Source organism: Hephaestia mangrovi (genome assembly GCF_019880555.1).
Taxonomy (GTDB): Bacteria; Pseudomonadota; Alphaproteobacteria; order Sphingomonadales; family Sphingomonadaceae; genus Sphingomonas; species Sphingomonas mangrovi.
Window position 1 is genome coordinate 1 of the sequence record NZ_JAINVU010000002.1, and the last position, 230,686, is coordinate 230,686.

Below are 230,686 nucleotides of genomic sequence, written 5' to 3' on the forward strand. Positions count from 1 at the left end.
GGAAGCAACCCCTTCAAAACACGCCATTCTGCTTCGGTAAGATCGCCCCGACTCAAACCCGCCTCCAAAAGGCAGCCTTGAATCAACCGGCCATCGCAACGTCAACCAATTTGTCCACGCCGCCTAGGCGATCGCCAGCCAACGCGAAAAGTGCCGGCGGCTGGACAAACGGCCAGGTCATCGCTCCTAAGCGACCACAAAAGGCAAAGACCTAACCTCTCGTTGACGTGTCCAAATTCGCCATTCCTGAGACATACAGCCGTGACTCTGTTTCGTGCGAGAGGGTTGCGAGCGATCACCCCCAATTACCAAGCTATTGCCCGGCGGCGTGGGCCGTGTCTTCCGGTTTGCTATGAAGGCGATCGCGCCCGGAGCGGCATTATGGACGACGTTCACGACCGTCTCGAACAGCCCAGACTGGTGGGCGATGAGACGCGCCGCGCCCGCCCGGCGCGAGAACTGGTGCTGGAGCGCCTGCTAGAGGTGCTGCTGATCGAGGCGTTGCGCTGCGGGGCCGACAGGCTTTCGGCGGCGAGCGTCGCCCGGGGACTGTCGGACGATCGCCTGGTGTCCGCCTTGCGGGCCATGCATGCGCGGTCCGCGCATGGCAGGACCGTCGCCGCTCTCGCCGCGGAGGCGGCGATGTCCCGCTCCGCGTTCTTCGCGCGCTTCAGCCGCATCGTCGGCTTGCCCCCCATCGAATATTTGCTGACCTGGCGGATGGCGCTCGCCAAGCGGCTGCTACGCACGCGGGAACTCGCGATCGACCGTGTCGCGGCGCAGGTCGGTTATGCCTCCGCGAGTACCTTCAGCACTGCCTTCAGCCGACACGTCGGGTCATCGCCCACGCGATATGCTCGGGCCGCGCTTGAAGTTTGACCAGCATCAGGCCACCGCTCAATGCCTGCTCATGATGATCGCTGCCACTCGACCTATCCCTGTGGGATCGCTGAAGATTCGCGACCGGCGCTTCGGGCCGATTGGCAACCCGTCTGCTTTTAAGTGATTGGTTGGCGAGCCGCAATGTCCGACATCAAGGGCGAAGCTGTCACCGCCTCGGAAGGCCGGTCGAGGGTACCGAAAAAATTTCGCGGTGAAATAACGAGGATGAAATAGGGCATTTTATGCGACTACGAACTAAAGAGTTAATTTATATCAAATAGATAGTTCTTGATTTCGAATCCCACCCTCTCCGCCATTATTCGATCTCGCGGCCTGTTCGCTTCGCTCGCGTCTCCGATGGGGCGGCCTAGCGGCCGGTCGCGCAGTCGCGCTCCTCTCTCCACCAGAGCCTCTTCCGAGGTTCGTGCCAATCCACCGATCTCGACTATTCTCCCTTAGCCGTCAGACCCGGCCATAGCCGCCCGTGGGCCTCCGGGTGCCACGTGGGTTGTCGGTGCGTGGTCTCGGCCTTGGAAAAACGGGGTTTCGCGGCGAGCGATATCGCGCAAAAGCCAACGGGCAACATTGATAGAAATCGGTTTTAGAAATCTCTTGAGCCAATTTTGATATATTAAATTCGGCATAGCGCCTTGTCACGCCGCGTTTCGACCTATAGCGTTCCGCGCTCCCACTCCTGCGCCAAGAAGGGGGTGGGGCGAGGAGAGGGCGTGCGATGGATCGAAGGCTTTTCTTAAGCGGCGGGGCGTTGGTCGCCGCCACAGCCGCTAAAGCATCCATGCGCTCCGCCCTGTTCAAGGGCGACGTGCCCGAGGGGCCGTTCATGCCCTATTGGGAATCGCTCAAAAGCTATCGTTGCCCCGAATGGTTCCGTGACGCGAAATTCGGCATCTGGGCACATTGGGATCCCCAATGCGTGCCGGAGCAAGGCGATTGGTATGCGCGCAACATGTATATTCAGGGCATGCCTCAATACGATTATCACGTGAGAACCTATGGGCACCCTTCGCGCTTCGGCTACAAGGACATCTGCCATCTCTGGAAAGCGGAACGCTGGGATCCGGAGGCGCTTGTCGCGCTCTACAAGAAGGCCGGCGCGGAATATCTGGTGGCACTCGCCACGCATCACGACAATTACGATTGCTGGGATTCGGCCTACCAACCCTGGAACTGCATGAATGTCGGGCCGAAACGCGACATTGTCGGGGGCTGGTCGAGGGCCGCGCGAGCACAGGGCCTCAAGTTCGGTGTGAGCTATCACGGCACGCCGCATCGGACCTGGGACGAGTTTTTACCGGTCCGGTACAAGAGCGACGCAACGGGGCCGTTGGCTGGCGTTCCTTATGAGGGGGTGATGACAAAGGCGGACGGGAAGGGGCTGTGGTGGGAAGGCATGGACCCCCGCCAGCTCAATGGTACCCCGCATCTCAAGGGGACGCCCTGTCCTGATTTCGTTCGCCAGTTTCTGCTGCGCGTGCAGGATGTCATCGATCGCTATGATCCGGATATCCTGACCTTCGACGATGGCGCGAAGTTCAATTTCGATGCTGGCGGTCCGGGCGCGCCCGACTTGGGTGTGTGGCTCGGCATTCCCGATCTGGCGCCACAGATCATCGCTTATTATTACAACCGCAACGTCGAGCGCCATGGCGGCCGGCTGGAGGGCGTGCTCGACCTCAAGGAGGTGCCGGAACCGGTCTGGGGCGCGCTGACGCGCGATTTCGAGATGCTTATGGCCGACAAGCTCGAAGAGCAGCCGTGGCAGACCGAAGCCTGTATCGGCCATTGGCATTACGACAGATCGCTTTTCGTCAATCACGCATATAAGCAGCCGTCGCTGATGATTCCGCTGTTCGTGGACATCGTCAGCAAGAACGGGAATCTGCTGTTGAGCATTCCGCTTCCCGGACATGGCGAACCGGATAGCGACGAGATCGCTTTTCTCCATGCGATGAGCGAGTGGCACGCGGTCAATCACGAGGCGATCAAGGGTAGTCGGCCGTGGAAAATCTATGGCGAGGGGCCGTCCACCAAGGCCAGACAGGCAAGGTCTTACCAGCTCGATCAACTCCATTTCGATCACCGCGACATCCGCTTCACCACCAAGGGCGAGACGCTCTATGCAATCGCGCTCGGATGGCCGCCCGAGCGGCGGTTCACGATCGCGTCGCTGCGCGAGGGGAGCGCGCTCTACCCCGGCAGGATCGGCAAGGTGGAGCTTCTCGGCTCAAATGCCGCGTTGCGGTGGCAGCGCACGGGTGCGGGACTGGAGATCGAGGCGCCGGGCAAGGCGCCGAGTGATTATGCCGTCTCGTTCCGGATCAACCCGGCATGAGCGGCAAGCTCCGCGGCCCAGCGACCGGTATGACTTTGCCCATTGAGGCTGAGCCCACCATGACGACGGGGAATTGAAGATGAATATTGCGAAGCGCCGCGTTGGATCGACGGGTATCTCGGTAACCGAACTGGGCTTCGGGGCTGGCACTTTGGGCAATCTGTATCGCGCGCTGGACGACAGTGAAGCGCGGGCAACGGCCGATGCCGCGATCGAGGCCGGAATCACCTATTTCGACACCGCGCCGTTTTACGGATTCGGGTTGAGCGAGCGCCGGCTTGGCGACGCCACCAGGCGGTGCAGTGACCTCGTCATTTCGAGCAAGGTTGGTCGGTTGCTCGTTGCCGATCGCTTGTTGGCGGCGACCGAAACGCGCGATGGGTTCGCCGCGCCGCTGCCGTTCAGGGTGCGTTACGACTATAGTTATGATGGCGTCATGCGGTCATACGAAGCGAGCCTGCAGCGACTGGGGCTGGCGCGGATCGATTTTCTGTTCGTGCACGATATCGGGCGCATGAATCTGGGCGATGCTCACGATCAGCATTGGCGCGATCTGGTCGATGGCGGCGGGTTCAGAGCCCTCGGCGAACTGCGCGAGAGCGGCGCGATCGCCGGATTCGGCCTCGGGGTCAATGAAACGGCCGTGTGCATGGACGCGATCGCCGAGGCCGATCTCGACGTTATCCTGCTTGCCGGGCGTTACACCCTGCTCGAACAGGAAGCGCTGGACGATCTGCTGCCGACCTGCGTGGCGAAAGGCATATCGATCGTGATCGGCGGTCCGTACAATAGCGGCATCCTGGCCACAGGCACCAAAAGCGAGCAGCCCACTCACTACAATTACCAACTGGCGCCCGCGCCGATCGTCGAGCGGGTCCGGCGTATCGAGGCCGTGGCCGATTCTCATGGAGTGTCGTTGCCGGCGGCCGCGCTGCAGTTTCCGTTGGCGCACCCAGCGGTCGCGAGCGTGATTCCAGGCATGGCCAGCCCCCGGCAGGTTCAGCAAAGCGTCGAGCTGATGCGCGAGGCGGTGCCGGAAGCCTTTTGGCGGGATCTTCGCCAGGCCGGCCTGATCAGGGCCGACGCGCCCGTGCCGGCCTTGGCATCGAGCCGCGATGCCGAGCGGCCTCCCATGGTCGCCGAAAGCGAATGAGGTCGTCGGTGCAGCCTGGTCCCGAGAATCGCATCACCCTGCGCGTGACCCGCCGGCTTCCCGAGGCGGTGGAAGCGCGTCTCGCGCAGCATTTCGACGCGACGTTCAATGCCGACGATACGCCGCTCAGCCGCGCCGAATTACGGCAAGCATTGTGTGATTTCGACGCGTTGCTGCCAACGATTACCGACACGATCGATGGCGAATTGATCCATGTCGAAGGGCGGCGCGCACGGATAATCGCCAATTATGGAGCCGGCGTCGATCATATCGATCTCGCGGCGGCGGCCAGTGCCGGGGTGGCGGTGACCAATACCCCGGACGCGCTCACCGATACGACCGCGGAACTCGCGATCCTGCTGATGCTGATGGCCGGGCGCCGGGCCGGCGAGGGGGAGCGCGAACTTCGCGCCGGCCGCTGGACAGGCTGGCGTCCGACCCATCTGGTCGGGCAGTCGCTTTCGGGCCGAACGCTGGGCCTGATCGGGTTTGGCCGGATCGCGCAGCGCACGGCGGCGATGGCGCGAGCGCACGGGATGGCCATTCGCTATTTTTCCCGCCGCGCCGCCGATCCGGCAATAGAGGCCGAGCTCGAAGCCATCCGCTCACCCTCGGCCGAGGCGCTGGTCGCCGAGGCGGATATCGTGTCGCTGCACGTGCCCGGCGGGTCGGAGACTCACCACCTGGTCGGCGAAGCGCTGCTGGCCAGGATGAAGCCGGGTGCGATCCTGATCAACACCGCGCGCGGGTCCGTCGTCGACGAACGGGCGCTCGCGGCGGCGCTTCGCTCGGGGCATCTCGCGGCGGTGGGGCTCGACGTCTATGAAAAGGAGCCAGCGGTGAATCGGGATCTTCTCGATCACCCGCGCGCCGTTCTTCTCCCGCATTTGGGAAGCGCCACGATCGAAACGCGGAACGCAATGGGTTTTCAGGCGGCGGACAATCTCGAGGCGTTTTTCGCTGGCCGCGACCTGCCCAACCGTGTCGCCTGAAACCGCGCTGGCGGCGGCGCTTGAGCGCGCGCTGAGCAAGGCCAAGCGGCCGCTGGTGGTTGGGCTTTGCGGGCCCCAGGGGAGCGGTAAATCGACGCTTGCCGCCGCCATGACACGGCGTTTCGATCGCGCCGTCGCGCTTTCGCTGGACGATCTTTATTTGACGCGCGCCGAGCGAGACGACCTCGCCCGGACCGTCCATCCGTTGTTCGCGACGCGCGGCCCGCCCGGCACACACGACCTCGAGCTCGGCCTCGCCACCCTGGCAGCGCTCGACCGGGGCGAGCCGGTGGCGCTCCCCCGGTTCGACAAGGCGATCGACGACCGTGTTTCCACCGGCCCGATCGATCACGCGCCGCCGGGATGCAGGCTGGTGATCTTCGAAGGCTGGTGCGTCGGCGCCACACCGCAATCGCCAAGCGCGCTCCAGGCGCCGATCAATAGACTCGAATGCGAGGAGGACGCGGCGGCAACTTGGCGAACCTACGCCAATCGCGCGCTTGCCGGCGGCTATCAGCAACTTTTCGCCCGGATCGATCTGCTCGTTTTTCTGCGCGCGCCGGGGTGGCACGCCGTGCTCGAGTGGCGGCGGGAACAGGAGCAGACGCTGCGGCGCTCGGGTGCGCGCGGGGCGGGGCTGATGAGCGACGATGAGATTGAACGGTTCGTCAGCCATTACGAGCGCCTGACGCGCCACATGCTGGAGGAAATGCCGGCGCGGGCCGACCTCGTGATCGATCTGGACGATCAGCGGCGGTGCCTGTCGATCGAGGGGCCGGTTAGCGACGACATTGAGGCGCGCGTGCGAGACAATATTGCCTCAAGCGAAAATGGGGGACGTTCCGTCCATCCACGACCGACCTCAAAGAGCTAATGATGCGATGTGGAGGAATGACGATGAAGCACGTTTTGGTGCTCGACCTCAAAAACGATGCCGATGCGATCAGCGCATATCGGCACTGGCATCGTCCGGGCGGACCGCCGGCGGCCGTGACTGAAGCGATCCGGCAGAGCGGCATCGCCGAAATGGAGATCTGGCAGGTCGGCGATCGCCTCGTCATGACGATGGAGACGACGCCCGAGTTCGATCCGGCGGCGAACGCCAAGCGGGACGCCGGCAATCCCGATATCGTCGCGTGGGAAAAGCTGATGGATCAGTTCCAGAAGCGCCTGCCGTTCGCGCCCGACGGTGCCAAGTGGGTCGAAGCAGAGCGAATCTATACGCTGGCTGACCAACCCTAAAGCATCCCTGCCGCCCGCGTCAGGTCATCCCGATCAGGCGCTGCAGCGCCAGCTGGAAATGCGTGGCCAGGGCCGCCTCTGCCGCGTCGGCATCGCGCGAGGCGCAAGCGTTCAGGATATCGAGATGCTCGCGCACGGTCCTGATGGCCAACGGCCTCGTGGTAAGCCAGTCAAGCCGCACCAATGTAACGTAATTCTTGAGGCGGCGCGCCGTCATCTCGATCAACTCATTGCGGAGCGCCGAGATCAGCGCGCCGTGCAGCCGTTCTTCCAGGCTATCGAGCTGCTCTTCCTCGGCAATTCCCCACGCGCCTGCTTCCAACCGCTCCAGCAGATCGACATGTTCGTCGCGCAGCGCCTTGATTTCCTCGGCGTGGCCGGTCTCCGCCCAACTGCGCGCACCGGCGCGTTCGATCAGCGATCGGAATTGATAGGTCGAGCGGGACAGTTCGAGGTCGGCGCGCACGAAGCGAATACAGGATCGGGCGTGGATCGTGACCAGCCCTTCGCTCTCCAGGCGTTGGAGCGCATCCCTTAACGGCTGCACGGTGGTACCGAGCAGCGAAACCAGCTCGGATTGCGAGAATTCCGCGCCGGCCGGGATCGATCGATCGAAAAGGCCCTTGAGAAGGGCCGCATAAGCCTTGTCGGCCAGCGTTTGATCATTCGCAACCGCAACAGGGCGTAACCGACTCGATCTGGTCTGACTTCGAACTGCTCTTTTGGCCCCGGCCTTCATCAATTCTTCCCGACAATATTAGCTCAAGCGTGAGAGCGCTGCCGCTCCCGCGCAAATTGATATAGCAATTATAAGCACGTTGGCCGGGCGATGCCAGCGCGGTGCGTCAGCGAGCATTCCAGCCAAAACGCAACGCCGCGCCCTCCGCCCGGCACCATAATTATTACGCTATAGCAATTGATTACCGAAATCGTCGGAAATTTCGTGCGGCATAAGCTGGCAGCCCCGACTGGCGGGCGCTGTTCGGCAACGACGCCGGATGCCCGCCCCGGATCGAGGAGGATTCACGGATGATATCGAGCGACCATCGGTGAAAAACTGTTTACACATATTCTAAATGGCAATATTGATATATCTATAACAAAGGGAGAGGTTCGATGTCTCGTGCGGGGAGATTTCATATCGGTGCTGCGCCACTGGTGCTGGCGGTTTCGCTAATATGCGGCTCACATGCCCAAGCGCAGGCGCTGGGCAATTCGGAAAAGGCGGGGGACGTTGGCTCGGTCACCCCGGCATCTTCAGGTCAACCGGCGGATGCGCAGGATGGCCGACAGGCCGCGGCAATGCCCGAAGAAATCGTCGTCACCGGCATTCGCGCCAGTCAACGGCAGTCGATCGATATCAAGCGAAACGCGATCAACTCTGTCGACGCAATCGCGAGCGAGGATCTTGGCAAGATGCCGGATCAGAACGTCGCCGAGTCGCTGCAGCGCGTGCCGGGGATCACCATCAGTCACGATCGCGGCGTGGGCAACGGCGTTACCGTGCGGGGGCTCGGGCCGCAGTTCAATACCGTCACGGTCAACGGGCGGGTGATCGCGACCGATGGCGCGGGTCGCGAGTTCAATTTCGACATCCTGCCGTCAGAACTCATTTCGGGCGCCGATGTTTACAAGAGTCCGCAGGCGAACCTGAATGGCGCCAGTATCGGCGCGACGATCGACATCCACACGCTGCGCCCGCTGGATCGCAAGACGGGCTTTGAGGGCGGCGGATCGCTACGCGCCAATTTCGACGCGCTGGGCAAGAAAACCACGCCGTCGGGCGCTGCTTATGTCACGTGGAAGAGCGAGTCAGGCCGCCTGGGCGCGTCCTTCGTCGTATCCTATGACGAGCGCAACGAGCGAACCGACAATTTCTCGGTCGGCGCCAGTTCCTATCCGCGCAGTTTCGATGATGGCTATTATGGTTCGGTGACCGACAATGGTGGATCGCTATGCGTTGGAACGGTGACGAACGGCACCTGCTCGCCTCGTATCGATACAAGCACGGTGACGTTGTTTCGTAACGTCGATATGTATCACAACTTCGTGAAGCAGGTCGAATTCTCGCATCGCAAGCGATTGGGGTTCGATGCGACTGTCCAGTACAAGCCGATCGAGTCACTGCTGCTGACGGTCGACGGCCTGTATTCGCATGATGACGAACATTATCATGGGTCGGGTATCGTGCCTGATTTCAGCGGGGGCTCGCTCGTCGACCAGGTCGTGTCGGGCGGGAGCGATACGACGGAAATGGTCGCCGGCCAGAATCGGACGGTACATGTTGGCGGGACCGCGGTTTCCGAGACGTTCCATGACGGCACCGTGGACGAAATCGTCGAGAATCGCCCGGCGAAGTCGACAACCTATCTGTTCGGCTTCAATGCGAAATGGTCGCACGGCCCCCTTAACGTCGCTCTCGATCTTGATACGACGAAGGCCAAATTCCGCGATCCGGATGGATTGTTCACCACCGTCCGCCTGAAGCACATGGATTACACCTATGATCGGCGCACCGGCACGCCGGTTGCCAGCTTCGACTTGAGCAATCACGATTATGCCAACGCGTCGACCGATGTGAATCACCGGCTGGCCCATTACGTGGGGCCAGAAGGCCAGAATTTCGATGACCGCATCAATGCGGCGCATCTGGACGCGAGTTGGGATGGCGGTTCGATCACCGCTTATGCCGGCGTCGGTTATTCGGACCGCACGAAAAAGACCATCGGGTTCAAGGAGCCGAATGTCTGTGCCTATTGTGGCAGCGACGTGCCTTTGCCCGCGAGCCTCTTTAGCCCGACGAATTACAATTTCTTCGGTGGCACCGGCGGCAACACCGACGATTGGGTGGATTACAATACCGACCAGTTATTCCAGACGATGATCGGGCTCAACAACACCGCCGATCCGGCGCTTCATAGTGGCGACTTGCTGCCGATCGTCGTTGACCCGGCGGGCAGCTCATCGGTGAACGAGAAGGTGGCGCTCGGCTATCTCATGTTCCAGTTCAAGGGCAACCTTGGAAGCCTGCCACTCGCCATCAATACCGGGGTGAGGATCGAGGACACCAATTTCACGTCGAGCGGTTACGGGCAAACCGTGGTCAGCGCGAAGCCGAACGGCACCGGGCAAAATATCATCGTTCTTTCGGATCTGACGCCGCTTAGCTTCAGCGGCCATTACACGGATATCCTGCCGTCGATCAACGCGCGTCTCAACCTCACCTCCGACCTGATTTTCCGGGCGGCCGCGTCGCGGGTGATCTCGCGCCCGACGCTCACCGATCTTTCGCCGGCGCAAAGCATTTCCAGCAATCCCGGCAACGAGCGGATCACGCATGGCAATCCCGACCTGCTGCCGTTCCGGGCGTCGCAGGCGGAGGCCGGGCTCGAATGGTATTATAATCCGGATTCGTTGCTCTCGGCGACGTTCTTCTACAAATCCATCGACTCGTTCATCACGCGTGGCGTAAGCACGCAGAAGGTCGATCAGGTGACCTTCATCGTTGACCAGCCGGTGAACGGCAAAGGCGCCGACGTGAAAGGCGTCGAGCTGAGCTTTCGCACCTTGTTCCGCGGATTGCCGGCGCCGTTTGACGGTCTCGGCACGCAGCTGAGCTATACCTACACGGACAGCAATGCCGATTACAGCAATGCGGCCAAGGAGGCGACGCATTATTCGCTCGAGGGCCTGTCGAAGAATTCCTACACCATCGTCGGCTTTTACGAGAAAGGCCCCTTGCAGTTGCGCGCTTCCTATACCTGGCGCGGCCGCTATCTGGTCGCCCCGCAGACGCAGACCGGCATACCGGAATTCAGCACGAGCTATGGGCAGCTCGACGCCGGGCTCCAGATATCGCTCACCCACAACATCATCGTGACGGCTGACGCGACCAATCTGACCGACGCCCGAGAGTTCCTATACGCCAATGTGATTGGTGATACGCAGGAATATCGCGACGTGGGGCGGCGTTACAGCGCGGGCGTTCGGGTCCGGTTCTGAGCCGGGCCGGCGGGCGCTTGTGGTACGGTCCTTCCCCGAGGTCACGGGTCGGGCGCGGCGGATTTTGACCGATCGGCGCGCTCCCTCTCGCGCTGGCACTGGTGCCGCGAGGCCACCCGTGTCGACCGATCGGGCCGCTTCCGGCCCGTGGCAATGCGTCGATAATTTCCCGGCCCTCAGTGCTTGCGCTCATCCCGCCCGATGCTCTAGGGCAATGATATATCAAAATGGGGTATAGAAATGTCTTTCTCGTCGCCAATCGTCGAGTTTCGTCTGGCTCCGCTGGCGTTCGAACGGGATAGGGTGATTGGCGACTCGCAGGTGCGATCCGATCGTGCCCAATTGGTCGCTATCGAACTGGTCGACGCTTCGGGTGAAACCGGGCTCGGCTTCGCCCAGTCTCTGCTCCAGTCGTTGCCCGCACCCGATGAGATCGAACGCATATTCGCGACCGAGGCCTGGCCGATGCTCGAGGGTCGCCATCCCGCCGCCGTGGCGCTGGCGGTCAGCCGCGTTCGGGGCGGGAACGCAAGGCGGATGACCTTCCCGTTCGAGGAATCGATACAGCACGCCGTGTGGGACTTGTTCGCCAAGCAATCGGGCCTGCCGCTTTGGCGGATGCTCGGCGCCGATCGCACGACGGTTCCGGTCTATGCCAGCGGGCTCGATTTCCACCTCCCGGATCATGATTTCACCGAATTGTTCGGCAATGCCTGCGAGCGTGGCTTCCGCGGCTTCAAGATCAAGGTGGGTCATCCCGATATCGAGCGTGACCTGCACCGGCTCGATCTGCTCAAAAAGGCGACGGGTGGCGCGGGGCGGGTGATGATCGACGCCAACGAGGCGTGGACGGCGCAGGAGGCGATACAGGCCTTGCGCCTCTTCGAGCGCGCCGGTCACTCGATCTACTGGCTCGAGGATCCCATCCCGCGCGACGATTTCGACGGGCTGAAGATGCTTCGCCGCCTCGGTCTCACCCGGATCAATGCCGGAGAATATCTCGATGTGACCGGCAAGCGAAAATTGATCGAGGCGCGGGCATGCGACATGCTCAACGTTCACGGTCAGGTGTCCGACGTCATGCGCGCGGGCTGGCTGGCCAACGAAGCGAATGTCGAGGTGACGCTCGGCAACACCTTCCTCGAACTGGGCGTCAATATGGCGCTCGCTTTGCCGGGCGTCCGGTGGTTGGAGTACAGTTTCCAGAATTTCGATCATCTGGTTGAGGCGCCATATGAGATGGCCGATGGGTTGATCCATGGACGCGATGCGCCCGGTCATGGACTGACCCTGAACGAGGCGGCGCGACAGTCCGGCGGCGCGCTGCCCGGCGATCGGGGGATGGCGGCGTGACGGTCAGCGGCGATCTGTCGCAAACCGGAGTCCTGGCCGTGCGGGCTGAGCGAAAGTGGGTGCTGATCGTCAGCCTTGGCGTCGTCTTTTTCCTGCTGCTGATGCTGTATGCCGCCATTCTCGGCGTTTTGCTGCCCAACCAGATCGAGGATATCGATCCCGCCGGAAAGACGGCGATGCTGGGCATTGTGTTCGCCATCACCTCGGTCTTCAGCACGGTGACGACGCCGGTTTCGGGCGCATTGTCGGACCGCACCCGCACGCGCTTCGGCCGGCGTACGCCTTGGATCGTGATCGGCGGCGTGGTTGGCGGTATCGCGACGATATTGATCCCGTTTGGCGGCACCATCGTCGGCGTGACCGCGTTCTGGCTGGTCGCGACCGTCAGCCTGAATTCGATGCAGCCGGCGATCACGACGGTGGTCGCCGATCGGTTCGCGCCGAACGAACGCGGTACGGTATCGGGCGTCGTCGGTGCCAGCATGACTGCCGGTGTATCCTCGGGAACCATTTTCGGCGGCCTGCTCGCCGGGCATCTTTTTCTCGCCTATGCGATCATCGGCGCCGGCATCATCATTGCCTGCCTGGCCTTCGTCCTGATCAACCCCGAACCGCCGTTGCCGGCAACGCAATCCCCGCAGGAGCCGTTCCGGCTCGGTCCGTTCCTGCGCAGTTTCTGGATCAGCCCCACCGACCATCCCGATTTCGCCTGGGCGTTTTTCGGCCGATTCTCGATCTATATGGGATATCAGGGGATTTTGACCTATCTTCTCTATATTCTGGAGGATCATATCGGCCTCGGCCAGGCCCGGGCCAACCTCACCATCGCCCATATGTCATCGGTGACGTTCGTCGCGCTGGTCATTTCCGGCCTGCTTTCAGGCTGGCTGTCGGACAGGATCGGGCGCCTAAAACCGCTGGTCTTCGCGGCCGGCCTGATCATGGCGATCGCCGAACTGGCTCCGGTGGTGTCGCCCGATGTCGAAGGCATGTTCGCTTACGCCGCACTGATCGGCCTTGGTTACGGGGCTTTCATGTCGGTCGACCTCGCGCTGATGACGCGGGTTATTCCGTCCCGACCGGCGGGCGACGAGGCGACGGGCAAGGATCTCGGTATCCTGACGACCGCGATCAACGTGCCGCAAATCCTCAGTCCGGTCCTTGCCGCGACATTGCTGCACGCCTCCGGCAACAATTATACGTTGCTGTTCATCGTCGCCGGCGGCTTCGTCCTGGTCGGCGCGTGCCTGGTGCTGCCCATCCGGTCGGTTCGATGATGTTCGGTGACGAAGCGGCATTGGGAGGCAATTCGGCGATGACCAGGATCATCGATGCACACCAGCATTTCTGGGCATTGGCGACCGAGGGACATGAATGGCCCACGTCGCAAGAGAAGCCCATTCATCGCGACTTCGGGCCAGAAGACCTGGTCGCCGAGGTCGGGGCCGCGCCGCTTGCCGGCACGATCCTCGTCCAATCCCAGCCAACCGACCGCGATACCGATTGGCTGCTGGCACTGGCCGACCGGCATCCGATCGTCCTCGGCGTCGTCGGCTGGGTGAATCTTGCGAGCCCGGCGGCGCCTGATCGGATTCAGGCATTGGCGCAAGCGCCGAAATTGCGCGGATTGCGCCCGATGCTTCAGTCCATCGATGACACCGACTGGCTGTTGCGCGATGCGCTTTCCCCGGCGCTAGAAGCAATGATGGCAACCGGGCTGCGCCTCGATTGCCTCGTTCAGCCACGACACCTACCGATGCTCGCGCGCTTTACCGAACGCTGGCCCGATCTGCCGATCGTCATCGATCATGCCGCCAAGCCTTATGTCGCCGCCGCACAGATCGATCCCTGGCGCGACGAGATTGCGGCGCTTGCCGCACGCGGAGCGCATTGCAAATTGTCGGGCCTGCGAACCGAACAGGCGCCGGGACAGCCGGCCGACCTGCTCATGCCTTATGTCGACCATCTCGTCGGCGCGTTCGGTGATCGGTTGATGTGGGGCAGCGACTGGCCCGTCCTGCTGATGTCCGGCGATAGCTGGCGACGCTGGCTTGATGACGCCACCGAATTTGCGCGGTGCTCGGGCGCCGATCTGGCGCGCCTGTTCAGCGGCTGCGCCGCCGATTTCTACGACCTGGAGCCCTGACATGACGAAGCGACTCCCGATGACGCCCCTTTTCGCGGCCGCCATCCTGGCGTCGCCGGCGACGGCTCAGCTCACGCCCGTGCCCGACATCCCGAGCTTCACGCCACCGTCGGTCAGCCGAGCGCAAACCGCCAGCGCGATCCACATCGCGCATCGCCCCGAACCCGTTCCGGTGGTCTTTTCGGTTTCGCCCCAGGGTTCGGATGATGGCGATGGCACGCCGACCCATCCCTTTGCGACGCTGGCGCGGGCGCAGCAGGCGGTAAGAGGCGTGAACGACGATCACGACGTCACCGTCAGGCTCGCCGATGGCATCTATCGCCTGCGCAACCCGTTGCGTTTCACGGCGGCCGATGGCGGTCACAAGGGCTATACGGTGCGGTGGGAAGCGGCTCCCGGCGCGCACCCGATTATTTCCGGCGGAACGCCCGTCACCGGCTGGACGCTGGCCGATTCCGCGCGCGACATCTGGTCGGCGGATATTCCGCGCGGCGTCGATCCCCGGCAGCTTTGGGTTGATGGCCATATGGCGCCGCGCGCCGCGGTTCGTGCGCCCCGCACTGCTTTCAAGTTCCACGATTGGGGGATTGAGATCACCGATCCCGCGTGGGGCTTCCTGTCCAGGCTGCCCGATCAGTCCCGGCTTGAGGTCGAGAGCACTGGCTGGTTCACCGATCGGCACGCGATGGTCGATCGGATCGAGGACAACCGCATCATCATGCAGGAGCCGGGCTGGCGCAACAATCTGGTCGGCTATGATACATTCGCGCGCTCGGTCTGGGGCGACAATGCCGGCCTGTTCTTCGTCAATTCGATGGCGTTTCTTCGCAAGGCGGGCGAGTGGTACATCGATCCGGTGGCCGGCAAGCTCTATTACAAGCCGGCCGCCGGCCAGAACATGCGGCAGCTCCACGTGGTGCTGCCCCGATTGCAGTTCCTCATGTCGATCGCCGGAAATTACGACGATCCGATCAAGGACCTGCAGTTCCGCGGCCTCAGCTTCCGCGATACGAGCTGGCTGCTTCCCTCCGGTCCGGAAGGCTATGCCAGCCAGCAAAGCGGCTCGTTCCTCGCCGGCAATTGGGCGGATTATCCGGATCATCCGATCCGCGATTGCTCCTGGGGATGCTGGCCGTTCGAGGCGATGCGCAACCATTGGCGGCAGCAGCCCGCCGCGGTGCAGGTCGCTGCCGCGACCCGCATCGTCTTCGATCATGACGAATTCATGGATCTTGGCCAGATCGGCCTAGGCATCGGCAACGATGCTGACGCCAATGACAGCGGCATCGGACTGGGCGCGAGCGCGATCGACGTCCGCCGGTCGCGTTTCACCGATCTCGCCGGCGGTGCGATCATGGTGGGCGGCGTCAGGCCCGACGCGCATCACCCGTCGCGCCCCGAAATGACCGTGCGCGACATCCTGATAAGCAACAATCTGATCCATGATATCTCGCAACATTATCGCGAGCAGGCCGCCGTTCTCGTCACCTATGCGAGTGGCGCGGTGATCTGGCACAATGACGTATCGGACGCTCCCTATGACGGGATCGACGTCGGCTGGGGATGGGGCATCAACGATCCGGGCGGCAGTGCCGCCTATCTCACCGCCAATCGCGGCTATTACGACCAGCCGGGCAATCGTTTGTACAATTCCCCGACGATCCTCCATGATTCGGTGGTGGTGGGCAACCGCGTCCACGACGTGAAGCAATGGTTTCCCGACGGTGGCGCGATCTATCACCTGTCTTCCGACCCGGGCGCGCTGATCGCCGAGAATTACGTATATGATGTGTCCGACGGTATCGCCTTGTATCTCGACGAAGGGTCCCGCCACGTAACCTTGCGCAACAATGTCGTGAGCGATGTCGGCGTCTGGCTGAATCTCAATTCGCAGGACAATCTCGCGCCGCGGCGGACCGCTATGGACAACACGGCCATCGACAATTGGTATGATTCGGGCCGGCGGACGGGATCGTGGACGCCCTATCTCAACAATCGCGTCATCGACAACACGCTGATCGTCAAGGGACAATGGCCCGCCGCCGCTAAAGACGTCATCGCGCGTGCCGGGATCGAGCCCGAAGGCGAGCGAACGGGCGATCGCTGATATCATGGAGCGGGGGCGGGCAAGGCGGCACGGCCCGCGACCACTCGGATTTGCCGAAAGGAGAATATCACGCATGGCACGTCTCGCCGGAAAACGCGCTCTCGTCACCGGAGCTGGCCAAGGCATCGGCCGCGCGATCGCCGACCTGTATGCGCGCGAAGGGGCGACGGTCCTTGCGCTGGATGTCAACGGTGATGCGCTATCGACGCTCACCGATTGTGAGCCGATCGTCGTCGATCTGCTCGATCCGGCGGCAATCATCCGCACGGGCGAGGCGATCGGCACGCTCGACGTGCTGGTGAATTGCGCGGGCTATGTCGACAATGGCGCGCTCCTTGAGACGACCGAGGCGGGACTCGATCTGTCCTTGAACCTCAACGTGCGGGCGACGATCCGGATGACCCAGGCGGTGCTGCCGGCGATGCTGGCGGCGGGCGGTGGCGCCATCGTCAACATCGCGTCGGTTGCCGGGGCGATGATCGGCGTGCCCAACCGGCTAGCCTATTGCGCGTCCAAGGGCGCGGTGGCCGGCATGACGCGGTCGATCGCGCTCGATTATGTGGGCAAGGGCATTCGCTGCAACGCGATCTGCCCGGGCACCGTGCAATCGCCATCGCTCGATCAGCGTCTCGCCGCGACCGGTGATGCCGCGGCGGCAATGGCCGCCTTTGTCGCGCGGCAGCCGATGGGGCGCCTCGGTACGCCGGAGGAGATCGCGTTCCTAGCGCTCTATCTCGCGAGCGACGAGAGCGCCTATACCACCGGCGCGGTGATCGCGATCGATGGCGGCTGGACCATGGCATGAGCGTAGACAGGCGATGACGATTATTGCCGCTATCGAGGATTTCCGCGTGGCAGCGCGCCGGCGACTGCCCCGCTTCCTGTTCGATTATGCCGACGGCGGCGCGCAATCCGAGCAAACGATGAACCGCAATATCTCGGATCTTGCGGAGATCACCGTTCGCCAGCGCGTCTTGCAGGATGTCGCCGAGATCGACCTGTCGGCGCGATGGTTCGGCGATAGAGTCCCGCTGCCGGTGGCGCTTGGTCCGATCGGGATCGGGGGCATGTTTCGGCGACGCGGCGAAGTGCAGGCGGCGCGGGCGAGCGCGTCGCGCGGCATCCCCTTCACCTTGTCCACCGTATCGATATGCTCGATGACCGAGGTTCGCGCGAGCGTCCCCGACGCGCGACTATGGTTCCAGCTCTATGTCATCCGCGATCGCGGCTTCATGCGCGACCTGATTGCGATCGCGAAGGAGCAAGGGGCCCAGGCGCTGGTCTTCACCGTCGACATGCCGATACCCGGAATCCGGTATCGTGATCCTCGATCGGGCATGTCAGGCCCGCACGGCCCGGCCCGCCGTTTCGTTCAGGCGCTGGGAAAACCCGGCTGGGCATGGGATGTCGGCTTGCGCGGCCGGCCCCATCAACTGGGCAACCTCGTCCCCGTCCTCGGCAAGGACAGCGGGATGGAGGATTATATCGGGTGGCTGGCCAGGAACTTCGATCCGGCTATTCGATGGAATGATCTGGAATGGCTGCGCGAGGCGTGGGACGGCCCGCTGATCATCAAGGGCATCCTTGATCCCGCGGATGCCCGCGACGCGGCGGATTATGGCGCGCAGGGGATCGTGGTCTCCAACCATGGCGGCCGGCAGCTTGACGGTGCCCCCTCCGTCGCTCGCGCGCTGCCGGCGATCGCGGATGCCGTCGGTGACCGGCTGACGCTGTTCGCCGATGGCGGCGTTCGGTCGGGCCTTGATGTGGTGCGGATGCTGGCGCTGGGCGCGCGCGGCGTGTTGCTCGGGCGCGCCTGGCTGTGGGCGCTTGCCGCTCAAGGAGAGGCTGGCGTCGACCGCATGGTGTCGATGCTCGCGCAGGAGATGCGCGTGGTGATGACGCTGGCCGGCTGCAATAGCGTTGCGGCGCTCGACCGAACGATCCTTGCGACAAGTCCTTCTGTTCGCTTCCGAGGAGTGACCCTATGAAACTCTGCCGGTACGGTGCATGCGGCGCGGAAAAGCCAGGCATTCTCGACGCTGAAGGGCGCATTCGGGATCTGTCGTCGGTAATCGGCGATATCGACGCCGCAGCGATTTCGCCTGAAGGGATCGAGCGGCTTCGGCAGGTGGACATTGACGCGCTGCCGCTGGTGCCTGACGGCGTGCGTTATGGCGTGCCGGTGACGGGCACGCGCAAGTTCATCGCGATCGGGCTCAATTATGCCGATCACGCGGCGGAATCGAATCTGCCGATCCCGTCCGAGCCGGTCGTCTTCAACAAATGGGTCAATTGCCTGCAGGGGGCGAATGATCCGATCGTGATTCCGCGGGGATCGACGAAGACCGACTGGGAAGTCGAACTCGGCGTCGTGATCGGGACCGCCGCGCATGACGTCGCCGAGGCGGATGCGTTGACCCATGTCGCCGGCTATTGCGTGGTCAACGACGTCTCCGAACGCCACTGGCAACAGGAACGCGGCCCGACCTGGGACAAGGGCAAGGGCTTCCCGACCTTCGGCCCGGTCGGCCCCTGGCTGGTCACCGCCGACGAGGTGGGCGATCCGCAGGCACTCGGCATGTGGCTGGCGGTGAACGGCCGCCGCGTGCAGGACGGAAACACCAGGACGATGATTTTCACCGTCGCGCAGATCGTCGCTTATTGCTCGCGTTTCATGGCCCTGGAGCCGGGCGATATCATCACCACTGGCACGCCGCCGGGCGTCGGCATGGGGCAGAAGCCCGATCCCTGGTACCTCAAGGAGGGCGATGTCGTCACGCTGGGCATCACCGGCCTCGGCGAGCAGCGGCAGGAGTGCCTGCGGACATCCTAGCCCATGTGGCTCGATCGACGCCGGTTAAGAACCATTGCTTTCTATCGCCGCTTGTTGGCAAAATCGTCGCCAAGCCAGTATCAAGGGGCTCTCAGGCGCGTTGAGACTTGAGCGACAATGGGCGGGCAAGATTAACCGGGTCTGCTCGCGCCGAAGGTAGACTTTCAACGGAGACTCTATGCCCCGACCAGGCCCTAAAGGGACATATGCGGCGCCTGCCATCGAAAAGGCATTCGAGGTGCTCGAGATGTTGGCGAGCCAGCGCGAAGGAGCGCTGGTCAGCGAGATGGCGGCGTATCTCGACCGGTCGGTCGGCGAGCTGTTTCGGATCGTCATTGTCATGGAGCAAATGGGCTACCTCCAGAAGTCCGCGAAATCAGATCGTTACACGGTCGGATATAAGCTGCTCGATTTGGCTTATCGCGCGACGCCGGCCCAGAATCTGGTCAATGCTGCGTTGCCCGAAATGCGGATGCTTGCCATTGAAACCGGGCAATCTTGCCATTTCGTCGTACCCAATGGCGGCGAAGGGCTGGTTATTGCGCGCGAGGAGAATCCGGGCACCCGCGGCTTCTCACTGCGGTTGGGCGCGGCAATCGATATGGTTAAAAGCTGCTCGGGGCAGGTAATTCTTGCGTTTTCCAGCGCCGAGCGCGCCGACCATATCATCGCCGAAGCGGAAGCGATTCAGGGCATCAAGGTTGATCGCGCGGCGCTGAGTGCGCGGCTGGAGAAAATCCGGCAGGCCGGGTTCGATCATCGGAAAAGCCCGATCACCCATGGGGTGACCGATATCAGTTATCCGGTGTTCGGCTTTCACGAGGACATCGTCGGGGCGCTGACGATTCCTTTTCTCGAACTCATCGATGGGTCACAGAAAGTCGGCTTCGATGCGGCCCTCGGCGTTCTGAAAACCGCTGCAGCCAACATTTCGGAGACGCTCGGTTATCACGCCGGGCGCGGCGATACCATCGCCGTCCGCGGGTGAAACGCGGCGAGGGCCGGTATCAGATCAAAAGCTGGCCACCGCCTTCAGCACGTGATCGGCCTCCGCGATCAGTTCCGGAAGCCGGACCGGCATCTCCTCGCCGATAACGCTGTGGGTCTGCAAGTCGCTGGCCTTGATGTCGCCACGCTTCATTGCGCCGATAACCCGGGCAAAATCGCCGGGCAGGGCGTTGCGGCTGGCTATCAATGTGGTTTCGCGCTTGTGAAACTCGGGGTCGTCGAACTGGATTTCCCCAGGCGAAACGCCGACGAAGACCAGCTTGCCGCCATGGCCGAGGTAGGACAACGCGTTGTTCATAGCTGCGATAGAGCCGGTTGCATCTATGGCAACGTCGAAGAACTCTCCGTCGGTCTTGGCCCGCAGCGTCTCCGCAAGCGCCGCATCGGCTTCCACGATGTCGTCGAAGCCGAGCCTCGACCTGGCATAATCCAGCCGGCTCCGCCGCTGGTCGACCAGAGTAATGCTTGCGCCGTCCAGCCTGGCAAACAAGGCGGCCGCGATTCCGATCGGCCCGGCACCGACGATCAGCACCCGATCACCGGACGAAATCGTGGCTCGCGCCACCGCGTGCGCGCCAATCGACAAGAATTCCAGCAGTGCGGCCTCATCGAGCGACAGCCCAGTAGCGTCGATGACCGCGCTCTCCGGGACCGCCAGCAATTCACACATGCCGCCGTCGGCATGCACGCCCAGCACGGAGATGTTGGCGCAGGCGTTGGGCTTTCCACGTCTACAGGCCAAGCACGTCCCACAGGCGAGATAAGGATTGACGGCGACGACTTGGCCGACCTGAAAAGTCGAGCCCTGCGGTGCGTGCTCGATCTCGCCGGCGAGTTCATGACCCATGACGCGGGGATAGGTGAGATAGGGGTGGCGGCCACCGTAAATGTGGAAATCGGTGCCACACAAGCCGACCCGCCGGATTCTGATAAGGACCTCGCCTGCTTTCGGGACGGGCGGCTCGCGCGTTGCGACCGCAAGGCGATGTGGCTCCTGGCAAACGATTGCTTTCATACACCCTCGCCTAACAAAATCATTGATGCAAATACGCTATCGCTTATGGAAAGCAAGCGGGAACGGATAACCGTGCTTGCCGGCGATGCAACCGCTAATGTCGGAGCGTTGCGCGCGGGTGAGGAGTGTTCGGCTCGTGTCGCTCGACCTACTTGCGAGGTACAATTTGTTTATGGGAGCGCTTGTGGAACGTCCCAACGCCATATATGAAAAGTAGTTATTATAAGAGAAAGCTGTTGGGGAGGGTCTGTGAGCGTCGCCATCGCCCGGGATTTCAGTGACGCGCGCTTGCTGGCTCAAGGCGTCTGCCCGTTTGCCACTACGACGCACGCCTGCAGGGGAGATTCGGTTTGAGCGAGGATTCTGTATTTCCGCGCCGGTGGGCGACGGCGTTTATCCTCACGATCGCGTTGTTCTTCCTGTGGGGAGTCGCAAACAATCTCAACGACATCCTAATCGCGCATTTCAAAGTGGTATTCACTCTCAGCGATCTTGGCGCGGGACTGATCCAGTCGGCATTCTATCTCGGCTATTTCTGTCTCGCGATTCCGGCGGCGGTATTCATGCGGGCGAGAGGGTATCGCGCAGCGGTGATTCTCGGCCTGGGCCTCTACGGCGTGGGCGCGCTGCTGTTCTGGCCAGCCGCAGCGACGCTCAGCTATCCATTCTTTCTGTGCGCGTTGTTTGTGATCGCCGCCGGTCTCGCGTTTCTCGAGACCTCGGCGAATCCGTTGGTTGCGCGACTCGGGCCGGAAGGGAGCGCGTCGCTCCGATTGAGCTTCGCGCAGGCTTTCAACCCGCTTGGGTCGATCGCCGGCGTGCTGATCGGACGACGTTTTATCCTCGCGGAGTCGACCGTTCCGGCGCCATTGTCCTCGGCGGTCGAGGCGACCCAACGGGCGACGCAGGCAGCGAGCGTCCAGATGCCCTATCTGCTGATCGGCCTTGGGGTAATCGCGTGGGCCATCCTGATACGGTTGACGCCCTTTCCTGCGGTCGCCACCGACGCGGACGCCATCGAGGATTCGGCTGCGGCCGCGGCATTCGGCTCGGTGATCCGTACGCCGCGGGTGATGTTCGGGGTCGCCGCCCAATTCTTCTATGTCGGCGCGCAGGTTGGCGTGTGGAGCTTCCTGATCCGCTATGCCGAGATTGCGTTGCCCGGCACCGCTGCGCGGACGGGGGCGACGTATCTGACGATCTCGCTCGTGCTGTTCATGGTGGGACGATTTATCGGTGCCGCGCTAATGACCAGGGTCCGCCCGCTCGCGCTGCTCACCCTGTTCGCGGCGATCGACGCGGCATTGTGTGCGTTTGCGACGTTCGTTCACGGGGTTCCCGGGGTGACAGCCCTGGTCGTGTCGAGCTTCTTCATGTCGATCATGTATCCGACGATCTTCGCAGAATCGGTCGCCGGCCTGGGAGATCGAACCAAACCGGCATCGGCATTGTTGGTGATGGCGATCATCGGCGGCGCGATCTTTCCGGCGCTGATGGGCTTTGTCTCAGACCGGTCGGGATCGATCGTCAATGCGATGCTCGTCCCGGCGCTGTGCTTCGCGATGGTGTTCGCGTTCGGCGCCGTCAACCGCCGTGGGCTGGCCGAGGTCGTAAATGGGGCCGCGAAGCAGTGATCCTCCAGTTCGGAACCAGTCGCTTTCTGCAGGCCCATGTCGATTTGTTTGCCTGGCAAGCGCGCACGTCGGGCCAGGACGTGCCGCCGATTGTGATCGCCCAGGTTACCGATGACGAAGCGCGATCGCGTCGCCTGTCGGCATTCGCCGATCCCAGCGGCTTTTCGGTGATCGTCCGCGGCGTAGAAAAGGGGCGGCGGATCGCGAGCTCGATAATCGTTCGCAGCGTGGTCGACGGCATCAGTGCGCGTCGGGATTGGCGGAAACTTGTCGCCCTGTTTGTCTCGTCGGTTACCCATGTGGTTTCCAACACGGGCGCGACGGGCTTCGAGTCGATTGAAGGCGAACAGCCGCCGAACTCGGTTCAGCCGCCGACCGGCTTCATCGGCATGATCGTGCAGCTGCTATATAATCGTTGGAAGGCGGGTCGGGACGGCGTGACGTTCCTTCCATGCGAACTCATCCGGACCAATGGCGCCGTCCTCCATCACCGCGTGAAGGCGCTCTCAAACCAATGGGGCTATGGGGCGGCGTTCGAAGAATGGCTCGATACCGAATGCCGATGGGTCGACACACTGGTCGATCGCATTGTCAGCGAGCCGCTGAATCCCGCCGGCGCCATAACCGAACCCTATGCGCTGTGGGCGGTGAGCCGGCAGCCGGGTCTCGTTATGCCTTTCAACCATCCGGCAATCGAGCTGACCGATGATCTCGAGCATTTCGAACGTCTGAAACTTCACATTCTCAATCTTGGCCATACCTGGCTCGCCGCACAGTGGCGGCGGCTGGGAGAGCCGTCGGCGATGACGGTGCTCGACGCGATGAGCACGCCCGCCCTGGCCGATTCCCTCACGGCGGTCTATCGCGACGAGGTCGTTCCCGGGTTTATCGCCCGCGGCGCTGGTGACGCGGCGCACGACTATGTCGAGACGACGCTCGAGCGATTTCGCAATCCGTTTCTTGCCCATCGCCTCGCTGATATCGCGACCGATCACTCGACGAAGATCAAGACACGGATTGGCGGTTTCGTCGATTGGGTCGAACGGAGCGGCACCGTGTTGCCGATGCCGAAGCTCCAACATCTCCTGCAAGCGAGAAGCGCATCATGACCAGGGCTTTGTGTTTGACGAGTGGCGACGACGTCGCCGTCTTGATAGACGATGGGACGCCAGGTGACACTGTCCTTGGCGTCGGCCTGCGCGACGCAATCGCGAGCGGTCATAAAATGGCGTTGCGGCGCATTGCCAGGGGCGAGACAGTCCGCAAGTACGGACAAGCAATCGGCATCGCGAGCACCGACATTGCGGCCGGCAGCCATGTTCATACGCATAATCTATCGGTCGGAGATGGCCGAGCCGCCGTCCGAGCGGGTTTGCCGTCCGCGACGTGGACGCCCCCGGTGCCGAAAGAAACGCTACCGCTCACTTTCGCCGGATATCGGCGCGATAACGGCAGCGTAGGGACGCGCAACGCGATCGGTGTTATCTCCAGCGTCAATTGCTCGGCAACTGTCGTGCGGCGCATTGCTCGCCAATTCGAGGACAACCTGCCGTCCGGTGTCGATGCCGTAGTGCCGATCACCCATACACGAGGATGTGGCATGGCGGGGACGGGCGAGGCATTTGAAACGCTGGAGCGGACGCTGGCCGGCTACGCGCGCCACGCCAATTTCGGCGCCGTGCTGATGATCGGCTTGGGTTGCGAGCAAGTCCAGATCGAGGGGCTGCTCGCTCGCTATGGCCTTGCGCCCGGAGCGCGATTGAGGACGCTCTCCATTCAGGACGCTGGCGGTACCGCTGAGGCTATCGACCGCGGCGTAGCGATCGTGTCCGATTTCGTCGATCTCCTGAGGAACGATCGACGTAGCGACTGCCCTGTATCTGACTTGGTGCTGGGTCTGCAATGCGGGGGGTCGGATGGTTGGTCCGGCATCACGGCCAACCCCGCACTGGGGGCAGCCGCTGACTTTCTGATAGCGGCTGGAGCGACAGTGCTGCTGTCGGAAACGCCGGAAATTTATGGTGCCGAACATCTGTTGCTGGCACGTGCCGCAAGTCCCGCAGTCGCCAACGCGCTCGACGAGCGGATCGCCTGGTGGGAGCGATACGCCAGCCGTAATGGCGTCAGCCTCGACAATAATCCATCCCCCGGCAACAAGGCTGGAGGGCTGACCACCATCTTCGAAAAATCGCTCGGTGCGATCTCGAAGGCCGGAACGGGGCCGCTCAATGACGTGATCCTTTATGGGGCGCCATGTCGTCACCGCGGTCTGGTGTTCATGGATTCGCCCGGTTACGATCCCTGCTCGGCCACCGGCCAGATTGCCTCGGGCGCCAATCTTCTTGCTTTCACCACGGGGCGCGGATCGGCGTTCGGCGCGCTGCCAACGCCCTGTCTGAAAATCGCTTCGAACGCACGCTTGGCCGCGGCAATGGCGAACGACATGGACATCGATTGCTCGCCGATCCTCGACGGGATGTCGGTCGCGGAGGCGGGCGAGTTGATCTACCGGATGCTCGTCGCGACCGCTTCAGGTCAGGAAACCAAGTCGGAGCGGCTCGGTCTTGGCGATTTCGAGTTCGTGCCTTGGGACATGGGTGCCTGGCTATAGACGTCCCTGGCCGTCCGTATCGCCCTGAATTGGCGATGCCTTGCTTCTTTCCTTGAGTATGCGCGACTGGGAACTGTCGGGGCGGCTCACTTGTAGCTCCCCATCGTCACCTTCAGCAGATAGGGCGTATCGACGAAATTGAGCCCATAGTCGGTCTCGTCGCCGTTCCATACGCGGTCCATCACCCACGTGCCCTTATCGAAATGGCCTTCTTCGACGCGCACCATCAAGGGGTGAGGGGGGCCGTCATTCGACGCGTCGATGTGCAGGCGGACGTGATCGCCGGTAATCAGAAACGTATCGGGGCCGAGCGCAGCGACGAGACACCCGCCGATCGGCTTGGCGGCCCAGGGCGGGGCGTCCTGGCGCCGCATGTCGTCCTCGTCGGGTCCGAACTGCCATTGGCCGTATTTGGCGGTAATCGTCCAGGCGCCGAAGGTTTTCTTTTGCGCGGCGCCGTCGTCCGGCCGCGAACAGCCCCAGGTCTCATGCTCGTACGCGATCCTTGCCCAATCGCGGTCGATCGGGGCGATCAACGCATATTTGCTGGCGAAGGCGTCTATGATCTCGTCGTCGAGCGGACCGGCGCCGAGAGGGTAGTTGAAATAGCCCGTCGCATCCATGCCGAACGGCGCATAGCCGATCGCACCGTGACCCAAAGCGGACCAGAAATACCGTGCGAATTTGGGTGCGTTGCCCGTTTCGGGGACAAACAATGGATTGTCGGGGCGATCGTAGTGATCGAGATAAGCCGCGACGTCTGCGCTCTTGGCATCGTATATGTCGGGCGCCTCGGTGTCGATTGCCGGCGCCGCCGCTTTCCAAATGTCGAGGACGTCCCATTGTGGTCCACCGCTTGCCACCGCTTTAGGATCGGGCGTTCCGAACGCGCCGGCGAGGGCCGCGTTGGCATACATCGGCAGCGGCTTTACTTCCTTGCCGGCGGCGGCGATTTCGTTGACGTAACGAGCCAGATACCAGGTGTTGAAATAGCGATCGGCTTGGTCGCCGAACACCCGCGCCCAGTTTCCAGGCTGCTTGTGCTGCGCCTTGACCAGCGCCGCAGGCACGGGCCCGTCGAACAGCTTCTGCGCGGCCATGCCGTAATCGCGCGGGTTGCCGTAGCTGCCGGTTTCGTTTTCGACTTGCACCATCAGCACGGTGTTCTGCGGATCGTGCGCCTTGAGATAGGACATTAGCTGCACGAAGGCGCGCTTGTCGGCCTCCAGCGTCGAGCGGTACATTGGCGATAGCGCGTAAGAATCACTGCCATCCGGCTTCTTCATGCGCGGAAAGCGCCTGTTGTTGGTCAGCACCCAGGCTGGCGTGTAATTGGGATTGGTATTCTTCCAGGTGCCGAACCACAACAGCACCAGGCGCTTGTCGTGCGACCGCGCCTGCTCGAGCAGCGTTTGCACCCAGGAAAAATCGAACTTCCCTTCCTCCGGTTCGACTTGCTGCCAGGCGACCGGAATCTCCAGCGTATTGGCGTGCAATTGATCGAGCACCGGCCAGACCTTCGGCAGCGCAGACGGATAATTGCTCGAATTGTTCGCCTGCGCCCCAAGCATCAGGAACGGGGCGCCGTCGACCAGTAGCGCGTGATGATTGCCGTTTGTCACCAATCGGGGAAGCGGCGCTTCCGCCTGTTGTGCGGCCGCCGGGGTATTCGTCGCGGTCAAGAGCGCTACCAGCGTCGCCGTCACGCCGCTTCTTGCAATCATTTTTCTCTCCCCTTCAGTTGATCTGTCAATCTTTGCGCGAGGGCGGGAGGGTGAGCGAGACACGGTGCGTAGCTCGATGCCCGGAAGGCTCAACGCGCGTCGCTGTGTCCTTGTCTCGAATCTTCAACTCCTACTTGCCTAATGAGAACCTGTTTGCAAATATGATAAATAGGGCGGCGCTGTCGAGATGCGTTGCCGGTCAGGCAAAGGAGAGGCTCGATGATCAAGCTTAACAAGCGAGAGTTGCTGGGTGCATCGCTCGCCACGGCGCTTTCCTCGAGGGCGCTGGCGCGCGGTTCCGGCGCGTCTGCTTCGCTGCCGGGCCTCGATGCCGACGTGCCCAAGCCGGTGGCAGGCCGCTTTCAGCCGACCACCGAATCGCTGATGACCTACCGAACGCCCGAGTGGTTCCGCGACGCCAAGTTCGGTATCTGGGCGCATTGGGGGCCGCAAGCGGTGCCGGGGCAGGGCGATTGGTATGCCCGCTTCATGTATGTGCCCGGCCACCCGCATTACGATCATCATCTGAAGACCTACGGCCACCCTTCCGAACACGGCTACAAGGACGTCATTCCGCTGTGGACCGCCGATCGGTTCGATGCCGATGCGCTGATGACGAAATATGCGGCAGCGGGCGCGAAATATTTCGTGTCGATGGGGGTCCATCACGACAATTTCGATCTGTGGAATTCAAGGCATCACCGCTGGAACGCGGCGGCGATGGGCCCCGAGCGCGACATCGTCGGCACATGGCAGGCCGCGGCGAAGCGGCACGGCTTGCGCTTCGGCGTTTCCGAGCATCTCGGCGCCAGCTATTGCTGGTGGTATCCCAACCATCTCTACGACCAGTTCTGGCCGAAACTCGGCGTCAGCTATGACGGCGCCGACCCGCGCTATGCCGATCTCTACCACGACAATCGTGACCAGCCGTTCCTCAACAAGCCGGGCACCTGGTACACCGACAACGCCGAATACCATCACATATGGTACAAGCGTATCCGCGACCTGGTCGACAGCTACCAGCCCGATTTGCTTTATTCTGACGGCGGTTTGCCGTTCGGGTCGATCGGAAAATCGCTGGTCGCCGACTTCTACAACAGCAGCATTGCGCGCAGCGGCAAGTTGGATGCGGTCTACAATTGCAAAGATTCGGGCTCCGGAGAATTCCACAAGGAATGGGCGGTGCAGGATGTCGAGCGCGGCGTGCTCAAGGGGATCAGCCCACTTCCCTGGCAGACCGACACATCAAATGGCGACTGGTTTTTCAACGAGAACTACAAATACAAAACCGCTGATGAAGTCATCACGATGCTGGCCGACATCGTCAGCAAAAACGGCAACATGCTGCTCAACGTCGTGTTGCATGCCGACGGCAGCTTGCCGCCCGAATCCGAGCAGCTGCTTGCCGAGTTGACGGCATGGATGGCGGTTAACGCCGAAGCGATTCACGGAACACGGCCATGGAAGATTGACGGTGAAGGTCCGACCGAAGCCGCCGCCGGCATGTTCAAGGAACAGGTCGCCTATACGGCCAAGGATATCAGGTTCACCACGAAAGGCGATCGTCTGTTCGCGATCACGCTCGGCGAGCCGGCAGGCAGCGTCGCGATTACCGCGCTTGCGCAGGGCAATCCGTACGAGAGGCGGCCGGTGAGCCGCGTCCGGCTGCTCGGCGCGCGGCAAAAGACCAGGTTCCGGCAATCCGGGCAAGCACTGGTCATCGACATGCCTGCGGCGCTGCCGACGCGCCACGCCAGCGTCTTCGAGATCAGCTTCGCCTGACCACTTCCCCCTTTTCCGACCTTCGAATGGATGACGATGACAATTCCCACCAGGCTTTCGGCTGTCCGCGGCGCACTGGCGTTAGGGCTATGTGCTGTGATCGCGCCAGTTGCGCTGCCCATATCGGCGGCAGCGCAGAGTCCCGCCGGCCATCCCGATTGGCCGGGCAGCGGCCAGTTGTTCGTCGGCGCCTGCTATCAGCCGATCGACCGCTCGCCTGAACAGATCAGGCAAGACATCGCGATCATGAAGAAGGTAGGCTTCACGATGGTTCGCATGGGCGACCTGTCCTGGGATTCGTTCGAGCCCGAAGAAGGCAAGTTCACCTTCGACTGGTTCGACGACGTGCTCGCCCAGATGCGCGCGGCCGGGATCAAGGTCATCCTCGATATCCCCGGACTGCCGGCGCCGACCTGGCTGCACAAGAAGTATCCCGGTGTCGATATCGTCAATCAGAACGGTGTCCGGCTCCATCCCGCGACGCGCTATTGGGATGATATCAGCGATCCCGACTATCGGCGCGAAGTCCACGACCTCGCGGTGGCGATGCTCAAGCGATACGCTCACAATCCGGCGGTTGTCGCCGTCGGCTACGACAACGAAGTCGGCAGTTCGCCGATGTCCTATTCGGAAGGCGATCGTCAGCGTTTCATTGCCTGGCTCAAAAAGCGCTACGGCACGATCGAGGCGCTCAATAAGGCATGGGCAACGCAGCGCTGGTCACGGCGCATCGACAATTGGGACGAGGTGTATCTGCCCTATGGCGACGGGCCGGGGCCGAACGAGCGCAACCTCGATCTTCATCGTTTCTGGTCTGACGTGACGATCGCCGATTTGAACGATCTCGATTCGGTGCGTGAACAATATGCGCCGAACCTGCCGGCGGTTTCGAACCTGTGGCCGGATGCACCGGCGAAGGGATTCGATTATCTGCGCTCCTGGAACGGCTATTCGACCTACGGAGCGGAGGGCTTCTACCCGGGCGAGCCGCTGGGCGCGGCCTTCGGCGTAATGATGATGCGCGCCGGACACGAGACACCGGTCTGGTTCAACGAATTTACCGCGGGAGGCGGCGGCTATTACGGCACGCCGGGCCGATCGCGCATGTGGGCCTATTTCGGCCTGCTTTATTATTCGCAGACGTTCCTCGCCTGGACCTTCAACTCGCATATCGGGGGCGAGGAGCAATCGCTGTTCGGCCTGCTCGATCACGACAGCCGACCATCGTGGAAGGTCGACGAATTCGGCACGATCGCCAGCGAGTTCGCCAAGCTGAAGTCGATGGGTTTCCCGCGCTATCGCGATCCGCAGGTGGCGATCGCTTATTCCTTCGAGACCAACTGGCTGACGACGCCGCCGCCAGGCCCAAACACGATGAAGCAGTATTTTACCGGGAATTACGTCGATCAGGCGCGCGAGGCGTTCAAGCCGCTGTTCGAGGACAATATTGATGCCGCAGTCATCGACATCGCGCATGACCCGATCGACAAATACAAGCTCGTCGTGCTGCCCAGCGCCTATATGATGGACGCGCCGACCGCCGAGGCGGTGCGCCATTATGTCGCGAATGGCGGCACGGTAATCATGACCGGTTATTCAGCGAAGGTCGATGCAACCGGCAAGTGGTTCGAAACACCGTTGCCGGGGCAGCTAAGTGATGTCTTCGGCTTGCGGACGGACCAATTCTACCGATCCGAACAGCCGCTCAAGGTCAGATTCGATGGCCATGATCTGACCGGCACCGACAGCTATTACGAGGTCCTGGAGCCAAGCACCGCGGCGACGATCGCCAGCTTCGAGAACACGCCGCAAAAGAGCCCCGCGATCACCGTCAACCATTTCGGAAAGGGCACCGCGATCTATCTTGCAACGGCGCCGCAAGCAGCGTTGCTGGGCCCGCTCGAACGCTCGCTCTACGACAAGTTGGGGATCACGCGCGGCCCGCAGACGCCGGCGGGCGTCGTTGCTCGCGTCGTCGATGGTCGCACCATGTATGTCAACACCACGGAAAGCCCGAAAGCTGTGGTGTTCGATGGCACGAAGCGCGACGCGCTGACCGGCACTGCCCATACCGGCACCATGACACTGGCAGGATACGGCGCCGCCCTGCTGCAGTGATAATCGGGCGCGTGCGGCGCGCGCCGGCAACGATCCGCACAAGCTGCGCCCCATCCCTCGAAAACAACGATAAAGGCATTGCGCTGACGGAAAACCAATTCTATCGGTGAAAATACGATAAGTCAGAAGAGATTGTCAGGAGAGTATCCAATGCTTCCTCGCCGCCCTGCCGCCGTTATGCTGGCGCTGGCCGCTGCGCCGCTGCCACTCGCGCTCGTTTGGGCCGCTCCCGCCGCAGCGCAGGCCGACGATGCGACAGGCGAATCCCCCGCCGCTGCCGCGCAAACGGCCACTGATGCAACGGCGCCCCAGGCGAATGCCGGGACTGGCGACATTGTGGTTACCGGTGTTCGCGCCAGTCTTCAGTCGGCCGAAGCAATCAAGCGTGACGCGCCCGAAATCGTTGATTCGATTGTGGCGGAGGACATCGGCAAACTCCCCGACCGGAATGTCGCAGAGGCGTTGCAGCGGGTGGCGGGCATCCAAATCCAGCGTAATTACGGCGAAGGCAGTTCGGTCGCGATCCGGGGCCTGACGCAGGTGCGCACCGAATTGAACGGCCGCGACATCTTCACGGCCGGCGGCGTCGATCAGCTCAATCTCGAAGACGTCCCGGCCGAACTACTCGCCGGCATTGACGTCTACAAGAATCCCTCGGCAGATCAGATCGAGGGTCAGCTTGCCGGCGTCATCAACTTTCGCACCCGCAAGCCATTTGATTTCTCGGGTTTCAAATTTTCCGGCGGGGTCACACAGAATTATTACGATCTCATCGGCAAGAGCGGACCTTCAGCCTCGGCGTTGATTAGCGATCGCTGGGACACCGGCATCGGCGAAATCGGCGTGCTCGCCGACGTGGCCTATCAGAAGGATTATTTTCGCGACGATCAAATTTCGACCGAGCCTTTCTACACGCTTGATCAGAGCAAGGATGCGCAAGGCAATTATAACAATCCCGCCGATGCCGCCGTTGCCGCCGCTCTGGGCCGCGTTGGCGAAACGACCACCATCCCGCATGGAGGCGGCCTCAACAAGAATTACGGCCACCGGCAGCGGTTCGGCGTTGACGTCGCGCTGCAATGGAAGCCAACCGATACGCTCGAGTTCACGGGCGAGGTGTTCCGCAACAATTACAAGTTCAATATCCGCGGCAACGCGTTCTTCGCAACGACAGGCGACGCGGACATCAGCCCGTTGCCGGGCGCCGATTTCAGCTTTGCCGACAATGGCGATTTCATCAGCGGCACATGGCAGAATGTACCGCTGGGTTCGTATGCGAGCCTCAATACGCGCGAATCGACGACGACCGATTACTCGCTGACCGCGAAGTGGAAGCCCACCCCCAACCTTGAGATTACCGCGGACGGACAATACGTTCGTTCGAATACCCACCAATCGAACTTCATCGTCATCAGCAACGGGCCGAATGTCACCTTTCAGCAGGACGTGTCGGGCGACGTGGCGTCGTTCCACACGCTACCGGCCAGCGACACCACCGATCCGTCACTATTTTCGAACAACGGCTTCCTGGACGATTTTTCCCACTCTCACGGGACGGAAAAGGCTGGCCGGATTGACTTAAAATATGATTTTGAAGGCGGGCTGATTTCGTCGTTGCGCGCTGGATTTCGTTACACGGACCGTTACAATGAGAACGACGATACGGGATATCGCTACTCTACGATTACCGGACGGGGCAGCCTCGTTCCGTATGACTTGAGCGACATCTTCCGCGGCAATGCCGACGTGTTCGGCTCGGTCGTCACCTTCCCGCTTGAGACGATCGGCAATTATGACGAAACGTTGGCCGCGTTCGGCATTTCCGGTGCGCCACCGTTCCTGCCGAGCGGCAGCAACTCGCAAAGCCAGAAGACCTACGCCGGCTATGCCGCCGCGTTCTTCGATGCCAGCCCCTTGTCGATCCCGCTCGACGGCAATGTCGGCGTGCGCGTCGTCAAAACCGACGTTGATGTAGCAGGCTATTACCAGCAAGTGCCGCAGATCGTGCAGCCCGACGGATCAACGGCAACCGGGGATCCTGAATTCACGGCGATCGGCTTTCGGAATTCCTACACAAAGGTCTTGCCCAGCGTAAACCTGCGGTTCCATCTGACGAACAACCTGCAGTTGCGCGTCGCCGCCTCGAAAAATCTGGCACGCCCGACCTTCTCGCAGCTCAATCCGAGCTTGACGTTGACCGAGCCGGGCCCGGCGCAGTCCAATGAGATACACACGGCAACGGGCGGCAATCCGTTCCTCGCGCCGATGACGTCGCGCAATTTCGATGCCTCGCTCGAATGGTATTTCTCGCGCCATGGCTATGTCTCGGTCGCAGGCTTCTACAAGAAGGTCCACGGCTACATCCAGACGGCGATCACCCCGCGCGACATCACCTTCCCGGACAACAAGACTTATACGTATCAAGTGACGTCGTACACCAATGCCGCCGATGCCACGGTGAAGGGCGCCGAAGTCTCGTTCCAGCAGTTTTTCGACTTCCTGCCGGGGCCGCTCAGCGGCTTGGGGATGCAGGCGAACTTCACGTATGTCGATTCGCATGCGCCGAGCCCTGCAACGTCGGGTCCCGTAACGCAGGTGCCGCTCGAGCTGCTGTCGAAGTACAGCTACAACATCATCGGCATTTACGAAAAGGGTCCGATCTCGGCCCGGTTGGCGTACAATTGGCGCAGCAAGTTTGTGGAAACGACCGCAGGCGTCGGCACCGGCAATCTGCCGCAATTCGACCGGCCCTATGGCCAGCTCGACGGGTCGATCACTTATCAGGTCACACCGCATTTCTCGCTGGGCGTTGATGCGCGCAACATCAACAATGCGCTCAAGCAATCTTATTTCGGGATCACGACGCGGCCACGCACTGCGACTATCGCCGATCGCCGCTTCAGCATCACCGCGCGCGTTACCTATTGAGCGCTGCGGCTACCGGTTCACGATCTCCCCCTGACGTGGCCAAGGCAATAAATCGCCTTGGCCACCTTTTTGGGGGCAGTCCACTGGTTTAATTGAAGAAGCCGCTTGGTTAGGTGCGCGGGTGTGCGCTGCGCCGGTTGGCGCCTCGCGTTCGGCGACGGTGCCGATCCGGCGAAGGATTTCGGCTTCGGCCGGGGCAGAGCGATTTCTCGAATAGGGCTGGGTCATGAAACGGGGAGGGCAGGTCAAACATTGTAAAGAATGCCTCGCTTCGTCTCGTGCCACTTGACGGCACGCGCTTGCGCCGGAAGCTCGTTGGAGCCGGGGGGGCAAACAGTGGGGCGTAGCGTATGACCGACGGCGAATCCGACATTCCTGTGCGTGCGGTGCAGGCATGGAGTGATGGGCGCGGCCATCTCTATTCGACGAAAGAAGCAGCATTGCTCGTCGAGATCGAGCGTGTGTTGGGGCATTTCGGCACGGGCGAGAGCATGGCGCCGGGCATTGCAAGATTGATCGCCGCAAAACGGGATGAACTGATGCCGCTACTTGCCGCTTTCGGGCCCGATACCGTCAAAGCGATCAGCCTGGATCTGGCGCGGGAGCGGCGCGGCGCTGGATGATCGGGCCGAGCGCGTCGGCTCGCCAACCGTCGTTTTGGCGCGCCGCACCTGATCCCGTGATTGACGCCGCCAGTGCAAAATCGCGCGATCGTCGTCGCTATCGATCTTCGCGCGTGCCGGCGGTGCTTTAAATCGGGCCGCCGCCTCCGACGGCGGGCCCTTCGCAGCCGACGCGGAGGAGCGAGTATACGTTCGATGACGTATAACGCTGCTGCCGGACTTCGGACATCTTGCCACCGCAACTTGATTATCGCGGGGACAAGATGGACGGCATTCGCGTAGGCAAGAGGATCATCGGCGCCGATTCACCGGTGATCGTGGGTTGGGAGAATATCGGGCGCGTCGAAGGCGGCCCCGTGAAACAGTTCATCTTCACCTGGTTCCAGCCTACCGTGTTGTTCGCGGCGATCCTGTTTTGGTATTACGCGCCCAATTCGATCGCCAAGGCTTCGACCGCAATCGGCATCGGCATCGGTTTCAAGCTGCTGCTGCTGTCGCTCGAGTGGGTAAACCCGCGTTACGACAGCTGGCGGCTGACCTGGAAGGAACTGGTCACCGATCTGTTCTACGTCGGGCTCGGCTATACGGTGTTGCGGATCGTCGACAGCTATATCGGCAGCTCGGTGATGGTCGAAGCCATCCAGCATCTGTTCCATTGGGACAAGTTCGCATGGTTCACCAGCCTGCCTCTACTGGTGCAGGCCTTTCTGATCTCTTTCATCTTCGATTTCGGGCAATATTGGATGCATCGCGGGATGCACAATTGGTATCCGCTGTGGCTGCCGCATTCGGTGCATCACTACATCACGCAGATGAACATCAACAAAGGCGCGGTTGGCAATCCGGTGGAGTTGTTCCTGATCGGCCTGGGTATCGGCGGCTTCTTCGATTTCGTGCCGCGCGCCTTCCTGTTGGCCGGCGCGATCGGCATGTCGGTGGGTAGCTATATGCACATCAACGTGCGCTTCAATACGCCCCGGTGGTGGCGGTTCCTGTTCAATACCACCGAGCATCACAGCGTGCACCATTCGCGCGACTATGAAGCGAGCCGCAGCAACTTCGCCGGAACCTATATCTTCATCGATCGCATCTTCGGCACCTGCGTCGATGGCGAGGCCGAGCTTCTCGGCATGGAAGGCGGACGCCGCATGTCGATCCGCGAACAGATGACCTATCCCTTCACCGAGGCATGGAAGACGCTGAAGGAAAAATTCGCGCGGCCGGGCGCCATGGTGATGCCGGCCGAGTGAGGGCTGGCCGATCGCCGGGCTTGGTCGCCAGCATCGCAATGAGGGCCGCGACAAACGCGACATCGATCATAGGATAATCATGTGAACATGCGTTTGATCGACTGGATCTGGCACATCAGGGGCAGCGTGGCGCTCGCCCCCGGGCAATCGAGCGATGACGCCTTCGGCAAGCTCGAGCCGCTGTTTCGCCAGCCCAACACCAGCTTCGAGCGATCGAACGACATGCTGGTGTTCCAGAAGAAGGATCAGGCCGCCCAGGACAAGATGTCGATTTTCGACGACGGCACCTTGCGGATCGAACGAGGCACGAGCGGCGCCGTGCTGCGCTATCATCTCACCAGCCGGGCCCTGCTGGCCTGCTTTCTGGCGCCGCTATTGTTCCTGGGCATCGCGCAATTCACCGTCATGTTGGGGCAGCATCAGGCCAAGACCGAACACGCGTCCGACAAAAGCGCGGACGCGAAGAAGGACAAGGACAAAAAGATCGTGCCGCTGAATCCGATCGACAAGTTTCTCGGCGCCCCCGCGCCCGAGAAGCCCGACAAAAAGGATGCCGACAAAGGCGGGAAGCGCGACAAGAAGCCCTCGCCGACGCCCGCCTATGTCTTTGCCGCGATCTTCGCCGCGCTCTATGTCGGCGGGCGCATCCTCGAAGACCGGTTGATCAAATCGCACTTCGCCAAGCGGTTGCGCGGCTCGCGATCAACGATGACCCGCGAGCCCGCGCTTCCCCCGGTTGGCGGTCGCGCGGCTTAGCGCAGCGCGGCGATCTGCGTCGCTTCGGGGGCAGTCCGCGCCGCCGTCGCGGTGGCGATGCGGCTCTTGATATCGGCGATCACATCCGCGTGGCAGGCGCGCGCCTGAGCGCCGAGCGCCAGGTGGATCGAATCCATGCCCTCGCCGCAGACGGCACTCGCGGCCTGATCCATTCGGATCGCGAGCCGTTGCTGGCCTTCCACGGTGGTGAGATCGATCCCGCGCAGGTTGAGCACCGCGCTGTCGGCCGAAAAGGGATTGTCGCCGGATGCGGCAACGGCAGGTGCCGCCAGCAGAACCGCGACAAGCGGCGCAAGAACCATTTTCATCATCATCTCCTAATCCTGCGTGGCCTGTCGCTCTGCGTCGATCAGGTGCATTTCAGGTAGGAGCGGCGCATGGTGTTGACAAGTATCGGGGTAGATCGCCCGCCGGTCAGCGCGGGTAGACCATCAATGTCGCGAGCTCGACCTGCCGGCCGAGCGCGCCCGGCGGCAGTTCGACGCGATCGGTGCTTTCGCTTCCCGTCCGGCGGTCGATCAGCGCGAGCGTCAGCATCGGCCCGGACGCGCCAGGCCAGCGGCGCGCGGTTTCGAGGGGAACGGTAACCCGCCAGGAGCGGCCGCCCTCAACGGCGAGCGTCTGCTCGCCGATCCTGATCGCAACTGCCCGGCTCGACCGGTGGCCGGAGAGGCGTAGGCAGGTCTGTTCGCCGCAATGAACCAGCCGCGCTTTCGGTGCGCTTGCCGCCGATGCGGGCGCCGCGGTCACGGCGCCGACGAGTAGCAAGCCGGCCCAGCCGGCGTGTCCTGATGTTCGGAAAAAAGCGGCCATGGCGTTCGGATACGTCGCTGCGCCCGGCCGCGGAATTGGTCGTTTAACGTAGTCGCGCTGCCGCCGCGGAACCGGGCTTTGTCACGGTTACGTCAAATACCCCATGTCCGCGATCATAAAAATCTACAAATCTGTAATAACGAAAGGGCCCCCGTTCGAGGCGGCCGGCACAGGAAGGATGCCCCGGGAGAAACAGTTTTAGAGAAACGGGGGCAGGGATGGCAGTACGACTCTTTCGCACGAGCTTGTTGGGTGCGACCACGCTGATCGGCGTCGCGGGAACGCCCGCACTGGCGCAGGACGCGCCGGATACGGCGTCGACCACGACGACCGACGCAAACGCCTCCACCGGCGGAGCCACGCAGGAGATCGTGGTGACCGGCAGTCGCCGGCGGACCACGCTGCAGGACGCGCCGATCAACATCAGCGCGGCTTCGCAGGAGATGATTCAGGACCAGCGGCTGGATGACATCCGGTCTCTTGCCGCGTTCACGCCCGGCGTCACGGTGGCGGATACCGGGCCGAAATCGACCGGCAACATCATCCTGCGCGGCATTTCCTCGGGCGACACCAGCGTTTCCGGCGCGAACAGCAACGACGCGCTCGGGGTCTATCTCGGCGAGGTGCCGCTCTATCTCGACTTCAAGCTGATCGATATCGATCGCGTGGAAGTGCTGCAGGGGCCGCAGGGCACGCTATACGGCCTCGGCACGCTGGCGGGCGCGGTGCGCTACATCCCCAACCGGCCGAACGCCGACCGTCTGTCGATCGATCTTCACGGCCGCGGCTTCGCCGAATCGCATTCCGACGATTTCGGCGTGAATGGCGACATCGCCGTCAATCTGCCGATCGTGACCGATCATATCGCCTTGCGATCCGCGACTGGCTATTATGACAATCCCGGCTTCATCGATTATACGCACCTGCTGCAGAATCCGGGTGTTTCCGATCCCCAGCCGGTTCGCGCCACGGCCGGTTCGACGGGCTCGTTCGGCGATACCACCGATTATGGGCAGAATTTCAAGCGTCGCAAAGACGTCAATTTCGAGCACACGTTCACCACGCGCAACCAGTTGCTGCTCGAGTACAATCCCGACTTCAAGGCGTACCTTACCTACGCCCACCAGACGACCAAGACCGACGGACGCCAGGCAAATGGCGCCGGCGTGCTCGGCACCGGCAATTATGAGGGGCCGTGGCGCTATCTCGAGCCGAGCAAACGTAAATCGGATCTTTTCTCGGCCGAGGTCTATCTCAATTTCTTCAATTTCGCCCAGCTCGTCAGCACCACCGCCTATACGAAGCAGACGAACCACAGCACCGATGACAATACCGATCTGCTGCTCGACCTCGACTATGGCTATGAGGCGTTCCCCGAATTCTCCTCTTATGCCCACAATGAATCGACCACCCGCCAGTTCGACCAGGAGGTGCGGCTGGTTTCGACTCACGGCGGGCCGTTCAACTGGGTGATCGGCGGGTTCTACAATCGCCAGAAATATAAGTCCCACCGCCATGAATATACGCCGGGCTTTGCTCAATGGGACGGCTATTGGGGCGTCGATCGACCCGACAACCTCGAATATGTTTCGCAGGTCAACAACGTCAACAAGGAGAAGGCGGTCTATGGCGAAGGCACGCTGCACATAACCCACAAGTGGCAGGTGACCGGCGGCATCCGCTATTTCAAATACGACGTGATGTCGTCCGGCGGATCGGCTCTGCCGCTGCTGGGCATCGGCGTTGACGATTATCCGGCGGACACGGTTCTCCCGACCCGGATAAAGACCGGAACCGCATCAAAGGACGGTGTCGTCTGGAAGGCGAATACCTCTTACAAGTTCAGCAACAATCTGCTCGCTTACTTCACCTATTCGACCGGGTATCGCGTGGGCGGCGCCAACCATGTGGTGGCGTGCACGCCCGAAGATTTGCAAAGAGCGGCGGAAGGCAAGCAGGTGCTTTGCGCGTTGCCGAACGAGCTGTTCTATGGCCCGGACAAGACGCGCAACAAGGAAATCGGCGTGCGCGGCAGCCTGTTCGACAGGCGCCTGCAATTCACGATCGACGCCTATCACATCGATTGGACCGGCGTGCAGGTGCCCAGCCAGACGGTGAACGGCGCGATCGGCATTACCGTGAACGGTGCCGACGCGGTTTCCAAGGGCTTCGATGTTCAGGGCACGCTGCGGGTCACGCCGAATCTGACGATGATCGGCACCTATTCCTATGTCGACGCGCATCTGACCACGGGGGTCGCCGGCCTGGTGGTGAGCCAGGGCGTGCGATACGATGCCGAGGCGGGCGACCGCTTGCCGGGATCGGCCAAGAATTCGGCGACCGGCCGGATCATCTACACCTATCCGCTGGATAATGGCGCCAAGATCCAGGCGACCTGGGCCTCGGTATATCACGGCGACATCTATTCGCGGGTCGGCCTGCGCGGCAATGGCGAGGTGATCCCGCACTACATCACTCACAGCGCCTCGGTGAATTATATCACCGATCGCTTCGAGATCGGGCTGTTCGCCGACAACCTGACCGACAAATATGCGGTAACCTCGGTGAGCAACGACCTGTCGTCGTACAATCTGGTCCGCACCGACGTGGTCGAGCGCTATTATGCGCGCGGTGTGCTGACGCCGCGTCGCGTGGGCATCGATTTCCGTATTCACTATTGAGCCGATAGCCGCGCCGCCCGGCGTCAATCGATGGGAATGCCTGCCGCCTCGATCAGGCGGCGGGCAGGCTCCAGGGCCTCTTCATGATTGCGCCAGCGTGCGATGCTGTCGGTATAGATGGGGCGCCGCACCTGCGCCGCGCTTGGCGTCGAAACCGGCGCGGCGTTGGTATGGAATTCGAGGCAGCGCACCGACCAGTCGAGCCCGCAATGCGCGAGCAGTCGGCGCGTCTCCCCTTCCTGATCGGCGACTAGCGCCTCATATCCGATTTCGAGCACGCGGCCCGGTAGCAGCCGGCGCCAGGCGGCCATCAGTCGATCGAAACGGACATAATAAGCCGCGATATCAGCCAGATCGTAGCTATAGTCATAATAGCGCGAGCTGATCGCGAACAGGTTGCGAAAGTTGCTGAGCACGGTATCGAGCGGGTGACGCCGCAGGCAGACGATCGCGGCGTTGGGCAAGGCCCGCGCGATCGGGCCGACATAGTGGAAATTACCGGGAAACTTGTCGACGAAGCGCGGCGTGCCGGTTCGCCGGTGTGGGCGGGCGCGGTCGAGATAGTCGCTGCCGATCGCCGCCGGGTTCGCGCGCGCGGCGGCAGCGATGGTATCCGGATCGAGCACGGTGCGCGATCGTGTCGCGGCTGCGGCCTTCAGCGCGAGGGGCATCGCCTGCAATTCGCCGGCGCTCTCCACTTCGGGGTGCGAGGAAAGGATGCGATCGACCAGCGTGGTGCCGGTGCGCGGCATCCCGATCACGAAAATCGGTGCCCGATCGACCGGCGCGCCGGGGGCCGGACCGGCATCGGTCGCCCAACAGGCCTCGATCGCATCGAACACCGCGGCGTCGCGCGCGAAATCGTAAGGCAAGGCTCGACGATGCGCGCCATTGGCCGACGACAGAGCGGCAAACGCCTCCTGTGCCCGGCCGAGATCTTCGAGTTCCTTGGCCAGGGCATGGCCGAGCAGCAGACGATCGCGGTCCGCCGTCGCCTGCGCGCACAACGAGCGCAGCCGGGGGACGTGATTGCGCGCCGCCGTCTGACGCCGCAGCCCACTAAGGAGGTGATGCGCGCGCGACTCTCCGGGCGCGGCTGCGATCAGCGTTTCGAGCTCGGCCTCAGCATCCTCGGCGCGGCCGAGGAAGCTGAGCGTCGCGGCACGATTGTATCGGAAGTCGGTCCGGTCCGGCGCGCGCCGCACTGCGTCGTCGAAATGGGGCAGGGCCGCCTCGTGATTGCCCAGCCGTGCGTAAGCGCAGCCGATCGTGTCACGGCTGAGCGCATCGTCGGGCGGATCGGTTTCGACCGCGGCGAGCACCGCCGCGGCTTCCGCGTCACGCCGCATCATGACCAGCATGCGCGCGAGCTGGGCGCGATATTCGCCGCGCGGCGCCAGCGCGACGGCTGACTGTAATTGCGCCACCGCCGCGCCGACCCGTCCGGTGGCCGCCATCGCGAGCGCGAGCAGGAAATGGCCTTCGGGCTCGTCGGGCGTGCGCTCGGTCAGCGATTGCGCGAGGCGCTGGACGGTCGCCATGTCACCGCGGGCCAGCGCCTCGCGTGCTAGACCGATGTCCCGGCTGTCATCCTCGCGCACCTCCCGCCTCAGCCGTTGAGCGTGCCGACCGCGATGGCGGCCGCCGAAGCGCGGTTTTCGACCCCGATCTTCTGGAAGATCTGCTCGAGATGCTTGTTCACGGTACGCGGGCTGATGTTGAGAATTTCGCTCACCTCGCGATTCTGCTTGCCGCGGCTGATCCACAGCAGCACTTCGGCTTCGCGCGAGGTAAGCCCGTGGCGTTCGGCGAGTAGCCGCTCTTGATCCTGATCGCGCTGCTCGCTGAGTCGGAACAGCCATTCGTCGCCATCGGTTCGCCGCAACAGCGTGCATCCCAGCTTGCTGTCGCCGACCTCCAGCGCGATCCGGTCTACCGCCGGCTCGCCTGCCAGCAGCCGTTTGAGCGGCGCGGCCAGCGGATCGGGGAGATCGCCGTCGCGCCCGGTCCAGCCGGGGAAGAGCCGCTCGAGCATTTCCGACGCGAGCGGGGTGAACCAGCGCGGCACCCCTTGCCCGTCGACCGCGAAGGCGGGTCGGCGATTCTCGTCGAGCGCGGTGTGGCTGCCCTGCGTCACGCGCGCGTTGGCGAGGTGGATCCGCACGCGCGCGAGCAGCTCGTCGATCACGATCGGCTTGCTGACATAGTCGACGCCACCCGCTTCGAGGCCGCGCACGACGTCCTCGGTTTCGGTGAGCCCGGTCATGAAAATGACCGGCAGATGGCGAAAACGCGGATCGGCCTTGATCCGGCGGGTGGTCTCGAAGCCGTCCAGCCCCGGCATCACAGCGTCCATCAGGATAAGATCGGGCGTGACGTGCTCGAGCAGATCGAGCGCCGCCGATCCGTCGATCGCGATGAGTACGGTGATGCCCGCCCCTTCGAGCACCGTGGTGAGGAAGCGCAGCGATTCCGGCGTGTCGTCGACGACCAGTACGGTGGCCGCAGCGCCGGCGAGCGCCGCGCTAGTTGAGCTGGCCATCATCGAGCATCCTCATCAGCGAGCCGAGATCGAAATTGTTCACATGATAGCGCATTGCGGCGACAGCGCCGACGCTTTCCGGCACGTTCTCTTCGAGCTCGGAGAGCGTCGCCTCGACGCCTCGGATGTGGCCGACCTTCGCCAGGCGGCGTAGCTGCGTAAGCCATTTGTCGGCCGAGGCGGGGAGGGGAGGAGGAGGCGCGGCAACTGCGCGCCGCGGCGGATCGTTCGCCGTTTCCCAGTCGAGGCGCAACACGCGGCCGACCACGGCAAGCAGGGCTTCCAGGTCCACCGGCTTGGAAACGAACGCGTCATGGGGTGGCGCGTCTTCGTCATATCGATGGATTTCGGGCGCGTTGGCGGAGACCATGACGATGCGAATCGCATCGCCATAGGCTGCGCGGAGGCGGGTCGCGGTTTCCCATCCGCTGATGCCCGGCATCTGAATATCGAGCAGCACCAGATCGGGAAGGCAGCGTTCGGCGAGCGCCAGCCCCTCGGCGCCGTTGGATGCGGTAAAAACATCGAAGCCGATCGGCCGCAGCAAATTTTCGAGGACGATGGTCTGCGATTGCTGATCGTCGACCACCAATATCGTCTTGCGCGAGCCCGCGTAGCCGGTGATGCGGCTGCGCGTCGCGACATCGCCGGGCGGGGAGGCGGGCTCGGGCAGGAACAGGCGAAGCGTGAAGCAGCTGCCGATGCCCGGCGTGCTGGCCGCGGTGATCTCTCCACCCAGCACCCGCGCCAGCATCCGCGTGATCGCAAGCCCCAGACCGACGCCGGGCTGCAGCGCCGCCTCCGCCGAGCTGCCGCGCTCGAACGGCTCGAATATCCGCTCCAGATCCTCCGGCGCGATGCCGATCCCGGTATCGGTGATGGCCACTTCCGCTACCTGGCTGCGATAGGCGACCGAGAGCGTCACGCTGCCGGCGATGGTATATTTGATCGCGTTCGACAGCAGGTTGATGAGGATCTGGCGAAGCCGCTTCTCATCGGTCCGCACGAAGCGCGGCAAGCGGCCCGCGGGCTCGTACCGTAGCTCGATACCCTTCGCCTTCGCCTGCATCCGGAACATGTCGACCACGTCGTCGAGCAGGGCGGGAAGCTGGACGACATCGCTGCGCAGCTTGACCGTGCCGCTTTCGATCCGCGAGATTTCCAGCAGGCTCTCGACCAGGTTCGCGAGATGTTCGGCCGAGCGGCGGATGACGCCGCCCGCCTCGACGGCGGAAATCGTGCCGTCGCGCTCGAGCAATTGGGCATAGCCGTAGATGGCGTTGAGCGGCGAGCGGATTTCGTGGTTCACTGCCACCAGGTATCGCGTCTTGGCGGCGTTGGCTGCTTCTGCGGCCTCCTGGGCGCGCTCCAATTCGGAGCGGCTTGCCAATTGTGCTGCGATCTCGGCCGTCAGTGCTTCCGTTCGATCTTCCGCACGAAGCGCCGCGGTGCGGTGGCGGCGATTTGCCCTTGTGAACAGCAAGGCAACCGCCCCGCCGAGCAGCACTATCGCCGCCGCTGCGCCGACCCGCATCGGCGCCACCGCGTCGCCGGGAACGGCCAGGTAGAGCGCCAGGGCGGCAATGACGACGAAGACGACGATCGCCGCTAAGACTGCCCGGTCGCCGGCGCGCGATGCGGCGCTGGTCGTCGGCTCGCCCTGGGGGCTTTTCCGGGCGATCAGATCGGGCAAGGCGTCCTCCGATACGGCCCCGCTCTCTCCGGCACGGCACGCCGCGCTGTCAATCGCCTTCGCCCGCGAGCGTGGCTCCCGGCAAAGGAGGCGCGACAGGCATCCAGGCAGGGGGCATTTGACGTATCGGTCGGCAGTTTCGCCGCGCCTAGCCTGATCTCGCAACAATATCGGGGGCGAAAAGCACGATGAAGAAAATCCTGTTCAGCTATGTCACGCCGATGATTGCCGCGGTGATCGGCGGCTGCGGCGCGGCGACGGCAGCGTCGGGCGCCGTTGCGGGCGAACAGGAAATGTCCGTGCCCGGCTTCGCCGACTTCATCGCCGTCGATGGTGCGACCGTTTGGGTGACGAACCGGGGACGCGTCGAACATTGGTCCCGCAAGGGCAAGCTCGCCGCCGTCGCCATGGATCATCCGTGTGGCGCGATGGCGATCGCATCGGGCTCGCTGTGGGTCGCCGATTGCCAGGACAAGACGCTGGAGCGGATCGACCTGGAGAGCGCGACCCGGTCCGCGACGATTGCCACCGGGATCGGCAGCCGCGGCGAACTGAACGTCGTCGCCGGTGCCGGATCGATTTGGGTGCCGAGCGACCCCAAGGGCGGGATCGCGCGTGTCGACCCGGCGACCAACAAGGTCATCGCCACGATCAAGGTCGCGCCTGACAGTCATTACCTCGCGTTCGGCCTCGGCGCGCTGTGGGCAGTGAGCGCCGACCGGCAATTGCTCCAGAAGATCGACCCCGCGACGAACAAGGTCGTCAAGCGGACCAAGCTGGGCAAGGAGCCGGGGTTTCTCGCCGCCGGCGAGGGCGCGGTGTGGGTGCAGGAACAAGGCGACGGCACGGTGGCCCGCATCGATCCGGCGACCGGCAAGGTCTCCGACCGGGTGAAGGTCTCCGAAACGCTCAAATATGGCGATATCGATGTGGGCGGCGGCAAGGTGTGGTTGCGCACCACGACCGGCCAGACCTTCGTCGAGATCGATCCCCGGTCGCTCGCCATTTTGGCGCGGGTCGGCAAGGACGTCGGTAGCGGCGGATTGCGCTATTCGCCGGACGGAGTGTGGACGACGGCGCACGACCAGCACACGCTGACCTGGTGGCCGGTACCGACCTCCGGCGAGGATTGATCGGTCGGCGGGCGCCGGCGGGCGATCGCCGATCAACGGCGCGGCCTCGGCGCCAGCGGATATAGGATGAAATCGGCATGGCGATCGATGACGGGCGGTGATGGCTCGCCGGCCGCTGCCCGTTGCAATTCGTCGATCGCCGCGGGCGGCAGCGCGAGGGGATGTTCGTGCGGGTGCGCGGCGGCCTTCATCGGGAAATCCTGGCCCGGCGTCGTCGTCATCTCGATATGCGCGCCGAGCACCGCGCGGATGCGGTGCGTGGCGGCAAAGGCCGCGAGGCGATCGGCACTGGCACGGAACGTATCGAGTTGATCGGCCGGAAAGTAGAGGCGCCCTGGATACAGCATGTCGCCGGAAAACAGCAGCCGCGTGCGCGAATCATAGATCATGATGTGCGACGGTTCATGGCCTGGGGTCGGGATGATGTCGATCGTGCGGCCGCCGAGATCGTAATGGCCGATCTCGCGCGGCCAATCGGTGATATGGAAGAACGCGGCAACATCGGCGGGCGCGAGGCCGATTACCTCGGTATCCGGCCGATCACGGAATTCGTCGTCGCCGGCGTGGTGATCGCCATGGGCATGGGTGTGTGCGACGATCAGATGCAAGGGCCGGCCGTGATGGCGCACGCGCCAGTCGGCGATCATCCGGTCGATCGTGGGTCGTATCTTGAGCCCGCCCGCGCCGGTATCGAGCAGCAGCACCTGCCGGTCGCCGAAGAGCAGATAGAGAAACGGCGCCTCGAAATTGGTTTCGACCGACTGTCGGACGACGATCGTGTCGGGGCCGATTCGCTGCACCTGGGTTGCCGGCTCATCCGGCTTCGTGCCGTTGATCCATGGCGCGAAACGCGGGCCGATATGCGATGGCGACGCAGCGCCGCCGAGCAGCAGGGCGGCAGCGAGCAGCGTGCCTGAATGACGCATTGCAGCAATGCGATTCACGACACGAAACGGCGTGACAAGCATCATGAAACTGATGTAGACGGTATTACTCACTTGCGCAAACGTAATATTCGTGCTGCATTGCAACAGTCGTTGGCCGATCAAGGGGGTGACAATGGGTAGCTGGGTGTCGAAAGCGCGTTTCGCGATCGCGGCCGCCGCGATGTTGATCGTGGCTTCATGCAGCAGCGGGTCTCAGCAAGCGGCCGCCAAGCGCACGAACTTCAACATCGGCTGGTCGATCTATGCCGGATGGATGCCCTGGCCCTATGCCCAGAAGGCTGGGATCGTGAAGAAGTGGGCCGACAAATACCACCTCAAGATCAACTTCGTGCAGGTCAACGACTATGTCGAATCGGTGAACCAATACACCGCCGGCAAGCTCGACGGCGTCACCGTCACCAACATGGACGCGCTGACCATCCCCGCCGCCGGCGGCAAGGACACCAGCGCGATCATCCTGGGCGATTATTCGAACGGCAATGACGGCATCGTGCTGAAGGACGCGAACGGCCTTGCCGACATCAAGGGCCGCACGGTCTACATGGTCGAGCTTTCGGTGTCGCATTATCTGCTGGCGCGCGCGCTCTCGACGGTCGGGCTGCAGCTTTCGGACGTCAAGACGATGAATACCTCCGACGCCGATATCGTCAGCGCGTTCTCGAACCCGGCCGCGACGGCCGCGGTCACGTGGAACCCGCAGCTTACCGAGCTCACCAAGATGCCAGGCGCCAAGCTGGTGTTCGATTCGCACCAGATCCCCGGCGAGATTCTCGACTTGCTGTGCGTCGACACCGCTACGCTCAAGGCCAACCCCGATCTCGGCAAGGCGCTCGCCGGCATCTGGTACGATACGATCACGCTGATGCAGCGGCAGGACGCCGAGGGCGCGGCGGCCCGCGCGGCGATGGCCAAGATGGCGGGCACGACGCCCGAGGCGTTCGATGCGCAGTTGCGCACCACCTATCTCTACACCAAGCCGCAAGAAGCGGTCGCCGCGATGAAGGCGCCGGCGCTGGTCGATACGATGACCAAGGTGCGCGACTTCAGCTATTCGAAGGGCCTGTTCGGGCCGGGCGCGGCCTCCGCCGATGCGATCGGCATCGCCTTCCCTGGCGGCAAGACGCTCGGCAGCAGCGCCAATGTGAAGCTGCGGTTCGATCCGACCTTCATGGAGCAAGCGGCGGTGGGCAAGCTCTGAGCGTGCGCATCAGCGAACCTTTCGTCCGTAACGTCATGACGGCGAGGTCTTGCCTATGCGTTGGGTGAATATCAGGCCCGGCCGCCGCCAATCGACGGTGCTCGGTGCCGTGCCGCTGCTGCTGATCGTTCTCGTCTATGTGATCGCGTCGGCCAGCCGGCACGCGGCCAATCCGTCGGACAAGGTGTTGCCGACCCCCGGCGCCATGGCGACGGCGATGCACGGCCTGTTGACCAGCGCCGATCCGCTGAGCGGCAAGCTGATTTTCTGGGCGGATACGATGGCGAGCCTCGAACGGCTGGGGCTGGCGCTCGGCATTTGCACGCTGTCGGCGTTGCTGGTCGGAATGGTGCTCGGGGTGCTGCCGGCGGCGCGCGCGACCTTGGGCGGACTGGTCACGACGATCGCGGTGATCCCGCCGATTGCGCTGCTGCCGATCCTGTTCATCGCCTTCGGCCTGGGCGAAACCGCCAAGGTGGCGCTGATCGTGATCGGCATCACGCCATTCATGATCCGCGATCTCGCCGATCATGTCGCGACGATCCCGCGCGAGCAGCTCATCAAGGCGCAGACATTGGGCGCGAGTAGCTGGCAGCTCGCGCTGCGTGTCGCGCTGCCACAGGCGCTGCCGCGGCTGATTGCCGGGTTGCGCCTCTCGCTCGGCCCGGCCTGGGTGTATCTCATCTCGGCCGAGGCGATCGCCTCCGATGTCGGGCTCGGCTACCGCATCTTCCTGGTGCGGCGCTATCTCTCGATGGACATCATCATTCCCTATGTCGCGTGGATTTCGTTGCTCGCGATCGCAATGGATTTCGCGCTGATGCAATTGAGCCGGCGGGCCTTCGCCTGGGCGCATGCGGGGGCGCGATGAGCGAACCGCTGCTCTCGTTCGAGAATGTCTGGCTCGAATATGGCGACAAGGTCGTCCTCGAGCATGTCGACCTGGCGATCGCGGCGGGGAGCTTCGTCTCGATCGTCGGCCCCTCGGGCGCGGGCAAGAGCAGTTTCCTGCGCCTGGTGCTGGGCCAGGAAGCGCCGACCCGCGGCCGCATTCTGCTCGACGGCGCGGCGCTGGCGGCCGAATGCGGCCCCGATCGCGGAATCGTCTTCCAACGCTATTCGGTTTTCCCGCACCTGAGCGCGCTTGGCAACGTGATGCTAAATCGCGAATTCGCCGCGGCACCGTTCACCGCGCGGCTGTTCGGCCGGGCGCGGCGCGAGGCGGAGGCAGAGGCGGAGGCGATGCTGACCGAAGTCGGCCTCGGCGATGCGCTGCACCTTTATCCGGCGCAGCTTTCGGGCGGGATGCAGCAACGCCTTGCGATCGCGCAGGCGCTGATGGCGCGACCGCGCGTGCTGTTGCTCGACGAGCCGTTCGGCGCGCTCGATCCCGGTATCCGGCAAGACATGCACCGGCTCATCCTGAGCTTGTGGAGCGAGCACGAACTGACCGTGCTGATGGTGACGCACGACATCGGTGAGGCGTTCAAGCTGGGCACGCGCATCCTCTCATTCGACAAGCGCCGCATCGATCCGCACGCGCCGCACCGTTTCGGCGCGACCGCCGTCTACGACCTCGCACTTCGGGCCAAACCGCAGGAAAAAATTGCCGAATAAAGCTAGTATTACGATTGACAGAATCGGTAATAACAATGAGAGTTGCCGTCATGAAGGAAACACCGCCCGCCAGCCTGGCGCGGCTCAGCATGAGCCTGCCGGCCGAACTGTCCCGTCAGCTTGATGCCATGGTCGAGGAGCGCGGCCTGCCGTCGCGATCGCAATTGATTGCCGAGTTGATCCGCGATGAGCTCGCCGCACATGGCGCCGACGAGCATCCCGAAGACATGCTCGCGGGCACGATCACGCTGGTCTATCGCGGCGACATGGGGCGGGTCCGCCACCAACTGGCGCAGACCCAGGCCGAATATCTGAAAGAAGTGATCTCCTCGCAGCACGTCTTCCTCGAGGATGACCAGTCGCTCGAGGTGCTGCTGGTGCAGGGGCCGCCGGCGCGCTTGCGCAGCCTGTGCGATGCGATGCGCAAGGTTCGCGGCGTGCAGCAGCTTCGCTTGTTCACCACCACCGCGCTGCTGCCGCCGCTCCATGAACAGGAGCTTGGCGCGGCCGCGTTACGGAGCGAAACGGCATGAGCGCGGCGCTGGCCAATCCCAACGCCGCGCGGGATCATGCGCGGGCGATGGCGGGAACCGTCGTCGAGGCGATGCCGGTGTTGCCGCCGCGTGCCGACGACCTGCCGCAAGCCGTCGCGCCGGACGACCTGGTGTGGGAAGAGACAATCGCCGCCGGGGGCTATGCGTCCCGCGCGATCGCCCGTGGCACGCGGGTGCGCCTGATCGACCTGCAGGGCGACGCCTGCGCTTCGCTGTTGCTGTTCAATGCCAACATGCCGACCGAGCGCCTCAACGTCGCCGACACGCTGAAGGTGCAGTGGAACGCCTATCCGGGGCAGGGGAGCCTGTTGCTTTCCGACATGGGGCGGGTTCTCGCCAGCATCGAGCAGGACGAGGCGGGCACGCATGATGCCTTTTGCGGCGCCTCCACCGCGGCGTCCAACAGGAAACGCTACGGCGATGGCCGCAATTCGGGCGATTTCCCCAACGCGCGTGATCGCCTGCTGCTCGGCACCGCCAAGCACGGGCTCGGCCGCCGCGACGTTCATCCCTGCCTCAACCTGTTCAAGGGCGTGCGCATCGGCGCCGACGGCGCGATCGAGCCGCAGCTCGGCCCGTTCCCGCCCGGCCGCTCGCTGGTGTTGCGCGCGGAGATGGCGCTGATCGTGGTGATCGCCAATTGTCCGCATGTGCTTGACACCCGGTCGTGGAGCGTGACGCCGTTGCGAGCCACCGCATGGCGCGGGCCGATAACCGCCGAAACCGACCCGATCCGCAACGCGACGCCCGAGGGGCAGCGCGCCTTCCTCAACACCGAGGATCTCTACCGCCGATGACAACCGAAGATTCCTATCTCGCCGGGCTTTCCGGTGCCGTTGTCCATGATGAAGTGGTGCCAGCACGCGCGCCATGGATGCACCGCGTGAATGCCGGCGAAACGCTGCGCATCGTCGATCTCGGCGGCAATCAGTCGGTCGATTTCCTGCTCTACGCCGCCGATGACGACGCCGAACGCTACAGCGCGCAGGACACGATTGCCGCGCAAGCCAACATCTTCCTGCGCACCGGCAGCGTCCTGCTCTCGAACGAGGGGCGCCCGATGATGACGATCACCGATACCGCGGTCGATTATCACGATACGATCGGCGGCGCCTGTTCGTGCGAATCGAACACGCTGCGCTACGGCCATCACACCAAGTCGCACCATGCCTGTGTCGATAATTTCCTCGAGGCCAATCTGCGCGCCGGGCGCGGCAAGCGGGACATCGTCTCGAACATCAATTTCTTCATGAACGTGCCGGTGGAAGCCGATGGCGCTCTTGGCATCGTCGACGGCATTTCGGCGCCGGGCCTGACGGTCGACCTGCGCGCCGAGATGGACGTGACGGTCGTGGTGTCAAACTGCCCGCAGATGAACAACCCCTGCAATGGCTTCGATCCGACGCCGGTGCGGATGATCGTCGCGGCATGACATTCGGCACGGTCCTGGTCGCCAATCGGGGGGCGATCGCATGTCGGATCATCCGCACGCTGAAGCGGATGGGCATCCGCTCGGTCGCGGTGTTCTCCGACGCCGACGAGGCCTCGCGGCACGTCGCCGAAGCCGATGTGGCGGTGCGAATCGGGCCGGGGCCGGCGGCCGAGAGCTATCTCGACGTCCAGCGTATCCTCGCCGCCGCACGGGAAACCGGCGCGCAAGCGATCCACCCCGGCTACGGCTTCCTGTCGGAAAATGCCGAATTCGCCGAGGCGTGCGAAGCAGCTGGCATCGCCTTCATCGGGCCGACCCCGGCCAATATCCGCTCCTTCGGCCTGAAGCACAGCGCCCGCGCGCTCGCCGAGGCGCAAGGCGTGCCGCTGGCGCCCGGCACCGGCCTGCTCGCCGATCCCGAGGAGGCCATCGCTGCGGCGAAGCAGATCGGCTATCCGGTGATGCTCAAGGCGACCGCGGGCGGCGGCGGCATCGGCATGCGCGTATGCAACGATGCCCGCGCGGTGCGCGAGGGCTATGCCGCGGTAGCGCGGCTGGGCGCCGGCAATTTCGGTGATGCGGGGCTGTTCCTTGAACGCTTCGTGCCGCGCGCGCGCCACATCGAGGTGCAGATTTTCGGCGACGGCGCCGGCAAGGTGGTGGCGCTCGGCGAGCGTGATTGCTCGCTCCAGCGCCGCAACCAGAAGGTGATCGAGGAGGCGCCGGCGCCCAACCTGCCCGATCGCATCCGCGCCGAGCTGACCGATGCCGCGATCCGGCTCGGCGTCGCTGCCGGTTATCGCTCGGCCGGCACGGTTGAATTCCTCTATGATGCCGAACGTGAGGACTGGTTCTTCTTGGAGGTCAACACGCGGCTGCAGGTCGAGCATGGCGTCACCGAAGAAGTGACCGGCGTCGACCTGGTCGAGTGGATGGTGCGCGGCGGGGCGGGGGATTTTGCTTTCCTCGACGCGCCGGTGCCGCCGCCGAACGGCTGGTCGATCCAGGCGCGGCTTTATGCCGAAGACCCGATGCTCGATTTCCGCCCGGCATCGGGCATGCTGACCGACGTCGCCTTTCCCGCTGACGCGCGGGCCGAGACGTGGGTGGAAAGCGGCACGGCCGTCTCCCCCTTCTACGATCCGATGCTGGCGAAGCTGATCGTCCACGGATCGAGCCGCGAAACCGCGCTGGCGAAGATGCAGGCGGCGCTCGGGCAGACGCGCTTCGCCGGGATCGAGACCAACCTGCGCTGGCTGCGCGATGTCGCGCAGAGCGCCGATTTCCTGTCGGGCAAGGTATCGACGCGGCTGCTCGATTCGATCGCGCATCATCCGCGCAGCATCATCGTCCAGTCGGGCGGGGCGGCGACCAGCGTGCAGGATTATCCCGGCCGTATCGGCCTGTGGGACGTTGGCGTGCCGCCATCGGGTCCGATGGATGCGCGCGCCTTTCGCCTCGGCAACCAGTTGCTCGGCAATCCATCCGATGCCGCCGGGCTGGAAGTCACTGCGACCGGGCCCACCCTGGTGTTCAACCATGTGACCCGCATCTGCCTGACCGGTGCCGATTTCGGCGCGACGCTCGATGGACGCCCGGTGGAGCGCAACCAGCCGATCGCCGTTGCCGAAGGGCAGACGCTCAGCCTCGGCCGCGTCACCGGCGGCGGGATGCGCGGCTATATCCTGTTCGCCGGCGGGCTCGACGTGCCTAGCTATCTCGGCAGCGGCAGCACCTTCGATCTCGGTGAATTCGGCGGGCATGGCGGGCGGCGGCTGCGCGCGGGCGACACACTCCACCTCGCGCTTCATCCGCCGGCGGTGGTGCCGGGACGGCGCAGCGTCGACCAGCCGAGGCTCGGCCCGGACTGGACGGTGCGTGTGCTCTATGGCCCGCACGGCGCGCCCGATTTCTTCGCGCCGGAGGATATCGAGACGATCCTCTCCGCCGACTGGCGGGTGCATTACAACAGCAACCGCACCGGCGTCCGCCTGGTCGGCCCCAAGCCGCACTGGGCGCGCACCGACGGCGGCGAAGCGGGGCTCCACCCGTCGAACATTCACGACAACCCCTATGCGATCGGCGCGATCGATTTCACTGGCGACATGCCGATCATCCTCGGTCCCGACGGGCCGTCGCTGGGCGGCTTCGTCTGCCCGTTCGTGGTGATCGCGGCGGATTTGTGGAAGATCGGCCAGCTTGCCGCCGGCGACCGCATTCGCTTCGAACAGGTCGATCTTGCCGAGGCCGAGGCGGCGAGCATCGCCGAGAACGCATGGATCGAAGGTCGCGCGGTTGCCGCGGCACCGGCCAGGCGCGGGCCGTTCGGTGACGCCGACGCCATCCTGCAGGAATTGCCCGAGCAGGGCCGGCGCCCGCGCGTGCTTTACCGCCGGCAGGGCGACCGCAACCTGCTGGTCGAATATGGCCCGATCACGCTCGACCTCGAACTGCGCCTGCGCGTCCATGGCGCGACGTCCGCGCTCGCCGAACTGAACCTGCCTGGCATCATCGACATCGTGCCCGGCATCCGCTCGTTTCAGGTGCATTTCGATGGCGTGCGGCTGCGCGAGGCGGCGCTGCTCGATCGGTTGACGGCGATTGAGGAAGACCTGGGCGAGCTCGATGATTTCGTCATCCCGTCGCGAATCGTCCATCTGCCGCTGAGCTGGGACGATCCAGCCATCCACCAGACGGTTGATCGTTACATGGCGGTGGTGCGCGACGATGCGCCTTGGTGCCCGGACAATATCGAGTTCATCCGGCGGGTGAACGGGCTGGACAGCGCGGACGACGTCCGCCGCACCGTGTTCGACGCGAGCTATTTCGTCTACGGGCTTGGCGACGTCTATCTCGGCGCGCCGGTCGCCACGCCGATCGATCCGCGCCATCGGCTCGTCACGACCAAATACAACCCGGCGCGCACCTGGACGCCGCCCAACGTCGTCGGGATCGGCGGCGCCTATATGTGCATCTACGGCATGGAAGGGCCGGGCGGATACCAGTTGTTCGGCCGTACCATCCAGGTGTGGAACACCTATCGGCAGACCGAGGCCTTCGCCGACGGCAAGCCCTGGCTGCTGCGCTTCTTCGACCAGGTTCGCTTCTTCCCGGTCAGTCACGGCGAGTTGAACGAGTGGCGCCGCGACTTCCCGCTCGGCCGGCGGACGATCGAAATCGAGGAAACCGAGTTCAGGCTTGCCGATTACCGGGCGTTCCTGGAAGAAAACGCCGCGTCGATCGCCGCGTTCGAGGCGCGCCGCAACGCTGCCTTCGCTGCCGAGCGCGAGGAATGGGCGCGCCGCGGCGAATTCGATCGCGTCGCCAGCCTGATCGAGGAAGCGGATGACGACGCCGCCGACGCGGTCGCGCTGCCCGATGGCGCGGAGCTGATCGAGGCGCCGTTCGGCGGCAGTATCTGGAAGCTGATGAAGGCGCCCGGCGATGAAGTCACCGCCGGTGAGACGATCGCGGTGATCGAGGCGATGAAGACCGAGCTTCCGGTCACCAGCCCGGCCGCCGGCACGATCGCGGAGATTTTCGTCGCGGAACGGCAGACCGTGTCGCCCGGTGCGGCGATGCTGGCGCTGGTGCGCGCGTGATCGCGCTCGATCGCCTGTCGGCGGAAGCGATCGCTGGCGACGTGCTTGCCGGCCGCCGCAGCGCCGTTGCGGTGATCGAGGAAGTGCTCGATCGCCTCGCGGCCTATGATGCGCTCCAGCCCGCCGTGTGGATCTCTCGCTTCGATGCCGATGCGTTGCGCGCCATGGCGGCGCGTGTCGACAAGCGCATCGCAGCGGGCGAGACGCTGCTGCTGGCCGGCGTGCCCTTCGCGGTGAAGGACAATATCGACGTCGCCGGCCTCGACACCACCGCCGGATGCCCCGCTTTCGCTTACGCGCCGCCCGCATCGGCGACGGTCGTCGAGCGGCTGGTCGCGGCCGGCGCGATCCCGGTCGGCAAGACCAATCTCGATCAGTTCGCCACCGGGCTCAACGGCACCCGCAGCCCCTATGGCATCCCGCGCAACGCCTATAATCGCGCCTGGATCAGCGGCGGATCGAGCTCGGGCTCGGCGGTCGCGGTCGCCGCCGGCCTCGTCGCTTTCGCCCTCGGCACCGATACGGCGGGATCGGGGCGCGTGCCCGCCGCCTTCAACCATCTTATCGGGCTCAAACCGTCGCGCGGCCGGTGGAGCTCGCACGGACTCGTCCCGGCGTGCCGGACGCTCGATTGCATCACCGTGTTCGCCGGCACCGCGAGCGACGCCGGGCTGGTCGATTCGGTCGTGGCGGGCTTCGACTGGCAAGACACGCTCTCGCGTGATCTGGCCGACATGCCGCGTGCCGCGCGGCGGATCGGCGTCCCGCGCGCCGACCAGCGCCAGTGGTTCGGCGATATCGAGTCCGGCGCCCTCTACGATCGCGCGCTTGCCCGGCTCGATGCCGAGCTGGTCGAGATCGACCTGGCCCCGCTCAGCGAAGCCGCGCGCCTGCTCTATGACGGCCCCTGGGTCGCCGAGCGCACCGCCGCTTTGCAAACCATCCTCGACGATCACCCCGAGGCAGTTCACTCCACTGTGCGCGCCATCGTCGAGGCGGGGCGCGACTATAGCGCCGTGGATGCCTTCAATGGCCAGTATCGTCTTGCCGAGCTGGCCCGCGCCGCCGAGGCGATGTGGCGCGAGATCGACCTGCTGCTGCTGCCCACCGCGCCGACCAGCTATCGCGTTGCCGAGATGCTCGCCTCGCCGATCGCGCTCAACGCCCATCTCGGCGCCTACACCAATTTCGTGAACCTGCTCGACATGGCGGCGATCGCGGTGCCCGCCGGGGCCTATGCCAGCGGCGTCGGCTTCGGCGTTACGCTGATCGGTCCCGCAGGCACCGATCGCGCGCTGCTCGACGCGGCAACAGCGCTGTTTCCCGTGCCGGCACCCCCGGCGCTCGACATGGAGGGACGAATGGAAACCGTGAAGCTGGCCGTGGTCGGCGCGCACCTCAAGGACATGCCGCTGCACTGGCAGCTCACCTCGCGCGACGCGGCCTTCGTCGGCGAGGCGATGACCGCGCCGACCTATCGCCTCTACGCGATGGAGAGCACGCCGCCCAAGCCGGCGCTGGTCCACGCCGACGATGGCGCATCGATCCCGATCGAAATTTACGAGCTCGACATGGCGGCGTTCGGCAGCTTCGTCGCCGAAGTGCCGCCGCCACTCGCCATCGGCACGGTGACGCTGGCCGACGGCAGCATGGTCAAGGGCTTCGTTGCCGAGCCGCGCGCGACCGAGGGCGCCGAAGACATCACCGCGCTGGGTGGCTGGCGCGCCTATGTGGCCCGTTGAAGCGGCCGACCTTCATCAAAGGGGAAAATGAGAGTGGCGATCCTGCATGTGACGACGCGCGAAGGCGAGCAAAAGGACGTTTCGGGCGAAGAAGGCCTGTCGGTGATGGAAGTCCTACGCGACAACGGCGTCGACGATGCCTTTGCCTTGTGCGGCGGCTGCTGCTCCTGCGCGACCTGCCATATCTATGTGCAGGAAGATCGTCTCGCGGCCTTGCCGCCGATGAGTGAGGACGAGAATGACCTGCTCGACAGTTCCAGCCATCGGCAGGCGAATTCGCGGCTTTCCTGCCAGATTCCCTGGTCTGCCAGCTTCGACGGCTTGGCCGTGACCGTCGCCCCCGAAGACTGAAAGGCGGTTTGTGGCTGCGTGGCGAGCATGTCGTAGCGGTTTCCATTACCCTGTGAGGGATGAAGGCATGCGCGCCTTGCGGTCACCGGCGCTGTCGATTTTTTCGTGCGCCGCCTCGCGTGTTGCGGGTCAGGACGCGAACCCGGTCGATCGCGACAGCGGCTCCCAGGCTGCCATTTCCGACTTCATGCCATCCAGCTTCTGTTCGACGAGACCCAGCGCGTCCTCGCCCAGCAACAGCCGCGCCGGCGGGTTGGGGGCATCGACGAGCGCCAGCAGCGCCCTGGCAGCCTTCGCCGGATCGCCCGGTTGACGGCCGCTCTTGGCCTGCCGCGCGGCGCGGATCGGGTCCATCACCGCATCATAATCCGCAATGCTGCGTGCGGTGCGATCCATCGATCGTCCTGCCCAATCGGTGCGGAATTGGCCCGGCGCGAGCGTGGTCACGCGGATGCCGAACCCCGCAACCTCCTTGCCGAGTGCTTCGGAAATGCCTTCGAGAGCGAACTTGCTGCCGCAATAGAAGCTGATCCCCGGCATGGTGATGAAGCCGCCCATCGAGGTGACGTTGACGATATGGCCGCGCCGCCGCTCGCGCATGCCCGGCAGCACCGCCTTCACCATCGCGACCGGGCCGAACACGTTGGCGGCAAACTGGCGCTGGAGATCGTCCATCGAGGATTCCTCCAGCACGCCCTCATGGCCGTAGCCGGCATTGTTGACCAGCACGTCGATCGGCCCCGCCATGTGCTCGGCCTCGCGCACCGCACTGGGGATTGCCTCGAAATCCGTCACGTCGAGCTTGAGCGGATTCGCACGATCGGCTGCCAGCGCCGCGAAAGTGGTCGCGTCGGCATCGCGCCGCACGGTCCCGATCACCCGGTGGCCTGCCTCCAGCGCGCCGGCGGCAAAAGCGCGCCCGAGACCCGAGCTGACGCCGGTGATGAGGAAGGTTTTGGGGTTGGTGACAGCCATAGTGTATCTCCGGAGTATCAACGTAACTATATCGTGATATAGATATCCGATGACCATCAACAAGAGTTCCGCGTCGTCCCCCGGAATCCGAGGCGAGAAACTGCGCCAGCACGTGCTGGATGCTGCCGAGCGATTGCTTCGCGACGGCAATGCCGCGTTTTCGATGCGCGATCTCGCCGCCGAAGCGGGAGTCAGTTTCGCGACGCCCTTCAACCAGTTCGGCAGCAAGGCGGAGATCATGCGCGCGCTCTCCGGGCGGCGCATCGACACCATGATCGAACGGTTTGGCGAGGCGCCGCGGCTGGCGGCGGCTGCCGATCGCGTGCTGCTTGCCATCGATGTCGGCGCCGGCGTGATGATCGAGGAGCCCGCGGTGAATCGAACGGTGATGGGCTGGATCGGAACACAGAGCGCGCCCGCCGGACATGTTCTGTCGCATTCGACGGCCCTGTGGGCCGCGGCGATCGGGGCGGGCGAGGGCCTGATCGAAGCGCGGCGCGATCAGGCGTTGCGCGTGTTACCGCGGCAGCTCGCATTTGGCTTTCGCGGAGTGCTTTCCTTCTGGACGGCGGGCGAGCTTTCCGACGAAGCACTCGCCGCCGATGCGCACGAAGTGGCGCGCGCGCTGTTGGCCGGCTTTGTGGAAGCTTAGCCGATCGGGGCGCAACGGTACGGAAAGGGGCTGAGATGCGGACCGATCGCGCCCTCGCTAGCGGAATCGCGCTTTCTGCAATCGACTCGCAAAAATCCGGTTTTGCTAGGCAGCATTCGTTGATTCGGCTATCAATTTCCCAACAGGCGAGGCCAAGTCGAGCGGCGGCAATCATGCTCTCCGCAAACGCCTTGTTCGAGGAGATATCATGATGTTCGCCCGTTCGGCAAAAAGGCGAAGTCACTGATCATCCGACGGGGTGACGGGGCTTAGCTGCTCTTGTTATCCGCGCTATTCGCTCGACCTGTCCGGTCGCGGATCAACTTTCATCATCGCTATGCTGTCATGGGTCTGTCTTTGGCTCGTGGAAAATACTGCGCGCGTCGTGGTGCAGCGGCTGGCGTGTGTCGGAACGTCATTTCTGTTGAGCTGCGCGGCAAAGCACGGCTGAGCTGGGATGAAATCCAAATAATGCGGGGCATGGTGCCGTCCGCGGCATCCCAAAAAGGAGAAAGACAATGGGTGGCCTTTTCAATGGCCTGATGGGCATCGGCGTAATCGCCGTCGGCTTCGTTATCCTGCTGATCGCGTTCGGCATTATGCTGGCGCGGCTGTACCATCGCGCGAGCAAGGAAATCGCCTTCGTGCGCACCGGCATCGGCGGGGAGAAGGTCGTGATGAACGGCGGCGCGCTGGTGTTGCCGATCTTCCACGAGACGATGTCGGTGAACATGAACACCGTGCGCCTGGCCGTGGAGCGCAAGAACAACGATGCGCTGATCACGCTCGACCGGTTGCGGATCGACGTGAAGGCGGAGTTCTATGTCCGGGTTCGTCCCGATGCGGGGGCCATTGCCATGGCCGCGCAGACGCTCGGCGCGCGTACGATGCACCCCGAGGCGCTGAAGGATCTGGTCGAAGGCAAGTTCGTCGACGCGCTGCGATCGGTCGCAGCGGGCATGTCGATGAACCAGCTTCACGAGCAGCGCGCCGACTTCGTGCAGAAGGTGCAGCAGGTGTCATCGTCGGATCTGGCGATGAACGGTCTTGAACTGGAGTCGGTCTCGCTGACCGGCCTCGACCAGACTTCGATCGAGCATTTCAACGCGAACAACGCGTTCGATGCCGAAGGCCTGACCAAGCTGACCGAGCAGATCGAGCTGCGCAAGAAGACCCGCAACGACATCGAGCAGGAAACACGCGTCCAGATCGAGACCAAGAACCTGGAAGCCGAGCGGCAGTCGCTCGAGATCCAGCGGGACAATGAGTTCGCCCGTCTGGAGCAGGAGCGCGAGGTGGAGATGCGCCGGGCCGAGCAGGCGGCGGAAGTCGCCCGCGAGCAGGCGTTGCGCGGCCGCGAGGCGGAGGAAGCCCGCATCCAGGCCAAGCAGTTGGTCGATGCCAAGCAGATCGAGGCTGACCGCGCCGTCCAGGAAGCCCGGATCGCGCAGCAGCAGGCGGTCGAACTGGCAAGGCAGGAGCAGCAGATCGCGATCCAGAACAAGAGCCGTGAAGAAAGCCAGGCCAAGGCGGAAGCCGACGCGGCACGCGCCAAGGCGGTGGCCGCCGAGGAGCAGGTCTCGACCAGCCGCGATACGGAAATCGCCGAACGCGCGAAGAGGATTGAGCTGATCGAAGCCGCCAAGGAAGCCGAGCGTCAAGCGATCGCCATCAAGGTCGAGGCCGAGGCCGAAAAGGAAGCTGCATCCAACCGCGCCGAAGCCGCGAGGCTCGAAGCGGAAGGCGAGGCCGAGGCCGAGAAGCTGCGCGCCGACGCCGCGCGGGTTCGCATGGAAGTCGAGGCGGCCGGCCAGCGCGCGATCAACGAAGCGGCGAACATCCTGTCTTCGGATCAGGTGTCGCTGCAGATGAAGATGGCGTTGCTGCAGGTTCTGCCCGAGGTCGTCCGCGAAAGCGTGCGGCCGATGGAAGCGATCGATTCGATCAAGATCGTGCAGGTCGACGGCCTGACCCAGAAGGGTGGCGGCACGGTCGGCGCGCAGGCAACCGGCAGCGGATCGGGCAACCTCGCCAATGATGCGGTGAGCGCTGCTCTGGCCTATCGCGCGCAGGCGCCGTTGATCGACGGGCTGATGAACGAGCTCGGCCTGAATGGTGCCTCGCTCGAAGCGCTGGTGGGCGACCGCGTGCCGGCGTCAGCACCGGCCGAGCAAGAGGAGACGGTGGCTGCCGCCGACTGAGGGGAGGGCGGGGGTTGTATCGGAACATCGATACAACCCCCAACCGACGAACCGGACAATGCCGGGGCGAAGTCGATCGTAGCTCGCTCCAAGCAAGGGAATGACGAAGATGCTGGACCTGTTGACTCATGCGGGAAACCTGCCGTTCGCGGTGGCGCTTGCGGTCGTCATGCTGCTGGCCCTGCTGCAGTTCGTCGGTCTGGCCGACATACTGGGCGCGCATCTGCATCTCGATGCCGACGTTCACGCGGATGGCGATCTGGCTGTCGATGCCGGGCTGTTGTCGCTGTTCGGCGTTGGCCGCGTGCCGTTCATGATGTGGCTGATGATCTTGCTGGTGCTGTTTGCCGTGATTGGCCTGACTGGCCAGGAACTCCTGGCGGCGTTCGCCGGCGTGCGGTGGCCGGCGTGGGCGGCGGCGCTGGGCTCTGCGGCGCTGACGCTACCCGCCACCGGTGCGCTCTGCCGTCCGCTGAGCCGCGTGCTGCCGCATGACGAGACGACCGCGATCGACGTGCAGGCGCTGACCGGTCGCGAGGCGGAAATCGTCATCGGCACCGCCGCGCCGGGCAATCCCGCACGCGGCAGGGTGATCGACCGTTTCGGCCAGACGCATTACGTCATGCTGGAGCCCGACGGCGCGGATCAACATTTCGTGCAGGGTGAAAGGGTGTTGCTCATTCGGTGCGAGAGTGGCCTTTTCAAGGCGATCGCGCGGGGCGACCATTATCTGCCGAAACTGGGTTAGCGGCGGTTGGAAGGGTGTTGGTCCGCGAGGAGGAGCGCGCCAAGCGGGCCGGCGTCGCTGCTCAGCGCGGCGGGCACGATCGTGCGGGCGACAGCGTGGCGGTCCATGCCGGGAAGATAGCCCGCGAGCTTTGCCACGGTGCCGGCCCGGATCTTGTCGAACAGGTGCGGCTGACCGACTCCGACACCGCCGCCGATCACGATCCGCTCGCACGACAGGGTAAGCAGCAGATTGGCCATGGCCTCGGCCAGAGCGTCGGCGACCGGCGCCCAGACCGGATCGTTCGGCGAGAGCGTTTCCGCAGGCGCTCCCGCTCGGGCAGCGATCGCGGGGCCGGAGGCGAGGCCCTCCAGACAATCGCCATGGAAAGGGGCAGACCCCGGCGAATGTGTCCCCGATCGATCGCCGGATGCGGATATGGCCGGCTTCTGGATGCATCCGTCCGGAGATCGGCCGGCCATTGGCGATGATTCCCATGCCGATGCCCGTGCCGACTGTGACATAGACGAAATCGTCGAGCCCTTCGGCGGCGCCCCAGCGCCCTTCGGCCAAGGCGGCGGCGGTCACGTCGGTATGCACCGTCGTGGGGACGGGCATGGCCTTCAGCAGCGGACCGAGCACATCGGCGCCCGACCAGCCCGGCTTGGGGTTCGGCAACATCACGCCTCGATTGCCATGACGTGCGTCGAGCGCGATCGGGCCGAAGCTGGCAATGCCCATCGCATCCGGCCGGTATTGCTCACGCCACGTCCGCAGTCGGGCCGCGACGGCATCGAGCGTCGTTCCGGGCGCTGCTGTCGGTACGACGAGGCGATCGACTATCTGGCGATCATGACCAACGACCGCGATCGTCTTGGTGCCGCCGAGTTCGACGCCAACCGTCAGCCGCACCTGTCGCGCCGGCCCGCTCCCGTCTTGCGACACGACGGACCGGGGCATTTCTTTGTTCATAAGCAACCCCTGGTTGGCGCCGCCGCTAAGTCGGCAGGCACAGGTGCGATTGAGTGACGGATTTTATGACGACATATGTAGAGTTATTAGTCAAGTGGTTGAAGCCGGAGTAAGTATCGAATCGGCCGATGACCGATCGCCTCGCTTTGGTGCGCATCGGGGCGCCGATGGTCTGCCCCGGTGAGACGAACTGTGCAGCTTGCGCCGCAGCGACGGTTTCCGATCAACTGATTGTCAACCCGGCGGCGCTAGATCGGCTGCATGTCTACCGCCGTGCTCATCACCGTCGATACCGAATTGTCCGCGGGGCGGCAGGGGCGCGGCTGGAGCGTGGGCGACAATTTTCGCAGCTCGTTTCTCGGCCGGTGCGGCCAAGGCGATTTCGGCGTTCCCTGGTTGCTCGACCGGCTCGACGCCGCCGGAGCGCGCGGTGTGTTCTTCGTCGATCCGATGCCGGCGCTGGTGCATGGCGACGCGTTGATTGCCGACATGGTAGGCCCGATCGTCGATCGCGGGCACGAGGTGCAGCTTCATATCCACACCGAGTGGCTGGAATGGGCGCGCCATTCGCCGGTCGGTGAGCGCCGCGGGCGCAATATCGGCGATTTTTCGCTGGAGGACCAGGTTGTCCTGATCGGCTATGCCCGCGACGTGCTGATGCGCGCGGGCGCACCGGCGCCGATCGCCTTCCGGGCGGGAAATTACGGCGCCGATGATCGCACCATCGCCGCGCTCGATCGGCTCGGCATCGCCTGGGATACGAGCTTCAATGCCGGCTATCTGGGCGGAGACTGCACGATCACCGCGCTGCCCTCTTTGGTCACGCCGCAGCAGCGCGGTAGCGTCGGCCTGGTTCCCGTGTCGGGCATCTTCGATCGCCCCGGTCATTTCCGGCCGGCGCAGGTCTGCGCGATGTCGGCGCGCGAGATGCGCGCCGCGCTCGACCATGCCGCGCGCAACGCACATCCCTGTTTCACGATCGTCACGCACAGTTTCGAGATGCTGTCGCGCGACCGATCGCGGCCCAACCGCGCGGTGATGGCCCGCTTCGAGGCGCTGTGCCGTCATATCGCGGCCCAGCCGGCGCTTCGGGCCGAAGGGTTCCGCGATCTGCCGCCCATGCTTCCCGAACAGCCGCTTGGGTTGGCCCGCCACAGTTATGCGCGCACGGCAGCGCGCGTCGTGGCGCAGGTGCTGGCGACGTGGCGCTACGAGCGCAGCTTGCGCCCGGCATGAGCAGCCTGCCCCCGGCGATCGTGCTCGGCGTCGATTCGCCGATCGGCTTGACGGTGATGCGCGAGCTTGGCGAGCAGGGCGTGCCGGTTCACGCCATCGGCTCGCGCCGGTCGATCGGGCGCGCGTCGCGTTATTGCCGCGGGTTTACCGAGCGGCCGGCCGGCCCGATCGGCGACTGGCTGCCTGACGTGATTGCGGAAACACAGGCCCGCGCGCTGCTGGCGGTTTCGGAAAACGACCTTTTGCAACTCGCGGTATTGCCTGCCGAGATCGATGGGTGCGCGATCCTGACGCCGCGCGCGGCGCCGCTGGGCATCGTGCTCGACAAGGCCGAGACGCTGCGCCGCGCCGCCGCGATCGGCATCGATACGCCGCCGACCTGGCAGCCCATGCCCGAGGACGATCTCGCGGCGCGGGCGCGATCGCTGGCCTATCCGGTGGTCGCCAAATGGGCCGATCCCCCGGCCGTCACATCGTTGCTCGATCAGGCCGGGCTCGATTTCATCAAGGCGGAATTCCTGCACGATGCCGACGCGCTGCTGGCGATGATGCGCCGTTACCGGGCGCTCGGACAATGGCCACTGGTCCAATCCTATTGTCCCGGCGTCGGCATCGGCCAGATGATCTTCATGGACCGCGGCGAAGCGGTGCTGCGCTTCCAGCATCGTCGCTTGCGCGAATGGCCGCCCGAGGGCGGGACGTCGACCTTTTGCGCGGCCGAGCCGCTCGATCGGCACGCCGACCAGATGGAGCGGTCGATCGCGCTGCTGCAGTCGATCGGCTGGCAGGGGCCCGCGATGGTCGAATATCGCCATGACGAACGAACCGGCGCTTATTGGCTGATGGAGGTCAACGGGCGCTTCTGGGGGAGCCTGCCGCTGGCGTGGCATTGTGGTGCCCGCTTCGCGTGGGAGGCTTATCGCCGCGCGGTGCTCGGCGACGATCAGCCCGCGCCGGCGCCGCGAGCGGGCCTGCGCGCGCGCTACATGGTGCCCGATACGCGCCGGCTGGCGCGCGTGCTGTTTGGGCGAGCGGCGATCGTCGATCCGATGTTCGCGGTGACGCCATGGCGTGACCTGCTCGGCTATGTCGGCGGCATGCTCGATCCGCGCACGTGTTATTATGTGGCGACGCTCCGCGATCCGGGGCCGCTGTGCCGCGATGCGCTGTCCATTGCCCGCAAGGCGTTGCGCCGCCGCTAGAGCTTCGCGCCGGGAAAGGCCTGTTCGAGCGCCGTCACCGCGGTGCCGATCACTTCGAAGCAGGTCCGCATATAGGCGTCGCTCAACGAATAGGGGTCATGGAGGTGCGGGCGCTGTGGTGTCGCCCACAGCCCGAGCAACGAACGCGGCAGCGCTGCCAGTGCCGGGTTGGCCGCGATCCGATCGAGTTGCCGGACCTCCATCGCAAGCAGCAAGTCGCCCGCACGCGGCGTATAATCCTGCCACCTCGTCGCGCCGTGCGGCCGGAGATCGATTCCCAGTCCGTCGGCGGCCGCGATCGCGGGCGGGGGCGGGCTGGCGCCAGTAGTCGCCGACAGGCCGAACGAGCAACTGGCCAGTCCAAGCCGGTGCGCCAACACCTCGGCAAAGGCGCTTCGGCAGATGTTGCCTTGGCAGACGAACACCATCCGGCGAACCGCCGCCGTTTCCGGCCGCACGATTTGGGCGGTGCCGACGGCGGTTTGAGCGTGTGCCAGCAACAGCCGAACCAAGCCGCGGCTCGTGCCGAAGCGGCGGGCGATGCTGCTCGGGCGGAGATACGGCGCGTCGGACATGTCCCGTTCGATGGAGTTATCGCTTGCGTTCATTTCGTTAAAGCCGCTGGTGGACCGGTTCGAGGTCGCGAATATCGCGTCTGCGTGTCTGAAAGGGGGCTGACCGCGCCAGCGCGACGAGGATCAGGCCGAGCAGCATCGCCGCGCTGATCGCCAGCCCGGCCCGTTCCTGCGGCAATGGCTGCCAGGAGAAATCGAGCAGGGATGGCCCTGCCGGCAGCTGGGCGCGGACCAGACCGGTCGCGGGATCGGCATCGATCGCGACGGGGTGTCCGTCGATCGTGAGGCGCCACGCCGGGAAATAATAGAGCGGCAACCTATATCGGCCCGGCTTCGACGCGATAGTGCGCCACGCAATACCCGACGAGGTGCGACCGGGCTTCGCGCACGATAGCCGGCCGTTGACGCAATCCGATCCGCGCTCGGCCAGCGTGCGGCTCATGACGTGGTGCGGCGTCCAACGGGTGCGATATTCGTCCAGCCCATTATAGGTCGGCAACGATCTTTCGGAGAGATCGGGGCGCTTGCCCTCGGCGATCGTCGCTTTGGCAAGCGTGAGAACTGCCATCGCGACGCCAGCCAGCGCGAGGAGCCAGAGGATGCGACGCGACCATCGCTGGTTGCCGCTCGGCGCGAGCACCAGTAATGGCAGCAGCGGCGTCAGGATCGTCAGGAAACGGTGCGGGAACTGGACGTCGCGCAACGGGCTGTCGATCAGCCAGAGCGGATAGGAAAGCTCGATGCTGAGGACAATCGCGGCGCCGGCGATCAGGCTGATCGGCAAGCGGAGGGGCAGCAGCTTGTCGTCATGCTCCCGCCAGATCAGCCAGGCGCCAAGCACGGCGGCGGCGATCATGACGAGCGAGATCGGCCATTGAAACGCGGCCCAGCGCATCCCGAACCGCCATGCCGTCACTATGGGCAGCGAAAAGGCGTCGAAAGGGGTGTAGCTCGTTCGCCAGACCGCCGAATCGATCATCGATTGCGAGGTGAAGGCGGGAAACAGATAGACCGCCGACAAGGCGAGGCCGCCGGCGATCGTGACGACCGGCGCGGCGAGCCGACGCCAGTCCAGCGGCGAACGGCGGTTTCCGGTCAGGCTGCACAGCACCAGCGGCGCCGTGACGATCACCGCCATCAGCCCGGTTACCGTGTGCGTCATCACCGTGAGCGCCAGCGCCGCGATCGCCGGGATATTGATCAGCATATCGCGCGCCCGCGGCCGCAGGATTGCCCAGCAATAGCCGGCAAGCGGCGTGATCGCGCAAGCCCAGGGATAGCCGTTGAATTCCAGGTGAAGCATCACCAGCATCGGCGAAAGGCACGCCAGCACGGGCGCCAGCAGCGCGCGCGGGCCCGGAACGTAGAGCGCGATCAGCCGGAAACTGAAATAACCGAGCAGCGCGCTTGCCGCGATCTCGACGATCTGCATCGCTGCCCAGACATTGCCGACAACCTGACTGACCAGCCCGGTGAACACATAATAGAGCGGGGCATAATAAAGCAGGCCCGGCTCGCCCAATCCGGCTTGCGCCTGCATCGCCCAGCGCGGCCAAAGGTCGCCGGCCGCCATCGCCGCCGCATATTCGCGGGCGTAATCGTAATGCACCCCGAAATCGAGATTGACGAAGACATGACCCGTCAGATGCGCGATCTGGACCAGCAGCCCGCATGCCGCGCCGATCAGCAGCGCGAGCGCGCCGCCCTGCCTCACCGGCTGCGCCACGTGAGCCATTTGGTTGCCACGTAATTCCATACCGAGCCGACGGCGATGCCCAGCAGGCCGGCCAGCCACCACCTTTCCCCGTGCTGGCCGTAGAGCACCGTACCGATGCCGACATTGGCGATCGCGCCGAACGAGCAGACCAGCATGAAGGAGATCAGGCCTTTCACCCAGCGCAGCCCGATCAGGCGGCGATCGCGATAGGTGAGGATGTTGTTGAGCGTATAGTTGAACAGCATCGCCATGCCGACCGCGACGATCTCGGCATAAGCGAAGCCGACGCCGGCGATCTTGTGCGCAAGGCCCAGCACTGCCAGCTGTACCACCGCGCCAGCCGCGCCGATCGCGCCGAACAGGATCAGCTTGGGCGGAATCCAGCGCCCGATCATCTTTTCCAGCAGCAGTTCGAAATATTCGAGCACCACCGCCGTATCGAGCTTGCTCTCGCCCGAGGTGCGCGTCCGGAACCGATACGGAATTTCGACGGCATCCAGCCGGCGCGGCGCGGAAGCGACAATATCGAGCAGCAGCTTGTAACCGACGGTGGAAAGCCTCGGTACGATCTCCAGCAGCACATCACGCCGGATCGCGAAAAAACCGCTCATCGGGTCGCTGATCGGGGTCTTCATGATCGGCGCGGCGAGGCGTGTGGCGAAGCGGCTGATCGACACGCGGCCGCGATCCCAATCGCCGACCGAGCCGCCATCGGCATAGCGCGTGCCGATCGCCATTTCGTGCCCCTCTTCCAGGATCGCCTCGAGCATGCGCGGCAGGATCGTTTCATCGTGCTGCAGATCGCCGTCGATCACCGCGACGACGCGCGCCACCGAGGCGCACATCCCTTCGATCACCGCGGAAGACAGGCCGCGCCGGCCATAGCGGCGAACCAGCCGAACGCGGCGATCATAGCGCGCGATCGCCTCGATCTCGGCGGCGGTATCGTCGGTCGAGCCATCGTCGACGAAGACGATCTCATGCTGCAACCCCGCCAGCGTGATATTGAGCCGATCGAGCATCGGGCGCACGTTGCCCCGTTCGTTGAGAACCGGAATGACCACCGCGAGTTCAAGCGCGCGCCGCGTGGCGCGCCGGTCTTCGGGCCCGAATTCGGCAGCATAGCCACGCGCCGGTACAACCGGCTGCACTAACGTCATCATGTCCCCGCTCGGCGCTATTCCCAGGTTCGGCGCGGGTGACGGTAATGATTGTTCGCTAAGGATTATCTAACGGCCCCGCGGCTGACGTCGATCGGTTGTCGCGACTCTGTTTAACGCGGCATCAACCTGAACGCGCCTAGGATTCGTTGGCGCCTTCGAGCGGCGCGAGCAAGCAAGGAGCGCGGCAGCCATGATCGACAATTTTTCGCTCGGGCTGACGCATGGGCTGATGCTGCTCGCCGCCTTCATGCTGATGCGCCGTCGTGACCTCGACCATGAACCGCCGGCGACGCCGAAGGGCGGTATCGGTGCGTGATCTCGCCTTCATCGGCTTCCTGCTGGCGATCTTCGGACTGGGCTTGCGCAAGCCGTTCCTGTTCGTGCTGGCCTATGTCTATATCGATATCGTCTCGCCGCAGCGGCTGACCTATCTGTTGCTCAACTCGGTGCCGATCTCGCTGGTTGCGGTGGTGCTCGCGGTCGGCGGCTGGGCGATATTCGACGACAAGAAGGATGTGCGGGTCGCCCCGCGACAATTCCTGATCGCCGTGCTGCTGGTCTATTGCGGAATCACCACGCTGCATGCCGACTTTCCGCTCAGCGCGCTCGATAAATGGTCCTGGGTGTGGAAAAGCTTGGCCTTCGCCGCCTTCCTGCCGCTGACGCTGCGCACGCGGCTCAGGATCGAGGCGCTGCTGCTGTTCGTGATCCTGTCCGCCGCCTCGATCATCATCGTCGGCGGGATCAAGACGCTGTTCTCCGGCGGCGGATATGGCGAGCTCAACCTGATGGTGACCAACAATTCGGGTCTCTACGAAGGCAGCATCATCTCCACCGTCGCGATCGCGCTGATTCCCGTCATCCTGTGGTTTAGTAAGTTCGGCACGATCTTCACGCCTGACTGGCGAGTGAAGGCGTTTTGCTACGCCCTGTGCTTCGCGTGTTTGCTGATTCCGGTAGGCACCCAGGCGCGCACCGGCTTGTTGTGCATCGCCCTCCTCGCCGTGTTGATGTTGCGCGAGACGAAGCGGCGGATACTCTATCTGGGCGCCCTGGCCGCGGCGACGGTTGTTGCCGTGCCCTTGTTGCCGCACAGCTTCACCGAGCGGATGGGGACGATCGAATCGTACCAGGCCGACGCGTCGGCCTCGACACGCATCCAGGTGTGGAAATGGACGCTGAGCTACGTCAAGGACCATCCGTTCGGCGGCGGGTTCAATGCCTATCTCCAGAACCAGATTCGTTACGATACCGTGCAGGTGATCGATCACGGCGCGCAGGCGACGGTCGACAAGACGCTGCAGGTCGATGCCGCGCGCGCTTATCACAGCAGCTATTTCGAGATGCTTGGCGAACAGGGGTGGCCGGGGCTGGCGCTATGGCTGATGATCAACATCGGCGGGCTGATCCGGATGGAAGTGCTGCGCCGTCGCTACCGCCATTCCACCGACGAAAAGGAAGCGTGGATTGCGCCCCTCGCCGGTGCCTTGCAGAACGGGCATCTCATCTATCTCCTCGGCGGCGCGTTCGTCGGAATCGCGTTCCAGCCATTCCTCTACTATCTGATCGGCGCCCAGATTGGGCTCGATACCTATCTCGGCCGCAGGCGGCGGGAAACCGCATGGCGGCCGATGCGCGCGCGCCGTGCCGCAGGCGGATCGCGGGTCCGCGCTTTGCAATAGCAGACGTACCGGCGGTTTCGCTGCCGCCGCCTCAACCCGCCAGCGCGAGCAGCGCGAACGTGGCGAGCCAGTGCGTGCCCATATAGTCGTCGGCGATATGCGGCAGGCTGGCGGTGATATGCCGGTCCGCGGCGTCGCGGGCGCGCGTCGTCATCGCGTGATCGCCGCCGAGTGCGGCGGAGATCGTCCGCCAACACCAGGCGCGACTGAGGTTGAGCCCGTCGAGATGAGCGATCTTGCCGTCGCTGCGATCGGATACCGTCGCCGGCACGAACAGCGTTTCCGGGCGGCCCTGGGCGGCGTCCGGCAGGAAGGCGTCGAACCAGCGCGCAAAGGCCGTTTGGTCGAGCAACCGGCTCATCAGCATTGCCTCCATCAGCGCCGGTGACAGGAACTCGTCGCCGCCCGGCTCCCAGGCCTGGCATGATCGATCCTCGCCGAACCAGCCGGTCGCTCGCTCGGCGATCAGGCCGGCCAGGGCGGTATCGTGCTCCCGCGCCCAATCATGCGCGAGCGTGAGTGCAAAGGCGGTATTGGCGTGGGTGCCGGTGCGGATCGGGTAGGTCAGTTTGGGCAGGAACGCCAGGAAACGGGCCGCGAATGCCTTCGCAAGGGGGGCCAGTGACTCGCCCCAGGCCGTATCGTGCCGCGCCGCTTCGCCGTGCAGCGCGAGCAGCCACGCCCAGCCATAGGGGCGCTCGAACGCGCCGGCGCCGGCCCGTTCCAGATAAGCGCATTCGGCGGCGACCAGATCGGGCGTCAGCATCGCATCGGCGCGGGCGCGGATTGCCGCGGCCTCGGGCAGTTCGGGATAGAGACGCGCCAAAGTGAGCACCTGCCACCAGCCATGGACGCAGCTATGCCAGTCGAAACTTCCGTGAAAGATCGGGTGGAGCACGCGGGGCGGCAGCGCATCCCCGTCGCTATTGAGCACGTGATCGAGCTTGTGCGGATATTCCTGGCCGAGATGGCCGAGCGTCAGGCGAGCGAAGCGCGCGGCGGTGTCGGCATCGAGACGGGTCATGGCATCACCAGATAGAGCAGCAGGATGTTGAAGATCAGCAACGGGATTGCGGTCGGCACCTGCGCGCGGATCACGCCGTAGCGATCCTTGAGATCGAGCAGCGCGGCCGGCACGAGGTTAAAATTCGCCGCCATCGGCGTGAGCAAAGTGCCGCAGAAGCCGGCAAGCATGCCGATCGCGGCGACGCGTGCCGGCTCGCCGTGATAGCCGTGGATGAGCAGCGGCAGGCCGATCGCGGTCAGCATCACCGGGAAGGCAGCGAAGGCATTGCCCATGATGATGGTGAACAGCGCCATGCCGAGGCAATAGACCGCAACTGCGCCGAAAACGCTGCCCGACGGGATGAGGTGCCCGATCAGCCCACCGACCGCGTCGCCCATGCCGGCCAGCGCGAACACCGCGCCGAGGCTCGCCAGCATCTGCGGCAGGATCGCGGCCCAGCCGATATGGTCCATCAGGCGCGCGCCCTGGCGGAACGGCTCGGCCGGGGCGGGCTTGAGCCAGGCATAGCAGATCACGAGCGCGAGGATCACGCCGAGCGCGAGCGACACGAGCGTCACCTGCTTGGGATCGACGATGCCGGGCAGGCGCGAGAATGCCAGCGTGCCAATGAGGGCTGTCATGGGGATCACCAGTGCCGGCACGAACAGCAACGAGCCGCGCTGTTCGACTGCCTCGGCATCGCCATTGTCCGACCGCATCCGGCCGAGCGTCGCTGCGGCGACGATGGCGAGCACGAGAAGCCCGTTGCCGAAATTGCCGAGGCGGTCGCCGAGCAGGAAGCTGACCGCGATCAGCGCGTAGAACAGCGCGTTACCGGGGCGGCGTGGGCGCGTGATCAGGCTGAGAATGGCGAAGGCGCCGAACGTGGCGCCGGCGACGAGATAGAGAAAGCCGAGCCCGATCATGCGGCGCGGCGCCGCGCGAGGCGACGGTCGGCGAGCAGCAGGCGGGTGCCGTGGATCACGCTCGCCGCGACCGCAGTAGGGATCGCCCATACAGAGAGGTGCAGCGGCGGCAGATCGATGCCGTAGCTCTGCAGAACGCCCTTCATCAGCAGGATCGATCCGATCGCGATGAAGATGTCTTCGCCGAAGAACACGCCGACATTGTCGGTGGCGGCGGCGAGTGCGCGCGCCTTGTCGGGATCGCTATTGCCCTGCGTTTCGGCGGCGGCCTCTGCCATCGGCGCGATCAGCGGGCGGACAGTCTGCGCCGGACCGGCAATCGAGGTGAGGCCGAGCGCGGCGGTAATCTGGCGGAACAGCAGGTAGACCAGCAGCAGCCGGCCCATGGTGGCGCCGCGAATACGGCCGATCAGGTCACGCGCGCGGGTTTGCAAGCCGTGGCGTTCGAGAATGCCGATCACCGGCAGCACGATGTAAACGATCGTGATGTAGCGATTGTCGTTGAACGCCTTGCCGAACGCCGAAACGATGGTGACCGGATCGAGACCGGCGGCGAGGCCGGTCACAAGCGCCGACGCCACGACCACGAGCAGCGGGTTGAAGCGCAGCATGAACCCGGCCGCGATGACGACGATGCCGGCAAGGACGAGCATCAGTCGGCGCGCCCGAAGCCGCCGCCGCCGGGCGTCTCGATCACCAATGTGTCGCCCGGCGCCATGTCGCTGGCGCCGGTGCCGGCGAGCGGTTCGATACGGCCATCGGCACGTTCGATGCGGTTGACGCCCCGCGCCCCCGGCGCGCCGCCCGCCAGCCCGAACGGCGGGACGCGGCGGCGGTTGGACAGGATCGCGGCGTGCATCGGCGCGCGGAATCGCAGGCGGCGCACGGTGCCTTCGCCGCCGCGATGCGCGCCGCTGCCGCCCGATCCGCGGCGGATCGAGAAGTCCTCCAGCAGCACCGGGAAGCGCGTCTCGAGCACTTCGGGATCGGTCAGGCGGCTGTTGGTCATGTGAGTCTGAATGGCGTCGCAGCCATCGAAACCGGCACCGGCGCCCGCGCCGCCGCAGATCGTTTCGTAATATTGATAGCGGTCGTCGCCGAAGGTCAGGTTGTTCATCGTGCCTTGCGAGGCCGCCAGCGCCCCGAGCGCGCCGAACAAGGCGTCGGTAACGACCTGGCTGGTCTCGACATTGCCGGCGACAACAGCCGCGGGATAAAGCGGGTTGAGCATCGAGCCTTCGGGTACGACGATCTCGACCGGGCGCAGGAAGCCGTCGTTGAGCGGGATCGGCAGATCGACCAAGGTCCGCAGCACGTAGAGCACCGCGGCGCGCACGACAGCGCGCGGGGCGTTGAAATTGCTAGAAAGCTGATCGCTGGAGCCGGTGAAATCGACCGTCGCCGTGCGCTGTGCGCGGTCGAGCCGCACCGCGACGCGAACCACCGCGCCATTGTCCAGCTGGTAGGCGAAATCACCTTCCGACAGATTGCCGATCAGCGCGCGGACCGCAGCGGCGGCGTTGTTCTGCAGATGCCCCATATAGGCCTGGACGACATGGACGCCGTGGCTGTCGGCCAGCGACACGAGGCCGTCCGCGCCACGCCGGCAGGCGGCGATCTGGGCGGAAAGGTCGGCGATATTCTGCGGGATGTTGCGCGCCGGGTGGTCACTCGATGCCAGCAGCGCGCGGATTTCGGCGTCGCAGAACCGGCCTTCGTCGACGATCAGCACGTTGTCGAAGATGATGCCTTCGTCGGCGATGCTGGTGCTGTCGGGCGGCATCGAGCCGGGGCTGATCCCGCCGACATCGGCATGATGGCCTCGCGCTGCGGTGAAGAAGGCCGGCGCGGTGCCGTCGCCGACGAACACCGGCATGATGACGGTGATGTCCGGCAGGTGCGTGCCGCCCTCATACGGGTTGTTGAGCGCGTAAACGTCGCCGCGCCGGATGCCGCGGCCGTCGGCACCGTCACCGCGGCGCGCGATCACCGCGCGGATGCTGTCGCCCATCGAGCCGAGATGGACCGGGATGTGCGGCGCGTTGGCGATCAGATTACCATCGGCATCGAACAGCGCGCACGAGAAATCGAGGCGCTCGCGGATGTTGACCGAGGCGGCGCTGCGCTGGAGCGCGGCGCCCATTTCCTCGGCCAGGCCCATGAACAGGCCGGCGAACAGTTCCAGCCGCACCGGATCGGCGCTGCTGTCCGCATCTGTTTGCTCGATCGCATCGTGACGAGTGAGGATCAGGCTGCCTTGGGCATCGACCGTAGCGCGCCAGCCGGGTTCGACGATCGTCGTCGCGGTGGGATCGACGATCACCGCCGGACCGGGCACCGTCGCATCGGCGGCGAGCCCGGCGCGGTCGAACAGCGGCGCGCGATGCGCGGTGCCGCCCGAGAACAGCTCGACCTCGGCCAGCGGTGGCAGGCTTTTCGTCGGGAGATCGACCACCGATGCCGGCGCCGCGGCACCGCCGGCGATCGCCTCGACCCGCAACAGGTCGATGACCAGCGCGTCATCGACAGTGAAACCGAACTGCCGCCGGAACGCTGCGTCGAAATCGGCGCGCATCCGGTCGGGCGTGCCGACTTTGACGGCAATCCCGAAATCGGCGCGGGCGTGGCGCAGTTGCGCGCTCGCCTCGATCCTGATGGTGTCGCCGGGGACGCCCTGGGCAGCGAGTGCTGAGTGCGCTTCCTGTTCGATGGCGGCGAGCGCCTCGGCGCGGCCCGTGTTGTCGGCGAGCGGCAGCGATACGGTACGCTCGCGCATCACGCGGCGCTCGGCGAGGCCCATGCCATAAGCCGAGAGCACGCCGGCAAGCGGGTGGATCATCACTCGCTCGATCCGCAAGGCGTCGGCGACGAGGCAGGCATGCTGGCCGCCCGCGCCGCCGAAACAGGCAAGCACGTAATCGGCCGGATCGTGCCCGCGCGCGACCGAGATCGACTTGATCGCCTTGGCCATGTTGGCGACGGCGATGGCGATCAGCCCTTCGGCAAGCGCGCGCGGCGCGATGCGCTGCCCCGTCTCGCTTTCGACCCGAGCCGCCAGTTCGGCCAGCCGTGCTTCCGATGCGGCGCGATCGAGCGGCTGGTCGCCGTCGGGGCCGAAAACGTGGGGGAAATGATCGGGCTGGATCTTGCCGAGAACGAGGTTGCAATCGGTCACGGTCAACGGGCCGCCGCGGCGATAGCAGGCCGGCCCCGGCACCGCGCCAGCCGAATCCGGCCCGACCACCAGCCGCCCCATGCTGACGTCGCACACCGATCCGCCGCCCGCGGCGACCGTATCGATCCGCAGCATCGGCGTGGCGATCCTGACGCCGCCGAGCACGGCGTCGTGGCGCCGCTCATAGTCGCCGGCATAGAGCGATACGTCGGTCGAGGTGCCGCCCATGTCGAAGCCGATGACGTGGCTGAAGCCGGCTTGTTCAGCCGTTCGCGCCATGCCGACGATGCCGCCCGCCGGCCCCGACAGCAGCGCGTCCTTGCCCGAGAAGCTGTGCCCGTCGGTAAGCCCGCCATTGGATTGCATGAACAAGGGCCGCCGTCCCTCGCCGAGCGCGGCTTCGAGCCCCTCGACATAGCGGCGCAGCACCGGCGACAGGCTGGCGTCGACGACGCTGGTGTCGCCGCGCGCGACCAGCTTGATCAACGGCGAGACGCGGTGGCTGACCGAAACCTGGGTGAAACCGATCTCGCGGGCGATCTCGGCAAGCGCGGCCTCGTGCGCGGGGTGGCGGAAGCCGTGCATCAAGACGATGGCGATCGCGCGCAGTCCGCGCTCATAAGCCGCTGTCAGCCCGGCGCGAGCGGCGCGGGAATCGAGCGGCTGCAATATCTCGCCGTCGGCGGTGACGCGTTCGTCGATCTCGACCACATCGGCGTAGAGCGGGGCAGGGCGCTCGACGGCAAGGGCGAAGATATCCGGCCGTTCCTGATAGCCGATGCGAAGCGCATCGCCGAATCCCCTGGTGATCGCGAGCGCGGTCGGCTCGCCCTTGCGCTCGAGCAGTGCGTTGGTCGCGACGGTGGTGCCGATGCGGATATCGGCGGGTGGAATGTCGCCGTCGCCGACGCCGGTCAATTGGCGGATCGCGGCGACCGCGGCGTCGTCATAATGTTCTGGATTTTCGGACAGAAACTTGGCGGTCGAGATGCTGCCGTCGGGGTGTCGGGCGACGACATCGGTGAAAGTGCCGCCGCGATCGATCCAGAAGTGCCACTGTGCCATTGCCCCGCTCCATGCCATCAAGCGTCGCGGCACGCCAGCCGGGGTGAGGCGCTCCGGAGCACCACGTTGACCCGGTGCGCAGCGGTCGCCAAGGTGCCTGCATCTCGTTGGACCGCCAGCCGGTCCCTTCCTACCCGGGAGATCGCCCATGCGTCGCAGAACCTTCATCGCATCGATTCCCGCCGCTACGGTGGCGAGTTCCGCCTTGGCGCGCGGCGAGCAGAAGGCGCGCGCAACGGGCGAAGCCGGTTCGTCACCCTCGACGAGCGCGGCGGAGCAACCCAAATTCTGGCCCGATGGCGCCGAGCGCTTCGTGCGCACCGATGTCGGCGCCGGGGATCGGCCGGTCGGCGCCAGCTTTGCGTCGCGCACTGCGGTCTACGGTACGTCGGGCGCGTGCGGATCGGCGCACCCCTATGCGACGATGGCTGGGCTCGACATTCTCAAGCGCGGCGGATCGGCGGTCGATGCGGCGGTGGCGATCAATGCCTGCCTGGGCTTCCTCGAGCCGACGTCGAGCGGGATCGGCGGCGACTGTTTCGCGATGGTGTGGGATCCCAAACAAAACAAGCTGATGGGATTGGCCGGATCGGGCGGCTCGCCCAAGGGGCTGAGCCTCGAGACCGTCCGTCAGCATGCCCAGAACGGCGCGATCCCTGCGCTGGGCGCGATCGCGGTGTCGACGCCCGGCGCGCTCGATGCGTGGTGGACGCTGCACCAGCGCTACGGCAAGTTGCCCTGGGCCGAGGTGTTGCAGCCCGCGATCGACTATGCCGAGAATGGCGTGCCGGTGCCCGATGTGATCGCTTATTACATTCGCCACAACATGGCGATCTTCAAGCAGCGCCGCGATCAGATTCAGGAAATCGACAATGCTTTCAAGACCTACGCCCCCGATGGCATCGGACCGGCGACCGGCGGGGTGTTCCGCAACCCCGATCTCGCGCGCACCTATCGGATGATCGCCAAGGGCGGCCGCGACGCCTTTTACGACGGGCCGATCGCCGACACGATCGACGCCTATTTCCGCCGTATCGGCGGCTGGCTGCGCAAGAGCGACCTGCAGGCGATGCACAGCGAATGGGTCGAGCCTCACACCACCGATTATCGCGGCGTGACGGTGCATGCGCTGGGCGCCAACACGCAGGGCATCGCGACCTTGCAGATGCTCAACATGCTCGAGCATTTCGACCTGCGCGGCGAGGGCTTCCAGTCGGCGCGCTCGATCCATTTCCAGGTCGAGGCGAAGCGGCTCGCCTATGAGGATCGCGCGCGATATTATGCCGATCCGCACTTCTCTAAAGTGCCGGTCGAGTGGCTTATCTCCAAAGAATATGCGGCAAAGCGCGCGGCGCTGATCAGGCCCGATCGCATCCTGACGCCGGTCTACCCCGGCCATGCGCCCGACCATGCCGACACCACCTATTTCAGCGCCGCCGACAAAGACGGCATGATGGTGTCGATGATCCAATCGAATTTCCGCGGCATGGGATCGGGGCTGGTCGCCGACGGGCTGGGCTTCATGTTCCAGGATCGCGGGCAGCTGTTCTCGCTAAAGGACGGCCATCCCAACATCTACGCGCCGGGCAAGCGACCGTTTCAGACGATCATACCGGGTTTCGCCAGTATCAAAGGCGTGCCATGGATGGCGTTCGGCGTGATGGGCGGCGACATGCAGCCGCAGGGCCAGACGCAGATCATCGTCAATCGCAAGGATTACGGGCTGGAAATCCAGTCCGCCGCCGACAGCCCGCGCTGGCACCACGAAGGTTCGTCGCAATCGATGGGCGAGGATTCGCCGGGGCTGCCGAGGACCGGATTGCTGCGGCTGGAGACGGGTATTCCGGCGGCAACGCGGGCGGCACTGGCTGATATCGGCTGGACGATCGGCCAACCCGATGGCGGGTTCGGCCGATACGAGTGCGTCGAGAACCGGCGTGACGGCGACACCCGCGTCTACGCCGCCGCGAGCGAGATGCGCGCCGACGGGTGCGCGCTGGCTTATTGAGGTCAGATCGCGTCGGCCTTGATTTGCGCAACGGCGTGATCGGCCGCGCGCGCCGTCATCGCCATGAAGGTGAGCGATGGATTCACGCACGAGGTCGAGTTCATCTGTGAGCCGTCGGTGACGAACAAATTGGGCGCCTCGTGCGCCTGGTTCCACTGGTTGAGGACCGAACTGCGCGGATCGGCACCCATGCGCGCGCCGCCCATTTCGTGGATCGCCTCGCCGGGCACATGCTTCTGCTCGCTGCTCGTCACGTTGAGCAGGCCGGCCCGGCGCAGCATGATCTCGCCCTGTTCACGCGCATCAGCCATCATCCTGAGCTCGTTGTCGCGGAAGGTGACGTTGAACAGCAATTGTGGGATACCGAAACGATCGACCTTGGTCGGGTGCAGCGTCACGCGGTTGTCTTCGTAAGGCAGGCACTCGCCGAACGCGCCCATCGAGAAGCGCCACGGCCCGTATCGGCGCATGCCCTGCTTCATCGACGCGCCGAAGCCTTCTGGCGGGGCGGCATCGCGGCCGGCGCCGCCCTGATAGCCATAACCGCGCCGGAACCCGACATCGTCGTCTTCGCCGACATTGCGGAAGCGGGGGATGTAGACCCCGCCGGGGCGGCGGCCATATTCGATATAGTCGGTCATGCCGGGTATTTCCCCGGAAATGCCGACCCGGAAGATATGATCCATGATGTAACGGCCGAGCGTGCCGCTGGTGTCGAAATAGCTCCGCTCGGCGCCGGGTGCGCGCGAGTTCATCAGGATCTGGACCGAAGCCATTGCCGAGGCGCACAGGAAGACGAGATCGGCCTTCACCACCTCGGCCTGGCCGGTCTTGGCATCGATAAAGCGGACGCCCGTCACCCGCTTGCGCGCCGGATCATATTCGAGGTTGGACACCACCGCATCGGAACGGACTGTGAGGCGGCCCGTCGCGCGGGCCGCCGGCAGGGTGACGGCCTGGGTCGAGAAATAAGCCCCGAACGAACAGCCGTTCGAACATTGGTTGCGGAACTGGCACTTGGTGCGGTTCTGCTCGGGCTTGTCCTCGGTCATGTTGGACAAGCGCGCGTGGATCAGCTTGCGCCCGGGGAAATTGCTTTCGAGCCGCGGCTTAAGCCATTTCTCCGCGATGTTCATCGGCATCGGCGGCTGGAATTCGCTGTCGGGGAGATAAGGCAGGTTTTCCCGCGATCCCGATACACCGGCAAACTTCTCGACATAGCTGTACCAGGGAGCGACGTCGTCGTAGCGGATCGGCCAGTCTCCGCCGACGCCTTCGCGCTTATTCGCCTCGAAATCGGCGGGGCTCCAGCGGAAGCACCACCGGCCCCAGATCAGCGATTTTCCGCCGACCGCCGCGGGTCTGATCCAGCGGAATTCATCTCCCTCGTCGAAGGCATAGGGATTGAGGCGATCGTCATTGTAGAATTGCAGGTTGCTGCTTTCGAGATAGCCGTATTTCGCGATGAAATAGTCGCTGTCGACGATTGCCTGGGGCACCGTGCCGCGCGCGGGAAGCTCGAACGCCGGGGTGCCGTCATAAGGATAGCCCGAGCCGTGTTCGACCATGAAGCCGCGATCGAGCATCAGCACGCGCAGGCCCTTTTCGGTCAGCTCCTTGGCGGCCCATCCGCCGCTGACTCCGGAGCCGATGACGATCGCGTCGAACGCGTTGGTCGATGCCATGATGCAAGCCTCTTCGAATTGCCGTCAGAAACGCAGCGCGCGCAGGTTTTTGAAGCTGGTGGTGATGTCGGGAATGTACGGCGCCGGTGCTTCGTCATCCTCGACGTAGAAATGTCGGACGTGCGCGGCGCCGGGCAGCTTGAACAACGCCGCGAAGTCGATCGTCCCGGCGCCGACCGCGGCCATCGATCCGTCTTTCTTCATGTCCTTGACGTGGAAGGCGTAGAGGCGGGTGGAAACCCGATCGATCAGCTTTGCTGCGTTGGCGCCGGCGTGGATCGCCCAATAGAGATCGAGCTCGAACCGCACCAAAGCGGGATCGGTATCGGCGAGCAGCCGGTCATACAGCGTGGTGCCGTCCGCCGAACGGGTGAGAAATTCGAAGTCATGATTGTGATAAGCGAAGGCGAATCCTGCATCGCGCGCCTGGGCGGCGAAGCGGTTGATTTGCGGAATGAGCGTCGCGAAGCCTGCCTCGGAGCGATATTCGTCGCCAAGCCAGGGCAGCACGATCGTTTCGCCGCCGAGCGTCCTGGCCATTCTGACGATGGCCGCGAAGTCCTTGGTCATCAGCTCGAGCGGCACGTGCAGCGAGGGCGCGCGCAACTGCAGGCGATCCATCGCCTTGCGCAGCATCGCGTGATCCATCGTGTCGTAATTGCCGCCGCCAAACTCGACCTCGCGATAGCCGACCTGTGCGACCTTCTCGAGCGTGCCGACCGGATCGATCGCGAAGATCTCGCGCACGGTGTAGAGCTGCAGCCCTATCGTGCGGACCTGTGCTGCGCGCGCGATCCCGCTCGCGCCGAGGGCCATCAGGCCACCCGCGGCAGCGACGAAGGTGCGTCTGTTCAAAGTCATGCCGTGAACACCTTGTTGACGTTGGAATAGAGATAATCGCCGTGATATTCGCCGGGGACGGGGAGATATTCCCGCTCCTGCGTCATGCCGATCTCGGACGTGTAATATCCGGTGATGACGAGCTGCCGAAACGCCTCGAAGAACCAGGCGCCGTTGGGGATCTCATTGTTCATCGCCGCCGTGAGCAGCGCGTCTTGCTGCTCGGGTGTCGCCTTGGCGACGGGCACCTTGTTGTCGGCCAGGCTTTTCGCATCGAGGCGATCGAGCATCGTGATGATCGGGATGCGCTCGTCGGGTGACGCCCAATCGGCCAGCAGCTTCTCGATATAATCAGGCACGCCCGCCGCGATCGCGCCCGGCGTGTCGGTGGTGGGAATGACGCGATCGCTGAGCGCGGTCATTGCCGCCTTCTGGGCGGGGGTGAACACCTGGACGCTCGGCGGACCGTCGCTGATTACCGGCCGTGCCGCCTTTCCGGCGAGGCCGGCGGCGCGGGCGATCGGCGCATAAAGCGGCGCGCTGAACAGGGCGGCCACGCCGGCCAAGGCGGTGCGTCGATCGATCATGTCCTCTCTCCATCCAGCGTCGTCATGCGGCGTCGATCTCTCGATAGGCAGCGATCAGCCGGTCCTCTCCGGCGCGGCCGTCGAGTGAGTTGCCGTGCTCCATGCCGATCACGCCGGCATAGCCGCGCTTGCGCAGCCACCCGACGATCGTCTTGTAATTGATCTCGCCGGTGCCAGGCTCGAGCCGGCCCGGATTGTCGCCGAACTGGATGTAGCCGATCTCGTCCCAGCAGCTTTGCAGCGTCGGGATCAGATTCCCCGCCTGGATCTGCGCATGATAGAGATCGGCGAGCACCTTCACGCCGGGGCTGTTGGCGCCCTTCGCGATCATATAGCCCTGCGGGATCGTCCGCATGAAGATGTTCGGATGGTTGGTGATCGTGTTGAGCGGTTCCATCACCAGCACGACGTTGTGTTGTGCGGCGACGTCGCCGGCGCGGCGCATCAGCTCGATGATCCGTGCGGTTTGCAGGTCGATCGGCACCTTGGGGTCCATGAAACCGGTAACGACGGTGAGCCATTTCGCGTCGAGGCGTTTGGCGACCTCGATAGCCGGACCGAGATCGGCCAGCATCGCCTCGCGCTCCGCCCCGTCGTCCGCGCCGAGGAGCGGGCGGAATTGCGACCATTTGGGCATGCTGGCAACGAGCACGCCCATCGTCATGCCGCGCTGCCGCAGCGCCTTTGCCATCGCGTCGATCTGCGCCGGCGGACGCGAGACGGCCTCATTATCTTCCCACGCCGTGAAGCCCTGATCGGCGGCGAAGGCGATCTGCTCGATCACATCGCCGCGGCTCACGAAGCTGCCGTCGTGCGGCGCGAATTTTAGCGAGAAACGCGCGGCATTGCTGGTTGGACGCCCGGCGCGCGCGACGGTCGCCATGCCGAGGCCTAGGGCCGATGCGGCGAGCACGGAGCGGCGAGAGGGCGACATGCGGCGTCTCCTGTTCAGTTCGCTGTTGCAGATTTGAGATAGGCAATCAGCGCGGCCCGCTTGGCCGGGTCCGCCACGCTGATCGGCATCCTGGTGCCGGGAACCTTCTTGGTCGGGGCGGCGAGAAATTCGTCGAGCGATTTGTCGTCCCAGCGGATGGCCGATTTCTTCATCGCCGGGGAATAATTGTAGCCGGCGACTGAGCCGGCGGCACGGCCGAACAGGCCGGAGAGGTTCGGGCCGATCCCGTTGCGGCCGCCCTTGTCGATTGTGTGGCAGCCCTTGCACATGACGAAGGTTTTCGCGCCGGCCGATTGATCCTGCGCGGTCGATGGCGCGGCGGCGCAGACCATGGCGGCGATCGCGGCGATGGCGGTGGCCGATCCGTATAGAAATTTCATCGGATACTCTCCTGAACTACAGTCATTGCTACCTCGCATCGTCACTATCGGGGCTCAAGCCGAGCAGTCGGCGGTTGGCCGCGCGGTCCACCCCGCTGGCGGCGAAATCGTCGAAGGCGTGGGGCGTCACGCGGATGATATGATCGCGGATGAAAGGCGCGCCCTCGCGGGCGCCGTCCTCGGGATGCTTGAGCGCGCACTCCCATTCGAGCACGGCCCAACCGGGGAAGTCGTAAGCCGCCATCTTGGAGAAGATCGCGCCGAAATCGACCTGGCCGTCGCCGAGCGAGCGGAAGCGTCCAGGCCGATCGACCCAATTCTGATAGCCGCCATAGACGCCCGAGCGCCCCGTGGGCCGGAACTCGGCGTCCTTAACGTGGAAGCAGCTGATCCGATCGTGGTAGATGTCGAGAAAGGCTAGATAATCGAGCTGTTGCAGCACGAAATGGCTGGGGTCGTATAACAGCCTCGCGCGTGGGTGCTGGCCGACCTCGTCGAGAAAGCGTTCGTAGGTGACGCCGTCGTGCAGGTCTTCGCCGGGATGAAGCTCGTACGCGAGATCGATGCCCTGTTCCTCGAATACGTCGAGGATCGGGCGCCAGCGCCGGCCGAGCTCGGCAAAGGCTTCGTCGATCAGGCCTGCGGGCCGCTGCGGCCACGGATAGACATAGGGCCAGGCGAGCGCGCCGGAGAAAGTCGCGTGGGCCGACAGCCCGAGCCGCCGGCTGGCGCGTGCGGCGAGCTTGACCTGATCGACCGCCCAGGCCTGACGCTCGGCGGGCTTGCCGCGCACCTGCTCGGCCGCGAAGCCATCGAACAGGCTGTCATAGGCCGGGTGCACGGCGACGAGTTGGCCCTGCAGGTGTGTGGATAACTCGCTGACCACGATCCCATGGCGATCGAGCCGCGCATTGAGGTCGTCGCAATAGGCCTGGCTGTCGGCCGCGGTTTCGAGATCGATTAGGCGAGACGTGCAGGGGATTTGCACCGCCTTGTACCCGAGCCCCGCCGCCCATTCGGCGAGATGGTCGAGCGTGTCGAACGGCGCCTCGTCGCCGAGAAACTGCGCCAGGAAGATGCCGGGGCCCTTGATCGTCTTCATGCCGCGCCTCCGGAGAAAGGCAGCCAGGCGCGAGCCTCGTGCGAGCGCGCCGCGAGATCGATGAAGCGCATCGATCGCAGGCCATCGCCGATGCCGGGCAGCAAGCCGTCGAGCGCCGCCGTCTCGCCGGCGATGGCGTCGGCAAAGCCGGCGTAGAGCGTGGCAAAGGCCTCGATGAACCCCTCGGGGTGGCCGCTCGGCAGCCGCGTCGCGCGCTGCGCCGTCAGATGCAATCCGGGGGCGCCGCTGTGAAGGATTTCGGTGCGCGCGTCGGGCCAGCGCAAGATGAGCTTGCCCGGCGCATCATGATCCCATTCGAGTCCGCCCTTCTCGCCATAGACGCGCAGGCGCAGGCCGTTGCGCTCGCCGGTAGCGATCTGCGAAGCGGTCAGCACGCCGGGCACCTTGCCCTCGAAGCGCAGCAGGATGTTACAATCGTCGTCGAGGCGGCGGCCGGGCACGACGCGCGGCAGATCGGCGACGAGTTCCTCGACACGAAGGCCGGCGACATATTCGGCGAGCTGGAAGGCGTGGACGCCGATGTCGCCGATCGCGCCCCCCTGGCCGGCGCGATCCGGGTCGGTGCGCCAGCTCGCCTGCGTGTTGCGGTCCTCGATCGCGTCGGCAAGCCAGCCCTGCGGGTAATCGACCATGATCTTCCGCACGCGGCCGATCGTGCCGTCGGCGACGCGGGCGCGGGCCTCGCGGATCATCGCATAGCCGGTGTAGGTGTAGGTAAGCGCGAACGGCCGGCCGCTCGCGGCGACGATCGGCGCCAGCGCCTCGGCCTCGGCGAGCGTCGCGGTCATCGGCTTGTCGCAGATCACCGGCAGCCCCGCCTCGATCGCGGCCTTGGCGATCGCGAAATGGCTGTCGTTCGGTGTGGCGATGGCGACGGCCTGGATGCCGTCGTCGCGCTGACGTTCGTCGGCGAGCATCGCTTTGATCCCGTCATAGGCGCGATCAGCGGCGAGGCCCCACGCCACCGCTTGCGACTGCGATTTGGCGATGTCGCGGCTGAAGGCACCGGCGGCGAGTACGAAGCGACCGTCGAGGCACGCGGCCATGCGGTGGACCGGGCCGATGAAGCTGCCCGGGCCGCCGCCGACCAGGCCCAGCCGAAGGGCGGGCTGTGCCATCAGGCTTGCGCGGGCGCCGCGGCGCCCTCCTCAGTGACCGGCGCTGCCGCCAGCTTCTCGCGGAAGGCAAGGGCGAACACCACCATCGTCACGAGGGCGATCGCGGCGGGGACGAGCCAGATTGCGCGCCAGTCATGCCCACCGGCCGGATCGGTATGCAGGCCATAGACCAGCCCGGCGATGTTCGACCCGACGACGATACCGATGCCCTGGGTAATCAGCGTGAGGAACGATTGGGCGCGGGCGCGCGAGGCAATGTCGAACTTGCGATCGACGTAAATCTGTCCCGAGACGATCAGGAAATCGTAGCAGATGCCGTGGATGATGATGCCGAGCAGCAGCATCGGCATGATCGCGGTGCCGCCGTGATAGCCGAAGCCGAACAGCACGAAACGCACTGCCCAGGCGCCCATGCCGATCACCAGCACGCGCTTGATCCCGAGCCGTGCGAGCAGGAACGGCAGGCTGATGAGGAAAAACGTCTCGAAAATCTGCCCGGCGGTCTGGATGCCCGTCGCCTCCAGCCGCGCGCCGAAGATCGTCATGTGGAGATCCTTGTCGGCGAAAAAGGCATTGGCATAGGTGTCGTAGAAGCTCTTGGGCACCATCAGCGCGAGCGTGCAGACGATGAACACCCAGAACGATGCTTCCTTGTGGCGGAAGATGACGTCGAGGCCGAAGATCGCGGCGACGCTGACCACCTTATGCCGTGCGCGCGGTGGGGTGTTGGGCAGCGTGAAGGCGTAGAGCCCGAGCGCGATATAGACCGTCGCCGCCATCATCATCGGCAGCGCGGTTTCGGCAGCGCCGCTGATGATCCCGACCAGCAAGCCGGCGACGATCCAGCCGATCGTCCCCCAGACGCGGATCGCGGGAAATTCCTGGCCGATATCGTCGATCGCGTTGAACGCGATCGCGGTCGCCAGCGGAATTGTCGAGGCATAGAACAGGAAGTGGACGAGGCAGCCGATCAGGAACAGCGACGGCGATTGATGGATGGTCGTCACCCAGAACAGCGCCGCGCCGGCACCGAGCGACAGGATGCCGAGCAGCTTTTCCGCCGCGATGAAACGATCGGCGACCATGCCGATGAACAAGGTGGAGAGGATCGTGGCGATCCCGATCAGCCCGAAGGTGGTGCCGATGATCGTATCGAAATGCAGCCCCTTGCTCATGTAGGTGCTGAGCGGGACCAGCCAGACGCCCCAGGCGAAATACTGCGCGAACATCATCGCGGAGAGGCGCAGTTTCACCATGTTGTTATCGCCATGCCGATCATCCCGCTCACTGTTCGGGCGGCGAATTGGCCTTGCGCCCCTTCACATCCCACCCCACTGCCCGGTCTTTGCCGGATTTATCGAACCAATCATGAGATCGATCTCATTGCAAGCTAAATTTTACGACCTCTCATCGGTCGGGCCGGTTGATGCGGCGCGGGCGAACGGCCCGGCGCCGACGCTCTGTCGGATAATCAGGCGATGCGGCAGCGTGGCGGAGACGGGCGCGGACTGGCGACCCTGCAGGATGGCGATCAACAGCTCGACCGTCTTGCGTCCGATTTCGGCCATCGGCTGGCGGATCGTGGTGAGTGGCGGATCGACGTAGCGCGCCATCTGGATGTCGTCGAAGCCGACCACCGACAGCGCTTCGGGGCAGGCGATTTGCGCCGACCGCGCCGCCGCTATCGTGCCGATCGCCATCTCGTCGCTGAAGCAGAAGATCGCCGTCGGGCGCGGCGTGCGCGCAAACAGCAGGTTGGCGGCGCGGCGCCCCGATTCGACCGAGAAATCGCCGGTTTCGACGACGAGCCGGCCGATCAGGCCACGATCTTCGGCGGCACGTTGCGCACCGATCAGGCGGTCGCGCGTCAGCGGGCTGTCCTGCGGCCCCAGCACCAGCGCGACGTCGCGGTGTCCCATCGCGTAAAGCGAATCCATTACTTCATAGGCTGCGCCGGCATTGTCGATATGCGCGCTCGACACGCCCAGCGACGGCGTGAACTCGCAGCCGTTGACGATCGGGGCGCGGCTGCCGTCGCGGTCGAGCACGCGGGCGAGCGTCGTCGGCAGGCGGTGGCCGAGGAAGATGATGCCGTCGGCCTCGCGGCGGTTGAGCATCTCGGCATATTGCTCCTCGCGCTCGCGCTCGTTGCGGGTGTCGCCGAGCAGCACGGCATAGCCGGCTTCCTGCGCCGCCTCCTCGACGCCGCGGATCACGCGGGAGAAGAACGGGTTGGAGATATCGGGAACGGTGACGATGATGCGGCCGGTGCGCGTCGTGCGCAGGCTGGCCGCGACCGAATTGCGGCTGTAGCCGAGCCGCTGCACCACCTCCAGCACGCGCAGCCGGGTCGTTTCGGCGACCAGCTCCGGATTGGACAGCACTCGCGCCGCGGTGGCGCGCGATACGCCGGCGGCGGTCGCGACATCTCTGATCGTCGTCATTGCGCCACCGTAACCGCAATGACATCAATCGCACAGCCTTGCCGAAGCGGTGACTGTCTGGACAAGCGGATATCCCCGACCTAGCATGAGATCGATTTCATAATCCCTTCGGCCGGCCGGGGGAAAGAGTCCAGGTGGCGTGTCGACGTCCGTCGGACCGGTGATTTGAGAGGGGTGCCGATGGTGATCGACCGGCGTTCGTGGTTGAAGGGGGCGGCCGTTACCGCTGCTGGATTTTCGGTGCTGCCCGCCTATGCGTCGCCGCCACGGCGTCGCAGGATTTCCCCCAGCGATCGCGTCAATATCGCGGCGATCGGCGCCGGCGGCATGGGCGCTGCCAACATGGAGCGGCTGACCAGCCAGAACATCGTTGCGATCGCCGATCCCGATCTGTCGCATGTCGCCAAGGCGTTCGTCGACGAGAATGGCGCGCCGATCGCGCGCCGCGCGACGCTCAAGGCGGCTTACGACAAGGCCGACAAATATGCCGACTACCGGCGCATGCTCGACAGTCGCAAGGATCTCGATGCGGTCGTCATCGCCACGCCCGATCAGCACCACGCGGTCGCCGCGAAGATGGCGATGGAGCGGGGCCTGCACGTTTATGTGCAGAAGCCGCTGACCTATACGGTGCGCGAAGGGCGCGTGCTGAACGGCCTCGCTCGCGATAATCCGCGCCTTGTGACGCAGATGGGCAATCAGGGCCATTCGGGCGATGACGGCCGCCGCGTGGTCGAGATGATCCGCGGCGGCGCGATCGGCGACGTGCGCGAGGTGCAGGTCTGGACCAACCGGCCGATCTGGCCGCAGGGCGTCGCGCGGCCGGCGGCGCTGCCCACGCCCGACGGTTTCGATTGGGATGTGTGGCTCGGCCCGTCGATGGTGAACTGGGGCTACAACCCGATCTACGCGCATTTCAACTGGCGCGGCTGGCAGCCGTTCGGGTGCGGCGCGCTGGGCGACATGGGCGCGCATCTGATCGACTTTCCGGTCTGGGCGCTCGATCCTGGGTTGCCGACACGAATCGAGACCCGCCATTCGGCGTGGGGCGAGAACGACCGGCCGCCGGGAACGCCCGAGGGCGACCTGCGTGGTAGCTATCCGCTGGCGACGGTGACGCATTTCGAATTCGGCAACGCCAAGGGCGGGCCGGTCAAGCTGACCTGGTATGACGGCGGGCTGATGCCGCCGACGCCGCGCGATCTGCCGGCCGATGCGGTGATGAAGCCGGAGGGCGGCGTGCTCTATATCGGCAACCAGGGCATGCTGATGCACGAGACCTATGGCCAGAATCCGGTGCTGATCGGCGACGGCACCGCCCAACGTGCTGCGGCGATTCCGCCATCGCTGCCGCGCATCGAAGGCGGCATCGACGGGCACGAGATGAACTGGATCCGCGCCATCCGTGGCGAGGAGAAAATCTCGTCGCCCTTCGCGGTCGCGGTGCCGCTCACCGAAACCATGCTGCTCGGCATCGTCGCGATGCGCGCCGGCACGCCGATCGAATACGACGGCAACGCGGGCCGGATCACCAACGTCGCCGATGCGAACCGCTATCTCGACCGCACATATCGCAAGGGGTGGGAGCTATGAAATCGATTCTCCGGGGCGCGGCCATTGTCCTGGCCATGATGCCGATCGCTGCCACCGCGCAGGACAAGGCCAAGCCCGAGGATACCGAGCAATGGTCCCCGGCCGTGCCGGTGGTGACGCCGGGCAAGATCGACACCGCCTTACCGCCGTCCGACGCGATCGTGCTGTTCGACGGCACTTCGCTCGATCACTGGCAGAATGTCGCTGACGGCGCGCCGGCCGGCTGGACGGTCGCAGGCGGTATCGTGACGGTGAACAAGAAGGCCGGCAATATCGAGACACGCCAGTCGTTCGGCAGTTACCAGCTCCACCTCGAATACCGCATTCCCGCGAATATCACCGGCTCCGGCCAGGCACGCGGCAACAGCGGATTGTTCCTCGCCTCTACGGGCCCCGGCGACAAGGGCTACGAGCTGCAGATTCTCGACAGCTATCGCAACAACACCTACGTCAACGGCCAGGCCGGCGCGATCTACAAACAATATCCGCCGCTCGCCAACCCGGTGCGCAAGCCGGGCGAGTGGCAGGCGATCGACGTGGTGTGGAACAAGCCGATCTTCGCGCCCGATGGGTCGGTGAAGACCCCGGCCCATGTCACCGCCTTCCTGAACGGCGTGCTGATCCAGGATCACGTCGCGCTGCACGGGGAGACGCTGTATATCGGCAAGCCCAGCTATACCGCTTATGATCGCGCGCCGATCAAGCTGCAGGCACATGGCGACGCCAGCGCGCCGATCAGCTTCCGCAACATCTGGGTGCGCGAGATTCCCGACACCGAAGGCTGACGGCAGCGATAAAACACGCTGCCTGGCGCCTGGGTGAGGTCGGCGACGAGCGGATCGGAAAATCAATACAAGCCAAACGGCGCATCAGGCTGTAAGGGCAGGTGGAGACATGGCGGCGGCCGCAGGCTTTGCGGCTCCGAAGCGATGGCATTGCCCATCGGAACATCGCCGCGCCTTTACCTTTTAGTCCTACAGCCCCCGGGCTGGCCGATCCCGTGAGTATGATGCCTTTTTCGACCCTTCCGTCCGTTCTCGCCGATGCCCTTGCCGAGCGCGGCTTTGCTGCCCCCACCGCGGTTCAGGCCGCTGTCCTGACCGCCGAGGCCGAGGGGCGGGATCTGATCGTTTCTGCCCAGACCGGATCGGGCAAGACCGTCGCGTTCGGGCTCGCGTTCGCGGCCGATCTGCTCGATGCCGATGGCGGGCTGCCGCGCGCGCAAGCACCGCTCGCGCTGGTGATCGCGCCGACCCGCGAGCTGGCGCTGCAGGTCAGCCGCGAGTTGATGTGGCTCTATGCCAAGGCCGGCGCGCGCATCGCGACCTGCGTCGGCGGCATGGATGCGTCCAAGGAGCGGCGCGCACTCAATGGTGGCGCGCACATCGTCGTCGGCACGCCGGGGCGGTTGCGCGACCATCTCGAACGCGGCGCGCTCGACCTGTCGGCGTTGAAGGCGGCGGTGCTCGACGAGGCCGACGAGATGCTCGACATGGGGTTCCGCGAGGATCTCGAGGAAATCCTCGACGCGACGCCGGGTGAGCGGCGTACGCTGCTGTTCTCGGCGACGATGCCCAAGCCGATTGTCGCGCTGGCGCGGCGCTATCAGCGCGATGCCTTGCGCTTGTCGACGGTGGGCGAGGATCGCGGCCATGGCGACATCACCTATCAAGCAGTCACCGTCTCGCCCGCCGAGATAGAGGCGGCGGTGGTCAATCTGCTGCGCTTCCACGAAGCGGAAACCGCGATCCTGTTCTGCGCGACGCGCGACAACGTCCGCCGGCTGCACGCCATGCTGCAGGAGCGCGGCTTTGCCGTTGTCGCCTTGTCGGGCGAGCATTCCCAATCCGAACGCAACCACGCGCTGCAGGCGCTGCGCGATCGGCGCGCGCGGGTCTGCGTTGCTACCGATGTTGCCGCGCGCGGCATTGATCTGCCCAGCCTCAGCCTCGTCATCCATGTCGAGATTCCGCGCGATGCGGAGACGCTGCAGCATCGATCGGGCCGCACCGGGCGCGCGGGGAACAAGGGCACCGCCGTGCTGATCGTTCCCTATCCGCGTCGCAAGCGGGTCGAATCGATGCTGCGCGGCGCGCGGATCAACGCGGCGTGGATCGACGCGCCGACCCCGGAAGCGATCCGCGCGCAGGATCGCGAGCGGCTGCTGGCGGCACTTCTCGCACCGGTCGAGGTGGATGAAGAAGATCGAGCGATCGCCGAGCGGCTGCTGGCCGAGCGCGCGCCCGCGGACATCGCCGCCGCGCTGGTTCGCGCGCATCGCGCATCGATGCCGCAGCCCGAGGAGATGATCGAGAACACGCCCGAAGCGCGCCGCGCGGCGCAGCAGGAGCGGCATCGCGCCGGGTTCGAGGACGTCGTCTGGTTCAGGATCGACATCGGCCGCCGCCAGAATGCCGATCCGCGCTGGCTGTTGCCGCTACTATGCCGGCGCGGGCACATCACTCGCAACGAGGTCGGTGCGATCCGGATCGGTGCGGACGAAACTCATTTCCAGGTACCGCGTGCGATCGCGGGGAAGTTCACGGCGGCGGTCGCGCGCACCGCGCGCGACGAGGACGAGCAGGCCGACGTGCGCATCGAGCCGTCCGAGGGCCCGCGCATGGCCGCGCGCGGCCAGCGCGAGGGCAGGGGGCGTCCTCCCGGCGGCCAGCACCGTCCCAAGCCGTTCCGGCCCGGCGGGCCGAAGCGCAAGGGCGCACCGGGCAAGCCGCGAAAGGGCAAGCCGGCGTGACCTTGCGCATCCTCGTCGATGCGGATGCGTGCCCGGTCAAGGACGAGGTCTACAAGGTGGCATGGCGGCATGAGGTGGCGGTGGCGATCGTCAGCAACAGCTGGTTGCGCGTGCCCGATCACTCGGCGATCGAGCGTATCGTCGTAAGCGACGGCTTCGACGCCGCGGATGACTGGATCGCCGAGGCCGCGGGCAGCGAGACGATCGTCGTCACTGCCGACATCCTGCTCGCCGACCGCTGCCTGAAGGTCGGGGCAAGCGTGCTGGCACCGACCGGCAAGCCGTTCACCGCAAACTCGATCGGCGCCGCGATCGCGACGCGAGCGATCATGGCCGATTTGCGCGCGGGTGGCGATCAACTCGGTGGGCCGGCGCCGTTCTCGAAGGCCGATCGGTCGGCGTTCCTGCAGTCGCTCGATACGGCGATCGTGCGGCTGAAACGGCGCTGACGCGCATTAGGGCCGTCACCCCGGACTTGTTCCGGAGTCCAACTCTCCGATGGCACCCGTGGCCCGTTGGATGCCGGAACAAGTCCGGCATGACGAAAGACGTTAGGCCGCGATTGCCTCCAGCGCCTCGCTCGCCTCCAGCCAGGCGCTTTCCGCACTGGCGACCTGATCGTCAAGCTCGGCGCGGCGCTTCATCAGGTCATTCATCGAGGCGCCGGCCGATGGATCGGCCATTGCCCGGTCGACCGCACTGCGCTGTTCGGAAAGGCGGCTCAACTCGCTCTCCGCCGTCTTGGCGCGTTGCCGCAATTCCTTCTCGCGCTCGCGCGTCTCGGTGGCGCGGCGCTCCTTCCTGTCGGCTTTCTCGGCCTTCGGTTCGCCACTCAGCACCAGCGCGATATAATCGTCGACCGAACCGTCGAACTCCTTCGCTGTGCCGCCGTCGACCAGCACCAGCCGGTCGGCGGTCATCTCGATCATGTGCTTGTCGTGGCTGACGATCACCACCGCGCCGGTATAGGCGTTGAGCGCCTGGATCAGCGCCTCGCGGGCGTCGACGTCGAGATGGTTGGTCGGCTCGTCGAGGATCAGCATGTGCGGCGCGTCGCGGGTAATCAGTGCCAGCGCGAGGCGCGCTCGCTCGCCGCCCGACAGCTTGCCGACCGCAGTCGTCGCCTTCTGGCCCTGAAACCCGAAGCGGCCGAGCTGCGCGCGCACCGCGCCCTGGCTCGCGCCCTTCATCATCAGCGTCATGTGCTGGAGCGGGGTTTCGTCGCGATCGAGTTCCTCGACCTGATATTGGGTGAAATAGCCGACGCGCATCTTGCCCGTGGCGGTGATCCCGCCCTCCATCGGCGCGAGCTGCGCGGCAAGCAGGCGGGCGAGCGTCGTCTTGCCGTTGCCGTTGCGGCCCAGCAGCGCGATGCGATCGTCGGGATCGAGCCTGAGGTTGAGCCGCTTGAGGATCGGCGTCTCGCCATAGCCGACGGTGGCCATGTCCATCGTCACCAGCGGCGGGCGCAGCTCGTCGGGATCGGGGAAATCAAAGCTCAGGCTGGGATCGTCGATCAGCTCGGCGATCGGCTGCATCTTGGCGAGCATCTTGGCGCGCGACTGCGCCTGCTTCGCGGTCGAGGCGCGCGCCGAATTGCGCGCGACATAATCCTGCAGCTTCTCGCGCTCGGCCTGCTGCTTGGCGCACGCCGAGGCGATCTGCGCCTGGCGCTCGGCGCGCTGCTTCTCGAACGCGTCGTATCCGCCCGGGTACAGCGTCAGCTTGCCGCCCGACAGATGCAGGATGTGATCGACGACGTTGTTGAGGAAATCGCGCTCGTGGCTGACCAGCAGGATCGTCGCCGGATAGCTCTTGAGGAAATCCTCCAGCCACAGCACGGCTTCGAGATCGAGGTGGTTGGAGGGTTCGTCGAGCAGCAGCACGTCGGGTTGCGAGAACAACAGGCTGGCGAGCGCCACGCGCATCTTCCAGCCGCCCGAGAAACTGTCGAGCGGGCATTGCTGCGCCGCTTCGTCGAACCCGAGGCCGATCAGGATGCGCGCCGCGCGCGCCTCGGCGGTATAGGCGTCGATCGCGATCAGCCGCTCATAGACGTCGCCCAGCCGATCGGGATCGGTGCAGGTCTCGCTCTCGGCCATCAGCGCGGTGCGCTCGGTATCGGCGGCCAGCACCGTTTCCAGCGGCGTGGCGTCGCCCGCCGGCGCTTCTTGCGCGATATAGCCGAGCCGGGTGCCGCGCGGCATGTCGATCGATCCCGTGTCGGGCTCGATACCGCCGGTGATGGTGCGGACCAGCGTCGTCTTGCCGGCACCATTGCGCCCGATGAGGCCGATGCGGCCGCGCGGCGGCAGCCTGGCAGTGGCACCATCGATGATCGTGCGTCCGCCGAGGCGCACGGTGATGTCGGTCAGATTGAGCATATCGGCGGCGCCGTAGCAGAACATGGGGAATCCCCCAAGCGTTAGCGATCAGCTCGTCCCGCTTATCGCCGGCGGTGTGGTGCGGTCCCGGCATGACATAACGATATAAACATATCTTTATATTGTTCTTGACGCGGTTCGCGAAATCCGCGATCAAGCCGGCGTCGAGGTTCCCCGTCCCAGGCATGGCGGCGGGGCTAAGACGGGAAGCCGGTGGCGCGTCTTGAAGGCGCGGAGTCCGGCGCTGCCCCCGCAACTGTAAGCGGCGAGCGGCGATCCCAATCGATGGTCACTGGCGTGCCGCACGCGCGCCGGGAAGGCCGGGATCGACGTGCTGACCCGCAAGCCAGGAGACCTGCCTTTCGACGCGATAACGTTCCTCGGACGGGGGTTCCTCCGGTGGATCGCGCCAGACGCACGAGTTGCGTCGCGTGTCCGCCAACCTCCGGGCCGCGTCGTCTCCTGCGCCCTCGCGCGCTCTATCCTGGTTCACCGGTCCGGCCTGACCAGGAGTGCATGATGACTGTTTCAGCCGCCAATCTCGGTTTCCCCCGCATCGGCCCGCGCCGCGAGCTCAAGGCCGCAACCGAAGCCTATTGGGCCGGCAAAATCGACGAAGCGACATTGCTTCAGACCGCAAAAGACCTGCGCGCCGCGACCTGGGATCGCCAGAAAGCCGCCGGCATCGAGGTGATCCCGTCGAACGATTTCTCCTTCTATGACCAGGTGCTCGATACCTCGGTGATGGTCGGCGCAATTCCGGAAATCTATCGCGCGATCGGCGCGCCCGACTCGCTCGACGTCTATTTCGCGATGGCGCGCGGCCGCCAGACCGGAGCCAGCCCGGAGGCGATCGAACACGGCTGTGCCCACGGCCACGGCGCCGGATTGGACGTGCCCGCGCAGGAAATGACCAAGTGGTGCGACACCAATTATCATTATATGGTGCCCGAGGTGGCACCCGATCAGGCGTTCGCGCTGTCGGCGACCAAGCCGATCGACCATTTCCAGGAAGCCAGGGCACTCGGCCACCATACCCGCCCGGTGATCCTCGGCCCGGTCACGTATCTGCTGCTCGCCAAATCGAAGACAGGGGGCTTCGATCCGTTGTCGCTGCTGCCCAGGTTGCTGCCCGTCTATGCCGCGTTGCTGGCGAAGCTGGCCGAGGCCGGTGCAGACTGGGTGCAGATCGACGAACCCGCGCTGGTGCTCGATCTCGGCGATGCGGCGCGCGATGCCTATCGCACCGCTTATGCCGAACTCGCGAAGGTGCGCGGCATCAAGCTGATGCTGGCGACCTATTTCGGCGCGCTGGGCGACAATCTGGAAACGGCATTGGCGCTGCCTGTTGCCGGCCTGCACGTCGATCTGGTCCGCGCGCCCGAGCAACTCGATGCGGTGCTCGCCGGTGCGCGCGATGATCTCGTCCTGTCATTGGGCGTGATCGACGGGCGCAACGTCTGGAAAGCCGATCTTACCGCTTTGCTCGACCGCTATGATATGGTCGTCAGGCAGCGTGCCGAGGTCCAGATCGCGCCGTCCTGCTCGCTGCTCCACACGCCGGTCGATCTCGCGCTGGAAACCAAGCTCGATGCCGAGATCAAGGACTGGCTGGCCTTCGCCGCGCAGAAGCTGGAGGAGATTGCCATCCTGCGCCAGGGCCTTGCCGAGGGGCGCTACATCATCTGGGCCGAACTGGCCGACAATGCCGATTCGATCGCGAGCCGCCGCCGCTCGCCGCTGACGCGGAACCCCGCGGTGCGCGATCGCCTCGCGACGGTCGATGCTGCGATGGCCCGCCGCGGCGCGCCGTTCGCGGAGCGGATCAAGGCGCAGCAGGCACATCTCGGCTTGCCACCGTTGCCGACGACGACGATCGGGTCGTTCCCGCAGACGCCCGAGGTGCGTAAGGCGCGTGCCGCGCACGGCAAGGGCGAACTGGACGATGCCGGCTACGAGGCCTTCCTTCAGGAAGAGACGGTCCGCACCGTCAAATGGCAGGAAGACGCGGGCATCGACGTGCTCGTCCATGGCGAGTTCGAGCGCAACGACATGGTGCAATATTTCGGCGAGCAGCTCGCCGGGTTCGCGTTCAGCCACGCCGGCTGGGTGCAGAGCTACGGCTCGCGCTGCGTCCGCCCGCCGATCATCTTCGGAGACGTCTCGCGGCCCGGGCCGATGACAGTCAAATGGTGGCGCTATGCCCAGAGCCTGACCGACAAGCCGATGAAAGGCATGCTGACCGGCCCCGTCACCATTCTCAACTGGTCGTTCGTCCGCGACGATCAGCCGCGCGAGGACACGTGTCGCCAGATCGCGCTGGCGATCCGCGACGAGGTGCTCGACCTCGAGGCGGCCGGGGCCAAGATCATCCAGATCGATGAGGCGGCGCTGCGCGAGGGCTTGCCGCTGCGCAAGGCCGACTGGCAATATTATCTCGGCTGGGCGGTGGAGAGCTTTCGCCTCTCGGCGGCTGGCGTTGGCGACGCAACGCAGATCCACACACACATGTGTTATTCGGAGTTCAACGAGATCATCGAATCGATCGGCGCCATGGATGCCGACGTCATTTCGATCGAGACCTCGCGCTCGAAAATGGAACTGCTCGACGCGTTCGTCGACTATGACTATCCCAACGAGATCGGGCCGGGCGTGTATGACATCCACAGCCCCCGTATTCCCTCCGCCGGGGAGATGGAGGCACTGCTGCTCAAGGCAAGCGAGCGGCTGTCGCCCGGGCAATTATGGGTCAATCCCGATTGCGGCCTCAAAACGCGCAAGTGGGAGGACGTGAAGCCGGCGCTGGAGAATATGGTCGCCGCGGCCAAGGCGGCGCGAGCCGCCCTTGTTGCGCCTGCCTGATCCGGGCGCGCCGGTCCCTGCGGCCTGCTCGATGGTGTCGAAGCAGCCCGTTGCTCGTGCCGATCGCAACGGCTCGGGGTGCAACCAGTCCGAATCGGCGCCGGGCGGGGCCGGATGCGCGTGGCCCCGCCCGAGCGGGCTGTCGTCGCATCCGACGACCGCCCCGGCATTGCCCCCTGTCATGCAATGCCAGCCGATTCGCACCGCACCATTCGGCGGCGGTGCGGCTAGTCGAGTTCCACCGTCTCGGCGGCCGGAACGTGTTTCTTGATCGCTTCGATCGCCCGTTTGGCGCCGCTGCGCGCGCTATACCCTTCGGTGGAGAAGATCGTTTCGGCATTGAACTTGAATCGCACCCGGTGCTCGCCCGCCTTGTCGGTGTAGATTTCGAAGCGATGGGCCATGCGCTGTTTCCTTGCCGTCCAGCCAATTCGTCCTTTTCGGCCCGTCGTATCGCGTCCCGGCGCCGGTTCGCTATTGAGCGACGCAACCCCGAATGTCGCTCCGAGGCCGAAAAAAGGGGGCAACGGTCACCTTTGGGGGGCTCGACCGTTGCCCCGGGGTTGTGCGTTCCCACACGTGTCGCCAGGGAGGCACGACAACCCTGATCGGGCATGGCGGCGGGCAGGTCCAGTAAATTGCCGTAAATTGCACATAATATACTGAAACAATAGCGAATTTCTCCGACAATTCATGCGGCCGCACGCGCCGCTTGCCTTGTTCGCCGCCCGGATTATCCTGTCCTACGTGACCGGAATGAAAATCCATGCCCGGACGGCGGCTCTGGCAGCGGTGCTGGCGCTCGCCGGGTGCGCGCCGTCGATCCGGCACTTCGGCGGCGCGGTGGCCGGCGATCCACGCGCGAGCTTCGTCATGGCGCCGGGCAACGACGCCGCTGCTATCGCCGCGGTGCACGATGCTTTGGTATCTGCGGGCCGTGTAGAAACCGCGGACGCGGCGCAGCGGATCGAGGTCGGCTTCGCGGTGCGGCCGCGCCGGCTGGCGCTGACGGTGCCTGATGGGGCGGGCGGAAATACGACGGTCTCACCCGAGGCCAAGGCGCCGCCCAGCTTCTGCCACCGGCAAGCCTATGTCCTCACCGTGGCGATGATCGATCGTACCACCGGTGCAGTGGTGCGTCGCACCGGCGCGATCACCTCGCGCTGCCACGGCGCGCCCGCGACGGTGCTGCCGCTGCTCGCGAAAGCAGCTCTCGCCAACCAAGCATAGGCGCTGCGCCGCCGCGCTCATGCTATGTCGGCGGATGGGTTATGGTACGCCGGCAAAGCGCAGGATGAAGCGCGTGCCATGTGGCGCGCGCGGCGTGCAGTTGATCTCGCCATGGTGCCGGGCAACGGCGGCGCCGACATAGGCAAGCCCGAGACCGGCCGCGTGCCGCGATCCCGGCGCCTTGCGGCGATAGCCATAGCGCTTGAACAAATCGGCGCAGCGCTCCGGCGGCATGCCCGGCCCGTCATCGTCGATGACGCACTCGATCCATCCCGCGGCATCGCCAGTCAGGCGGCAACGGACGACGCCGTCGTCGGCACTGAACTTCACCGCGTTATCGAGCAGATTGGCGAACATGCGGCGCAGCGTATCGCGTTCGCCGAGCATGAAGCGGGGCTGGTCGGTCCCTTCGAGCTCGATGCGGATGTTGCGGCTGGAGGCCTGCGACCAGAGGTCGTCGGCCGCCTCGGTCAGCACGTCGCCGAGGTCGAGTTCGTCAGGCGCGAAGCGAGCTACGTCAAGCCGGGCGAGTTCGACGAAATTGTCGGCCAATGTCAACGTGCGCCGCGCCAGTGCCGCGATGCGCGGTGCGATATCGGCATCGCCCAACGCGTGCCGATGATGCTCGATCAGCGTGATGATCGACGATTGCGGCGAGCGCATGTCGTGGCTGAGGAATTCCAGTGCCGCCTCGCGCTCGCGTTCGGCCGCGCGGGTGGCGGTGATATCCAGCAGATGCACGATCCAGCCCCGCCGTTCGCCATCGCTGCCGCATAGCGACGACCGGCGAAGCGAGAACGCGCGATCGCCAACCGCCAGTTCAGCGGGCATCGCATCGGGCGTGACTTCGGTTTCGGCGGCATCGGCGAGCAGCGCCGCCGCTTGGCGGCCGGCAAGCGACGAGCCGAACAGCGCGGCGGCCGGCCGGTTGGCGAGCAATATCCGATCGTCGAGATCGGTAACGAGCAGCGGATCGTCGACGCTTTCGATCGTATCGGAGACCAGCTGGCGCATATCGCGCATGTCGGTGATCGCGTCGCGCAGCCGTGCCGTCTGGCCGCCTACCGGATCCAGCGGCGCACGCCTGGGCGCTCTCGGCGGCACCGGTGCTGCTTCGGCGGCAAATGCGGTTAGTTCCTGGCCGATCGCCCGGTCGACTGCCTGTAGCCGCCGCCAGCCCCATAATGGATAGACGAGCAACAGCCCGATCAGTCCGGGCGTCGGCGGCAGCCAGATCCCGGCCAGCGCAAGCAATACCGCCGGCACCACCAACCCCAGTGCTATGAGCGTCAGCGAGGCGGCGAAGGCGTGCCCTGGGCCCAGCCGCCAGAAGCAGATCAGCAGCAACAGGCTGGGCAACAGCGCGGCGGCGAACAACACGGGCCGGGCTGGCGTGACGATCGAGCGGTGGGCGATCAGCGTGTTGAGCAGGTTGGCCTGCACCTCGAGCCCGCTGATCGGCCCGCCGCGCCGCATCGGCACCACGTAACGGTCGCCGAGGCCCGCCGCGGTAACGCCGACGAGCACGATGCGCCCGCGCAGAAATGCCGTCGGCACCTGACCGGCGAGCACGTCGGCAAAGGAGATCGTGCGGAAGCCGCCGCTATAGGGCTGGAACGGGATCGTGATGGTGTTCCGATGATGTTGCCAGGCGGCGGAGGGATGGCCGAAGGCGATGCGGTAGGCCCATTCCATCAGATGTAGCCAGACCCGGCCGTCCGCCGGGAGCGACAGCAGCACCGATCGCGCGGTGCCGTCGTCGTCGGGCAGCAGCGCGACATGGCCGATCGCCCGCGCGGCTGTGCCTATCGGTGCGATGGGCGGCGTCGCGTCGATCGGTCGCCCGTCATGTCCGGGGGCTTCGAACAGCACCGGCAGGACAACGCTGCCCAGAGTCTTTTCGGCCGCCGCGAGGCGTGCGTCGTCGGCGCTGCCTCCCGGTTCGGTGAACAGGACGTCATAGGCGATCGCCGCCGGTCGCGCCGCCTCCAATCGTTCCAGCATGCGGGCATGCACGGCGCGGGGCCAGGGCCAGCGGCCGATCGCCGCGATGCTGGAATCGTCGATCGTCACCAGCAGGATATGGTCGGACGGCGGCGGTGCCCGGAAGCCGACCAGCGAATCATAGAAAACGTGATCGATCCGCTCGGTGGCGCGTGCCGCGACCAGCCCGGCAACCAGCGCCATCGTGACGAGGACGATCACGCACCATTCGAGAAGGAGCCGGCGGTGTTGCAAGCCTCAGCCGCCATCCGGCGCAGCAATCACCAGTCGTTCCGGGTCGGTCCAGTTTTCGGTCATGCCGTCCGGTCCCGCCTGGACGGTCGCGACCTGCCAAAAGTAGGTGCCGGGCGGCAGCCTCTTCACTGCGATTTCGTTTCCGGTGAGGCCGACATCGTCGATGATCGGCACGCCCTTGGCGGCGTCGCGGAAGATGCGCAGCCGATAATGGCGCTCGCCTTGTCCGGCGCCATACCATTTGAAGCGATAGCCATCGGTTGTCGCGATCGCTTCGCCGTGGATCGAGGCCAGCAAGCGGGTGAAGGCATAGGTCTGGCGCTGTCCTTCCAACCCGCTCGGCGCCACCGCCGAGATCCGTACGAACTGATGGCCGTCGGGCACGCCCTGCACCTCGAAATGTGGTGTCGGCGATCGTTGCTCGCGATAGGAATCGACGAAGCCCGCGTCGGTCGCGAGCAGGATATGATAAGCTACCGCACCCGGAACCGGCGTGAGATTCAACGTGACGAGGTCGTCATGCTGCGCCTTGCCGGGATCGACTAAATCGGGGGCTGGCAGCAAGGCTGTCTTCTCGCTCTGCCCGTCGGCGTCGGTGGTGGCGCCGAACGCCTTGGGCACGAGCAGCGGCCGTGAACCGTCTGGCGGCGATACGGCGACGGTGCCGGAGAATACCTCGGTTCCCGCCGCGTGCGTCGCATCATCGTAGAAAACGGCATATTCGGTGCCGCGCACCGCCGTCATCGAGATCGGTGTAGAGATGATGTAGCGGCCGGACGGATCGCTAAGCGGGGTGACATGCGTATCGACGCTGCCGCGTCCGAGTTCGAAACGATATCGAATCGCGCCGTTGATAATCAACTTGCGCAGCTCCACCACCTTCAGCCGGCTTTGCGACGGCAGGGCGACCCGCGATCCATCGGGTAGGATTAACGTGGCGAAGCTGTTGGCGGCGGTGGTCAGCTCTGCGCCTTCGCCGAGCGACATGCCGGTCCGCGGCGGCGTCGAGCGGCCGTTGACGGTAATCGTCACGGTACCGCGATAACTCGCCAGATTGGCGTCCCCGCGGCTGTCGCGCAGCCAGGCGACCGGTATCGATACGGCACGGCCGGCCGGCATGGCGCGTGGATCGCGCGTATTCGCCAGACGGAGCAGATCATGCCAGTCATGCGCCGGAACAAGATAACGCTGGGCGAGATCGGAGGACGTATCGCCCTGTTTGATGACGTAGCGCACCACGTCGCCCGAAGTGTGTGATGCAGCGGCGGCCGCGACGAGCAGCAGCGCGATCACGGGGCATTCTCCGTCGGAAATTGCTCCATGCGATAGCCATAGCCCGATATCGCAATGATGCGATACCCGCTTTCTGGACGGAGGCGGAGCTTGGTGCGGAGCTTCGACACGTGCATGTCGAGCGTCCGCGTCGGCAGGTCCGACGCCGAATGCCAGAGTGTCTCGAGGATATAGCCGCGCGACATCGGGCGATGAATGTTATCGAAAAACAGCAGGGCTAGCGCGAATTCCTTGCTGCTCAGCGCCACCGGCTCGTCGCCGATCCGGGTGGTTTGCGTCAGTCGATCAAATTCATAGCCGCCGAAGCGGAGGAATCGATCGGTGTCGTGCTGCGTCGTCGCTCGACGCAGCACCGCTTCGATCCGTGCGACGATGACCGCCGCGCTCTCCGGCTTGATGATATAATCGTCTGCGCCCGCTCGCAGCGCCTCGGCGATGCTTTCCTTGTCTGCGCGATTGGTAATCATGATGATGCCGGACGGCCGCGTGTCGCTCGCCCGGATGCGCTGCAACAGGTCAAAGCCCGAAGTGTCGGGAAGACCCCAGTCGAGCAGCAGCAGGTCGAAGGTTTCGCGCCTCAGGGCGGCAAGCAGGCTGGTCGCATTGCGAAAGCCGACGCACTTGTATCCGGCGCCCCCCAGCGCCTCGCGCACGAAATCGATCAGATCCTCGTCGTCATCAACAATGGCAAGCCGCATTCGCTATCCCTGGTGATGGGCGGTTCTTTAATCCGCGACCGTCCCTGTTATCTAAACGCTTGCGGCGCAATGATCCCCCGTCAGAGACAAAAATTTACAATTCTGGGTAGATGCCACCAGGAGCACTGCCGGGCTACGGCAGCGCGTTGACTCCCGCTACCGGGATCCCCGCCGCCCAGCGCTTGCTGCGCCGGCTTCCCGGTCTTCCCCTTCTTCCCACATCGGCTCGTCGGCAAGCTCGACCCGGTTTCGGCCGCGCGATTTGGCGAGATACATGGCATTGTCGGCGCGCTGGAGGACATCGTCGAAGCCGGTGTCTGCGGGGTGGTATGTCGCCACCCCGGCCGAGATCGTCACCGATATCCCCCTTCTTCCAGGGAAGCGGCTGCACTCGACGGCGACGCGCAATCGTTCCACGGTTGCTTGTACGTCCTCCAGCCGTGGGTCGTCGAGGATGACGACGAATTCCTCGCCGCCTGACCGCGCGATGAAATCGGATTTGCGGATGCTCTCTTTCAACCGCTGCGAAACGTGCACCAGCACTTCGTCGCCGACCGCGTGGCCGAACGAATCGTTGATCGACTTGAAGTGATCGATGTCGATGATCGCGACAGAGAAGCGCGTGCCGCGCGCCCGGGTGCGATCGAACACGTCCTTGCCGATGGTTCCCAGGAGGCGGCGGTTGGATAGATCGGTCAGATGATCGGTCAAGGCCGCGAGTTCGAGGCTGCTCTTCAGCCGATCGACGCACATCAGCAGGAACACGGTGGCACCGACAATCGGCAACAGACCAAGGAAGATCGCCGCGGCCAGCATGCGCCAATCGCCCCTCGTCCCCGGCATCGTGTCGAAAAAGATGGGGCGGCTGGCGGGCACAAGCGTCAGGACCATAGCAAGGGCGAAAATGCCGGCCATCGTGTAGCGGCCGCGCCCGGCCTCGCCCTTGCCGTCGACGACGATCATCCGCAGGCAGTCGGACATCGCCCACACCCAGACGAACGCGGTGACTGCGGTCAGCAACGCCGGGCTGGCGCAAACGAACAGAAAATCCAGCACGCCCACCGTCGCCACCGCCAGCGGCAGAAAGTCGCGCCGGCGCAGGAGACGTCCGCGAAACAGGCGTAGCGACCGATGATACTCGATCAGCCCGCCGGTAACGAGCAAGCTGCTCGCCACGGCGACTATCGGCGTTGGCAATACGCTCACGGCAGCGCACACCGCGCACGCCCCGGCGAGCGTCAGCGTGCCCGCTTGCCAACGGCGCAGCGACAAGCGCAGCGCCGGGGTGAGGATGTGCTGGGCAAGCGACAGCACGATCGCTTCGACGGCGATCAGCAACGCGAGAGCGGCGAATATCGCATCGCCGATCATGGATTGTTGCGCCGCCATCGTCATCCGCGCGCCACGCTAGAACGCCCTGGTGAGCGAGAGCGAAAGTTGCAGATAATCGTACACGCCCGACGTCAGCGAGGTGTTGCTGTATTCCGCATTGGCTTTCAGGAACCAGTTGCGCCCGAACGAGGGACTGGAAACCTGGGCGGCGAGATAGCGTGATGGTTGCCATCCGCTCGTCGCGTCCCGCTGCGCGCCGATGCCGCCGGCGATCATGTAACGCCAGCCGCCCGAATATCGCCGCAGCTGCAATACCGGCACCGCCTGGAGGTACCAGCGCGGCGAGTAATAATCATATTCGCGCGGATGCGTGCTGTAGAAATATCGGGTTCGCACTTGGGCGCTGAGTCCCCAGTCGGATTTGAGGACATGCACGTAATTGGCCCGGAGATGCAGGCGCATGTTCTTGCCGCTGAATGCCTGCGCACCGGCGACGACCGTCAGGACGTTGCGATCGTCTGCCGGCAGGTCGATCGCCGCGCCGGCGAAGGTGTAGTAAAGGCCGCGGTCGAGGCCCATGCGCGTTTCGACGATGTCGCGCTCGATGAAATATTCCTGCCGGAAACGGGCGTTGTTGTGGATATCGGCCGAGCCCAGCACGGTGTCGCCGTCGGTGCCGATCCGGCCGTTCCACGCCCAGGAGTCGCTCTTGTCGGCGTAGCGCAGATAGACGCGATCGCGGCTCGTCGTTTTGCTGCCGGTCGGCCGATACCAGCTCTTTTCGACAGCGACTCCCCAATAGCGATCCCAATCGCGATGGCCGATGTCGAGGTTCAGGCCCGCCCGATAGATGTCGGTATGATCGGCATCGGTGGACATGAAGAAATCGAGCCCGGCCGCATGCGTATTGGCCGGCTCGCCTGGCGAGGTCGGTGCCGCCGCCGGGGCCGTCGCTGGCGCGGCCGCATCGTCCATGGCGGCAGCGGGCGTGGGCAGCAATGCCGCGAGCCCGAGAAGGGTGATCCCGCCGGCGCGCATCACTTGGTATCCCACGATTTTCTCATTCCCATCAATTCAACGACATATCCCCACACGCACACCGGCTGCATCAGCAGGCTGTAAGCCAGCGCGTAGAAGAGAAACCCCATGGGGTTCCGGCGAACACGCAGTTGCTCGTCGCGAAACACGCTGCGCTGGATGCGAAAGATGATCCCGTTCCACAGCGCCGCGAGCGGCAGCACCGCCAGCGTCAGCGGGCCGGCGATATAGAAATAGCCCAGGCAGGCGAGCATCAGCCCGGGGATGAAGACGAACGTATAGACCAGGTCCAGCGGCAGGAAGCAGACATTCCACCAGATGAACAGCAGCGTCAGCCGCGGCCGGAACAGCAGCCGCCAGTGATGCTTGAAGGCTTCCATCAGCCCGCGCGACCAGCGTTTTCGCTGCAGCGCGAAGACCCGCATCCGCTCCGGCACGTTGGTGAAGGCGAAAGCATTTGCCGCGTAGCCGATGCGATAGCCCTGCGCGAGCAAGGCCCAGGACACGACGATGTCCTCGCCGACGCATTCGGGCCAGCCGCCCACCTGTTCCAGCGCCGCGCGCCGATAAAGCGAAAACGCGCCTTGGGCGACGAGCGTGCCGTGGTACATCGCCTGCATGCGCTTGACGGCGGCGATGCCGTGAAAATAGTCCCACTCCTGCGCGCGTGTCAGCAGATTGGTCCGCGAATTGCGAACCATCACCGCACCGGCGATCGCCTGGGTATTCGCGGGATCGGAAAGCAACCGCGCGACGATATTGCGGAGCGCGTCCGGCCGCATCCAGCAATCGCCGTCAATAGTCACGATCAAATCGTGCGCGGCGAGCCGCAAGCCATCGTTCAGTACGGCGGATTTGCCTCGATTGACTGTGAAATCGCACGGGCGAAGCGTCATTTGCGACGGCGGCTCGATCGTATCGAGTGTCTGTGCCACGATTGCCGCGGTGTCGTCGGTCGAACCGTCGTTGAGGATCAGGACTTCGACCGGACCGGCATAGTCAAGCCTGGCGATGCTGGACAAAGTATCACGGATGGCTGCCGCTTCATTATAGGGGGCGACGAGGATGGTGACGCCGGGGAAGGCGGCGACCGGCCGCAACGGGGGGCGGCGATCGAGCAGCAGCGTGACGATCAGAAAGGCGTTCATGAAGCCGGGCACGTAGGCGATGAAAGCGATTGTGATTAGCGCAAATGGCCAGTCTGTGACGGTAGCCAGATCGTGCACCCAACGCTCGGAGAGCCAAATGCTCAGCGCTGTCCAGAGGCAGGCAAGGAGCAGTGCGAGCGCGAATTTGGCCCGGACCGACAAATAAAGAAGCCGATGTGGTCGCTCGTCGGAAACAACCGACGGGCGCGCTGCAACATGCTTGCGCGTTTCGCGACGAGCGCCTTGCGACGCACTTTGCGCCGCAGCAATTATCCTGCCCCCCGATCGCATAAAATTAAGACAATTCCCCAAGAGGGCGAAATATTGTATCGCTCAAATACGTGCGACCCGAGGAATAGTATCCACTGATATTTTTGTTGCGATCTTCTGTTGTACAGGTCATCTTGCGTATTGTTTTATAGCACTATATCGCCCTGTTCCGGTGTAAATTATTGTAAGTTCGCGGCAGCGACGCGGTTGCGTACCACAACGCGGGCTTTGCCTAGGGTCAGGACCCTAATCATCGATGGGCCCCGCTGTTGGATACCCGTTATCAGCGGAGCCAAAGATGAAGCGCTGGGCGCCGCGAGACGAGCCTGACCCAGTCGAGCGTACGTTGATCGCCGACCTACCTGGTAAAGGCGCGGCGGGAGCCTGACGAACTCGATCGAATCGAGCCCGTCGATCGGGCACCCCAACCCGACGACAGAAAAAAACGGGCCCGGCAGCCTGAACCGCCGGGCCAGGTAGGGCTCATAAAGAGCCCTCGGGTCGCAGTATCTCCTTCGCTCAGCAGGGTGTGATGATCGATCCGCAATTTCCCTTATCCGGTGCGAACCTGGCGAGCCGCCTCCGGAAAATTGCGCATGGTGCGTGCTTGCCAGCGGCGCGATCTGTACGGCTGGAAAGGAAGATCACCATGCATTCCGCGCCGATCAAGACACCGCCGCGCGATGACGTCCGCATTCACGATTACGTCCACGATCTGGGCAACCTCTTCGCGGTCATTTCATCGGGTGCGCATGTGTTGCAGGATCGCGCGCGATCAGACGAACAGGCGTTGCTCCTTCATGCGATCGACCGTGCTGCGGCCTGCGGTGCCGATATCGTTCGCGCGGCACTGGTGCGTGCGAGCCGCGAGACGCCGCGGCGCCTCGATCTCAATTCGGCAATCGCCGATCTCCAGCCGGCGCTTGCCATGGTGCTCGGCCTTGGCGCACGGCTGACGCTCGATCTGTGCGCCGATCCGCTGCCGCTGGCGGCCGACGAACATGAAGTCGATAGCGCCGTGATCGAGCTCGCACTCAACGCCCGACGCGCGCTCGACGTCAGCGGCCGCGTCATCATTCGGACGCGCCGCGTCGGCGCGCGCGCCTGGCTGCTGATCGCCGATGATGGTCATGGTGTCGCCCGGCCGCGCTGGCCGTCGATCGGTGCCGCAGATGGCCGCCCCCACGGCTTGCCGCGCATCGAACGCTGGCTGACAGACGTTCATGGACGGTTACATTGGCGCAGCAGTGCCGGGGTCGGCACCGTCGTCGCTCTCGATCTCCCGCTACGAATCACGCTCGATGGCCGTCATCGCAGCGCGCGCGGCGTTTCAGCGGATCAGGACAATGCGCGTCATACCGTCGCCGCCTGAGGCGCTTGCCGGGCTCGCCGTGATCGCCGGGGCGATCGCGCTCGCGCGGATTGTCTTTAGCGCGGCGCCAGACATCTGGGTGCTGATCAACGCGCTGGCGCAACCAAGCAGATAGGTCTGGCCGATGCAGACGATCCTGATCGCAAGCGATCTCTCGCAAGCGGCGACGCCCGCTTTGGCGCGCGCGTGCCTGATCGCCGAACAGCATTGCGCTGACCTGGTGATTTTCCACGTTGCACGACGCGCCATGCACGCGGCGGACCGGGCGCTGCTCGCCGAGGAGTTAGAGGAACTCGCCGCCACGCAGACCCGGCGGCATCCCTGCATCCGCGCGATCACCACGCGGCTGGGAAGTGGCCGCCCGTCGGACGCGATCGCGGCCGAAGCTGCTCGTGTTCATGCCGATCTGATCGTCGTCGGCGGTCATGGCCCGATGCGGTGGGGCGACGAATTGTTCGGTACCACGGTGGAAAACCTCGTCCGCCATACCGGGCGGCCGGTGCTCGTCGCCCGCAATGTTGCCGATCGGCCCTATCGGCGCATCGTCGCCGCGATCGAGGACGAAACGCTCGGCCGCGAAACGCTCGCGCTTGCCACGACGATGTCGTCGGCGGACACAGTGTTTGCCGTTCACGCCTTCCTGCCGACGGTGTCGCAGCTGGTCGCGGCCGATGGCGACGACTGTTCGATCCAGAACGCGGCGCAGAACGATATCGAAGCCATGGTCAGTCACGTGCTCGGCCAGCGCCGCGACATTGCTTGCACCGTTCACGCCGTGGCGCAGCGCGGCGATCCGGTGGCGGTGATCGCGCGGGCTTGGGCGCAATTTCACGGCGACCTCGTTGTCGCGGTGACGCATGGTCGCACCGGGCTCGGTCTGGCGTTGCGCGGTAGCCTGGCCGACATGTTGATCGAGGAAGCGCCGTTCGACCTGCTGCTTGAGCGCAGACGTTAACGACGCGGGCGCGCGATATTCTTGAAGCACGGCCGTCCGCATAAACATCTAGCGGTGCCGCGACCGTCGTCCGCGTTCAGAGCGCCCTCCGCACCCAGGCGGCGATTGCCTCGGCGCTCATCACGCCCGATTGGCGGGCGACTTCGCGGCCCTGCCTGAACAGGATCAGCGTCGGGATCGATCGGATCGCATAGCGCGCGGCGATATCCGGCGCCGCCTCGGTATCGAGCTTGGCGAGGCGCACGCGCGGTTCGAGCTGCCTTGCCGCCGTCTCGAACGCCGGCGCCATCATCCGGCACGGGCCGCACCACGCCGCCCAGAAATCGACCAGCACCGGCAGACTGCCCTTGCCAACCAGCTTGTCGAACAGCGCGCTGTCAGCAGCGACGGGCTTGCCGGTAAACAACGCGGCGTGGCAGCGCCCGCAGGTCGGCGCGTCGGCCAGCCGCGCCTCAGGCACCCGGTTGAGTGCGCCGCATGCCGGGCAGACGACCATCGCGTCGCTCATGTCATCTCCTCCGTGCAGATCGTGCACAGCGCCTCGAACATCCGTTCAACCTGCGGGTCGCTGATCGAATAGATGCGCGATTGCTGGTCGGTGCGCGCCGCCACCGCGCCCGCCTCGCGCAGCACCGCGAGATGCTGCGACACCGCCGCCTGGCGCAATCCCGACGCCTCGCTCAGTTCGCCGACCGACGCTTCGCCCGCCGACAACCGGCACAGCAGCAGCAGCCGGTCGCGATGCGCCAGCGCCTTCAGCGTCGCGGCAAGCCCGGTCGCGGTCTCGCGCATCTGGTCCATCGGCATGGCGGGGGTCATGCAATTTCCTTCGTCAACGGTCGGCCATCGTCGCGCAGTACGACGTAGATCGCCGGGATGACCAGCACCGTCAGCAAGGTCGACGAGGCCAGACCGAACAGCAGCGAGATCGCCAGCCCCTGGAAGATCGGGTCGGTCAGGATCACCGCCGCCCCGATCATCGCGGCGGCCGCGGTCAGCACGATCGGCTTGAAGCGGATCATGCCCGCCTCGAGCAGGGTGTCGCGCAACGATTTGTCCTCGCTCCTCGCATGACGGATGAAATCCACCAGCAGGATCGAGTTCCGCACGATGATGCCGGCCAGCGCGATGAACCCGATCATCGAGGTCGCGGTGAACGGTGCGCCGAACAGCATGTGGCCCAGCACGATGCCGACAAGCGTCAGCGGGATCGGCGTCAGGATGACAAGCGGTAACTTGAAGCTCTTGAACTGCCCGACGACCAGCACGTAAATGCCGAGCAGCGCCACCATGAACGCCGCGCCCATGTCGCGGAAGGTGACCCAGGTGATCTCCCACTCGCCGTCCCACAGCAAGGTGGTGTGCGATTCATCCTCGGGCTGGCCATGCAGGCTGATCGCCGGCTTTTCGAGGCCGTGCGCCTTCCAGTCGAACTGGCCGATCGCGCGGTCGACCGCGAGCATGCCGTAGATCGGCGCCTCGTAGCGCCCGGCAAGCTCGGCGGTGACCATCGTCGCGCCGCGGCCGTCGCGGCGGAACATCGTCTGCCCGCCCTTCGTCTGCGTCGCATCGACCACCTGCCCCAGCTCGATCAGTTGCGGCCCGCCCGCGCCCTGCGCCACCGCGACCGGCGTCGCGGCGAGCGACTGCGACCAACTGCGCTGGTTCTGGTCGAGCGTGATCTGGATCGGCAGCGGATCGCGCCCTTGCCCCTGCGGCGCATAGCCGACCGTCTGATCGCCGAGCAGCGCGCCGATGCTGTCATAGACCTGGCGTTCAGAGAGCCCGTAATGATCGAGCTTGTCGCGATCGGGGATCAGCCGCAATTCGGGCTGCGGCACGCCGAAGCTGTTGTCGACATCGACGATGTAGGGCACCGACTTGAAAATTGTCTCGATCTGCAGCGCGGTCGCCCGGCGCACCGCCTCGTTCGGCCCGTAGATCTCGGCGAGCAGGGTTGCCAGCACCGGCGGCCCGGGCGGCGTTTCGACGACCTTGATCGAGCCATCAGGTGGCAACGGAATCGACGCCAGCCGCTTTCGCAGATCGACTGCGATCGCGTGGCTCTCGCGCGAGCGATCGCCCTTGGGCGCCAGCGTCACCATCAGGTCGCCCATCCATGGCTTGTCGCGCAGGAAGTAATGGCGGACGAGTCCGTTGAAATTGAACGGCGCCGAGGTGCCGGCATAGGCCTCCATCGCCTCGACCTCGGGCACCTGACGCGTCACCGCGGCGGCCTGTTCGAGCACGCGCGAGGTCGCCTCCAGGCTGGTCCCTTCGGGCATGTCGACGACCAGTTGCAGCTCCGACTTGTTGTCGAACGGCAGCAGCTTCACCGTCACCGCCTTGAAGTAGAACATCGAGCACGCCACGATCGTCGCCACGCCCACCGCGATCAGGAAGGTCCGCGCGCTGCGCTTAGTCGCGATCACGCGCGAGGCGACGCGCGCGTAGAGCGTGCCGAGCTTGCCGCCATGCGTGTCCTCGTGCTCGTGCGCCGCCATCAGCGCCGAGCGGGCGAAGCGCACCATCAGCCACGGCGCGATAATCACCGCGACGAAGAACGAGAATACCATCGCCGCCGATGCGTTGATCGGGATCGGCGCCATGTACGGCCCCATCATCCCCGATACGAACAGCATCGGCAGCAGAGCGGCGACCACCGTCATCGTCGCGACGATCGTCGGGTTGCCGACCTCGGCGACCGCGTCGATCGCCGCCTGCACGCGGCTGCGATCGTCCTTCATCGCCCAATGGCGGGCGATATTCTCGATCATCACGATCGCGTCGTCGACCAGGATGCCGATCGAGAAAATGAGCGCGAACAGGCTGACACGGTTGATCGTGAAGCCCATCACGCGAGAGGCGAACATGGTCAGCAGGATCGTCGTCGGGATGACGATCGCGGTCACCCCCGCCTCGCGCCAGCCGATTGCGAAGCCGATCAGGACGACGATCGAAATGGTGGCGAGCGCGAGGTGGAACAGCAGCTCGTTGGCCTTCTCATCGGCGGTGTGGCCGTAATTGCGCGTCACCGACACCCGCACGCTATGGGGGATCAGCGTCCCCTTGAGCGAGTCCACGCGTTTCAGCACGTCCTCCGACACAGTGACGGCATTGGCGCCGGCGCGCTTGGCGATGGCGATGCTGACGGCGGGTGCCATGTGCCACTGGCCGTCGTCGCGCGACCAGCGCCACGAGCGCGCCTGATCTTGCGTCGGCCCTTCGCTGACGCTGGCAACGTCGCGCAGATAGACCGGCGCGCCCGCGACCGACCGCACGATCAGCGCGCCCACTTCGTCGGCCGACTCGAGCGTCTGGCCGGCGATGACGCTGGTCGCCTCGCCATTCTCGCGCACGGTGCCAACCGGGAAGCTGCGATTGGCCTGCGAGGCGGCGTCGATCACGCTCGACAGCGGCACGCGATATTGCGCCAGCTTCGCCGGATCGGGGGCGATGCGAATCACCTGCTGCTGGCTGCCGGTGATGAAGGTCAGCCCGACATTATCGACCTTGGCAAGCTCGGTGCGCAGCCGCCCGGCAAGCTCGGTCAGCGATTGCGCGGTCCAGGTGCCCGGCGCGCCCGGCTTTGGCGTCAGCGCCAGCGTGACGATCGGCACGTCGTTGATGCCGCGCACTGTCACCTTGGGCGGCGGGATGCCGACCGGGATGCGATCGATATTGGCGTCGATCTTCTCGTTGATGCGGATCGCGGCATTGTCGGGATCGGAACCGACCATGAACCGCGCGGTGACCATCACCCCGTTGTCCTCGGCCTGCGTATAGACGTGCTCGACGCCGTTCACCGACTTGACGATCGTCTCCAGCGGCTTGCCGACCAGCTCGACCGCATCCTGCGCCGACAGGCCCGGTGCGGCGACCTGGATGTCGACCATCGGCACCTTGATCTGCGGCTCTTCCTCGCGCGGGATGGTCATCGTCGCGATGATCCCGACCAGGATCGCGGCGAGTAGGAACAGCGGCGTCAGCGGGGAATTGATCGTCGCCTTGGTCAGGCGCCCCGAAATGCCGAGGCTCATTGGCCCGACCCGAGGACGAGCCGGTCGCCCGCCGATACGCCCGACAGGATCTCGACCTTGCCGGCCTCCATCGACGGCGCGGTCTGCGCCGGCACGGTGGCGACCGCACCCCTGGCGCCGCGCACATCGACATAATCGATGCCAAAGCGCGTCGTAACGTATTTGGCGGGCACCAGCAGCGCCGGGTGCGTCCCAGCCTCGACTTTGGCCGCGACGCGGCGGCCGATCAGCGTGCCGTCGAGCCCCGATATGGTAACGTCCGCGCGGACCTGACCGGAATCGACCGACGGATAGACCTTCGTCACCGTGCCGCGCTGGTCACGGCCATCGCCGTCAAGGCCAGTGGCGACGACCGCCGATCCGACATGGACCTTGCCGACCAGCGATTCGGGCAGATCGAGCTTGAGCACCACCGGTCCGGACGTGATCGTGGCAATCGACATGCCGGGCGCCACCGCCGATCCTGCGGGCACGTCGGCATGAAGCACCCGGCCGGTCGAGGGCGCCAGCACCGCGCCTTGCCCGGCCACCGCCTGCACCGCCGATTGCTGCTGGCGCGCCGCGCGCACCTGCGCCGCTGCCGCGCTGGCTGCGGCCTGTGCCTGTTCGAGCCGCGCCTTGGCATAGACGCCGTTGTCGTAGAGGAATTTGGTGCGCGAGAGATCGGCTTGCGCCTGCGCTGCCTGCGCCTGAGCGGCCGCCGCCTGGGCGCCGTAAGCGCCGCTCTGGTAACCGAGCTGGCTATCGACGATGCGGCCGATCACCTGGCCTTTCCTCACATAATCGCCGTCCTTGACGGTTAGCGTCGACAGGATGCCGGGGATGCGCGCGATCGCCTGCGCCTGATCGACCGTCGACACCTCAGCACTCACCGATTTCCAACTCGGCGCATCGACCGTCTGCACGGTGAACACCGGCCTGCGCGCGGCCTGGCTCGGCTGCGGCGCCGGCTTGTCGCTGCCGCACCCGGCGAGCAATGCCGCCGCGGCAAGCGTCCCCCATGCTAGTCGCTTGCGATCCCCCGACATCGATGCCCTCCTCAGCGTTGGGTGGGCAGATTAGCCTGCATCCACGCCGCCATCCCTCCGTGTAAGTGCGTATCGACCGCAGCCGCGGCGCGCGCACATTTGTCGAGCGCCATCGCCGAGCGCTTGCCGCCCGCACAGACGAGCACGACCGTCTTGCCCGGCGCCGCCGGCAATGCCGCCGGATCGAAGCTGGACAGGGGTTGATTGATGGCGCCGGGAATATGGCCCGAGGCAAATTCCGAGCTTTCGCGGACGTCGACCACGATCGCGTCGCCGCCCCGGATCATCGCGTCCAGCGCTCGCGGATCGAGTTCATTGACCGCGGATTTCGAACCGAAACCAAACATGTGCACCTCATCGGCTGATTTGCCGCTTGCACATATAGTGATTTCACAATATACATCAAGTTGAAATTGATGGAGGGCTGCTATGAGCGTTGCGAACGTCGTCATCCTCGGGGCCGGATTGGGTGGCACGATCGCCGCTTATGAAATCCGCGAGGCACTGAAGGACCAGGCGAAGATCACCGTTGTCAACAAGGGTGAGGACTATTGGTTCGTCCCGTCCAATCCCTGGGTCGCGGTCGGCTGGCGCGAGGGCGAGGCGCTGCGCGTCCACTTGCCGCCGATCATGCGCAAGCGCGGCATCGATTTCACCGGCGTCGGTGCGCGCAAGGTCCATCCCGAGGCGAATCGGCTCGAGCTCAATGATGGCTCGTTTATCGATTATGATTATCTGGTAATCGCCACCGGCCCCGAACTTGCCTTCGACGAGATCGAGGGCTTCGGGCCGGAGCGCAACACCGTATCGATCTGCCAGACCGACCACGCAGTCGCCGCGCACGAACGCTTCGAGCAATTGTGCGCCGATCCGCGGCCGATCGTCGTCGGCGCCACGCAAGGTGCGTCCTGTTATGGCCCCGCTTACGAGATGGCGATGCTTCTCGATACCGAGCTCAAACGCCGCCAGATCCGCGACAAGGTGCCGATGACCTTCGTCACGCCGGAGCCCTATATCGGCCACCTCGGTCTCGACGGCGTCGGCGATACCAAGGGCCTGCTCGAAAGCGAGATGCGCGATCGCCACATCAAGTGGATCACCAACGCCAAGGTGACCTCGGTCGACGACGGCATGCTCCACGTCGAGGAGGTCAATGACGACGGCTCGACGAAGAAAACGCATGACCTGCCGTTCGGCTGGGGCATGCTGATGCCGCCGTTCCGCGGCGTCGAGGCGGTGATGGGAGTCGAGGGACTGTCCAACCCGCGCGGCTTCATCCTGACCGACAAGCACCAGCGCAACCCGACTTATCCCAACGTCTTCGGGCTTGGGGTGTGCATCGCCATCCCGCCGACCGGGCCGACGCCGCTGCCTGTCGGCGTGCCCAAGACCGGCTTCATGATCGAGAGCATGGTCACCGCGATCGCGCAGAACCTCAAAGAGATACTCGACGGCAAGGAGCCGACCAATGAGGCGACTTGGAACGCAATCTGCCTCGCCGATTTCGGCGACGGCGGCGTTGCCTTCGTCGCCAAGCCGCAAATCCCGCCGCGCAACACCAACTGGGCGTCGGAAGGCAAGTGGGTGCATTTGGCCAAGATCGGCTTCGAGAAATATTTCCTGCGCAAGATCCGCCGCGGTGAGAGCGAGCCCTTCTACGAAAAGCTCGCGCTGCACGCGCTCGGCATCAAGAAACTGCGCTTCGACTGAGGAGGGTGGACGATGAACCTCGATCGTGCCGTCATGGCATTTGCGGGAACGGTGGTGCTGGTCAGCGCCATTCTGTCGGTGACGATGAGCCCGTGGTGGCTCGCGCTCACCATCTTCGCCGGGCTCAACATGCTGCAAGCGAGCATCACTGGCTTCTGCCCGGCGGCGATGCTGTTCCGCGCGCTGGGCGTGCGGGCGGGTTGCGCGTTCCGCTGAGTCCATCGATGCGACGCTTGACCCTCGTCACCCTGCTCGTCGGGGCCATGCTTTCTACACCCGCGAGCGCGCAATCGCTCGATGCCGTGATCGACGCGGCACTGGCGCATTCGCCGACGCTTGCCGCCGCACGCGCGCGCGCCGATGCCGCTGCCGCCAAGGTCGACGAAGCGCGCGGCGCGCGGCTGCCGCAGGTCAGCCTCGACGGGCAGGTCGGCTATGGCCGGATCGACCCGCAGGGCTTCTTCAATCTCGCCGCCGCCGACGTCACGCCGCGCTCGGCCGCGCTCGACGCCGAGCTGCCGCTGTTCACCGGCGGCCGGCTGGGCGCGGCCGAGCGGCAGGCCGAGGGCGGCCGCGCCGCCGCGGGCTATGCGCTCGATGCCGCGCGCCTCGCGCTTCGCGTTCAGACGGTGAAGGCCTATGCCGATGCGCTCGGCGCCGGCGAGCGGATGGCGAGCTACGCCAAGCTGGTCGATGCGCTGACCGAGACGGTACGCCAGGCCAAGCTCAAGTTCACCGCCGGCGACGGCACCTCGACCGATGTTGCCCAGGCCGAGGCGCGGCTCGCCGAAGCGCAAGCCGGGCTCGCGGGCGCGGAGGGCGACCAGCAATCGGCGCTGACGCGCTTGAAGACGCTGACCGGCGCGCCGGTGACGCCCGACGCCGCCTTGCCCGGCCCACCCGCGGTGCCGGCGAGCATCGACGCCGCCGTCGCGCAGGCGATCGCGCACAATCCGCAGCTCGCCCAGGCCGATGCGATGGTCAAATCGGCGCGCGCCGGCGTATCGGCGGCGCGCGCCGATCGCCTGCCGATGCTGAGCGCCTATGCGCAGGCGTCGAGCGTGCGCGACCAGTTCTTCCCCGGCTACAAGGCGGACAGCGCCAGCGCCGGCCTGCGCCTGCATTGGAAGCTGTTCTCCGGCGGCCAGGCGAGCGCCAGGCAGCGCGGCGCCGAGGCCGATCTCAGCGCCAGCGAAGGCGACTATCAGGCGGCGCGCGACGCGATCGAGCAGCAGGCGACGCAGGGCTTCGAGGTGGTGCGCGCCGCCCGCGCGGTGCTGACCGCTGCCGAGGCGCGCGCGACGGCAACTCAAAGCGCGCTGCACAGCACCAGGCTCGAAGTGCAATCGGGTGCCAAGCCGCAGCTCGCGCTACTCGATGCCGAGCGCGAAGCGATCGACGCCGAAAGCGGCCGCATCGCCGCGCAAGGCAATCTGCTGGTCGCCGCTTATGCCTTGCGCGCCGTCGCCGGCATGGACGACATGCGGCCCTGAAGTCGCGGCACGTCACCGATGGCGATGGAACGGGTCGCCAGCGCCAGCGGCGCGCGGCGGTGCGAGACCAGGACCAGCCCTGTGCCGGTGTCGCGCAGCCAACCGCCGAGCCGCTCGACCAGCAGCGCCTCGGTGGCGGCGTCGAGGCCTTCGGTCGGCTCGTCGAGCAGCAGCCACGGGCGACGCGCGAGCAGCGCGCGGGCGAGCGACAGCCGCTTGCGCTCGCCACCCGACAGGGTGCCGCCGGCCTCGCCGAGCGCGGTGTCGAGCCCGTCGGGCGCGGCGTGCAGCCGCTCGTCGAGGCATGCGACGTGCAGCGCCTGCCACATCGCGTCCGCGTCGACGCCGGGCCGTGCGACGCGCAGATTGTCGGCGATCGACCCGGCGATCATCGGCGCGTCCTGCGGCGACAATGCGACCTGGGCGCGGATCGTCGCGGCGGAGACGGTGTCGATCGGTTCCCTGCCGATCGCGAGGTCGAACAGGTCCGGCCGCGAGCCGGCGAGGCTCTGCAGCAACAAGGTCTTGCCCGATCCTGATCGCCCGGTGATCGCGATCCGCGCGCCGGGGGCGAGGTGCTCGCCGCCGATTGTCAGCGACAACGCGGCGGCCTCTGACGGCGCGGGTGCAGGCGGCGCCATCGGCAGCGCCTCGAGATCGGCAAGCCGGCGCAACCCCGCCTCGACGCGCGCCTGGCGCAGCGCGGTGCGCGCCCAGGCCGCCATCGCCTCGATCGCCGAGACCGACGCGAGCAGCGCCAGCGCGACGCGCGGCGCCGATGCCGTTGCGGTCGCCAGCACCAGCGCTGCGGTGATCCCGGCATAGACGGCCAGCAACGCGGCGATCGCGCCTTCGCCGCAGAACAACCGGGCATTGGCGCGGTCGAGATCGGCGGCGATCGCGGCGAGATCCTGCTCGACCCGCGCGGCGAGGCCGTAAGCAACGATTTCGGCGCGCGCTTCGGCATAATCTACATAGCGTGCGCGGAGCGCCCCTAGCGCCTCCGCCGCCTCGCGCGCCGGCTCGCGCGTCAGCCGCGTCGCCAGCGCGCGCAGGCTGACCGGCAGCGCCGCGAGCAGCACCAGCAGCATCACTGCTGCGCGCCAGCCGGCAAAGGCGGCGATGGCCACTCCGGTTGCCGCGCCGATCAGGCTCGCCAGCAACGTCGGCCGGCGGACGATCAGGTCTTCGAGCGCGTCGATATCGCCGATCAGCCGTGCGCTGGCGTCGCCGCCCGAGAGGTTCGGCGCGGTGCGGCTGTCCTGTGCCGCGAGCCGCTCGAACAGCCGCCCGCGCAGCCCCGCCATCGCCAGCAGCGCGGCCTCGTGCGACCATAGCCGCTCGCCGTAGCGCGAGACGGTGCGCAGGATCGCGAGCAGCCGGATCGTCGCGCTGGGGATCAGATAGTTGAACGCATAGGCGGCGACCGATCCCGCCGCGCCAGCGATCGCCGCAGCGGTGAGGAACCAGCCAGAGATCGCCAGCAACAGGATCGACGACACCGCCGCGACCGTCGCCGCGAGCGCCGCGAGCCGGATAAAGCGGCGGATCTCTGGAGTCAGCTCGTGGCCGAACAGCTTGCGCCCGCTCATAGTGCCACCTCGATCCGGGCGGCGGCGATCAGATCCGGGTCGTGCGTCGCGACCAGAACCGCACGCTCGCGCGAGACGGCCGCGAGCAGCGCGATGATGTCGGCGGCGCTGTCGGCGTCGAGATCGGCGGTCGGCTCGTCGCAGATCAGCAGCGGCCGCCCCGACAGCAGCGCCCGTGCCAGCCCGACGCGCCGCCGCTCGCCGCCCGACAGCCCCGAGCCGCGATGATCGAGCACCAGAGCGAGCCCGCCGCGCGCCGCCATCAGCGGGCCGAGCCCAACGCGCTCGGCAACCGCGGCAATTCTGTCGGGTGTCGCATCGGGCGCGGCGAGGGCGATATTCTCGCCGAGCGTGCCGGGCAGCAGCAGCGGGCGCTGCGCCGCCCAGGCGATGTCGGCGGGGTCGAGCGCGCCGCCGCCTGCCGTGGTGATCGCGCCGGCGATGTCGGTCACTTGCCCGGCGATCGCCGCCAGCGTGCTGGTCTTGCCGCTGCCGGTCGGCCCGGTCAGCGCGACGAAGTCGTGCGGGTCGAGGGCGAAGCTCAGCGGCCCGATCCTTGTACCCGGCCAGTCGATCGCCAGCCCGGCCACCCGCAGGCCGTCGAAGCGCGCGGGCTGGACCTCGGCAACGGGCGCATCGGGCAAGGCCTGCGTCAGTGCCTCGCTCGCTGCCTCGCCCAACCGCTTCTCGTGATAGGCCGCCGCCAGCCGCCGCATCGGCAGATAGAATTCGGGTGCCATCGCGAGTGCAAAGAAGGCGCGTTCGAGCGTCAGATGCTCGGGCGGCGCGAAGGGCAGCATGTGAAGCAGCGCGAAGCCGCAATAGACCGCGATTAGCGCCACCGCGAGCGCGGCGAAGAATTCGAGCACGCCGCCCGACAGGAACGCCGCGCGCAGCACCGCGATCGTCCGCTGCGCCACTTCGCGGGTCGCTGCGGTCACCTGCCGGGCGATCCGTTCCTCGGCGCCGAAATGGCGGATCAGCGGCAGATGCCGGACACGATCGACGAACAACCCGGACAAGGTTTCGAGCGCGGCGAGCTGGCGTTCCGACGCGCGCCGCGCCGCGCTGCCCGCCAGGATCATGCCGATCACGAACGGCAGCATCGTGCCGAGCATGATCAGCGCCGCCACCCAGCTCGCCACCGCGGTGATGGCGGCGACGACGATCGGCCCGATCACCGCGCTCGCCCGTGCGGGCGTGAAGCGCGCGCCATAAGCCTCGATCGCGGCGACATGGTCGATCGCCAGCGTCGCGCTTTCGCCGGCGAGCAGGGCGCGCCCGGTGCGCCCGCCGAGCAGCCCGGGAAACAGCCGCCGTCGCCAGTCGATTGCCGCCGCCTGCGCTTCGCGGATCGCCACCGCATGGACCCCATACACGCCGGCGCCGCGCAGCATCGGCCCGACGATCAGCGCGACGATCGCCGGCCATTCGGGCCGCTGCGCGCCGACCAGCGCGCTCACTCCGTAAGCGACGCCGAGCGCGAACACCGCCGCGCCTGCGACGTCGAGCAGCCAGAACCAAAAAGTGCGAGTTCGATTTCTCAATATTCTATATCTTGTAATTATAACTCTTGATTTTCGTCAAGGCGGGGCGTAGGGCTTTGCCTAGAAAGATCGCTCATTGCGAACAAGCGCTTGGCGCTCGTTGTCGCATCGGAATGAGGGTTTGTCATGACCGACTTCGCTGTTGTCGAGCTATCGCGGCTGCAATTTGCACTCACTGCGCTCTACCATTTTCTGTTCGTGCCGCTGACGCTCGGCCTGTCGTTCATGCTCGTCATCATGGAAAGCGTGTACGTGATGACCGATCGTCCGATCTGGCGCGACATCACCCGCTTTTGGGCCAAGCTGTTCGGCATCAATTTCGTGCTCGGCGTCGCCACCGGCCTGACGATGGAATTCGAGTTCGGGACCAACTGGTCCTATTACTCGCATTATGTCGGCGACATCTTCGGCGCCCCGCTGGCAATCGAAGGGCTGATGGCCTTCTTCCTCGAGGCGACCTTCGTCGGCATCATGTTCTTCGGCTGGGATCGCCTGTCGAAGCGCGGGCATCTGCTCACCACCTTCATGGTTGCGCTTGGCTCGAACCTGTCGGCGCTGTGGATCCTGATCGCCAATGGCTGGATGCAGCACCCGGCCGGCGCCGCCTTCGATCCGGCGACAATGCGGATGGAAGTGACCAATTTCTACGACGTCGTGTTCAATCCCGTCGCACAGGCCAAGTTCGTTCACACGGTAAGCGCAGGCTACGTCACCGCCAGCGTGTTCGTGCTTGGCGTCTCGGCCTTCTACCTGCTCAAGGGCCGCCATCTCGAGCTTGCCAGGCGCAGCTTCACCGTGGCGGCCGCGTTCGGGCTGGCCGCCTCGCTGTCGGTCGTGGTGCTCGGTGACGAGAGCGGTTATGCGCTTACCGATAACCAGAAGATGAAACTCGCCGCGATCGAGGCCGAGTGGCACACCGAGCCGGCGCCGGCGGGCATCACCGTGTTCGGCATTCCGCGCTACGAAGGTCGCGACACGCTCTATCAGGTCAAGGTGCCCTATGTGCTCGGCCTGATCGGCACGCGCAGCCTGACCGGGCAAGTCGAGGGAATCTTCCCGCTGGTCGCCAAGGCGAAGCTGCGGATCGAAAACGGCCTCACCGCTTATGACGGCGTCGAGAAGCTCAAGGTCAACCCCAACGATGTCGCCGCACGCGCCGAGTTCGAGCGGGCCAAGAACGACCTCGGCTACGCACTACTGCTGAAGCGCTATGTCGCCGATCCGCGCACCGCTGACGCTGCGACGATCGACAAGGCCGCCTGGTCGACAGTGCCCAACGTGCCCGCCTTGTTCTTCCTGTTCCGCGGCATGGCCGGGTTGGGTTTCGCTTTCATCGCGTTCTTTGCCGCCGCCTTCTACTTCTCGACCATCCGCCGCTTCGACCGGCGCTGGTTCCTGCGGCTGGCGGTAATCGCCATTCCTTTCCCCTGGCTCGCCGCGGAGATCGGCTGGGCGGTTGCCGAGATCGGGCGCCAACCATGGGCGGTCGACGGCGTGCTGCCGACCTTCCTCGGCGCGTCCAGCCTGACGGTCGCGCAGCTATGGACGACGATCGCCGGCTTCACGCTGATCTACGGCATCATGGCGGTGATCGAGGTGCGGCTGATGCTGGCGACGATCCGCCACGGCCCGGAAACCTACACGCCGTGGCAGCCGCGCCACGATCCGACGCCGCGCTCGCCCGAGCCCAACCCGCATTTCGCCGTCCCGGCCGAATGAGCCAGAGCCAAGGACACAAATGATGACCATTCCTTTCGACTACGAAACGCTCCGGATCATCTGGTGGGCGCTGCTCGGCGTGCTGCTGATCGGCTTCGCGCTGACCGACGGCTTCGATCTCGGCACTGCCGCCCTGCTCCCATGGATCGCCCGCACCGACGAGGAACGCCGCATGGTGATCAACACGATCGGCGCGACCTGGGAAGGCAACCAGGTGTGGTTCATCCTCGGCGGTGGCGCGATCTTCGCGGCCTGGCCGTTCGTCTATGCGGTCAGCTTTTCGGGCTTTTACCTGGCGATGTTCCTGGTGCTGGCGGCGCTGATCCTGCGGCCGGTTGGCTTCAAATACCGCTCCAAGAAGCCCGACGCCAAATGGCGTAGCCGCTGGGACTGGGCGCTGTTCGTCGGCGGGTTCGTGCCGGCACTGGTGTTCGGGGTCGCGGTCGGCAACGTGCTGGCGGGCGCCCCCTTCCGACTCGATAGCGATTTGCGCTCTTTCTACGAGGGCACGCTGCTCGGCCTGTTCACCCCGTTCACACTGATCACCGGATTGTTGTCGGTGGCGATGCTGGTGCTGCACGGCGCCGGCTGGCTGAGCCTCAAGGCCGAGGGCGTAGTGCATGACCGCGCCCGCGCCTGGGGACAGATCGCCGCGATCGCTGCGATCGTGCTGTTCCTGATTGGCGGCGCGTTCGTCGCTTATGGCGACATGGGCTACCGCCTCGCCGCCGTCGCCGATCCCAACGGCCCATCCAACCCGCACCTGACCGGCGCCGTCCACGCCGCTGGCGCATGGCTCGACAATTACGGCGCGCATCCGTGGATGCTGATCGCGCCCGCGCTCGGCCTGCTCGGCCCGGCGATTGCCTTGTTCGGCATCCGCAGTGGCCGCGACATGATCGTGTTCACCGGCTCGTCGCTGGCGACGGTGGGCATCATCGCGACGGTCGGCCTGTCGATGTTCCCGTTCATCCTGCCGAGCTCGATCGATCCGGCTTCCAGCCTCACCGCCTGGAACGCCTCGTCGAGCCAGGGGACGCTGTTCATCATGCTGCTGGTGACGGTGATCTTCCTGCCGATCGTGCTTGTCTACACCGCCTGGGCGTATCGCGTGATGTTCGGCCGCGTGACCGACGAGCAGGTCCGCATGAACCCCGATTTCTATTAAGGAGCACCGATCATGTGGTATTTCGCCTGGATCCTCGGCGTCGGCCTCGCCGTCGGCTTCGGTATCTTGAATGGCATGTGGCACGAATTCCACAGCGACCCGCTCGAGGATCGCACCGTCCGCGATTGATGACCCCGTCCGGGCGCCGCCGTCTCCAACGACGCCCGGACACCCGACCGAGGCGCACCATCCGATGTGGCCCTATCATCCCGATCTGCTCGCCCGGCCCGTGCCGCGCTACACCAGCTACCCGACGGCGGCCGAGTTCACCGATGCCGTGACATCGGACGACATGGCGCGGTCGCTCGATACGATCGCCGACGACACGCCGGTCTCGCTCTACCTTCACATTCCCTATTGCCAGGCGATCTGCTGGTATTGCGGCTGCAACACCGGGGCGGCCAACCGCACGAGCCGCCTGACCGCCTATCTCGACCGGCTCGAGGAGGAGATCGCGCTGGTCGCGACGCGGCTGGGCGGTCGCGGGCGGATCTGCCGCATCGCCTTCGGCGGCGGCAGCCCCAATGCGATTGCGCCCGCCGCCTTCGAACGACTCGCCGACCGCGTCCGCACCGCCTTCGCCTGCGATGACGCGGTCATCTCGGTCGAGATCGATCCGCGCGGTTTCACGCGTGATTGGGCGGCCGCACTCGCCCGCGCTGGCGTGTCGCGCGCCAGCCTTGGCGTGCAGACGCTCGATCCCGCGCTGCAGGCGGCGATCGGCCGGGTCCAGCCGGTCGACGACATCCGCCGCGCCGTGACGCTGATGCGCGAGGCGGGCGTCGGCTCGATCAATGTCGACCTGATGTACGGTCTCCCCGGCCAGAGCGAGGACGCGCTCGCCGCCACCATCGAGGCCAGCCTGGCGATGGCGCCAGATCGGTTCGCGATCTTCGGCTATGCGCATGTGCCTCACCTCGTGCCGCGCCAGCGCCGCATCGACGCGACGGCGCTGCCCGATGCGCGCGCCCGGTTCCGCCAGGCCGCGCTCGCGCACTGGCTGGTGACGTCCGCCGGCTATCGCGCGGTCGGCTTCGATCATTTCGCGCTCCCCGGCGATGCTTTGGCGCAAGCCGCCGCCTCGGGCACGCTGCGCCGCAATTTCCAGGGTTTTACTGAGGATCGGGCCGAAGTGCTGATCGGCCTCGGCGCCAGCGCGATCAGCCAGTTTCCCGGCGCGCTGCTGCAGAACGAGAAGAATACCGGCCGCTACCACATGGCGATCGGCGCCGGCCGCTTCGCCACCGCGCGCGGCATCCGGCGCACCGCCGAGGATCGCCGGCGCGGCCGCGCGATCGAGGCGCTGCTGGCCGGGGGGCGTGCCGATCTTGCCGGCATCCCCGGCCTCGCCACGATCCGCGACCGGCTGGCGCCGTTCGTGGCCGAGGGACTGGCGACTTGGACCGGCGACACGCTGTCGATCGTCGATCACGCCTTGCCTTATGCCCGCGTGATCGCCGCCACGTTCGATGCCTATCGCGGCGACGAGGGCCGGCGCTTCAGCAGCGCAGTCTGACCGTTGCGCCAAAAAAAGGCCGGCATCGCTGCCGGCCCGAGGCGAGGAGAGGGTAGGGTCAGAGCCGCAGCCCGACGCCGACGCCGAACACCAGCGGATCGAGATGCACGCGCACGCGCTCGGTGCCCAGTGCGGTGGTGTCGAGCCGCGCGGTCGTCCGTAAATCGATATATTTGACGTCGAGATTGACGAACACCTTGGGGCTGATGTCGACATCGACGCCCGCCTGCGCCGCCCAGCCGAAGCTGTCCGACATGTGCACTTTGGTCGGCCCGACCGCGGCTTCGAGACCCTTCGACGCCTTCTCGTTCCAGAACACCGTGTAGTTGATGCCGGCGCCGAGATACGGCCGCATGTGCCCGTGCGCGTTGAAGTGATATTGCGCGGTCAGCGTCGGCGGCAGCACCCAGGTCGAGGCGAGCTTGCCGATCGATCCGGTCGTGCCGCTGGTGCCCGAGGCGTTGTGCTTGGTGGTCGATGCAATCAGCTCGAAACCGATCGCATCGGTCGCCATATAGGTGACGTCGATTTCGGGCATGACCGCATTGTTGACCTTGACGTGCTCGGTCGGGAAGGTCGGATTGATCCCGCCGGAGGATTCGTTGGGGGCAACGACAATGCCGCGCAGCCGCAGCAGGACATCGCCCGATGCCAGCCCGGTGCGATCCTGCGCCGCCGCCGGCGTCGCCATGGCGGCAGCGATCAGTGCGGCGGTGCCGAGCAAGATGGTCTTCATGTGAATACTCCTGTTGTTGTATTCAGGAGTGTGCGTGGCGGCGCCTGCGAATGCTTTGTCCGCCGTCAAATCAAGGGCCTACGGATAAATCCGGATGGGGCAGGGGGGCGATCAGGCGGCCAGCCGGTCCTCGCCGCCGGCCGCGTCGCTCAGTGCCGCCCGGTTGAGAATGACGAAGCTCTTGAGATCGGGCAGCCGCACCGCCCGGCTCTGGCGCAGCAAGGTGAGCTTGCGGCTTACCGTCTCGATCGTCAGCCCCAGGAAGTCAGCCATTTGCTGCCGCGAGAGCACGATCTCGGCGGGCTCGCCATCGGCGACGCCGGCCCGGTCCGCCATTTCGAGCAGGAAGCTCGCGACGCGCTCGCCGGCCGATTTGCGCGCCAGCAGGATCATCCAGCGCCGGGCATGATCGAGTGCGTCGAGCGTATGGAGCAGCAATTCGTGCTGCAACTCGGGATGGTCAGCGACGAAGGCGTCGAACACCGCACGCGGGAACACGCACAGGCTGGTTTCGGTAAGCGCCGTGACCGTGCTCGTCGCTCGCCCGCCGAACGGCCGGCCGACGAAATCCCCCGGCAGGGCCAGCCCCAGAATCTGCTCGCGCCCGTCGCTCAACATGCTGGTCAATTTCAAAAGGCCGCGCCGCACGCTGCCCACCACCGGCGCGGCATCGCCTTCCCACATCAGGGTTTGCCCGCGCTCCAGCTTGACGCGACGGCCACGCCTGAAAAATTCGTGCAGCGTATCACCGCCCAGGCCGGCGCAAATCGCGCCGCTGCGGATCGTGCAGTCAGCACAGGACGATATGTCGGCCATAGCGGCCGCGCGCGCCGTCATTTTACCCGTCTCGACATACATTGCCCGCCCCCTCATAGCCATCACGCCTGGTATGATCGCTAATGCCGGCCGGCTGCTCCCCGGGGTATACGGGGTTTTACATATTCGGATGAAACCCCTTCGGTGGTGCCGATGGACTAAGGATCATTACGCACTGACTTGAGGATGCCAGGGCGCACAGTGGCTCCCATGAGGGATGATGTGCTCCATCGCGCGGCGGATACAGTCGCCGACCCGCTCGTTAGCGTGCTGCGGCATCATGCCGAGCCGTTGCCCGATCCCGCCGACGCGGGCGCGTTCGGCGCCGCGTTCGATCGCTTCGGCGATGCGCGGGTCGTGCTGCTCGGCGAGGCGACGCACGGCACTTGCGAATTCTACCGCGCCCGCGCCGCGATCAGCCGCCACCTGATCGAGCATCACGGCTTTTCGATCGTCGCGGTCGAGGCCGATTGGCCCGATGCCGCCCGGATCGACGATTATGTCCGCCATCAGGCGCCGCGTCCGCGCCGGGGCGACGTGTTCGCTCGCTTCCCGACCTGGATGTGGCGCAACCTCGAACTGCTCGAGTTCGCCGATTGGCTGCGCGCGCACAATGCCGATCGGCCCGAAGGGGAGCGCGTCTCGTTCCGCGGGCTCGACGTCTATTCGTTGGGCGAATCGATCCACGCGGTGCTGACCTATCTCGATCGCGTCGATCCCGATGGCGCAGCCGAGGCGCGCCGCCGCTATGGCTGCCTGACGCCCTGGCAGGACGAGCCGAGCCATTACGGCCGCGCCGCGCTGATGGCTGGCGACGGCGGCTGCGAGGGCAAGGCGGTCGCGCAGCTCCGCGATCTCCTCGCCCGGCGCCTCGACTATATCCGGCACGATGGCGAGGCGTGGTTCGACGCGGTGCAGAACGCGCGCATCGTCCGCGCCGCCGAACGCTATTACCGTGCGATGTACCGCAGCTCGACCGAGAGCTGGAACCTGCGCGACCGACACATGTTCGGCACGCTGCAGGCGCTGCTCGCGCATCAGGGCGACGGCGCCAAGGCGATCGTCTGGGCGCACAACAGCCATGTCGGCAACGCCGCGGCGACGGCGATGGGCTGGCAGGGCGAATTCAACATCGGCGAGCTGGCGCGCATGGCGCATGGCGACGAAGCGGTGTCGATCGGCTTCGGCACCGATACCGGCACCGTCGCCGCGGCGAGCGACTGGGGCGGCGACATGGAGATCAAGACCGTGCGTCCGGCGCGGCCCGACAGCTTCGAACATGCCTTCCGCCAGACCGGCATCGAGCGCTTCCTGGTCGATTGGCGCGGCGGCGGCAAAGGCGAGCTGGTCGCCGCGTTGCGCGGGCCGCGCCTCGAACGCGCGATCGGTGTCGTCTATCGACCCGAGACCGAGCGGGCGAGCCATTATTTCGAAGCGGTGATGGCCGAGCAGTTCGACGCTTTGGTGTGGTTCGAGCGGACGCGGGCGGTAACGCCCCTCGGCCCCGAGCACGCGCGCGGCGCACCGGAAACCTGGCCGTTCGGGCTGTGACGATGCGCGCGATCGAGCCTCCCGCCGAGGTCCTGGTCGAGCCCGATCGCCTGCCGGCGCTGCTTGGTGTGCCGGAGGCGCCGCGCGGCCTGGTGATCTTCGCGCATGGCAGCGGCAGCGGTCGGTTGAGCCCGCGCAACACCTATGTCGCCGAGCGGCTGCGCCGCGCCGGCATCGCCACGCTGCTGCTCGATTTGCTGACGCCCGAGGAAGAAGCCGACCGCCGCAACGTGTTCGACATTCCCCTGCTCGCCTCGCGGCTGGCGGCGGCGGCGGACTGGACCGCTCTGGTGCGGCCGGTGCGAGACCTGCCGCTCGGCTATTTCGGCGCCAGCACCGGCGCTGGCGCGGCGTTGCTGGCAGCATCGAAGGCCGGGGAGCGCCTGCGCGCGGTGGTCTCGCGCGGCGGGCGGCCCGATCTCGCCGGCGCCGCCGCGCTGGCCCGCGTGCGCGCCGCAACCCTGCTGATCGTGGGCAGCCGCGACCTGCCGGTGATCGAGCTCAACCAGGTCGCGGCGCGACACCTTGTCTGCCCGCACGAGCTGATCATCGTTCCCGGCGCGCACCATTTGTTCGAGGAGCCGGGCACGCTCGACGCCGTGGTCGATCACGCGACGCGCTGGTTCCTGCATCATTTCGAGGAGGCGACAGATGTTCGGCCTGCAGCCTGAATTCAGCGACCGCCGCGAGGCCGGCCGGCGACTGGCGATCGCGCTGGAACATCTCAAGCCGCAGCACCCGCTTGTGCTGGCGCTGCCGCGCGGCGGGGTGCCGGTGGCGTTCGAGGTGGCGCGCGCGCTGGGCGCCGATCTCGACCTGCTGATCGTCCGTAAGCTCGGCGCGCCGGGGCATGAGGAACTCGGCATCGGTGCGGTGGTCGACGGTGCCGAGCCGCATCTGGTGCTCAATCCCGACATCGTTCGCCAGCTTAGCCCCTCGCCGGTCTATGTCCGCGCCGAGATGCAGCGCCAGCTCGCCGAGATCGAGCGGCGGCGGCACGCCTATCTGGGCGATGCGGTGCCAATCTCGCCGACCGGGCGGACGGTGATCGTCGTCGACGACGGGATCGCTACCGGCGGCACGATCCGCGCCGCGCTGGAAGGCATCCGCAAGGCGGGACCCGAGCGCCTGGTGCTCGCCGTGCCGGTGGCGCCCGCCGAGACACTGGCGGCGCTGCATCACGATTGCGACGAGATCGTCTGCCTACATCAGCCCGAGCCGTTTTTCGCAGTCGGCGCGCATTATCGGCACTTCGATCAGACCAGCGACGCCGAGGTCGTCGCCCTATTGCACGAGGCGCGCGCGCCCGCTGGGTAGCTGATCGCTATGCCATTCGGCTGGCCGGCACGCGTTCGCCAATGCCGGTGCCCACCAACTGCCAACCGTCGCCGTCGTTGGCTCCGGTCAGCGCAGCGGCACCGTCACCGGTTGGCCGTCATAGTTGACCAGCGTGCCGGTCGTGCCCGTATCCTCCAGCCCCGCGCCTTGCCCCGGCCCGACCTCCACGATGCGGAAACGCCGGCGCTTCGCCATGCCGGGATAGCTGCCCTGCCGCGCGCCGATCGTCAGCGTGCCGGCATGATCGTCGAGCGTGAAATCGATCACGCTATGATCGCCCTTTCGCCAGCCGGGGCCGTCTCCGGCGTCGTCATAGAGCCGGAAATGACCGTCCCGCCCGCGATAGACGCGGATTTCGAGCGGCGCGTCGGGCTGCTCGTCGGCATATTGGACGACCGGCCCCAGCGGGACGATGCTGCCGGCACGGACGTAAAGCGGGATATGGTCCGGCGGCGTGCTGGCGGAGATGGCCCGGCCGCCAGCGATCCGGTCGCCGGTCCAGAAGTCGTACCATGCGGTATCGCCGGGAAGGAGCACATGGCGGCTCGTCACCCCCGAATGCACCACAGGGGAGACCAGAAACGCGCGCCCGAACATATATTCGTCGGTGATCTTGTCGAGCGCCACGTCGCCCGGGAAATCCATTGCGAGCGGTCGCATCATGCTGTCGCCGTCATGCGTCACTCCCCACGACAGCGAATAGATATAGGGCAGCAGCCGATATCGCAGGTCGATCGTCCGGATCAGGCGCTCCTGCACGTCGGGGGCGAATTCCCAGACCTCCTTGCCCTTGCCGGTGCCATGGATGCGGAACATCGGGTTGAAGACCGCGAACTGCAGCCAGCGGGTGAACAACTCGGCATAGGCCGGATCCTTCGGATCGCCGCCGAAGAAGCCGCCGATATCCGCCGCCCAATAAGGGATGCCGCTCATCGAGAAGTTGAGCGCGGCCGGCACCTGCGCCGCCAGCAAGTCCCAGGTGCCCTTGATATCGCCCGACCAGGTGATCGCCGCGTTGCGCTGCTGCCCGGCAAAGGCCGATCGCGTCAGGATCACCGGCCGCTTGTCGGGAAAATCTGTGTGCATGCCCTGATAGACGGCGGTGGTGTGGAGCAACGGATAGGCGTTGTACACCAGTGCGCCCGGCCCGGCGGCCGTCTGCACGTCGCGCATCTCGCCCCAATTGCCGCCCAGTTCGGCCTCGCTGGCATCCAGCCAATAGCCGTCGAACCCGTCCTGGCCCAGCGTCCGGGCGATTTGCCGCCAGTAGATGTCGCGCCCTTTTGCCGAGAACGGATCATACCAGCGGCCCTTTCCGGCCGGATAGACATTGGGATAAACCTTGGGGAAAGCGGCGCCCGCCGCGCTCAGCTCGGCAAGGTTCGCCGTGCCGAGATCGAAGCGCGCCCAGACCGACACGATGCTGTGGACATGCTCGTCGTGCAGCCTCTGCAGCATTGCCTTGGGATCGGGATAGCGGGTCGGATCGAACGCGTGGCTACCCCATTGGCCGGGGCGCCAATATTGCCAGTCCTGCACAACGGCATCCAGCGGCACGCCCATCCGCCGATAGCGCGCGGCGACTGAAAGCAACTCATCCTGGGTCGCGTAATGCTCCTTCGACTGCCAGAGCCCCCAGGTCCAGCGCGCCATCATCGGCGGCGTGCCGGTCAGCGCACGATAGCCGGCGATGACGTCGTGCAGCCGCGGGCCGTAGATGAAATAATAATCGGTCTCGCTGCCGGCCTCCGAGCGGAACACGATCTGCCCGCGATCCTGCGGCATCGCGACATCGACCTGCGTTACCGACGCATTGTTCCAAAGGAGCCCCCAGCCGGCGGTGGATACGAGGAAGGGAATGCCGACATCGGTATTGGCCTGTTGCAACCGCACGATCGTGCCAGCATTGTCGAGCAGCCCGTTCTGGTGCTGGCCCAGGCCGTAAAAGGCGTCGCCGGTCGCCTGGAAACGCTGTTCGATCTTGCCATAGGCGGCCGGCGCCGTCTCCGTTCGCCGATGCGATATGTCGGTCTCGCCGCCGATCGGCTTGCCGTCGGGCGTCTGAAAAGTCACCTCGCCGCTCGACTTCGCGACCAGCACGCGCATGGCGCCGGTGGCGAGGACGTAGGCGTCCGCCGTCTGCTCCTGCTTCCAGCCCACCGCCGCCGGCGCGCCGATCACGGTGGGAACGGGGCTATCGACGAAAGTGTCGCCGCGGGAGAAGCGGACCCGAGCGATGCGATCGCTCCACAGGTCGACACGCACCTTGCCGCCGGGAACAGCGAAGGTCGCGCCATGCGCGTCGGCGGTGAGAAGGGAAACGGGCGAGGCCGGGGCGTTGGTCGTCGCGTTCGCCTGCGCCGATTCTGTCCGGGCGGCCGTCGGCTGAAGCGAGACGCCGATCAGCAGCGCGGCCCCCGCTATCGTGATCCCGCTCGACACGGTGCGCGACATGGCGATTCCTTTCTTCGACACTCTATTTCCGATCCTTCAGAATGTGATGCAGGGCGGATTTTAAGTCAGCGATTGTCGACCTTGCCGACGATCTCTATCTCGGCGACGCCGGCAGGCACGCCGGGGGGTGCCTCGATCGAGACGCGGACGGGGCCACCCTTCAGCTCCGGCAGCGCCAAGTCCCGCTCCTGGCCGGTATCGCCGCCGACCGGCTGATGGGCCACCGTTTTCCAGGTGCCGTCGGCCATTCGCACGTCGATGGTCAGCCCATAGGGCGCCGCCTGTGGGAAGCGAATACGAAGCCTGTGATATTGCAGGATGCGCTCGGGATCGACGATGATCCAGGGCCTGGTGTCGCCGGGCGCCGCCTGCCAGTAAGTGGCCGGATTCCCATCATTGACGAGCCGGGACGAATGGCCTTCAGCGCTCGAGCTGGCGGCGGTCGGGTTGTTCGTGCCCAGCACCGTTTCCGCCTCCGCCGCGCCGGAATCACCCTCGAAGCGGATATAGGGGCGATCAGCCGCCACCGGCGTCACACCGGGAACGAAGCGCGGGCCGCTGGTCGTCCTGATCTCGATCATGCCGTCGCGAAGCCCCGGTGAGCTTGCCCGGATTCGAGTGACGCCTTTGCGGTAGCTTCGCATGGCGATCGCCGCCTTGCCGTCCCTAATCGGAATGTCGCCATCGGGTGAGAAGGTGATCGATCGGCCCGTCGGCAGTTCACCCGGCCCGGACACGATCGCCAGGGTGACAGGCGGGCTGTTGCTGATCGGTTTGCCGCTGGCATCGACCACCGTGATCACCAACTGAACGTCATCCGTGCCGTCGGCATGGCGAATGGTCGGCGAACTCGATGTCAGCCGCAGCGCGGCGGGCTCGCCCGGCTTGGGCCATGGCGGCGGCGCGATCCCACGATAGGCATGGCGATACCAATACCAGCTTCGCTTCGGCAGGCGGGAATAATCGACGATTCCCATCCTGCCATACCGGCCGGCGATCGAGCCGTGGTCGAACCCCGCCCAGATTACTTCGCCCGATCGCCATGGCAGGCGCCAGGAATAAGGCTGGTCCGGTTTTGCTCCCGGCGTCTTCGGCAAGTCGCCCCATCCGGGCGCATATTCGCCCGGCCGATCCGAAATGGTCGAGCCATATTCGGCGACGAAGTTCGGAATGCCCGGATCGGGGAACAGGAACGCGCCGTCGCCATTATAGCCGACAATATCGCCGAGATGATCGATATCACCGCGCTGCGCGCCATCGATCGAGGCCGGGCGGGTCGGATCGAGCTTGTGGGCCAGCGCCACTTCCTCGCGCAGCAGGTGGCGCACGTTGGGCATCGTCTCCTTCGTTGAGAAGAACACCTCATTGTCCATCCCCCATGCGACGATCGAGGGATGATTGCGGTTGATGCGGATCATCTCGGCAAGCTGCTGCAGGACGCTGGCGTCGAACGCCGCCTGGTTCGCCGGGTCGGTCGGATAGGCCGATGCGCCCCACGGATTCTTGAAGCCGGCGGTGCCCCAGAAGGATTCTTCGGACAGGAACATCATGCCGATGCGATCGGTCGCTTCGGCAAAATGCGGATCGTGCGGATAATGCGATCCGCGGATGAAATCGAAACCGGCATCCTTCATCAGCTGGACGTCGCGGTCGATCGCCTTGTCGGTGACGGCGTCGCCCCAGCCGGCCTGATCCTGATGGACATTGGCGCCGCGGAAATAGAGGTGCTTGCCGTTGAGGAAAAAGCCCTTGTCCGCCGTCCATTTGAACCAGCGGAAGCCGAATTCGGTCTGGTATCGGTCGCGTTCGTTGCCGCCGACCAGCAGGCGAGTCTTCACGCGATAGAGCGTCGGTGTGTCGGGGCTCCACAAATGGGGATGCGCGATGGGTGCCGAAAGCTGGTGTGCCGTCACCGTCTGCTGCGGGCCGATCTCGATCGTGGTGTCCGGCAATGTGGCGACGGTCGCGCCATGATCGCTGACGACGCTGCTTTGAACCCGCACGCGGACGGGATGATCGGCGTCGTTGCGCACCTCGGTATCGGCGGCGACGCGGCCGGAGGCGGCCGACAGATCGGGCGTCGTGATGCGCGTCCCCGTCCAGGTTACATGAACCCCGTTGGTAGCGACGAGCCAGACATCGCGATAAATGCCGCCGCTGAACACATGCTCGCCGGCGCGCGGGGCCAGCGTCGGATCCCATTTGTTGTTGACCCGGACGGCGACCAGATTCCGCCCCGGATGCACCGCGTCCGTGATGTCGATCGAAAAGCCGGTGTAACCGCCGCGATGTCCACCCACCCGGACGCCGTTCACAAACACGTCGGCAACCTGGAATACGCCCTCGAACTCAAGGAAGAGGTGTCGCGTCTTCGCTAACGCGGGCAGGTCGAAGCTCTTTCGATACCAGCCATAGCCGACATAGAAGGACGGCGATTGGAAATAGGGGATGCTGAAACTGTGCGGCAATCCCACACGCTGCCAGTCGGCATCATCGAGAGCGGGATTTTGCCCGTCGGGCACGTCGCGCCGCTCAAAGCGCCAACCGGCATTGAAGTTGAGCCGCGTCCGCACCGTGCCGCTGACCGGAAGCGCGCGGCCGGGCGCGGCAACCGCGCACCCGGCCCATCCGATCGACGCTATCGAGACGATCGCCATGAACATGAGGATCAGCAATCGTCTCATCATTCTCCCCCTTTATGCCGCTTCTTTGGCCGACCTCGCGGTGGCAGCCGCTACGGTCACCCGGCCGCAAGCGCGCCGGCGCCTACGCCAGCACCTTCTGATACTGGGCGAAGCGCATGAACAGATCGGGCCAGTGTGAACCCGGCATGCCCTGGGGCAGGCGCACACCGAAGCCGTGGCCGCCCTTTTCGAAAGCGTGCAGCTCTGCCGGCTGACCGGCCTTCAGCATCGCCTGATACATCATCAGGCTGTTGACCGGCGGCACCACGCCATCGTCGCCGGCACAACACAGGAACACTGGCGGCGTGCCTTCCGTCACATTGTTCTCGACCGAATAGGCATCGCGTTCGGCCTTGGTCGAGGCGTTGCCCAGAAGGTTGTCGCGCGAGCCGACATGCGCTGCCGGCCCCATCGTGATCACGGGATAGATCAGACCCGCGAGATCGGGCCGTGCGGAGAGGTTGTCGGTATCGTCGACCGGATCATAGACCTTGTCGTCGAACCGCGTCGCCAGCGAGCCTGCCAGGTGCCCGCCCGCCGAAAAGCCGAGGATCGCGACGTGATCGGGATGGATGCCGAAGCGACCGGCATTGGCGCGGATCACCCGCATTGCACGCTGCGCATCCTGCAACGGCACGTCGGCGCGCTGCGCCCAGCCTTCGCCCGGCAGGCGATAGAGCAGGATGAAGGTGGTGACGCCGCGCGCGTTCAACCACGCCGCCTGTTCGGTGCCCTCATTGTCATAGGCCAGGAAGCCATAGCCGCCGCCGGGTATCGACATGACCGCGGTGCCATTGGGCTTGGCGGCGCGCTTCACCACCAGCATCGGCGTGCCGATCTGCGTCAGCCAGCGATCGGGATGCGCGGGGTCATGCGACTGGTCTACGGCCTTCTCGGTCAGATGAATGCCCGCACCCCCCGGCGGCGTGCCGGGCCACAGCGGGATCACCTCGTCGGCGCCTTTGGGCGGCTGCGCGGCAACGCGAGTGGCGGCACTGGCGGCCATCAGCGCGATACCCCCGCCCAGCAGGCTACGGCGTGTAGGATCGATCATGATATTGGGTTTCCCTGATTGGTGATTGAAGGTGCCGAAGGGGGCGGCTCAGCTCGATCAAGCCTTGCCCGCGCCCTGCAGCAGCGCGTCCAGGCCTTGCCGGTCTTTGACGGTATAATTGTAGCGATCGATGAGTTCTCCCGTATCCCAAAGGAAAGGCAGCACGCCGTTGGCTCGGGCCTGCCGGGTGACATATTCCATCCAGTGCGCGCGCGAATCCAGATGCCGCTGCAGGTCGAGCGGCGTGCTCCGCTTCGGCGTCGCATATTCACCCAGGATGACCGGAACGCCCTGACTGGTGAATTGCTGCTTCTCGATCGCCATTTCGCTGTCGACGGTATCTTCCTCACCCCAGGTTGCGTTGCGATCCGGCTCGATCGTCGAGTGATAATTCTTGCCCCAGTAATAGACCATGCGGCCCCAGCTTGCGTCTTCCATCAGGATGCAGAACTCGGGCGGTGTGTAATAATGGACCTCGACCATCAGCCGGTTGGATGCCGTATCGGTCGGCATGCGGTACCAAAGCTTCTTGGCCAGATCGATGCCCGTTTGAGGCGTCTGCAGCACCACCACGCGATAGGCGTTCTTCCCCCCCGTTGAGCGCACCGCGTCGATACAGGCCTGATGATAGGCGTAAAGCACCTCCATCTGCTCCGCGGTGCTGCAATCGGGCTCGTTCGCGCTGGCGAACATCAGGCGCTCGTCGAAATCGCGCAGATGCGTGGCGATCTGCTCCCAGAAGGCCTTCTGCTTGGCGACGACGGCATCCTTCTTGTCGACCGTCACATTCTTCTCGAGCCAGCCGCCATCCCAGTGGATGTTGAGCAGCACCCGCATGTCCGCATTCATGCAATATTGCACGACCTCCTTGACGCGATCGAGCCAGGATGCGCTGATCGCCGCGGTTGTCTGATCGGCATATTGGTCCCACGAACGGGGCAGGCGGATGGAATCGAAGCCGGCCGCCTTGATGCCGTCGACCAGGCCCTGCGTGATCTTCGGGTTGCCCCAGGCCGTTTCCCCGCCAGTGGCCTCCAGCGTGTTGCCGATGTTGAAGCCCAGCGTGATGCGGCTGGCGATATCCACCGCGGTGCTCGTCATGCCCGTCGAATCCGGCGGGATCGGGTTGGTGTTATAGCTTGGATAGAGGCTTGTTGGTGTTGGTGTTGGTGTTGGTGTTGGTGTTGGGGTGGGGGAGGGTGACGGCGACGGTGCTGGTGCCGGGGTCATCGGGATCGACGAAGCAGAACTGGAGGTGCTGCCGCCGCAGCCGCCGACCGCCAACGCAATTGTCGAGGCCAGAAGCTCCCGTCTCCCCATCTTCATTCATATTTCCTTTCAATTACAAAAGTTTGATAAAATTCTCTTCATAATTCTCGAGCGAAGTTTCCCCCCAAAAAGAGTGCGGCGACCGCCTCCCGCAGGAGCCGATCGCCGCACGAGGGGGAGACGCTGTTTTCTCAAGAGCCCGCATATCTCGCAGCGCAGCGCGGGTACGCAACGGGCGCAAGAATGCGCGATTGAGCCGTACCAGCTCAAAGGCGGTGTCGTGCAGGGCAACCTTGCTGCTCAATGGGTGCGCCCCAACGGCCGTCCGGCCTCACCTCGGCGCGACGCCACGGGCTCCCCCAGGGCGTTTGCCCGTTTCGTCCTACATTCTTCGCCGGCTAGGACGGTGACGGCCACAGGCGGCAGACCGGCCCCTTGCACCTCCATGCGGATCGGCCCCGGACGGCGACCGGCGCGGATGACTGCCACCGCCCGGCCGTGAAAGGTGGAACGCTTGCCGCTCTGAAAGCTTTCGAGCGCTGTCGGATCGCCATTGCCGACGCCGGCCAACACGCCCGCACCCTCGACCTTGAAGGTCAGCAACCTGTCGCTTTCGGGCATATAGGTCGGCCGCCCCTTGGCATCGACCAGCTCGGCGGTGACATAGGCCAGATCGTCCCCATCGGCCCGAATGCTCGACCGATCCACATTCAGGCGGATCGCGGCGGGCGGGCCGGCGGTTTCCAGCGTCCATTGCGACACGGGCTTGCCGTGGACATAGCCCACCGCCTTCAGTTCGCCCGGTTCGAACCGGGCATGGAACACCGCCTCGTACTCGGTGGCCTTCGACACCGGCTTGCGGCCGAGACTGCGCCCGTTGAGGAACAGTTCGACCTCATCGTCCTCGGAAAAGACGACGATCTTGCGCGGCATGTAATCGGCCGGCAGGCCGAAGGCGTGCCATACCGGATGGAGATCGTCCTGCACCCAGTTCGTCAGCGCGAGCTGGCCGCCGCTGGCCTTGTCCGGCAATGACCCCACGGCACCCGGCCATTCGACGAAGGCCGAGGTCGGCGTGATGTGGGTCTTCCACAGCACTTCGCGATAATAAGCGGCGGGCCGCAGCCGGCCGGTGGCGTCGATTTCCCCGGCCATGGCGAGTTGCCAAGGATAGGGCCCGATGCCGAAATGGCTGTTGAAGCCGGTCCAGCCGATGCCGGCCTCGCCGAGATAATCGAAGCCGGTCCACACGAAATCGCCGACGACCCAGGGCATGGTCTCGACCGCAGTCCAATAGTCGAACGCCTGGGCCGAAAAGGATTCCGATCCAAACATCACCCGGTCGGGATCAGCCGCGTGATCCGGGCCGTAACGTTCTGGATAATAATTGTAGCCGGCCACGTCCAAGGCCTTGATGAAACCCTCCGAGCCAGGCCCGAACTGGTTGACCGCGGCAGTGACCGGCCGGGTCGGGTCGAGCTTGTGGATCAGATCGGCAAGCGCGCGCGCCTCGTCGTGGCCGGCGGGCTTGGTAAGTTCGGGAATTTCATTGCCGATGCTCCACAGGATCACGCTCGGATGATTGCGCCCGGACGCGATCATGCTCGCGATATCGCTGCGCCAGTCCTGCTTGAAATGACGGCTATAGTCGTTCTTCTGCTTGGCCACCGTCCAGGCATCGAATGCCTCATCGATGACCAGCATGCCGAGGCGATCGGCGGCGTCCAGCAATCCCTGGCTCGCCGGATTGTGGGCGCTGCGCACGGCGTTGTAGCCAGCCGCTTTCATCAGCTCGAGCTTGCGCTCGTCGGCCCTGGGCAGCGACACGCCGCCGAGCATGTAATTGTCGCTATGGATCGCCCCGCCTCGCAGCAGGAAGGGCTTGCCGTTGATCCGGAGACCGTGTTGGGCGTCGAAAGTCACGCGACGCACGCCGAAGCTGGTCTCGCGACGATCCACGAGCCGCCCGCCCAGCCTGACCTCCTGAACGAGATGGTACAGATTGGGGGTGTCGGGTGACCACAGCGCCGGCTGATCGAGCGTCTGTGCCTGGACGATATCGGCGCTGGCGCCACCGGCGATGGTACGGACCGACGCGGTCCGACTGACCTCGTGGCCGGATGCATCGACGACCGCGCTGATCAACTGGGCTTCGACCGGGCGAGCCAAATCGTTAGCCACAATGGTTGTCGTGTGGACCGCCGCCTTGTCCACCGCGACCTCGGGCGTGGTGATCGTGGGGCCGTCCGGATCGATGTGAACCTTGTCCAGCACCTTCAGATAAACCCGCCGGAGAATGCCGGAGCCCGAATACCAGCGCGAGGATGGCTGTTCGTTGTCGACCTGCACCGCGATCAGGTTCGTGCCGGGTCGGACCGCATCACCGATGTCGAGCGTGAACGGCGTGTAGCCATAAGCATGCTGCCCGACGGGCTGACCGTTCACCCAGATTTCCGCATTCATGTAAACCGCGCCGAAATGCAGGAACACGGAGCGGGACCGCACGTCGGCGGGCAAGTCTAACCTCAGGCGATACCAGCCGATGCCGCCATCGGTATAGGCAATCGCCGCCCCGCCGGGTGCGTTTTTGTCGAAAGGATGGGATTGGCCGGGTAGATCCTCGATCGACCAGTCATGGGGAACGCTGACGGCCCGCCAGCCGCTATCATCGAACGCAGGTCGCGCCGCGCCGGCCTCATCGCCGCGATGGAAGCGCCAGCCGGTGTTGAGTTCCACGCTCCGCGACGACGCCGGCGTCGCCAAAACGAACGCGAGGAACAGCACGGGCAGCGCCCGGCTTTGGAGAAGTTGCCGCGATACCATGGCGATCCAGCGCGCGACCACGGCTCGACGCCAAAGCCGCTGTGCCCAGGATCGGCTGAGGAATCGCTTCGCCTTCCGATGTGATGCCCGCCGCAGCCGATGCGATAGGCCGCTTCGATCGGGTTGCGCCGGGGCGGCATAACGCGTCCTCATGATCGGGCTCCGTTCCTATCGTCGGCCAACACCAATCGCTTCAGCCTGCAAGAGCCGACGGAATCGGCCGGGACAGATCAGACACCGGCGCCTTGCAGTGACGATCGATAAACGCCTGATGCGGGGGGAGCGCCTGCGCCGCTTGCCGCATGCTCGTTCTGCGCCTCTCCATCCCCGCGCTCACCGCTTCGAGAGGAAGCACATCGGCCTGGACGTCATACCGCGAGGGAATGACGCCGTTGCCCAGCAAGATCGCCACCCAGCTCGGTTCCTTGTAGGACTCGGCCTCTCCCAGGGGCACGCGTCCGCTGGAACGCCAAACCTCCAGCTTGTGCCGCAGGCTGTCGGGGATCGCCATATTGCGACACGCGGCCCATAAGGGTTCGGGGCGGCGCGACAGGGAGTAATGGGCAATGATGAAATCGCGGACGCGCTCCATCTCGGTCGTGGCAATGCGGTTATATTCGTTGCGAAGGACGGGGTCGAAATGACGATCCGGGAACAGCTCAAGCAGCCTGACGATGGCTAATACGATAAGCTGGATACCAGTGGATTCGAGCGGCTCCAGGAACCCGGAGGCAAAGCCTATCCCGACGCAGTTATGATTCCAGAACAACTTCCGATGCCCGGAGGTGAAGCGGAAAGTTCTCGGTTCGGCGAGAGGCGTTCCCTCCAGGGCGCGTTCAAGGGTTTCGAGCGCCGCCTCATCCTTCCAATATTCAGAACAATAAACGATTCCGTTGCCGGAGCGATGTTGAAGCGGAATGTTCCAGCTCCATCCGCCTTCGTGCGCAGTCGACCGCGTGAAAGGGTTCGGCGTTACGGTCCTTGTAGAAGGCAGCGCAATCGCGCGATCGCACAGCAGCCAGTGCGACCAATTGACGTAGGGCGTTTGTAACGCCTTGCCCAACAATTCCGACGCGAAGCCAGTGCAATCTATGAAAAAGTCACCGGCCACTTCGCGACCGTCGGCGAGTCTTATTGTTCGAATATGGCCAGATTCGCCATCTCGCTCGACATCGATCAGCCTGCCTTCGATACGCACCACGCCGAGAGACTGCGCGACATCGCGCAAATAACGCGCGTAGAGGGTGGCGTCGAAATGGAAGGCATGGAGATATCTCAAATTGTTGGGATCGCTGGGCGAGAAATTCCCTGAACGCGCCATCCAATAAGGGAAAGAATAATCATCTATCGGATGGGGTTCGCCCGCCGCACGCAGTTTCAGCCAATAATGATGGGCCGCCACCCCTTCGATCGCATGTCCATAATCGCTGAATGCGTGGAAATGCCTGTTATCGGGCACGCCCCAATCGCAAAATTCTATTCCCAGCTTGAATGTGCCTTGTGTCCTGCGGACAAAGTCGAACTCATCGATGCCGAGCAGATTGTTATAATTCCGCAATACGGGAATGGTCGCTTCGCCAACCCCGATCGCGCCGATTTCCGCGGATTCGACCAAAGTGATGCGCGTGAGGTTGGTGTCGATCTTCTTGGCGAGCAAAGCAGCCGCCATCCAGCCAGCCGCGCCGCCGCCGAGAATGACGATCTCGCGCAGATGAGCGTCATTCATGATCAAATCTCGTTATTTGTCCGATCGACGTCATTGGCCTGCTGCTCATTTCATAGGGCGACGGAAAACACTCAAAGCACGGGAGGAGGCACTTCACGACGAAGTGCCTCGGTTCCTCACGCGATTAGAAATGCAATCTCACCGATACGTCGAACCGGCGATCGCTGACGTTGGCATCATACGGCTCGAAAACGCCGGGAACGGGCTCCTGAAGCGTTCTGGAGGTCGTGTTCAGCAAGTTGCTGACGCGGGCCGACACAGCAACGGTATCGCTAAGCTTATAGTCGATGCCCAGATCCATATAGCCCGCGCTCGCCATCCAGGCCGGAACCATCCAGTAGACGGGATAGGAATGCGTCGCATCGAAGTTGGTGGCGCTGGTGTTGAGTGTATACGGGTTGCCACCACTTGTCGCATAAGACAGCGGGTTCACGTTCGTCGACAGCAACGCCTTGTCCCGCCAATTATAGGCGAGCCGGACGTTTACCCGTCCAAGGCTATAGAGCAAGTTGATGTTATACGACCATTTTGACAGGCCGGGATAGGGCAGGTTTGAATAGGTTTGCGGAATCGTTCCATCGGCATTGAGGCCGCCATTCGGCGTATAGGGGCTCAACACATTGTTCGCTTGTTGGGCAGGATTACGACTATCGACAAAGGTCAAATTGCCTTCGAGGCCCAAACCCCTGAGCAAGCCGGGAAGCATGTCGAAAAACTGCCGGCCGCCGATCTCGAAGCCCTTGAGGTGCGCCTTTACCGACGACGTCTTGTTCTGCAGATACACCCAGGGAACATCCAGGCTCGTCGCGGTTCCTCCACTCGTCGCGCCGTTGTCGAAGGCCGTTGCCGGAATCGGCAGGTTATTGGCTATGTAAGAGGCAAACAGATCCTGATCCTTGATCTGTTTGGCGAAGAAATCGACGTAGAACATGCTTTGTGGCGTCGGATAATATTCGAAAGAGAGATCCTCGCTGGTGATCAGGACGGGCTTGAGCTGCGCTCCGCCGGATTGCACGGTCACGCCGGTGAGAATGGACGGCGCCTGGCTATTGCCGGGGTTTGAGACAGACTTCGGGTTGATCGTCCCGCCGGCGCGAATATCGTTGAGATTGGGTGGCGCCGCAGCTTCGGAGGCTGCCCCACGAATGATGAAGTTCTTGGCGGCATCGAACTTGATATTGAACGACGGCAAAACGCGCGTGTAACCGTAATCGCGGACCTGCGTCGAAGTCCCGGGATTGATTGAATACATGGTAGGATAAGGCGTCGCGCCCGTCGCATCCTTGCTCGCAAGAAAATATTGCGTACTGTCGGCCTGGGTCAACGCATACAGGCTGGTCGTGCTTGGCGCCGAAAGCAGTCCTGTAGAATGTAGCGATTCGTGGAATACGCGTACGCCGATGTTGCCCGAGAAGGCCGGGATGAACCCGATCCGATCGTGGGCAAACTTCGCTTCGACATAGACGGCCTTGTTGAAGATTTTGGATTGTGTTCTGCCCAAACCCTGGTCGACGTATTGCGTCCAATATTGCGAAGCCGTTCCGTTTGGAATCTGGCCATTATATTGGCGCAGAAGATAATACCAGTCCATGCTCTTCATAAGGGTTTGACTGGGAACCAACACTTGAGCTGGTAGCGGCGCTGCGCCTCCAAAGAAATTCGGAAATGTAGCGACTTGATAATCGGCGGGGTTCACGCCGGAACTGTTCAGATACTGAATGTTTCCCGGGATCTTGGATTTAATTGGGTCGTTGGGGTCATAGCTGGGAAGGTGGTTCAGCCAGGATTGGCCGAGAGGCATCCAGTATGTCCCGACAAAATCATCATCTTCAGTGCGGTTGGCAATGCGGAAACCAGCCGAAATGTTGCGGAGAAATCCGTTATCGCTGACATCGTATTCGAAATCCGCATGCCCGGCGAACATCTTGCCCGTATTCTTCGGGCCGTTGTACCCTCCGTAGGCAAAATACCCGCCAGTTGTCTCCAGCGTAACTGGATCAACCGTGCCAGTGTCCAGCATTCCCGCCGGATTCAACCCCGACAGAACCGGGATCGACCCGGTGAGGTCGACCTTCACTGAATCGACGAGGGGGCTGTTCTGGGCGATGGCGACGGACATGCTCCTGCCGTTCGCCCGAGAATAGATATATTGCGCGCCGGCACGAACATGCAATCGGTCGCTGGGCGACCAGGCGAAGCTTTCCGAGATATCAAGCGTCGAATTCGCACTATGCGAAATCGAAGAACTTCCGCTGGGATTCAGACTGGTTGTCGGCGTACTGCACCGGACGAGCGTTTTCGCGCCGGCGGACCAATCCCATTGAAGGCTGGAGGGCGGACTGCCGTAGCTGCCGCCGCAATCGAGGTTGAGATATTGGCTGGGGAACCAATCCCATCCGGGCGGCTCCAATGCCGCTGACGTCGTATTCGACGCCCAAACGGCATTTCCCGTCCCGCCCAGTGTGAGCGTGCCGGTCTTGAAGGCGCCATCGGCGTCATAGGTGACCGGCGCCCCGAGTTGGGGCAGCATCTCGGCGGTAGCGTAGGGCGTCTGGCCAAAAGACGCACTGTTACCGTAGCTATCCTGAACGTATTTTGTGAAAAACACGGTGCTGGTGAAGGTCAGGTTGGAAGCCGGGCTCCATTGAATGGCCTGGTAGGCGCCATATCGATCGCGCTTGTTCCGATTGTAGCTCCAGGTAAAGCTGCTGGGGATCAATCCGATATGGTCGGCTCCGGGCGCCGTTGGCGCATATTCGCCGAACATGGCGCCGACCTGCAGATCGCTGCTCTGCTGGTATAGCCGGCTGTACGCCAAATCCCACAGCAGGCCGATCTCGCCGATACCGGTCTGAAAGCGCTCGGAATACAATGCCGAAATTTGAGGGGAGGCCTTGCGAGCCTGGTCGCCGTAACTCCCATCGATGGTGACGTCGAATTCGTTCTTCTTGAAATCGAAGGGTAAATGCGTGCGAAGGTCGATCAAGGACGCGCCGCCTTCGATCATGTCCGCGCGCGAAGCCTTATAAACGTCGACGCCCGCCATCAGCTCGGGTGTCACCTCGTTCCAACTGATAGCGCTGGCACCATTGGCGCTGAACACTTGTTGCCCGTTAACCGTACTCGTCGTGTAGGGAAGACCGCGTACGGCGAGGCCCGAGCCTTCGATCTGAAAGGCCGTGCTGCCTCCGTTCGTACCGGTGAAGCGCGAGATGGTCACGCCTGACACGCGCTGCAGAACCTCGGTGATCGAATTGTCGGGAAGGACGCCCGCAGCATCCGCCGTGACCGAGTCCACGATCGTATCGGCGTTGCGCTTGATCGACTGTGACGTCTGGAGGGCCTGACGGCGCGCCGTCACGATAATATCGGTATCCTTTGACGATTTGTCTGTCTTGCCGGTCTTGGCCGTTTTGTCCGCAGCCTGTGTCGCCGCGTCGGTTGACTGCACATCCGCCGTCTGCGCGGTCGCCGGCTGAATAGCGGCGGATAGGGCGACGATGGACACGGTCGCCCCCAATGCACAACGCACACCAATTGCATTTTTCATGTTATCCCCTCCCAATAACGGCACAGTTGAATCTTTCGATAGAATCGCGTTGTCGGCGCGACAGCGATGCAGCGCAGACTGATCGCCTGACTAATCGCAGATTCAATCATTGGCCGATTGCCCAACCGCCAGGATGGGCGCTGTCCTGCTCGCGCGGGCTAGAGCGCAGTCAATTTTTGTATTTCTTGACAGGCTCGTTCAAAGCGGAGCAACCTAAAGCCTTTTAGCGAATAACCTGATATATATCCCCCTGCTATTTCGGTTGTTCTTGACTTACTTGTCTTACAAGTACCAATGAACACATTTTTTAGAATAGATCCATGAGGACGCGTGGGAATTCATGGGGGATAGCGGCGAATTCTTTGGGAATATTTTAGCGTTGAATCCGCTTCGCAAATTTGAAATCCGGTTCGCAAAACGAGAGCCCGTTTCGGAACATTGCCGAAAAAATCGGATGAAACCCACCTTGGCTGCTTTGACGCAATCCCTCAGAAGGCATCGGAAATATGTCTTGGGTATCCAGGGCGAGAATCGGGTAGAACCGCTTCCTTCATCTGGAAGGGCAGGCGCAGATAAAGTCGCCCGGTGAAATGTTGTAGGAGAGGCCGCAGAATGTTCGCCTGCGCGAGAACCCTATAATCCCGTTGGTTGCCTCACGCCGCCGCCGTGCCGCGATCCATCTTGCGCAACCATCGGCTATGGTCAGGCTGTTCGCGCCAGGCCATGAACATATGCGACATCCGACATGAACCGCGCCTCGCTCAACGCCGCCGCCCGGCAACAGGATGTGCGGATCCGATATTCGCCAAGCCCATGGGCGAACCTTTGGCCCATTTCGGCTCGATCGGCCGGCATGATCTTTCTGGCCTGGACCGTGGTCGGATTTTTTCAGTTTCTGCCTGGAATAGTCAATGGCTTGTCGTGGCCGTTTGTAGCTTCCAAACTCATCGAAGCATGGGCCTGGGCGATCCTGACACCGGCCATACTCATTATTGACCACAAACTGGCATGGGCTGAAAACAGCATCGGTAAGATTGTAATAATCTTTGCCCTGTTAAGTATCCCATTCACTGTCGGGCATACCTATCTATCAGCTATCATACAATATCCGATATCGCAGATTTGGTGGAGCCCTTTTCGCAATGAAAATTATACCATCTATTATTTCATGGCGAGCTGGCAGATGTTTTGTGCTGTCGCCGGAATTCTACAGGCCTTGAAATATCATAACGACCTTTTGGAAAATCGTCTCGAGCTTGAGCGGACCGAAAAGACGTTGATTGAATCGCGACTGAATGCACTGCGCCTCCAGCTTGAGCCGCACTTTCTGTTCAACGCGCTCAACGCCATTTCGTCTGATGTCACGACCAATCCCAGATTGGCGCGCGATATGCTCGAAAATCTGGGTGCGCTGCTCCGAAGTTCGCTTGACTGCAAAGAGCGAGCCGAAATCAGCTTGGCTCAGGAATTGGAGCTCCTCGAACATTATCTGTCGATCCAGCGAGTCCGCTTTGGCGACCGATTGGAGATCAAGATCGACGCCGCGCCCGAGGCATTGTCCATGTTGGTGCCATCGATGTTGTTACAGCCGTTGGTGGAAAATGCGATCCGTCACGGGATCGATGGCCGGATATCGGGCGGAACCATCGTCATCGCCGCGAGCCCGAGTTCGGATTATCTCGATATACGCGTATTGGACGACGGCGTCGGCCTGCCGCACGATTGGCGATTGGACGATTCAACGGGTATCGGGGTGCGGGTCACGCGGGAGCGGCTGGCCGCGCTCTATCCGGAATCGGCGGAATACTGCCTCACGATCGGCCGCCGTGCGACGGGGGGAACCGAAGTAGCCATACGAATTCCCTTGCACAGAAGCGAAAGCGACGGGCATGAAGCGACCGTCTGATCTCATCTCGGTGCTGGTCGTCGACGACGAGACGCCCGCTCGCAAACGCCTTATCGATCTGCTGGCGAAGGATCAGGGCGTCGGGCGAGTGCTCGAGGCGAAAAATGGCGTCGTAGCGGTCAAGCTGATCCAGGAAGAGCAGCCTGACATCGTGTTTCTCGATGTGCAGATGCCCGGCGTGGACGGCTTCGGTGTGATCGACGCTTTAGGACCGGAAAACATGCCGATCACCGTTTTCGTGACGGCTTATGATCGCTTTGCCGTCCAGGCATTCGAGACCGACGCGGTCGATTATCTGCTCAAGCCTTTCGGCGACACGCGCTTTGAAAAGACCATGGAACGCACCAAGGCGCGTCTAAGGCAAATCCGGGCGGGCGATTCAGTCGACGCGGGGGCGATCGGGCCGGAATTGCTCAAGCTGGCGGCCAAGCGCGCCCGGCCGGGCGAGATATGGGATTGGGTGGTCGTCAGGACGAGAACGGCCACGCGGCTCATCATGGCTCAGGACATCGATTGGATCGAGGCGGCAGGCGTCTACGTAACCTTGCACGCAGGAGGACAAGAGTTTCTCTATCGCGCCAGCCTCGGCAGTGTCGCGAGCCGGCTGGATCCGTTCCAATTCGTCCGCATTCACCGATCGAGTATCGTCAATCTCAGGTCGGTCGCCTCGCTCGAACGCCGTTCGCACGGGGAGTTCGAGATCGAACTCAAGGACGGAACACGCCTCATGCTTAGCCGAAGTTATCGGGGGGATGTCGAAGCAATGCTGGGCCAATCCCTGTGATGGCCTATCTCCCTTCGTTTGGCCGGATGACCGCAAAGCGGACTTGCCACATGAATAGGGATGGCAACCGAGGTCAAAGCCATGATGGTATCTCCCGTCAGGGGAGGCCTGCGCTACCATCAGGTATACCATCAAATTGCTGGTATGAGCTGGTATCCAGCCGCTCCGGGTGAGACAGTTACACCACAGGAAACCCGCAGAAAACTGCCATTTATGGCGCTTCGTGGTACCCCTTGGGAGGGCAAGTTGGTGACCCCTACGGGAATCGAACCCGTGTTTCAGCCGTGAAAGGGCCGCGTCCTAGACCGCTAGACGAAGGGGCCACACCGTGCCGGCGCGGCGGAGCGGCTCGGTTAGGGAAATGGAGCGCCCGGGTCAAGCGGTCGTTTTGCGGGTAGGGTCAGTCAGCCCAGGCGGCGTCGTCGATATGGAGTTCGGCTGCGGGCCTTGCTCCCCAATCGTCGATCTTTGGCCGGCCGGCGAGCCACAATCGGCGATGGGACGCTGCACCCAGCAAGGCCTGGCCGAGCGCGGTCTCCGCCTGGCGGAAGGCGACCGCCTTGAGGCTGCGGCCGTCGTCCCCGGCAACGATCGCGCGCACATGGCCGTTGCCGACGACATCGGCCTTGATCACGCGGACGGGGCCGGCGGCGACGCGGGGCGCCGGCCAGCCGGTGCCATAGGGCCCCCCGGCCTCGAACGATTCGACCAGGGCGGGCGTGACACCGCCCGGCGCGAGCAACGCGTCTACCAGCAACGCGCGGGCGTCGATCGCGCGCGCCACCGGCTCGGCGAGCCGATCGTCGAGAAAATCGGCGAATGCGTCGATCTTTCCAGGCGCGATGGTCAGCCCCGCCGCCATGGCGTGACCGCCGCCGGCGACGAGCAGGCCGCTATCTTTCGCGGCGAGCACGGCAGCACCGAGATCGACCCCGGTGATCGAGCGGCCGGAGCCTTTGCCGACGCCGTCTTCGTCTAGTGCGATGACGATCGCCGGTCGGCCGGTCTTTTCCTTGAGCCGGCCGGCAACGATGCCGATGACGCCGGGGTGCCATCCCTGGCCAGCCGCGACGAGGATGGTGCGGCGATTGGTTGCGACCAGCGCTTCGGCGGCTTCCTGAACCATCGCCTCGATCGCGCGGCGTTCTTCGTTGAGGCGATCGAGCTCGGCTGCGATCGCGCGGGCTTCCTCGGGATCGGTGGTGGTCAGCAGGCGCACGCCGAGATCGGCCTTGCCGACGCGGCCGCCGGCGTTGATCCGCGGCCCGAGCGCGAAGCCGAGGTCGCTGGCCGTCGGCGCGCGCGAGAGCCGCGAGGCCTCGATCAGCGCATTGAGGCCGATGTTGCGGCGCTGCGCCATCACCTTCAGGCCCTGCGCCACGAAGGCGCGGTTGAGGCCTTTCAATTGCGCGACGTCGGCAACGGTGCCGAGCGCGACGATATCGAGCAGATCGAGCAGGCGCGGTTCGGGCCGGCCGGCGAAGAAGCCGCGCGCGCGCAATGTCCGGATCAGCGCCGCGGCGAGCAGGAAGGCGACGCCGACAGCGGCGAGATGGCCGTGCGCGGCCCCGTCGGTCTCGTCGAGGCGGTTGGGGTTGACCAGCGCATGGGCGAGGGGGAGGGCGGCGGCGCATTTGTGGTGATCGACCACCACGACGTCGACCCCCGCTTCATGCGCCATCGCGAGCGCGTCAAACGCCTGCGCGCCGCAATCGACAGTGACGATCAGCGAGCTGCCCCCCGACGCGATCCGCACCAATGCTTCGCCCGACGGGCCATAGCCTTCCATCAGGCGGTCGGGGATATACATCGCCGGATCGAGGCCGAGATCGCGCAGCACCCGGACCATCAGCGCCGCGGAGGTGGCGCCGTCGACATCATAATCGCCGAAGATCGTCACGCGTTCGCCGCCGATCACCGCGTCGGCGAGCCGGTCGGCGGCCTTGTCCATGTCGCGAAAGATCGAGGGATCGGGCATGAACGCGCGGATCGAGGGCGCCCGGTGCGCGTCGATCGCCTCGCGCGGGCAGCCGCGGGCGAGCAGCAATTGCGTGACGAGGTCGTCGGGCGCGAAATCGGGGTCGCGTGCATCGGATGCCAGCGAGCGCCACCGCCAGGGCTGGCCGAGAATCGAGCGGTTGATGTCGAGGACGGTGTTCACGTCCTCGGGGTTAGGCGCTGGGCGGAGCGGCTGCAATCGGGGCATGGAAAAAGGGCCGGGAGATCGCTCTCCCGGCCCCTTTTATCGCTTGGCCGCGATGGACGTGAATTCCATCCTGTCGGACGCGGCTCAGCCTTGCGCGCCGCTCAGGCTCAAGCGCTCGCCACTTCAGCCGTGTCGATCTTGATGCCGGGGCCCATCGAGGAGCTGATCGCCACCTTCTTGACATACTTGCCCTTGGCGCCCGACGGCTTGGCCTTCACCACGGCATCGACCAGCGCGTCGAAATTCGCACGCAGGTCTTCCGCCGCGAAGCTCGCCTTGCCGATGCCGGAGTGGATGATGCCGGCCTTCTCCACGCGATACTCGACCTGGCCGCCCTTGGCCGCCTTCACCGCCGCCGCGACGTCCATCGTCACCGTGCCCAGCTTCGGGTTCGGCATCAGGCCCTTGGGGCCCAGCACCTTACCCAAACGGCCGACCACGCCCATCATGTCGGGCGTGGCGATGCAGCGGTCGAAATCGATCGTGCCGCCCTGGATCGTCTCCATCAGGTCCTCGGCACCGACCACGTCGGCACCCGCGGCCTTGGCCTCGTCGGCCTTGGCGCCGCGCGCGAACACGCCGACGCGCACCGTCTTGCCGGTGCCCTTGGGCAGCGTGACGACACCGCGCACCATCTGGTCGGCATGGCGCGGATCGACGCCCAGGTTCAGCGCGACCTCGATCGTCTCATCGAACTTCGACGTGGCGTTGTCCTTGGCGAGCTTGATCGCCTCATCGACGCCGTAGAGCTTGTTCGCGTCGACCGCCCAGGTCTTCTGCTTCTTGGTCAGCTTTGCCATGATCTCAGCCCTCCACCACTTCGAGGCCCATCGCGCGGGCGGAGCCTTCGATGATGCGGGTCGCCGCCTCGATATCGTTGGCGTTCAGGTCCTTCATCTTGGTCTCGGCGATCTGCGTCAGCGCCGAGCGCTTGATCTTTCCGGCCGAAACCTTGCCCGGCTCCTTCGAGCCCGACTTCAGGTTCGCCGCCTTCTTGATCAGGAAGGTCGCCGGCGGCGTCTTCGTGGTGAACGAGAAGGAACGATCGGCATAGACGGTGATCACGGTCGGGATCGGCGCGCCCTTTTCCAGGTCGCCGGTCGCGGCGTTGAACGCCTTGCAGAATTCCATGATGTTGACGCCGCGCTGACCAAGCGCCGGGCCGATCGGCGGCGACGGATTGGCGGCGCCTGCCGGCACCTGCAGCTTGATATAGCCGGTAATTTTCTTAGCCATTTACCTCACTCACTCTGTCGAGCGCTGCGCCATCGGCACATCGTCTCAAGTTTAGCGGTCCGAGCGGGCGCAAGCGCCCTCCCGCGGGTTTCCATTGCTGGTGCGTTGGAAGAGCGCGCCCATAGCCGAAGCGGGCCGTGATGGCAACGCCTGCGGGTTGCAATGTTGGATTTTCCGCGCTGGATACGCCGTCGCCGTGCCGAGACCCTTCACCCGCGCCCAATGCCTCGAAAACCGTGCCTTCCTGAAGGCGCTCGCCCGCACCGGCAACGCGCGCGAAGCCGCTCGCCTCCTCGGTGCCCACCGCGCCAAATTCACCCGCCGCCGCGCGAAACATCCCGCCTTCGCCGCCGAATGGGACGCCGCGCTCGCGCTGGCGCACGCGGCGCTGCACGATCGTCTCCGGGGCGGCGAGGGAGAGCACGCGGCGCGCGGTGGCGGGGGGCCGCCTCCATCACCCCGCTCGTTCGGCGACCCCCAGCTTCACCGCACCCCCTCCGGCCGCCTCCAGCTCCGCCGCCCGGGCGGCCGCCGCCGCCTTACCCGCGCTGCCGAGCAAGCCTTTCTCGCGGCGCTCAGCGCCACCGCCAACGTGCGGCTCAGCGCGGCGGCGGCGGGTTTCTCGCACAGCGCCTTTTATGCCCGGCGAAAGTCCAGCCCCGCCTTCGCCCGCGAAATGCGCCTGGCGCTCCAGATCGGCTATGAGCGGATCGAGGGCGCGCTGATCGAAGGCTGGATGCCCGAGGCGCAGCAGGACGACGCCTGGCGCCATAACGATCCCCCGCCGATCCCGGCGATGACGCCGAACCAGGCGCTGCAACTTCTCCACCTCCACCAGAAGGAAGCGCGGCTACGCATCGCTCGTCCGGACATGAAGGCGCGGCGCGGCGAGACGACCGACACCTGGTCCGCCCGCCGCGCCGCCGCCTATCGCGCCGAACTGGCCGCCCGCACCGAGGACGCGCTTGTCCGCAAGGTGCTGGCGAGCGAGCCGCGGCGCGCGGCGAGGGACGGGAAGGACGCGCCGATCCTGCCGGCGCTCGATCAGGTGACGGGCTGGAGCAAGGCCCGCCCGGACAAGCCGCCGCACCACGAAGACGTGGCGCTGTTCGGCGGCTGGCGGATAGAGGACTGGCAGGAGAGGTGATGGTTCATGTTGGGTCGTTTCCGGACTGACTGACTTTGGACGACAGATGGGGAAAGCAGCCATTGCGCAGCATGACGTAGGAGCGTCACCGATGTGAGGATTTTGCTGATTGGACCGGGGCTGGCCTCGTCTTCTGTACCGGCGCGCGAAGTTTGGTGATCGGACGTTGCGCCATCGCAACCATTTTCTTGAAGCTTCTCTTGAAGAGTCCGCTTGGGTTCATATCTTGGCTTGAAGAAGCGCTGACTTGGGCAAGCCGCGCGATCGTCGAACAGGGAAGAGCTATGAACACGAAATTGCGCATCGACATTTCTCAAGGTCTTATCGACATTGAGGGCGATCCCGAACTGGTCCGTGAAATCTACGCCGACTTCAAGACCCACCTCTTGTCGGGGGTGAAGTTCTCTCAGCCCGCGCCTCCCACCCCGCAGGGCCCGGCTGCTGGGGCTGACGCCGATGAACAGATCCCGCCCGCACCCAAGTCGAGGGCGAAGCGTCGTCCCGCTGCGAAGAAGAAGACCAACGGCGACGAGAGCGGCAGCGCCGTGGTCGCAGACTCACCCAAGCTCGACACGGATTTGGACACGTCTGGACTTGGCGCTTTCTATGGCCAGTTTGTGCCGAAGAACAACGCGGAAAAGATTCTCATCTTCCTGAAGTTCATGACCGAGTCGCTGCATATCGAAAGCCCGAATACGGATCAGGTCTATACCTGCTTCAAGGCCACGGGTGACAAGATACCGAAGGCGTTCGCACAGGCGTTCTACGATACCAGCAGCAAACTCGGTTACATCGATTTTAGGTCGTCCACCGATCTCCCCATCACCATCGCGGGCGACAATCACTTTAACCACACCATGAAGCGGAAAGCTGCTGAATGAACGACGCAGTCAATCGCTTCTACAATTCCATCGAAGGTGCGGCCAGCCAGAGCCAGAGCGGCTTAGTCGAGCTGTTCGTATATTTCCTGACGGTGGAGCTGGGGCAAGAAGCTGCCACACCCAAGCAAATCACCGACTGCTTTGAGGCGTGTGATCTGACGGTGCCCGCGAACGTCAGCGCGCGGCTCGCCGAGGGGCTGAAAGTCAAACCACCCAAGTACATAAAAACCAAGGGCACATATAGGCTCCAACGCCATATGCGAGAAGCATTGTCGAAGAAGCTCGGTGCCGAGACCGTGACGGCTCAGACCAGTTCCACGCTTCGGGGTCTCGAACACAAGCTGCCCGCTGGCACTGATAAAGAGTTCTTGAAAGAGGCAATTGACTGCTTCGAGATCGGAGCGAATCGCGCAGCGATCATCATGACCTGGATATTGGCGATGGATCACCTGTTCGCCTACATCCTCGCGCACAAGCTAACGGACTTCAACGCGGCCCTATCCAAGGACAAGGGGGTAAAAATCACGTCGGTGTCGCAGCGCGACGATTTCACCGAAATCAAGGAAACCAAGTTCATCGAGCTGTGCCGAGCGGCGGGCATCGTCTCAAATGATGTGCGAAAGATTCTCGATCAGAAACTCGGCACGCGGAACTCGTATGCGCACCCTTCCGGCGTAACCGTCAACAAGTCGAAGGTGATCGATTTTATCGAGGACCTCGTCGACAACGTCGTCCTGAAATTCCCGGTCTAGCGTACGAGCGTCTTGCCGCATGGACGGGTGCCGCGATGAAATGGAACAGAAGCAAGCGCTTCGCGCCTCGCGTGCAGGAAATTCGCGGAACTCGCCAAGCTGGATGAATGGATGCGGTTTTCGGGATTACCGACCAAGGCGCCGTACGACCGAGTTTAGGGCGCCTGTCGTTACTCGACGGTGCCGACAGCGCCCGACGCGGGAGTAAATCCCGCGTCGTCGGACGGGTTCGCTGCGCGACCCGCCGGCCGGTCGAGCGGCCTCTGATAATTAGCTGGCGCTAATTATTTGGTCCGCTCGACCTGCTCGAAGTCCAGTTCCACCGGGGTCGCGCGGCCGAAGATGCTGACCGACACCTTGACCTTGCCCTTGTCGAAATCGAGCTCCTCGACCACGCCGTTGAAGCTCGCGAACGGGCCGTCCAGCACCTTGACCGAATCGCCGATCTCGTAATCCACCTTGATCTGGTGCTTGGGCGCGGCGGCCGCCTCTTCCTTGGAATTGAGCATCCGCGCCGCTTCCTTGTCGCTGATCGGCTGCGGCTTGCCGCTCGATCCCAGGAAGCCCGTCACCTTCGGCGTGTTCTTGACGAGATGATAGACGTCGTCGGTCATGTTCAGCTTGGCGAGCACATAGCCCGGCATGAACTTGCGCTCGACCTGCACCTTCTTGCCGCGGCGCGCCTCGGTGACGGTCTCGGTCGGCACCTCGATCTGCTCGACCAGCTGCTCGAGGCCCATACGCTCGGCCTCGGCCATGATCGCATCGCGAACCTTGCCCTCGAAACCCGAATAAGCGTGGATGATGTACCAGCGCGACATTGAAATTCCCTAACTCAGGCCAGCGACAGCAGATAATGGACGATCGCGTCGAACACGGCGTCGATCGAGACGAAGAAGATCGACAGGATCGAGACCATGATCATCACCATCACCGCGGTCATGATCGTCTGGCGGCGGGTCGGCCAGACGACCTTGCGGGTCTCGGCCTGGACTTCGCGGATGAACTCGATCGGGCTCGTTCGGGCCACGGGCTGCGTCCTTCTTCAACGACATGAAACCGGGCATGGGTCCGCTGCCCGGCCCATCGTGGCCGGCGCTTCATCATCCCGATTTCGGATTGGCTGGCGAGATAGCGGTTCGCGCCGGCTTTGACAAGATTAGCCGGCGCCGTAGCTCGGGCGAGCGCCGGCGGGCGCCCGCCCGGATGGCTCAGCCGCCCAGATTGTCGGTCTTTCTGATGAACGCCGCCACATTGTCGTGAAGCTGCTTCAGCGACTCGGTGTTGGCGTAGACCATGTGGCCGGACTGATAATAATGATATTCGATGTTGTTCTGCAGGCTGTCGGGAATCGGCAGGTGGTGCATCTCGTACCAGCCTTCGTAGAACGGCGTCGCGAGATCGAAATAGCCGCCGTTCAGCATCACCTTCAGATCGGGATTGTATTTCATCGCCTGGGCCAGATCGGGCATCACGTTGGTCGCGCCGCGGATCGCGAACGGCATGCCCGGCTGCTTGTGGCTGAAATCCCAATCCTTGAACACGTCGATTTCGGGCTTGTAGGTTTGATGCAGCCCGTAATGCAGGTCGCGGCGCGCGTAATCGTTGAACGCCGAGACATAGGCCGAGCTGATCGCCGCCGATTGCGGGTCGTAATCGGCTTCCTTCTCGAGCGGGTCCATCGACGGGCCCGAAAAGCGCGAATCGAGCCGGCCGGTCGTGAGGTCGGATCCGATCTGCAATTGCTGCGAGAATTGCCCGCCGTCGATGCGCAGGTTCGATTTTTCGATATAGGCGGCGGGGATGCCGATATATTGCGACAATTGCTGCGCGATCCGGGTCTTGGTCGCGGGGTCGAGTTCCGATCCCTTTTGCAGCGCGGCGGCATAATCGGTATTGGCGAATTGCTCGACCTGGGCGAGGAACGCCTCGAGATCGGCGGGCCGCGTGCCGGGCAGGCGGTTGTGATACCAGGCGGTGGCGGCGAAGGTCGGCAGCCCGACGATATAGGCCTCGTCCGATCCCGGGTTGAACGACGGGGTGTCGATCGACAGATCGAAATTGAGGATCTGCGAGAGCAGGACCACGCCGTTGACGTCGACGTCGTTGCCGGTTTCGAGATCGTTGACCAGCACCGCCGAGCGCGGCGTGCCGTAGCTCTCGCCGAACAGATATTTGGGGCTGTTCCAGCGATCGTATTTGGTCAGGAACGCGCGGACGAACTCGCTGAAGGCATGGGCGTCCTGATCGACGCCGTAGAAGGCCTTCTCCTTGTCCTTGCCGGCGACGCGGCTGAAGCCGGTGCCCGGTGCATCGATGAACACCAGGTCGCTGGCGTCGAGCAGGCTGTAATCGTTGTTGACCAGCTGATACGGGGCGGCCGGCGTGTGGCTGTCGTTGCTGGTGATGATCCGGCGCGGGCCGAACGCGCCCATGTGCAGCCAGACTGTCGACGATCCCGGGCCGCCGTTGAACAGGAAGGTGATCGGCCGGTCGGCCGATGGCGCGCCCTTCTTGAAATAGGCGACGTAGAACATCGAGGCTTCGGCCTGGTCGCCCTTCTTGTCTTCCAGATCCTTGGCCGATTTCGCGCGCCAGGCGGTGTCGTCCCAGCCTTCGGGGTGGACGACCAATGTGCCGGCATAGGCATCGTAGGCGATCGACTTGCCTTCGACCGAAACGGTGCCCGAGCTCTGCTCCGAGTGCGGCTCAAACAGGGCGTTGGGGCCGGGGGGCAGCGCCGGCGCGTTATCAGCCGCCGCCGCCTGATCTCCCTTGTCTTTGGAATCCTGATGCGCCTGCGCAGCCGTCATCCCCGTTGCGGCCGCCGCCAGCAACGCCGCCTTCACCAATGTGTTCATGCGCCATTTCCCCGCACTCGTTTCAAGATAAAGGATACAGTATCTCGAAGATCGCGCGACGCAATGGCCGATTGGCGGATTGCCGGGCAGCGAGTGGGGCAGGGGCCTGGCAGGGGAGCTCGGATTCGAACCGAGGGCCTTCGGTTTTGGAGACCGACGCTCTAACCAGCTGAGCTACACCCCTCCAGGCGACCGCGCCTGTAGCGCCTGACGCAGAGGCGAGCAAGAGCGGTTTGCGATCGCTCAGGCGACGGCGGACGGTTCGTAGCCGCGGTTGGCGATGGTGCGGGCTTCCTCGACCGGCAGCGGACGGCCGAAATAATAGCCCTGCACCTTGGTGCAACCGAGTTGCTGCACCATGCCGAGCTGATGCGCGGTCTCGACGCCCTCAGCCGTGGTCGCCATGCCGAGGCTGTCAGCGAGCGCGACGACGGCGCGGATGATCGCGATCGCTTCCTGCGCGCCTTGCGAGGCCTGGACGACGAAGCTGCGATCGACCTTGATCGTCGAGAAGCGCGTGCGCGAGAGATAGCCGAGCGACGAATAGCCGGTGCCGAAATCGTCGAGGCTCAGACGTACACCGAGATCGAGCAGCCGCTCGAGCACCTGGATCGCGCTGGTGCCTTCACGCATGAACAGGCTTTCGGTGACTTCGATTTCGAGGCGTTCGGCGGACAATGCCGCCTGGCTGAGCGCAGAGACGACGGTGGCGACGAAATTGGGGCTGTAAAGCTGTTCCGCCGAGACGTTGACGGCGACACGGACGTGCGACGGCCAGCGTGCCGCTTCCTGGCAGGCGGTGCGCAGCACCCACTCGCCGATCGGGGCGATTAGGCGGGCTTCCTCGGCGATCGGCACGAACTTCGCCGGCGAGATCGATCCATGTTCGGGATTGGTCCAGCGCAGCAGCGCTTCGAAGCCGGAGAGCGAGCCGCTGTCGGCGGCGACGACTGGCTGATATTGCAGATGAAACTCGCCGTTTTCGAGCGCCTGGCGCAGCGCGATCTCGAGCACGCGGCGCTCCTCTGCCTGGGAGTGAAGCTGCGGATCGTAGACGTGGAAATGGCCGCCGCCCTTGTCCTTCGATCGATAGAGCGCGAGGTCGGCCGAGCGGATCAGCATTTCCGCGGTGCGGCCGTCGCGCGGCCCGATCGCAACGCCGACGCTGGCGCCGATATACAGCGTGTGCTGATCGACCTCATAGGGTTGCGAGAGCGATTCGATGATTGCCAGCGCCAGCTTCTCGACGCGCGCGAAATCGGCCGCGTCGCGGACGACGACGGCAAATTCGTCGCCACCCAGCCGGCCGACCATGTCGCTGGCCGAGGCAAGGTGGCGCAACCGTTCGGCGACACGGCACAGCAAGCGATCGCCGATCTGATGGCCGAGGGTGTCGTTGATCGCCTTGAAGCGATCGAGGTCGATCATCATGAAGGCGCAGCGGCCGCCCCATTTATCTGCCTCGGCCATCCCGTGTGCGAGGGTTTCGTTGATCAGCAGGCGGTTGGGTAGGCCGCTGAGCGTGTCGTATCGGGCCATCCGGCTGATCTTGTCGGCCGATTCGCGGGCTTCGGTGACGTCCGAGCCGACGCCGCGAAAGCCAATGAAGGTGCCCGCTTCGTCGAACCGCGGGCTCGCTGCCATCTCCCACCAACGCTCGCCGCCCTTGACGTAGACGGGCAGGAGGACGTCACGGAAGCTGTCGCGGTTCTTGAGGCGTTCGGAAAGGTCGCGCAATCCCGGGGAGAATTTGCCGCTTTCCCAGGTGGGCCCGGCAAGCAGTTCAAGAAAACTCTTGCCGTTGACGGTGAGCGGATCGAGCCCGACGGCATGACAGAATTGCGCCGAGGCGCGGACGATGCGGCGGCCCGCATCGATCTCCCACAACCAGTCCGACCCCGATTCCTCGAAATCGCGTAGCAGCAGGCTGACGGTCTCGTCGCGCTCGCCGAGCGCGATCTCATGCGCGCGGATGACGACGAGTTGGCGGCCGCGAGTGAAGCAGCCGATCACCAGCAACGCGGTAAACAGCAGCACCGCGCAGCCGAGCAGGGCGGACCCGTGCATGTAGAGCATCCCGGCGACCGAACTGCCAAGGATGACGAGAAATGCGATCGTCGGTAGCGGCAGGCCGGCGAGGCCGACCGCGCAAGCCGTCATCAGCAGCGAAAGCACGATCCACAGGCTCAGCGCGGTTTCGGGCGCATCGGCCATCCCGAAGCCGAGCGGCACCACCGCCCATAACAGGCCGAGCAGGATTCCGCCCAGCGCGCTGCGGCGCACCTCTCCGACAGCGGCGCTGTAAAGCTCCCGATAGCGCGCGGCGAGACGGCGCATGGTGACGCCGACCGCCGCCACGCCGACGGCACCCGCCCAGATCGCGAGCGGGACCAACGGCCGGTGCGCGGCAAGGATGACGACGACCAATGCGGCGCTGAGCAGATGGGCGCCCAACAGGAATACCGCGAAATCGCGCCCGGCGTGCAACTGAGCGGCGCGAATCGGCCCCCAATCCGTCGAATCCGCCGGATCGTACAGGCCGAGAAACGCGCGGGTATCGATCCGCGGTTGGGCGAACTGGGATGTCTGACGCGTCACCGCGCCCGCATATCCCGCCGCTGGTTAGCGGAAGGTTAGAATCGCGAGGTCAGACGCAAAGATAGACGATGCCTTCGTCGCGCCCGCTTTTCATTTCCGAACCGGCAGGTGCCTGGCGCCCCGATCAGGCGGCGACCGCGTAGGGCTTGATCTCGCCGTTCAGATAGAGGTTGCGTGCCTTGGCGCGGCTGAGCTTGCCCGAACTGGTGCGCGGCAGCGTGCGCGGCGGGACGAGCTCGATCACGCAGTTCATGCCGGTGACGGCGCGAACGCGCTCGCGAATCTCGTCGCGCAAGCGCGCGCGCTCGCTGTCGTCGGACGTGCGGCACTGGACGAGCACCGCCGGCGTTTCCTCGCCACCGGGCGTCGTGATCGCGAAGGCGGCGATGTCGCCGGCCTTGAAGCCCGGAAGCTGCTCGACCGCCCATTCAATGTCCTGCGGCCAGTGGTTGCGGCCGTTGACGATGATCATGTCCTTGGCACGGCCGACGATGTAGACATAGCCTTGAGACAGATAGCCCATGTCGCCCGTATCGAGCCAGCCGTCGGTCATGCAGGCCTCGGTCGCTTCTGCGTCGCGGAAATAGCCGCTCATCACCGACGGACCGGTGCACCACACCTTGCCGATCGCGCTGTCGGGAAGCGGGTTGCCGTCCTCGTCGCGGATCTCGACGGTCATGTCCTTGACCGGCTTGCCGCAATTGACGATCGCGCGATAGCGTTGTGGCCGGTCCTCGCCCGCGGGAACGCCGGAAAGCTGGGTTTCCTCGACCAGCTCGACGCGAATGCCTTCGCCCGGCGGCATGATCGAGACGGCGAGCGTCGCTTCGGCGAGGCCGTAGCTCGGCAGGAAAGCCGAGGCCTGGAAACCGGCATCGGCGAAGGCGTCGACGAAGGCCTGCATCACGTCGGGCCGGATCATGTCGGCGCCGTTACCGGCGACGCGCCAGCGCGACAGGTCGAAACGGTCGGAGGCCTTGGTCTGGCTCGACATGCGGCGTGCGCAGATGTCGTAGCCGAAGGTCGGCGAATAGGAGAGGGTAGTGCCCTGGTTGCGGCTGATGAGATCGAGCCAAGCGAGCGGGCGCCGCGCGAAATCCTCGGTCTTCAGGTAATCGGTCGAGACCTGGTTGGCGATCGGCGACAGGAAGCAGCCGACCAGCCCCATGTCGTGATACCAGGGCAGCCAGGAGACGCAGCGATCGCTGTCGATCAGCGCCATGCCATGGGCATGCGCGGCGAGATTGTTGAGTAACGCGCGATGCGTGATGACGACACCGTGCGGGAAACGCGTCGAGCCGCTAGAATATTGCAGATAGGCGATGTCCTCTGGCGCGGCCTGGGGCAGCGGCGCAGCCGGCGCCTCGCGGTCGGCGAGCGTTTGCCAATCGAGCCCCTCGACGTCCGAAGCGACCGCCGCCTGGTGCGCCATTTCCGAAAGCTCGGGCGGGTAGATCAGCAATTTGGGGTCGCAGCTGCTGAGCTGGACGCGGAGCTGCTCGACATAGGAATCGCGGCCGCCGAACGAGGTCGGCAAAGGCAGCGGCACCGGCCACGCGCCGGCATAGACTGCGCCAAAGAACAAGGCGGCGAATTCGGGGCTCGTTTCGGCGACGAGGGCGACGCGATCGCCGACCTCGATGCCGGCGGCGATCAGGCGATGGGCGGCGGCGATTGCGTCGCGGCGCAGCTCGGTGAAGGGATAGGCGCGCACCAGCGTGCCACGGGGATCGTGGAAATTGAGGCCGCGCGTGCCAGTCGCGGCATAATCGAGTGCCTCGCCCAGTGTCGCGAAATCGGAGAAGCGCCGCGGCAGCATATCCTCGGTAGAGGTCGGCGCGATCGCGCGCGCCCCCTCGTCAAGTCGCTCCAGTTCCTCGGTCATCATCTTTCGCGCCCTTATCGCGGTGTCTCGTCAGGAGGCTCGCAAGCCCAGTCCAACCTGCGCCTTTGCCCCGCGCTGACGTTCAAATTCCGTTCCGACTGTGGCACAATGATGGCGCGATGACTTCCCGCCGCCGTCCAGCCCCGCCGCTCAACGCCGAGTCGCTCGATCGGCTCGCGCTGCGCTACGTCGAACGCTTTGCCACGACGCGCGCGAAACTCGGCGATTATCTGCGCCGCAAAGTGCGCGAGCGCGGTTGGGATGGCGCGACGGTCGATCCAGACGATATCGCGGGGCGGATGGCCGAACTCGGCTATGTCGACGATCGCGCCTTCGCTGCGGCGCGGGCGCGATCGATGGCCCGGCGCGGGCTTGGTGCGCGCCGCGTGGCGCAGGCGTTCCATGCTGCTGGAATCACTGCCGAAGATGCCGAAGCCGTGGCGCCGGAAATCGAGGAAAAGGCGATCGAGGCGGCACTGGCGCTCGCCCGTCGCAAGCGGATCGGGCCATTCGCCGTTGCTGTGCCCGATCGCGAAGGCCGCGAAAAACAGCTCGCGCAGATGGTGCGCGGAGGGCATGATTTCGCGCTTGCGCGACGCATCGTCGATATGGCGCCGGGAGAAGATACCGGGACATTTTCTGTCGAATGAGGTGCGCCGCGCTTCCCTTATGTGCCAAAGATGGGCATCAGGTTTTTGCCATCGCGGCACTCTGTGCTACGCGGTGACGGGGGGAAGTGAGCATGCGTGTTGAACCTCAGCCGATGCCCGAGGAGGGGGAGCTCGACAGGAGCGCGCCGGTACGGCTCGTCGAGCCGGAAGCCGAGGGGATGCGCCTGGCCGGCACGCTCAAATGGTTCGACGTGACGCGCGGGTTCGGGTTCCTGGTCGCGGACGATCCGGCGATCGGTGATATTCTCGTTCATTTCTCGGTGCTTCAGGAGCATGGGCGGCGCAGCCTGCCAGAGGGCGCGCGGGTCGAATGCGTGGCGGTGCGGCGCGAACGCGGGCTCCAGGCGCGCGAGGTGCTGTCGATCGACTTGACCAACGCGGTCGAACCGGCGCCGCGATCGGGTGGCTCGAACAGTGCCGAACTCGATGCGCTGCTCGATCAGGCAGGGCCGTTCGAGCCCGTTCGGGTCAAATGGTTCAACCGGCTCAAGGGCTATGGGTTCTTGATTCGGGACGAGGATACGCCCGACATCTTCGTTCATATCGAAACGCTACGGCGTGGCGGGGTCGACGAGGTCGAACCCGATCAGATGTTGCGCGCACGCATCGTCGAGTCGCGCAAGGGGCCGCTAGCGGTGATGGTCGAGGACGGCGCGTGAAGGCTGGCGTCGGCGCGTTCGCGCTGGGGTTGCTGTTGCTGGCGGGGTGCAAGGACAAGGTCGGCGCTGACGGTGCTGTCAATCAGGCAACCGCGACGGCCGGAACTGTCTCCGTGACGATCGCCAGCGCGAACGGTCCGCACGTTTTCACTGTCGAGACCGCGCGCACCGCCGACGAGCAGGAGCGCGGGCTAATGTACCGCACCGATATCGCGGATGATGGCGGCATGTTGTTCGCGCCCTATCCGCCGGAGGGCGGCCCCCCGCGCGAGGCGACGTTCTGGATGAAGAACACGCCGAGCCCACTCGACATCATCTTCATCCGTGCCGACCACACGATCGCGCACATCGCCGACAATGCCGTGCCGTTCGATCAAACGCCGATTCCCTCGGGTGAGCCGGTGGCGGCGGTGCTCGAGCTGAAGGGAGGTCGGGCATCGGCATTGGGCATCGCCGAGAACGACAAGGTGAGCTGGGCCGGCGGTTGACCGGATTCGTCGGCGATGGCGGCGTAAACTGACGCACGCCCTGTTGCGGGCGCGCGTGCGGGCGGCTAAGCGGCGGGCATGGGCATCTTGAAGAACAGCTTCACCTGGTGGGACGGCATCACCTTCGGCACGTGGATGGGCCTGCGCGGCAAATCCCGGGTCGGCGAGGATGCGCTGGGCAATGTCTATTACGAAGGCGGCACGGATCCGAACGGCATTCCGCGCCGCTGGGTGGTCTACAAAGGCTCGAACGATGCCAGCCGGGTGCCACCCGAATGGTTCGGTTGGCTGCACCATCAGATCGATGACGTTCCCGAGCGCGCGCTGCCGCCGGTACGCGGCTGGGAGAAGCCGGCCGTGCCCAACATGACGGGCACCGCGCTCGCCTATCGCCCGCCCGGCGCACTGGAAAAGGGCGGCCATCGCGCCGCTGCGACCGGCGACTATGAAGCATGGAGCCCCGAAGGGTGACACGCCGCTGGATCGCCGGCGGCGTTGGGCTGGCGGTGGTGCTTGCGGCCGGCGCCTGGCAGACGGTCGCGTGGATGCACGATGGCCGCGCCGAGGCGCAAGCGGCGCCGGCGCCCGCACCGAGCCCTGGTGCGAGCGATCAGTCGGCCGACGATGCGACATCCGGGGTCGTCACCATCGACACGCCGCAATCGACCGACACCGAAGCAGGCGCGACGCCGATGGCCGAGCGTGTCGCGGTGCTCGGCGTGCTCAACAAACGCAATGGCGACACCCGCGACGTGACGATGAAACCGGGGCAGGCGGTGCGCGTCGGCGACGCGGTGATCCGGCTGCGAGCGTGCGACACCACGGCATCGTGGGAGCCGCAGGAATTGACCGGCGCGTTCGTCCAGCTCGACGTCAAGCAGACCGATCAGCAATGGCGGCGCGTTTTCTCGGGCTGGCTCTACAAAGAGCGGCCCGAGCTCAACGTCGTGCAAAACGCGATTTACGACGTGTGGCCGAAGAGCTGCAAGATGTCGCGGCCCGACAGTGGACCGGACAGCGTGGCCGCCGCGTCGGTCATCGGGTCGGGCGGCGCATCGAGCGCGCCGAAATCGCCGGCAACCGATGAGGACAATGAAGCGGCTGGCGCCGACGCGCCGGTGGTCACGACCAGCGAGCCCGCCGCACCGCGGCCGCCGGCGTCTACCGCATCGCCCAGCAACGAGAGATAATCTCGCCGCGAGATTTCGATCGCGCCCATCGAGGCGAGGTGATCGGTCTGAAACTGGCAATCGAGCAGCGTAAAGCCGCCGGCCTTGAGCCGCGCGACCAGCCAGGCGAGCGCGACCTTCGACGCATTGGCGGCGCGGCTGACCATGCTTTCGCCGAAAAAGGCGCGGCCGAGCGCGAGGCCGTAAAGGCCGCCGACCAGGCGATCGCCGTCCCAGCATTCGATCGAATGGGCGTAGCCAAGACGATGCAGCGTGACGAAGACATGCTCGATCGAATGGTTGATCCAGGTTTCGGGGCGGTTGGCGGTCGACTCGGCGCAGAGTTGGATGACCTGTTCGAAGGCGGTGTCGGCGGTGACGCGGAAGCGATCCGCGGCGATCGTCTTGCGCAGCGAGCGTGAGGGGCGGAAGGTTTCGAGCGGCAGGATCGCGCGTTCCTTGGGCTCGACCCAATAAACGCCTGAGGCGTCGCGATGATCGGCCATCGGAAAGACACCCACCGCATAGGCGCCGAGGACGAGCTGCGGATCGAGCGTGGCCATCGATCGTATGGTGGAGCGCCGCGCCGGTTCAGACAAGGGGCCCGCGCAAAACAAAAGGGCCGGCGGTTGCCCGCCGGCCCCTTGGTTCAGGTCGCTATGGCGCGCCGAAATCAGTGATGGCAATCGAGCGTGGTGCCGTCGGGCTTGGTCAGCTTGATGTTGTCCTGATTGCCGGTCATCGTGAAGCCGCCGCCGGTCAGCGGATCGCCGTCCTTGTCGGCCTTCAGCACGGTCGGCGTGTCTGTCTTCTTGAGCTTCACATTCGCCTGGGTGTTGCCCTTGAAGAAATCGACATAGGCCAGGCTGTTGTCCTTGCACCGGAACGTGACCGAGCCGATCATCGACGGCGGCAGTTCCACCGGCGCTGCGTTGGCGAGCTGCGACGCCATCGGATCGGGGCCGGTGGTGTCGATCACTTCGGGCTTCTGCTTCTGGCATGCGCCCAGCGAGAGGGCGAGCGCAGCGGCGGCGGTCATCAAGGGGAGTGATTTCATAGCGGCGCGGTGCTTCGCGCATGCAGCAGGTTTCGTCAAGAGGGTATGTTCGCCCTAGCGGAATGCGACTGTGCATTGCAGAAATATGACATTGCCCAGCGGTGGACGGAAGGTCCAGTACGGCCCTTCACGCCAGGCCGAGGTCGGCCGGGCCGAAGGCGTGCGGCAGCAGCTCCGAAAGCCGATAGGTCGCGACCGTATCGCCCTCCGCGCCGGCGCAATGGATTAGGATGTCGCGGCCGCCGATCTGCGCTGCTTCGTTGATGACCTGGCGGCAGCGGCCGCACGGGCCGACCGGATCGCTCCCCGTTGGCCGGCCATCGACGGTGCGGCCGCCGATCACGCCGATCTCGACGACATCGGCAAGGCGCCCTTGCGCGTTGGCAGTGGCGAGCGCGACGGTTTCGGCGCAGAGCGACAGGCCGTAGCTCGCATTCTCGAAATTGCAGCCGGTGACGATGCTGCCGTCGGTCATCAACAATGCCGCGCCGACCGCGAAGCTGGAATAGGGCGCATGGGCGTTGGCGGCGGCTTGGCGCGCGGCAGCGATCAGCGTGTCGCGTGTCGTCATGGCGTCACCACGTCCCAATGCACCGGGCCGCTTATCCCGTCGACGCGGCGCATGTCGCTGGCTTGCCAGATACGCCATGGCTTGGCGGCATAATCGGGCGCGAGGAAGTTGCGCACCTCCCAGACTGGGCGGGGAAGGGCCTCGGACACGCGATAGGCGCGCTCGACCGGCTTGGTGATCTTGATGAGCATCGGTTCGCCCGTATGCGTTTCGGCGATGACAAGGAAGTGCCTGATCTGATCGATCAACGCATCGCGCGCCGGGCGTGCGTCGCAGTCGGGGGAGAAGGACAGATCGAGCACGGCGGGAAGCGCGCCGGCGGTGCGTGGGACGGTGGTGACGAAATTGTCCGCTTGTGCAACGCCGTTCTGGCAGAAGGACCAGCGATGGATCGCGCCGCGACGCAGGCCGGCGGCGGCGCTCGCCTGCCAGTTGGCGGCGAAGCGGTCATCGCGCAGATTCGCGCCGGCGGTAGCGCGCATATAGGCGAAATCGACGCCGCGGGCGGCGAGCGTCGGCCAGACGATCTCGCCCTGGGCGGCCGATACGTCGACGCCCTGGATCGGATATTTTCGCGCCGCCGGTGCCCAGCCGGTCGCATAGACCCACAAGGCGATGGCGCCGAGCAGCGCCAGCACGAGCGCGGCGGCGATCCGCCCGATCAAGGTCCCCCACCAAGCCATCGGCACTATCCGCGAATGTGCAATACGCAGATCAGCGTGAACAGCCGCCGCGCGGTATCGAAATCGACGTTGATCTTGCCCTCCAGCCGTTCCCTGAGCAGTTCGGCCGCTTCATTGTGGATGGCGCGCCGCGCCATGTCCACCGTCTCGATCTGCTGCGGGGTCGAGGCGCGGATTGCCTGATAATAGCTGTCGCAGATCGCGAAATAATCGCGGATCGGGCGGCGGAAGCGGGCGAGGCCGAGGACGATGGTCTCGAGATGGCTGCCATCCTCGCGATCGATACGCAGGGCAAGGCGGCCCTCCTCCACGCTCAATGCCAGTCGGTAGGGGCCGGCATAGCCGTCGGCATGGACTTTCTGCGGCGCGAAGTGATTGTCCTCGATCAGGTCGTAGATCGCGATGCGCCGCTCCTGCTCGATATCGGCATTGCGCCACAGGATGGTGCGCTCGTCGAGCGTGACGTCTATGACGCGCGGATCGGCCATGAGGCGAGGCTATCGACGAGGCGCGCCCGCGAATCAATCATCCACATGATTCTTGGCACCGCTATCTTGAGCGCGGCGCCGGGCGGAGTAGAACGGTCGCCATGGCTACCGTCGCACTTGCCCACCCGGCGCCCACCGCCGAAGGAACCACGCTGCCGCAGAATGTCGAGGCGGAGGCGGCGATGCTCGGTGCGATGATGATCGACAACCGGCTGGCCGACGAGCTGATCGACAAGCTGGTGCCCGAGCATTTCTACGAGCCCGTTCACGGCCGCATCTTCGCCGCGATCAAGACGTTGCGCGGCAACGACATGCTGGCGACGCCGGTGACGCTGAAGCCGATGTTCGAAGCCGACGAGGGGATGAAGGAACTCGGCGGACCGGCCTATCTGGCGCAGCTCACCGGATCGGGCGCCGGGTTGATCGGCGCGCGGCAGTTCGCGCAGCAGATCTACGATCTGGCGATGCTGCGCTCGCTGGTGACGGTGGGGCGCACGCTGGTCGAGCGCGCGATGGACACCTCCGAAGAGGTCAATCCGCGCGCGCAGATCGAGGCGGCCGAGGAGGAATTGTTCAAGGTCGCGGCCGACGGCGGCAACGAGAATACCGTCAAGAGCTTCGCCCAGGCGACCACCGCCGCGGTGAAGATGGCCGAGCGGGCGCTCAATTCGGGCGGGCATTTGTCCGGTATTACGACCGGACTCGATTCGGTGAACTCGAAGATCGGCGGCATGCACCATTCGGATCTGATGATCCTCGCCGGCCGTCCCGGCATGGGCAAGACCTCGCTGGCGACCAATATCGCGTTCAACGCCGCGCGGCGGTGGATGCGCGACATGGAGGATGGAATCGAGCCGGAGCGATCGGTCGGCGCCAAGGTGGCGTTCTTCAGCCTGGAAATGTCGGCCGACCAGCTCGCCACGCGTATTCTGGCCGAACAATCGCGGATCAGCTCGGAGGCGCTGCGCATGGGCAAGATCAGCCGCGCCGAATTCGGGCAATTGGCGGCGGCGGCGGCCGAGCTGGAGAAGCTGCCGCTGTTCATCGACGATACCGCCGGCCTCTCGATCAGCGCGCTACACACGCGGATGCGGCGATTGCAGCGACGGCAGAACAACCAGATCGGGCTGGTGGTGGTGGATTACCTCCAGCTTCTTTCGGGGTCGGGGCGCGGATCGAACGACAATCGCGTTCAGGAAATTTCGGAGATCAGTCGTGGTCTCAAGACCTTGGCGAAGGATCTTAACGTACCGGTTCTGGCATTGTCGCAGCTCAGCCGTGCAGTCGAGCAGCGCGAGGACAAGCGGCCGCAGCTTTCCGATCTCCGCGAATCGGGCTCGATCGAACAGGACGCGGACATGGTGTGGTTCGTTTATCGCGAAGATTATTACACGGCAGCCAAGGAGCCCAAGCGTCCGGTCGAGGGCGACGATGCCAAGATCTTCGAAGATCACGCCAAATGGGCGAGCGATATGGAGCGCGTCTATGGCCTTGCCGAGCTGATCGTCGCCAAGCAGCGCCACGGCGCAACCGGCAAGGTGACGCTGAAATTCGAGCCGGAGATCACGCGGTTCAGCGATCTCGCGGTGGAGCGGTATTGATCTAAAACGCCGGTTCTTCCCCCGGCTTGGCGGGGATGTGGATGCCGCATTCGACCTTTTCCCAGCCGCGCCAGCGGCCGGCGCGGGGGTCTTCGCCGGGGCGCACCTTGCTGGTGCACGGCGCGCAGCCGATCGAGGGATAGCCATCGGCCTCGAGCGGGTGGCGGGGGAGCGCGTGGTCGGCGAAATAGGCGTCGAGTTCGGGCTTGGCCCAATTGGCCAGCGGGTTGACCTTGAGCCGGCCCTCGGCGTCGCTGGTATCGATCTCGAAACGTGGCAGGCCGGTGCGGCTCGACGATTGGAAGCCCTTGCGGCCGGTGAAGGTCGCGTCGAGGCCGGCGACGGCGCGCGCCAGCGGCTTGACCTTGCGTAACTCGCAGCAGCCGTCGGGATCGTAGGACCAGCGCAGGCCGTTTTCGTCCCGCGCGGCGAGTTCCTCGGCATCGGGCGTCAAGTTGACGAGGTTGAGGCCGAGTCGTTCGACGAGCTGATCGCGATAAGCGAGCGTTTCGGGGAAATGCTTGCCGGTATCGAGGAACAGCACCGGCATATCGGGTGCGATCCGCGTCACGAGATGGAGCAGCACCGCGGATTCGGCACCGAATGACGAGACGATCGCGGCATCGCCGACGAGCCGATCGGCGATGACGGCAGCGAGCATTTCCTGCGTGTCGTTGCCGCGGAACAGGTTGTTGAGGCGGATCGCGTCGCCCTGCGTGAAGCGTGGGCCGGTATCGATCCTGTCGCGCACCCGGCTAGCCATGACGCAGCTTCCACACCGGCACCGCGTCATCGGCGGCGTGCTGATAGACATAGGGGTAAGCCGATAGCGCGCGTTCGGCAGCGGCGGGCGTGATCGGCGCCTCGGGGGCGAAGCTATCGAAGCCGCAGCGGCGCATGAAGAGGAGTTGATCGACGAGCACGTCGCCGGTCGCCTTGATCTCGCCGGTATAGCCCGCCTCGCGCAGGATGCGCGCCGACGAATAGCCGCGGCCGTCGCGGAACCGGGGGAAATCGATCTCCACCAGCTTCACGCGGGCGAGATGCGGCAACAGGTGGCGGACGTCGTCGCCCGCCTCGATGCGAACCGAGGCGGCGTCGGCCTGGTCGAGAAACGCATCGAGGGTCACCGCCGGTTCGTCGGCGGGAGCATCGGTGCGGTAGCGCAGTGCATCAGCCATAGATGGCCTCCTTGAACGGCTCGACGCCGATGCGGCGGTAGGTATCGAGGAAGCGCTCGCCGGGATCGCGCAAACGAACATAGGCGTCGAGCGTCTTCTCGATCGCGTCGACCACGCCGTCCTCGTCGAAGCCGGGGCCGGTAATCTTGGCCGCGCTGACGTCCTCGGCACCCGAGCCGCCGAGCAGCAATTGGTAATTCTCGGTGCCTTTGCGATCGACGCCAAGGATGCCGATATGGCCGGCATGGTGATGGCCGCAGGCGTTGATGCAGCCCGAGATCTTGATCTTGAGCTCGCCCAAATCGCGCTGACGGTCGATGTCGGCGAAGCGCGTCGAGATTTTCTGCGCGAGCGGGATCGAGCGGGCGTTGGCGAGGCTGCAATAGTCGAGGCCGGGGCAGGCGATGATGTCGCTGACGAGGTCGAGATTGACGTCCGCCAGACCAGCGGCGTCGAGCGCCTGCCAGACGGCATAGAGATCGGCCTTGCGGACGTGCGGCAAGACGAGGTTCTGCGCATGCGTCGCACGCAGTTCGTCGAAGCTGTAACGCTCGGCGAGATCGGCGACGACCTCCATCTGCTCGGCTGAGATGTCGCCCGGGATGCCGCCCACTGGCTTCAGGCTGATGTTGGCGATTGCATAGCCGGGCGCTTTGTGCGGGGCGACCTGGCGATCGAGCCATAGCGCGAAATCGGGGTCGCTGCGGTCGATCTCGTCGGGCAGGCCGGTTTCGAACGGCGGCGGCGCGAAATAGGCGGCGATACGATCATATTCGGCGCGCGGCGGATCGACGTCGCGTGCCTCGAAGCCGGCGAATTCCTCTTCGACCTGCCGCGTAAACTCTTCTGCGCCAAGCTCATGGACGAGGATCTTCATGCGCTGCTTGTGAATGTTGTCACGCCGGGCGTGGCGATTCCACACGCGCAGGATGGCCTGGACGTATCCGAACAGCTGATCGGCGGGCAGGAAGCTGCGGATCAGCGGCGCGATCATCGGCGTGCGGCCCATGCCGCCGCCGGCATAGACTTCGAAGCCATCCTCGCCGGCCTCGTTGCGCACGAGGCGCAGCCCGCAATCGTGCCAACGGATCGCGGCGCGATCACTGTCCGCGGCGGTGATCGCGAATTTGAACTTGCGAGGCAGATAGCTGAATTCGGGCATGAAGGTCGTCACCTGCCGCAGCAGTTCGGCCCAGGGGCGCGGATCGGCGATCTCGTCGGCGGTGGCGCCGGCATATTGATCGGCCGAAATGTTGCGCACGCTTTCGCCCGAGGTCTGGATCGCGTGCATCTCGACGGTAGCGAGATCGGCCAGAATGTCAGGCGCTTGCTCGAGCTTTATCCAATTGTACTGGATGTTCTGACGCGTGGTGAAATGGCCATAGCCGCGATCGTATTTGCGCGCGATTTCGGCGAGCATCCGCATCTGGCGCGAATCGAGCGTGCCATAGGGGATGGCGACGCGCAGCATATAAGCGTGGAGCTGGAGGTAGAGGCCGTTCTTGAGCCGGAGCGGCTTGAACTGGTCCTCGGTCAGTTCGCCGGCGATGCGGCGCGCGGTCTGATCGCGGAATTCCTCGACGCGGGCGTCGACGATCGCCTGGTCATATTGGTCGTAACGATACATGGTCAGATCACCCAGCTGCCGACGCTCGGATCGGCGGGTTTGAGCGTTAGATCGGGGCGCACGGTGGGGCCGAGCGCGCGGATGCGATCCTTGATGTGCGCGGGCCGCGGACCAGCCTCGCCCGGCTCGGCGTCGATCACCGCGGCGCCAGCGACGCGACAGGCGGCTTCTTCGGCGCGGGCGATCGTCTCGCCATGCTCACCGACATCCATCGCGTCCTCGACGTGGAGCGACCAATCCCGGCCGGTCCACCAGACGACCGCGCCGGTCTTGAGATCATTGCCGAGCAGAAGTTTCATGCCACCGTCCCATGGATGGAGTGCGCGCGGCGCGCCCAATGGCCGAGGCGATCCTCGGCATCCGAAAGCGATACGACCTCGCCGACGACGATAATCGCGGGGCTCTGCACCCGCTCGCGCTTCACCATCGGGCCGATGTCGGTGAGCAGGGTGCGCAGCGCCCGTGCGCCGTCGAGCGTCCCGCGCTCGAGCACCGCGACGGGCATGTCGGGAGCGACACCGTCGGCGATCAGTTTCTCCGCGATCGCGTCGGCGGTGGCGACGCCCATGTAAATCACCAGCGTGCGGCCCTGCCCGGCAAGGCCCGACCAATTCTGCTCGCTCAGGCCCTTGCACTGGCCGGCGACGAAACTGACGGCGCTCGAATAATCGCGGTGGGTGAGCGGGAGCATGGCCTCCGCCGCGCATCCGAGCGCCGCCGACACGCCGGGGATCACCTCGACGGGCAATCCCGCGGCGCGAACCGCCTCGACTTCCTCGCCGCCGCGGCCGAACACGAAGGGGTCGCCGCCCTTCAGCCGCACGACGACGCTGCCGGTCTTTACATGCGCGATGATGAGCGCGTTGATCGCGTCCTGCGGCAGCGTGTGACGCGCGCGCTGCTTGGCGACCGAGATACGCTGCGCCGCGGGCGGCGCGAGCGCGATTACGCGCGGATCGACGAGGCCGTCATGCACGACGACGTCCGCTGCCTTGAGCGCCTCGACGGCGCGAACGGTGAGCAGGCCGGGATCGCCCGGGCCGGCGCCGACCAGGATGACGCGCCCGCGCGCGGTGGGATCAAGAAGACTTGCCATGGTGAGCAAAGTGCGTGCGAAGCCGCTTCGCTACAACGGATGGTTGCTTGGGGCCCCGGTAGCGAAACTTTGCTCGGCCCTGGCCTTCGCTGGGATGGCAAGCGGATATACATGCCCGAAAAGGGATAAACGCCAAAGGAGGTCGGCGACGACCCGCTCGTGAGATCAGCTGTCCCTGAGCCCGATGCCGATCGAGGCGCGGGTCTGGTCCACCTCGCTCGAAACGACCGGATAGGCGCAATAATCGGCGGCGTAATAGGCGCTGGGACGGTGATTGCCCGACCAGCCGATGCCGCCGAACGGCGCGGCCGAGGAGGCACCGTTGGTCGGACGGTTCCAGTTGACGATCCCGGCGCGGGCATTGGCCCAGAACTGGTCGTAGAGCTTCGGGTTTTGGCTGAGCAGCGAAGCGGAGAGGCCGTAGCGGGTGTTGTTCGCCTCGGCGATCGCGGCCTCGAAATCGGGCACACGGATGATCTGGAGGACAGGGCCGAACAGCTCGATATCGGGGCGCTCGGCAACGTCGGTGACGTCGATCAGGCCGGGCGTGAGGAACGGGCGATCGTCGACCGGCCGCTCCATGTGTCGCAAGGGGCGGCCACCGTGCGACATCAGCGTGACGAAGCTTTCGGTGAGCTGGTCGGCGGCCTCGTTGTCGATCACGCAGCCCATGAACGGCGCGGGCTCGGCGTGCGGCTCGCCGACGATGATCCGGCCGGTGAGCTTGACCAGTTCGTCGAGCAACGGCTGGCATTTGGCATCGTCGACGATCAGGCGCCGCGCCGCGGTGCAGCGCTGGCCGGCGGTGGTGAAGGCCGATTGCACGATCAGCACCGCGGTCGAGTGCAGATCGGGCGTTTCCCACGCCACGATCGGGTTGTTGCCGCCCATTTCTAGCGCGAGGATTTTCTCCGGCCGTTCGGCGAACTGGCGGTTGAGCGCGATGCCGGTGCGCGCCGAGCCGGTGAACAGCAAGCCATCGATGCCGTCATGCCCGGCCAAAGCCTTGCCTTCGGCAGGGCCGCCGATGACGAGCCGGACGCAGCCTTCGGGAATGCCGGCGGCGTGAAAGCATTCGACCAGTAGCGCCCCCGAGGCCGGGGTCTTTTCCGACGGCTTGAACACCACTGCATTGCCGGCGAGCAGCGCAGGGACGATATGGCCGTTGGGCAGGTGCGCGGGGAAATTGTACGGGCCGAGCACCGCGAGCACGCCGTGCGGCTTGTGGCGCAGCGCCATGCGCACGCCGGCCTGGCCTTCGAGCCGGCGTTGCGGAGTGCGATCGGCATAAGCCTTGATCGAGATGTCGACCTTGGCGACGACGGTGTCGACCTCGGTGCGGGCCTCCCACAACGGCTTGCCGGTCTCGCGGGCGATGGTGTCGGCGAATTGCTCATGGCGGCTGCGCACGACGTTGGCGAAGCGGCGTAGCGCCTCGGTGCGGTTGGCGAGCGGTTGCGCGGCCCATTGCGCCCAGCTTTCGCGGGCGCGCGCCACCTCGGCATCGACGTCACTGATCGCGCCGCGCCAGAGTTCCGCACCGGTCGCGGGTTCACTCGAGACGATTTCGGTTACGCTCATGAATATCCTTCTTCCCGCCGCGCTCTTGCCCGAAACCGCGGCCGTTTTCCACACCGGGCTTATCACCTATGGTCAAATGAGCGCGGCGCCCATTTCGCGTATCGCGGCGACCTTCGCCTCGAACGCCGTCCAGTCGTCGGCATCGGCAATTCGTGCCCAGATCGCCTCGACTTCGTCGATCAGCATCGAGCATGGCTCGGCGCCGTGCCAATAGGAGTGGTCGCGGGTCGCTCGGGGCGTGTAGTCGGCGAGTGCCTCGCGAGCTTCGGCGAATGCCTGGTAAGCGGGGGTATCGGGCACGGCGCCGCCGAACGCATCGAAGAAGAAGCGATCGATCGGCGTCTTGCCCGATCGCAATGCTTTTTCGATCGTCTGGACCAGCGCCCGATCGGTGGCCGGATCGCGCGGTCGCACGCCCAGCCGCCAGAGGATCGCATCGGAAACCGCGCGTTGGTAGTGATCGCCGAAGCCGTCGAGCGCGGCGATCAGCGGCTCGGCCTCGGCGAGGAGGCGCAGCGATATAGCAAGCTGCGCGGCATCCCAGTGGATCGCCTCAGGCTGGCGCCCGAAGGCATAGAGGCCGGCGTGATCGAAATAGGCGGCGGTGAAGGCGGGATCCCAGGTCGGAGCGAAGCGCCATGGGCCGTAATCGAAGCTTTCGGCAGTGACGTTGATATTGTCCGAATTGAGCACGCCATGGACGAAGCCTGCGGCCATGTAGCTCGCGGCGAGCCGCGCCGTGCCGCGGACGACGTGTTCGAGCAGGCGTGCGGCGGCGTCGCCGCCGCCGGGTTCGTTATAGAAGTGCCGCAGCACGTAATCGACGAGGCGCGCCATGTTTTCCGCGTCGCGCTCATAGGCGAGGCGCTGGAAGGTGCCGATGCGGACATGGCCGTGGCTGAGTCGGACGAGCACCGAGGACCGTGTCGGCGAAGGCTCGTCGCCACGGTCGAGCGCCTCGCCGGTTTCGATCAGCGAGAAGCTGCGCGAGGTTTCGACGCCCAGGGCTTCGAGCATTTCTGTCGCCAGCACCTCGCGGACGCCGCCCTTGAGCGTCAGCCTGCCATCCCCGAAGCGGCTGTACGGCGTCTGGCCCGATCCCTTGGTACCGAGATCCATAAGCCGATCGCGATCGTCGCGAAGCTGCGCGTAGAGAAAACCGCGGCCGTCGCCGATCTCGGGATTGTACTGGCGGAACTGATGGCCGTGATAGCGCAGCGCGAGCGGCGTCTGGAGCGTGCCGGAAAGCGGCTCGAACCGGCCGAAATGGGCAAGCCATTCGGCGTCGGTCAGATGATCGAGGCCGACCGAGGCGGCGGCGCGCTGGTTGCGGAAGCGCAGGCGTGTTTCGGGAAAGCGTGCCGGCTCCACCGAGTCGTAAAAGGCGTCACCGAGATCGAGGATCGTTGTTTCGGGACGATAACGGGCGGGTTGCGGGGACGCGGCCATACGGCGATATGGGGGGCGATGAGCGAGGGACGCAACCATGGCCGGCTATGACAACCGCCAGTGGCAGTCGGCCGACGGGCTGAATCTGCATTATCGCGACTATCCCGGCGGCGAGGGGCGGCCGCCGATCCTGTGCCTGCCGGGATTGACTCGCAACGCGCGCGATTTCGAGGAGGTGGCGGAACGGCTGGCGGGGGACTGGCGCGTGCTGGCGGTCGATCTGCGCGGGCGCGGCGACAGTGATTACGCCAAGGACGCGGCGACTTATACGCCGCTCACTTATGTCGCGGACGTGCTGGCATTGCTCGACGATCTCGGCCTGACCAAGGTGGTTGCGTTCGGCACCTCGCTCGGCGGGCTGGTGACGATGCTGCTCGCCGCTCAGGCGCGCGATCGGCTGGCGGGCGCGCTGCTCAACGACGTTGGGCCCGAGATTGAGGCGGCGGGGCTGGCGCGGATTCGCACCTATGTCGGTAAATCGAGCAGCTTTCCGACCTGGATGCACGCCGCCCGCGCGGTCGAGGAAGCCAACGCCGACGTCTATCCCGGTTATACGATCGATGATTGGCTGAAGATGGCCAAGCGGCTCTATTATGTGAACAATTCGGGCCGCATCGTGCTCGATTACGACATGAAGATCGCCGAGCCGTTTCGCGAGCCCGGCGGCGAGGCGGCGCCTGACATGTGGCCCGCGCTCGATGCGCTGGCCGGGCTGCCGCTGCTGATCGTGCGCGGGGCGCGGTCGGACGTGCTGTCGGCGGCGACGGCGGAGAAGATGGCGGCGCGTTTGCCGGGCAGCGAGCTCGTCACGGTCGCCGACATCGGGCATACGCCGACGCTTGGCGAACCCGATGTGATCGCCGCGACCGATCGGCTGCTCGCTCGCGTCGCCAAGGAACCGGCCGCAGCCTGACGCGTCTCGGGTCGGGTAGGCTTCGTTCACGGAGATGCCGATGATGGACGGTGAGGAATGAGCTTTTTCGATTCGCTGGTGTTCTCGCCTCGCGATGTCGATCTGGCGCGATCGCCGCTCGCCGGGAAGATCGACGCGGAAACCTATGTGCTCGGCGCGTTCAATCCGGGGATGACGCGGCTGGCCAACGGCAATCTGCTGCTGATGGTGCGCATCGCCGAGGCGCTGAGGCAGCCGGTTCGCGACGGGCATGTTCATTCGATCCGCTGGTTCGACGGCGGCTATACGCTCGATGCCTGGCCACTCGACCTCGTCGACACCGCCGATCCGCGCAAATTCATGATGCGCGGCGGCGGGTGGCGCGTGATGGCGCTAACCTCGCTGTCATGGCTGTTGCCGGTCGAGCTCGACGCGAGCGGGACGAAGGTGGTCGCGGTGCATTACGACCGGGCAATCGCGCCGGCTGCGTCCTATCAATGCTATGGCGTCGAGGACGCACGGATCAGCCGGGTAGGCGATCGGTACTGGATGACGACCTGCTCGGTCAGCCCCGAACGGCATTCGACGACGCTGTACAGCTCGCCCGATGCGCTCGACTGGACGTTGGAGGGGATCGTCCTCGATCATCAGAACAAGGACATGCTGATCTTCGAAGGCAAGATCGACGAGACCTTCTGGGCGCAGACGCGGCCGCTCGGCGACCTCTATTTCGCGTATCCGCCGGACAGCGAATGGCGCGCCGGGCCGTCGATCAATCTCGCCATGTCGCCCGACGCGCTGCATTGGAAACCATGCGACCATCCCGGGATACGGCCGCATGCCGGGACGCTCGCCACCGCGCGAATGGGCGGGGGCACGCCGCCGATCCTGACCGATCAGGGCTGGCTGAGTCTGTGGCACGGGGTGGAGCCCAGGGGCGTGGTAGGTGTCTATCGCACCTATTGGTCGCTGCTCGACCGCGTTGAGCCTTGGCGCGTCGTGCGCACCGAGCACGAACCGTTGCTCGAGCCCGCCCCCGGGCTGACCGAGCCGCTCAAGGGCCAGATGTATCTCGACGGCGTGGTGTTCACCACGGGAATCGCCGAGGCGGACGGCCATTATGTCGTGGCGAGCGGCGAGGCGGATCTGGCGTGCCGGATCACGCATATCCCGAAGCGGGCTTTCGGGCTGGCTTAGGGTTCGACGACTTAACGCGGCAGTTCGATGATCGCGTCGAGGCCGCCGCCAGTGCGGTTTTCGAGGCGGATGATGCCGCCCGCGTCGTTGACGATCGCTCGGGCGAGTGCGAGGCCGAGGCCGATGCCGCCGGTCTCGCGATTGCGCGACGTTTCGAGGCGCGTGAAGGGATCGAATACGTCGGTGAGGCGATCCGATGGAATGCCGGGGCCGTTATCGGAAATGACGATGCGGACGCGGCTCGGCTCCGGCTCGATGCGGACGGTGGCGGACTCGCCGTATTTGACGGCGTTTTCGATCAGGTTGCGGACGGCGCGGCGCATCAGCGCGGGGCGCAACCTGATCGGCAGGCGCTGGCCGTCCTCGAACGTGACGTCGTGATCGAGATCGCGGAAGTCCTCGACCACGGCGTCGACCAGGGCGGATAGATCGACATCGACCGGCGGCTCGCTCGGGCGGCCGAGGCGAGCGAGCGACAGGATATCGTCGAGCGTGCGATTCATCTCGTCGATGATGTCGGCCATTCGCGCGCGATCGGTGTCGTCGTCGACCGATTCGATCCGGACGCGCAGCGCCGCGAGCGGGGTGCGCAGATCGTGGCCGATCGCGCCGAGCATCCGATCCTTTTCGTCGAGCATCGCGATGACGCGCAGGCGCAGCGCGTTGAAGGCGGCAGTGACTTCGCGGACGTCGGGCGGCCCCGTTTCGGCGAGCGGTTCATGATCGTCGCCGGGCGCGAAACGATGTGCGGCGTCGGCCAGCGATTTGAGCGGGCGCGAGATACGGCGGCCGATCCATAATACGGGAATCAGCACGACGGCGTAGAGGATCAGCGTCTGGGCAATCAGCCGCCAGATCAGGAACGGATCCGAATTCGGCCAGAACGCGCGGAGTACCAGCCAGCCACGGCCGGGCATGTGCACCGCGACGTCCAGGATGCTTCGGAAATGAGAAAGCCGCGCTGCGCGGCGGCGGCCGTATCGGCTTGGTGGCCAATCGTCGCTGGCGATCGGTCGAACCGAGGCGATTACCGCGTCGGTGGCAAGCCCCGCCTGAGAAAGCGATTGAGCGATGGCCTTTTCGACCGATCCACGACGTATCCGATCGGCGGCAATCGGATTGGCGGGGACGAGGCGGACGTGGCCGTGCCCCGTATCGGCAGTGCCGCCGCTATTGATCCGATCGGCGGCGTCGACCAGCCGGGTGACCGTCGGCGTGACGATCTGTTCGAAGCGCAGCTGGCTGCGTTCGCGGAGCAGCAGGCCGAAATTGATCGCCTGGGCAACGAACAGGGCGATCGCCACCAGCAGCGCCATCTGGCCGGCGAGGCTGCGCGGCCACAGCGATGGTCTTCTCACAGCCGCGTCACCTCGGCTGCCAGCGTATAGCCGCCGCCCCACACCGTCTTGATGAGTTCGGGGTTTCTCGCATCCGCTTCGATCTTCTTGCGCAGCCGGCTGACCTGATTGTCGATCGCCCGATCGAACGCGCCGGCCTCGCGGCCCTGGGTCAGATCGAGCAACTGATCGCGGGTAAGCACCTGGCGGGGGCGCTGCACCAACGCCAGCAGCAGATTGTATTCGCCGGTCGACAGCGGCACCGAGACGCCCTCGCGGTCGACCAGCGCGCGTTCGCCGGTCTTAAGCACCCAGCCGGCAAAGCCGAAGCTGCCGGATTCGGGCGCGACCTGCCGATTGCCCGAGGCGGCGCGGCGCAGCACAACCTTGATCCTGGCGGCGAGCTCGCGTGGAGAGAAGGGTTTCACGACATAATCGTCGGCGCCCATTTCCAGGCCGACGATACGATCGGTCTCCTCGCTCCTGGCGGTGAGCAGGATGACGGGAAGGTCGCTGGTTTCGCGGATGTGGCGGGTGAGGCTGAGGCCATCCTCGCCGGGCATCATGATGTCGAGCACGACGAGGTCGATCGCATAAGCGGCCAGGCGCGTGCGGGCGGCCCCGGCATCGCCGGCCTGGGTGACGCGGAAGCCCTGCTTCTCGAGATATTTGGCAAGCGGTTCGCGGATCGAGCGTTCGTCGTCGACGAGCAGCAGGTGCGGATTTTCGGCCATCGGCTCGTCGATTGCCATGATCTGCCTTTCAGGAAAAGAGCCGGGCGGGCGTGGAGGATCACCCGCCCGGCGACCGGGCGCCCGGATTTACTGATCGGCGGGCGCCGGTTGAACGGCCGGTGCGGCATTGCCTTGCGCGGCGCGGCGGGCCTGCCACTTGGCGCGCATCTCGGCCATGCGGGCCTGCATCTGCTGCTTGGCGGCGGCGATCTCGGCCTGGTCGATCTTGCCGTCGTGGTTGGTGTCGACCTTGTCGAAGCGCGCGGTCGCCGCAGCTTCGGCCTCGGCCTTGGTGATGATGCCATCATTGTTGGCGTCGAGGCGCTTCATCTCCATGCCGCCATGGTGCGGGCCATGACGGTGCATGCCACGGGGACCGCGGTGTTGCCGCGCTGCATCGGCGTCGGCCGACTGGTCGCCACGGCGCTGCTGCCACTTGGCGCGCATCGCATCGTGCCTGGCTTTCATTTCGTCCTGCGTGATCCGGCCGTCGCCATTGGTATCGAGCTTGGCGAAGCGCGCATCGGCAGCGGCGATCGCTTCGTCGCGGGTGATGACGCCATCCTTGTTGGCGTCGAGCTTGGCGAACATGTCGCCATGGCCGCGATGATGGGGCATGCCGGTCTGCGGCGGGGGAGGCGGCGCGGCCTGGTCCTGCGCGGCGTAGGCGGTGCCGGCAAGCGCAGTGCCACCGAGCGCGGCGGCGAAGAGCAGTTTGCGAAAACGGGTCATGACAGGGCAATCCTTGTTACCGAGGCGGGACCGTCCCGCCGACGCTGCCCTTTATGGCGACCCGGTGTCGCGCGGGTTTGTCACCGAGGCGGTGAAAGTGTCGCAATTTGTCGCAAGGATCAGGCGAAGATCGCGACGCTCTGCATCCCTTCGGCGACGCGCTGGCCGGCGGCGTTCCAGATCGCCATCGACTGGCTGGAACAGCCGTTCTGCGCCTGATCGGCACGCGCGCGGAGCAGCCACCAGCCATCATCGGTAGCGGGCGCCGGCGTCAGCAGGTTGACGATCCAGGTGAGCGAGCTGACCGGCGCAGGCGCGTTGCCGAGCAGCTTGAACGCGGCCGGCGGCAGGCCATCGGCGACCGCCATCAGGTGGACCATCGGATCGAGCCCGTCGCAATCGCGCAGGCGCGCCCAGCGCAGCAGCTCGGCCGGGCCGAGCGCGGGATCCTTGACGTCGAGGAAGTTGAAATTGCCGGTGAAGAATTCGTCCGGGCCGGTGTAGAGCCTGGCGTCCGCGGCCGGCGGCGCGCGGTCGTGGCCGGGGGCCTCGTCGAGCGCGATGCGGGACGGCTGGCCGGCCATGAACACGAAGGTCGCGCGATAGCCGAGGTCCGCTTCGGAGCAGATGTCGGCCTGGATGAAGGCGGCGGTGCGGCCGCGGCGGAGCTTGGTCGCGGTCACCGTGACTTCGCCGGCGAGCGGACCGACAAACGAGATTTGTGCGGACCTGAGCGGTGGCAGATCGGGCTCGCAGCGCTGCGCGGCGTGGAGCGCCAGCGCCGACGATAGCCCACCATAAGCGGTGCGCCCCTGCATCCAGTCGGCGGGGATCGCGGCAATGAAGCCATCGTCGGTCGACGTCGTCGCGGCGAGGATATCGCTGAGCGGTGTCATGCCACTTCCCCGATCCGGTCGCGCAGTTCGCGTTTGAGCACCTTGCCGATCGCACTGCGGGGCAGTTCCTCGACGCGGTGGAGATCGGCGAGGCGCTGGGTCTTGCCGAGCCGGGCATTGACCCAGGCGAGGATATCCGCCGGCGTCTCCGCCGCATCGCCGCGGGCAACGTAGATGCCGATCGGGGTCTCGCCCCAGCGCGTCGAGGGCACGCCGACCACCGCGCAATCGGCCACGCCGGGATGTTGGCCGAGCACCGCTTCGAGATCGGACGGGTAGATGTTAAATCCGCCGGAGATGATCATGTCCTTCTTGCGATCCATCAGGATCAGGAAGCCATCCTCATCGAAGCGGCCGATGTCGCCGTGGCGGATGAAGCGATTGCCGTCCGGATCGTGCCATTCGCTGTCGCGGGTCGCGGCGCCGCGATTATGATAGCCGGTCATCATCGCTGGCGAGCGTCCGACCACTTCTCCGGTGCCACCGGGCGGAACTTCGTTGCCCTCGTCGTCGATCAGGCGGATGTCGTGATCCTCGAGCGGGCGGCCGACCGTGTGGAGCTTGTCGGGAAAGCTGGTGGCGACGAGCGCGCAGGTGCCGCCGCCCTCGGTCATGCCGTAATATTCGACCAGTGCGCCGGGCCAGCGGGCGACGACATCGGCCTTGAGCGCGGGCGAGAAGGGCGCGCTGGTGCAGGTCTTGAGGCGGAAGCTCGAAAGATCGAAGCGATCGAAATCGGCAAGCGCCATGATCCGCTGATACTGGACGGGGACGAGCATCGCGTGGGTCGCGCGGTGGCGCTCGGCAAGCTCGAGGAAACGGCGGGCGTCGAACTTCGCCATCAGTACCGCCGTTCCGCCCCAGCCGAGCGTCGGCAGGAACGAGACGAGCGTGGTGTTCGAATAGAGCGGGGTGGCGATCATCGTTACCGCCTCGCCGAAATTGGCGCGGGCGTTGCGGTTGATATGCGCCCAGCGCATCGCGTGGCTCTGCACGATGCCCTTGGGCGTGCCGGTAGTGCCCGAGGAATAGATGATGTTGAACGGGTCTTGCGGGGCGATGGCGGCGGGCGCCGGTGCGGCGCCTTGCGGAGCGAGCCAGGCGTCCCAATCGTCCAGCGATACCCGTTTCGCGGCGATCGGCTGGTTGGCGAGGCGCTCGGCTGCGGGCGCGTCGGCGAAGACGATCGGCGCGTCGCAATCGGCGATCATCGCGGCGAGCGCCTCGTCGGTCGCGGAAGGCGCGAGCGGGGCGGCGGCGGCGCCGGCGCGCAGCGCGCCGAGGAACGCGGCGGCATAAAAGATCGAGGGCGCGCCGACGATCGCCACCGCGTCGCGCGGGCCGACGCCGTCGCGCTGGAGGGCGGCGGCGACGCGATCGACCAGCCGATCGAGCGCGGCATAGGTGATCGCCCGGTCCTCGGCGATCAGCGCGGGCTTGTCGGCGCGTTCGGCGGCGTGGGCGCGGATCAGATCGGGAAGCGTCGCGAAGTCCGACGCCAGAAGATCGGTGGCGGTCATCGTGCCGGGCTAGTCGAGATCAGGGGCAAATGCCATACGCGATATTCGAAACGTGTCCTAGACGGCATCGACGGTGGTTGCCGGGACCATCGTCGTGATAATCAGCATGGCAGTGGCGATCAGCACGCCGGCGAGGATGAAGGCGAGCCCGTCGAACCCGATTCGCGCGCCCCAGGCGAGCGATTGCGCGGCGAGCAGCGGCCCGAGAATCGCCGCGACGCTGTTCATGCTGCCGATCCCGCCCTGCAGCGCGCCCTGGCGCGTGGCATCGACCATCCGCGAGAGGATGCCGTTGAGCGCGGGCCAGGCGAAGGCGCCGAGGCAGCCGATCAGGAAGAAGGCATAGACCTGCCAGCCCTGGGTGACGAAGGCATAAGCGATCAGGCAGGCGGCGCCGCAGCCGAGCCCGAGGATCGCCGCGCCACGCTCCCCGAAGCGCGTGACGACACGATCGGTGAGGAAAACCTGGACGAGGAACTGGAGGAAGCCGACCCAGGCGAGGCTCCAGCCGATCGCGCCGGCATCCCAGCCGAAGCGGATCGACGCCCAGAAGGACCAGGTGGCGGGATAGACCACGCCGCCCAATTGCCACAGGAACCAGGCGACGAGCAGCGGCGCGGCGCGGCCGGCATGGAACAGCGGCTTGAACGCGCCGATGACATGCGCGTCGCGCAGCGCGAACGGCCGGCGGTTTTCCGGCTCGAGCGTTTCGGGTAGGAAAAACAGCATCGCCAAGGCGTTGATCGCGGCGAGCGCGGACGCGGTGATGAACGGTGCGCGCGGCCCGAAGGTGGCGACGAGGCCGCCGAGCGCCGGGCCGAGGATGAAACCGATACCGAATGCGGCGCCGAGCAGGCCGAAGCTCGCGGCGCGCTTCTCGGGCGGCGAAACGTCGGCGATCACCGCGCCGGCAGGGCCGTAGATCGCGCCGGTGAGCCCGGCGATCGCGCGGCCGAGGAACAGCCAGGCAAGCGTCGGCGCGGCGGCGGTGATGCCGTAATCGATCGCGAAGGCGAACATCGCGCAGATCAGCACCGGGCGGCGGCCGAAACGGTCGCCGAGATTGCCGACCACCGGGCCGGCGAAGAATTGCGCGATGGCGAACACCGCGAGCAGCCAGCCGGCAACCCGCGTCGCGGCGGGGAGATCGAGATGGCCGAGCCGGGTTATCAGCGCGGGCAGCACCGGCATGATGATGCCGAAGCCGATCACGTCGATCACCACCGCGACGAGCACGATCGGGACGGCGCGGTGTTCGAAACGCATCGAATTCGCTCCTGTCAGGTCGGCGGTCGAGGTGAAGTGGAGAAAGTGGAGAGTGTCGCGCGGTTTCTGCCGGACCGGCGCATCAGTGGTAAATTTTCGGGCGGCAGGGAGGAGTCGAGAACATTGGCAGAACATGGCATATTTCGATCGTGTAGGAAAGGGGGCCGCTCGCGGCATCGCCGGCGCGACGGCGCTCTTTCCCTGCGCCGCGATGTGTGCGATGGCAAAGTGCATACCCGATATTCGGATTCGATGGAGAGGATGACATGGCGACCGTGGCCGAACCGGACACCCGGGCCGACAGCATCGAGGCGTTCCGCGCCGAGGCGCGCGATTGGCTGGCGGCGAATTTCCCAGCGAGCCTGAAGGGCAAGGACAATGGCTTGTCCGCGCTGGAGGGGCCGACCGAGCTGTCGGCCGACGAGGCGGCGTGGAAGCAGGCGATGGGCGAGAAGGGGTGGGGCGTGCCGACCTGGCCCAGGGAATATGGCGGCGGCGGGCTGAGCCGGGCCGAGGCGCGCGTGCTGGCCGAGGAAATGGCGCGCGCCGGCGCATGGAATCCGATCGGTGGCATGGGGGTGATGATGTTCGGGCCGACGCTGCTCGAATATGGTTCCGAGGAGCAGAAACGCGAGCATATCCCGGCTATCGCCAGGGGCGAGGTGCGCTGGTGCCAAGGCTATTCGGAGCCCAATGCCGGATCGGACCTCGCCAATTTGCAGACCTTCGCCGAGGGAGCTTTTGATGAAGAGTGGGGCGACCATTATGTCGTCAACGGCCAGAAAACCTGGACGAGCGGCGGGCAATGGGCCGACAAATGCTTCGCGCTGGTCCGCACCGACAAGACCAACAAGCACGGCGGCATCAGCTTCCTGCTGATCGACATGGACTCGCCCGGCGTCGAGACGCGGCCGATCCGCCTGATCTCGGGCAGCTCGCCCTTCTGCGAGACCTTCTTCACCGACGTGAAGGTGCCCAAGGCGAATCGCGTCGGCGAGGAAGGGCAGGGCTGGACGATCGGCAAGCGCCTGCTCCAGCACGAGCGCCAGAATCTGTCGGGCGGCGGATCGAGCGCGAGCCGGTTCTTCGCCGGCAAGAGCCTGCATGACCTCGCCAAGGAATATCGCGGCGTCGATGCCGAGGGGCGGATCGCCGATGCCGATCTGCGCATGCGGATCGTGCGGCACGAAATGGACGTGCGCGCCTTCATGGCGACGCTGCGCCGCGCCGCGCTGGAAGCCAAGGCGCAGGCCGGGCCGTCCGCGGCCAGCTCGATCATGAAGAATGTCGGCGCGCGGATCACGCAGGAGCGCGCCGAGCTGGCGATCGAGATCATGGGGATGCAGGGCCTGGGCTGGGAGGGCGAGGGCTTCAGCGCGGACGAGCTGGCGCAGACGCGGACCTGGCTGTGGGGCAAGGCCGTGTCGATCTACGGCGGATCGAGCGAGATCCAGAACAACATCGTCGCCAAGCGGATGCTCGGGATGCTGGATCACCAATAAGCGCGATCGCGGAGCGGAGAGAATAGATGGCGGTTCTGAACGACGAACAGGCGATGCTGCGCGACATGGCGCGCGAATGGGTCGACAACGAAGCCCCGGTCAGCGCCTATCGCAGGATGCGCGACACGGCGCCGGCGGCAGGCTTCGACGCGGCGAGCTGGGGCGAGATCGGGCAGATGGGCTGGCCGGGGATCGTCGTGCCCGAGCAATATGGCGGGTCGGCGTTCGGCTACCTCTCGCTCGGGCTGGTGCTCGAGCAGATGGGGCGCAATCTCGTCGCCGCGCCGCTCGCCGCCAGCGCGGTCGCGGCGACGGCGATCGCCGAGGGCGGATCGGATGCGGTGAAACAAGCGTGGCTGCCGCGGATCGCCTCGGGCGAGGTGGTGGCCGCGCTGGCGATCGACGAGGGGCCGCGGCACGATCGCCGGTTCGAGGCGAGCATCAGCGGCGGCGCGCTGAGCGGGCACAAGGCATTCGTGGCGGAAGGCGACAGCGCGGGCGTGTTCGTCGTCGCGGCGGCGGACGGGCTGTATCTGGTCGATGGCGCTGCTGACGGGGTGGCGCGCTCGCCGCGGCGGCTGATCGACGCGCGCAGCCATGCCGACGTGCGGTTCGACGGCGCGGCGGCGGAAAAGCTGGGCGATACGGCGCTGACCGATCGGGTGTGCGACCTTGCGGCGACGGCGGCGGCGGCGGAGATGCTGGGGCTGGCGAGCCAGGCGTTCGAGACGACCAACGCCTATCTCAAGCAGCGCGTGCAATTCGGCCAGCCGCTGGCGACGTTCCAGGCGCTGCAGCATCGCATGGCGAAGATGTTCACCGAGCTCGAACTGATGCGTTCGGTGGTCGAGGCGGCGCTGGAGGCGATCGACGCGGGGCGATCCGATCTCGACCAGGCGGCGTGTTTGGCCAAGGCGGTGGCGGGCGAGACGGTGCACCTGGTCAGCCGCGAGATGATCCAGCTCCACGGCGGCATCGGCATGACCGATGAGCACGATGCCGGCTTCTACATGAAGCGCGCGCAGGTGCTGGAGACGATGTGGGGATCGGCGGCGTGGCAGCGCGAGCGGTTCGCCCGGATGAATGGCTATTGATCGGACGCGCGGCCCGTCGCATCGCGGCGGCATGACCATCAGACCGGGCTACGCCTTTTCGACGCGCTTCAAGGTGCGTTACGCCGAGATCGACGGGCAGCGCGTGGTGTTCAACTCGCGCTACCTCGAATATGCCGATGTCGCCGTCACCGAGTTCTGGGAATGGACCGGGATCGGCGACAAGCTGGGCGCGGCGTGGCACGACACCGAGTTTCATGTGCGGCGCGCAGCGGTCGATTATCTCAAGCCGCTGGTGCTGGGCGACACGATCGAGGCGTTCGTGCGGATCGAGGCGATCGGCAGGTCGAGCCTCACCACCGGCTTCGCGCTCGCCAACCAGCGCGGCGAGCTGTGCGCCGAGATCGAGATGGTGACGGTCAACGTCCATTTGCCGACCGGGCGGCCGATCGCGATCGCGGATGAGGTGCGGGCATTTCTGGAGGCGCTGATCGCGGCGCAGCCGGAGCGGGTGGCTTGAGGGGCGCACGTTGCTGACGGCCGTCATGCTGAACTTGTTTCAGCATCCATGGAGCGACGCCAGCCGGGGCGCTCGATGCCGATGGAGCACCATGGACCCTGAAACAAGTTCAGGGTGACGATTCCAATGATATCCTCGCGTCGCCCTTCGATGCTGCGGCAGATTACCCTCGCAGCACGCGATCGTCGAACAGGCCGAACGCGAGCGTGCTGGCGTACATCGCGACGGCGCGGTCGCGGGGCATGGTGCTGGCCCATTTGCGCATGTCGAAGGCGGCGTTCTGGAGCGCCATCAGCGTCTGCGCGGCGACCAGGGGATCGATCGCGCGGATCGAGCCTTCGGCAATGCCGTCCGCCATCGTGCCGGCGAAGCGCCGCGCGATGCGGTTCGAGCGATCGACCATCTCGGCGCGCACCCGCGGCGGCAGGCCGTGAAGCGCGGTGGTGCGCAACAGGGGCCCGCGTTCGGAGAATTGCACGTCGAGCAGGGTCGCGATCGTGCTCGACAGGCGGTGCCAATAGGAGCCGGGCAGCGCATCGGCCTCGCCCTGCGCGGCGGCGATGGTATCGAAGCTGCGCTTGTAGCAGGCAATCACCAGATCGTCCTTGGCGTCCAAGTGATGGTAGAAGCTGCCCTTGGTGACGTTCAATTCGCTGGCGATCTTCTGCACCGAGGCGCCGCGATAGCCGAGCTCGTTGATCAGGCGGGTGGCGGCGCGCAGGAATTGCTCGCGCCCCGGCACCGCCTCGTCATGATCGAGGTCGATGATGTCGGGCGTCCAGCGCGCATCGGGCGCGGCGATGCCACGGGCGAACACGTCCATCAGCCGCGCTTCGATGCGGGCATATTGATCGGGATCGTAACGGACCAGCCAGATCGGCAGCCAGAAGGTGTTTTCTAGGAGGACGTGGGCGCGGGCGCCGTAGAGATCGTGCTCGGCCTTGTTCGAGCCTTCGCCCCACAAGCCGCGCGTCTTGCGGAACACCTCGCGCCAGCCGGCGAGCAGCGGGCCCTTGAACGGCTCCTCCATCGCGCGGAGATCGGAGAGCACGGCGACGGCCTGTTCCGCGCCCTGCTCGATACGGGCGCAGCGCTGCATGTTGATCGCAAGGTAGCGGGCAACGCGGGCCTCGGGCGTCGGCTCCTCCATCGCCTCGTCGAGCATCGCCATCAGCGTGTCGAGCGTATTCTCGAAACAGGCAGCGGCGAGATCGTCCTTGCGCTTGAAATAATAGGTGACGCTGGTGGTGTTGAGGCCGACGCGGCGCGCGACATCGGCGAAGGTCATGCCTTTGGCGGATTGCTCGTTGATCGCCTGCGCAGCGGCGGCGAGAATCGCGTCGCGCTTTGCCCGGAAGCGCTTGGTCGCGCCTTCATGTTCGTCCCTGACCGACGCCACTCGCCCCTCCATAACCCTCTTGCCGCGTCGGCGATGCCGAAGCCGGATACGGCACCGGCCCGCTCCCCCGCTCGGCCACCCCATGAAAACAGCCTTGCCGGGTGGCCGGGTGGGGAGCGGGCCGGTGCCGAACTCCGCGCAAGTGAAATGAACTCTAGCAGCTTCGTTTCGAAGGAACAGTCCCTTTTGTGGCGATTCGGTGACGCTGCGGTTTGTGGGCCGGCAGACGTCGAAATCCGCCGATCTGCGGCTTTACCGAAGATGCGGTATGGTTTAGGCCGGGCATCAAACGAGAATCTTGGAGGATGCGTCATGGATTTCACGCTGAGCGATCGCGAGACGTATTGGCGCGATCGGGTGAAGGATTTCATCGATCGCGAGATCCGGCCGCGCAACGAGGATTATGCCCGGCAATCGCATGAGGGCGAACGCTGGAAAGTGATTCCAGTGATCGAGGAGGTCAAGGAAAAAGCCAGGGCGGCGGGGCTGTGGAACTTCTTCATGCCGCCGCGTTCGGGCCGCCCGCATGTCGACGATTCGTTCGAGTTCGAGGGCGAGCAGCTGACCAATCTCGAATATGCGTTATGCGCGGAGGAGATGGGCAAGGTCGGCTGGGCGAGCGAATGCTTCAACTGCTCGGCGCCCGATACGGGAAACATGGAGGTGCTGCTGCGCTACGGAACGCGCGAGCAGAAGGAGCGCTGGCTGCGGCCGTTGATGAACGGCGAAATCCGTTCGGCCTTCCTGATGACCGAGCCGGCGGTGGCGTCGTCGGACGCAACCAATATCCAGACGAGCATGGTCCGCGATGGCGACCATTATGTCGTCAACGGGCGCAAATGGTGGTCGAGTGGCGTCGGCGATCCGCGCTGCAAGGTGGCGATCCTGATGGGCAAGACCGACCCCGACGCCAACCGACACACGCAGCAATCGATGATGATCCTCGACATGGAAAGCCCGGGGGTGACCATCGAGCGCATGTTGTCGGTCTATGGCTATGACCATGCGCCGCACGGCCATGGCGAGGTGGTGCTGGAGAATGTGAAGGTGCCGGCGGAGAACATCCTGCTCGGCGAAGGGCGCGGGTTCGAGATCGCGCAGGGGCGGCTCGGGCCGGGGCGCATCCATCACTGCATGCGCACGATCGGAGTCGCCGAGACGGCGATCGAGGCGATGGCCAAGCGGCTGCTGACCCGCGTCGCGTTCGGCAAGCGCATCGCCGATCATTCGGTGTGGGAACAGCGCATCGCCCGCGCGCGGATCGATATCGAGATGACCCGGCTGCTCTGCCTCAAGGCCGCCGATATGATGGACAAGGCCGGCAACAAGGCGGCGCAGCAGGAAATCGCGATGATCAAGGTGCAGGCGCCGACCATGGCGTTGCAGATCCTCGACGACGCGATCCAGGCGCATGGCGGTGGCGGGGTGAGCCAGGATTTCCGCCTGGCGCACGACTGGGCGGCGATGCGGACGCTGCGCTTCGCCGACGGGCCGGACGAGGTCCACAACCGGGCGATCGCGCGGCATGAGTTCGGGAAATATGCCGAGCTGCCCGAAGCGGTCGCGGCGAAGGAAATGGTGCGGCGCTGACCTTGATCCCCGTCATTCCCGCGCAGGCGGGAATCCAGACGGGCTGACGTGTTTGAAAGCAACTGCGCTTAGCGGTTCTGGATCCCCGCCTGCGCGGGGATGACGGAAGGAGAGGAACTTGAAAGCAGCCGTCCTGTTCGAGGCAAAGACGCCGCTGTCGATCGAAGAGGTGTCGGTATCGAAGCCCAGCCCGCACGAGGTGCTGATCCGCACCGCGGCGGTCGGTGTGTGCCGATCCGACCTGCATTTTGTCGACGGCGCCTATCCGCACCCGATGCCGACGATTCCTGGGCACGAAGCCGCCGGCGTGGTCGAGGCGGTGGGCGACGAAGTATCGTCGGTGAAGGTCGGCGATCATGTCGTCACATGCCTGTCCGTGTTCTGCGGGCATTGCGAGCATTGCGTGACGGGGCACATGTCGCTCTGCGTCGATAGCAGCACCAAGCGACCCAAGACCGCGCCGCCGCGGCTCAGCATGGGCGATCAGACGGTCCACCAGATGCTCAACCTGTCGGCCTATGCCGAGCAGATGCTGGTCCACGAACATGCTTGCGTGGCGATCGACCGCGACATGCCGCTCGATCGCGCCGCGCTGATCGGCTGCGCGGTGACGACGGGCGCCGGGGCGGTGTTCAACACCACCGACGTGACGCCGGGCGAGACGGTGTGCGTCGTCGGGTGCGGCGGGATCGGGCTGGCGGCGGTCAACGCGGCGAAGATCGCCGGCGCGGGCAAGATCATCGCGCTCGATCCGGTGGCCGAGAAGCGCGCGCTCGCCGAGAAGCTGGGCGCGACGCACAGCATCGATGCGCTGTCGGAAACCGCGGCGGACGAGGTGGTCGAGATTTCGCGCGGCGGCGTGCATCACGCGATCGAGGCGGTCGGGCGACCGCAATCGGCGGCGACCGCGGTCAAGGTGCTGCGGCGCGGGGGCACGGCGACGATCCTGGGCATGATGCCGCTGGCCGAGAAGGTCGGGCTGTCAGCGATGGATTTGCTGTCGGGCAAGAAGCTGCAGGGCGGTCTGATGGGATCGAACCGCTTCCCGGTCGATATCCCCCGGCTGGTCGATTTCTACATGCGCGGGCTGCTCGATCTCGACACGATCATCGCCGACCGGATGCCGCTCGAGCGGATCAATGACGCATTCGATGAGCTGCGCAAGGGCGACACGACACGATCGGTGGTGGTGTTCGGGTGACTGGCGAGATCAACACGATCCCGGTCGCCGAGAAGGACCGGCTCGACGAGGCGAAGCTGACCGAGTGGATGGTGGCCAATGTCGAGGGCTTCACCGGCCCGCTGACCTACGCCAAGTTCGCCGGCGGGCAGTCCAACCCCACCTATCGCATCGACAGTCCCTCGGGCAGCTATGTGCTGCGCCGCAAGCCGTTCGGGCCGTTGCTGCCCTCGGCGCACGCAGTCGATCGCGAATATCGGCTTATCGCGGGGCTCTATCCCACCGGCTTTCCGGTCGCGCGGCCATACGAGTTGTGCACCGACGAGAGCGTGATCGGCGCGGTGTTCTACGTGATGGGCTATGCCGACGGGCGCAATCTGTGGGACGGCACGCTGCCCGACTATGCGCCCGCCGAGCGCACCGCGATCTACCATGCGATGGGCGACACGCTCGCGGCGCTGCACAAGACCGATTACGTGGCGGCGGGGCTCGGCGATTACGGCAAGCCGGGCAATTATTTCGAACGCCAGGTCGCGCGCTGGACCAAGCAATATCGGATGAGCGAAACCGAGCACATGCCCGAGGTCGAGCGGCTGATCGAGTTCCTGCCAAGGACGATCCCGCCGCAGGAGCGTACCGCGATCGTTCACGGCGATTATCGCATCGACAACATGATCTTCGCGGCATCCGAGCCGCGCGTGCTGGCGGTGCTCGACTGGGAGTTGTCGACGCTGGGCGATCCGCTGGCGGACTTTTCCTACTTTCTGATGAGCTGGGTGACCGAGCCCGAGGGGCGTTCGGGGGTGAAAGGCCGGACCGGCGGCGAAACGGGCATTCCAACGATGGAAGAGATGGTCGATCGTTATTGCGCAGCAACCGGCCGCGACGGCGTGCCTGATCTCAACTGGTATTTCAGCTACAATCTGTTTCGGCTGACCGGCATCGTCCAGGGCATCAAGAAACGCATCGTCGACGGCACCGCATCGAGCGCGCAGGCGGAGAAATCGGCCGCCGGCGTCTATCGGCTGGCCAAGGCGAGCTGGGATTTCGCGGTCAAGGCCGGGGCGGAATAGGAGATCAGCATGTCGCAATTCGATCTGACCGGAAAGGTCGCGATCGTCACCGGCTCGTCGCGCGGGATCGGTAAGGCGAGCGCGATCGAACTCGCCGAGCAGGGCGCGAAGGTGGTGATATCGAGCCGCAAGCAGGAAGCGTGCGACGCGGTCGCCGCCGAGATCAACGCGCAATATGGCGAGGGCACGGCGATCGCCGTTGCCGCTAACATTTCCGATAAGGCCGGGTTGCAGCATCTGGTCGACGAGACGCGGCGCGTGTTCGGCAAGGTGGACGTGCTGGTCTGCAATGCGGCGTCGAACCCCTATTACGGGCCGCTGGCCGGGATTAGCGACGATCAATTCCGCAAGATCCTCGACAACAACATCCTCTCCAATCACTGGCTGATCCAGATGGTGGCGCCCGAAATGCGCGAGCGCGGCGAGGGGAGCATCATCATCATTTCGTCGATCGGTGGCCTCCGCGGCTCGCCGGTGATCGGCGGGTACAACGTCTCGAAGGCGGCCGACTTCCAGCTCGCGCGCAATTATGCCGTCGAATACGGGCCGGACGGCGTGCGGGTGAACTGTATCGCGCCGGGGCTGATCCGCACCGATTTCGCCCGTGCGCTTTGGGAAGACCCGGAGACCGAGAAACGCAGCACCAAGGGCGCGCCGCTGCGCCGCATCGGTGAGCCGGAGGAGATCGCCGGCGCGGTGGTGTTCCTGGCCTCGAAGGCAAGCGCGTTCATGACCGGGCAGGCGATCGTGATCGACGGCGGCGTGACGATCTGAAGGAGAGGGTAATGCGGTTCACCGGAAAATCGATCATCGTCACCGGCGCCGGCTCGGGGATCGGCCGTGCGACATCGCGGCTGTTCGCGGCCGAGGGCGGGCGGGTGATCGTCGCCGACAAGACCGACGGCGCCGACGAGACCGCCGAGCTGATCGCGAAGGACGGCGGCGTCGCGCACGCGATCCGCATGGACGCGGGCAGCGAGGATGAGGTCGTGCGCACCGTCGCGCTGGCGTGTGAAAAGTTCGGCGGGCTCGACGTTATCTACGCCAATGCCGGCATTTCGGGCGGTATTCCGGGCCTGTTCGATTGCACGGTCGAGATGTGGCAGGACATCCTGCGGGTGAACCTGATCGGTCCGTTCCTCGCGATCAAGCATGCCGCGCCGAAGATCATCGAGCGCGGCAAGGGCGCGATCGTCTGCACCGCGAGCGTCGCGGGGCTGCGATCGGGCGCGGGCGGGCCGCCTTATTCGGCGTCGAAGGCCGGCGTCATCAACCTCGTCCAGACCGCGGCGCAGCAGCTTTCGGGCAGCAATGTGCGCGTCAACGCGATCTGCCCCGGCCTGATCGAGACCGGCATGACCAAGCGCGCGTATGACTATGCGCGCGAGCACGGCAAGGAGGACAAGATCGGCCGGCTCAATCCGCTCAGGCGCGGCGGCGAGCCCGAGGAAATCGGCCAGGTGGCGCTGTTCCTCGCCTCCGATGATGCGAGCTACGTCAACGGCCAGGCGATCGTCGTCGACGGCGGGCTGTCGTCGAGCCACCCGGTGACACGCCAGGAGTTCGGCAAGACGGCGGCGTGAGTTGTGCAACATCTTGACTTGAAAGCGTAACCGGCCGGGCGCAGTCTGTCGGCATGATCGCCGCTTTCCTGTTCGCGTCGCTGCTCGCTGCCGGCCAGCACATCCCACCGCCCGCCGTCGGCGTGCCGCCGCCCGCCGCCGATGTGCCCATGCCGCCGGTGCCGATCGACAGGCAAAGGTTCGTTTCCTTTTCGCCGGGCGCGATAGATTGCGGCGGCGTCGCGGTGGCGCCCGATCGCCGCGAGGAACCGTATCCCTCGGTCGGCTTCGCTTATTCGAACGACCAGCCGCTGCCGGCGACAGGATTTTATCGGCTGCGCTTTTCGATCGACGGTAGCGGCCGGCCTGAAGACATCGCCGTCGACAAGGACGATCTGCCGCACTGGATCGACCGGAGCGATATCATGCCGGCATTCGCGGCGTGGCATTTCGCCGCCGCGGCACCGCGCCAGGGGTGCGTTATCGCTTTTGCAATCCACGATTATCCGATCAGCGCCGCACCGCCGGCCGAAGCGATGCGCTATTTTGCGATGAAGGGCGGCGACCGCGATCTGTTCGAGCGGACCATTCCGAAAGGATCGACGTGCTTCCAGCCGAACGCGCCCGCCGAACTGGTGCGCGTCTGGCCCGATTTCGAGACGATCCCGCAGCCGCCGGGCACCCGCAGCTTCACGATGATCGGCTATGACATCAATCGCCACGGCAAGCCGATCCACGTCCATGTCGTCGCTTCGGACGGCAATCGCGTGCTCGATGCCAAAGGCGTCGCCGCGATGAAGCGGTCGCGATATGTGAACGGCGCGCGGAGCGGATGCACCTATCCGTTCCGGCGTACGCCGATTGCGCCGCTGAAAGCGCCGCCCAGCCCGGATGTTGCGGCATTCCGCCCCCCTGACGCCGATTGCGACGGCGTGGGCGCGTGGACCAACCTCGCGCTCACCACCTTTCCCGAAGCGTTTCGCAAGCGATCGATCGAAGGCTGGGCGATCGTTCGATATGATGTCGCGCCATGGGGCGAGACGGGCGATTTCAACGTTCTGAAAGCGGAGCCCGCCGAGGCGTTCGGCACCCAGGCGATCGAGACGATCCGGCGATCGACCAAGCCGCCGTCGAAGCGCGGCTATACCGGCTGCGTCGATAAGGTGGCGTTCAAGATGACCAAGCCGGGAAGCAACGAAACGATCGATTGATCGCTCATTCGCGCATCCGGATCAGGCCTTCCTGCGCGGCGCTGGCGACGAGGCGGCCGTCCTGGGTGAAGATGCGGCCGCGATTGAAGCCGCGGGCATGGCCGGCCCAGGGGCTGTCGCAGGCGTAGAGCAGCCACTCGTCGGCGCGGAGCGGCTCGTGGAACCAGAGCGCGTGATCGAGGCTCGCGGTCTGGATCTTGTGCGTCATCCAGTTGATCCCGTGCGGCAGCATCGAGGTGCCGAGCAATGACATGTCCGAGGCATAGGCCAGGATCGCGCGGTGCATCGCGGCATCGTCGTCGATCGGCGAGACGAGGCGGAACCAGCTATATTGGGTCGGCTCGCGCGGTTCGGGGCGGAACCAGGAGCGCGGGTGGACCGGGCGGATTTCGATCGGCCGCGCGCGGAGCATGTGGCGGCGCCATTTCTCGGGGATCTCGTCGGCCATCTCGTGGCGCAGTTCGGCGTCGGACTTGAGGGTTTCGGGTGCCGGAACGTCGGGCATCGTGTCCTGATGATGGAGGCCGTCCTCGGGCGTCTGGAAGCTGGCCGCCATGTTGAGGATCGGCTTGCCCTGCTGCATCGCGATGACGCGGCGGGTGGCGAAGCTGCGGCCCTCGAAATCGCGCACGACGCGGAAGATGATCGGGAAATCCTCGCTACCGGGGCGCATGAAATAGGCGTGGAGCGAGTGGGCGGTCTTGGGCTCTTCGGTCGAACGCTGAGCGGCCTGGAGCGCCTGCGCGATCACCTGCCCGCCGAACACGCGGCCGACGCCGCCGGGCTGGCGGGCGCCGCGATAGAGATCGGTGTCGAGCTCCTCGATGGTCAGCAGGTCGACCAACGCGCGGGTGAGCTCGGCGGGCGGCGTATCGGGAGCGGCGTTATCCATGCCCGGTCGGTTATCAATAGCCGGCCGCGCGCGCCAGTTGGTCCGCGTGGAAATTGGCGTCGCCGAACATCTCCGCCAACACGCGGGCGCGCTTCATGTAGAAGCCGATGTCATATTCGTCGGTCATGCCGATGCCGCCGTGCATCTGCACGCCCTCCTGAACCGCGAGCGTGGTGGCCATGCCGGTCATCGCCTTGGCGACCGAGACCGCATCGTCGGCGCTGTCGTCGCCGGCATCGAGCAATTGCTGCGCCTTGAGGACGGCGGCGCGGGCGACCTCCATCTCGCTGTAGAGATGCGCGGCGCGGTGCTGGAGCGCCTGGAAGCTGCCGATCGGCTGGCCGAATTGCTTGCGTTCTTTCAGGTAACCCACGGTCATGTCCATCGCGCCGCCGCCGACGCCGAGCAACTCGGCCGAGGCGCCGGTGCGGCCGGCGGCGAGCAGGCGCTTGAGCGGGCCGCCGCCGGCATCGACCTCGCCGATCACCGCATCGGCATCGACCTCCACGCCGTCGAAGCGAAGCCGCGACGCGAGGCTGGAATCGGCGAGGCGTTCGGGAGTGTTGGTGAGGTTGGCGGCGTCGTTCGGGATCGCGAACAGGGTGATGCCGTCCGCCTCATCCGGGCGGCCGGCGGTGCGGGCGGCGACGAGGATGACGTCGGCGACATGGCCGTGGGTGACGAACTGCTTGGCGCCGGTAAGGCGGAAGCCGTTGCCGGAACGCTCCGCCGTCATCGCGATTTCGGCGCGGTGCTTGGGGCCTTCGTCGATCGCCAACGCGGCGACCGCCTCGCCGGACAGGATGCCGGGGAACCAGCGGTCGGCGTGCGGGGTGCCCTTCAACGCCTCGACCGCGGCTACGGCGGTCGAGAGGAACGGGGAGGGCGAGAGGTTACGGCCGATCTCCTCCAGCACCACGCCCGCTTCGACATGGCCGAGACCGAGGCCGCCGGCGTCTTCGCCGATCAGGATACCGGTGAACCCCATCTCGGCGAACTGCTTCCACAGATCGCGCGAGAAGCCGGTGGCGTCGCCCGCGTCGCGTAACGCGCGGAGGTGGCTGACGGGGGCATGTTCGGCGACGAAGTCCTTCGCGGTGTCGCGGAGCATCGTCTGTTCGTCATTGAGGAATAAGGGCATCGTTTTCGCTTTCGTCATTCCAGCGAAAGCTGGGATCTTGCGCCACGGGAGCGCGCTATCGATAAAGACCCCGGCCTTCGCCGGGGTGAGGCTTAGGAAGGCAATTCCAGAATCCGTTTGGCGATGATGTTGAGCTGGATTTCGCTCGTCCCGCCCTCGATCGAATTGGCCTTGGTGCGCAGCCAGGCGCGGGCGTCGGCGCCGTGGTTCGAGGCCTCGCTTTCCCATTCGAGCGCGTCCGAGCCGCCGGCGGCCATCAGCAGCTCGTGGCGCGTCTTGTTCAGCTCCGTGCCGTAATATTTCATCATCGAAGGCTGGGCGGGATGCGCCTTGCCGGCCTTCAATTCATCGATGAAGCGTTCGGACTGTATCGCGAAGGCGCGCGCGCGGACCTGGAATTGCGCGATGCCGGCGCGCAGGATCGGATCGACGCCGCCGCGCGCCGCATCGACCAGCGGGTCGCCGGTCGATTGGCCGAGGCCCATGCCCGAGATCATCTCGCGCTCGTGGCCGAGCAGATATTTGGCAACGTCCCAGCCCTTGTTCTCCTCATAGACGCGCTGCGATTTGGGCACCTTCACATTGTCGAAGAAGGTTTCGCAGAACGGCGAATAGCCGGAGATGAGCAGGATCGGCTTGGTGGAGACGCCCTCGCTCGCCATGTCGAACAGCAGGAAGCTGATGCCGCCCTGCTTCGATTCCTTCGATGTGCGGACGAGGCAGAAGATCCAGTCGGCCTTGTCGGCATAGCTGGTCCAGACCTTCTGGCCGTTGACGATATAATGGTCGCCGGCGTCCTCCGCCGAGGTGGCGAGACCGGCGAGATCGGAGCCGGCGTTCGGTTCGGAATAGCCCTGGCACCAGCGGATTTCGCCGCGCGCGATTTCGGGCAGGAAGCGCTTCTTCTGCTCCTCGGTGCCGTATTTGAGCAGCGCCGGGCCGAGCATCGAGATGCCGAAGCTGTTCAGCGGATTGCGCGCGTGGATGCGGCGCAGTTCCTCGCGCAGCACCTTGGTTTCGGCCGGGCTGAGCCCGCCGCCGCCATATTCTTTCGGCCAATCAGGGACGGTCCAGCCGCGCGCGCCCATCGCATCCATCCATTGCTTCTGCGCCGGGGTGAGCATGGATTGATCGCGGCCGCCCCAGCAGGCGTCCTTTTCGGAGCGCATCGGCTCGCGCATCTCGGGCGGGCAATTCGCCTCCAGCCAGGCGCGGGTTTCGGTGCGGAACGTGTCGAGGTCGGTCATTGGTCGCTCCAGACGAGATCGTGCGCGGCGCGCGCGACGGCGATGGCGGTGAAATCCTGGTTGGCGTCGGCGATCACCTGCACGCCGATCGGCAGGCCGTCGGCATCGCGGCCGACGGGCACGCTGGTCGCCGGCAGCATCGGGAAGGTGGCGAGGCCGGGATAAGCGAGCTGCAGGCCGAATTGCGTATCCTCGCCATCGATATCGAGCCGCCGGTCGGCGATCGGGGTATCGTCGTGCGGAAAGGCGGTGGTGCCCCAGGCGGGGGCGATCACCGCGTCATAGGTGTGGAACAGGCGCTGCCAGGCGCGGACGTTGCGGTCCTGCGCGGCCTGCAGCATGAACCAGTCGTCGAGCGTCGGCGCGGGACGACCGTCCTGCGGCTGCCCGCGCGTCATCGCGACGTTCAGCATGTGCATATAATGCCCGTATTGCTCGACGAGATCGGGCAGGAAGTCGCTGGCCCGATCGACGCGGGCGCCGGCGTCTGCGAAAGCGTCGCCCACATCGAAGATCGCCTGCTTGATCGTATCCTGCACCCTGGCGACGGGATGCTCGGGGAGCAGCAGGACATGCCAGTCGCCCGGGTCGCGCGCCGGCGGTTTGGGCAGCGGCATGTCGGCAAGGACGGCGAGCTCGGCGGCAAGGTCGTCGGGGTCGGCGGCCATCGGGCCGATCACCGATAGCGCGAGGCGGACGAGATCGGTGCGCGGGAAATAATGGCCGTCGGGATTGAGCGCGGTGTAGGTGGGCTTGTGGCCCCAGACGCCGCAGAACGCGGCGGGCACCCGGATCGACCCGCCGATGTCCGAGCCGATCTCGATCGGCACATAGCCCGCCGCGAGCGCCGCCGCCGCGCCGCCGGATGATCCGCCGGAAACGCGGGCGTGGTCGTGCGGATTGCGGGTGCGGCCGTAATTGGGGTTGTTCGATTGCAGATCGGCGAGGCCGACGGGTACGTTGGTCTTGCCGAGGATCACCGCGCCCGCCGCCTTCATCCGCTCGACCGCGACGGCATCGGCTTGCGCGATGTGATCGGCGTGCTCCTCGAAGCCCCAACTTGTCGGCAAGCCGGCGACGTCGAAGCTTTCCTTGACCGTCATCGGGACGCCGAAGAACGCGCGGTCATCGGGCCCGGCCTCGTCGAGCGCCTTGGCAGCGGCGCGGGCGCGATCGAAATCGCGGACGACGACGGCGTTGATTTCCGCGTCGCCAGCTTCGATGCGGGCGATCGCGGCCTCGGTTTCGGCCAGCGCGGTGGTTTCGCCCGCACGGATCGCGGCGGCGGTGGCGAGGGCGGTGCGCATCACCACCCGATCCTCCCCGGGACGGGGAGGGGGACCATGCGCAGCATGGTGGAGGGGGTTCTCCACGCAACGCAGCGCCAGTGGAGCCCCCCCTCCACCACGCCGCTTCGCGTCGCGGTCCCCCTCCCCGTGCCGGGGAGGATCGAGTCGGACGCGCTCATGACGTGAACCGTTCGCCTTTGTCCGCTTTCTCCCTGAGCAGCGGGGCGACCTTGAAGTCGTGCTTCTCGAGGCCCCCCACGATCTTCTTCAGCCCCTCGGTATCGGCCCAAAACATCGGGCCGCCGCGATAGACCGGCCAGCCATAGCCGTAGATCCACACCACATCGATGTCCGACGCGCGTTGCGCCTTGCCCTCGGCGAGGATCAGCGCACCTTCGTTGACCATCGGATAAAGTGTGCGTTCGACGATCTCCTCGGTCGTCACCTCGTGCTGCGGGGTGCCCGTCTTCTTGCGGAAATCCTCGATGATCTCGGCGACGCGCGGGGAGGGCGAGGGGTTCCTTTTGTCGTCATAATCGTAGAAGCCGGCCTTGGTCTTCTGGCCCCAGCGCTTTTCTGCGGCGAGCGCGTCGCGGATGCTTTCGATCCGCGTGGGGTCGCGGTGCCAGCCGATATCGACCCCGGCGAGATCGCTCATCTGGAACGGACCCATCGGCATCCCGAAATCGACATGGACCTTGTCGATCTGTTCGGGCGTGGCGCCCTCCATCAGCAGCTTCATCGCCTCGACCTGGCGCGGCATCAACATACGGTTGCCGATGAAGCCGTGGCAGACGCCGGCGACCACCGCGACCTTCCTGATCTTCTTGGCGAGCGCCATCACCGTGGCGAGCACGTCGTCGGCGGTCTTGTCGCCGCGCACGACCTCGAGCAGCTTCATGACGTTGGCCGGCGAGAAGAAGTGCATGCCGAGCACGTCCTCCGGCCGCTTCGTGACGGACGCAATCTCGTTGATGTCGAGATAGGAGGTGTTGGACGCCAGGATCGCGCCGGGCTTGGCGAGCGCGTCGAGCTTGGTGAAGATGTCTTTCTTCACGTCCATATTCTCATAGACCGCCTCGATGATGAGGTCGCAATCGGCGAGATCGTCGAGCTTGAGCGTGGGGGTGAGCAGGCCCATCGCGGACTCGACCTGCTCGGGCTTGATCCGGCCCTTGGCGGCGGTGGCTTCGTAATTCTTGCGGATGACCCCCGTGCCGCGGTCGAGCGCCTCCTGCTGCATCTCGACGATGGTGACGGGGATGCCGGCCGACAGGAAGTTCATCGAGATGCCGCCGCCCATCGTGCCGGCGCCGATCACGCCGACCTTTTTCACGTCGCGGAGTTTGATGTCGTCGGCGATGCCGTCGATCTTCTGCGCCTTGCGCTCGGCGAAGAAGATGTGGCGCTGGGCTGCGGACTGCACGCCCATCATCAGCTTCATGAACTCGGCGCGCTCGAACTGGACGCCTTCCTCATACGGCACCTCGGTCGCCTTGACGACGCAGGCGATGTTGGCGGCCGGCGCGTCGAAACCGCGGAAGCGGCGGGCGTTGGCCTTCTTGAACGCTTCAACGGCTTCCGGGTCGGGCTTGGCGGTTTTCTGGCTGGCGCGCGGCAGCGGCTTGTGGAGGCAATCGCGGGCGAACTTGATCGCATCGGCCTCGAGGCTGTCCTCGCCGGCGAGCGTGTCGATCAGCCCGGCGTCGAGCGCCTTCTTGGCGGGGATCGGATCGCCCTTCGCGCACATTTCGAGCGCGAGCGCCACGCCGGCGAGGCGGGGCGCGCGCTGCGTGCCACCGGCGCCGGGCAGCAGGCCGAGCTTGACCTCGGGGAAGCCGAGCTTCGCCGACGACACGGCGATGCGATAATGACAGCCAAGCGCGACCTCGCAGCCGCCGCCGAGCGCGGTGCCGTGAATCGCCGCGATCACCGGCTTGTCGGCAGCCTCGATCATGTCGACCAGGGTGGGGAGCGCGGGCTCCTGCATCGGCTTGCCGAATTCGGTGATGTCGGCGCCGGCGAAGAAGGTGCGGCCGTCGCAGCGGATCACCATGGCGTGGATACTATCGTCTTCGACGCCTTGCTTGACCGCAGCCTCCAGCCCCTGTCGTACCGCAGCGCCCAGCGCGTTGACCGGCGGGTTGTTGGAAACGATGACGAGGACATTGCCGTCGCGGTGGGTGGTAATCGGGCTGGTCATTTTTCTCTCCTCGTTCCCCGGCGAAGGCCGGGGTCCAGTATCGATGGTGGCAGTTGGCTGGCGGCGCGCTTCGTTGCGGCAGCCTTGCCAACTGGACCCCGGCCCTCGCCGGGGTGGTGACTCGTTTATGTCAGCGCCGAATAGATCAGCGTCTTGAGCTCGCGGCGGATCGGGTAGATGTTGCTCGGGCTCATCTGCGTCATGAATATCATGTTGATGCGTTCGACCGGATCGATGAAGAATGCGGTCGAGAACATCCCGCCCCAATAATATTCGCCCGCCGAGCCGGGGACCATCGTCTTGGCGACGTCGGTCGTCACCGCGAAGCCGAGACCGAAGCCGACCCCGGCATTGGTCGCCTCGCTGAACAGCGATTTCGACATGGTCGCGAGGTCCGAATTGCCGGGCAGGTGGTTCATCGTCATCAGCTCGATCGTCTTGCGACCAACGATCCGCACACCATCGAGTTCGCCGCCTGCCAGGCACATGCGGCAAAAGCGGTGATAATCGTGGGTGCTCGATACCAGCCCGCCGCCGCCCGAAAGCTGGGTGGGCCTGCGCGCCCAGGCGCTGGTCGCGCCGGGATCGTACATCACGCGGCCCTTGCCGGCGACGAAAGTGTAGCAATCGGTGAGCCGCTCGAGCTTGTCGGCGGGCACCTGGAAGAAGGTGTCCGCCATGCCCAATGGGGCGAAGATGTGTTCTGCGAAGAAGGCGTCGAGCTCCATGCCCGAGACGCGCTGGACGACGGCGCCGAGCACGTCGGTCGAGACCGAATAATTCCACGCGTCGCCGGGCGAGAATTCGATCGGCAGCTTGCCAAGCTCCGCCACGAACTGGTCGAGCGTCAGATGGCCGTGCCAGCGCTCCAGCCCGAGCAGACGATAGGCGGTGTCGACATTGGTGCGCTGCTGGAAGCTGTAGGTAAAGCCCGAGGTGTGGCGCAGCAGATCGACCATCAGCATCGGCCGCGCCGGCGGCTTGGTGAGGAACGGGACCGAGCGTTCGTTATTATATCCGCCGCCACCGTCATAGACGCCGACCTGCTTCAGTTCGGGCAAAACGTGGTGGACCGGCGTATCGAGCGCGACCTTGCCTTGCTCGACCAGCATCATGAAGGCGATCGAGGTGATCGGCTTGGTCATCGAGGCGATGCGGAACAAGGCATCGTCGGCGAGGCGCCCGCCGCCCTCGCGCGCGGTGCCGAGGCTGGCGAAATGCGCGATCTCGCCGTCTCGGGCGACGAGGATCTGGGCGTGCGGCAGCAGGCCCGAGTCGATGTACCGTTCTTTCAGGAAGGCATCGATTCGCGCCAGGCGATCGGCGTCGAAACCGTGGTGTCCGGTGCTCGTTCCGTGCATCCCCTCTCCATACCTTTCATTCAAACGCACTTCACCCTATTGCCTTGAGTGGCGCGAGAATCAACACTATCGTTTCTGGAAACGACGATAAAGCCAAACCCGACATTCAAGACCGGAGAGAACAGCCTTGGCCAGCGACCCAATCATCCCGCTCGATCCCGCCTGGCCGAAATGCACCCTGGCCGAAGCGACCGCGCTGCTGACGGCGCCGGGGCAGCGCTTCGAGATGGAGACGGTGGCAATCGACGGCGTGGCGACGCGGGTGTGGAAGAATGCGCCGCCCAACCTCGCGCTGCTGCTGCAGTTTTCGCGCAGCCATGGCGAGCGGCTGTTCACCGTGCATCAGGACGAGCGCGTCACCTACGAGGCCAATTTCCGCGCGGTGGCGACGCTCGCCAACCGGTTGCGCGAGCTGGGCGTGGGCAAGGGGGATCGCGTCGCGCTGGCGATGCGCAACATGCCCGAATGGCCGGTCGCATTCTTCGCGGCGGCGAGCCTGGGGGCGATCGTCGTCCCGCTGAATGCCTGGTGGACGGGGCCGGAGCTCGAATACGGGCTGGCCGATTCGGGCGCCAAGGTGCTGATCATCGATCGGCGGCGGCACGAACGGCTGGTGGAGCATTACGAGGCGCTGCCCGATCTTCGGCATGTGCTCGTCACCCGCGCGACCACCCCGCTCGACGGCAAGGCGAGCCGGCTGGAGGACGTGATCGGCACGCCGCACGATTGGCACGCGCTGCCCGATGCCGCGCTGCCCGAAGCGGCGATCGCGCCCGACGATGCCGCGACGATCTTCTATACCTCGGGCACGACGGGCCAGCCCAAGGGCGCGCTCGGCACGCATCGCAACCTGATGAGCAACATCATGTCGGGGGGCTTTTCGGCAGCGCGATCGTATCTCAGGCGTGGCGAAATGCCGCCGCAGCCCGAGCCGCGCACCGGGCTGCTCGTCATTCCGCTGTTCCATGTCACGGCGTGCAGTGCCTCGATGATGGGATCGATCGCGACCGGATCGACGCTGGTTTTCATGCGCAAATGGGATCCGGTCGAGGCGATGGAGATCATCGAGCGCGAGAAGGTCAATCTGACCGGTGGGGTGCCGACGATCGCCTGGCAATTGCTCGAGCATCCCGAGCGCGATCGCTATGATCTCTCGAGCCTGGAGAGTATTGCCTATGGCGGCGCGCCCTCGGCGCCCGAGCTGGTCAAGCGCATTCATGAGGAATTCGGCGCGCTGCCCGGCAACGGCTGGGGCATGACCGAGACGATGGCGACGGTGACGCATCACGCCGGCGAGGATTATCTCAACCGGCCCGACAGCGCGGGCCCACCGGTGGCGGCGGCCGATCTCAAGATCATGTCGGAGGACGGCACGCGCGAGCTGCCGGCGGGCGAGGTCGGCGAATTATGGGCGCGGGGGCCGATGATCGTGCGGGGCTATTGGAACAAGCCGCAAGCCACCGCCGAGACCTTCGTCGATGGCTGGGTGCGCACCGGCGATCTCGCGCGGCTCGACGAGGAGGGGTTTCTCTACATCGTCGATCGTGCCAAGGACATCGTCATTCGCGGCGGCGAGAACATCTATTCGGTCGAGGTCGAGAACGTGCTCTACGCGCATCCCGCCGTCACCGATTGCGCGCTGATCGGCATTCCGCATCACACGCTGGGCGAGGAGCCGGCGGCGGTGGTGCATCTGGCACCGGGAATGAGCGCGAGCGAGGCCGAGTTGCAGGAGTTCGTGCGCGCGCGCCTGGCCGGGTTCAAGGTGCCGGTGGCGATCCGCTTCGTCGACGAAACGCTGCCACGCAACGCCAACGGCAAGATCCTGAAGCGTGATCTGAAGGGACTGTTCGTCAGCGAACAGGCGGCCTGATCGTTCCGGAAGCGGACCTTTTCGGGTCGTCATTCGTAGTTGCGGGATGCTGATCGACAACTTCCTGCGCGGCCGGCGGCGACGCGAGATGAGCGACGAGGAACGGCGCGCGCTCGAGGACGCGATCGAGCGCGTCGACCGCCTGCCGGCGCGGCGCACCACACATCATCGCGGCGAGCGCGTGCGCAGCAGCACCTTGCTGCTGTCCGGCGCGATGTGCCGTTACATGGATGCGCGCGACGGCTATCGGCAACTCGTCGCTTATCAAGTGCCCGGTGATTTTCTCGATCTGCACGGCTATCCGCTGCAGCGGCTCGATCACGACATCGCGACGATCACCGCGGCGGAAGTGGCGGTGGTGCCGCACGATCGGCTGACCGCGATCACCGAGCGTTTCCCGCATCTCGGCCGGATGCTGTGGTTTTCGACGCTGCTCGACGCGGCGATGCACCGCGAATGGATTTTTCGCGTCGGCCGCTTAGAAGCGATCGGGCGGCTGGCGCATTTTCTCAGTGAAACGCGCGCGCGAATGGCGGCGATCGAGCGGGTCGATGCCGAAGGGTGGTTCGATCTGCCGTTGACGCAACAGGATCTCGGCGAGGCGTGCGGCCTGACCAGCGTCCACGTCAACCGCATGGTCAAGCGCCTGCGCGAGGACGGACTGGTCGAGTTCGGCGACAAGCGCGTGCGGGTGATCGATCCCGAACGGTTGGCGCGGATCGGGGAATTCAGCCCGGACTATCTGTATTTGAACGACGAGTTCCGGACGCCGTAGGACGAGTCCGTCATGCCGGACTTGTTCCGGCATCCAAAGCGCCTCAAGAGCAACGAGCCGTTTGAGCGCGGTGGATTGGATCCTGGAACAAGTCCGGGGTGACGGGCAAGCTATTTGTCTTCGCCCGGCTTGCCGCCCGGATTCCAGGCCGGCACGAAATCGCTGTTGGCGAGCCATTTCGCTGGACCGACCAGCGAGCGGATCGCCTTGGTCATGAACGGAATATCGAGATTGGCGAGCGTGTCGGTCGGCTGGTGGTAGGTCGGCGTTACGGCCCAGCCCGACAGCGTGTGCGCGACGACGCCCTTAAGCGCGAGCGCATAATTGTCCGAACGCTGGAAGAAATGCTGCTCGGGATAGGGGTCGCCGGCGACGAGCGCGCCATGCTGCTTGAGCGCGGCGCCCAGGTTCGAACGGTCGAAACCGGTCATCATCAGCGTGTCCCTGGGCAATTTGGGGTCTTGCGCGCCGATCATCTCGAACTCGATATTGGCGACGATATTGCCCAGGGGGACGGGCGGATGCTCGCCGAAATAGGTGGAGCCGAACTCGCCGATCTCCTCGCTGCCGTAGCAGACGAACAGGATGCTCCGCTTGGGCTGCTTGCCGGTGGCGAGCGCCTGCGCGAGCTCGAGCACCGCGGTGGTGCCCGAGGCATCGTCGTTGGCGCCGTGCATGATCGTGCCGTCGGGCAGCACGCCGAGGTGATCGAGATGCGCGGTGAACAGCAATGTCCCGGCATTGGGATCGGAGCCCTTGAGGTAGCCGATCGCGTTGGTTGTGGTGTTGCGCTGCTGCGTCGTCGCGACGTCGAGCGTGACCGTCTTGCCCGCCCGCCTGGCGAGCGCGGCGACCTGATCGGCGGGGACGATCGCGATGGTCGAGCGCGACTCGGGAGGCTGGCCGTCGAGATAGGTCGGCAGCCGCGGGCTACCGCCGAACATCGTCACCAGCTTGCGCGTCGCATCGCTCTCGGTAAGCAGCAGCAGCTTGACGTGCTTGGCCGAGGCGGCGCGCAGGAAAGCGATCGGATCGACATCGGCGGCGCTGACCAGCACGACATCTCCCTCGGGCATTGCGGCCGCGTCGCTTGATGAGGCGACGGTGAGCGTACCGCTGACCGTCGCACCCGAGCCGGCCAGCAAGGTCGGCGTGATCACCAGATCGTTGGCCGAAAGCTTCGCCGGCCGGGCGAGCGTTTCGCGAACCACCGTCGCGGTCTGCAGGTAGCTTGCCATGCCGGGCGCGTGGGTGAGGCCGTAGGACTGGAATTCGGAAGCGACATAGGCGGCGGCGATCGCCTCGTCGCGCGTCGCGCTGCCGCGGCCCTGCAGCGCGTCGCTGGCGAGGAACGCCTCATGCGCGGCGACCGAGCGTTCGGTGACGCCGCTCTGCGCGATGGCCGGCGCGGCGAGAACGAGCGCGCTCGCGGCGAGCAGGCGAGCGGTATGGCGACAGAACATGGCGATTCCCCCGAAAACGTGATCGAACGGGGGGTATGGCGCGGCCGCGCGCGCGTCAACGTGGCGCATCCTTCATTGCCAGCATCGTTTCACCCGCTTAAGGCGTTCAGACACCGGAAACCGGTTTCTGCTAGAAGGACGAGCATGCTCTACGACGCTTACGAATTGCAGCGATCATGGCTGGCCAGCGCCAGCGCGATGGCCAATGTCGGCGCGGGACTGCTCAACAATCCGGCGAATCCGTTCGCTTATTTCGGCGGCGGGCCGGTGCTGGCTTCGGCGCTGGAGGTGTTCGCGCACGCCGCGGCGCCGCGCGGCAAGCCGGCGTTCGGGCTCGATCGCACGACGATCGATGGCCGTGATGTCGCGGTGCATGAGGAGATCGTGGCCCGCAAGCCGTTCGGCCAGTTGAAGCGCTTCGTGCGCGAAGGCGTCGAGGGCGGGCCGAAGCTGATGATCGTCGCGCCGATGTCCGGCCATTATGCGACGCTGCTGCGCGGCACGGTCGAGCGGATGCTGCCGTTCGCCGACGTCTACATCACCGATTGGCGCGACGCGAAGCTGGTGCCGATGGCCGAAGGGCGGTTCGATCTCGACGATTATATCGATTACGTGATTGCGTTTCTCGAGGAAATCGGGCCGGGCGGGCATGTGCTGGCGGTGTGCCAGCCGTCGGTGCCGTGCCTCGCCGCCGCGGCGGTGATGAATGCCGATAACAACCCGTGCCGCCCGAAAACGCTGACGATGATGGGCGGGCCGATCGACACGCGCGAGGCGCCGACCGCGGTCAACCTCGCCGCCACCGAGCGGCCGCATGCCTGGTTCGAGCAGAACGCGATCGCCACCGTGCCGATGACCTATCCCGGCGCCGGGCGGCAGGTTTATCCCGGCTTCCTGCAATTGGCCGGGTTCATGTCGATGAACCTCGGCAACCACCTGATGTCGCATTGGGAAATGTTCAAGCATCTCGTCCAGGGCGATGACGAGAGCGCGGATCAGACCAAGGACTTTTACGACGAATATCTGTCGGTGTGCGACATGACGGCGGAATTCTATCTGCAGACGGTCGACCTGGTGTTCCAGACACATGCGCTGCCCGACGGGACGATGACGCATCGTGGCAAGCGGGTCGATCTCGGCGCGATCACCGACGTCGCGATCCTGGCGATCGAGGGCGAGCGCGACGACATCTCGGGGATCGGCCAGACCAGGGCGGCGCTCAAGCTGACGCCCAATCTGCCCGAGGCGATGAAACATTATCATCTCGCTGCGGGCGCCGGGCATTACGGCATCTTCAACGGATCGAAATGGCGCACGCGCATCGCGCCGGTGCTGGAAGACTGGATCACCAAGTTCGACGGGGCCGAGGCGAGGAAGGCCTAGCCACCTGAATCTAAAATTCGCGTCATAAGTGTCCGTCATGCTGAACTTGGTTCAGCATCCATGGCGCAACGCCGGCCGCTGTGCCTGACGGTGATGAAGCACCATGACCCTGAAACACGTTCGCCGGTGACGATGCAACGCGAACGCTGCGTTCTGAATGCCGATCGGCTCTAATCGTAGGCGAAGCGGAAGACGCTCCAGACCAGCGCGAATGCCGCCAGCCACACCATCACGACGATGGCGAGGCCGAGCCAGCTGGTCGGGCGGTGCGACGCGGCTTCCGCGGCGGCGCGATGCTCGGCCATCTGCTCGGGCGTGACCAGCCGCTCGAACAGCCAGACGCCCGCCGGGATCAGGATGACGTCGTCGAGCAGGCCGATGACCGGCAGGAAATCGGGAATCAGGTCGATCGGCGACAGCGCATAAGCGGCGACCAGCAGACCGACCAGACGCGCCGTCCACGGCGTGCGCGGATCGCGCGCCGCCAGCCAGACGGCGTGCGCCTCGACACGGGCGCGATGAGCGAGCGAAGGGCCGGCCATTATCGCGGCATCGCGCGGCCGGGCAAGCCGGTCAAGCCGCGCCCTCGTTCGGATTATTTGCGGAGGCGGTCTCGCCTGGTGTCACTGCATTCGACGCTACGCATAGCTCACGACTTCATATTCGATGCCGTCGCCATCCTTGAAATAGAAGCGCCGGCCGGGTGCGTAATCAGCGTGGCCATAGGGTTTGAGGCCGAGCGCGAGCGCGCGCCGTTCTACATCGTCGAGTTGCTCGACCAGGACACCGACATGATTGAGCGGCCGACCCGGCATCGAGGGCCGGCCGTCGAGCGGCGCGGCGGCGGGGACGTGCAGCGCGAGGTAGCTCATCTCGTTGCCGACATGGACAGTGAAGCCGCGGCCGATGGTGACGCCGCGCCAGCGCTCGTGCCAATCGAACAAGCGCTCCATCATCCATGCCGTGCGATCGGGATCGCTGACCGTCAGGTTGACATGTTCGAGTGCCGCGTGCGCCATGGGACGTCTTCTCCGTTGAGCCAGATTCGGTTGACGGCGCCCTTATGCAACCTCAAGTTAAGTTGAGGTCAAGCTATTTTGGAGAGCGATGATTCGGGGAGGCGAGCTGATCCCGATCGGACAATTGGCGGCGCGCGTCGGCGTCAGCGTTTCGGCGATCCGCTTCTACGAAAGCCGGGGCTTGCTGGCGCCGCTGCGCAATGCCGGCGGGCAACGCCGCTTCGTGCGATCCGACATCCGCCGGTTGTCGTTCATCCTGATCGCGCAGCGACTGGGCCTGTCGATCGAGGAAATTAAGCGCGAACTGGACAAACTGCCGGGCAATCGCGCGCCGACCGCCGCCGACTGGCAGACGATCAGCCGCAGCATCCAGGCGCTGCTCGATGAGCGGATCGCGATGATGGCGCGGCTGCGCGACCGGCTGACGAGCTGTATCGGCTGCGGCTGCCTGTCGCTGAGCGTGTGTGCGCTTCACAATCCCCGCGACAGCGCTGCGGCGCGCGGGACGGGGCCGCGTTATCTCTTCGACGATGCCGGGGGCGGGGCAATCACCGCGATTGAAGCGCAGCGGCCGCGCCAAGCAGCTCCAGATCGTCGCGATTGATCACCGCGATCGGTACCTCGGCAAGCTGGCGCGAAAAGGCCTCCTTGGCGGTCATCCGCCGGCGTAGCGCCGGGTCGGCGAACTTGTGGAGCAGCGCCCGGGCGATGGCCCCGCTGAGATAGACGCCGTCCCAGGCGCCTAACGCCAGCACCAGATCGCCGATCATGCCGCCCAGCGCGCCGATGAAGGTGGTGAGCGTGGCTGCCGCGATCGGATCGCGCGCGGTATCGCGGGTGATGACCTCGGGCGCGGGCGCCGGGCCGCCAGACAGTGCCTCGTAGATGGCGACGAGGCCGGGCGCGCTGATCAACGCTTCGTTGCCGGCTGTCCCGCCGCGCCTGGCAAGATGCTCGGCAACCTTCGCCTCCTCGGGCGTCGTGACCGGAAAGCTCATGTGCCCGCCTTCGCTCTGCACCACGGCGAGACGGCCGCTCGCCGTCACTAGGCCGGCGACGCCAAGGCCCGTGCCGAGCCCGATCACCAGGAAGCTGCCGCCGGGGCGCACCGGCTTGGGGCGTGGGCCGGGCAGGGGCTGGAACGCGCTATCGGACAGTTCGGGGAGCGCGAGCGCGTTGGCGGCGCATTCGTTGATCGCATGCGGTCGCGCGCGCAGCACGGCCTCGACCCCGGACAGCGAGATATACCAACGGCTGCCGGTCATGTTGACCACGTCGCCGCGCACCGCGCCGGCGATCGCCAGCGCGCTCGGCAGCACCCGGTTCTCCATGCCGGCCTGTTTCAGATAAGCGGCGAGCGCGGACGTGAACGTGGCATGATCCGCGGTGTGAAAGGTCTGAACGTCGCGCGGCGCCAGTCCGGCGCTGCCGCCGCTCAGCCCGAAGCGCACCGATACGCGGCCGATATCGGCCACGAGCCCCACATCCTCGCCCCCCATTGGCGCCTCTCCTTTGCGACCCATCGTTCGCCGACGGTGCCGGGGTGATCGCTAACATATCGGGCCGCGAATACCAGCCGAAACTTCAACCGGGTACGAGCCGGGGCTGACGCAGAGGACGCGCCGCTATCTGTAGTGGTGGCAGCAGGTTGTTTCGAAGTGCGACCGCTTGTCAGCGATCAGCCCGCATAGTGGCTGAGAACCTCGTTCAGGCCGCGTGGTGTGCGTTTGCGGGTGGGAGAATAGAAGGGCGAATAGAGCGCGCGGATGCCCTTTTTGAGCAGCGCGCCGATATGCCACAGCATGGCGTCTTCGCGCGCGATCGACGCCTCACGTTCCGCGTCGGTCATCGCGGCGCGATCCACCTCCAGCAAATGCTGGCGCGATCGGTATGTATGTTTCGTCAGGTGCGCCATGACGAAGCGCGTGATCCAGACGCGATAGAAATAGGTGTAATAGAGGCGGCGCCACAGGCTGCCGCGCGCCGCCAGCGCCATGTAGAGCTTGAAGGCGATTTCGCGGTGCTCGAATTCCTCGGCATAATGCCAGCTGAACAGCCCCAGCGGGCCGGGCAGCGCGTCCTGCTTGTACTCGTCCAGCTCCTCGAACCACAATTGCGCCCAGACGATCCCGAACGCCTCGAAGCCTTCGACATAGCCGAGGCAGAATTCGATCGACCGGTTCTCGAGAAAGTCGTTCAATTCATCGCAAAACCGCCGCTCCAGCTCGGCGATCCGGGGATAGTGCCCGGTCTTGAAGCATTTGTTGAACCTGACGTGCTGGCGGTAATGCTGCGCTTCCTGCGCGATGAACCAGTCGACCTCGCGGATCAACTGGGCATCCCTGACCGGATCGAGCCGGTCCTTCACTTTCTTGAAGACGTTGATCGCAAACGGCTCGAGCCCGCACGGCAGCAGCGATACCGAATTGAAATACTGCGCGAACTCATGATGAGGCGCCCAGCGCGGGAAGCAGGACGAGAAATCGATCTTGGGGTAGCGAACGGTGAGCATGGCGGCTGCTTCCAGCGTTGTGCCCCGCCCAGGCGAAGGCCTTCGCTTCCGCCCTGTCTTATCCAGGTTAAATTCCGCTAAAAACGCACGGATTTCTTGCCGCGCTGCCGCGCGCGCGAACGCAAAACAAGACCGGGGTGACGGTTCGCCTCATCAGAATCGAACCGTCACCGGCGACCTCGTTTCAGGGTCCATGGCGCTCCATGACCGTCGAGCGCATCGCTTGGCGCTGCCCCATGGATGCCGAAACAAGTTCAGCATGACAGGCACTTATGACGCGACCGTCGATTTCACTATATCAAAGGACTTCGAACAGCCCCGCCGCGCCCATGCCGCCGCCGATGCACATCGTGACGACGACATATTTGGCGCCGCGCCGTTTGCCCTCGATCAGGGCGTGGCCGGTCATCCGCGCGCCGGACATGCCGTAGGGGTGGCCGATCGAGATCGCGCCGCCGTTGACGTTGAGCAGATCGTTGGGGATGCCCAGCTTGTCGCGGCAATAAAGCACCTGGACGGCGAACGCCTCATTGAGTTCCCACAGGCCGATATCGTCCATCTTCAGATTGAAGCGTTCGAGCAGCTTGGGGATCGCGAACACCGGGCCGATGCCCATCTCGTCGGGCTTGGTGCCGGCGACCGCCATGCCGACATAGCGGCCGAGCGGGGCGAGCCCGCGCTTCTCGGCGAGCTTCTCCTCCATCAGCACGCTGGCGGAGGAGCCGTCCGAGAGCTGGCTGGCGTTGCCGGCGGTGATCGTCATGTCGGGGCCGAGAACCGGTTGCAGCGACTTCAGCCCTTCCAGGCTGGTGTCGGGGCGGTTGCCCTCGTCCTTGGCCAGCGTCACTTCTTTCTGGGTGACTTCCTTGGTTTCCTTGTTGGTGACGTTCATCGTCGCGGTGACGGGGACGATCTCGTCGTCGAACTTGCCCGCGGCCTGCGCCGCGGCGGTGCGCTGCTGCGATTGCAGGGCATAGTCGTCCATCACGTCGCGGCTGATGCCGTAGCGCTTGGCGACGACTTCGGCGGTCTGCAGCATCGGCATGTAGATGTCGTCGTGCATCGCCAGCAACTCGGGATCGGGCGCGACGCGCATCTGCGGGGTCTGGACCAGGCTGATCGATTCGACGCCGCCGCCGATCGTGATGTCCATGCGGTCGTCGATGATCTCCTTGGCGGCGGTGGCGATCGCCATCAGGCCGGAGGCGCACTGGCGATCGACCGACATGCCCGCCACCGACACCGGAAGACCCGCGCGCAACAGCGCCTGGCGGGCGATGTTGCCAGCCTGGTGGCCCTGCTGGAGCGCGGCGCCGAACACGACATCATCGACTTCTGCGCCGTCGATCTTCGCGCGCTGGACGGCGGCCTCGATCGACTTCGCCGCAAGCGTCTGCGAGGGCAGGGCATTGAACGCGCCGCGATAGGCGCGGCCGATCGGCGTGCGGGCGGTGGAAACGATGACGGCGGAACGCATGGGGAATCCTCTCTTTGGCTTAAACGAAAATCTGGCTGATCCATTCGGCGATCATTGCGGGCTTGTCCTCGCCCTCGATCTCGACGGTGAATTCGTTGACCTGTTGCCACTGGCCGGGCCGCTTCTCGTCGAACGACAGGAGTTTGAAGCGGCCGCGCACGCGCTTGCCGGAACGCACCGGCTGCAGGAAGCGGACTTTGTTGCCGCCGTAATTGACGCCCATCTTCACGCCCTCGATCTCGGGCCGGTCGGGCACTTTCGAGGCGAGCAGCGGCATCAGCGACAAGGTGAGGAAACCGTGGGCGATGGTGCCGCCGAACGGTGTCATCTTCGCGCGTTCGGGATCGACATGGATGAACTGGTGATCGCCGGTGGCATCGGCAAATTTATCAATCATTTCCTGCGTGACTTCGACCCAGTCGGATATTGTTTCCATGCCGATGCGTTGGGCCATCTCCTGAACGGGAATCGTCGACACGGCTTTCCTTTCGGGGATCTTTCGTCGTAGCGCGGGCCATCACATAGGACCGCGCTACCCCCCGGGGCAAGCCTCAGTTGACCGAGAACACGAATATGACCGTTGACGCTACGTCCGCCGCGCGGGAAAGCATGGCTAAGCTGCACCGCGCGCCCGAACCCGATGTTCTAAAACCGCTGATCGAGCGTGCGAAGACCGATTCGTCGACGCGCTATCGGGTGATGGGGCAGGCCTCGTCGCTGCTCGACGAACTGCGCGCGGCGCAAAACAAGGGGTGGGTGAACCAGTTCCTCAACCAGTATCAGCTCGATTCGTCGGAAGGCCTGGCGCTGATGACGCTCGCCGAGGCGTTCCTGCGGGTGCCCGATTCCGATACCGCCGACTGGCTGATCGCAGACAAATTGGGCGATGCCGACTGGCTGGCGCATCGCGGCAAGTCGCGTTCGCGGATGGTCAATTCGGCGACCTGGGGTCTGGTGGTGGGCCGCGCGCTGGTCGGCGAGGGCGACGAAGGGCCGCTGCGCCGGCTGATCGCGCGCGCCGGCGAGCCGTTCGTGCGCCAGGCGGTCGGCGCCGCGATGCGCAAGATGGGCGAGATCTTCGTGATGGGCCGCACCATCGAGGAAGCGATGAAGCGGATGACCAAGCCCGAATATCGCGGCTTCACCGCCAGCTTCGATATGCTCGGCGAGGCGGCGCGCACGGCGCGCGACGCGCAGCGCTTCTACGAGGCGTATGAAAATGCCATCGCGGCGGTGGGCAGCGATCGCGCGGCCGGGCATTCGATCTCGGTCAAGCTGTCGGCGCTCAACGCGCGCTACGAGGTCGCGCAATATGATCGCTGCGTGCCCGAGCTGACCGAGATGCTCGAAGCGCTGGCGGTGCAGGCGGCGAACAAGGGCATCGCGCTCACCGTCGACGCCGAGGAACAGGACCGGCTCGAAATGAGCCTCGACATCATCCAGAAGATCGCCGGCCTGCCCGCGCTCAAGGGCTGGGACGGGTTCGGCATGGCGGTGCAGGCGTACAGCAAGCGCGCGCGGCCGGTGATTGCCTGGGCCGACGCGCTCGATCGGGTGATGAACGTGCGGCTGGTCAAGGGCGCCTATTGGGATACCGAGATCAAGAAAGCGCAGGTCGACGGGCTCGACAATTATCCGCTGTTCACCCGCAAAGCCTCGACCGACGTCTGTTACCTCGCCTGCGCGAAGGACATGCTCGCCGCGAAGAACATCCGCCCGGCGTTCGCCAGCCACAACGCGCTGACGGTCGCGACGATCATCGAATGGGCGGGTAATTCGCGCGACTTCGAGTTCCAGCGGCTGCATGGCATGGGCGAGGGCCTCTACGAGCGGCTGGTGCGCGAGAATGGCTATCGCTGCCGGGTCTATGCGCCGGTCGGCGGGCACAAGGATCTGCTCGCTTATCTCGTCCGGCGGCTGCTCGAAAACGGGGCAAACACCAGCTTCGTCCACCAGCTCGCCAAGGAGGAGCTGAGCGAGGACGAACTGCTCGCCGATCCGGTGGCGAAGGTGGCCAAGGTCGGCGGCACCCGGCATCCGTCGATCCCGCTGCCCAAGGATCTGTACCAGCCGGAACGGACCAACAGCGCCGGGATCGATCTCGGCGACCGCAAGGTGCTGAAGCGCGCGCGGACGGCGGTCAACAAGCCGCACGCCTATATGGCCGACGGGTTCACCGACAAGCTGGCGCAGACCCAGGTTTTCGACGCGATCGCGCGCGCCGAAGCGGCGTTTCCGAAATGGACCGCGCGCAATGTCGACGAGCGTGCGGGCATGCTCGAGAAGCTCGGCAATTTGCTCGAGAAGCATCGCGACGAATTGATGGCGCTGTGCATCCAGGAAGCGCACAAGACGATCCCCGACGCCCTTGCCGAGGTGCGCGAGGCGGTCGATTTCTGCCGCTATTATGCGGCGCGGGCGCGGGCCGATCTGCAATCGGTCGAGCTGCCGGGGCCGACCGGCGAGCACAACATGATGCACCTCGACGGGCGCGGCGTGTGGGCGACGATCGCCCCTTGGAACTTCCCGCTGGCGATCTTCCTGGGGCAGACGGTGGCGGCACTGGTCACCGGCAACACCGTTGTCGCCAAGCCGGCGCCGCAGACGCCGCGGATCGCCGCACGCGCGGTCGAGCTGGCGCACCAGGCGGGCATCCCCAAGGACGTGCTGATCCTGGTTTCCGGCGGGCCGGAGATCGGCGCGGCGATCACCCACGATACACGAGTGCAGGGCGTGGCGTTTACCGGCTCGACCGGCACGGCGCGCCGCATTGCCCGCTCGCTGCTGGAGGATGAGAACCGCGCGCTCGTCCCGCTGATCGCCGAAACCGGCGGCATCAATGCGATGATCGTCGATTCGACCGCGTTGCCCGAGCAAGTGGTGGCCGATGTCATCACCTCGTCGTTCCGCTCGGCGGGGCAGCGCTGCTCGGCGCTGCGTCTGCTGCTGCTGCAGGAGGATATCGCCGAGGGCATGATCGAGATGCTCAAGGGGGCGATGGACCTGCTGGTGATCGGCGATCCGGGCGATCCGGCGACCGATGTCGGCCCGGTGATCGACCAGGCAGCTTACGACAAGCTGATGTCGTATCGCGATTCAGTGCACGGCCAGTGGCTCAAGACCGTGGAGGTGCCGGCCGAGGGCCTGTTCGTGCCGCCGACCTTGATCGGCATCGATGCGATCGAGGATCTCCGCCAAGAATGGTTCGGGCCGTTGCTCCACGTCGCGACCTGGCCGGCAGGCAAGCTGATCGAGACGATCAAGCGGGTCAACGACAAGGGTTTCGGGCTGACGATGGGGCTGCACAGCCGCATCGCCCGCGCCGCCGAGGTGACGGAACACCATGCCCATGTCGGCAATCTCTACGTCAACCGCTCGATGATCGGCGCGGTGGTCGGCAGCCAGCCGTTCGGCGGCGAGCGGCTGTCGGGCACCGGGCCCAAGGCGGGCGGGCCGCATTACCTGTTCCGCTTCGTCGCCGAGCGCGCGGTGTCGATCGACACCACCAGCGCCGGCGGCAATGCCTCGCTGCTCAGCATGGGCGACAGCACGATGTGAGCGGTCAGAAGCTATGAACGCGTTTCGCAAAGGTGAAACGTAGCGTGCCATCTTGGACACGAACGTCTTGAATCTCGTAGAGGCCGGTGTAACCGCTTCGACGCCAAGGACCGTCGCCGTCTGGTATAACGCTTTTGGTTAAAAGCGCTTCGCCCTTACGCAACGCTTCGACAAACGGCAACCATTCTGGTCGGTCGTCGACACCGGGATCTGCGTATTCGGGCCAGGTGCCTCTGGTCCATCGCTCATGGACGCAGGGGTAGTCCTTGCCCTGCCATCTGGCGAACCACGATCCTTGGCGGCCTTTCGGCGTTATCATCCCTTTACTCCTGTTTTGGGTTCCCCTAGCCGTCGCTCGCCGCGCTCGCGCAGGTCCGCGAGCAGCGTCTCGATCGCCCAGCGGCTGGCGGTGGCGATCTCGGGCGCGGTCATATCCCATTGGTCACGCATTTCGCGCCAGGCGAAGCCGCTCGCCAACAACTGGATCGCCGCGATCGCATAAGTGCGGTCCGGCTCGGGCAGGGCGATACCCGCCTCGTCGAGCAGCGCGCGATAAGCGGCGGTGCGCTCGGGCTTCATTACGTTGCGGATCGCGCGGCCCTCGGGGCTCGCCATCGCCACCGTCATCGCCGCGGCCTTGGCATCGAAATTGGCAAAACCGGCATCGAGCCCGTCGAGCAATCCGGTCAGGCTTTTCGGCATGCCGACCGGCGGGCCGAGCTTGCGCCACATCGCGGCGCGCAGCGCGTCCTGATCGGGAAAGTAGCGATAGACCGTGCGCCGCGACACGCCGGCGCGTGCGGCGACATTGTCATGGTTGAGGTGCTCGCCCTCGGCGATCAGCGCGAGCAGGGCATCCTCGATACGGACTTGGGTGGTGGTTGGGGCATCCATGCCGTCGTCATGGCCGTTGGCACAAAATGTGTCAAATAATGATTGACACATTTTGTGCCATGATCGATCATGCGTCATCGAGTCGGAGGACGGGCATGATTTTTCACGTATCGATCGATGCGGACGATCCGCGTCATGTCGCGGGCGTGCTCGCGGAATTGTGGGGCGGCGCGGCGGAGCCGTTTCCGCCCGTTGCCGAAGGAAGCTGGATGGCGATGGCCGGCGACGATCGCAACACCACGATCGAGGTCTATCCGCGTGGCACCGAGCTGGTCGAGGCGCAAGGCGATGCCGATGCCTATGGTGTAAAGGGCGCGCCGGATCGGCGATCGGCGACGCACATTGCCCTGGCCACCGCACTGGGCCCCGAGGCCGTGTTCGCGATCGCCGAGCGCGAGGGCTGGCCGGCCAAGTATCGCAAGCGCGGCGGGGTGTTCGGCGTGGTCGAGCTGTGGATCGAGGGGTGCCGGATGGTCGAGGTGCTCACCCCCGAGATGCAGGCCGAATATGCCGCGACGATGACGATCGCCGGATGGCGCGGTTTCCTCGCAAGCGTGCGCGGCGCCGACGCGGCGCTCGCCTGAGGCTCAGCCTTTCGTCGGCTTTTCGTCCTCCTTGAGGTCGATGCGCTTGACCGGCTGCACCTCCGGATAAGGCATGATGACGGTGCCATCGGGCGCGGCGGTGTAGGTCGTCTGGGTGGGGTAGGCGATCGTGATCCCTTCTTCGGCGAACTTCTTCATCACCGCCACCAGGAACTTGTCGCGTGTCGCATGGGCGACCGACCAGTCGGCGCCGGGCGTGTCGATCCAGACCGTGTGGTTGAGCGCGCTGTCGCCGAATTCCTCGAAGCCCGATCGGCTTGCTTCGCCGCCGACGCTTTCGACCAGTTCCTTGAGCATCGCCGGCAGCCGCTCGAGCGTTTCCACTGGCGTCTCGTAAGCGACGCCGATCGTATAGGTCGTCCTGATCTTCTGGCGGCCCGCGAGGTTGATGATGAACTTGTCGAGCAGGTTCTTGTTGGAAACGATCAGCATCTCGCCAGTGAACATGCGGATGCGCGTCGATTTGAGGCCGATTTCGTCGATCGTGCCGAACTTGCCGTCGACATTGACGCCGTCGCCGCGGCTGAACGGTCGATCGAAGATAATCGCCAGCGCCGCGAACAGATCAGCGAAGATGCCCTGCGCGGCGAGACCGATGGCGATGCCGCCGACACCGAGGCCGGCGACGAGGCCAGTGACGTTGACGCCGAGATTTTGCAGCAGCACCACCAGCGCGATCGCGAACACGACGATGCTGACGAGCAGGCGGATCAGGCCCATCGCGTTGAGCACCGCATCACCCTGATAGTCTTCGGCCGAGGTGCGGTGCTCGATCGCGCCGAGCACCAGCTCACGTGCCCAGATCGCGCCCTGAAAGACGGCCGCGACGACGAACAGGAAATCGACGATCGCGTCGAGCGCCGGCGGCGTATCGGCATAGCCGTCGACCAGCCGGATCGCGACCATGACGATGAAGAAGCTGGTCGTCCTGCTGACTGCGCGGCCGATGATCGTCCGCCAGTCCGAGCGTGGGCGCTCGGGACGGCACAAGCGCGCGCCGAGCCCGCGCAACCCGTAAAGGATGGCGGCGATGACGATGCCGATCACCGCGGCGATGATGATCTGCAGCCAATGCGTCTGCAGCCAGTCAGTCGTCGCCACGACGAAATTGTGGATCTGCTGCTGCATCGATTCGGCCGGCTTGACGGGCGCGGGCGCGGGCGTGGTCGTCGCGGGGGCGGCGGCGTTACTGGCGAACATGGCTCTCTCTTCAGGCTGCTTGGCGCGTCGGCGCGGCTTCGGCTTCGAGGAAGGCGATCAGGCCGCGCTCGATGCGCGTCAGGTATTTCATGGTGCGGGGCAGCTTCAGCACCGCGCGGAATGCCGACTGGCCGCTCTTGCTTTTGGCAAGGTCGATCAGACGGGGGTGGACGTAGGACTTGCGCGCGATCGCCGGGGTGTTGCCGAGCGCGGCGGTGACTGGCTCGAGCATCGTCTTTAGGCTGATGTCGCGCTTCGCGGTGGCGAGCGCCTCGAAGGCGAGCATGCTCGCGCCCCAGGTGCGGAAGTTCTTGGCGGTAAAGTCTGAACCCATTGCTTCATGGATATAGTCGTTGACGTCGCCCGATGTCACGGCATGGCCTTCGCCGTCGCTGTCGATCCAGCGGAACAGGTGCTGGCCGGGCAGATCCTGGCAATTGCGCACGAAGCGGATCAGTGAGCCGTCGGCGATGGTCAGCGCGCGCGTCTTGCCCGATTTCGCCTTGTATTGCAGCTTGAGGACGCGGCCGTCGAGATCGGCGTGGCGCTTGCGCAAGGTGGTCGCGCCATAGCTCCTGTTCGATTTGACATAGCATTCGTTGCCGACGCGCACGAAGCCGAGATCGAGCAGGCGAACGACCGCGGCGACGGCGCGATCCTTGTCCATCCTGCGGTGGCGCAGGTCGGCTTCCACGCGCCGGCGCAGCTTCGGCAGCGCGCGGCCGAATTCGGCGCAAAGCTCATATTTCTCCGCTTCGCGCGCCTCCCGGAAATCGGCGTGATAGCGATATTGCTTGCGTCCTTTCTCGTCCCAGCCGACCGCCTGGATGTGGCCGTTCGGCTTGGGGCAAAACCAGGCGTCTCGATAGGCGGGCGGCAGCCCGATGGCGTTCAGGCGATCGATCTCCTCGCGATCGGTGATGCGCTTGCCGTCGGCATCCCAATAACCCCAGCCGTGGCGGACCTTGCGGCGGGTGATGCCGGGCTCGCTGTCATCCGAATAGACGATCCTCGCCAAGGCATTCCCTTCCGCTTGCGCAACGTCGCTTCCAATGCGCGGACCATCGCCTGGTTCCGGAACGGGCGGCGCGAGCGGTCGTTCAATCGGCGTGCAACCCGAACAAGATGGAGGACATCATGGCCGATCTTACCGGCAAGACAGTGCTGATCATGGCGACCGACGGCTTCGAGCAATCGGAACTGTTCAAGCCGCGCGAGGCGCTGCTCGATGCGGGCGCGACGGTGACGCTCGCCTCGATAAAGACCGATCCGATCCAGGGCGTCGTCAACGACGACAAGAAAGCCGAAACGATCACGCCGGATATCACGCTCGATCAGGTAACGCCGGATGAATACGACATGCTGGTGCTGCCCGGCGGCGTCGGCAATCCGGACAAGTTGCGGATGCAGGCGCGCGCGCCCGAAATCGTTCGCGCCTTTCTGGAAGCCGGCAAGCCGGTCGCGGCGATTTGCCACGCGCCTTGGTTGCTGATCGAAGCCGATGTCGTGAGAGGCAAGAAGGTGACGAGCTGGCCCTCGGTGCGCACCGATCTGCGTAATGCGGGCGCGGACGTGGTCGATCAGGAAGTGGTGGTCGATGGACAGCTCATCACCAGCCGCAAGCCCGATGACATCCCGGCGTTCAACGCGGCGATCGCCAAGGCGTTGACTCGCGAGCTGGCCGACGCCTGACAGCGAAATCGATCCGCCGCGGATACGAAAACGGGCGCCGGAATCGACCGGCGCCCGCTTTCTGACAGTTAAGGATCAGGCCTTGACGTGCTTCGAGATGTGCTTGTTCATCTCGAACATCGAAACGCGATCCTTGCCGAACACCTTCTTCAGCTTGTCGTCGGCTACGATCTCGCGCTTGTTCTCGGGGTTCTGCAGGTTGTTCTTCTTGATGTGGTCCCACACCTTGCTGATCACCTGGCTGCGCGGCAATTTGTCGTTACCGACGATCGCCGCGAGCTCGGGCGAAGGCTGAACGGGGGCGTGAATACCGCCGGTCTTGGGTGCATCGGCCATGTTTATCCTTTCCTTTCAGGTCGCAGGCCGCCGCGAATCATCGCGCGGCCGAGCGGGCCCCGTTTGTGCGCTGCCTTCACGCATTTGTCACGCCCCGACGGGCGGTTGCATCGGCAGGCGGTTGCCTGCATCTGGGGAGCGAAGCCGAGAAGGAGCACAGGATGAAGACCCGCGCCGCCGTCGCGTTCGAAGCGAAACGCCCGCTCGAGATCGTCGAGCTCGATCTGGATGGGCCAAAGGCGGGCGAGGTGCTCGTCGAGATCATGGCGACCGGCATCTGCCACACCGATGCCTATACGCTCGACGGGCTGGACAGCGAGGGGCTGTTCCCCTCGATCCTCGGCCATGAGGGCGCCGGCATCGTTCGTGAGGTCGGCGCGGGGGTTACCTCGGTGAAGCCGGGCGATCACGTCATCCCGCTCTACACGCCCGAATGCCGCCAGTGTAAATCGTGCCTCAGCCAGAAAACCAACCTGTGCACCGCGATCCGCGCCACGCAGGGCAAGGGCCTGATGCCCGACGGGACCAGCCGGTTCAGCTACAAGGGGCAGACGATCTTCCATTACATGGGCTGTTCGACCTTCTCGAACTTCACCGTGCTGCCCGAGATCGCGGTGGCGAAGATTCGCGAGGACGCGCCGTTCGACACCAGCTGCTATATCGGCTGCGGGGTCACGACTGGGGTCGGCGCGGCGGTCAACACCGCCAAGGTGGCGCCCGGCGAGAACGTCGTAGTGTTCGGGCTCGGCGGGATCGGGCTCAACGTCATCCAGGGCGCGAAGCTGGCCGGGGCGGACCGCATCATCGGCGTCGACATCAATTCGACCCGCGAGGAATGGGGCCGCAAGTTCGGCATGACGCATTTCCTCAACTCGAAGGGCCTGTCGCGCGAGGAGACGATCGCGAAAATCCTCGAATTGACCGACGGCGGCGCCGATTACACCTTCGACGCAACCGGCAATACCGAGGTGATGCGCACCGCGCTCGAATGCTGCCACCGCGGCTGGGGCGAGAGCATCATCATCGGCGTGGCCGAAGCCGGCAAGGAGATCGCGACGCGGCCGTTCCAGCTCGTTACCGGGCGTGTGTGGAAAGGCACCGCGTTCGGCGGCGCGCGCGGCCGCACCGACGTGCCGACAATCGTCGACTGGTACATGACGGGCAAGATCGCGATCGACCCGATGATCACACATCGGCTGACGCTCGACGAGATCAACAAGGGCTTCGACCTGATGCACGCCGGCGAGAGCATCCGGTCGGTGGTGATCTATTGAGGGAGAGGAAAAGATGTTCAGCCATGTGATGGTCGGCGCCGACGATATTGCGGCGTCCAAGGCTTTTTATGATGCCACGCTCGGCGCGCTGGGCTGCAAGCCCGGCATGACCGACGACAAGGGGCGCGTGATCTACGCGCATGATGGCGCGCTGTTCATGATCTCCAACCCGATCGATGGGGCGCGGGCGACCCATGCCAATGGCGGGACGATAGGCTTCCGTGCCTCGTCGCCCAAGCAGGCGGACGCCTGGCATGCCGCGGGGGTCGCCAATGGCGGCACTTCGGTCGAGGATCCGCCCGGCGTTCGCGAAGGCGGCTTCGGCAAAGTCTATCTCGCCTATCTGCGCGATCCCGCCGGCAACAAATTGTGCGTGGCGCATCGGCTGGCGTGATGGAAGCGGCGCGATGGATTCTCACGCTCGCTTGCGAGGATCGGGTGGGGATCGTCGCGGCGGTAAGCGGGTTTCTCGCCGAGCGCGATGGCTTCATCGTCGATAGCCAGCAATATGCCGATCTGGAAACCGGGCGGTTCTTCATGCGCGTCGTGTTCCAGGCCGGCGGGCCGCGCTTTCCCCTCGTCACGCGCGTGTTGCGCGAAGCGTTTGCCGAAACCGCGGCGCGGCTGGACCTGGGCTGGGCGCTGGTCGACGCCGAGGCGAAGCCGCGTGCGGTTATCGCGGTTTCCAAGGGCGGGCACTGCCTCAACGACCTTCTGTCCCGCCGCCAATCGGGCAGCCTAGCCGTCGAGATCGCGGGCGTCGTTTCCAATCATGACACGCTTCGCGGGCTGGCCGAGTGGCATGGCGTGCCGTTCCACTATCTGCCGATCGACAGGGGCGATCGCGCGGCGCAAGAAGCGGCGATCGCGCGTGTCATGGACGATACCGGGGCCGAACTGCTGGTGCTTGCGCGCTATATGCAGGTGTTGTCGGCTGATTTCGCGACGCGGCTCGACGGGCGGTGCGTCAACATCCACCACAGTTTCCTGCCGGGGTTCAAGGGCGCCAGGCCCTATCATCGCGCGCATGAAAGGGGCGTGAAACTGATCGGCGCGACCGCGCATTTCGTCACCGGCGATCTCGATGAAGGGCCGATTATCGAGCAGGCGGTCGAGCGCGTCGATCATCGCGCCTCGACCGATGACATGATCGCGATCGGCCGCGACATCGAAGCCCAGGTGCTGGCGCGAGCGGTCAACGCGATCGGCGCGCGGCGCGTGTTCCTCAACGGCGGCAAGACGGTGGTGTTCAAGTGACGACGATCGAGACGGTATCGGAGAACAAGGCGTTCGGCGGCGTACAGGGCGTCTATCGCCATGCCTCGGCAGCGACGGGCACCGGCATGACCTTCTCCGTGTTCGTGCCGGCGCATGATGCGGGCGAGCGATTGCCTGTGCTGTGGTATCTTTCCGGGCTGACCTGCACGTATGCCAATGTCACCGAGAAAGGCGACTATCGCGCCGCCTGCGCCGAGCACCGGGTGATCTTTGTCGCGCCGGACACCAGCCCGCGCGGCGACGGCGTGCCGGATGATGAGGCCTATGATTTCGGGCAGGGCGCCGGTTTCTACCTCGACGCGGCTGAGGCGCCCTGGGCGACGCATTTCCACATGCGCCGCTATATCGAGGACGAGGTGCCGCAGGTGATCGCCGCGCATTTCCCGGCGGCCATGGCGCGGCAATCGATCACGGGCCATTCGATGGGCGGGCATGGTGCGCTGACGATCGGGTTGCGCAATCCGGATCGGTTCCGCTCGGTCTCCGCCTTCGCGCCGATCGTCGCGCCGTCGCGCGTGCCGTGGGGCGAGAAGGGGCTGGGCGGCTATCTCGGCGCCGATCGCCTGTCATGGCGGCGCTATGACGCCTGCGCGCTGATCGAGGATGGCGCGCGGCTGCCCGAATTGCTGGTCGATCAGGGGGATGCCGATCCGTTTCTTGCCGATCAGCTCAAGCCCGAGTTGCTCGCGTCAGCGTGCCGGGCGGCGGGAATCGACCTCACGCTACGAATGCAGCCGGGATACGACCACAGCTATTATTTCATTTCGACCTTCATGGCCGATCACGTCGCCTGGCACGCCGCGCGGCTGAGGTGACCTTTGCCTTGGCTCCGCCCGCTTTCCATGGTGGCAACGAAGTTCGCCGCATCAAACTCGAATCGTCACCTGCGAACTCGTTTCAGGGTCCATGGAGCTCCAGTCACCGCCAGGCGCGGCTGCTGCTGTTGTTCCATGGATGCTGAACCAAGTTCAGCATGACGACACTGATGCAGCGAACTCCAGATTCTAGAAATTAAATCCGACCGCGACGCCATATTGGCGCGGCTCGATCGTGAATACGTTGGTGAACAGGCCCGACGACTGGTCAGTGACATACTGGCCGGTAATCGCATTGTCGTTCGTCAGGTTCTTCACGAAGCCCCTGACATACCATTTGTTGTCCGGGCCGTTGACCGTCAGCTGCGCGTTGACGACCTCATAGCCGGGCAGGCGATCGATCGGCTGGTTGAAGATCGAGGCATAGCTGTTGCCGGTGTAATTGAGATCGACGCGCGGCACGATCGTCCAGTCGCTGGCGGTATGGAACGTGTATTGCGCGCCCACCGCGAACTTGTAGCTCGGCGCCTGCGGCAGCTTGTTGCCCTTGACGTTGACCGGCACGCCTGAGCCTTCGAAATTGATCCCGCCGAACAGCGCGCCGACGGTTCCGGCATTCTCTTCCAGCTGGTCGCAGATCGAATAGGCGCCGTAGGTGCCGTTGGGCAGTACCTGGGTCGCCGGTTGCAGGATCCCCGGCTCGCCGATGCTGGTGCCGATCGCGCCGTTGATCGTGTCGACATAGGCCTGCGCCGCCGCGGCCGAGCCGGCGGCCGAATAGACCGCGCAGTTGGACGCGTTGGTGATGTCCTTGATGATTACCGCATCGGTGCGGCCGCCCGAGGGATCGCGCGGGTTGGCCAGATAGGTGTCGCCGCTGACCTTCGATTTCAGCCAGCTGAAATTGGCGTTGACCACGAAATCGGGGGTCGGGCTGATGATCGCCTCGGCCTCGATGCCGTAGATCTTGGCATTGACGTTATCATTGACCGCGGTGCGCGCGACGATGCGGGCGAGCTGCAGGTTCTTGTAATCGTAATAGAAACCGGTCAGGTTGAGCTGCAACGTGCCATCGAGGAAGGTGTTCTTCGAGCCGATTTCATAGGCGTTGATGCTTTCCGGCTTGAATGCCGTCGGCACCGCGAACACCGGCGACAGCGGCGGGTTGATGCCGCCCGATTTGTAGCCGCGCGAATAGGACGCATAGAGCAGGTTGTTGCGGCTGATCTTGTAATCGAGCACCGCGCGGCCGGTCAGGCGGCCGAAGCTGACGTTGGTTTCCGCCCAGGGTTGAACGCCGGGCAGCGTCGAATCGAAATCGAGCCCTGCGTAGTTGAGCGCTTGGCTGAGATCGGTCGCGCCATAGGGCAGCGCCGGGTTGGCGCCGGCGGCGTCGACCAGATAGGTGGTGCGCGCCTTGAGATATTTCTGGTCGTGGTTGTAACGCAGGCCGAGCGTCAACTTGAGCTTGTCGTTGAATTCGAAATAGGTCTCGCCGAAAATGCCGTAGGACTTCAGGCGGAACTTCGCTTCGTCGTTATTGTAGAATGGCGTCGCGAACACCAGGCCTGGAGGCGCTGCGCCCGATGCGGCCGCTGCGGCGGCGAGCAGGCCCGACGTGTAATCGAGTCCGAAGGAATTGACGTAATAGGCGTTGTTGGTGGTCTTCTGATCGAGGTAGATGCCGCCGAGCAGGAAGTTGAACATCCCGTCGAAATGGCTGGCGACATGCGCTTCGACCGACCATTGCTTGTAATTCGCCTGCGAGCGATCGAAATCGATGCTGCGATCATAGCAGCCGATCGATGCCCCCGAATAGACGCCGCCATCGTTCTTCGACGCATCCGATTGGCAGACGCCACCGGCGGCGCCGTTGGGAATCAGCACATTGGCCAGGCCGGTGAACGGGTTGGTCGTGAGCCCCGGCGCGAAGCCGAGCAACGGCAGCGCCGCCGCGGGCAGGCTGGCCAGCGTCTGCAGCGTCTCGAGCCCCGGATTGTTGGTGAGCGGGCTTTCCACCGCCATCGTGTAATCGGTGCGGCTGTCGACCTTGTTGCTGGCGTAGCCGCCGGTCAGATTGAGGTCGATCTTGCCGAAACTATGGAAGAACTTGGCCTGATATTGCTGTTCCTGCGCGTAATAGGTCGGATTGAAGTCTTCGTTGACGTGGCGCAGGTTCGCCGGATTGGCCGCGTCGGCGAAGAAATCGGTGCCATAGACCGAGCCGAGGCCAAGCGGCGCCAGACCCGGATTGCCCGCGATCGACAGGAACTCGCTCGAGCTCTGGATCGAGGCCAGGGTGGAATTGCCGTTGGTCACGTCATTGGTCAGCCGATCGGGCAGGCAGCCCAGGATGCCGGTCGGATCGCGGTGGCAGAGCTGCTTCTGGATGCGCGCGCGATCGTCTTTCTCGTGGAAATAATAGCCGATCAGGTCGAGCCGCGTATCGCTGTCCGGCTCCCACGACAGCGTGCCGCGCACCGAATAGAGCTTGCGGCCGTCGATATCCTTGCCGTCGTAATCGTTGGTGGTGAAGCCGCCGCGGTTCAGCCACAGGCCAGCGACGCGCACGCCCAGCGTATCGCCGAGCGGCAGGTTGAACATCCCCTTGGCCTTCTTCGAATCGAAATTGCCATATTCGAATTCGCCATTGGCGTGGATGCCCGAAAGGTCCGGCTTGGCGGTGATGAAATTGACCACGCCCGAGGTCGCGTTGCGGCCGAACAGCGTGCCCTGCGGCCCGCGCAGCACCTCGATCCGCTCGAGATCGTAGAATTCGCTTTCGAACAATCGCGTCGAGACCAGCGGCATGTCGTTGACGTGGATCGCGGTCGCGCTGTCGCACGAGGTGCCGGTGCATAGGTCGCCGATGCCGCGGATCGTGAAGCTGGACGAGGTGAAGTTGGTCTTGGTGAAGCTGACGTTGGGCAGCGATTGCTGCAACGCGGCCGGGTTGACGATCTGCTGCTGCTGCAGGTTCTGCGCGGTGAAGGCCGAAACCGCGATCGGCACGTCCTGCAACCGCTCGGACTGGCGCTCGGCGGTGACGACGATGTCCTGAATGCCGCCGGCCTCTTGCTGCGTCTGGCCGGTCGCGGCGGTGGTGTCGGGCGCCGGCTCTGTTTGCGTGGGCGCGGTAGCAGTGTCGGTCTGGGCAAGCGCGGGAGCGGCCGAAAGCAGCGCGATCGCGGATGCGGCGAGCAGTTCGAACTTCTTCATGCTAGACATCCCCTCCTGCCGCTTGCCGGTCTTTTGGTGCCGGCTAAACGGAGTTCCTGTTTCAGGTATGTAAATTAAACGATCAAATAGCGCACCAGTCAATCGAATATAATTAGGAAAACTGCGGGGTTGCGGAGATGTTGCGCAAATGAGACAGTTTCAAAATCGAACTTTTGTTGTGGAAATCCCCGATTGCCGTAGCGTTACCGGCGATTCGGGCCGGATGGAGTGCCGATGACTTTCGATCATGCCGAACCCGAAGATGGCGACACGGTTGCGTCGCCAGCCAAGATTCTCGTGCCCGAGGAGGTTGCCGAGGCGGTGCGGACGCTGATCCGCTGGGCCGGCGACGATCCGGCGCGCGAAGGGCTGCTCGATACGCCGGCGCGGGTCGCGCGGGCGTGGCGGGAATATTGCCAGGGCTATGCCGACGATCCCGCGCGCCATTTGTCGCGGGTGTTCGAAGAAGTGGGCGGCTATGACGAGATCGTGCTGTTGAAGGACATACCCTTCCAGTCGCATTGCGAGCATCACATGGCGCCGATCATCGGCAAGGCGCACATCGCCTATCTGCCGAAGGATCATGTCGTCGGCATCTCCAAGCTGGCTCGCGTGCTGCATGCCTTCGCCCGGCGGCTGCAGGTGCAGGAGCGGCTCACCGCGCAAGTCGCCGATTGCATCTGGGAGCATCTCGATCCGGTCGGCGTCGCGGTGGTAATCGAGGCGAGCCACGCCTGCATGACCGCACGCGGCGTGCGGACGCCCGGCGTGACGATGGTCACCAGCCGGATGATGGGCGTGTTCCGCGACGACGACCGCAGCCGCAAGGAAGTGCTGGCGTTGATGGGCATCGCGGCGGCGTGAACGAAGGGCGCAAGAGAACCGTTCTGGTTACGGGTGGGGCGAAGCGTGTCGGCGCGGCAATCGTGCGACACCTTGCCGCGCAAGGGCATCGCGTCGTCATTCATTATGGGAACTCTCAGTTAGAGGCGGCGCGCCTCGCGGCCGAAACCGGTGGCGTCGCGATCGGCGCGGACCTCGCCGACCAGTCGGCGGTCACGAACCTTATCGGTGAATCGGCTGAATTGGCCGGGGCGCCGATCGACGGCTTGGTCAACAGCGCGTCGCTGTTCGAGTTCGATCGGCCGCCGCTCGACGATTGGGCGCTGCTCGAGCGGCTGATGCCGGTCAATCTGGGGGCGCCGGTGCTGCTCGCCTCGGCCTTGGCGCGGCAACCGGGGCTCGCCGACGGCGCGGTGGTCAACCTGCTCGATCAGAAGGTCGCCAATCTAAACCCGGATTTCTTCTCCTACACCTGCACCAAGGTCGCGCTGGCGGGCGCGACCGAGATGCTGGCGCGGGCACTGGCGCCCGCGGTGCGCGTCAACGCCGTCGCGCCTGGGCTGACGCTGCCGAGCGGCGACCAGAGCGCCGAGGAGTTCGCGCAGGTTTCACGCGAAAATCTGCTGCGCCGGCAAGTCGATATCGAAGAGATTGCGCGTGCGGTCGACCTGTTGCTGACCAGCACCAGCATCACCGGGCAGACGATGTTCGTCGATTGCGGACAGCGCTTCTTGCCGCGCGACGGCGACGTGATGTTCGAAATGCGGGCGCGGCCATGAGCGATTTTTCGACCTGGCACGGCGCCGGCCGCTACGCGACGATCCTCGACGGGCTCGACGTGGTGATGCGGCTGGGCATCCACCCGGAAGAGGTCGCGCGGCCGCAGCGCGTGCGGCTGACGGTGACGCTCTACGTCGATTATCGCGACGCGCCGCCTGGTGACGACATCGCCGCCGCGGTCGATTACGATTTCGTCCGCACCGGCATCCGCGCGCTCGCCGAGCGCCATTTCCATCTGCAGGAGGCGCTGTGCGAAGCGGTCGCTGCCCTGTGCTTCGCCGATCGCCGCGTGCGCGGCGTGCGCGTTCGCTCGGTCAAGCCCGATATCTATCCCGACGCATCGATCGGATGCGAGATCGTGCGCGCCAACCCCGATTAACCGCCCTAAACCGCGTTGGCGGCACTGAGCACGGCGCGGACCGAGGCGGTGGCGATATCGGTGTCGGTGCCGACGCCGAACACGGTGCGCCCGTCGCCCGTGGTGCATTCGAGATAGGCCGCCGCCGCGACATCGGAGCCATGGCCGATCGCGTGCTCGTTATAATCGACGACGTCGAGCTCGATCCCGCAGGCATCGCGCAGCGCAGCGATCACGCCGGAGATCAGGCCGTTGCCACGCCCCGAGACCGAGCGTTCCTCGCCATCGATGGCGACGCGGCCGGTGAAGACGCGGCTGCCGGTGCTGCCGGTCTCCTCGTAATCGACCAATGCGAATCGATCGTCGGGCGAGGGGAGGTAGGTGCGTTCGAACAATCCCCAGATGTCGTCGGCGTTGAGCTCGCGGCTGGTTTCGTCGGCCAATGCCTGGACGCGGCGGCTGAACGCGGCCTGCAGGCGCTTGGGCAGCTTCAGTCCCTTGTCCTGCTCGATCACCCAGGCGACGCCGCCTTTGCCGCTTTGCGAGTTGACGCGGATCACCGCCTCGTAATCGCGGCCGAGATCCTTGGGATCGATCGGCAGATAGGGGACTTCCCACAGCTCGTCGTTGCGCGCTTCCTGCGCCGCGAAGCCCTTCTTGATGGCGTCCTGATGCGAACCGGAGAAAGCGGTGAACACCAGATCGCCGGCATAGGGCGTGCGCGG

At 65.1% G+C, this 230,686-nt stretch carries 195 protein-coding genes, 2 tRNA genes, 2 pseudogenes and 1 riboswitch (1 of these 200 cut by a window edge); of the genes and pseudogenes, 98 read left to right on the forward strand and 101 right to left on the reverse strand.

The window, feature by feature from the left end; translation table 11 throughout:
* The 7 genes from K7G81_RS04080 to K7G81_RS04110 form a co-directional block, all read left to right on the forward strand.
* Nucleotides 1-215: hypothetical protein (locus K7G81_RS04080; protein ID WP_223029511.1), on the forward strand; the 215-nt coding region annotated here is incomplete at its 5' end.
* A gap of 166 nt (nt 216-381) precedes the next feature.
* Entirely contained in the window at nt 382-879 is a 498-nt protein-coding gene (locus tag K7G81_RS04085) for a helix-turn-helix transcriptional regulator (protein WP_223029512.1), read from the forward strand.
* A 799-nt stretch (nt 880-1,678) separates the two neighbouring features.
* Nucleotides 1,679-3,235: an alpha-L-fucosidase gene (locus K7G81_RS04090; RefSeq protein ID WP_223029513.1), complete on the forward strand. Its 1,557-nt coding sequence runs from the start codon at nt 1,679-1,681 to the stop codon at nt 3,233-3,235.
* Nucleotides 3,236-3,314: 79 nt separating this feature from the next.
* Nucleotides 3,315-4,388 carry an aldo/keto reductase gene (locus K7G81_RS04095; protein ID WP_223029514.1) on the forward strand — a complete coding sequence of 358 codons (1,074 nt, stop codon included), beginning with the start codon at nt 3,315-3,317 and terminating at the stop codon, nt 4,386-4,388.
* Nucleotides 4,389-4,396: 8 nt separating this feature from the next.
* A complete protein-coding gene (locus K7G81_RS04100) occupies nt 4,397-5,380 on the forward strand; it encodes a 2-hydroxyacid dehydrogenase (protein WP_369412027.1) in 984 nt (327 codons plus the stop codon).
* The gene (locus tag K7G81_RS04105; protein ID WP_369412028.1) at nt 5,370-6,254 is read left to right on the forward strand and encodes a kinase; all 885 of its coding nucleotides are present in this window, start codon (nt 5,370-5,372) and stop codon (nt 6,252-6,254) included. Before K7G81_RS04100 ends, K7G81_RS04105 begins: the two co-directional genes overlap by 11 nt.
* A gap of 23 nt (nt 6,255-6,277) precedes the next feature.
* Nucleotides 6,278-6,622, forward strand: coding sequence for an L-rhamnose mutarotase (locus K7G81_RS04110; protein ID WP_439649520.1), 345 nt, complete (start codon nt 6,278-6,280; stop codon nt 6,620-6,622).
* Nucleotides 6,623-6,641: 19 nt separating this feature from the next.
* On the opposite strand, the gene K7G81_RS04115 is transcribed toward K7G81_RS04110, so the two are convergent.
* Nucleotides 6,642-7,361, reverse strand: coding sequence for a GntR family transcriptional regulator (locus K7G81_RS04115; protein ID WP_223029517.1), 720 nt, complete (start codon nt 7,359-7,361; stop codon nt 6,642-6,644).
* A 563-nt stretch (nt 7,362-7,924) separates the two neighbouring features.
* Here K7G81_RS04115 and K7G81_RS04120 point away from each other — a divergent pair.
* From K7G81_RS04120 to K7G81_RS04160, 9 genes are all read left to right on the forward strand, one after another.
* A complete protein-coding gene (locus tag K7G81_RS04120) occupies nt 7,925-10,624 on the forward strand; it encodes a TonB-dependent receptor (RefSeq protein ID WP_255586599.1) in 2,700 nt (899 codons plus the stop codon).
* Between the two features lie 321 nt (nt 10,625-10,945).
* The gene (locus K7G81_RS04125; protein ID WP_369412029.1) at nt 10,946-11,977 is read left to right on the forward strand and encodes an enolase C-terminal domain-like protein; all 1,032 of its coding nucleotides are present in this window, start codon (nt 10,946-10,948) and stop codon (nt 11,975-11,977) included.
* The gene (locus K7G81_RS04130; RefSeq protein WP_369412030.1) at nt 11,974-13,254 is read left to right on the forward strand and encodes an MFS transporter; all 1,281 of its coding nucleotides are present in this window, start codon (nt 11,974-11,976) and stop codon (nt 13,252-13,254) included. Before K7G81_RS04125 ends, K7G81_RS04130 begins: the two co-directional genes overlap by 4 nt.
* Before the next feature lie 38 nt (nt 13,255-13,292).
* Entirely contained in the window at nt 13,293-14,123 is an 831-nt protein-coding gene (locus K7G81_RS04135) for an amidohydrolase family protein (protein ID WP_223029520.1), read from the forward strand.
* Nucleotide 14,124: 1 nt separating this feature from the next.
* Nucleotides 14,125-16,230, forward strand: a complete 2,106-nt coding sequence (locus K7G81_RS04140; RefSeq protein WP_255586600.1) for a right-handed parallel beta-helix repeat-containing protein — start codon at nt 14,125-14,127, stop codon at nt 16,228-16,230.
* A 73-nt stretch (nt 16,231-16,303) separates the two neighbouring features.
* On the forward strand, nt 16,304-17,035 hold the full coding sequence (locus K7G81_RS04145) for an SDR family oxidoreductase (protein WP_223029521.1): 732 nt from the start codon (nt 16,304-16,306) through the stop codon (nt 17,033-17,035).
* Nucleotides 17,036-17,048: 13 nt separating this feature from the next.
* On the forward strand, nt 17,049-18,221 hold the full coding sequence (gene lldD / locus K7G81_RS04150; RefSeq protein ID WP_223029522.1) for an FMN-dependent L-lactate dehydrogenase LldD: 1,173 nt from the start codon (nt 17,049-17,051) through the stop codon (nt 18,219-18,221).
* Nucleotides 18,218-19,066: a fumarylacetoacetate hydrolase family protein gene (locus K7G81_RS04155; RefSeq protein WP_223029523.1), complete on the forward strand. Its 849-nt coding sequence runs from the start codon at nt 18,218-18,220 to the stop codon at nt 19,064-19,066. Before lldD ends, K7G81_RS04155 begins: the two co-directional genes overlap by 4 nt.
* 178 nt (nt 19,067-19,244) lie before the next feature.
* On the forward strand, nt 19,245-20,054 hold the full coding sequence (locus tag K7G81_RS04160; protein WP_223029524.1) for an IclR family transcriptional regulator: 810 nt from the start codon (nt 19,245-19,247) through the stop codon (nt 20,052-20,054).
* Nucleotides 20,055-20,078: 24 nt separating this feature from the next.
* Here K7G81_RS04160 and K7G81_RS04165 read toward each other — a convergent pair whose 3' ends face one another.
* Nucleotides 20,079-21,089 (reverse strand): zinc-binding alcohol dehydrogenase family protein, encoded by a 1,011-nt coding sequence (locus tag K7G81_RS04165; RefSeq protein ID WP_223029525.1) that lies wholly within the window; start codon nt 21,087-21,089, stop codon nt 20,079-20,081.
* Between the two features lie 350 nt (nt 21,090-21,439).
* On the opposite strand from K7G81_RS04165, the gene fucP reads away from it, so the two are divergent.
* From fucP to K7G81_RS04180, 3 genes are read left to right on the forward strand one after another with little or no spacing between them, the layout of a single operon-like run.
* Nucleotides 21,440-22,723 (forward strand): L-fucose:H+ symporter permease, encoded by a 1,284-nt coding sequence (fucP, locus tag K7G81_RS04170; RefSeq protein ID WP_255586601.1) that lies wholly within the window; start codon nt 21,440-21,442, stop codon nt 22,721-22,723.
* Complete coding sequence (locus K7G81_RS04175) at nt 22,642-23,832, forward strand: mannitol dehydrogenase family protein (RefSeq protein ID WP_369412031.1); 1,191 nt, start codon at nt 22,642-22,644, stop codon at nt 23,830-23,832. The genes fucP and K7G81_RS04175 overlap by 82 nt, the downstream gene beginning before the upstream one ends.
* Entirely contained in the window at nt 23,829-25,334 is a 1,506-nt protein-coding gene (locus tag K7G81_RS04180) for a UxaA family hydrolase (protein WP_223029526.1), read from the forward strand. Before K7G81_RS04175 ends, K7G81_RS04180 begins: the two co-directional genes overlap by 4 nt.
* An 86-nt stretch (nt 25,335-25,420) precedes the next feature.
* On the opposite strand, the gene K7G81_RS04185 is transcribed toward K7G81_RS04180, so the two are convergent.
* Complete coding sequence (locus K7G81_RS04185) at nt 25,421-27,058, reverse strand: DUF5597 domain-containing protein (RefSeq protein ID WP_223029527.1); 1,638 nt, start codon at nt 27,056-27,058, stop codon at nt 25,421-25,423.
* A gap of 219 nt (nt 27,059-27,277) precedes the next feature.
* On the opposite strand from K7G81_RS04185, the gene K7G81_RS04190 reads away from it, so the two are divergent.
* The 6 genes from K7G81_RS04190 to K7G81_RS04215 all read left to right on the forward strand — a co-directional run bounded on the left by K7G81_RS04190 (nt 27,278) and on the right by K7G81_RS04215 (nt 36,515).
* Nucleotides 27,278-28,840: an alpha-L-fucosidase gene (locus K7G81_RS04190; protein WP_223029528.1), complete on the forward strand. Its 1,563-nt coding sequence runs from the start codon at nt 27,278-27,280 to the stop codon at nt 28,838-28,840.
* A gap of 96 nt (nt 28,841-28,936) precedes the next feature.
* Nucleotides 28,937-30,958 carry a beta-galactosidase gene (locus K7G81_RS04195; RefSeq protein ID WP_369412032.1) on the forward strand — a complete coding sequence of 674 codons (2,022 nt, stop codon included), beginning with the start codon at nt 28,937-28,939 and terminating at the stop codon, nt 30,956-30,958.
* A gap of 150 nt (nt 30,959-31,108) precedes the next feature.
* Entirely contained in the window at nt 31,109-33,886 is a 2,778-nt protein-coding gene (locus K7G81_RS04200; protein ID WP_255586602.1) for a TonB-dependent receptor, read from the forward strand.
* Nucleotides 33,887-34,236: 350 nt separating this feature from the next.
* Complete coding sequence (locus K7G81_RS04205) at nt 34,237-34,509, forward strand: hypothetical protein (protein ID WP_223029530.1); 273 nt, start codon at nt 34,237-34,239, stop codon at nt 34,507-34,509.
* Nucleotides 34,510-34,772: 263 nt separating this feature from the next.
* A complete protein-coding gene (locus K7G81_RS04210; RefSeq protein ID WP_223029531.1) occupies nt 34,773-35,759 on the forward strand; it encodes a sterol desaturase family protein in 987 nt (328 codons plus the stop codon).
* Between the two features lie 87 nt (nt 35,760-35,846).
* On the forward strand, nt 35,847-36,515 hold the full coding sequence (locus tag K7G81_RS04215) for a hypothetical protein (protein ID WP_255586718.1): 669 nt from the start codon (nt 35,847-35,849) through the stop codon (nt 36,513-36,515).
* Here the strand turns inward: K7G81_RS04215 and K7G81_RS04220 are convergent.
* Nucleotides 36,512-36,850: a UrcA family protein gene (locus K7G81_RS04220; protein ID WP_223029533.1), complete on the reverse strand. Its 339-nt coding sequence runs from the start codon at nt 36,848-36,850 to the stop codon at nt 36,512-36,514. The genes K7G81_RS04215 and K7G81_RS04220 overlap by 4 nt on opposite strands.
* A 100-nt stretch (nt 36,851-36,950) precedes the next feature.
* On the reverse strand, nt 36,951-37,349 hold the full coding sequence (locus K7G81_RS04225) for a hypothetical protein (RefSeq protein WP_223029534.1): 399 nt from the start codon (nt 37,347-37,349) through the stop codon (nt 36,951-36,953).
* A 218-nt stretch (nt 37,350-37,567) separates the two neighbouring features.
* On the opposite strand from K7G81_RS04225, the gene K7G81_RS04230 reads away from it, so the two are divergent.
* Nucleotides 37,568-40,030 (forward strand): TonB-dependent receptor, encoded by a 2,463-nt coding sequence (locus K7G81_RS04230; RefSeq protein ID WP_223029535.1) that lies wholly within the window; start codon nt 37,568-37,570, stop codon nt 40,028-40,030.
* A gap of 23 nt (nt 40,031-40,053) precedes the next feature.
* Here the strand turns inward: K7G81_RS04230 and K7G81_RS04235 are convergent, their stop codons facing one another.
* The 3 genes from K7G81_RS04235 to K7G81_RS04245 form a co-directional block, all read right to left on the reverse strand.
* Nucleotides 40,054-41,571 (reverse strand): sulfotransferase family protein, encoded by a 1,518-nt coding sequence (locus K7G81_RS04235; protein WP_439649531.1) that lies wholly within the window; start codon nt 41,569-41,571, stop codon nt 40,054-40,056.
* A 68-nt stretch (nt 41,572-41,639) separates the two neighbouring features.
* A complete protein-coding gene (locus K7G81_RS04240; RefSeq protein WP_255586603.1) occupies nt 41,640-42,575 on the reverse strand; it encodes a response regulator transcription factor in 936 nt (311 codons plus the stop codon).
* Nucleotides 42,556-44,265, reverse strand: a complete 1,710-nt coding sequence (locus tag K7G81_RS04245; protein ID WP_255586604.1) for an ATP-binding response regulator — start codon at nt 44,263-44,265, stop codon at nt 42,556-42,558. The genes K7G81_RS04240 and K7G81_RS04245 overlap by 20 nt, the downstream gene beginning before the upstream one ends.
* A 188-nt stretch (nt 44,266-44,453) precedes the next feature.
* Here K7G81_RS04245 and K7G81_RS04250 point away from each other — a divergent pair, with 188 nt between their 5' ends.
* Nucleotides 44,454-45,398, forward strand: coding sequence for a Vgb family protein (locus K7G81_RS04250; protein WP_255586605.1), 945 nt, complete (start codon nt 44,454-44,456; stop codon nt 45,396-45,398).
* 32 nt (nt 45,399-45,430) lie between these two features.
* Here K7G81_RS04250 and K7G81_RS04255 read toward each other — a convergent pair whose 3' ends face one another.
* On the reverse strand, nt 45,431-46,324 hold the full coding sequence (locus K7G81_RS04255; protein WP_223029537.1) for an MBL fold metallo-hydrolase: 894 nt from the start codon (nt 46,322-46,324) through the stop codon (nt 45,431-45,433).
* A gap of 133 nt (nt 46,325-46,457) precedes the next feature.
* Between K7G81_RS04255 and K7G81_RS04260 the strand changes: the two genes are divergently transcribed.
* Genes K7G81_RS04260 through K7G81_RS04300 form a run of 9 tightly spaced genes read left to right on the forward strand, consistent with a single transcriptional unit; the run spans nt 46,458 to nt 56,841 of the window.
* Nucleotides 46,458-47,543: a putative urea ABC transporter substrate-binding protein gene (locus tag K7G81_RS04260; RefSeq protein ID WP_223029538.1), complete on the forward strand. Its 1,086-nt coding sequence runs from the start codon at nt 46,458-46,460 to the stop codon at nt 47,541-47,543.
* 55 nt (nt 47,544-47,598) lie between these two features.
* Nucleotides 47,599-48,414 carry an ABC transporter permease gene (locus K7G81_RS04265; protein ID WP_223029539.1) on the forward strand — a complete coding sequence of 272 codons (816 nt, stop codon included), beginning with the start codon at nt 47,599-47,601 and terminating at the stop codon, nt 48,412-48,414.
* Nucleotides 48,411-49,160, forward strand: coding sequence for an ATP-binding cassette domain-containing protein (locus K7G81_RS04270; protein ID WP_223029540.1), 750 nt, complete (start codon nt 48,411-48,413; stop codon nt 49,158-49,160). The genes K7G81_RS04265 and K7G81_RS04270 overlap by 4 nt, the downstream gene beginning before the upstream one ends.
* Nucleotides 49,161-49,210: 50 nt before the next feature.
* Nucleotides 49,211-49,693, forward strand: coding sequence for a CopG family ribbon-helix-helix protein (locus K7G81_RS04275; RefSeq protein ID WP_223029541.1), 483 nt, complete (start codon nt 49,211-49,213; stop codon nt 49,691-49,693).
* Nucleotides 49,690-50,511: an urea amidolyase associated protein UAAP1 gene (locus K7G81_RS04280; protein WP_223029542.1), complete on the forward strand. Its 822-nt coding sequence runs from the start codon at nt 49,690-49,692 to the stop codon at nt 50,509-50,511. The genes K7G81_RS04275 and K7G81_RS04280 overlap by 4 nt, the downstream gene beginning before the upstream one ends.
* Entirely contained in the window at nt 50,508-51,146 is a 639-nt protein-coding gene (locus K7G81_RS04285; RefSeq protein ID WP_223029543.1) for an urea amidolyase associated protein UAAP2, read from the forward strand. The genes K7G81_RS04280 and K7G81_RS04285 overlap by 4 nt, the downstream gene beginning before the upstream one ends.
* Nucleotides 51,143-54,748, forward strand: a complete 3,606-nt coding sequence (gene uca, locus K7G81_RS04290) for an urea carboxylase (RefSeq protein WP_223029544.1) — start codon at nt 51,143-51,145, stop codon at nt 54,746-54,748. The genes K7G81_RS04285 and uca overlap by 4 nt, the downstream gene beginning before the upstream one ends.
* Nucleotides 54,745-56,490: an allophanate hydrolase gene (gene atzF / locus K7G81_RS04295; RefSeq protein ID WP_223029545.1), complete on the forward strand. Its 1,746-nt coding sequence runs from the start codon at nt 54,745-54,747 to the stop codon at nt 56,488-56,490. Before uca ends, atzF begins: the two co-directional genes overlap by 4 nt.
* A 33-nt stretch (nt 56,491-56,523) precedes the next feature.
* Nucleotides 56,524-56,841, forward strand: a complete 318-nt coding sequence (locus K7G81_RS04300; protein WP_223029546.1) for a 2Fe-2S iron-sulfur cluster-binding protein — start codon at nt 56,524-56,526, stop codon at nt 56,839-56,841.
* 129 nt (nt 56,842-56,970) lie between these two features.
* On the opposite strand, the gene K7G81_RS04305 is transcribed toward K7G81_RS04300, so the two are convergent.
* Nucleotides 56,971-57,816, reverse strand: coding sequence for an oxidoreductase (locus tag K7G81_RS04305; RefSeq protein ID WP_223029547.1), 846 nt, complete (start codon nt 57,814-57,816; stop codon nt 56,971-56,973).
* Between the two features lie 49 nt (nt 57,817-57,865).
* On the opposite strand from K7G81_RS04305, the gene K7G81_RS04310 reads away from it, so the two are divergent.
* The 3 genes from K7G81_RS04310 (at nt 57,866) to K7G81_RS04320 (ending at nt 61,417) form a co-directional block, all read left to right on the forward strand.
* Nucleotides 57,866-58,468, forward strand: a complete 603-nt coding sequence (locus K7G81_RS04310; protein WP_223029548.1) for a TetR/AcrR family transcriptional regulator — start codon at nt 57,866-57,868, stop codon at nt 58,466-58,468.
* 542 nt (nt 58,469-59,010) lie between these two features.
* Nucleotides 59,011-60,669 (forward strand): flotillin family protein, encoded by a 1,659-nt coding sequence (locus tag K7G81_RS04315; RefSeq protein ID WP_439649532.1) that lies wholly within the window; start codon nt 59,011-59,013, stop codon nt 60,667-60,669.
* 100 nt (nt 60,670-60,769) lie between these two features.
* Nucleotides 60,770-61,417, forward strand: coding sequence for an OB-fold-containig protein (locus K7G81_RS04320; RefSeq protein WP_223029550.1), 648 nt, complete (start codon nt 60,770-60,772; stop codon nt 61,415-61,417).
* Here K7G81_RS04320 and K7G81_RS17970 read toward each other — a convergent pair.
* Together K7G81_RS17970 and K7G81_RS17975 are read right to left on the reverse strand one after the other, a co-directional pair.
* Complete coding sequence (locus K7G81_RS17970; protein ID WP_369412033.1) at nt 61,414-61,920, reverse strand: ROK family protein; 507 nt, start codon at nt 61,918-61,920, stop codon at nt 61,414-61,416. The genes K7G81_RS04320 and K7G81_RS17970 overlap by 4 nt on opposite strands.
* Nucleotides 61,847-62,368: pseudogene (locus K7G81_RS17975) on the reverse strand (ROK family protein); the annotation flags it as partial. The pseudogene K7G81_RS17975 and the gene K7G81_RS17970, both read right to left, overlap by 74 nt.
* Nucleotides 62,369-62,629: 261 nt before the next feature.
* Between K7G81_RS17975 and K7G81_RS04330 the strand changes: the two are divergent.
* Both K7G81_RS04330 and K7G81_RS04335 read left to right on the forward strand, forming a co-directional pair.
* Nucleotides 62,630-63,604, forward strand: a complete 975-nt coding sequence (locus K7G81_RS04330) for a polysaccharide deacetylase family protein (protein WP_223029551.1) — start codon at nt 62,630-62,632, stop codon at nt 63,602-63,604.
* Nucleotides 63,601-64,806, forward strand: a complete 1,206-nt coding sequence (locus K7G81_RS04335) for a carboxylate--amine ligase (protein WP_223029552.1) — start codon at nt 63,601-63,603, stop codon at nt 64,804-64,806. The genes K7G81_RS04330 and K7G81_RS04335 overlap by 4 nt, the downstream gene beginning before the upstream one ends.
* Here K7G81_RS04335 and K7G81_RS04340 read toward each other — a convergent pair.
* From K7G81_RS04340 to K7G81_RS04350, 3 genes are read right to left on the reverse strand one after another with little or no spacing between them, the layout of a single operon-like run.
* Complete coding sequence (locus tag K7G81_RS04340) at nt 64,803-65,381, reverse strand: arsenate reductase/protein-tyrosine-phosphatase family protein (protein ID WP_223029553.1); 579 nt, start codon at nt 65,379-65,381, stop codon at nt 64,803-64,805. The two genes, K7G81_RS04335 and K7G81_RS04340, sit on opposite strands and share 4 nt — an antisense overlap.
* 37 nt (nt 65,382-65,418) lie before the next feature.
* The gene (locus K7G81_RS04345; RefSeq protein WP_223029554.1) at nt 65,419-67,116 is read right to left on the reverse strand and encodes a putative glycosyltransferase family protein; all 1,698 of its coding nucleotides are present in this window, start codon (nt 67,114-67,116) and stop codon (nt 65,419-65,421) included.
* Nucleotides 67,092-68,261, reverse strand: coding sequence for a glycosyltransferase family 2 protein (locus K7G81_RS04350; protein ID WP_255586607.1), 1,170 nt, complete (start codon nt 68,259-68,261; stop codon nt 67,092-67,094). The genes K7G81_RS04345 and K7G81_RS04350 overlap by 25 nt, the downstream gene beginning before the upstream one ends.
* Before the next feature lie 190 nt (nt 68,262-68,451).
* Between K7G81_RS04350 and K7G81_RS17700 the strand changes: the two genes are divergently transcribed.
* Both K7G81_RS17700 and K7G81_RS04355 read left to right on the forward strand, forming a co-directional pair.
* Nucleotides 68,452-68,577 (forward strand): hypothetical protein, encoded by a 126-nt coding sequence (locus K7G81_RS17700; protein ID WP_255586608.1) that lies wholly within the window; start codon nt 68,452-68,454, stop codon nt 68,575-68,577.
* On the forward strand, nt 68,570-69,943 hold the full coding sequence (locus K7G81_RS04355; protein ID WP_223029555.1) for a putative O-glycosylation ligase, exosortase A system-associated: 1,374 nt from the start codon (nt 68,570-68,572) through the stop codon (nt 69,941-69,943). Before K7G81_RS17700 ends, K7G81_RS04355 begins: the two co-directional genes overlap by 8 nt.
* Before the next feature lie 31 nt (nt 69,944-69,974).
* Here the strand turns inward: K7G81_RS04355 and K7G81_RS04360 are convergent, their stop codons facing one another.
* The 4 genes from K7G81_RS04360 to K7G81_RS04375 are packed head-to-tail and all read right to left on the reverse strand — an operon-like array spanning nt 69,975 to nt 76,115.
* On the reverse strand, nt 69,975-70,967 hold the full coding sequence (locus K7G81_RS04360; protein WP_223029556.1) for a DUF2891 domain-containing protein: 993 nt from the start codon (nt 70,965-70,967) through the stop codon (nt 69,975-69,977).
* Entirely contained in the window at nt 70,964-71,875 is a 912-nt protein-coding gene (locus K7G81_RS04365; RefSeq protein ID WP_223029557.1) for a DUF979 domain-containing protein, read from the reverse strand. The genes K7G81_RS04360 and K7G81_RS04365 overlap by 4 nt, the downstream gene beginning before the upstream one ends.
* Nucleotides 71,872-72,528 (reverse strand): DUF969 domain-containing protein, encoded by a 657-nt coding sequence (locus tag K7G81_RS04370; RefSeq protein ID WP_223029558.1) that lies wholly within the window; start codon nt 72,526-72,528, stop codon nt 71,872-71,874. The genes K7G81_RS04365 and K7G81_RS04370 overlap by 4 nt, the downstream gene beginning before the upstream one ends.
* Complete coding sequence (locus K7G81_RS04375; RefSeq protein WP_223029559.1) at nt 72,528-76,115, reverse strand: hydantoinase B/oxoprolinase family protein; 3,588 nt, start codon at nt 76,113-76,115, stop codon at nt 72,528-72,530. The genes K7G81_RS04370 and K7G81_RS04375 overlap by 1 nt, the downstream gene beginning before the upstream one ends.
* A gap of 148 nt (nt 76,116-76,263) precedes the next feature.
* Between K7G81_RS04375 and K7G81_RS04380 the strand changes: the two genes are divergently transcribed.
* A complete protein-coding gene (locus K7G81_RS04380) occupies nt 76,264-78,123 on the forward strand; it encodes a gamma-glutamyltransferase family protein (RefSeq protein WP_223029560.1) in 1,860 nt (619 codons plus the stop codon).
* Between the two features lie 2 nt (nt 78,124-78,125).
* Here K7G81_RS04380 and K7G81_RS04385 read toward each other — a convergent pair whose 3' ends face one another.
* The 9 genes from K7G81_RS04385 to K7G81_RS04425 form a co-directional block, all read right to left on the reverse strand.
* Nucleotides 78,126-79,808, reverse strand: a complete 1,683-nt coding sequence (locus tag K7G81_RS04385; protein WP_223029561.1) for a GMC oxidoreductase — start codon at nt 79,806-79,808, stop codon at nt 78,126-78,128.
* Nucleotides 79,809-79,832: 24 nt separating this feature from the next.
* On the reverse strand, nt 79,833-80,669 hold the full coding sequence (locus tag K7G81_RS04390) for a sugar phosphate isomerase/epimerase family protein (protein ID WP_223029562.1): 837 nt from the start codon (nt 80,667-80,669) through the stop codon (nt 79,833-79,835).
* Nucleotides 80,666-81,235: a gluconate 2-dehydrogenase subunit 3 family protein gene (locus tag K7G81_RS04395; RefSeq protein ID WP_223029563.1), complete on the reverse strand. Its 570-nt coding sequence runs from the start codon at nt 81,233-81,235 to the stop codon at nt 80,666-80,668. The genes K7G81_RS04390 and K7G81_RS04395 overlap by 4 nt, the downstream gene beginning before the upstream one ends.
* A gap of 22 nt (nt 81,236-81,257) precedes the next feature.
* Nucleotides 81,258-82,169, reverse strand: a complete 912-nt coding sequence (locus K7G81_RS04400; protein WP_223029564.1) for a hydroxypyruvate isomerase family protein — start codon at nt 82,167-82,169, stop codon at nt 81,258-81,260.
* Between the two features lie 14 nt (nt 82,170-82,183).
* Nucleotides 82,184-82,570 carry a c-type cytochrome gene (locus tag K7G81_RS04405; protein WP_223029565.1) on the reverse strand — a complete coding sequence of 129 codons (387 nt, stop codon included), beginning with the start codon at nt 82,568-82,570 and terminating at the stop codon, nt 82,184-82,186.
* 28 nt (nt 82,571-82,598) lie between these two features.
* Complete coding sequence (locus K7G81_RS04410; RefSeq protein WP_223029566.1) at nt 82,599-83,672, reverse strand: sugar phosphate isomerase/epimerase family protein; 1,074 nt, start codon at nt 83,670-83,672, stop codon at nt 82,599-82,601.
* Complete coding sequence (locus tag K7G81_RS04415; protein ID WP_223029567.1) at nt 83,669-84,811, reverse strand: Gfo/Idh/MocA family protein; 1,143 nt, start codon at nt 84,809-84,811, stop codon at nt 83,669-83,671. Before K7G81_RS04415 ends, K7G81_RS04410 begins: the two co-directional genes overlap by 4 nt.
* Nucleotides 84,811-86,067: an MFS transporter gene (locus K7G81_RS04420; RefSeq protein ID WP_223029568.1), complete on the reverse strand. Its 1,257-nt coding sequence runs from the start codon at nt 86,065-86,067 to the stop codon at nt 84,811-84,813. Before K7G81_RS04420 ends, K7G81_RS04415 begins: the two co-directional genes overlap by 1 nt.
* 141 nt (nt 86,068-86,208) lie before the next feature.
* Nucleotides 86,209-87,255 carry a LacI family DNA-binding transcriptional regulator gene (locus tag K7G81_RS04425; RefSeq protein WP_223029569.1) on the reverse strand — a complete coding sequence of 349 codons (1,047 nt, stop codon included), beginning with the start codon at nt 87,253-87,255 and terminating at the stop codon, nt 86,209-86,211.
* Between the two features lie 180 nt (nt 87,256-87,435).
* On the opposite strand from K7G81_RS04425, the gene K7G81_RS04430 reads away from it, so the two are divergent.
* From K7G81_RS04430 to K7G81_RS04445, 4 genes are all read left to right on the forward strand, one after another.
* Nucleotides 87,436-88,848, forward strand: coding sequence for a Gfo/Idh/MocA family protein (locus tag K7G81_RS04430; RefSeq protein ID WP_223029570.1), 1,413 nt, complete (start codon nt 87,436-87,438; stop codon nt 88,846-88,848).
* Entirely contained in the window at nt 88,845-89,633 is a 789-nt protein-coding gene (locus K7G81_RS04435) for a 3-keto-disaccharide hydrolase (protein ID WP_255586612.1), read from the forward strand. The genes K7G81_RS04430 and K7G81_RS04435 overlap by 4 nt, the downstream gene beginning before the upstream one ends.
* 224 nt (nt 89,634-89,857) lie before the next feature.
* The gene (locus K7G81_RS04440) at nt 89,858-91,600 is read left to right on the forward strand and encodes a DEAD/DEAH box helicase (RefSeq protein ID WP_223030104.1); all 1,743 of its coding nucleotides are present in this window, start codon (nt 89,858-89,860) and stop codon (nt 91,598-91,600) included.
* Between the two features lie 2 nt (nt 91,601-91,602).
* Entirely contained in the window at nt 91,603-92,049 is a 447-nt protein-coding gene (locus K7G81_RS04445) for a YaiI/YqxD family protein (protein WP_223030105.1), read from the forward strand.
* 102 nt (nt 92,050-92,151) lie between these two features.
* On the opposite strand, the gene K7G81_RS04450 is transcribed toward K7G81_RS04445, so the two are convergent.
* Nucleotides 92,152-93,984 (reverse strand): ABC-F family ATP-binding cassette domain-containing protein, encoded by a 1,833-nt coding sequence (locus K7G81_RS04450; RefSeq protein WP_223030106.1) that lies wholly within the window; start codon nt 93,982-93,984, stop codon nt 92,152-92,154.
* A gap of 152 nt (nt 93,985-94,136) precedes the next feature.
* Nucleotides 94,137-94,361, forward strand: a riboswitch (cobalamin riboswitch).
* 142 nt (nt 94,362-94,503) lie between these two features.
* Here K7G81_RS04450 and metE point away from each other — a divergent pair.
* Nucleotides 94,504-96,846 carry a 5-methyltetrahydropteroyltriglutamate--homocysteine S-methyltransferase gene (gene metE / locus K7G81_RS04455; protein ID WP_223029571.1) on the forward strand — a complete coding sequence of 781 codons (2,343 nt, stop codon included), beginning with the start codon at nt 94,504-94,506 and terminating at the stop codon, nt 96,844-96,846.
* A 227-nt stretch (nt 96,847-97,073) separates the two neighbouring features.
* Here metE and K7G81_RS04460 read toward each other — a convergent pair whose 3' ends face one another.
* Entirely contained in the window at nt 97,074-97,250 is a 177-nt protein-coding gene (locus tag K7G81_RS04460; RefSeq protein WP_223029572.1) for a YegP family protein, read from the reverse strand.
* A 289-nt stretch (nt 97,251-97,539) separates the two neighbouring features.
* Between K7G81_RS04460 and K7G81_RS04465 the strand changes: the two genes are divergently transcribed.
* Nucleotides 97,540-98,076 carry a hypothetical protein gene (locus tag K7G81_RS04465; protein ID WP_223029573.1) on the forward strand — a complete coding sequence of 179 codons (537 nt, stop codon included), beginning with the start codon at nt 97,540-97,542 and terminating at the stop codon, nt 98,074-98,076.
* 39 nt (nt 98,077-98,115) lie between these two features.
* Here the strand turns inward: K7G81_RS04465 and K7G81_RS04470 are convergent, their stop codons facing one another.
* From K7G81_RS04470 to K7G81_RS04495, 6 genes are all read right to left on the reverse strand, one after another.
* Complete coding sequence (locus tag K7G81_RS04470; RefSeq protein ID WP_223029574.1) at nt 98,116-100,314, reverse strand: CHASE2 domain-containing protein; 2,199 nt, start codon at nt 100,312-100,314, stop codon at nt 98,116-98,118.
* A 3-nt stretch (nt 100,315-100,317) separates the two neighbouring features.
* Nucleotides 100,318-101,607: a FecR domain-containing protein gene (locus K7G81_RS04475; RefSeq protein ID WP_223029575.1), complete on the reverse strand. Its 1,290-nt coding sequence runs from the start codon at nt 101,605-101,607 to the stop codon at nt 100,318-100,320.
* Nucleotides 101,604-102,305: a response regulator transcription factor gene (locus K7G81_RS04480; RefSeq protein ID WP_223029576.1), complete on the reverse strand. Its 702-nt coding sequence runs from the start codon at nt 102,303-102,305 to the stop codon at nt 101,604-101,606. Before K7G81_RS04480 ends, K7G81_RS04475 begins: the two co-directional genes overlap by 4 nt.
* Nucleotides 102,306-102,461: 156 nt before the next feature.
* Nucleotides 102,462-103,700 carry a GGDEF domain-containing protein gene (locus tag K7G81_RS04485; RefSeq protein ID WP_223029577.1) on the reverse strand — a complete coding sequence of 413 codons (1,239 nt, stop codon included), beginning with the start codon at nt 103,698-103,700 and terminating at the stop codon, nt 102,462-102,464.
* A 12-nt stretch (nt 103,701-103,712) separates the two neighbouring features.
* A complete protein-coding gene (locus tag K7G81_RS04490) occupies nt 103,713-104,690 on the reverse strand; it encodes a hypothetical protein (RefSeq protein WP_223029578.1) in 978 nt (325 codons plus the stop codon).
* Complete coding sequence (locus tag K7G81_RS04495; RefSeq protein ID WP_223029579.1) at nt 104,675-105,901, reverse strand: glycosyltransferase family 2 protein; 1,227 nt, start codon at nt 105,899-105,901, stop codon at nt 104,675-104,677. Before K7G81_RS04495 ends, K7G81_RS04490 begins: the two co-directional genes overlap by 16 nt.
* An 841-nt stretch (nt 105,902-106,742) precedes the next feature.
* On the opposite strand from K7G81_RS04495, the gene K7G81_RS04500 reads away from it, so the two are divergent.
* On the forward strand, nt 106,743-107,465 hold the full coding sequence (locus K7G81_RS04500) for a sensor histidine kinase (protein ID WP_223029580.1): 723 nt from the start codon (nt 106,743-106,745) through the stop codon (nt 107,463-107,465).
* A gap of 124 nt (nt 107,466-107,589) precedes the next feature.
* Complete coding sequence (locus K7G81_RS04505; protein ID WP_223029581.1) at nt 107,590-108,420, forward strand: universal stress protein; 831 nt, start codon at nt 107,590-107,592, stop codon at nt 108,418-108,420.
* 76 nt (nt 108,421-108,496) lie between these two features.
* On the opposite strand, the gene trxC is transcribed toward K7G81_RS04505, so the two are convergent.
* The 5 genes from trxC to K7G81_RS04530 are packed head-to-tail and all read right to left on the reverse strand — an operon-like array spanning nt 108,497 to nt 113,940.
* Entirely contained in the window at nt 108,497-108,928 is a 432-nt protein-coding gene (trxC, locus tag K7G81_RS04510) for a thioredoxin TrxC (protein WP_223029582.1), read from the reverse strand.
* Nucleotides 108,925-109,239, reverse strand: coding sequence for an ArsR/SmtB family transcription factor (locus K7G81_RS04515; protein WP_223029583.1), 315 nt, complete (start codon nt 109,237-109,239; stop codon nt 108,925-108,927). Before K7G81_RS04515 ends, trxC begins: the two co-directional genes overlap by 4 nt.
* Nucleotides 109,236-112,460, reverse strand: a complete 3,225-nt coding sequence (locus tag K7G81_RS04520; RefSeq protein WP_223029584.1) for an efflux RND transporter permease subunit — start codon at nt 112,458-112,460, stop codon at nt 109,236-109,238. The genes K7G81_RS04515 and K7G81_RS04520 overlap by 4 nt, the downstream gene beginning before the upstream one ends.
* On the reverse strand, nt 112,457-113,488 hold the full coding sequence (locus tag K7G81_RS04525; RefSeq protein WP_223029585.1) for an efflux RND transporter periplasmic adaptor subunit: 1,032 nt from the start codon (nt 113,486-113,488) through the stop codon (nt 112,457-112,459). The genes K7G81_RS04520 and K7G81_RS04525 overlap by 4 nt, the downstream gene beginning before the upstream one ends.
* Before the next feature lie 11 nt (nt 113,489-113,499).
* A complete protein-coding gene (locus tag K7G81_RS04530) occupies nt 113,500-113,940 on the reverse strand; it encodes a rhodanese-like domain-containing protein (protein ID WP_369412034.1) in 441 nt (146 codons plus the stop codon).
* Here K7G81_RS04530 and K7G81_RS04535 point away from each other — a divergent pair.
* Genes K7G81_RS04535 through K7G81_RS04545 form a run of 3 tightly spaced genes read left to right on the forward strand, consistent with a single transcriptional unit; the run spans nt 113,918 to nt 116,691 of the window.
* Nucleotides 113,918-115,198 (forward strand): NAD(P)/FAD-dependent oxidoreductase, encoded by a 1,281-nt coding sequence (locus tag K7G81_RS04535; protein ID WP_223029586.1) that lies wholly within the window; start codon nt 113,918-113,920, stop codon nt 115,196-115,198. The genes K7G81_RS04530 and K7G81_RS04535 overlap by 23 nt on opposite strands.
* A 12-nt stretch (nt 115,199-115,210) precedes the next feature.
* Nucleotides 115,211-115,414, forward strand: coding sequence for a YgaP family membrane protein (locus K7G81_RS04540; protein WP_223029587.1), 204 nt, complete (start codon nt 115,211-115,213; stop codon nt 115,412-115,414).
* Nucleotides 115,415-115,422: 8 nt separating this feature from the next.
* On the forward strand, nt 115,423-116,691 hold the full coding sequence (locus K7G81_RS04545) for a TolC family protein (protein WP_223029588.1): 1,269 nt from the start codon (nt 115,423-115,425) through the stop codon (nt 116,689-116,691).
* On the opposite strand, the gene K7G81_RS04550 is transcribed toward K7G81_RS04545, so the two are convergent.
* Entirely contained in the window at nt 116,646-118,283 is a 1,638-nt protein-coding gene (locus tag K7G81_RS04550; protein ID WP_223029589.1) for an amino acid ABC transporter ATP-binding/permease protein, read from the reverse strand. The genes K7G81_RS04545 and K7G81_RS04550 overlap by 46 nt on opposite strands.
* Nucleotides 118,280-119,830 (reverse strand): ATP-binding cassette domain-containing protein, encoded by a 1,551-nt coding sequence (locus K7G81_RS04555; RefSeq protein ID WP_223029590.1) that lies wholly within the window; start codon nt 119,828-119,830, stop codon nt 118,280-118,282. Before K7G81_RS04555 ends, K7G81_RS04550 begins: the two co-directional genes overlap by 4 nt.
* 126 nt (nt 119,831-119,956) lie before the next feature.
* Here K7G81_RS04555 and K7G81_RS04560 point away from each other — a divergent pair, with 126 nt between their 5' ends.
* The 4 genes from K7G81_RS04560 to hemN all read left to right on the forward strand — a co-directional run bounded on the left by K7G81_RS04560 (nt 119,957) and on the right by hemN (nt 124,233).
* Entirely contained in the window at nt 119,957-121,549 is a 1,593-nt protein-coding gene (locus tag K7G81_RS04560; protein WP_223029591.1) for a cytochrome ubiquinol oxidase subunit I, read from the forward strand.
* Between the two features lie 22 nt (nt 121,550-121,571).
* A complete protein-coding gene (gene cydB / locus K7G81_RS04565) occupies nt 121,572-122,717 on the forward strand; it encodes a cytochrome d ubiquinol oxidase subunit II (RefSeq protein WP_223030108.1) in 1,146 nt (381 codons plus the stop codon).
* Nucleotides 122,718-122,729: 12 nt separating this feature from the next.
* Nucleotides 122,730-122,846 (forward strand): cytochrome bd-I oxidase subunit CydX, encoded by a 117-nt coding sequence (gene cydX / locus K7G81_RS04570; RefSeq protein ID WP_223029592.1) that lies wholly within the window; start codon nt 122,730-122,732, stop codon nt 122,844-122,846.
* 64 nt (nt 122,847-122,910) lie between these two features.
* On the forward strand, nt 122,911-124,233 hold the full coding sequence (gene hemN / locus K7G81_RS04575) for an oxygen-independent coproporphyrinogen III oxidase (RefSeq protein WP_223029593.1): 1,323 nt from the start codon (nt 122,911-122,913) through the stop codon (nt 124,231-124,233).
* A gap of 58 nt (nt 124,234-124,291) precedes the next feature.
* Here the strand turns inward: hemN and K7G81_RS04580 are convergent, their stop codons facing one another.
* Together K7G81_RS04580 and K7G81_RS04585 are read right to left on the reverse strand one after the other, a co-directional pair.
* Complete coding sequence (locus K7G81_RS04580) at nt 124,292-124,975, reverse strand: OmpW/AlkL family protein (protein ID WP_223030109.1); 684 nt, start codon at nt 124,973-124,975, stop codon at nt 124,292-124,294.
* Nucleotides 124,976-125,080: 105 nt separating this feature from the next.
* Nucleotides 125,081-125,785, reverse strand: coding sequence for a Crp/Fnr family transcriptional regulator (locus K7G81_RS04585; protein WP_255586614.1), 705 nt, complete (start codon nt 125,783-125,785; stop codon nt 125,081-125,083).
* 210 nt (nt 125,786-125,995) lie between these two features.
* Here K7G81_RS04585 and K7G81_RS04590 point away from each other — a divergent pair, with 210 nt between their 5' ends.
* From K7G81_RS04590 to K7G81_RS04600, 3 genes are read left to right on the forward strand one after another with little or no spacing between them, the layout of a single operon-like run.
* Nucleotides 125,996-127,336 carry an erythromycin esterase family protein gene (locus tag K7G81_RS04590; RefSeq protein WP_223029594.1) on the forward strand — a complete coding sequence of 447 codons (1,341 nt, stop codon included), beginning with the start codon at nt 125,996-125,998 and terminating at the stop codon, nt 127,334-127,336.
* Nucleotides 127,337-127,338: 2 nt separating this feature from the next.
* On the forward strand, nt 127,339-128,007 hold the full coding sequence (locus tag K7G81_RS04595; RefSeq protein ID WP_223029595.1) for a dienelactone hydrolase family protein: 669 nt from the start codon (nt 127,339-127,341) through the stop codon (nt 128,005-128,007).
* Entirely contained in the window at nt 127,988-128,653 is a 666-nt protein-coding gene (locus K7G81_RS04600; protein ID WP_223029596.1) for a phosphoribosyltransferase, read from the forward strand. Before K7G81_RS04595 ends, K7G81_RS04600 begins: the two co-directional genes overlap by 20 nt.
* Before the next feature lie 87 nt (nt 128,654-128,740).
* On the opposite strand, the gene K7G81_RS04605 is transcribed toward K7G81_RS04600, so the two are convergent.
* From K7G81_RS04605 to K7G81_RS04640, 8 genes are all read right to left on the reverse strand, one after another.
* Complete coding sequence (locus K7G81_RS04605) at nt 128,741-131,128, reverse strand: glycoside hydrolase family 31 protein (protein ID WP_223029597.1); 2,388 nt, start codon at nt 131,126-131,128, stop codon at nt 128,741-128,743.
* Between the two features lie 65 nt (nt 131,129-131,193).
* On the reverse strand, nt 131,194-133,815 hold the full coding sequence (locus tag K7G81_RS04610; RefSeq protein ID WP_255586616.1) for a glycoside hydrolase family 2 protein: 2,622 nt from the start codon (nt 133,813-133,815) through the stop codon (nt 131,194-131,196).
* A gap of 79 nt (nt 133,816-133,894) precedes the next feature.
* Nucleotides 133,895-134,866 (reverse strand): alpha/beta hydrolase, encoded by a 972-nt coding sequence (locus K7G81_RS04615; RefSeq protein ID WP_223029598.1) that lies wholly within the window; start codon nt 134,864-134,866, stop codon nt 133,895-133,897.
* Nucleotides 134,867-134,923: 57 nt separating this feature from the next.
* Complete coding sequence (locus K7G81_RS04620; RefSeq protein ID WP_223029599.1) at nt 134,924-135,967, reverse strand: glycoside hydrolase family 5 protein; 1,044 nt, start codon at nt 135,965-135,967, stop codon at nt 134,924-134,926.
* Nucleotides 135,968-135,998: 31 nt separating this feature from the next.
* Nucleotides 135,999-136,196 (reverse strand): hypothetical protein, encoded by a 198-nt coding sequence (locus tag K7G81_RS04625; protein ID WP_223029600.1) that lies wholly within the window; start codon nt 136,194-136,196, stop codon nt 135,999-136,001.
* Nucleotides 136,197-136,435: 239 nt separating this feature from the next.
* The gene (locus K7G81_RS04630) at nt 136,436-138,979 is read right to left on the reverse strand and encodes a glycoside hydrolase family 2 TIM barrel-domain containing protein (RefSeq protein WP_223029601.1); all 2,544 of its coding nucleotides are present in this window, start codon (nt 138,977-138,979) and stop codon (nt 136,436-136,438) included.
* A 172-nt stretch (nt 138,980-139,151) separates the two neighbouring features.
* Nucleotides 139,152-140,684, reverse strand: coding sequence for a tryptophan halogenase family protein (locus K7G81_RS04635; protein WP_223029602.1), 1,533 nt, complete (start codon nt 140,682-140,684; stop codon nt 139,152-139,154).
* Nucleotides 140,685-140,808: 124 nt separating this feature from the next.
* The gene (locus K7G81_RS04640) at nt 140,809-144,234 is read right to left on the reverse strand and encodes a TonB-dependent receptor (protein ID WP_223029603.1); all 3,426 of its coding nucleotides are present in this window, start codon (nt 144,232-144,234) and stop codon (nt 140,809-140,811) included.
* A 745-nt stretch (nt 144,235-144,979) separates the two neighbouring features.
* On the opposite strand from K7G81_RS04640, the gene K7G81_RS04645 reads away from it, so the two are divergent.
* Nucleotides 144,980-146,140 (forward strand): sensor histidine kinase, encoded by a 1,161-nt coding sequence (locus K7G81_RS04645; RefSeq protein ID WP_223029604.1) that lies wholly within the window; start codon nt 144,980-144,982, stop codon nt 146,138-146,140.
* Between the two features lie 10 nt (nt 146,141-146,150).
* Complete coding sequence (locus tag K7G81_RS04650; RefSeq protein WP_223029605.1) at nt 146,151-146,924, forward strand: LytR/AlgR family response regulator transcription factor; 774 nt, start codon at nt 146,151-146,153, stop codon at nt 146,922-146,924.
* A gap of 247 nt (nt 146,925-147,171) precedes the next feature.
* Here K7G81_RS04650 and K7G81_RS04655 read toward each other — a convergent pair.
* The 4 genes from K7G81_RS04655 to rplK all read right to left on the reverse strand — a co-directional run bounded on the left by K7G81_RS04655 (nt 147,172) and on the right by rplK (nt 150,366).
* Nucleotides 147,172-147,247: transfer RNA gene (locus tag K7G81_RS04655), tRNA-Glu, on the reverse strand.
* Between the two features lie 77 nt (nt 147,248-147,324).
* Nucleotides 147,325-149,130 carry a single-stranded-DNA-specific exonuclease RecJ gene (gene recJ / locus K7G81_RS04660; protein WP_255586618.1) on the reverse strand — a complete coding sequence of 602 codons (1,806 nt, stop codon included), beginning with the start codon at nt 149,128-149,130 and terminating at the stop codon, nt 147,325-147,327.
* A gap of 107 nt (nt 149,131-149,237) precedes the next feature.
* Nucleotides 149,238-149,930, reverse strand: a complete 693-nt coding sequence (gene rplA, locus K7G81_RS04665; protein WP_223029607.1) for a 50S ribosomal protein L1 — start codon at nt 149,928-149,930, stop codon at nt 149,238-149,240.
* A gap of 4 nt (nt 149,931-149,934) precedes the next feature.
* Nucleotides 149,935-150,366 (reverse strand): 50S ribosomal protein L11, encoded by a 432-nt coding sequence (rplK, locus tag K7G81_RS04670; RefSeq protein ID WP_223029608.1) that lies wholly within the window; start codon nt 150,364-150,366, stop codon nt 149,935-149,937.
* A gap of 196 nt (nt 150,367-150,562) precedes the next feature.
* Between rplK and K7G81_RS04675 the strand changes: the two genes are divergently transcribed.
* From K7G81_RS04675 to K7G81_RS04685, 3 genes are all read left to right on the forward strand, one after another.
* Nucleotides 150,563-151,513 carry a hypothetical protein gene (locus K7G81_RS04675; protein WP_223029609.1) on the forward strand — a complete coding sequence of 317 codons (951 nt, stop codon included), beginning with the start codon at nt 150,563-150,565 and terminating at the stop codon, nt 151,511-151,513.
* A 284-nt stretch (nt 151,514-151,797) separates the two neighbouring features.
* On the forward strand, nt 151,798-152,394 hold the full coding sequence (locus tag K7G81_RS04680; RefSeq protein WP_223029610.1) for a hypothetical protein: 597 nt from the start codon (nt 151,798-151,800) through the stop codon (nt 152,392-152,394).
* A complete protein-coding gene (locus K7G81_RS04685; RefSeq protein ID WP_223029611.1) occupies nt 152,391-153,146 on the forward strand; it encodes a hypothetical protein in 756 nt (251 codons plus the stop codon). The genes K7G81_RS04680 and K7G81_RS04685 overlap by 4 nt, the downstream gene beginning before the upstream one ends.
* A 284-nt stretch (nt 153,147-153,430) precedes the next feature.
* Here the strand turns inward: K7G81_RS04685 and nusG are convergent, their stop codons facing one another.
* From nusG to K7G81_RS04715, 6 genes are all read right to left on the reverse strand, one after another.
* Nucleotides 153,431-153,967, reverse strand: coding sequence for a transcription termination/antitermination protein NusG (gene nusG / locus K7G81_RS04690; RefSeq protein ID WP_223029612.1), 537 nt, complete (start codon nt 153,965-153,967; stop codon nt 153,431-153,433).
* A gap of 14 nt (nt 153,968-153,981) precedes the next feature.
* Nucleotides 153,982-154,176, reverse strand: a complete 195-nt coding sequence (gene secE / locus K7G81_RS04695; protein ID WP_223029613.1) for a preprotein translocase subunit SecE — start codon at nt 154,174-154,176, stop codon at nt 153,982-153,984.
* 181 nt (nt 154,177-154,357) lie between these two features.
* Nucleotides 154,358-156,007, reverse strand: a complete 1,650-nt coding sequence (locus tag K7G81_RS04700) for a S10 family peptidase (protein ID WP_255586620.1) — start codon at nt 156,005-156,007, stop codon at nt 154,358-154,360.
* A 107-nt stretch (nt 156,008-156,114) separates the two neighbouring features.
* Nucleotides 156,115-156,191 (reverse strand) — tRNA-Trp (locus K7G81_RS04705).
* A gap of 59 nt (nt 156,192-156,250) precedes the next feature.
* The gene (locus K7G81_RS04710) at nt 156,251-158,605 is read right to left on the reverse strand and encodes a putative bifunctional diguanylate cyclase/phosphodiesterase (protein WP_369412035.1); all 2,355 of its coding nucleotides are present in this window, start codon (nt 158,603-158,605) and stop codon (nt 156,251-156,253) included.
* A gap of 124 nt (nt 158,606-158,729) precedes the next feature.
* The gene (locus K7G81_RS04715; protein WP_439649521.1) at nt 158,730-160,493 is read right to left on the reverse strand and encodes a fatty acyl-AMP ligase; all 1,764 of its coding nucleotides are present in this window, start codon (nt 160,491-160,493) and stop codon (nt 158,730-158,732) included.
* A 116-nt stretch (nt 160,494-160,609) separates the two neighbouring features.
* Here K7G81_RS04715 and K7G81_RS04720 point away from each other — a divergent pair, with 116 nt between their 5' ends.
* The 5 genes and pseudogenes from K7G81_RS04720 to K7G81_RS17705 all read left to right on the forward strand — a co-directional run.
* Nucleotides 160,610-161,140, forward strand: coding sequence for a regulatory protein RecX (locus K7G81_RS04720; RefSeq protein WP_223029614.1), 531 nt, complete (start codon nt 160,610-160,612; stop codon nt 161,138-161,140).
* A gap of 92 nt (nt 161,141-161,232) precedes the next feature.
* Complete coding sequence (locus tag K7G81_RS04725) at nt 161,233-161,820, forward strand: cold shock domain-containing protein (protein ID WP_439649522.1); 588 nt, start codon at nt 161,233-161,235, stop codon at nt 161,818-161,820.
* A complete protein-coding gene (locus K7G81_RS04730) occupies nt 161,817-162,308 on the forward strand; it encodes a DUF192 domain-containing protein (protein WP_369412036.1) in 492 nt (163 codons plus the stop codon). Before K7G81_RS04725 ends, K7G81_RS04730 begins: the two co-directional genes overlap by 4 nt.
* 78 nt (nt 162,309-162,386) lie before the next feature.
* Nucleotides 162,387-162,779 carry an NADH:ubiquinone oxidoreductase subunit NDUFA12 gene (locus K7G81_RS04735; protein WP_223029615.1) on the forward strand — a complete coding sequence of 131 codons (393 nt, stop codon included), beginning with the start codon at nt 162,387-162,389 and terminating at the stop codon, nt 162,777-162,779.
* Between the two features lie 287 nt (nt 162,780-163,066).
* Nucleotides 163,067-163,234 (forward strand): annotated as a pseudogene (locus K7G81_RS17705) (DUF2155 domain-containing protein); the annotation flags it as partial.
* Between the two features lie 35 nt (nt 163,235-163,269).
* Here the strand turns inward: K7G81_RS17705 and aat are convergent.
* The 5 genes from aat to K7G81_RS04765 all read right to left on the reverse strand — a co-directional run bounded on the left by aat (nt 163,270) and on the right by K7G81_RS04765 (nt 166,276).
* Nucleotides 163,270-164,040, reverse strand: a complete 771-nt coding sequence (gene aat, locus K7G81_RS04745; RefSeq protein WP_223029616.1) for a leucyl/phenylalanyl-tRNA--protein transferase — start codon at nt 164,038-164,040, stop codon at nt 163,270-163,272.
* 110 nt (nt 164,041-164,150) lie between these two features.
* Entirely contained in the window at nt 164,151-164,534 is a 384-nt protein-coding gene (locus K7G81_RS04750) for a hypothetical protein (protein ID WP_223029617.1), read from the reverse strand.
* Nucleotides 164,535-164,661: 127 nt separating this feature from the next.
* Entirely contained in the window at nt 164,662-165,105 is a 444-nt protein-coding gene (locus K7G81_RS04755) for a cytidine deaminase (protein ID WP_223029618.1), read from the reverse strand.
* Nucleotides 165,102-165,788 carry a GH25 family lysozyme gene (locus K7G81_RS04760; protein WP_223029619.1) on the reverse strand — a complete coding sequence of 229 codons (687 nt, stop codon included), beginning with the start codon at nt 165,786-165,788 and terminating at the stop codon, nt 165,102-165,104. The genes K7G81_RS04755 and K7G81_RS04760 overlap by 4 nt, the downstream gene beginning before the upstream one ends.
* 5 nt (nt 165,789-165,793) lie before the next feature.
* A complete protein-coding gene (locus K7G81_RS04765; protein WP_223029620.1) occupies nt 165,794-166,276 on the reverse strand; it encodes a UPF0262 family protein in 483 nt (160 codons plus the stop codon).
* A gap of 101 nt (nt 166,277-166,377) precedes the next feature.
* On the opposite strand from K7G81_RS04765, the gene K7G81_RS04770 reads away from it, so the two are divergent.
* Nucleotides 166,378-167,877 (forward strand): replicative DNA helicase, encoded by a 1,500-nt coding sequence (locus K7G81_RS04770; RefSeq protein WP_223029621.1) that lies wholly within the window; start codon nt 166,378-166,380, stop codon nt 167,875-167,877.
* A 1-nt stretch (nt 167,878) separates the two neighbouring features.
* On the opposite strand, the gene K7G81_RS04775 is transcribed toward K7G81_RS04770, so the two are convergent.
* From K7G81_RS04775 to K7G81_RS04805, 7 genes are all read right to left on the reverse strand, one after another.
* Nucleotides 167,879-168,640 carry a phosphoadenylyl-sulfate reductase gene (locus K7G81_RS04775; RefSeq protein ID WP_223029622.1) on the reverse strand — a complete coding sequence of 254 codons (762 nt, stop codon included), beginning with the start codon at nt 168,638-168,640 and terminating at the stop codon, nt 167,879-167,881.
* Nucleotides 168,633-169,058, reverse strand: a complete 426-nt coding sequence (locus K7G81_RS04780; RefSeq protein ID WP_223029623.1) for a DUF934 domain-containing protein — start codon at nt 169,056-169,058, stop codon at nt 168,633-168,635. Before K7G81_RS04780 ends, K7G81_RS04775 begins: the two co-directional genes overlap by 8 nt.
* Complete coding sequence (locus K7G81_RS04785; protein WP_223029624.1) at nt 169,051-170,685, reverse strand: nitrite/sulfite reductase; 1,635 nt, start codon at nt 170,683-170,685, stop codon at nt 169,051-169,053. The genes K7G81_RS04780 and K7G81_RS04785 overlap by 8 nt, the downstream gene beginning before the upstream one ends.
* A gap of 2 nt (nt 170,686-170,687) precedes the next feature.
* Nucleotides 170,688-170,984, reverse strand: a complete 297-nt coding sequence (locus K7G81_RS04790; protein WP_223029625.1) for a DUF2849 domain-containing protein — start codon at nt 170,982-170,984, stop codon at nt 170,688-170,690.
* Nucleotides 170,981-171,781, reverse strand: a complete 801-nt coding sequence (gene cobA, locus K7G81_RS04795) for a uroporphyrinogen-III C-methyltransferase (protein WP_223029626.1) — start codon at nt 171,779-171,781, stop codon at nt 170,981-170,983. Before cobA ends, K7G81_RS04790 begins: the two co-directional genes overlap by 4 nt.
* 165 nt (nt 171,782-171,946) lie before the next feature.
* The gene (gene astD, locus K7G81_RS04800; protein ID WP_223029627.1) at nt 171,947-173,362 is read right to left on the reverse strand and encodes a succinylglutamate-semialdehyde dehydrogenase; all 1,416 of its coding nucleotides are present in this window, start codon (nt 173,360-173,362) and stop codon (nt 171,947-171,949) included.
* Nucleotides 173,363-173,434: 72 nt separating this feature from the next.
* Entirely contained in the window at nt 173,435-174,811 is a 1,377-nt protein-coding gene (locus K7G81_RS04805) for a protein adenylyltransferase SelO (protein ID WP_223029628.1), read from the reverse strand.
* 37 nt (nt 174,812-174,848) lie between these two features.
* Here K7G81_RS04805 and K7G81_RS04810 point away from each other — a divergent pair, with 37 nt between their 5' ends.
* Together K7G81_RS04810 and K7G81_RS04815 are read left to right on the forward strand one after the other, a co-directional pair.
* Nucleotides 174,849-175,724: an alpha/beta fold hydrolase gene (locus K7G81_RS04810; protein WP_223029629.1), complete on the forward strand. Its 876-nt coding sequence runs from the start codon at nt 174,849-174,851 to the stop codon at nt 175,722-175,724.
* A gap of 57 nt (nt 175,725-175,781) precedes the next feature.
* Entirely contained in the window at nt 175,782-176,900 is a 1,119-nt protein-coding gene (locus tag K7G81_RS04815) for a glycoside hydrolase family 130 protein (RefSeq protein WP_223029630.1), read from the forward strand.
* 11 nt (nt 176,901-176,911) lie between these two features.
* Here K7G81_RS04815 and K7G81_RS04820 read toward each other — a convergent pair whose 3' ends face one another.
* The 6 genes from K7G81_RS04820 to K7G81_RS04845 all read right to left on the reverse strand — a co-directional run bounded on the left by K7G81_RS04820 (nt 176,912) and on the right by K7G81_RS04845 (nt 183,385).
* Nucleotides 176,912-178,216 carry a sensor histidine kinase gene (locus tag K7G81_RS04820; RefSeq protein ID WP_223030117.1) on the reverse strand — a complete coding sequence of 435 codons (1,305 nt, stop codon included), beginning with the start codon at nt 178,214-178,216 and terminating at the stop codon, nt 176,912-176,914.
* Nucleotides 178,217-178,254: 38 nt separating this feature from the next.
* Nucleotides 178,255-178,971 carry a response regulator gene (locus K7G81_RS04825; protein WP_223030118.1) on the reverse strand — a complete coding sequence of 239 codons (717 nt, stop codon included), beginning with the start codon at nt 178,969-178,971 and terminating at the stop codon, nt 178,255-178,257.
* 87 nt (nt 178,972-179,058) lie between these two features.
* Nucleotides 179,059-179,703, reverse strand: a complete 645-nt coding sequence (locus K7G81_RS04830) for a hypothetical protein (protein ID WP_223029631.1) — start codon at nt 179,701-179,703, stop codon at nt 179,059-179,061.
* A gap of 119 nt (nt 179,704-179,822) precedes the next feature.
* Nucleotides 179,823-180,599: a thioesterase family protein gene (locus tag K7G81_RS04835; protein WP_223029632.1), complete on the reverse strand. Its 777-nt coding sequence runs from the start codon at nt 180,597-180,599 to the stop codon at nt 179,823-179,825.
* The gene (locus tag K7G81_RS04840) at nt 180,596-182,119 is read right to left on the reverse strand and encodes a class I adenylate-forming enzyme family protein (protein ID WP_223029633.1); all 1,524 of its coding nucleotides are present in this window, start codon (nt 182,117-182,119) and stop codon (nt 180,596-180,598) included. Before K7G81_RS04840 ends, K7G81_RS04835 begins: the two co-directional genes overlap by 4 nt.
* 57 nt (nt 182,120-182,176) lie before the next feature.
* Nucleotides 182,177-183,385: a TCR/Tet family MFS transporter gene (locus tag K7G81_RS04845; RefSeq protein WP_223029634.1), complete on the reverse strand. Its 1,209-nt coding sequence runs from the start codon at nt 183,383-183,385 to the stop codon at nt 182,177-182,179.
* Between the two features lie 266 nt (nt 183,386-183,651).
* Here K7G81_RS04845 and K7G81_RS04850 point away from each other — a divergent pair, with 266 nt between their 5' ends.
* Genes K7G81_RS04850 through K7G81_RS04860 form a run of 3 tightly spaced genes read left to right on the forward strand, consistent with a single transcriptional unit; the run spans nt 183,652 to nt 186,459 of the window.
* A complete protein-coding gene (locus tag K7G81_RS04850; RefSeq protein ID WP_223029635.1) occupies nt 183,652-184,887 on the forward strand; it encodes an acyl-CoA dehydrogenase family protein in 1,236 nt (411 codons plus the stop codon).
* Between the two features lie 26 nt (nt 184,888-184,913).
* Complete coding sequence (locus K7G81_RS04855) at nt 184,914-185,981, forward strand: acyl-CoA dehydrogenase family protein (RefSeq protein WP_223029636.1); 1,068 nt, start codon at nt 184,914-184,916, stop codon at nt 185,979-185,981.
* Between the two features lie 31 nt (nt 185,982-186,012).
* Nucleotides 186,013-186,459 (forward strand): acyl-CoA thioesterase, encoded by a 447-nt coding sequence (locus K7G81_RS04860; RefSeq protein WP_223029637.1) that lies wholly within the window; start codon nt 186,013-186,015, stop codon nt 186,457-186,459.
* A 163-nt stretch (nt 186,460-186,622) separates the two neighbouring features.
* Here the strand turns inward: K7G81_RS04860 and K7G81_RS04865 are convergent, their stop codons facing one another.
* Nucleotides 186,623-187,858: a TetR/AcrR family transcriptional regulator gene (locus K7G81_RS04865; protein ID WP_369412037.1), complete on the reverse strand. Its 1,236-nt coding sequence runs from the start codon at nt 187,856-187,858 to the stop codon at nt 186,623-186,625.
* A gap of 312 nt (nt 187,859-188,170) precedes the next feature.
* Between K7G81_RS04865 and K7G81_RS04870 the strand changes: the two genes are divergently transcribed.
* From K7G81_RS04870 to K7G81_RS04895, 6 genes are all read left to right on the forward strand, one after another.
* Entirely contained in the window at nt 188,171-189,448 is a 1,278-nt protein-coding gene (locus tag K7G81_RS04870; protein WP_223029639.1) for an acyl-CoA dehydrogenase family protein, read from the forward strand.
* Between the two features lie 118 nt (nt 189,449-189,566).
* Nucleotides 189,567-190,649: a Zn-dependent alcohol dehydrogenase gene (locus tag K7G81_RS04875; RefSeq protein WP_223029640.1), complete on the forward strand. Its 1,083-nt coding sequence runs from the start codon at nt 189,567-189,569 to the stop codon at nt 190,647-190,649.
* A 68-nt stretch (nt 190,650-190,717) separates the two neighbouring features.
* Nucleotides 190,718-191,701 (forward strand): phosphotransferase family protein, encoded by a 984-nt coding sequence (locus tag K7G81_RS04880; RefSeq protein ID WP_223030119.1) that lies wholly within the window; start codon nt 190,718-190,720, stop codon nt 191,699-191,701.
* Between the two features lie 9 nt (nt 191,702-191,710).
* Nucleotides 191,711-192,475 (forward strand): SDR family oxidoreductase, encoded by a 765-nt coding sequence (locus K7G81_RS04885; RefSeq protein ID WP_223029641.1) that lies wholly within the window; start codon nt 191,711-191,713, stop codon nt 192,473-192,475.
* A gap of 11 nt (nt 192,476-192,486) precedes the next feature.
* A complete protein-coding gene (locus K7G81_RS04890) occupies nt 192,487-193,284 on the forward strand; it encodes an SDR family NAD(P)-dependent oxidoreductase (protein WP_223029642.1) in 798 nt (265 codons plus the stop codon).
* 53 nt (nt 193,285-193,337) lie between these two features.
* On the forward strand, nt 193,338-194,474 hold the full coding sequence (locus K7G81_RS04895) for an energy transducer TonB (protein ID WP_223029643.1): 1,137 nt from the start codon (nt 193,338-193,340) through the stop codon (nt 194,472-194,474).
* 4 nt (nt 194,475-194,478) lie between these two features.
* On the opposite strand, the gene K7G81_RS04900 is transcribed toward K7G81_RS04895, so the two are convergent.
* The 6 genes from K7G81_RS04900 to K7G81_RS04925 all read right to left on the reverse strand — a co-directional run bounded on the left by K7G81_RS04900 (nt 194,479) and on the right by K7G81_RS04925 (nt 202,607).
* Nucleotides 194,479-195,366: an acyl-CoA thioesterase gene (locus K7G81_RS04900; protein ID WP_223029644.1), complete on the reverse strand. Its 888-nt coding sequence runs from the start codon at nt 195,364-195,366 to the stop codon at nt 194,479-194,481.
* Nucleotides 195,367-195,379: 13 nt separating this feature from the next.
* Entirely contained in the window at nt 195,380-196,507 is a 1,128-nt protein-coding gene (locus K7G81_RS04905; RefSeq protein WP_223029645.1) for an acyl-CoA dehydrogenase family protein, read from the reverse strand.
* Between the two features lie 92 nt (nt 196,508-196,599).
* Entirely contained in the window at nt 196,600-197,754 is a 1,155-nt protein-coding gene (locus K7G81_RS04910) for an acyl-CoA dehydrogenase family protein (RefSeq protein ID WP_223029646.1), read from the reverse strand.
* Nucleotides 197,751-199,061 (reverse strand): amidase family protein, encoded by a 1,311-nt coding sequence (locus tag K7G81_RS04915; RefSeq protein ID WP_223030120.1) that lies wholly within the window; start codon nt 199,059-199,061, stop codon nt 197,751-197,753. Before K7G81_RS04915 ends, K7G81_RS04910 begins: the two co-directional genes overlap by 4 nt.
* Before the next feature lie 157 nt (nt 199,062-199,218).
* Nucleotides 199,219-201,246, reverse strand: coding sequence for a 3-hydroxyacyl-CoA dehydrogenase NAD-binding domain-containing protein (locus tag K7G81_RS04920; protein WP_223029647.1), 2,028 nt, complete (start codon nt 201,244-201,246; stop codon nt 199,219-199,221).
* A 125-nt stretch (nt 201,247-201,371) separates the two neighbouring features.
* Nucleotides 201,372-202,607, reverse strand: coding sequence for a serine hydrolase domain-containing protein (locus K7G81_RS04925; protein WP_223029648.1), 1,236 nt, complete (start codon nt 202,605-202,607; stop codon nt 201,372-201,374).
* A 127-nt stretch (nt 202,608-202,734) separates the two neighbouring features.
* On the opposite strand from K7G81_RS04925, the gene K7G81_RS04930 reads away from it, so the two are divergent.
* Together K7G81_RS04930 and K7G81_RS04935 are read left to right on the forward strand one after the other, a co-directional pair.
* On the forward strand, nt 202,735-204,480 hold the full coding sequence (locus K7G81_RS04930) for a class I adenylate-forming enzyme family protein (protein ID WP_255586623.1): 1,746 nt from the start codon (nt 202,735-202,737) through the stop codon (nt 204,478-204,480).
* A 46-nt stretch (nt 204,481-204,526) separates the two neighbouring features.
* Nucleotides 204,527-205,255, forward strand: coding sequence for a Crp/Fnr family transcriptional regulator (locus K7G81_RS04935; protein ID WP_223029649.1), 729 nt, complete (start codon nt 204,527-204,529; stop codon nt 205,253-205,255).
* Between the two features lie 110 nt (nt 205,256-205,365).
* On the opposite strand, the gene K7G81_RS04940 is transcribed toward K7G81_RS04935, so the two are convergent.
* A complete protein-coding gene (locus tag K7G81_RS04940) occupies nt 205,366-206,718 on the reverse strand; it encodes a M28 family metallopeptidase (protein WP_223029650.1) in 1,353 nt (450 codons plus the stop codon).
* 144 nt (nt 206,719-206,862) lie between these two features.
* On the opposite strand from K7G81_RS04940, the gene K7G81_RS04945 reads away from it, so the two are divergent.
* Nucleotides 206,863-208,101, forward strand: a complete 1,239-nt coding sequence (locus K7G81_RS04945) for a polyhydroxyalkanoate depolymerase (protein WP_223029651.1) — start codon at nt 206,863-206,865, stop codon at nt 208,099-208,101.
* 170 nt (nt 208,102-208,271) lie between these two features.
* Here K7G81_RS04945 and K7G81_RS04950 read toward each other — a convergent pair whose 3' ends face one another.
* Together K7G81_RS04950 and K7G81_RS04955 are read right to left on the reverse strand one after the other, a co-directional pair.
* Nucleotides 208,272-208,643 (reverse strand): YkvA family protein, encoded by a 372-nt coding sequence (locus tag K7G81_RS04950; RefSeq protein ID WP_223029652.1) that lies wholly within the window; start codon nt 208,641-208,643, stop codon nt 208,272-208,274.
* Nucleotides 208,644-208,739: 96 nt separating this feature from the next.
* Entirely contained in the window at nt 208,740-209,120 is a 381-nt protein-coding gene (locus K7G81_RS04955) for a VOC family protein (RefSeq protein ID WP_223029653.1), read from the reverse strand.
* Nucleotides 209,121-209,208: 88 nt separating this feature from the next.
* On the opposite strand from K7G81_RS04955, the gene soxR reads away from it, so the two are divergent.
* Nucleotides 209,209-209,724, forward strand: coding sequence for a redox-sensitive transcriptional activator SoxR (gene soxR / locus K7G81_RS04960; RefSeq protein WP_255586624.1), 516 nt, complete (start codon nt 209,209-209,211; stop codon nt 209,722-209,724).
* Here the strand turns inward: soxR and K7G81_RS04965 are convergent.
* From K7G81_RS04965 to K7G81_RS04980, 4 genes are all read right to left on the reverse strand, one after another.
* A complete protein-coding gene (locus K7G81_RS04965) occupies nt 209,669-210,619 on the reverse strand; it encodes a glucokinase (protein ID WP_223029654.1) in 951 nt (316 codons plus the stop codon). The genes soxR and K7G81_RS04965 overlap by 56 nt on opposite strands.
* A gap of 179 nt (nt 210,620-210,798) precedes the next feature.
* Nucleotides 210,799-211,632 carry a metal-dependent hydrolase gene (locus K7G81_RS04970; RefSeq protein ID WP_223029655.1) on the reverse strand — a complete coding sequence of 278 codons (834 nt, stop codon included), beginning with the start codon at nt 211,630-211,632 and terminating at the stop codon, nt 210,799-210,801.
* 298 nt (nt 211,633-211,930) lie between these two features.
* Nucleotides 211,931-213,109: an acetyl-CoA C-acyltransferase gene (locus K7G81_RS04975; protein ID WP_223029656.1), complete on the reverse strand. Its 1,179-nt coding sequence runs from the start codon at nt 213,107-213,109 to the stop codon at nt 211,931-211,933.
* Between the two features lie 19 nt (nt 213,110-213,128).
* Complete coding sequence (locus K7G81_RS04980) at nt 213,129-213,563, reverse strand: MaoC family dehydratase (protein WP_223030123.1); 435 nt, start codon at nt 213,561-213,563, stop codon at nt 213,129-213,131.
* Between the two features lie 155 nt (nt 213,564-213,718).
* On the opposite strand from K7G81_RS04980, the gene K7G81_RS04985 reads away from it, so the two are divergent.
* The gene (locus K7G81_RS04985) at nt 213,719-216,667 is read left to right on the forward strand and encodes an L-glutamate gamma-semialdehyde dehydrogenase (RefSeq protein WP_439649523.1); all 2,949 of its coding nucleotides are present in this window, start codon (nt 213,719-213,721) and stop codon (nt 216,665-216,667) included.
* A 315-nt stretch (nt 216,668-216,982) separates the two neighbouring features.
* On the opposite strand, the gene K7G81_RS04990 is transcribed toward K7G81_RS04985, so the two are convergent.
* The gene (locus K7G81_RS04990; protein WP_223029658.1) at nt 216,983-217,561 is read right to left on the reverse strand and encodes a TetR/AcrR family transcriptional regulator; all 579 of its coding nucleotides are present in this window, start codon (nt 217,559-217,561) and stop codon (nt 216,983-216,985) included.
* A 95-nt stretch (nt 217,562-217,656) separates the two neighbouring features.
* Between K7G81_RS04990 and K7G81_RS04995 the strand changes: the two genes are divergently transcribed.
* Nucleotides 217,657-218,145, forward strand: a complete 489-nt coding sequence (locus tag K7G81_RS04995) for a hypothetical protein (RefSeq protein ID WP_223029659.1) — start codon at nt 217,657-217,659, stop codon at nt 218,143-218,145.
* 3 nt (nt 218,146-218,148) lie between these two features.
* Here K7G81_RS04995 and K7G81_RS05000 read toward each other — a convergent pair whose 3' ends face one another.
* Nucleotides 218,149-219,366 (reverse strand): mechanosensitive ion channel family protein, encoded by a 1,218-nt coding sequence (locus K7G81_RS05000; RefSeq protein ID WP_223029660.1) that lies wholly within the window; start codon nt 219,364-219,366, stop codon nt 218,149-218,151.
* Nucleotides 219,367-219,376: 10 nt separating this feature from the next.
* Nucleotides 219,377-220,384, reverse strand: coding sequence for a DNA topoisomerase IB (locus K7G81_RS05005; RefSeq protein ID WP_223029661.1), 1,008 nt, complete (start codon nt 220,382-220,384; stop codon nt 219,377-219,379).
* Nucleotides 220,385-220,503: 119 nt separating this feature from the next.
* On the opposite strand from K7G81_RS05005, the gene K7G81_RS05010 reads away from it, so the two are divergent.
* Nucleotides 220,504-221,058, forward strand: coding sequence for a type 1 glutamine amidotransferase domain-containing protein (locus tag K7G81_RS05010; protein WP_255586625.1), 555 nt, complete (start codon nt 220,504-220,506; stop codon nt 221,056-221,058).
* A 75-nt stretch (nt 221,059-221,133) separates the two neighbouring features.
* Here K7G81_RS05010 and K7G81_RS05015 read toward each other — a convergent pair whose 3' ends face one another.
* Nucleotides 221,134-221,394, reverse strand: a complete 261-nt coding sequence (locus tag K7G81_RS05015; RefSeq protein ID WP_223029662.1) for an SWIB/MDM2 domain-containing protein — start codon at nt 221,392-221,394, stop codon at nt 221,134-221,136.
* Between the two features lie 161 nt (nt 221,395-221,555).
* Between K7G81_RS05015 and K7G81_RS05020 the strand changes: the two genes are divergently transcribed.
* From K7G81_RS05020 to fghA, 4 genes are read left to right on the forward strand one after another with little or no spacing between them, the layout of a single operon-like run.
* On the forward strand, nt 221,556-222,668 hold the full coding sequence (locus tag K7G81_RS05020) for an S-(hydroxymethyl)glutathione dehydrogenase/class III alcohol dehydrogenase (protein WP_223029663.1): 1,113 nt from the start codon (nt 221,556-221,558) through the stop codon (nt 222,666-222,668).
* Between the two features lie 13 nt (nt 222,669-222,681).
* Nucleotides 222,682-223,062 (forward strand): VOC family protein, encoded by a 381-nt coding sequence (locus tag K7G81_RS05025; RefSeq protein WP_223029664.1) that lies wholly within the window; start codon nt 222,682-222,684, stop codon nt 223,060-223,062.
* Nucleotides 223,062-223,925 (forward strand): formyltetrahydrofolate deformylase, encoded by an 864-nt coding sequence (gene purU / locus K7G81_RS05030; RefSeq protein WP_223030125.1) that lies wholly within the window; start codon nt 223,062-223,064, stop codon nt 223,923-223,925. Before K7G81_RS05025 ends, purU begins: the two co-directional genes overlap by 1 nt.
* A 5-nt stretch (nt 223,926-223,930) precedes the next feature.
* Nucleotides 223,931-224,761 (forward strand): S-formylglutathione hydrolase, encoded by an 831-nt coding sequence (gene fghA, locus K7G81_RS05035; RefSeq protein WP_223030126.1) that lies wholly within the window; start codon nt 223,931-223,933, stop codon nt 224,759-224,761.
* A 189-nt stretch (nt 224,762-224,950) separates the two neighbouring features.
* On the opposite strand, the gene K7G81_RS05040 is transcribed toward fghA, so the two are convergent.
* A complete protein-coding gene (locus K7G81_RS05040) occupies nt 224,951-227,980 on the reverse strand; it encodes a TonB-dependent receptor (RefSeq protein ID WP_223029665.1) in 3,030 nt (1,009 codons plus the stop codon).
* 234 nt (nt 227,981-228,214) lie between these two features.
* Here K7G81_RS05040 and folE point away from each other — a divergent pair, with 234 nt between their 5' ends.
* From folE to K7G81_RS05055, 3 genes are read left to right on the forward strand one after another with little or no spacing between them, the layout of a single operon-like run.
* The gene (gene folE, locus K7G81_RS05045) at nt 228,215-228,844 is read left to right on the forward strand and encodes a GTP cyclohydrolase I FolE (protein WP_223029666.1); all 630 of its coding nucleotides are present in this window, start codon (nt 228,215-228,217) and stop codon (nt 228,842-228,844) included.
* Nucleotides 228,841-229,602 (forward strand): SDR family oxidoreductase, encoded by a 762-nt coding sequence (locus K7G81_RS05050; protein WP_223029667.1) that lies wholly within the window; start codon nt 228,841-228,843, stop codon nt 229,600-229,602. The genes folE and K7G81_RS05050 overlap by 4 nt, the downstream gene beginning before the upstream one ends.
* Nucleotides 229,599-229,982 (forward strand): dihydroneopterin aldolase, encoded by a 384-nt coding sequence (locus K7G81_RS05055; protein WP_223029668.1) that lies wholly within the window; start codon nt 229,599-229,601, stop codon nt 229,980-229,982. Before K7G81_RS05050 ends, K7G81_RS05055 begins: the two co-directional genes overlap by 4 nt.
* Nucleotides 229,983-229,987: 5 nt before the next feature.
* On the opposite strand, the gene leuA is transcribed toward K7G81_RS05055, so the two are convergent.
* Nucleotides 229,988-230,686: the final stretch of a 2-isopropylmalate synthase gene (gene leuA, locus K7G81_RS05060; protein WP_223029669.1), read on the reverse strand. It continues 960 nt past the right edge of the window; only the last 699 of its 1,659 coding nucleotides appear in the window; its start codon lies off the right edge, out of view — the gene reads right to left on this strand; the stop codon is at nt 229,988-229,990.

Coding starts and splice junctions, on each gene's coding strand:
- K7G81_RS04645 (WP_223029604.1), top strand. CDS start 144,980: ATGAACCGCGCCTCGCTCAACGCCGCCGCCCGGCAACAGGATGTGCGG.
- K7G81_RS04605 (WP_223029597.1), bottom strand. CDS start 131,128: ATGTCGCGCACCGTGTCGAGCGGGATCACGATAGCGGGGGCCGCGCTG.
- K7G81_RS04780 (WP_223029623.1), bottom strand. CDS start 169,058: ATGGCTGATGCACTGCGCTACCGCACCGATGCTCCCGCCGACGAACCG.
- K7G81_RS04590 (WP_223029594.1), top strand. CDS start 125,996: ATGAGGGATGATGTGCTCCATCGCGCGGCGGATACAGTCGCCGACCCG.
- K7G81_RS04540 (WP_223029587.1), top strand. CDS start 115,211: ATGAACCTCGATCGTGCCGTCATGGCATTTGCGGGAACGGTGGTGCTG.
- K7G81_RS04880 (WP_223030119.1), top strand. CDS start 190,718: ATGGTGGCCAATGTCGAGGGCTTCACCGGCCCGCTGACCTACGCCAAG.
- K7G81_RS04135 (WP_223029520.1), top strand. CDS start 13,293: ATGACCAGGATCATCGATGCACACCAGCATTTCTGGGCATTGGCGACC.
- K7G81_RS04190 (WP_223029528.1), top strand. CDS start 27,278: ATGATCAAGCTTAACAAGCGAGAGTTGCTGGGTGCATCGCTCGCCACG.
- K7G81_RS04685 (WP_223029611.1), top strand. CDS start 152,391: ATGAACGACGCAGTCAATCGCTTCTACAATTCCATCGAAGGTGCGGCC.
- K7G81_RS04145 (WP_223029521.1), top strand. CDS start 16,304: ATGGCACGTCTCGCCGGAAAACGCGCTCTCGTCACCGGAGCTGGCCAA.
- K7G81_RS04425 (WP_223029569.1), bottom strand. CDS start 87,255: ATGACGACGATCAGAGATGTCGCGACCGCCGCCGGCGTATCGCGCGCC.
- K7G81_RS04810 (WP_223029629.1), top strand. CDS start 174,849: ATGGCCGGCTATGACAACCGCCAGTGGCAGTCGGCCGACGGGCTGAAT.
- K7G81_RS04955 (WP_223029653.1), bottom strand. CDS start 209,120: ATGGCGCACGCGGCACTCGAACATGTCAACCTGACGGTCAGCGATCCC.
- K7G81_RS04360 (WP_223029556.1), bottom strand. CDS start 70,967: ATGACCCGTCTCGATGCCGACACCGCCGCGCGCTTCGCTCGCCTGACG.
- K7G81_RS04305 (WP_223029547.1), bottom strand. CDS start 57,816: ATGGCTGTCACCAACCCCAAAACCTTCCTCATCACCGGCGTCAGCTCG.
- K7G81_RS04465 (WP_223029573.1), top strand. CDS start 97,540: ATGCGGCCGCACGCGCCGCTTGCCTTGTTCGCCGCCCGGATTATCCTG.
- K7G81_RS04405 (WP_223029565.1), bottom strand. CDS start 82,570: ATGAAATTTCTATACGGATCGGCCACCGCCATCGCCGCGATCGCCGCC.
- K7G81_RS04980 (WP_223030123.1), bottom strand. CDS start 213,563: ATGGCCCAACGCATCGGCATGGAAACAATATCCGACTGGGTCGAAGTC.
- K7G81_RS05010 (WP_255586625.1), top strand. CDS start 220,504: ATGGCCGATCTTACCGGCAAGACAGTGCTGATCATGGCGACCGACGGC.
- K7G81_RS04860 (WP_223029637.1), top strand. CDS start 186,013: ATGACCATCAGACCGGGCTACGCCTTTTCGACGCGCTTCAAGGTGCGT.
- K7G81_RS04370 (WP_223029558.1), bottom strand. CDS start 72,528: ATGCTCGTCCTTGCCGGCATCGTCGTCATCGCGGCCGGGTTCATGCTG.
- K7G81_RS04210 (WP_223029531.1), top strand. CDS start 34,773: ATGGACGGCATTCGCGTAGGCAAGAGGATCATCGGCGCCGATTCACCG.
- K7G81_RS04610 (WP_255586616.1), bottom strand. CDS start 133,815: ATGATGAGACGATTGCTGATCCTCATGTTCATGGCGATCGTCTCGATA.
- K7G81_RS04985 (WP_439649523.1), top strand. CDS start 213,719: ATGGCTAAGCTGCACCGCGCGCCCGAACCCGATGTTCTAAAACCGCTG.
- K7G81_RS04995 (WP_223029659.1), top strand. CDS start 217,657: ATGATTTTTCACGTATCGATCGATGCGGACGATCCGCGTCATGTCGCG.
- K7G81_RS04235 (WP_439649531.1), bottom strand. CDS start 41,571: ATGGCGACCGTCCAGCGCCTCGCGCAATCGCTGACCGAGCGCACGCCC.
- K7G81_RS04635 (WP_223029602.1), bottom strand. CDS start 140,684: ATGAATGACGCTCATCTGCGCGAGATCGTCATTCTCGGCGGCGGCGCG.
- K7G81_RS04855 (WP_223029636.1), top strand. CDS start 184,914: ATGGCGGTTCTGAACGACGAACAGGCGATGCTGCGCGACATGGCGCGC.
- nusG (WP_223029612.1), bottom strand. CDS start 153,967: ATGTCGCGCTGGTACATCATCCACGCTTATTCGGGTTTCGAGGGCAAG.
- K7G81_RS05055 (WP_223029668.1), top strand. CDS start 229,599: ATGAGCGATTTTTCGACCTGGCACGGCGCCGGCCGCTACGCGACGATC.
- K7G81_RS04180 (WP_223029526.1), top strand. CDS start 23,829: ATGACCAGGGCTTTGTGTTTGACGAGTGGCGACGACGTCGCCGTCTTG.
- K7G81_RS04970 (WP_223029655.1), bottom strand. CDS start 211,632: ATGCTCACCGTTCGCTACCCCAAGATCGATTTCTCGTCCTGCTTCCCG.
- K7G81_RS04770 (WP_223029621.1), top strand. CDS start 166,378: ATGGCTACCGTCGCACTTGCCCACCCGGCGCCCACCGCCGAAGGAACC.
- K7G81_RS04805 (WP_223029628.1), bottom strand. CDS start 174,811: ATGGCCGCGTCCCCGCAACCCGCCCGTTATCGTCCCGAAACAACGATC.
- K7G81_RS04785 (WP_223029624.1), bottom strand. CDS start 170,685: ATGTATCGTTACGACCAATATGACCAGGCGATCGTCGACGCCCGCGTC.
- K7G81_RS04950 (WP_223029652.1), bottom strand. CDS start 208,643: ATGGCCGGCCCTTCGCTCGCTCATCGCGCCCGTGTCGAGGCGCACGCC.
- K7G81_RS04870 (WP_223029639.1), top strand. CDS start 188,171: ATGGATTTCACGCTGAGCGATCGCGAGACGTATTGGCGCGATCGGGTG.
- K7G81_RS04625 (WP_223029600.1), bottom strand. CDS start 136,196: ATGAATGAAGATGGGGAGACGGGAGCTTCTGGCCTCGACAATTGCGTT.
- K7G81_RS04110 (WP_439649520.1), top strand. CDS start 6,278: ATGAAGCACGTTTTGGTGCTCGACCTCAAAAACGATGCCGATGCGATC.
- K7G81_RS04755 (WP_223029618.1), bottom strand. CDS start 165,105: ATGACGACACGCGACACGCTGATCGCTGCCGCGCGCCAAGCCGCCGCC.
- K7G81_RS04120 (WP_255586599.1), top strand. CDS start 7,925: ATGCCCGAAGAAATCGTCGTCACCGGCATTCGCGCCAGTCAACGGCAG.
- K7G81_RS04265 (WP_223029539.1), top strand. CDS start 47,599: ATGCGTTGGGTGAATATCAGGCCCGGCCGCCGCCAATCGACGGTGCTC.
- K7G81_RS04240 (WP_255586603.1), bottom strand. CDS start 42,575: ATGATGGCCAGCTCAACTAGCGCGGCGCTCGCCGGCGCTGCGGCCACC.
- K7G81_RS04365 (WP_223029557.1), bottom strand. CDS start 71,875: ATGATCGGGCTCGGCTTTCTCTATCTCGTCGCCGGCGCCACGTTCGGC.
- K7G81_RS04450 (WP_223030106.1), bottom strand. CDS start 93,984: ATGCTCAATCTGACCGACATCACCGTGCGCCTCGGCGGACGCACGATC.
- K7G81_RS04375 (WP_223029559.1), bottom strand. CDS start 76,115: ATGGCACAGTGGCACTTCTGGATCGATCGCGGCGGCACTTTCACCGAT.
- K7G81_RS04945 (WP_223029651.1), top strand. CDS start 206,863: ATGCTCTACGACGCTTACGAATTGCAGCGATCATGGCTGGCCAGCGCC.
- K7G81_RS04400 (WP_223029564.1), bottom strand. CDS start 82,169: ATGTCGCCCTCTCGCCGCTCCGTGCTCGCCGCATCGGCCCTAGGCCTC.
- K7G81_RS05020 (WP_223029663.1), top strand. CDS start 221,556: ATGAAGACCCGCGCCGCCGTCGCGTTCGAAGCGAAACGCCCGCTCGAG.
- K7G81_RS04890 (WP_223029642.1), top strand. CDS start 192,487: ATGCGGTTCACCGGAAAATCGATCATCGTCACCGGCGCCGGCTCGGGG.
- purU (WP_223030125.1), top strand. CDS start 223,062: ATGGAAGCGGCGCGATGGATTCTCACGCTCGCTTGCGAGGATCGGGTG.
- K7G81_RS04225 (WP_223029534.1), bottom strand. CDS start 37,349: ATGGCCGCTTTTTTCCGAACATCAGGACACGCCGGCTGGGCCGGCTTG.
- K7G81_RS04820 (WP_223030117.1), bottom strand. CDS start 178,216: ATGGCGCTGCTGGTGGCGATCGCCCTGTTCGTTGCCCAGGCGATCAAT.
- K7G81_RS04940 (WP_223029650.1), bottom strand. CDS start 206,718: ATGTTCTGTCGCCATACCGCTCGCCTGCTCGCCGCGAGCGCGCTCGTT.
- K7G81_RS04615 (WP_223029598.1), bottom strand. CDS start 134,866: ATGATCGATCCTACACGCCGTAGCCTGCTGGGCGGGGGTATCGCGCTG.
- K7G81_RS04840 (WP_223029633.1), bottom strand. CDS start 182,119: ATGACCGCCACCGATCTTCTGGCGTCGGACTTCGCGACGCTTCCCGAT.
- K7G81_RS04185 (WP_223029527.1), bottom strand. CDS start 27,058: ATGATTGCAAGAAGCGGCGTGACGGCGACGCTGGTAGCGCTCTTGACC.
- K7G81_RS04285 (WP_223029543.1), top strand. CDS start 50,508: ATGACAACCGAAGATTCCTATCTCGCCGGGCTTTCCGGTGCCGTTGTC.
- K7G81_RS04765 (WP_223029620.1), bottom strand. CDS start 166,276: ATGGCCGATCCGCGCGTCATAGACGTCACGCTCGACGAGCGCACCATC.
- K7G81_RS04895 (WP_223029643.1), top strand. CDS start 193,338: ATGATCGCCGCTTTCCTGTTCGCGTCGCTGCTCGCTGCCGGCCAGCAC.
- cobA (WP_223029626.1), bottom strand. CDS start 171,781: ATGGCAAGTCTTCTTGATCCCACCGCGCGCGGGCGCGTCATCCTGGTC.
- K7G81_RS04260 (WP_223029538.1), top strand. CDS start 46,458: ATGGGTAGCTGGGTGTCGAAAGCGCGTTTCGCGATCGCGGCCGCCGCG.
- K7G81_RS04430 (WP_223029570.1), top strand. CDS start 87,436: ATGGTGATCGACCGGCGTTCGTGGTTGAAGGGGGCGGCCGTTACCGCT.
- K7G81_RS04200 (WP_255586602.1), top strand. CDS start 31,109: ATGCTTCCTCGCCGCCCTGCCGCCGTTATGCTGGCGCTGGCCGCTGCG.
- K7G81_RS04090 (WP_223029513.1), top strand. CDS start 1,679: ATGCGCTCCGCCCTGTTCAAGGGCGACGTGCCCGAGGGGCCGTTCATG.
- K7G81_RS04215 (WP_255586718.1), top strand. CDS start 35,847: ATGCGTTTGATCGACTGGATCTGGCACATCAGGGGCAGCGTGGCGCTC.
- K7G81_RS17700 (WP_255586608.1), top strand. CDS start 68,452: ATGATCGACAATTTTTCGCTCGGGCTGACGCATGGGCTGATGCTGCTC.
- K7G81_RS04750 (WP_223029617.1), bottom strand. CDS start 164,534: ATGAAATCACTCCCCTTGATGACCGCCGCCGCTGCGCTCGCCCTCTCG.
- K7G81_RS04735 (WP_223029615.1), top strand. CDS start 162,387: ATGGGCATCTTGAAGAACAGCTTCACCTGGTGGGACGGCATCACCTTC.
- K7G81_RS04595 (WP_223029595.1), top strand. CDS start 127,339: ATGCGCGCGATCGAGCCTCCCGCCGAGGTCCTGGTCGAGCCCGATCGC.
- K7G81_RS04220 (WP_223029533.1), bottom strand. CDS start 36,850: ATGATGATGAAAATGGTTCTTGCGCCGCTTGTCGCGGTTCTGCTGGCG.
- K7G81_RS04420 (WP_223029568.1), bottom strand. CDS start 86,067: ATGGTGAAACTGCGCCTCTCCGCGATGATGTTCGCGCAGTATTTCGCC.
- K7G81_RS04335 (WP_223029552.1), top strand. CDS start 63,601: ATGAGCAGCCTGCCCCCGGCGATCGTGCTCGGCGTCGATTCGCCGATC.
- uca (WP_223029544.1), top strand. CDS start 51,143: ATGACATTCGGCACGGTCCTGGTCGCCAATCGGGGGGCGATCGCATGT.
- K7G81_RS04535 (WP_223029586.1), top strand. CDS start 113,918: ATGAGCGTTGCGAACGTCGTCATCCTCGGGGCCGGATTGGGTGGCACG.
- K7G81_RS04440 (WP_223030104.1), top strand. CDS start 89,858: ATGCCTTTTTCGACCCTTCCGTCCGTTCTCGCCGATGCCCTTGCCGAG.
- K7G81_RS05000 (WP_223029660.1), bottom strand. CDS start 219,366: ATGTTCGCCAGTAACGCCGCCGCCCCCGCGACGACCACGCCCGCGCCC.
- K7G81_RS04530 (WP_369412034.1), bottom strand. CDS start 113,940: ATGACGACGTTCGCAACGCTCATAGCAGCCCTCCATCAATTTCAACTT.
- K7G81_RS04910 (WP_223029646.1), bottom strand. CDS start 197,754: ATGACCGACCTCGACACGTTCCGCACCGAAACCCGCGCCTGGCTGGAG.
- K7G81_RS04340 (WP_223029553.1), bottom strand. CDS start 65,381: ATGTCCGACGCGCCGTATCTCCGCCCGAGCAGCATCGCCCGCCGCTTC.
- K7G81_RS04760 (WP_223029619.1), bottom strand. CDS start 165,788: ATGGCTTGGTGGGGGACCTTGATCGGGCGGATCGCCGCCGCGCTCGTG.
- lldD (WP_223029522.1), top strand. CDS start 17,049: ATGACGATTATTGCCGCTATCGAGGATTTCCGCGTGGCAGCGCGCCGG.
- K7G81_RS04915 (WP_223030120.1), bottom strand. CDS start 199,061: ATGCGCACCGCCCTCGCCACCGCCGCCGCGATCCGTGCGGGCGAAACC.
- K7G81_RS04485 (WP_223029577.1), bottom strand. CDS start 103,700: ATGACGATGGCGGCGCAACAATCCATGATCGGCGATGCGATATTCGCC.
- K7G81_RS04700 (WP_255586620.1), bottom strand. CDS start 156,007: ATGAACACATTGGTGAAGGCGGCGTTGCTGGCGGCGGCCGCAACGGGG.
- K7G81_RS04775 (WP_223029622.1), bottom strand. CDS start 168,640: ATGGCTAGCCGGGTGCGCGACAGGATCGATACCGGCCCACGCTTCACG.
- K7G81_RS04345 (WP_223029554.1), bottom strand. CDS start 67,116: ATGGCTCACGTGGCGCAGCCGGTGAGGCAGGGCGGCGCGCTCGCGCTG.
- K7G81_RS04330 (WP_223029551.1), top strand. CDS start 62,630: ATGTCTACCGCCGTGCTCATCACCGTCGATACCGAATTGTCCGCGGGG.
- K7G81_RS04270 (WP_223029540.1), top strand. CDS start 48,411: ATGAGCGAACCGCTGCTCTCGTTCGAGAATGTCTGGCTCGAATATGGC.
- K7G81_RS04205 (WP_223029530.1), top strand. CDS start 34,237: ATGACCGACGGCGAATCCGACATTCCTGTGCGTGCGGTGCAGGCATGG.
- K7G81_RS04550 (WP_223029589.1), bottom strand. CDS start 118,283: ATGAGCGGGCGCAAGCTGTTCGGCCACGAGCTGACTCCAGAGATCCGC.
- K7G81_RS05040 (WP_223029665.1), bottom strand. CDS start 227,980: ATGAAGAAGTTCGAACTGCTCGCCGCATCCGCGATCGCGCTGCTTTCG.
- K7G81_RS04925 (WP_223029648.1), bottom strand. CDS start 202,607: ATGCACGGAACGAGCACCGGACACCACGGTTTCGACGCCGATCGCCTG.
- K7G81_RS04640 (WP_223029603.1), bottom strand. CDS start 144,234: ATGAAAAATGCAATTGGTGTGCGTTGTGCATTGGGGGCGACCGTGTCC.
- recJ (WP_255586618.1), bottom strand. CDS start 149,130: ATGCCCCGATTGCAGCCGCTCCGCCCAGCGCCTAACCCCGAGGACGTG.
- K7G81_RS04380 (WP_223029560.1), top strand. CDS start 76,264: ATGCGTCGCAGAACCTTCATCGCATCGATTCCCGCCGCTACGGTGGCG.
- K7G81_RS04115 (WP_223029517.1), bottom strand. CDS start 7,361: ATGAAGGCCGGGGCCAAAAGAGCAGTTCGAAGTCAGACCAGATCGAGT.
- trxC (WP_223029582.1), bottom strand. CDS start 108,928: ATGAGCGACGCGATGGTCGTCTGCCCGGCATGCGGCGCACTCAACCGG.
- K7G81_RS04725 (WP_439649522.1), top strand. CDS start 161,233: ATGCGTGTTGAACCTCAGCCGATGCCCGAGGAGGGGGAGCTCGACAGG.
- K7G81_RS04315 (WP_439649532.1), top strand. CDS start 59,011: ATGGGCATCGGCGTAATCGCCGTCGGCTTCGTTATCCTGCTGATCGCG.
- K7G81_RS04720 (WP_223029614.1), top strand. CDS start 160,610: ATGACTTCCCGCCGCCGTCCAGCCCCGCCGCTCAACGCCGAGTCGCTC.
- K7G81_RS04520 (WP_223029584.1), bottom strand. CDS start 112,460: ATGAGCCTCGGCATTTCGGGGCGCCTGACCAAGGCGACGATCAATTCC.
- cydB (WP_223030108.1), top strand. CDS start 121,572: ATGACCATTCCTTTCGACTACGAAACGCTCCGGATCATCTGGTGGGCG.
- K7G81_RS05015 (WP_223029662.1), bottom strand. CDS start 221,394: ATGGCCGATGCACCCAAGACCGGCGGTATTCACGCCCCCGTTCAGCCT.
- folE (WP_223029666.1), top strand. CDS start 228,215: ATGACTTTCGATCATGCCGAACCCGAAGATGGCGACACGGTTGCGTCG.
- K7G81_RS04350 (WP_255586607.1), bottom strand. CDS start 68,261: ATGATGACGTTAGTGCAGCCGGTTGTACCGGCGCGTGGCTATGCTGCC.
- K7G81_RS04680 (WP_223029610.1), top strand. CDS start 151,798: ATGAACACGAAATTGCGCATCGACATTTCTCAAGGTCTTATCGACATT.
- K7G81_RS04415 (WP_223029567.1), bottom strand. CDS start 84,811: ATGGCACAGCCCGCCCTTCGGCTGGGCCTGGTCGGCGGCGGCCCGGGC.
- K7G81_RS04975 (WP_223029656.1), bottom strand. CDS start 213,109: ATGCGTTCCGCCGTCATCGTTTCCACCGCCCGCACGCCGATCGGCCGC.
- rplA (WP_223029607.1), bottom strand. CDS start 149,930: ATGGCAAAGCTGACCAAGAAGCAGAAGACCTGGGCGGTCGACGCGAAC.
- K7G81_RS04155 (WP_223029523.1), top strand. CDS start 18,218: ATGAAACTCTGCCGGTACGGTGCATGCGGCGCGGAAAAGCCAGGCATT.
- K7G81_RS04390 (WP_223029562.1), bottom strand. CDS start 80,669: ATGACTTTGAACAGACGCACCTTCGTCGCTGCCGCGGGTGGCCTGATG.
- K7G81_RS04255 (WP_223029537.1), bottom strand. CDS start 46,324: ATGCGTCATTCAGGCACGCTGCTCGCTGCCGCCCTGCTGCTCGGCGGC.
- K7G81_RS04320 (WP_223029550.1), top strand. CDS start 60,770: ATGACGAAGATGCTGGACCTGTTGACTCATGCGGGAAACCTGCCGTTC.
- K7G81_RS04835 (WP_223029632.1), bottom strand. CDS start 180,599: ATGACACCGCTCAGCGATATCCTCGCCGCGACGACGTCGACCGACGAT.
- K7G81_RS04310 (WP_223029548.1), top strand. CDS start 57,866: ATGACCATCAACAAGAGTTCCGCGTCGTCCCCCGGAATCCGAGGCGAG.
- K7G81_RS04845 (WP_223029634.1), bottom strand. CDS start 183,385: ATGCGTTTCGAACACCGCGCCGTCCCGATCGTGCTCGTCGCGGTGGTG.
- K7G81_RS04545 (WP_223029588.1), top strand. CDS start 115,423: ATGCGACGCTTGACCCTCGTCACCCTGCTCGTCGGGGCCATGCTTTCT.
- K7G81_RS04900 (WP_223029644.1), bottom strand. CDS start 195,366: ATGGATAACGCCGCTCCCGATACGCCGCCCGCCGAGCTCACCCGCGCG.
- K7G81_RS04905 (WP_223029645.1), bottom strand. CDS start 196,507: ATGCCCTTATTCCTCAATGACGAACAGACGATGCTCCGCGACACCGCG.
- K7G81_RS04620 (WP_223029599.1), bottom strand. CDS start 135,967: ATGACGAGCACCGCGGTGGATATCGCCAGCCGCATCACGCTGGGCTTC.
- K7G81_RS04830 (WP_223029631.1), bottom strand. CDS start 179,703: ATGACCCGTTTTCGCAAACTGCTCTTCGCCGCCGCGCTCGGTGGCACT.
- K7G81_RS04990 (WP_223029658.1), bottom strand. CDS start 217,561: ATGGATGCCCCAACCACCACCCAAGTCCGTATCGAGGATGCCCTGCTC.
- astD (WP_223029627.1), bottom strand. CDS start 173,362: ATGAGCGTAACCGAAATCGTCTCGAGTGAACCCGCGACCGGTGCGGAA.
- K7G81_RS04525 (WP_223029585.1), bottom strand. CDS start 113,488: ATGTCGGGGGATCGCAAGCGACTAGCATGGGGGACGCTTGCCGCGGCG.
- K7G81_RS04500 (WP_223029580.1), top strand. CDS start 106,743: ATGCATTCCGCGCCGATCAAGACACCGCCGCGCGATGACGTCCGCATT.
- K7G81_RS04230 (WP_223029535.1), top strand. CDS start 37,568: ATGGCAGTACGACTCTTTCGCACGAGCTTGTTGGGTGCGACCACGCTG.
- K7G81_RS04850 (WP_223029635.1), top strand. CDS start 183,652: ATGGCGACCGTGGCCGAACCGGACACCCGGGCCGACAGCATCGAGGCG.
- K7G81_RS04585 (WP_255586614.1), bottom strand. CDS start 125,785: ATGGCCGACATATCGTCCTGTGCTGACTGCACGATCCGCAGCGGCGCG.
- K7G81_RS04250 (WP_255586605.1), top strand. CDS start 44,454: ATGAAGAAAATCCTGTTCAGCTATGTCACGCCGATGATTGCCGCGGTG.
- K7G81_RS04965 (WP_223029654.1), bottom strand. CDS start 210,619: ATGGGGGGCGAGGATGTGGGGCTCGTGGCCGATATCGGCCGCGTATCG.
- K7G81_RS04885 (WP_223029641.1), top strand. CDS start 191,711: ATGTCGCAATTCGATCTGACCGGAAAGGTCGCGATCGTCACCGGCTCG.
- K7G81_RS04920 (WP_223029647.1), bottom strand. CDS start 201,246: ATGACCAGCCCGATTACCACCCACCGCGACGGCAATGTCCTCGTCATC.
- K7G81_RS04560 (WP_223029591.1), top strand. CDS start 119,957: ATGACCGACTTCGCTGTTGTCGAGCTATCGCGGCTGCAATTTGCACTC.
- soxR (WP_255586624.1), top strand. CDS start 209,209: ATGATTCGGGGAGGCGAGCTGATCCCGATCGGACAATTGGCGGCGCGC.
- aat (WP_223029616.1), bottom strand. CDS start 164,040: ATGGCCACGCTCGATCCGCAGCTCGTCCTCGGCGCCTATGCGGTGGGT.
- K7G81_RS04515 (WP_223029583.1), bottom strand. CDS start 109,239: ATGACCCCCGCCATGCCGATGGACCAGATGCGCGAGACCGCGACCGGG.
- K7G81_RS04395 (WP_223029563.1), bottom strand. CDS start 81,235: ATGATCGATCGACGCACCGCCTTGGCCGGCGTGGCCGCCCTGTTCAGC.
- hemN (WP_223029593.1), top strand. CDS start 122,911: ATGTGGCCCTATCATCCCGATCTGCTCGCCCGGCCCGTGCCGCGCTAC.
- rplK (WP_223029608.1), bottom strand. CDS start 150,366: ATGGCTAAGAAAATTACCGGCTATATCAAGCTGCAGGTGCCGGCAGGC.
- K7G81_RS04385 (WP_223029561.1), bottom strand. CDS start 79,808: ATGGCATCGACCAACGCGTTCGACGCGATCGTCATCGGCTCCGGAGTC.
- K7G81_RS04505 (WP_223029581.1), top strand. CDS start 107,590: ATGCAGACGATCCTGATCGCAAGCGATCTCTCGCAAGCGGCGACGCCC.
- K7G81_RS04085 (WP_223029512.1), top strand. CDS start 382: ATGGACGACGTTCACGACCGTCTCGAACAGCCCAGACTGGTGGGCGAT.
- K7G81_RS04095 (WP_223029514.1), top strand. CDS start 3,315: ATGAATATTGCGAAGCGCCGCGTTGGATCGACGGGTATCTCGGTAACC.
- K7G81_RS04410 (WP_223029566.1), bottom strand. CDS start 83,672: ATGAAGACGATCAAGGGCCCCGGCATCTTCCTGGCGCAGTTTCTCGGC.
- K7G81_RS05025 (WP_223029664.1), top strand. CDS start 222,682: ATGTTCAGCCATGTGATGGTCGGCGCCGACGATATTGCGGCGTCCAAG.
- metE (WP_223029571.1), top strand. CDS start 94,504: ATGACTGTTTCAGCCGCCAATCTCGGTTTCCCCCGCATCGGCCCGCGC.
- K7G81_RS04935 (WP_223029649.1), top strand. CDS start 204,527: ATGCTGATCGACAACTTCCTGCGCGGCCGGCGGCGACGCGAGATGAGC.
- K7G81_RS04275 (WP_223029541.1), top strand. CDS start 49,211: ATGAAGGAAACACCGCCCGCCAGCCTGGCGCGGCTCAGCATGAGCCTG.
- K7G81_RS04435 (WP_255586612.1), top strand. CDS start 88,845: ATGAAATCGATTCTCCGGGGCGCGGCCATTGTCCTGGCCATGATGCCG.
- K7G81_RS04160 (WP_223029524.1), top strand. CDS start 19,245: ATGCCCCGACCAGGCCCTAAAGGGACATATGCGGCGCCTGCCATCGAA.
- K7G81_RS04165 (WP_223029525.1), bottom strand. CDS start 21,089: ATGAAAGCAATCGTTTGCCAGGAGCCACATCGCCTTGCGGTCGCAACG.
- K7G81_RS04280 (WP_223029542.1), top strand. CDS start 49,690: ATGAGCGCGGCGCTGGCCAATCCCAACGCCGCGCGGGATCATGCGCGG.
- K7G81_RS04480 (WP_223029576.1), bottom strand. CDS start 102,305: ATGCGGCTTGCCATTGTTGATGACGACGAGGATCTGATCGATTTCGTG.
- cydX (WP_223029592.1), top strand. CDS start 122,730: ATGTGGTATTTCGCCTGGATCCTCGGCGTCGGCCTCGCCGTCGGCTTC.
- K7G81_RS04715 (WP_439649521.1), bottom strand. CDS start 160,493: ATGATGACCGAGGAACTGGAGCGACTTGACGAGGGGGCGCGCGCGATC.
- K7G81_RS04140 (WP_255586600.1), top strand. CDS start 14,125: ATGACGAAGCGACTCCCGATGACGCCCCTTTTCGCGGCCGCCATCCTG.
- K7G81_RS17970 (WP_369412033.1), bottom strand. CDS start 61,920: ATGTCACAGTCGGCACGGGCATCGGCATGGGAATCATCGCCAATGGCC.
- K7G81_RS04460 (WP_223029572.1), bottom strand. CDS start 97,250: ATGGCCCATCGCTTCGAAATCTACACCGACAAGGCGGGCGAGCACCGG.
- K7G81_RS04790 (WP_223029625.1), bottom strand. CDS start 170,984: ATGAAACTTCTGCTCGGCAATGATCTCAAGACCGGCGCGGTCGTCTGG.
- K7G81_RS04825 (WP_223030118.1), bottom strand. CDS start 178,971: ATGGCCGAAAATCCGCACCTGCTGCTCGTCGACGACGAACGCTCGATC.
- K7G81_RS04600 (WP_223029596.1), top strand. CDS start 127,988: ATGTTCGGCCTGCAGCCTGAATTCAGCGACCGCCGCGAGGCCGGCCGG.
- K7G81_RS04815 (WP_223029630.1), top strand. CDS start 175,782: ATGAGCTTTTTCGATTCGCTGGTGTTCTCGCCTCGCGATGTCGATCTG.